188 protein-coding genes, 5 tRNA genes and 1 pseudogene (1 of these 194 cut by a window edge) are annotated in these 230,686 nt (G+C 34.5%); 111 read left to right on the plus strand and 83 right to left on the minus strand.

All coding sequences use genetic code 11. The features are described 5' to 3' along the window. Positions 1-28 precede the first annotated feature (28 nt). The 3 genes from DOS84_RS08755 to DOS84_RS08765 are packed head-to-tail and all read left to right on the plus strand — an operon-like array spanning position 29 to position 8,929. The gene (locus DOS84_RS08755; RefSeq protein ID WP_207802036.1) at positions 29-6,004 is read left to right on the plus strand and encodes a T9SS type B sorting domain-containing protein; all 5,976 of its coding nucleotides are present in this window, start codon (positions 29-31) and stop codon (positions 6,002-6,004) included. Positions 6,005-6,041: 37 nt separating this feature from the next. Then, a complete protein-coding gene (locus DOS84_RS08760; RefSeq protein WP_111409999.1) occupies positions 6,042-6,971 on the plus strand; it encodes a PorP/SprF family type IX secretion system membrane protein in 930 nt (309 codons plus the stop codon). Between the two features lie 11 nt (positions 6,972-6,982). Next, positions 6,983-8,929, plus strand: a complete 1,947-nt coding sequence (locus DOS84_RS08765; RefSeq protein WP_111409757.1) for an OmpA family protein — start codon at positions 6,983-6,985, stop codon at positions 8,927-8,929. Between the two features lie 70 nt (positions 8,930-8,999). On the opposite strand, the gene DOS84_RS08770 is transcribed toward DOS84_RS08765, so the two are convergent. From DOS84_RS08770 to DOS84_RS08825, 12 genes are all read right to left on the minus strand, one after another. Beyond that, positions 9,000-10,022, minus strand: a complete 1,023-nt coding sequence (locus tag DOS84_RS08770) for a LacI family DNA-binding transcriptional regulator (RefSeq protein ID WP_111409758.1) — start codon at positions 10,020-10,022, stop codon at positions 9,000-9,002. Positions 10,023-10,108: 86 nt separating this feature from the next. Next, the gene (locus DOS84_RS08775; RefSeq protein WP_111409759.1) at positions 10,109-11,128 is read right to left on the minus strand and encodes a LacI family DNA-binding transcriptional regulator; all 1,020 of its coding nucleotides are present in this window, start codon (positions 11,126-11,128) and stop codon (positions 10,109-10,111) included. Positions 11,129-11,556: 428 nt separating this feature from the next. Continuing rightward, positions 11,557-13,113: a vanadium-dependent haloperoxidase gene (locus DOS84_RS08780; RefSeq protein WP_111409760.1), complete on the minus strand. Its 1,557-nt coding sequence runs from the start codon at positions 13,111-13,113 to the stop codon at positions 11,557-11,559. Position 13,114: 1 nt separating this feature from the next. Beyond that, positions 13,115-14,026, minus strand: a complete 912-nt coding sequence (locus DOS84_RS08785; RefSeq protein WP_111409761.1) for a hypothetical protein — start codon at positions 14,024-14,026, stop codon at positions 13,115-13,117. Between the two features lie 21 nt (positions 14,027-14,047). Further along, positions 14,048-15,253: a hypothetical protein gene (locus DOS84_RS08790; RefSeq protein WP_165830416.1), complete on the minus strand. Its 1,206-nt coding sequence runs from the start codon at positions 15,251-15,253 to the stop codon at positions 14,048-14,050. Between the two features lie 352 nt (positions 15,254-15,605). Continuing rightward, a complete protein-coding gene (locus tag DOS84_RS08795) occupies positions 15,606-16,157 on the minus strand; it encodes a hypothetical protein (RefSeq protein WP_111409763.1) in 552 nt (183 codons plus the stop codon). A 183-nt stretch (positions 16,158-16,340) separates the two neighbouring features. Then, positions 16,341-18,044 carry a glycoside hydrolase family 13 protein gene (locus tag DOS84_RS08800; RefSeq protein WP_243636341.1) on the minus strand — a complete coding sequence of 568 codons (1,704 nt, stop codon included), beginning with the start codon at positions 18,042-18,044 and terminating at the stop codon, positions 16,341-16,343. Positions 18,045-18,068: 24 nt separating this feature from the next. Next, positions 18,069-19,805, minus strand: a complete 1,737-nt coding sequence (locus tag DOS84_RS08805; protein WP_111409765.1) for a glycoside hydrolase family 13 protein — start codon at positions 19,803-19,805, stop codon at positions 18,069-18,071. A 13-nt stretch (positions 19,806-19,818) separates the two neighbouring features. Further along, entirely contained in the window at positions 19,819-21,582 is a 1,764-nt protein-coding gene (locus DOS84_RS08810; RefSeq protein WP_111409766.1) for a glycoside hydrolase family 13 protein, read from the minus strand. Beyond that, positions 21,579-22,502, minus strand: coding sequence for a carbohydrate kinase family protein (locus DOS84_RS08815; RefSeq protein ID WP_111409767.1), 924 nt, complete (start codon positions 22,500-22,502; stop codon positions 21,579-21,581). Before DOS84_RS08815 ends, DOS84_RS08810 begins: the two co-directional genes overlap by 4 nt. Further along, positions 22,499-23,827: a sugar porter family MFS transporter gene (locus DOS84_RS08820; RefSeq protein WP_111409768.1), complete on the minus strand. Its 1,329-nt coding sequence runs from the start codon at positions 23,825-23,827 to the stop codon at positions 22,499-22,501. The genes DOS84_RS08815 and DOS84_RS08820 overlap by 4 nt, the downstream gene beginning before the upstream one ends. A gap of 3 nt (positions 23,828-23,830) precedes the next feature. Continuing rightward, a complete protein-coding gene (locus DOS84_RS08825) occupies positions 23,831-25,453 on the minus strand; it encodes a glycoside hydrolase family 32 protein (RefSeq protein WP_111409769.1) in 1,623 nt (540 codons plus the stop codon). A 178-nt stretch (positions 25,454-25,631) separates the two neighbouring features. On the opposite strand from DOS84_RS08825, the gene DOS84_RS08830 reads away from it, so the two are divergent. The 29 genes from DOS84_RS08830 (at position 25,632) to DOS84_RS08970 (ending at position 69,537) form a co-directional block, all read left to right on the plus strand. Continuing rightward, positions 25,632-27,638, plus strand: coding sequence for a kojibiose hydrolase (locus DOS84_RS08830; protein WP_243636342.1), 2,007 nt, complete (start codon positions 25,632-25,634; stop codon positions 27,636-27,638). Positions 27,639-28,076: 438 nt separating this feature from the next. Next, positions 28,077-31,064, plus strand: a complete 2,988-nt coding sequence (locus DOS84_RS08835) for a SusC/RagA family TonB-linked outer membrane protein (protein ID WP_243636343.1) — start codon at positions 28,077-28,079, stop codon at positions 31,062-31,064. Positions 31,065-31,075: 11 nt separating this feature from the next. After that, the gene (locus DOS84_RS08840) at positions 31,076-32,605 is read left to right on the plus strand and encodes a RagB/SusD family nutrient uptake outer membrane protein (protein WP_111409771.1); all 1,530 of its coding nucleotides are present in this window, start codon (positions 31,076-31,078) and stop codon (positions 32,603-32,605) included. A 166-nt stretch (positions 32,606-32,771) separates the two neighbouring features. Beyond that, positions 32,772-36,089, plus strand: a complete 3,318-nt coding sequence (locus DOS84_RS08845) for a VCBS repeat-containing protein (protein ID WP_111409772.1) — start codon at positions 32,772-32,774, stop codon at positions 36,087-36,089. Continuing rightward, on the plus strand, positions 36,082-39,342 hold the full coding sequence (locus tag DOS84_RS08850; RefSeq protein ID WP_111410001.1) for a VCBS repeat-containing protein: 3,261 nt from the start codon (positions 36,082-36,084) through the stop codon (positions 39,340-39,342). The genes DOS84_RS08845 and DOS84_RS08850 overlap by 8 nt, the downstream gene beginning before the upstream one ends. Before the next feature lie 33 nt (positions 39,343-39,375). Beyond that, positions 39,376-40,728 carry a vanadium-dependent haloperoxidase gene (locus DOS84_RS08855; protein ID WP_111409773.1) on the plus strand — a complete coding sequence of 451 codons (1,353 nt, stop codon included), beginning with the start codon at positions 39,376-39,378 and terminating at the stop codon, positions 40,726-40,728. 2 nt (positions 40,729-40,730) lie between these two features. After that, positions 40,731-41,642 carry a GyrI-like domain-containing protein gene (locus tag DOS84_RS08860; RefSeq protein WP_111409774.1) on the plus strand — a complete coding sequence of 304 codons (912 nt, stop codon included), beginning with the start codon at positions 40,731-40,733 and terminating at the stop codon, positions 41,640-41,642. Between the two features lie 123 nt (positions 41,643-41,765). Continuing rightward, positions 41,766-43,076 carry an MFS transporter gene (locus DOS84_RS08865; RefSeq protein ID WP_111409775.1) on the plus strand — a complete coding sequence of 437 codons (1,311 nt, stop codon included), beginning with the start codon at positions 41,766-41,768 and terminating at the stop codon, positions 43,074-43,076. After that, complete coding sequence (locus tag DOS84_RS08870; protein ID WP_111409776.1) at positions 43,069-44,244, plus strand: glycoside hydrolase 100 family protein; 1,176 nt, start codon at positions 43,069-43,071, stop codon at positions 44,242-44,244. Before DOS84_RS08865 ends, DOS84_RS08870 begins: the two co-directional genes overlap by 8 nt. Before the next feature lies 1 nt (position 44,245). After that, positions 44,246-45,184 (plus strand): carbohydrate kinase family protein, encoded by a 939-nt coding sequence (locus DOS84_RS08875; RefSeq protein WP_111409777.1) that lies wholly within the window; start codon positions 44,246-44,248, stop codon positions 45,182-45,184. A gap of 108 nt (positions 45,185-45,292) precedes the next feature. Further along, entirely contained in the window at positions 45,293-46,519 is a 1,227-nt protein-coding gene (locus tag DOS84_RS08880; RefSeq protein ID WP_111409778.1) for an MFS transporter, read from the plus strand. Beyond that, positions 46,503-48,368 carry a trehalase family glycosidase gene (locus DOS84_RS08885; protein ID WP_111409779.1) on the plus strand — a complete coding sequence of 622 codons (1,866 nt, stop codon included), beginning with the start codon at positions 46,503-46,505 and terminating at the stop codon, positions 48,366-48,368. The genes DOS84_RS08880 and DOS84_RS08885 overlap by 17 nt, the downstream gene beginning before the upstream one ends. A 76-nt stretch (positions 48,369-48,444) precedes the next feature. Next, positions 48,445-48,870, plus strand: a complete 426-nt coding sequence (locus DOS84_RS08890) for a CBS domain-containing protein (protein ID WP_111409780.1) — start codon at positions 48,445-48,447, stop codon at positions 48,868-48,870. 150 nt (positions 48,871-49,020) lie between these two features. Beyond that, the gene (locus DOS84_RS08895; protein ID WP_111409781.1) at positions 49,021-51,306 is read left to right on the plus strand and encodes an NADP-dependent malic enzyme; all 2,286 of its coding nucleotides are present in this window, start codon (positions 49,021-49,023) and stop codon (positions 51,304-51,306) included. A gap of 145 nt (positions 51,307-51,451) precedes the next feature. Continuing rightward, positions 51,452-52,033 (plus strand): Holliday junction branch migration protein RuvA, encoded by a 582-nt coding sequence (gene ruvA / locus DOS84_RS08900; RefSeq protein WP_111409782.1) that lies wholly within the window; start codon positions 51,452-51,454, stop codon positions 52,031-52,033. Positions 52,034-52,057: 24 nt separating this feature from the next. Beyond that, the gene (gene sov / locus DOS84_RS08905) at positions 52,058-59,206 is read left to right on the plus strand and encodes a T9SS outer membrane translocon Sov/SprA (RefSeq protein ID WP_111409783.1); all 7,149 of its coding nucleotides are present in this window, start codon (positions 52,058-52,060) and stop codon (positions 59,204-59,206) included. A gap of 83 nt (positions 59,207-59,289) precedes the next feature. After that, a complete protein-coding gene (gene gcvH / locus DOS84_RS08910; RefSeq protein WP_111409784.1) occupies positions 59,290-59,670 on the plus strand; it encodes a glycine cleavage system protein GcvH in 381 nt (126 codons plus the stop codon). Positions 59,671-59,710: 40 nt separating this feature from the next. Beyond that, complete coding sequence (locus DOS84_RS08915; RefSeq protein WP_243636357.1) at positions 59,711-60,055, plus strand: VanZ family protein; 345 nt, start codon at positions 59,711-59,713, stop codon at positions 60,053-60,055. 101 nt (positions 60,056-60,156) lie between these two features. After that, on the plus strand, positions 60,157-60,900 hold the full coding sequence (gene deoC / locus DOS84_RS08920; RefSeq protein ID WP_111409786.1) for a deoxyribose-phosphate aldolase: 744 nt from the start codon (positions 60,157-60,159) through the stop codon (positions 60,898-60,900). Positions 60,901-60,917: 17 nt separating this feature from the next. Then, positions 60,918-63,032, plus strand: a complete 2,115-nt coding sequence (locus DOS84_RS08925) for a gliding motility protein RemB (RefSeq protein WP_111409787.1) — start codon at positions 60,918-60,920, stop codon at positions 63,030-63,032. 46 nt (positions 63,033-63,078) lie between these two features. Next, entirely contained in the window at positions 63,079-64,164 is a 1,086-nt protein-coding gene (locus tag DOS84_RS08930; RefSeq protein ID WP_111409788.1) for a glycoside hydrolase family 18 protein, read from the plus strand. A 189-nt stretch (positions 64,165-64,353) separates the two neighbouring features. Then, a complete protein-coding gene (gene cyoE, locus DOS84_RS08935) occupies positions 64,354-65,268 on the plus strand; it encodes a heme o synthase (protein ID WP_111410002.1) in 915 nt (304 codons plus the stop codon). A gap of 2 nt (positions 65,269-65,270) precedes the next feature. Next, the gene (locus tag DOS84_RS08940) at positions 65,271-65,858 is read left to right on the plus strand and encodes a cytochrome c oxidase subunit 3 (protein WP_111409789.1); all 588 of its coding nucleotides are present in this window, start codon (positions 65,271-65,273) and stop codon (positions 65,856-65,858) included. A gap of 42 nt (positions 65,859-65,900) precedes the next feature. Further along, positions 65,901-66,875 (plus strand): cytochrome c oxidase subunit 3, encoded by a 975-nt coding sequence (locus tag DOS84_RS08945; RefSeq protein ID WP_111409790.1) that lies wholly within the window; start codon positions 65,901-65,903, stop codon positions 66,873-66,875. A gap of 16 nt (positions 66,876-66,891) precedes the next feature. Further along, on the plus strand, positions 66,892-67,242 hold the full coding sequence (locus tag DOS84_RS08950) for a cytochrome C oxidase subunit IV family protein (RefSeq protein ID WP_111409791.1): 351 nt from the start codon (positions 66,892-66,894) through the stop codon (positions 67,240-67,242). Positions 67,243-67,325: 83 nt separating this feature from the next. Continuing rightward, entirely contained in the window at positions 67,326-67,967 is a 642-nt protein-coding gene (locus DOS84_RS19075; RefSeq protein ID WP_165830417.1) for a hypothetical protein, read from the plus strand. Positions 67,968-67,970: 3 nt separating this feature from the next. Next, on the plus strand, positions 67,971-68,657 hold the full coding sequence (locus tag DOS84_RS08960) for an SCO family protein (protein ID WP_111409792.1): 687 nt from the start codon (positions 67,971-67,973) through the stop codon (positions 68,655-68,657). An 84-nt stretch (positions 68,658-68,741) separates the two neighbouring features. Then, on the plus strand, positions 68,742-69,281 hold the full coding sequence (locus DOS84_RS08965) for a DUF420 domain-containing protein (protein WP_111409793.1): 540 nt from the start codon (positions 68,742-68,744) through the stop codon (positions 69,279-69,281). Next, entirely contained in the window at positions 69,274-69,537 is a 264-nt protein-coding gene (locus tag DOS84_RS08970; protein WP_111409794.1) for a hypothetical protein, read from the plus strand. The genes DOS84_RS08965 and DOS84_RS08970 overlap by 8 nt, the downstream gene beginning before the upstream one ends. Positions 69,538-69,645: 108 nt before the next feature. Here the strand turns inward: DOS84_RS08970 and DOS84_RS08975 are convergent, their stop codons facing one another. Beyond that, complete coding sequence (locus tag DOS84_RS08975) at positions 69,646-71,061, minus strand: DUF4403 family protein (RefSeq protein WP_111409795.1); 1,416 nt, start codon at positions 71,059-71,061, stop codon at positions 69,646-69,648. A 172-nt stretch (positions 71,062-71,233) separates the two neighbouring features. Here DOS84_RS08975 and DOS84_RS08980 point away from each other — a divergent pair, with 172 nt between their 5' ends. From DOS84_RS08980 to tsaB, 7 genes are all read left to right on the plus strand, one after another. Then, positions 71,234-71,935 carry an ABC transporter ATP-binding protein gene (locus tag DOS84_RS08980; RefSeq protein WP_111409796.1) on the plus strand — a complete coding sequence of 234 codons (702 nt, stop codon included), beginning with the start codon at positions 71,234-71,236 and terminating at the stop codon, positions 71,933-71,935. Beyond that, positions 71,928-73,172 (plus strand): ABC transporter permease, encoded by a 1,245-nt coding sequence (locus DOS84_RS08985; RefSeq protein WP_111409797.1) that lies wholly within the window; start codon positions 71,928-71,930, stop codon positions 73,170-73,172. The genes DOS84_RS08980 and DOS84_RS08985 overlap by 8 nt, the downstream gene beginning before the upstream one ends. A gap of 2 nt (positions 73,173-73,174) precedes the next feature. Next, positions 73,175-74,440 (plus strand): ABC transporter permease, encoded by a 1,266-nt coding sequence (locus DOS84_RS08990; RefSeq protein ID WP_111409798.1) that lies wholly within the window; start codon positions 73,175-73,177, stop codon positions 74,438-74,440. A gap of 41 nt (positions 74,441-74,481) precedes the next feature. Then, positions 74,482-75,600 carry an efflux RND transporter periplasmic adaptor subunit gene (locus DOS84_RS08995; RefSeq protein WP_111409799.1) on the plus strand — a complete coding sequence of 373 codons (1,119 nt, stop codon included), beginning with the start codon at positions 74,482-74,484 and terminating at the stop codon, positions 75,598-75,600. Between the two features lie 76 nt (positions 75,601-75,676). After that, positions 75,677-77,044 (plus strand): TolC family protein, encoded by a 1,368-nt coding sequence (locus DOS84_RS09000; RefSeq protein ID WP_111409800.1) that lies wholly within the window; start codon positions 75,677-75,679, stop codon positions 77,042-77,044. A gap of 4 nt (positions 77,045-77,048) precedes the next feature. Beyond that, positions 77,049-78,344, plus strand: coding sequence for an efflux RND transporter periplasmic adaptor subunit (locus tag DOS84_RS09005; RefSeq protein WP_111409801.1), 1,296 nt, complete (start codon positions 77,049-77,051; stop codon positions 78,342-78,344). 470 nt (positions 78,345-78,814) lie between these two features. Then, on the plus strand, positions 78,815-79,483 hold the full coding sequence (tsaB, locus tag DOS84_RS09010; protein WP_111410003.1) for a tRNA (adenosine(37)-N6)-threonylcarbamoyltransferase complex dimerization subunit type 1 TsaB: 669 nt from the start codon (positions 78,815-78,817) through the stop codon (positions 79,481-79,483). On the opposite strand, the gene DOS84_RS09015 is transcribed toward tsaB, so the two are convergent. From DOS84_RS09015 to DOS84_RS09025, 3 genes are all read right to left on the minus strand, one after another. Next, entirely contained in the window at positions 79,484-80,323 is an 840-nt protein-coding gene (locus tag DOS84_RS09015) for a mechanosensitive ion channel family protein (protein WP_111409802.1), read from the minus strand. A gap of 84 nt (positions 80,324-80,407) precedes the next feature. Then, positions 80,408-80,926: a YtxH domain-containing protein gene (locus tag DOS84_RS09020; RefSeq protein ID WP_111409803.1), complete on the minus strand. Its 519-nt coding sequence runs from the start codon at positions 80,924-80,926 to the stop codon at positions 80,408-80,410. Positions 80,927-81,151: 225 nt separating this feature from the next. Next, positions 81,152-82,045, minus strand: a complete 894-nt coding sequence (locus DOS84_RS09025) for a NifU family protein (RefSeq protein WP_111409804.1) — start codon at positions 82,043-82,045, stop codon at positions 81,152-81,154. A gap of 124 nt (positions 82,046-82,169) precedes the next feature. Between DOS84_RS09025 and DOS84_RS09030 the strand changes: the two genes are divergently transcribed. Both DOS84_RS09030 and DOS84_RS09035 read left to right on the plus strand, forming a co-directional pair. Then, complete coding sequence (locus DOS84_RS09030) at positions 82,170-83,165, plus strand: PorP/SprF family type IX secretion system membrane protein (protein ID WP_111409805.1); 996 nt, start codon at positions 82,170-82,172, stop codon at positions 83,163-83,165. A gap of 15 nt (positions 83,166-83,180) precedes the next feature. Beyond that, positions 83,181-83,696 carry a gamma carbonic anhydrase family protein gene (locus tag DOS84_RS09035; protein WP_111409806.1) on the plus strand — a complete coding sequence of 172 codons (516 nt, stop codon included), beginning with the start codon at positions 83,181-83,183 and terminating at the stop codon, positions 83,694-83,696. A 27-nt stretch (positions 83,697-83,723) separates the two neighbouring features. Here the strand turns inward: DOS84_RS09035 and DOS84_RS09040 are convergent, their stop codons facing one another. The 5 genes from DOS84_RS09040 to DOS84_RS09060 all read right to left on the minus strand — a co-directional run bounded on the left by DOS84_RS09040 (position 83,724) and on the right by DOS84_RS09060 (position 87,887). Further along, positions 83,724-84,437 carry a LytR/AlgR family response regulator transcription factor gene (locus tag DOS84_RS09040; protein ID WP_111409807.1) on the minus strand — a complete coding sequence of 238 codons (714 nt, stop codon included), beginning with the start codon at positions 84,435-84,437 and terminating at the stop codon, positions 83,724-83,726. A gap of 102 nt (positions 84,438-84,539) precedes the next feature. Further along, positions 84,540-85,364: a sensor histidine kinase gene (locus DOS84_RS09045; RefSeq protein ID WP_243636344.1), complete on the minus strand. Its 825-nt coding sequence runs from the start codon at positions 85,362-85,364 to the stop codon at positions 84,540-84,542. Positions 85,365-85,661: 297 nt separating this feature from the next. Next, positions 85,662-86,063, minus strand: coding sequence for a DUF4907 domain-containing protein (locus DOS84_RS19440; RefSeq protein ID WP_341537928.1), 402 nt, complete (start codon positions 86,061-86,063; stop codon positions 85,662-85,664). Further along, the gene (locus DOS84_RS09055; RefSeq protein ID WP_111410005.1) at positions 86,011-87,006 is read right to left on the minus strand and encodes a Kelch repeat-containing protein; all 996 of its coding nucleotides are present in this window, start codon (positions 87,004-87,006) and stop codon (positions 86,011-86,013) included. Before DOS84_RS09055 ends, DOS84_RS19440 begins: the two co-directional genes overlap by 53 nt. A 17-nt stretch (positions 87,007-87,023) precedes the next feature. Next, on the minus strand, positions 87,024-87,887 hold the full coding sequence (locus DOS84_RS09060) for a DUF6268 family outer membrane beta-barrel protein (RefSeq protein WP_111409809.1): 864 nt from the start codon (positions 87,885-87,887) through the stop codon (positions 87,024-87,026). A gap of 229 nt (positions 87,888-88,116) precedes the next feature. Here DOS84_RS09060 and DOS84_RS09065 point away from each other — a divergent pair, with 229 nt between their 5' ends. Next, positions 88,117-89,439: a DUF4270 family protein gene (locus DOS84_RS09065; protein ID WP_111409810.1), complete on the plus strand. Its 1,323-nt coding sequence runs from the start codon at positions 88,117-88,119 to the stop codon at positions 89,437-89,439. Beyond that, positions 89,440-90,678, plus strand: a complete 1,239-nt coding sequence (gene bamG / locus DOS84_RS09070) for a BamG family beta-barrel-assembly machinery protein (RefSeq protein WP_111409811.1) — start codon at positions 89,440-89,442, stop codon at positions 90,676-90,678. Between the two features lies 1 nt (position 90,679). On the opposite strand, the gene murI is transcribed toward bamG, so the two are convergent. The 8 genes from murI to DOS84_RS09110 form a co-directional block, all read right to left on the minus strand. Continuing rightward, positions 90,680-91,456 (minus strand): glutamate racemase, encoded by a 777-nt coding sequence (gene murI / locus DOS84_RS09075; RefSeq protein ID WP_111409812.1) that lies wholly within the window; start codon positions 91,454-91,456, stop codon positions 90,680-90,682. A gap of 108 nt (positions 91,457-91,564) precedes the next feature. After that, positions 91,565-92,065 carry an OmpH/Skp family outer membrane protein gene (locus DOS84_RS09080; protein ID WP_111409813.1) on the minus strand — a complete coding sequence of 167 codons (501 nt, stop codon included), beginning with the start codon at positions 92,063-92,065 and terminating at the stop codon, positions 91,565-91,567. Positions 92,066-92,105: 40 nt separating this feature from the next. Beyond that, positions 92,106-93,122, minus strand: a complete 1,017-nt coding sequence (locus DOS84_RS09085) for an OmpH/Skp family outer membrane protein (RefSeq protein WP_111410006.1) — start codon at positions 93,120-93,122, stop codon at positions 92,106-92,108. A 35-nt stretch (positions 93,123-93,157) separates the two neighbouring features. After that, complete coding sequence (locus tag DOS84_RS09090; RefSeq protein WP_111409814.1) at positions 93,158-95,902, minus strand: BamA/OMP85 family outer membrane protein; 2,745 nt, start codon at positions 95,900-95,902, stop codon at positions 93,158-93,160. Continuing rightward, the gene (locus DOS84_RS09095) at positions 95,835-96,572 is read right to left on the minus strand and encodes an isoprenyl transferase (RefSeq protein ID WP_111409815.1); all 738 of its coding nucleotides are present in this window, start codon (positions 96,570-96,572) and stop codon (positions 95,835-95,837) included. The genes DOS84_RS09090 and DOS84_RS09095 overlap by 68 nt, the downstream gene beginning before the upstream one ends. Positions 96,573-96,578: 6 nt before the next feature. Then, on the minus strand, positions 96,579-97,256 hold the full coding sequence (porG, locus tag DOS84_RS09100; protein ID WP_111409816.1) for a type IX secretion system protein PorG: 678 nt from the start codon (positions 97,254-97,256) through the stop codon (positions 96,579-96,581). Between the two features lie 152 nt (positions 97,257-97,408). Continuing rightward, entirely contained in the window at positions 97,409-98,293 is an 885-nt protein-coding gene (locus DOS84_RS09105) for an NAD kinase (protein ID WP_111409817.1), read from the minus strand. A gap of 51 nt (positions 98,294-98,344) precedes the next feature. Further along, a complete protein-coding gene (locus DOS84_RS09110) occupies positions 98,345-99,004 on the minus strand; it encodes a CBS domain-containing protein (RefSeq protein ID WP_111409818.1) in 660 nt (219 codons plus the stop codon). 115 nt (positions 99,005-99,119) lie between these two features. On the opposite strand from DOS84_RS09110, the gene DOS84_RS09115 reads away from it, so the two are divergent. From DOS84_RS09115 to DOS84_RS09125, 3 genes are all read left to right on the plus strand, one after another. Then, positions 99,120-99,833, plus strand: coding sequence for a pyridoxine 5'-phosphate synthase (locus DOS84_RS09115; protein ID WP_111409819.1), 714 nt, complete (start codon positions 99,120-99,122; stop codon positions 99,831-99,833). A 90-nt stretch (positions 99,834-99,923) separates the two neighbouring features. Beyond that, positions 99,924-102,206, plus strand: a complete 2,283-nt coding sequence (locus tag DOS84_RS09120; RefSeq protein ID WP_279386388.1) for a TonB-dependent receptor — start codon at positions 99,924-99,926, stop codon at positions 102,204-102,206. A 3-nt stretch (positions 102,207-102,209) separates the two neighbouring features. Continuing rightward, positions 102,210-103,070, plus strand: a complete 861-nt coding sequence (locus tag DOS84_RS09125) for a DUF4249 domain-containing protein (RefSeq protein ID WP_243636347.1) — start codon at positions 102,210-102,212, stop codon at positions 103,068-103,070. A gap of 46 nt (positions 103,071-103,116) precedes the next feature. Here DOS84_RS09125 and DOS84_RS09130 read toward each other — a convergent pair whose 3' ends face one another. Continuing rightward, positions 103,117-104,472, minus strand: coding sequence for a hypothetical protein (locus DOS84_RS09130; RefSeq protein WP_111409821.1), 1,356 nt, complete (start codon positions 104,470-104,472; stop codon positions 103,117-103,119). 345 nt (positions 104,473-104,817) lie between these two features. On the opposite strand from DOS84_RS09130, the gene DOS84_RS09135 reads away from it, so the two are divergent. The 5 genes from DOS84_RS09135 to DOS84_RS09155 all read left to right on the plus strand — a co-directional run bounded on the left by DOS84_RS09135 (position 104,818) and on the right by DOS84_RS09155 (position 108,674). Then, positions 104,818-105,579, plus strand: a complete 762-nt coding sequence (locus DOS84_RS09135; RefSeq protein ID WP_111409822.1) for an alpha/beta fold hydrolase — start codon at positions 104,818-104,820, stop codon at positions 105,577-105,579. 55 nt (positions 105,580-105,634) lie between these two features. Continuing rightward, entirely contained in the window at positions 105,635-105,976 is a 342-nt protein-coding gene (locus tag DOS84_RS09140) for a phage holin family protein (protein ID WP_111409823.1), read from the plus strand. A 240-nt stretch (positions 105,977-106,216) separates the two neighbouring features. Beyond that, a complete protein-coding gene (locus DOS84_RS09145; protein WP_111409824.1) occupies positions 106,217-106,561 on the plus strand; it encodes a heavy metal-binding domain-containing protein in 345 nt (114 codons plus the stop codon). Positions 106,562-106,689: 128 nt separating this feature from the next. Further along, a complete protein-coding gene (gene chrA / locus DOS84_RS09150; protein ID WP_111409825.1) occupies positions 106,690-107,817 on the plus strand; it encodes a chromate efflux transporter in 1,128 nt (375 codons plus the stop codon). Between the two features lie 35 nt (positions 107,818-107,852). After that, positions 107,853-108,674 (plus strand): MOSC domain-containing protein, encoded by an 822-nt coding sequence (locus DOS84_RS09155; protein WP_207802038.1) that lies wholly within the window; start codon positions 107,853-107,855, stop codon positions 108,672-108,674. 15 nt (positions 108,675-108,689) lie between these two features. Here DOS84_RS09155 and DOS84_RS09160 read toward each other — a convergent pair whose 3' ends face one another. Next, entirely contained in the window at positions 108,690-109,178 is a 489-nt protein-coding gene (locus tag DOS84_RS09160; RefSeq protein ID WP_111409826.1) for a type ISP restriction/modification enzyme, read from the minus strand. Positions 109,179-109,548: 370 nt separating this feature from the next. On the opposite strand from DOS84_RS09160, the gene DOS84_RS09165 reads away from it, so the two are divergent. The 5 genes from DOS84_RS09165 (at position 109,549) to DOS84_RS09190 (ending at position 114,401) form a co-directional block, all read left to right on the plus strand. Next, a complete protein-coding gene (locus tag DOS84_RS09165) occupies positions 109,549-110,874 on the plus strand; it encodes a trigger factor (RefSeq protein WP_111409827.1) in 1,326 nt (441 codons plus the stop codon). Positions 110,875-111,072: 198 nt separating this feature from the next. After that, complete coding sequence (clpP, locus tag DOS84_RS09170) at positions 111,073-111,747, plus strand: ATP-dependent Clp endopeptidase proteolytic subunit ClpP (protein WP_111409828.1); 675 nt, start codon at positions 111,073-111,075, stop codon at positions 111,745-111,747. 80 nt (positions 111,748-111,827) lie between these two features. Further along, entirely contained in the window at positions 111,828-113,060 is a 1,233-nt protein-coding gene (gene clpX / locus DOS84_RS09175) for an ATP-dependent Clp protease ATP-binding subunit ClpX (protein ID WP_111409829.1), read from the plus strand. A 359-nt stretch (positions 113,061-113,419) separates the two neighbouring features. Beyond that, complete coding sequence (locus tag DOS84_RS09185; RefSeq protein ID WP_111409831.1) at positions 113,420-113,860, plus strand: VOC family protein; 441 nt, start codon at positions 113,420-113,422, stop codon at positions 113,858-113,860. A 10-nt stretch (positions 113,861-113,870) separates the two neighbouring features. Continuing rightward, positions 113,871-114,401, plus strand: a complete 531-nt coding sequence (locus DOS84_RS09190; protein WP_111410009.1) for an SRPBCC family protein — start codon at positions 113,871-113,873, stop codon at positions 114,399-114,401. Between the two features lie 103 nt (positions 114,402-114,504). On the opposite strand, the gene DOS84_RS19080 is transcribed toward DOS84_RS09190, so the two are convergent. Continuing rightward, positions 114,505-114,645 carry a hypothetical protein gene (locus DOS84_RS19080; RefSeq protein WP_165830418.1) on the minus strand — a complete coding sequence of 47 codons (141 nt, stop codon included), beginning with the start codon at positions 114,643-114,645 and terminating at the stop codon, positions 114,505-114,507. 6 nt (positions 114,646-114,651) lie between these two features. Beyond that, a complete protein-coding gene (locus DOS84_RS09195; RefSeq protein ID WP_111409832.1) occupies positions 114,652-116,166 on the minus strand; it encodes a GH3 auxin-responsive promoter family protein in 1,515 nt (504 codons plus the stop codon). A 182-nt stretch (positions 116,167-116,348) separates the two neighbouring features. On the opposite strand from DOS84_RS09195, the gene DOS84_RS09200 reads away from it, so the two are divergent. Then, positions 116,349-117,143 carry a DUF2797 domain-containing protein gene (locus tag DOS84_RS09200; RefSeq protein WP_111409833.1) on the plus strand — a complete coding sequence of 265 codons (795 nt, stop codon included), beginning with the start codon at positions 116,349-116,351 and terminating at the stop codon, positions 117,141-117,143. A gap of 127 nt (positions 117,144-117,270) precedes the next feature. On the opposite strand, the gene DOS84_RS09205 is transcribed toward DOS84_RS09200, so the two are convergent. Together DOS84_RS09205 and sppA are read right to left on the minus strand one after the other, a co-directional pair. Further along, the gene (locus DOS84_RS09205; protein WP_111409834.1) at positions 117,271-119,892 is read right to left on the minus strand and encodes an AsmA family protein; all 2,622 of its coding nucleotides are present in this window, start codon (positions 119,890-119,892) and stop codon (positions 117,271-117,273) included. A 215-nt stretch (positions 119,893-120,107) separates the two neighbouring features. Beyond that, entirely contained in the window at positions 120,108-121,865 is a 1,758-nt protein-coding gene (gene sppA / locus DOS84_RS09210) for a signal peptide peptidase SppA (protein WP_111409835.1), read from the minus strand. Positions 121,866-121,991: 126 nt separating this feature from the next. Here sppA and folK point away from each other — a divergent pair, with 126 nt between their 5' ends. Next, positions 121,992-123,128 (plus strand): 2-amino-4-hydroxy-6-hydroxymethyldihydropteridine diphosphokinase, encoded by a 1,137-nt coding sequence (gene folK, locus DOS84_RS09215; RefSeq protein WP_111409836.1) that lies wholly within the window; start codon positions 121,992-121,994, stop codon positions 123,126-123,128. A 2-nt stretch (positions 123,129-123,130) separates the two neighbouring features. On the opposite strand, the gene DOS84_RS09220 is transcribed toward folK, so the two are convergent. The 4 genes from DOS84_RS09220 to DOS84_RS09235 form a co-directional block, all read right to left on the minus strand. Continuing rightward, the gene (locus DOS84_RS09220; RefSeq protein WP_111409837.1) at positions 123,131-125,377 is read right to left on the minus strand and encodes a T9SS type B sorting domain-containing protein; all 2,247 of its coding nucleotides are present in this window, start codon (positions 125,375-125,377) and stop codon (positions 123,131-123,133) included. Between the two features lie 81 nt (positions 125,378-125,458). After that, positions 125,459-127,615, minus strand: coding sequence for a T9SS type B sorting domain-containing protein (locus tag DOS84_RS09225; protein WP_111409838.1), 2,157 nt, complete (start codon positions 127,613-127,615; stop codon positions 125,459-125,461). Positions 127,616-127,700: 85 nt separating this feature from the next. Next, entirely contained in the window at positions 127,701-128,231 is a 531-nt protein-coding gene (locus tag DOS84_RS09230) for an RNA methyltransferase (protein ID WP_111409839.1), read from the minus strand. 73 nt (positions 128,232-128,304) lie between these two features. Continuing rightward, positions 128,305-128,769 (minus strand): DUF1573 domain-containing protein, encoded by a 465-nt coding sequence (locus DOS84_RS09235; protein ID WP_111410010.1) that lies wholly within the window; start codon positions 128,767-128,769, stop codon positions 128,305-128,307. 153 nt (positions 128,770-128,922) lie between these two features. Between DOS84_RS09235 and mutS the strand changes: the two genes are divergently transcribed. From mutS to DOS84_RS09255, 4 genes are all read left to right on the plus strand, one after another. Further along, positions 128,923-131,529 (plus strand): DNA mismatch repair protein MutS, encoded by a 2,607-nt coding sequence (mutS, locus tag DOS84_RS09240; RefSeq protein ID WP_165830419.1) that lies wholly within the window; start codon positions 128,923-128,925, stop codon positions 131,527-131,529. Positions 131,530-131,673: 144 nt separating this feature from the next. Then, positions 131,674-131,746: transfer RNA gene (locus DOS84_RS09245), tRNA-Gly, on the plus strand. A gap of 14 nt (positions 131,747-131,760) precedes the next feature. Next, positions 131,761-131,846, plus strand: a tRNA-Leu gene (locus DOS84_RS09250). 127 nt (positions 131,847-131,973) lie between these two features. Continuing rightward, on the plus strand, positions 131,974-132,321 hold the full coding sequence (locus DOS84_RS09255) for a YegP family protein (RefSeq protein ID WP_111409841.1): 348 nt from the start codon (positions 131,974-131,976) through the stop codon (positions 132,319-132,321). A 158-nt stretch (positions 132,322-132,479) separates the two neighbouring features. Here DOS84_RS09255 and DOS84_RS09260 read toward each other — a convergent pair whose 3' ends face one another. Both DOS84_RS09260 and DOS84_RS09265 read right to left on the minus strand, forming a co-directional pair. After that, entirely contained in the window at positions 132,480-132,695 is a 216-nt protein-coding gene (locus DOS84_RS09260; protein ID WP_111409842.1) for a hypothetical protein, read from the minus strand. A gap of 226 nt (positions 132,696-132,921) precedes the next feature. Beyond that, a complete protein-coding gene (locus tag DOS84_RS09265; protein ID WP_111409843.1) occupies positions 132,922-134,169 on the minus strand; it encodes a 3-deoxy-D-manno-octulosonic acid transferase in 1,248 nt (415 codons plus the stop codon). Positions 134,170-134,350: 181 nt separating this feature from the next. Here DOS84_RS09265 and DOS84_RS09270 point away from each other — a divergent pair, with 181 nt between their 5' ends. Together DOS84_RS09270 and galE are read left to right on the plus strand one after the other, a co-directional pair. After that, a complete protein-coding gene (locus DOS84_RS09270; protein WP_111409844.1) occupies positions 134,351-135,481 on the plus strand; it encodes a DegT/DnrJ/EryC1/StrS family aminotransferase in 1,131 nt (376 codons plus the stop codon). 46 nt (positions 135,482-135,527) lie between these two features. Continuing rightward, the gene (gene galE, locus DOS84_RS09275; RefSeq protein ID WP_111409845.1) at positions 135,528-136,541 is read left to right on the plus strand and encodes a UDP-glucose 4-epimerase GalE; all 1,014 of its coding nucleotides are present in this window, start codon (positions 135,528-135,530) and stop codon (positions 136,539-136,541) included. A gap of 263 nt (positions 136,542-136,804) precedes the next feature. Here the strand turns inward: galE and fabD are convergent, their stop codons facing one another. Beyond that, a complete protein-coding gene (fabD, locus tag DOS84_RS09280; RefSeq protein WP_111409846.1) occupies positions 136,805-137,677 on the minus strand; it encodes an ACP S-malonyltransferase in 873 nt (290 codons plus the stop codon). A 446-nt stretch (positions 137,678-138,123) separates the two neighbouring features. Between fabD and DOS84_RS09285 the strand changes: the two genes are divergently transcribed. The 3 genes from DOS84_RS09285 to DOS84_RS09295 are packed head-to-tail and all read left to right on the plus strand — an operon-like array spanning position 138,124 to position 142,435. Next, positions 138,124-139,590: a glycoside hydrolase family 130 protein gene (locus tag DOS84_RS09285; RefSeq protein ID WP_111409847.1), complete on the plus strand. Its 1,467-nt coding sequence runs from the start codon at positions 138,124-138,126 to the stop codon at positions 139,588-139,590. 5 nt (positions 139,591-139,595) lie between these two features. Then, on the plus strand, positions 139,596-141,860 hold the full coding sequence (locus tag DOS84_RS09290; protein WP_111409848.1) for a glycosyltransferase: 2,265 nt from the start codon (positions 139,596-139,598) through the stop codon (positions 141,858-141,860). 17 nt (positions 141,861-141,877) lie between these two features. After that, complete coding sequence (locus tag DOS84_RS09295; protein WP_111409849.1) at positions 141,878-142,435, plus strand: sugar O-acetyltransferase; 558 nt, start codon at positions 141,878-141,880, stop codon at positions 142,433-142,435. On the opposite strand, the gene DOS84_RS09300 is transcribed toward DOS84_RS09295, so the two are convergent. The 7 genes from DOS84_RS09300 to DOS84_RS09330 form a co-directional block, all read right to left on the minus strand. Beyond that, on the minus strand, positions 142,432-142,662 hold the full coding sequence (locus DOS84_RS09300) for a (4Fe-4S)-binding protein (RefSeq protein WP_111409850.1): 231 nt from the start codon (positions 142,660-142,662) through the stop codon (positions 142,432-142,434). The two genes, DOS84_RS09295 and DOS84_RS09300, sit on opposite strands and share 4 nt — an antisense overlap. Before the next feature lie 2 nt (positions 142,663-142,664). Beyond that, positions 142,665-143,078, minus strand: coding sequence for an OsmC family protein (locus DOS84_RS09305; protein ID WP_111409851.1), 414 nt, complete (start codon positions 143,076-143,078; stop codon positions 142,665-142,667). Next, entirely contained in the window at positions 143,078-143,362 is a 285-nt protein-coding gene (locus tag DOS84_RS09310) for a GNAT family N-acetyltransferase (protein ID WP_111409852.1), read from the minus strand. Before DOS84_RS09310 ends, DOS84_RS09305 begins: the two co-directional genes overlap by 1 nt. A gap of 95 nt (positions 143,363-143,457) precedes the next feature. Continuing rightward, positions 143,458-144,174, minus strand: coding sequence for a pirin family protein (locus DOS84_RS09315; RefSeq protein ID WP_111409853.1), 717 nt, complete (start codon positions 144,172-144,174; stop codon positions 143,458-143,460). A gap of 190 nt (positions 144,175-144,364) precedes the next feature. Beyond that, positions 144,365-144,943: a Crp/Fnr family transcriptional regulator gene (locus tag DOS84_RS09320; protein WP_111409854.1), complete on the minus strand. Its 579-nt coding sequence runs from the start codon at positions 144,941-144,943 to the stop codon at positions 144,365-144,367. After that, on the minus strand, positions 144,944-145,264 hold the full coding sequence (locus tag DOS84_RS09325; RefSeq protein WP_111409855.1) for a DUF6370 family protein: 321 nt from the start codon (positions 145,262-145,264) through the stop codon (positions 144,944-144,946). It abuts the gene before it with no gap. Between the two features lie 46 nt (positions 145,265-145,310). Continuing rightward, a complete protein-coding gene (locus tag DOS84_RS09330; protein ID WP_111409856.1) occupies positions 145,311-145,673 on the minus strand; it encodes a DUF983 domain-containing protein in 363 nt (120 codons plus the stop codon). An 89-nt stretch (positions 145,674-145,762) separates the two neighbouring features. On the opposite strand from DOS84_RS09330, the gene DOS84_RS09335 reads away from it, so the two are divergent. Continuing rightward, positions 145,763-146,626, plus strand: coding sequence for an AraC family transcriptional regulator (locus DOS84_RS09335; protein ID WP_111409857.1), 864 nt, complete (start codon positions 145,763-145,765; stop codon positions 146,624-146,626). On the opposite strand, the gene purT is transcribed toward DOS84_RS09335, so the two are convergent. The 4 genes from purT to DOS84_RS09355 form a co-directional block, all read right to left on the minus strand. Further along, positions 146,627-147,787, minus strand: a complete 1,161-nt coding sequence (gene purT / locus DOS84_RS09340) for a formate-dependent phosphoribosylglycinamide formyltransferase (RefSeq protein ID WP_111409858.1) — start codon at positions 147,785-147,787, stop codon at positions 146,627-146,629. A 284-nt stretch (positions 147,788-148,071) separates the two neighbouring features. After that, the gene (locus DOS84_RS09345) at positions 148,072-148,644 is read right to left on the minus strand and encodes an autotransporter domain-containing protein (RefSeq protein WP_111409859.1); all 573 of its coding nucleotides are present in this window, start codon (positions 148,642-148,644) and stop codon (positions 148,072-148,074) included. Between the two features lie 176 nt (positions 148,645-148,820). Then, positions 148,821-150,026, minus strand: coding sequence for a pyridoxal phosphate-dependent aminotransferase (locus DOS84_RS09350; RefSeq protein ID WP_111409860.1), 1,206 nt, complete (start codon positions 150,024-150,026; stop codon positions 148,821-148,823). A gap of 41 nt (positions 150,027-150,067) precedes the next feature. Beyond that, on the minus strand, positions 150,068-151,159 hold the full coding sequence (locus tag DOS84_RS09355; RefSeq protein ID WP_111409861.1) for a fatty acid desaturase family protein: 1,092 nt from the start codon (positions 151,157-151,159) through the stop codon (positions 150,068-150,070). A 107-nt stretch (positions 151,160-151,266) separates the two neighbouring features. Between DOS84_RS09355 and rsmG the strand changes: the two genes are divergently transcribed. Further along, positions 151,267-151,896: a 16S rRNA (guanine(527)-N(7))-methyltransferase RsmG gene (gene rsmG / locus DOS84_RS09360; RefSeq protein WP_111410011.1), complete on the plus strand. Its 630-nt coding sequence runs from the start codon at positions 151,267-151,269 to the stop codon at positions 151,894-151,896. Between the two features lie 73 nt (positions 151,897-151,969). On the opposite strand, the gene DOS84_RS09365 is transcribed toward rsmG, so the two are convergent. The 3 genes from DOS84_RS09365 to DOS84_RS09375 are packed head-to-tail and all read right to left on the minus strand — an operon-like array spanning position 151,970 to position 154,945. Further along, positions 151,970-152,674, minus strand: a complete 705-nt coding sequence (locus tag DOS84_RS09365) for a LytR/AlgR family response regulator transcription factor (protein WP_111409862.1) — start codon at positions 152,672-152,674, stop codon at positions 151,970-151,972. Positions 152,675-152,709: 35 nt separating this feature from the next. Beyond that, entirely contained in the window at positions 152,710-153,885 is a 1,176-nt protein-coding gene (locus DOS84_RS09370; RefSeq protein WP_111409863.1) for an alpha/beta fold hydrolase, read from the minus strand. Positions 153,886-153,892: 7 nt separating this feature from the next. Continuing rightward, complete coding sequence (locus DOS84_RS09375; protein WP_111409864.1) at positions 153,893-154,945, minus strand: sensor histidine kinase; 1,053 nt, start codon at positions 154,943-154,945, stop codon at positions 153,893-153,895. A 293-nt stretch (positions 154,946-155,238) separates the two neighbouring features. Here DOS84_RS09375 and DOS84_RS09380 point away from each other — a divergent pair, with 293 nt between their 5' ends. Next, the gene (locus DOS84_RS09380) at positions 155,239-155,775 is read left to right on the plus strand and encodes a hypothetical protein (RefSeq protein ID WP_111409865.1); all 537 of its coding nucleotides are present in this window, start codon (positions 155,239-155,241) and stop codon (positions 155,773-155,775) included. A 128-nt stretch (positions 155,776-155,903) separates the two neighbouring features. Here the strand turns inward: DOS84_RS09380 and pruA are convergent, their stop codons facing one another. The 6 genes from pruA to map form a co-directional block, all read right to left on the minus strand. Further along, a complete protein-coding gene (gene pruA, locus DOS84_RS09385; RefSeq protein WP_111409866.1) occupies positions 155,904-157,529 on the minus strand; it encodes an L-glutamate gamma-semialdehyde dehydrogenase in 1,626 nt (541 codons plus the stop codon). Between the two features lie 201 nt (positions 157,530-157,730). After that, positions 157,731-158,117, minus strand: coding sequence for a Co2+/Mg2+ efflux protein ApaG (gene apaG, locus DOS84_RS09390; RefSeq protein ID WP_111409867.1), 387 nt, complete (start codon positions 158,115-158,117; stop codon positions 157,731-157,733). 81 nt (positions 158,118-158,198) lie between these two features. Further along, complete coding sequence (locus tag DOS84_RS09395; protein WP_111409868.1) at positions 158,199-159,449, minus strand: type IX secretion system plug protein; 1,251 nt, start codon at positions 159,447-159,449, stop codon at positions 158,199-158,201. Positions 159,450-159,551: 102 nt separating this feature from the next. Next, positions 159,552-162,458 (minus strand): DEAD/DEAH box helicase, encoded by a 2,907-nt coding sequence (locus DOS84_RS09400; RefSeq protein ID WP_111409869.1) that lies wholly within the window; start codon positions 162,456-162,458, stop codon positions 159,552-159,554. Positions 162,459-162,575: 117 nt separating this feature from the next. Next, positions 162,576-163,340, minus strand: a complete 765-nt coding sequence (locus tag DOS84_RS09405; protein ID WP_111409870.1) for a class I SAM-dependent methyltransferase — start codon at positions 163,338-163,340, stop codon at positions 162,576-162,578. Continuing rightward, entirely contained in the window at positions 163,340-164,158 is an 819-nt protein-coding gene (gene map / locus DOS84_RS09410; RefSeq protein WP_111409871.1) for a type I methionyl aminopeptidase, read from the minus strand. The genes DOS84_RS09405 and map overlap by 1 nt, the downstream gene beginning before the upstream one ends. Before the next feature lie 167 nt (positions 164,159-164,325). Here map and DOS84_RS09415 point away from each other — a divergent pair, with 167 nt between their 5' ends. Further along, positions 164,326-165,582, plus strand: a complete 1,257-nt coding sequence (locus DOS84_RS09415) for a DUF445 domain-containing protein (protein WP_111409872.1) — start codon at positions 164,326-164,328, stop codon at positions 165,580-165,582. A 43-nt stretch (positions 165,583-165,625) separates the two neighbouring features. Here DOS84_RS09415 and DOS84_RS09420 read toward each other — a convergent pair. Both DOS84_RS09420 and DOS84_RS09425 read right to left on the minus strand, forming a co-directional pair. Further along, a tRNA-Gly gene (locus tag DOS84_RS09420) sits at positions 165,626-165,701 on the minus strand. A gap of 48 nt (positions 165,702-165,749) precedes the next feature. Beyond that, positions 165,750-165,822: transfer RNA gene (locus tag DOS84_RS09425), tRNA-Gly, on the minus strand. A gap of 136 nt (positions 165,823-165,958) precedes the next feature. Here DOS84_RS09425 and DOS84_RS09430 point away from each other — a divergent pair. Then, positions 165,959-166,405 carry a GNAT family N-acetyltransferase gene (locus DOS84_RS09430; RefSeq protein ID WP_111410012.1) on the plus strand — a complete coding sequence of 149 codons (447 nt, stop codon included), beginning with the start codon at positions 165,959-165,961 and terminating at the stop codon, positions 166,403-166,405. Then, entirely contained in the window at positions 166,398-167,975 is a 1,578-nt protein-coding gene (locus DOS84_RS09435) for a L,D-transpeptidase family protein (protein ID WP_111409873.1), read from the plus strand. Before DOS84_RS09430 ends, DOS84_RS09435 begins: the two co-directional genes overlap by 8 nt. Here the strand turns inward: DOS84_RS09435 and DOS84_RS09440 are convergent. Continuing rightward, the gene (locus tag DOS84_RS09440; protein WP_111409874.1) at positions 167,964-168,686 is read right to left on the minus strand and encodes a murein L,D-transpeptidase catalytic domain family protein; all 723 of its coding nucleotides are present in this window, start codon (positions 168,684-168,686) and stop codon (positions 167,964-167,966) included. The genes DOS84_RS09435 and DOS84_RS09440 overlap by 12 nt on opposite strands. A 187-nt stretch (positions 168,687-168,873) precedes the next feature. Between DOS84_RS09440 and DOS84_RS09445 the strand changes: the two genes are divergently transcribed. The 3 genes from DOS84_RS09445 to gpmI all read left to right on the plus strand — a co-directional run bounded on the left by DOS84_RS09445 (position 168,874) and on the right by gpmI (position 175,581). Continuing rightward, the gene (locus tag DOS84_RS09445) at positions 168,874-171,267 is read left to right on the plus strand and encodes a DUF5916 domain-containing protein (RefSeq protein WP_111409875.1); all 2,394 of its coding nucleotides are present in this window, start codon (positions 168,874-168,876) and stop codon (positions 171,265-171,267) included. Positions 171,268-171,399: 132 nt separating this feature from the next. Beyond that, positions 171,400-173,817 (plus strand): DUF5916 domain-containing protein, encoded by a 2,418-nt coding sequence (locus tag DOS84_RS09450; RefSeq protein WP_111409876.1) that lies wholly within the window; start codon positions 171,400-171,402, stop codon positions 173,815-173,817. Positions 173,818-174,063: 246 nt separating this feature from the next. Beyond that, entirely contained in the window at positions 174,064-175,581 is a 1,518-nt protein-coding gene (gene gpmI / locus DOS84_RS09455) for a 2,3-bisphosphoglycerate-independent phosphoglycerate mutase (protein WP_111409877.1), read from the plus strand. An 87-nt stretch (positions 175,582-175,668) separates the two neighbouring features. Here gpmI and DOS84_RS09460 read toward each other — a convergent pair whose 3' ends face one another. Next, positions 175,669-176,943: an acetyl-CoA hydrolase/transferase family protein gene (locus tag DOS84_RS09460; RefSeq protein ID WP_111409878.1), complete on the minus strand. Its 1,275-nt coding sequence runs from the start codon at positions 176,941-176,943 to the stop codon at positions 175,669-175,671. Positions 176,944-177,088: 145 nt separating this feature from the next. Here DOS84_RS09460 and DOS84_RS09465 point away from each other — a divergent pair, with 145 nt between their 5' ends. The 4 genes from DOS84_RS09465 to DOS84_RS09480 are packed head-to-tail and all read left to right on the plus strand — an operon-like array spanning position 177,089 to position 182,185. Next, the gene (locus tag DOS84_RS09465; RefSeq protein ID WP_111409879.1) at positions 177,089-177,763 is read left to right on the plus strand and encodes a TetR/AcrR family transcriptional regulator; all 675 of its coding nucleotides are present in this window, start codon (positions 177,089-177,091) and stop codon (positions 177,761-177,763) included. Between the two features lie 3 nt (positions 177,764-177,766). Beyond that, positions 177,767-179,425 (plus strand): peptidase domain-containing ABC transporter, encoded by a 1,659-nt coding sequence (locus tag DOS84_RS09470; protein ID WP_111409880.1) that lies wholly within the window; start codon positions 177,767-177,769, stop codon positions 179,423-179,425. A 4-nt stretch (positions 179,426-179,429) separates the two neighbouring features. Beyond that, positions 179,430-180,779 (plus strand): HlyD family secretion protein, encoded by a 1,350-nt coding sequence (locus DOS84_RS09475; protein WP_111409881.1) that lies wholly within the window; start codon positions 179,430-179,432, stop codon positions 180,777-180,779. Beyond that, on the plus strand, positions 180,779-182,185 hold the full coding sequence (locus DOS84_RS09480) for a TolC family protein (RefSeq protein WP_111410013.1): 1,407 nt from the start codon (positions 180,779-180,781) through the stop codon (positions 182,183-182,185). The genes DOS84_RS09475 and DOS84_RS09480 overlap by 1 nt, the downstream gene beginning before the upstream one ends. A 70-nt stretch (positions 182,186-182,255) precedes the next feature. Here DOS84_RS09480 and pepE read toward each other — a convergent pair whose 3' ends face one another. Next, positions 182,256-182,963, minus strand: coding sequence for a dipeptidase PepE (pepE, locus tag DOS84_RS09485; RefSeq protein WP_111409882.1), 708 nt, complete (start codon positions 182,961-182,963; stop codon positions 182,256-182,258). A 270-nt stretch (positions 182,964-183,233) separates the two neighbouring features. On the opposite strand from pepE, the gene DOS84_RS09490 reads away from it, so the two are divergent. The 7 genes from DOS84_RS09490 (at position 183,234) to DOS84_RS09520 (ending at position 189,678) form a co-directional block, all read left to right on the plus strand. Beyond that, on the plus strand, positions 183,234-184,007 hold the full coding sequence (locus tag DOS84_RS09490; protein ID WP_243636348.1) for a carboxypeptidase-like regulatory domain-containing protein: 774 nt from the start codon (positions 183,234-183,236) through the stop codon (positions 184,005-184,007). Between the two features lie 29 nt (positions 184,008-184,036). Continuing rightward, the gene (locus DOS84_RS09495; protein ID WP_111409884.1) at positions 184,037-184,762 is read left to right on the plus strand and encodes a hypothetical protein; all 726 of its coding nucleotides are present in this window, start codon (positions 184,037-184,039) and stop codon (positions 184,760-184,762) included. A 232-nt stretch (positions 184,763-184,994) separates the two neighbouring features. Beyond that, positions 184,995-185,753, plus strand: coding sequence for a BamP family beta-barrel-assembly machinery protein (bamP, locus tag DOS84_RS09500; protein ID WP_111409885.1), 759 nt, complete (start codon positions 184,995-184,997; stop codon positions 185,751-185,753). Then, positions 185,750-186,253: a DUF6702 family protein gene (locus DOS84_RS09505; RefSeq protein WP_111409886.1), complete on the plus strand. Its 504-nt coding sequence runs from the start codon at positions 185,750-185,752 to the stop codon at positions 186,251-186,253. Before bamP ends, DOS84_RS09505 begins: the two co-directional genes overlap by 4 nt. A 66-nt stretch (positions 186,254-186,319) precedes the next feature. Next, positions 186,320-188,563 carry a M1 family metallopeptidase gene (locus DOS84_RS09510; RefSeq protein WP_111409887.1) on the plus strand — a complete coding sequence of 748 codons (2,244 nt, stop codon included), beginning with the start codon at positions 186,320-186,322 and terminating at the stop codon, positions 188,561-188,563. 156 nt (positions 188,564-188,719) lie between these two features. Next, positions 188,720-189,118, plus strand: coding sequence for a Sec-independent protein translocase subunit TatA/TatB (locus tag DOS84_RS09515; RefSeq protein WP_111409888.1), 399 nt, complete (start codon positions 188,720-188,722; stop codon positions 189,116-189,118). Then, positions 189,118-189,678 carry a phosphatase PAP2 family protein gene (locus DOS84_RS09520; RefSeq protein WP_111409889.1) on the plus strand — a complete coding sequence of 187 codons (561 nt, stop codon included), beginning with the start codon at positions 189,118-189,120 and terminating at the stop codon, positions 189,676-189,678. The genes DOS84_RS09515 and DOS84_RS09520 overlap by 1 nt, the downstream gene beginning before the upstream one ends. A gap of 95 nt (positions 189,679-189,773) precedes the next feature. Here the strand turns inward: DOS84_RS09520 and DOS84_RS09525 are convergent, their stop codons facing one another. The 4 genes from DOS84_RS09525 to DOS84_RS09540 form a co-directional block, all read right to left on the minus strand. Further along, on the minus strand, positions 189,774-190,415 hold the full coding sequence (locus tag DOS84_RS09525; protein WP_111409890.1) for an O-methyltransferase: 642 nt from the start codon (positions 190,413-190,415) through the stop codon (positions 189,774-189,776). A 753-nt stretch (positions 190,416-191,168) separates the two neighbouring features. Next, complete coding sequence (locus tag DOS84_RS09530) at positions 191,169-191,720, minus strand: YceI family protein (RefSeq protein ID WP_111409891.1); 552 nt, start codon at positions 191,718-191,720, stop codon at positions 191,169-191,171. A gap of 4 nt (positions 191,721-191,724) precedes the next feature. Beyond that, positions 191,725-193,119, minus strand: coding sequence for a hypothetical protein (locus tag DOS84_RS09535; RefSeq protein ID WP_111409892.1), 1,395 nt, complete (start codon positions 193,117-193,119; stop codon positions 191,725-191,727). 11 nt (positions 193,120-193,130) lie between these two features. Further along, a complete protein-coding gene (locus DOS84_RS09540; RefSeq protein WP_111409893.1) occupies positions 193,131-193,694 on the minus strand; it encodes a YceI family protein in 564 nt (187 codons plus the stop codon). Positions 193,695-194,326: 632 nt separating this feature from the next. On the opposite strand from DOS84_RS09540, the gene rlmN reads away from it, so the two are divergent. Continuing rightward, the gene (gene rlmN, locus DOS84_RS09545; protein WP_111409894.1) at positions 194,327-195,370 is read left to right on the plus strand and encodes a dual-specificity RNA methyltransferase RlmN; all 1,044 of its coding nucleotides are present in this window, start codon (positions 194,327-194,329) and stop codon (positions 195,368-195,370) included. A gap of 84 nt (positions 195,371-195,454) precedes the next feature. Here the strand turns inward: rlmN and DOS84_RS09550 are convergent, their stop codons facing one another. Then, positions 195,455-196,315: a hypothetical protein gene (locus DOS84_RS09550; RefSeq protein WP_111409895.1), complete on the minus strand. Its 861-nt coding sequence runs from the start codon at positions 196,313-196,315 to the stop codon at positions 195,455-195,457. 342 nt (positions 196,316-196,657) lie between these two features. Here DOS84_RS09550 and DOS84_RS09555 point away from each other — a divergent pair, with 342 nt between their 5' ends. The 5 genes from DOS84_RS09555 (at position 196,658) to dnaG (ending at position 202,262) form a co-directional block, all read left to right on the plus strand. Beyond that, positions 196,658-197,635, plus strand: a complete 978-nt coding sequence (locus DOS84_RS09555) for a polyprenyl synthetase family protein (protein ID WP_111409896.1) — start codon at positions 196,658-196,660, stop codon at positions 197,633-197,635. A gap of 167 nt (positions 197,636-197,802) precedes the next feature. Continuing rightward, entirely contained in the window at positions 197,803-198,360 is a 558-nt protein-coding gene (locus tag DOS84_RS09560; protein ID WP_111409897.1) for an RNA polymerase sigma factor, read from the plus strand. A gap of 15 nt (positions 198,361-198,375) precedes the next feature. After that, positions 198,376-199,074: a hypothetical protein gene (locus tag DOS84_RS09565; RefSeq protein ID WP_124020627.1), complete on the plus strand. Its 699-nt coding sequence runs from the start codon at positions 198,376-198,378 to the stop codon at positions 199,072-199,074. A 30-nt stretch (positions 199,075-199,104) separates the two neighbouring features. Further along, on the plus strand, positions 199,105-200,145 hold the full coding sequence (locus DOS84_RS09570) for a coiled-coil domain-containing protein (RefSeq protein WP_111409899.1): 1,041 nt from the start codon (positions 199,105-199,107) through the stop codon (positions 200,143-200,145). Positions 200,146-200,285: 140 nt separating this feature from the next. Then, positions 200,286-202,262, plus strand: coding sequence for a DNA primase (gene dnaG / locus DOS84_RS09575; RefSeq protein WP_111409900.1), 1,977 nt, complete (start codon positions 200,286-200,288; stop codon positions 202,260-202,262). On the opposite strand, the gene DOS84_RS09580 is transcribed toward dnaG, so the two are convergent. After that, a complete protein-coding gene (locus tag DOS84_RS09580; protein ID WP_111409901.1) occupies positions 202,259-202,888 on the minus strand; it encodes a response regulator transcription factor in 630 nt (209 codons plus the stop codon). The two genes, dnaG and DOS84_RS09580, sit on opposite strands and share 4 nt — an antisense overlap. Before the next feature lie 88 nt (positions 202,889-202,976). Continuing rightward, complete coding sequence (gene nadE, locus DOS84_RS09585; RefSeq protein ID WP_111409902.1) at positions 202,977-203,774, minus strand: NAD(+) synthase; 798 nt, start codon at positions 203,772-203,774, stop codon at positions 202,977-202,979. 197 nt (positions 203,775-203,971) lie between these two features. Between nadE and gldB the strand changes: the two genes are divergently transcribed. Both gldB and gldC read left to right on the plus strand, forming a co-directional pair. Next, positions 203,972-204,931 (plus strand): gliding motility lipoprotein GldB, encoded by a 960-nt coding sequence (gldB, locus tag DOS84_RS09590; protein ID WP_111409903.1) that lies wholly within the window; start codon positions 203,972-203,974, stop codon positions 204,929-204,931. Continuing rightward, positions 204,931-205,266: a gliding motility protein GldC gene (gene gldC / locus DOS84_RS09595; protein ID WP_111409904.1), complete on the plus strand. Its 336-nt coding sequence runs from the start codon at positions 204,931-204,933 to the stop codon at positions 205,264-205,266. Before gldB ends, gldC begins: the two co-directional genes overlap by 1 nt. 84 nt (positions 205,267-205,350) lie before the next feature. Here the strand turns inward: gldC and yihA are convergent, their stop codons facing one another. Together yihA and DOS84_RS09605 are read right to left on the minus strand one after the other, a co-directional pair. Then, positions 205,351-205,971 carry a ribosome biogenesis GTP-binding protein YihA/YsxC gene (gene yihA, locus DOS84_RS09600; protein ID WP_111409905.1) on the minus strand — a complete coding sequence of 207 codons (621 nt, stop codon included), beginning with the start codon at positions 205,969-205,971 and terminating at the stop codon, positions 205,351-205,353. A 29-nt stretch (positions 205,972-206,000) separates the two neighbouring features. Beyond that, positions 206,001-206,774 carry an alpha/beta fold hydrolase gene (locus DOS84_RS09605; RefSeq protein ID WP_111409906.1) on the minus strand — a complete coding sequence of 258 codons (774 nt, stop codon included), beginning with the start codon at positions 206,772-206,774 and terminating at the stop codon, positions 206,001-206,003. A 375-nt stretch (positions 206,775-207,149) separates the two neighbouring features. Here DOS84_RS09605 and DOS84_RS09610 point away from each other — a divergent pair, with 375 nt between their 5' ends. From DOS84_RS09610 to DOS84_RS19305, 16 genes and pseudogenes are all read left to right on the plus strand, one after another. Then, positions 207,150-207,623, plus strand: a complete 474-nt coding sequence (locus DOS84_RS09610; protein WP_111409907.1) for a division/cell wall cluster transcriptional repressor MraZ — start codon at positions 207,150-207,152, stop codon at positions 207,621-207,623. Next, entirely contained in the window at positions 207,598-208,509 is a 912-nt protein-coding gene (rsmH, locus tag DOS84_RS09615; RefSeq protein WP_207802039.1) for a 16S rRNA (cytosine(1402)-N(4))-methyltransferase RsmH, read from the plus strand. Before DOS84_RS09610 ends, rsmH begins: the two co-directional genes overlap by 26 nt. Positions 208,510-208,615: 106 nt before the next feature. After that, entirely contained in the window at positions 208,616-208,963 is a 348-nt protein-coding gene (locus DOS84_RS09620; protein WP_111409908.1) for an FtsL-like putative cell division protein, read from the plus strand. After that, entirely contained in the window at positions 208,954-210,957 is a 2,004-nt protein-coding gene (locus DOS84_RS09625) for a penicillin-binding protein (protein WP_111409909.1), read from the plus strand. The genes DOS84_RS09620 and DOS84_RS09625 overlap by 10 nt, the downstream gene beginning before the upstream one ends. Continuing rightward, complete coding sequence (locus tag DOS84_RS09630) at positions 210,954-212,417, plus strand: UDP-N-acetylmuramoyl-L-alanyl-D-glutamate--2,6-diaminopimelate ligase (protein ID WP_111409910.1); 1,464 nt, start codon at positions 210,954-210,956, stop codon at positions 212,415-212,417. Before DOS84_RS09625 ends, DOS84_RS09630 begins: the two co-directional genes overlap by 4 nt. A 93-nt stretch (positions 212,418-212,510) precedes the next feature. Further along, the gene (gene mraY, locus DOS84_RS09635; RefSeq protein WP_111409911.1) at positions 212,511-213,740 is read left to right on the plus strand and encodes a phospho-N-acetylmuramoyl-pentapeptide-transferase; all 1,230 of its coding nucleotides are present in this window, start codon (positions 212,511-212,513) and stop codon (positions 213,738-213,740) included. Between the two features lies 1 nt (position 213,741). Further along, the gene (gene murD / locus DOS84_RS09640; protein WP_111409912.1) at positions 213,742-215,073 is read left to right on the plus strand and encodes a UDP-N-acetylmuramoyl-L-alanine--D-glutamate ligase; all 1,332 of its coding nucleotides are present in this window, start codon (positions 213,742-213,744) and stop codon (positions 215,071-215,073) included. Between the two features lie 104 nt (positions 215,074-215,177). Further along, positions 215,178-216,497 carry an FtsW/RodA/SpoVE family cell cycle protein gene (locus DOS84_RS09645; protein ID WP_111409913.1) on the plus strand — a complete coding sequence of 440 codons (1,320 nt, stop codon included), beginning with the start codon at positions 215,178-215,180 and terminating at the stop codon, positions 216,495-216,497. 80 nt (positions 216,498-216,577) lie between these two features. After that, the gene (murG, locus tag DOS84_RS09650) at positions 216,578-217,669 is read left to right on the plus strand and encodes an undecaprenyldiphospho-muramoylpentapeptide beta-N-acetylglucosaminyltransferase (protein WP_111409914.1); all 1,092 of its coding nucleotides are present in this window, start codon (positions 216,578-216,580) and stop codon (positions 217,667-217,669) included. A 75-nt stretch (positions 217,670-217,744) separates the two neighbouring features. Next, positions 217,745-219,094, plus strand: a complete 1,350-nt coding sequence (gene murC, locus DOS84_RS09655; RefSeq protein ID WP_111409915.1) for a UDP-N-acetylmuramate--L-alanine ligase — start codon at positions 217,745-217,747, stop codon at positions 219,092-219,094. Beyond that, positions 219,081-219,803 carry a cell division protein FtsQ/DivIB gene (locus DOS84_RS09660; protein ID WP_111409916.1) on the plus strand — a complete coding sequence of 241 codons (723 nt, stop codon included), beginning with the start codon at positions 219,081-219,083 and terminating at the stop codon, positions 219,801-219,803. The genes murC and DOS84_RS09660 overlap by 14 nt, the downstream gene beginning before the upstream one ends. A gap of 6 nt (positions 219,804-219,809) precedes the next feature. Next, positions 219,810-221,201 carry a cell division protein FtsA gene (ftsA, locus tag DOS84_RS09665; RefSeq protein WP_111409917.1) on the plus strand — a complete coding sequence of 464 codons (1,392 nt, stop codon included), beginning with the start codon at positions 219,810-219,812 and terminating at the stop codon, positions 221,199-221,201. 94 nt (positions 221,202-221,295) lie between these two features. Beyond that, positions 221,296-223,251 (plus strand): cell division protein FtsZ, encoded by a 1,956-nt coding sequence (ftsZ, locus tag DOS84_RS09670; RefSeq protein ID WP_111409918.1) that lies wholly within the window; start codon positions 221,296-221,298, stop codon positions 223,249-223,251. A gap of 345 nt (positions 223,252-223,596) precedes the next feature. After that, positions 223,597-224,046: a GatB/YqeY domain-containing protein gene (locus DOS84_RS09675; RefSeq protein WP_111409919.1), complete on the plus strand. Its 450-nt coding sequence runs from the start codon at positions 223,597-223,599 to the stop codon at positions 224,044-224,046. A gap of 73 nt (positions 224,047-224,119) precedes the next feature. Then, a tRNA-Arg gene (locus tag DOS84_RS09680) sits at positions 224,120-224,193 on the plus strand. An 86-nt stretch (positions 224,194-224,279) separates the two neighbouring features. After that, positions 224,280-225,095, plus strand: a pseudogene (locus DOS84_RS19305) (zinc-dependent peptidase). 33 nt (positions 225,096-225,128) lie between these two features. Here DOS84_RS19305 and DOS84_RS09695 read toward each other — a convergent pair. From DOS84_RS09695 to DOS84_RS09725, 7 genes are all read right to left on the minus strand, one after another. Then, complete coding sequence (locus DOS84_RS09695; protein ID WP_111409922.1) at positions 225,129-225,560, minus strand: GPW/gp25 family protein; 432 nt, start codon at positions 225,558-225,560, stop codon at positions 225,129-225,131. A 3-nt stretch (positions 225,561-225,563) separates the two neighbouring features. Further along, positions 225,564-226,277, minus strand: coding sequence for a hypothetical protein (locus tag DOS84_RS09700; protein ID WP_111409923.1), 714 nt, complete (start codon positions 226,275-226,277; stop codon positions 225,564-225,566). A 58-nt stretch (positions 226,278-226,335) separates the two neighbouring features. Further along, on the minus strand, positions 226,336-226,869 hold the full coding sequence (locus DOS84_RS09705) for a hypothetical protein (protein ID WP_111409924.1): 534 nt from the start codon (positions 226,867-226,869) through the stop codon (positions 226,336-226,338). A 97-nt stretch (positions 226,870-226,966) separates the two neighbouring features. Next, positions 226,967-228,286 (minus strand): DUF5458 family protein, encoded by a 1,320-nt coding sequence (locus tag DOS84_RS09710; RefSeq protein WP_111410015.1) that lies wholly within the window; start codon positions 228,284-228,286, stop codon positions 226,967-226,969. Between the two features lie 67 nt (positions 228,287-228,353). Beyond that, on the minus strand, positions 228,354-228,803 hold the full coding sequence (locus tag DOS84_RS09715) for a hypothetical protein (RefSeq protein WP_111409925.1): 450 nt from the start codon (positions 228,801-228,803) through the stop codon (positions 228,354-228,356). A 347-nt stretch (positions 228,804-229,150) separates the two neighbouring features. Beyond that, positions 229,151-229,969, minus strand: a complete 819-nt coding sequence (locus DOS84_RS09720) for a hypothetical protein (protein WP_111409926.1) — start codon at positions 229,967-229,969, stop codon at positions 229,151-229,153. A 213-nt stretch (positions 229,970-230,182) separates the two neighbouring features. Further along, a protein-coding gene (locus tag DOS84_RS09725) for a hypothetical protein (RefSeq protein ID WP_111409927.1) crosses the window boundary here: on the minus strand, positions 230,183-230,686 show its 3' portion. The gene runs 69 nt beyond the window's last position; the window shows 504 of its 573 coding nt (coding positions 70-573); its start codon lies off the right edge, out of view — the gene reads right to left on this strand; it ends in the stop codon at positions 230,183-230,185.

The raw sequence follows: 230,686 nt of genomic DNA on the forward strand, positions 1-230,686 counted from the left end.
CAGTAATCTTGATAAGTTGGTTACCCCGGTGGTTCCTACTATTGATTCTGTTGCTTCAACATGCGTGGCAGCGGGGACAAGCACGATCAGCAATTACATTGGAACAAATACTTATACTTTCAGCCCTGTGGGTCCAACGGTGGATGCCACGGGATTGGTAAGTTCAATGGTGTTTGGCACTAGTTATACGGTTACTTCCAACAACGGAAACTGTACTTCGGCGGCTTCGGCTTCGTTCAGTAATCTTGATAAGTTGGTTACCCCGGTGGTTCCTACTATTGATTCTGTTGCGCCAACATGCGCTGCGGCGGGGACAAGTACCATCAGTAATTACATTGGAACAAACACCTATACTTTCAGTCCTTCGGGTCCAACGGTGGATGCCACGGGATTGGTAAGTTCAATGGTATTTGGCACAAGTTATACGGTTACTTCCAACAACGGAAGCTGTACTTCGGTGGCTTCGGCTTCGTTCAGCAATCTGAATAAACTACTTACCCCGGCGATTCCGACTGTTGCCTCAACAGCTCCAACATGCGCTGCGGCGGGGACAAGCACGATCAGCAATTACATTGGAACAAACACTTATACTTTCAGTCCTGTGGGTCCAACTGTGGACGCCACGGGATTGGTAAGTTCAATGGTATTTGGCACAAGTTATACGGTTACCTCAAACAACGGAAGCTGTACTTCGGTGGCTTCGGCTTCGTTCAGCAATCTGGATAAACTACTTACCCCGGCGATTCCGACTGTTGCCTCAACAGCTCCAACATGCGCTGTGGCGGGGACAAGCACGATCAGCAATTACATTGGAACAAACACTTATACTTTCAGCCCTTCGGGTCCAACGGTGGATGCCACGGGATTGGTAAGTTCAATGGTATTTGGCACAAGTTATACGGTTACCTCAAACAACGGAAGCTGTACTTCGGTGGCTTCGGCTTCGTTCAGCAATTTGGATAAACTACTTACCCCGGTGGTTCCTACTATTGATTCTGTTGCGCCAACATGCGCTGCGGCGGGGACAAGCACGATTAGCAATTACATTGGAACAAACACTTATACTTTCAGCCCTGCGGGTCCAACGGTGGATGCCACGGGATTGTTGAGTTCAATGGTATTTGGCACAAGTTATACGGTTACTTCCAACAACGGAAGCTGTACTTCAGGGGCTTCGGCTTCGTTCAGCAATCTGGATAAGTTGGTTACTCCGGCGGTTTCTACTATTGATTCTGTTGCGCCAACATGCGCTGTGGCGGGGACAAGCACGATCAGCAATTACATTGGAACAAATACTTATACTTTCAGCCCTGCAGGCCCAACGGTGGATGCCACGGGATTGGTAAGTTCAATGGTATTTGGCACAAGTTATACGGTTACTTCTAACAACGGAAGCTGTACTTCAGGGGCTTCGGCTTCGTTCAGCAATCTGGATAAGTTGGTTACCCCGGCGGTCCCTACTATTGATTCTGTTGCGCCAACATGCGCGGCGGCGGGGACAAGCACGATCAGCAATTACATTGGAACAAACACTTATACTTTCAGTCCTGTGGGTCCAACGGTGGATGCCACGGGATTGGTAAGTTCAATGGTATTTGGCACAAGTTATACGGTTACCTCAAACAACGGAAGCTGTACTTCGGTGGCTTCGGCTTCGTTCAGCAATCTGGATAAGTTGGTTACCCCGGCGGTCCCTACTGTTAGTTCAAGCAGTTCAGTTTGTTCAGGAAGTGATGCTATCTTTACAATAACAGGCACAGAAGGGAATATAGTGACCTATTCTGGAGCCGCTTCGGGCACTGCGACAATAGGAGCCGCAGGAACTGTAGATATTACAATAACAGGAATAACAACCGCCACAACATTGAATCTAACAACTGTTAGTAATGGTAGTTGTACACGTGCATTGAGTGCAACAACTACAGTAGCGATAATGCCAAGACCCGATGCTGGAACGGATGGTACTTTGACCATTTGTTCAGGTAGTACGGTAACTGCAGGACAATTATTTGCGCAATTAGGTGGAACACCAACAGCAGGAGGGATTTGGACACCGGCGTTGGCGGGAGCCGGAACCTATACTTATGCCGTTGCCGCTACGACACCTTGTGCGGTTGATGCGACAGCCTCGGTTGTGGTAAGTGAGCAGGCACAACCTAGTGCTGGAACTCTTTCGGGTATACAAGCTGTTTGTGTAGGAGGAAATACGACATTCAGTTCAACAGTAACAGGAGGAATTTGGACTAGCGGAGATCTTTCGAAAGCGACTGTTGATTCATTAACAGGAGTTATTACAGGAGTAACTGCAGGAACAGTAACGATTACTTATACTGTAGCGGGAACTGGAGTATGTTCAGATGTGACTGCGACAAGAGATGTTAGTGTAATTGCCTTGCCAGTTGTACCTGCAATCACAGGTGGTTCAATTAATGTATGTGCTGGTTCAGGAACAGTAACTTTCTTAAATGCTATGGCAGGGGGAACATGGTCTGTAACCAACGGTACAGGAACAGCAAGTATTACAATTGGTGGAGTTTTAACTGGACAAATAGCAGGAACGGTAACGGTAGAATATACAATGACTAACATAATTGGTTGTGCTGTCAAGCAAGCGTTTAATTTGACCATAAATGCTGCTCCAAATGCAGGTACATTATCTGGAACACAAGCTATTTGTGTAAGCGGAACTACTACATTTAGTTCAACCGTAAGTGGTGGAAGTTGGTCTAGTAGTAATGCTTCAATAGCGACAGTAGATCCTGTAACAGGATTAATTACTGGAATCTCATCAGGAACAGCGACCATAACATATAAAATTATAGGAACTGGCGGGTGTCCTGATGCAACAGTTACAAGAACGGTAAGTGTTTATTCGCCGACGGTATCTTTATCAGGTTCTACAAATGTTTTAGAAAATTCAATAGTAACTGTTGATTTAACAGCAAGTTTATCAACATTGTCATATGAAGATGTAACTGTAAATTTATCGTTTAGTGGCACTGCAAGCGGTTTAGATTATAATGCATCGGGTATTTCAATTGTAATTCCTGCAGGTTCTTTGTCAGGAACAGTAAGTATTGATCCTATTGATGATATTATATCGGAAGGGAATGAATCAGTTATTGCTAATATAACAAGTGTAATAGGAGGTTGTGCTGCTGAAAATGGTATTCAAACAGCTACAGTAACTATAGTAGATGATGAAGCCGCACCAATGGTGAGCATTAGCAATCCAACGGTTACCGAAGGAGCCAATGCGGTATTCACGGTATCGATAGATAATCCAAGTTCAGTTGATACGGTTGTCGACGTTGTGACGGCTACAGGCACAGCGGGAACATCGGATTACATTGCCACTACCACGACAGTAACAATCCCAGCGGGACAAACCAGCGTAACGGTAAGCGTTCCGACGACAGACGACGCCATCGATGAGCCATCTGAGAGTTTTACTTTGAACGCTACTGTGACATCGGGTAACACCAGTAATCCAACAGCAACAGGAACGGCTACCATAAACGATAACGACGCCACGCCAACGGTGAGCATTAGCAACCTAACGGTTACCGAAGGAACCAATGCGGTATTCACGGTATCGATAGACGTTGCAAGTTCAGTTGATACGGTTGTTGACGTTGTAACGGCGACAGGCACAGCGGGAACATCGGATTACACTGTCACCACCACGACAGTAACAATCCCAGCGGGACAAACCAGCGTAACGGTAAGTGTTCCGACGACAGACGACGCCATCGATGAGCCATCTGAGAGTTTTACTTTGAACGCTACTGTGACATCGGGTAACACCAGTAATCCAACAGTAACAGGAACGGCTACCATCACTGATAATGATATTCCTGCTCCTGCTCCACCAGCAATTTTTGCAGGTGATGATCTTGCAGGTCCTATAACAAGTAGTATTGGTGTTCAAAATATTATGAATGTCTTGGACAATGATTTTGTAGATTTAAACAAAGCCACATTGAATAATGTGACATTATCGACTGTAACAGCAGATTCTGCTGGATTTATGAAATTAAAACTTGACGGAACTATTGAGTTAGCGGCCAATACGCCTGCAGGAACTTATAGTTTAACTTATTCAATTTGTGATATAAATATTGCTAATAATTGTGCATCTGCAAAAGTCGCAGTAACGGTAATTTGTAATTTGTCTACAGCTATTTCAGGAGTAGTTTATAATGCAGGGACAAATACACCATTAGCCAACGTGCCAGTTACATTAAAACCAATCAATAATACAACCGGTCCTATTTTATTGAGTTTAACAAAAGCAGATGGTTTGTATGCTTTTTCAGGGATGATTCCCGGAGATTATGTATTGCAAGTTCAAGATGCTAATTTGAATGCGGCTCAAGAATTATTTAATACAACTCCTAGTTTCCTGATATTAAAAGTTGAAGATTGTAAATATCAAAAAATTGATTTTGGGTATGATAAAACCGATTTATTAGTACTAGGTGATTTTGTATGGTATGACATAAATAATAACGGAATACAAGACGAGTGGTATGATGCCAATAATGACGGACTTGTGACTCAAAATCTACCAGATGCCAGTGGAGTTGTCGATTACAGTAAATGGGAATGGATTGATTTCAATGGAGACGGTAGTTATAAAGGAAAAGAAAATACTGGAGAATTGAATGCGGCAGGTTTCGGAAATGGGACAACCAATATTCCAAATATATTCGTAACAGGTCCTAATGGATTCTCGAGAAGTGTAACCATGGGTGTTGAAGGATATTGGAGAACAAGAGCGCCTAAAGATGCTTACGGGGAATATAAAATTGAGTTTATAAAAGAAGCTAATTTCGAAATGGCTTCAGAAGCGATGTCTGCATCTGGATTGGTAAAAGTATTACCAAGCGCTACTCTTAAACAAGCCAACGCTAATAAATCAAAAAGTTACGTTGATTGTGGATTAACGACGAATAATATTTTGTACGCACAATTTTCAGCAACGGAGAAAGTTCATTTGGATCTGGATTTTGGAATTAGTTGTAAAACATATGTTGATATAGTAGCAAACAATGATGATGCTGGAACAATAGATGGATTAAAAGCATCAAATGGAATCTTTAATGCTATTGCCAATGATACTTTTAATGGATTGCCTATAAATCTGTCTGATGTAATCGTGACATTTACTCCAAGTCCTAATTTTACAATGGGTACAAATGGATTGTTAAATACGTTGTCAAATATTCCTGGCGGCACTTATACTTTGACGTACAGTATTTGCGAAAAAGCGAATCAGAGTAATTGCAGCACGGCGACTGTAACAGTATTTGTCTCTAGTCCAAGTATTGCTTTGGTAAAAACGGCTCATTTCAATGATGAGAATGCAGATGGTTATTCACAAGTAGGTGAAACTATTACGTATAATTTTGAAATAACCAACACTGGAAATGTTCCATTGACGAATGTAACCATATCAGATCCATTACCGGGAGTTGTAATGACAGGGAGCACGTTGACATTGGCAATAGGAGAAACCAATGCAACCCATTTTCAAGGAGTATATGTGATTAAACAAACGGATATTAACAAAGGATCTATTTCGAACCAAGCAACGGTTTTTGGAACCAGCCCTAATAATAGGGTGGTTGAGGATAAATCAGATAACATAAATATTGTAAATGACAATCCTACAGTATTGACAGTTTCCGGATGTGCAATTAAGGTGTATAATGCAGTGACACCAGACGGAAGTGATAAATATGATAAGTTATATATTCAGGGAATAGAATGTTACAAGGATAATTCAATAGAGATTTTTAATCGTTGGGGAGTTTTAGTATTTGAGCGAGAACATTACAACAATGATGATGTCGTGTTTAGAGGAACCTCTGAAGGAAGGGTCACTGTAGAAAAATCACAAGAATTGCCGGCAGGAACCTATTTCTACATACTGAAATACAAAGACAGTGAATCCAATGCTTTTGAGAAATCAGGTTACTTGTATTTGAATAGAAAATAGTCAAATGAGCCCAACTATTATGAATAAAAAACAACACATGAAAACAAGAATAATCGGGTTGGCAGTAATGCTTTTCACTATTGTAAGTTCTGCACAGCAAGATGCTCAATATACACAATATATGTACAATACGATAGTGGTGAATCCCGCTTACGCCGGGTCTCGACAAGCAATGAGTATTTTTGCGTTGCATCGTAACCAATGGGTTGGAGTTGATGGAGCCCCAGTGACGAATTCCTTTTCTATTAATACTCCTTTAAATGAAAGTAAAGTAGGACTGGGACTGTCTGTTGTAAATGATAAAATTGGAATTTCTACAGAGAATAATATTGCTGCAGATTTTTCGTATACAATACCAGCATCTGAAAGGTATAAAATCTCTTTTGGAATTAAAGCAAGTGCCAATTTGTTGAGTGTAGATTTTAGTAAACTTACATATCAACCTGGCGATCCAAATGCGTATCAAGATAATATCGATAATAAATTTTCTCCGAATATTGGAGTTGGATTCTACTTGCATTCTGATAATAGCTACATTGGAATATCGGCACCGAATTTGATTGAGACCGAACATTTTGATAAATCAGCAACCTCGAGTGCGACAAGCCATGTTGCGACAGAGAAAATCAACTATTATTTAATTGCAGGATATGTGTTTGATTTGAGTCCAAGCTTAAAATTGAAGCCCTCTTTGGAAACCAAATACGTTCAAGGTGCACCTTTACAAGTCGATGTGTCGGCTAATTTTATGATGAACGAAAAGTTTGTTGCAGGTCTAGCTTATAGATGGAGTGCCGCTATGAGCGCAATGGTTGGATTTCAGGCAAGCGATTCATGGTTTATTGGATACAGTTATGATTTTGACACCACTGAATTTGCGAAATACAATTCCGGTTCTCACGAAATCTTTTTGCGATACGAATTGTTTAATAAATATGACAAAATTATCTCCCCAAGATTCTTCTAAAATCGACACCTATGAAAATTAAAAAATTACTATTTAGTTTGTTCTTGAGTATTTTCTTTTTGCATGGATTTGCCCAAAAATCTACGGTAACCAAAGCTGAGAAAAATTATGATCGTTTTGCTTACGTAGATGCGATAGATAACTATGAAAAAGTTGCGGCAAAAGGATATCAAGACGAGAAAATGTTTCAAAAATTAGGAAATTCCTATTATTTTAAAGCAGAATTTTCGCAAGCTTTGAAGTGGTATGATCAACTTTTTACTTTATACCCTAATCAAGATCCGGAGTATTTTTATCGTTATTCCCAGACTTTAAAGTCCAATGGTGATTATGGTAAAGCAGATCAAATGCTCGAACAGTTCAATCAAAAAACAAGTAACGATAAACGAGGGCTACTCTTCAAAGACAATCGAAATTACCTTGACGAAATCAAAGCAAATTCTGGTCGTTTTGAAGTTGTTGATGCTGGAGTAAACTCAGTTTTTTCCGATTATGGCAGTTCAATTTTAGGTAATAAATTAGTGTTTGCATCCGCTAGAGACACAGGAGGAGTTTCTAAGAAAGTATTCAAATGGACCAATAAATCGTTCACCAATTTGTATTGGTCAGAGATTAAACCCGATGGGGAAATGGGAACACCGGAACGATTCGAACGCAAGATTAACTCCAAGTTCAACGAATCAACTCCAATATTTACACAAGATGGTCAAACGATGTACTTTACCAGAAACAATTTTTTGGAAGGGAAAAGAGGTAGAGATGCTAATAAAAATACTTTACTTAAATTATACAAAGCTACACTCGATCGAGAGGGGCAATGGAGTAATGTTATGGAATTGCCATTCAATAGCAATGAATATAGTGTAGCACACCCCGCATTGAGCACTGATGAAAAAACGTTGTATTTTGCTTCGGATATGCCCGGAACATTAGGACAGTCAGATTTGTTTCGAGTCAAAATAAATGGTGATGGTACTTATGGAGTTCCTGAGAATCTCGGTCTGGAAGTCAATACCGAAGGTAGGGAAACCTTTCCTTTTATCTCCAATGATAACGAATTATATTTTGCCTCTGATGGAAGACCAGGTCTAGGTGGATTGGATGTTTTTGTTGCTAGAATCGGAACAGATAATAGCTTTTATGATATACAAAATGTAGGTGAACCAATTAATAGTACCCAAGATGATTTTGCTTTTTTAATCAATAGCAAAAACAGAAACGGATTTTTTACCTCTAATAGATCGGGAGGTGAAGGATACGATGATATTTACCGATTTGTGGAGAATAAAAAACTGACTTGTGAACAAACACTTTCAGGATTAGTAACCGACTTAGATTCAGGCCAAATTTTGATTAATGCTAAGATGAGTTTGTTTGATGCCAACTTCAAACCGTTGCAAGTGGTTCAAACCGATACGCAAGGGCATTATAGTTTTCCGGTTGATTGTGGTAAAAGTTATTATGTTAGGGGGGAGAAAGATGAATATCAGACTAATGAAATTCCCGTTGTGACCAAGATGTTCTCTGGTCGTAAAGACCTTCCTGTGGTGTTGGAACGACGCATCAAGCCGGTAGGAGTGGGAACTGATTTAGCAAAAACATTGAATATTCCGATTGTTTATTTTGATTTAGATAAATCGTCCATTCGTAAAGATGCTGCCTACGAATTGTCCAAAGTTTTATCGGTGATGCAACAATATCCAGATATGAAAATAGAAGTTCGTTCGCATACTGATAGTCGTCAGACGGCTAAGTACAATAGTAAATTATCAGATAAGAGAGCTAAAGCAACAGTGGAGTGGTTAATAAAAAACGGCATCAATTCGGTTCGATTAATAGGGAATGGTTATGGCGAATCTCAGTTAGTAAATCATTGTTCTGATGGGGTGAAATGTACCGAAGAAGAACATCAAGCCAATAGACGAAGCGAATTCATTATTGTTTCGATACACGAATAGTTAATTAAGAATTTATCAAAAAACCCCTTCTTTTTGAGGTAATTCCGTGCGAAGTTTTTTTATGATATACTTACCGAGTAGTTGATTCTCGTATAATAATATTGGTTTCCAGTTCTATGGTTCTCGGTGTAAAAGGAAGTTCGTCTCTATGGGCATTCATTTCTTCCAATAATAAATTAAAGGATGCAACGCCCATTTCATGGCTTGGTTGATCAACCGAACTTAGTTTTGGCGAAATTACTTGTGACATGAACCAATTGCTAAAACCAATTACGGCAATTTGTTGAGGTATTTTAATTTGGTTTTCGTTACAATATGATATAACACCTGAGGCGGCCAAATCAGTGATAATAAAGATACCGTCTACATCTGGATGTTCTTTTATTATTTGTGCAGTAAAATCGTAGCCTTCTTGAAAAGATACTTTGTCACAGGTATAAACAAGGTTTGAATCGTATGGAATGTTGTTTTTTTCTAATGCTTTTTTGTATCCAATAAAGCGGTCTATGGAATTTTGAGGATTAAGCGGCCCACGAATATGGGCTATTTTTTTGCATCCTATATTTATTAGATGTTGAACAGCATTAAATCCAGCTTTTTGGTCATTTATGATAACTTTAGAACAAGAAGCCAGTTTGGATATCTTATCAAACATTACAAATGGAATTTTTCTGTTTATGATCTGCTGTATGTGGTCATCATAATTACTTTCGTTGGATAAAGACATCAAGATACCATCGACCCTTTTATTAATTAATAAATCCACTTGCTTTCTTTCTAAATCAATAGATTCATTGGATTGTAGAATGATAACCAAATAACCATTTTTTTCAGCTTCGTCTATAATGGCGTTAATTACATTCGAAAAAAAATGGTGCATTACCTCTGGAATAATCAAACCTATAGTTTTGGATTCTTTCGTACGTAAGTTTACTGCAAAACTATTCGGAGTGTAATGTAAATTTTGGGCAAGGTCAATTACCGCCTGTTTGGTTTTGGCACTTACGTCAGGGTAGTTTTTTAAAGCTTTTGAAACGGTAGTAATTGAAATTCCTAATGTAGTCGCTATTTCTTTGAGAGTAATGTCTTTCATAATTAAAAGAGGCTAAACTAAGTTTGAAATTAAGTTTTGGTGTTTAAAATGCTTCGGCAATATATTAATTATAATCGAATAAATAATTAAGTGGATTCCCTTTCTAAAATAGATGTTCCTAATTCTATGGATTGAAAAACGATAGGCTCATTTCTCTTTTTTGAATTGATTTCATCAAATAAAACCGATGCAGCAATTCTGCCTATTTCAAATCCAGGCTGATCAACTGTTGAAAGTCTTGGAGTAGTTACTTCGGTGACAAAGGAATTACAAAAACCAACAATAGCAATTTGTTTTGGCATTGGAATGCCCACTTCATTCAAGTATTTGAGAACACCGACTGCAACCATATCAGTTACTGTGAAAATTCCATCTAAATGAGGGTGTTCCGCTATGGCTTTTATCGCATTTGCATAACCATCTTCTAAGTCGGCATTGTTGTCACAAACATAAACCAAGGATGGGTCATAGGGAATATTGTGGTCTTCCAATGCTTTCTTGTATCCTAAAAATCGATCAATTGAATTTTGGGGCATATAAGATCCTCGGAAATGTGCAATTTTTTTACGTCCTTTTTTAATAAGGTAAGCGGTTGCATCATAAGCCGCTTTTCTGTCATTTATGGTTACTTTGGAACAATTAACTAATTTGGCAATTTTGTCAAAAAGGACCAAAGGAATATTTTGTGCCAGTACGTTTTTTATATGATCGAATTCGCCCGTTTCATTTGATAGTGAGATGATAATCCCATCCACTCTTTTATTTAATAGTAATTCAAGCTGTTTTTTTTCTAATTCTAATTTTTCATTAGACCTTAAAATGATAACTAAGTAATTTCTTTTCTCGGCTTCCTCCAATACTCCTTGAAATACTTTAGAAAAAAAATGATAATCCACAGTTGGTATAATTAGTCCGATCGTTTTAGACTCTTTGGTTCTAAGGTTTACTGCAAAACTATTTGGGGTGTAATTAAGAGAAGTAGCTAAGTCAATAACCTTTTTCTTTGTTACTGGGCTTACGTCAGGATAGTTTTTAATCGATTTTGAAACAGTAGTGATGGAGATGCCTAACTGGTCTGCGATTTGTTTGAGTGTGGCATTTTTCATAATATGATCCCCAAATTTTAAAACCTAGTTCTTTTCAAAAAAAAACTGTTATTTGAAAAACAAACATACAATTTATTTATTGTATTTCCATTTTTCAAGTAACAGTTTGAGATATATTTTACTTAAAATATAAGATAGGCTTTTTTTAAACACCTAATAATCAATTGCTAAAAAAGGTGTCTAATATTATGTTAAGCTTCTATTGAAATTATTTCACTAACTTTTAGTGTTTTGTGAGGATTTGAGTAGGTTTTTGTTCCAAAAGGTATTTTAAATAGCTACCAGCCTTAGAATTTGTTTTAAACATAGTAACCAAACTATTAACTAAATAAAACAGGGTTTTAAAAGTGTTCAGTCAATTAAAGACCCATAATTTTATCCATCTAAGACTGTGTAACTAAATAATATATTGTATTTAATAAATTAAATTATTCGGCTCCATCTATTTTGGCTCTTGCCACTGCAAAGTTACCAACTGTTTCACCAAGAATCAAGCCTTTTTCGCAATCACTTCTGTAATGTATGGCTCCAAACATTCTTGAGTCTGATGCTTCTCGCGCTAATGCCTTGAAATTTTCTGTTTTAGCTGGTAAGATATGTGACAAAACGGTGCAGGCTGCTCCACTAAAAGTAGAGTGTCCAGATACATATGCTGGGAAATTAGGAATTCCCGTTGTCGTCTTTATAGATGAATCCATTTGAGTAGGTCTTGGATTAAAATAGAAAAACTTTGCATCCCAGCAACTTATTGCGGCATCCATCATAGAGAGGTTTAATAAAGCCATATTTCTTGCCCATCTTACTTCACTATAGTTTTGTTCTACAAATGCTTCGGCAGCGATGGCATTCCAGTGTCCTGGAGGGGTGTAAGTTCCAACGCCATCCGCCCAAAAAGTAACAATTTCTTGATGTTTTTTGGAATTGTCTTCGCTGAATGCTTTTATTTCTGCCAATTCTTTTGCAAATTGTTCCGATTTTGTAGAAGGAGGCGGTCCTGGACGACTGGCTACAACCATAGCAGGGGTCATCAAGAAAGATTTTACTTTTCCAAACAAAGGCAACATTGGAGGTCTTGCCGGTAGTTCCAATGATTTCCATGGGGTTTCCCCTGTTGCTGCCGTTTGCGTCTCGAGTAAGGTCCATAAGTCTTGATTGCCGACAGCAGCTCCAGCTCCATCTGTTGAAGCACGCGCGATAAACTTGGCTGCTATCTTTTTACCTAAACTTATTCCAGCATCGACATCGCTACGTACATTGGCCCCACTAATAATTCGGTATAGTTTTTCTTCTTCGGCTTTTTCTTGAATGAAAGCAATTTCGGTTGGAAATAATAATTTTAATAATTCAACTGTAACTCCTGCCAAAACAGCATCTTCGCAAGGATAAGACGGCAAACTGCTTTTTGGAATTAAAACAGGTAAAGTTGCATCTACAACAAATGGAGCTGGTCTATTGTAAAGTTTTTTGTAATGCCATGCAGCAATCATTGCGTCATATTGTGCAGCACTTACATAAGCATAAGCTCTGGCAGAATATGGTGGATTTGAAAATGGAAATTCTGGATTTGCAAAAGGATTTGCGCCAGATGGAATAGGGTAGGTTCCATCAGGATTTTGAAAAGGTGGGCGATTGTGTTTGGCAACTAGAGTTCTCATGATTTCATTCCAACGTAAGACTCCGCCAACGCTCCAATAATCAATGATGGCTTGTTGATCTTTGGTAATATTGGCTTGGTAGCTTTTAATTTCGTTTATTTCTCTAGTGTAGGCTGGTAATGTTGTTGCTATAGGAGCGTCTAATGGGAATTCATCGGGAGAAGTTAATAGTATAGGTTTCCATGTTCCTGCAAGTTCATCTGCGTTTGTTGGGTTTAATTGAGGGAATTGATTGTTACGTTCAGTAATGTCATCATTGCAGGCATAGTTGAATGCTACCAAAAGTATTAATAGACTTTTTGAAATAGTTATTTGAATCTTATTTTTCATCTTATTTCGCTTTTTTGTTAAAATTGATTACATAAAATGCACCTCCGTAAAAACTAGTTGATTGGCCAACATTTCTGCCGTCAATCACATAATTTGTTCCTCCGATAAAGGCGAGTTCCGGAATCTTTTTTAAAGTGTATTTTATGTTTGTTCCCAATCGTAAAGCATTCATGGTATTGCTGGGAAACGGCATGTTGTTTTGAGTTATGTCAAATCCGCCGGCTTGTGTAACCCAGTTGTCAACAATTGCTTCTGCAATCAATCTGTCTGAACGATAACCTGCTCTGGCATTTATGTTGATGACGTTTGGCATATCCACTTCGTTGGTGTAATGCATTTCATTGGTATAATAAGTGTTTCTTTCGATAGTAACATTACTTCGAAATAAGTAAGCGCCAGAAACCGTAGTGAAGAATTTACCTCTTTGATAATCTCCCATCAATCGAAAGGATGCTACTTGACTGCCTAAGCCTAGACTTAATGGCAAATAATCAACAGTATAATTGGAAACAGGAGTAGAATAACCTCCGAGAGCATATAGTGAATAAGTAGCGTTTTTAATTTTCTTTTCAAAAGGCATGTATTTTACCGTCAAAGAAAGGTCTTGAATGCCCTCTTGTCCTTTCATGGTGCCAGCTGAAGCATTTGTTATGACATAGGGAATATTGAATAAAACATTAAGTTTGTCGGTGATTCCATAGTTGCCCATAACGCCAATGGATTGAGTAGAAACCTTGCCCAAATTCAAATTTTCTCTTTTGTTAGTTCCTTCCCAATACTTATCCCAACTGCTGTATTGGTAGACGGAACCAACGCAGAATCGATTTTTGCTCATCATAATAGCGTCAATCTCTGTTTGAGCATTTGCAAAAAAAGTGCCGAGTAAAAAGCAACCTAAATAAATTTTCTTCATGTTTTAATCCTTTTTTAAATTTTATAAATTAACTGTTACATGTTTTTTCTTTCCAAGTCCAAAACGATAATAATATCCCACATTAAAAGAATAGTCAGCAAAAGCAGCGTCGCCTTGTATGTGAACGTACTTACTTGGATCTGTTATGGTTGAGTTTGCTAAATCTTGCGCAGCAATATCTGCCGCACTTTGAATACGGTTTTTTACAATGTTGTAAGGAATGAATAAACTAAAGCCGTGACGACCTAGTGTGTAAGCAAAACCATATTCTACAGCTATTACATAACCAGGGCGACGATAAGCAACTTGTCCGCCAAACGCATCATATGCAGGAATTCCTTCGATACGACCTGCTAAAGAAACATTGAAATTCTGGTTTTTGTCCACGGCAACCATTAGTCCGCCACGGGCAAAATATTGATCAGGACAGGCGTATATTTCATATCCTTCTAAGCCAGGTTTAGGAGCTGATTTGAATGTGCCGTTAGATTCTTTTGGATTGAATAAATAATATCCATTGGCAAAACCGTAAAGACGGTCAGTTAGTTTTCTAAAAAGTTGGAGTTCTGAGATAATACCTATTCCTCCATCTCCGGGCTGGATTGCTTGGTCCATTACAACACTTTGTATGCTTCCGTCAGTTTGCGGTGCATTGTCCATTTCGTTATGGCTACCATTGTTTAGTTTTACTCCTAAACCTACCATGATATTTCCTTTTGGCATTTTTGCGGGATCAAATATCCAAAAATTAGCGCTCAAGCGGATGTCCGCTATTCCATCAGCATATACGCTATAGCGATAGTTTTTGGTTGTCGGATTTTGTTTTAAAACCTGGGAACGTTCATTGTTGACATAGGGTAATGTAGCATTCAATTGAATACGGTCGGTTAATCCGTAAGAAATGTTTAAATCAATAGCGTGCGAATAAATATTCACAGCATTACCACGTTCGTTTCCGTTTTCATCTAGTCCTCCTCCTGTGGTTTGTCTTTGTGGTTGCTCTTCTTTACCGATAAAATGTCTCCAAGAGTGAAAATAACGATAATTTCCGCCTACTTGAAAATCACCCTTGTTTAAATTATAAGAGTTGGTTAAAGTCATGTTAAGTCCTCCCATTTGTCGGACGGCTACGCATCCTTGAGCGTTCATTTTTTGAGTTTGAACGGTTATAACAAATGTTAGGATAAAGGCAAATGCAATATGTATAAAAGAGTTTGAATTTTTCAAAATTTAGGTTTTACTTGTTTAGTTTTGGACCTATGCGATATATTGAACAAGTTTGTTCTGAACAAAAATGTTTTGTAGGCACTAAAAATAATTTTAGCTAAAATCGCTAGGTTTTTTTGATTTTTTAGTTAAAAAAGTGAGGACTGTAAAATTGAATTTGATAACAATTAAACTCTAAAATAGCAGAATGTAAATTGTTGAATCCGATTAATCGAATATTTTAAATATGTCCATTCAAAATAATTTCAATCATAATAATTGATGATTGGTCATGAAGGACTTACAATAAATACGAATAAAGGGTAATGTCAAATGATAGTAGTCTTTGCTTTTTTCTATAAATAATAAAAAACTAAACTAAGTCTGGAGGAGAGTAAAAAGAAGGTACAAATCCAGCATGCAATTTCTCTTTTGAAAAAGAAATTAAAGGAATTGATTTGAAATCTGTAGTATTAGTAATTGTAATAGACTCTGGATATTGTATAAAATAATCTACCGTAAACGACTTAACGATTTTTTTTGAAGATCCTTTGTTTTCGTTGTTGCCGCTAAAAAGTTGACTGTCTACAATGTCTTCAATTTCTTGTGTTGATAAAGAAGAATTAACGTTCGGAAGATAATATAAATTAAGGATATTGTCCTTGATTTGTTTTTTGAAAATATGGTAGTTTTTGTTGTTGATTGAAATGTTTTCATTTACGTATTCTAATTCGGTATCATCTGCAAAAGTATACAATGAAGCGTTCAGATGAATTACCTTAAATTCAGGATCTGGAATTTTTTTCATAGCCGTTACCCATTCTTGCTCTTGATCAAAAGCAAAAAGCATGCGATAGCCTAATGCATTGTAAAACAAGCTTGCAAGCAAAGTGGTAAATAGTAATATGTAAGCTATTTTTTTCATTCGTTCCAAAAATAACAATTAATATTGATTATTGGTGATTAAAATAAATAATTAAGAAATAAATTTTAATTTAATATAAATTAAGTTAATTTATTTTGTTATTTGTATTAAAAAAAGGTTTTTGCTTTGTTTGTTTGTGTTTTCACAAAATATTTTTTGCTGTTTTAGTTTTAAAATATATGATTAAGACTCATTTACTGCCAAAACAAGTGCCTCAAAAGGTCTCAACTCAGCTGTTTTTTTTGAAGTTGAATAATTGTTAAGTAATACGGTTGATTTTTCTAAATTATACCCACAATTATAGTCAGCTCTTTCTGGCGAAAAATTAAGTAAAACAATTATTTTTTTACCCTCAAATGTTCTTAGATAAGCATATACTTTTGCGTTGTTTTCATCTAATAAGGTATACGTTCCATAAACCAATGTTGGTTCTTGTTTGCGTAATTGAACCAATTTCCTGAAATAATTTAATGTCGAATCGGGATCTTTTTCCTGGGCTTCAGCATTGATGGTTACGTAATTTGGATTCACTTTTAGCCACGGTTTCCCATTCGAAAAGCCAGCATTTTCATTAGTATTCCATTGCATTGGTGTTCTTGAATTTTCTCTTGAAGCTTGTTTTTGTTCTTCGAGAAAAGCCTTCAAATCTCCATTTTCGCTTTGTATAGCAATGTATTTATTTTTGGTGTCGATATCATTATAGTCGTCAATATTGTCAAAACGAATATTGATCATTCCTAATTCATCTCCTTGAAAATAATAAGGCGTCCCTCTCATTGTAATGACAAATGTGGAAAGCATTTTGGAACATACTTCCCTAAATTCGGGCGCATCATTGCCAAATTTACTCACCATTCTAGGTTGGTCATGATTGGCCAAGAAAATGGAAAGCCAACCCTTGTCCTTAAACCCTTCATCCCATCTGGAATAGAGTTTTTTGTAGTTGACAAAACCATATTCGTCAAGGTGTTTTCCTATTTCTACACCTTCCAGATGGTAGGCCATACTCAATTCATTCCGGTCTGGATCTACAAAAAGCATCGCTTCTTCGGGAGATGCACCAGCACCTTCAGAAACCGTCATTACTTCATATTGACTCAAAACTTCGCGATTCATTTCTTGAATGTATTCATGTAAGTGTGGGCCCCTTCCGTAAAATTTCATGATTTCGGGTATGTTGCCCAAAATTTCAGATGGCAATTCGGGAAAAGAATCATCCTTGGAAATAAATTGAAAAGCATCCATTCTAAACCCATCAATGCCTTTGTCCAGCCAAAATCGCATTACTTGATACAGTTTCTGGCGTACTTTTGGATTGTTCCAATTGAGATCAGGTTGCTTTTGTGAAAAATAATGCAAGTAATATGCATCGGTAATTTCATCATATTTCCAAGCATTGCTGTTTACATCAAACCAACTCCAGCGGTAAGGAGGAATTCCTTTTTCGGCTGGCCACCAGTAATAATAGTCTCGATAAGGATTGTCTCTAGATTTTCGGCTTTCCTGAAACCAAAAATGCTCATCGCTGCTGTGATTGAATACCAAATCCATAATGAGTTTGATTCCTTTTTCTTGCAAACCTTTCATTAGCAAATCAAAATCTTCCATAGTGCCAAAATCGGCAAGAATCGAGCAATAATCACTCACATCATAACCATTGTCGTCATTGGGAGATTCATAAATTGGGTTGATCCAAATGGCATCAATCCCTAAATTTTTGAGGTAATCCAATTTGGAAATAATACCTTTTAAATCGCCAATTCCATCACCATTACTGTCTTTGAAACTGCGAGGATATATTTGATAAATGACGGCTTCTTTCCACCATTTTTTATCAATTGGTGAAATAATGTGATTTTGATCGTTGTTGATTGTTGAAAAATTCAAAATGAAATAATTTTATTTTTTAATTTATAGCTGATAAATTACAGCTTCATAAGGTCGTAATTCTTTGGATTTTGATGGAGTAGTATAATTGTTCATTAAAACTTTGGCTCCTTTGATGTTGATTCCTGTTTTTACGGAAGCATTTTTGGATGTAAAATTTAAAACGATTAGTAATTTTTCTCCATTCAATTCTCTTGTGTAAGCAAAGATAGCAGGATTGTTTTCGTCAATCAATTCAAATTTGCCATAAACTAAAGTGGGATTCTTTTTGCGCAATTGAACTAATTTTCTAAAATAATTCAATGTCGAATTAGGATCCTTTTCTTGTTGGTCAGCATTTACGGTAGTGTAATTTGGATTGACTTTAAGCCAAGGTGTTCCTGTTGTAAAACCTGCATTTTTCTTGGCATCCCATTGGAAAGGTGTTCTGCCGTTTTCTCTGGCTGTTTGTTTTTCACCTTCTAAAAAAGCTTCCAAATCTCCTCCTTTGTTTTTTAATGCAATGTATTTGTTACGAGTGTCAAGGTCATGATAGTCATTGATATTGTTGAAACGAATATTGTCCATCCCCAATTCATCTCCGTAATAATAATAGGGAGTTCCACGCATCGTCATTAAAAAAGTGGAAAGCATTTTGGAGGATATAGTTCTGAATTCAGGCGAATCATTACCAAATTTACTCACCATTCTCGGCTGATCATGATTGGCTAGAAAAATAGCCAACCAACCTTTATCCTTAAATTCTTTATCATATCGAGAAAAAATAGCCTTGTATTTGATCAGTCCAAAATCACTTAAATGTTTTCCAATATCGACACTTTCAAAATGATAAGCCATGTTTAATTCTTTTCGAGCAGGATCAACAAAAAGCATGGCGTCTTGAGGCGAACTTCCGGCGCCTTCGGCAACAGTCATGATGTCATATTTACTGAAAACTTCTTTGTTCATTTCTTGCAAATAATCGTGTAAATGAGGTCCAACTCCGTAGTATTTTATAATATTTTTTTCATAACCTTTTGGTAGTTCTGGCCATGTAGTATCTTTGGAAGCAAACTGAAAGGCATCCATTCTAAAGCCATCAATGCCTTTATCCAGCCACCAACGCATCATATCATAAATGTCTTCTCGAACTTTTGGATTCTCCCAGTTGAGGTCGGGTTGTTTTTGTGAAAAATAGTGAAGATAATACGAGTTGGTTTGAGCATCGTATTTCCAAGCATCACTATTAACATCAAAAAAACTCCATCTGTAAGGAGGTTTCCCTTTTTCGGCTGGCCACCAATGGTAATAATCCCGGTATTTATTGTCTCTTGAGCTTCTGGATTGTTTGAACCATTCGTGTTCGTCACTGCTGTGATTCACCACTAAATCCATGATGAGTTTGATGCCCCGTTTGTGCATTTCTTTCAACATGAGATCAAAATCTTCCATGGTTCCAAAGTCTTTCATAATAGCTCTATAGTCGCTAACATCATAACCATTGTCATCGTTTGGTGAAGCATAAATAGGATTGAGCCAAACAGCATCAATTCCTAGGCTTTTTATATAATCCAGTTTAGATATAATCCCTTTTAAATCCCCAACACCATCTCCATCACTGTCCTTAAAACTGCGTGGATAGATTTGATACACCACAGCTTCTTTCCACCATTTTGTGTCTACGTTTTTCAATAGTAGTGTTTTATTGTCTTGAGCAGTAAGAGTTGTAGATGAGAATTGGATTAAACCTATGCATAAAAATAAAAAATGATTTAACTTCATATTTATTTTAGTTTTAAAGTTGGTAAAGAATCGCTTCATACGGTCTAAGTTCTCCCGTTTTTGATGGTGCTGCATAATTATTGATTAAAACTTTGGCTTTCGAAATGTTGATTCCAGTATTTGCGGAAGCATTTTTATCACTAAAGTTTAATAGCACCAATACTTTCTTGCCGTCTAATTCTCTGGTGTAGGCATATACATTTGGATTGTCTTTGTCCAAAAGAGTGTACTTCCCGTAAACTAGTACAAGATTGTTTTTACGTAATTTTACCATTTTTCTAAAATAATTCAACACCGAGTTGAGGTCTTTGTCTTGAGCTTCAGCATTCAAAGTAGTGTGATTGTCATTTACTTTTAACCAAGGAGTTCCAGTGGTAAACCCTCCATTGGTTGAACTATTCCATTGAAAAGGAGTTCTTCCGTTATCTCTTGCTCCGCCTGTTTTTTGATCTTCAATGAATTGTTTTAGATCGCCACCTGCATTTTTTACTTTTTCGTATTCTGCAAAAACTTCAATATCACGATAATCTTCAATTTTATCAAACTTGGCATTCACCATTCCAATTTCGTCTCCGTTATAATAATATGGAGTTCCTCTCATTGAAAGCAAAAAGGTAGTCAGTAGTTTTGAGGAATAATCATGAAACTCTGGAGAATCATTTCCCCATCGGGTTGCCATTCTAGGCTGATCGTGATTGCCTAAATAGATGGTTCCCCAACCTTTTGTTTGATAAACGGCATCCCAATCCGAATATATTTTTTTGAAATCGACTAAGGAATATGGTCCCGCTTTTTTGAAGTAACCAGGAACATATCCCAAATTGGTTCCTTCAAAATGGTAGCCCATGTTCAACTCTTTTCTGTCGGCATCCACAAAATTCAAAGCTGTTGAGGTAAGCATTCCTGCGCCTTCGGCCAATGACATGCAATCGTATTTACTTAAAACTTCACGATTCATTTCCTGAAGATATTCATGTAAATGAGGACCACTTCCCATATAAACATCCCAACGGCCATGGTAATTTTTGTCTAATTCTGCTTGTGTAATTACTGGAAAATTGGGGTCCTTTGAAATAAAAGGAATCACATCCATTCGAAATCCGTCGATACCTTTATCCAACCACCAACGCATCATGCTGTAAATTTCTTGCCTTACTTTTGGGTTTTCCCAATTCAAATCGGGTTGTTTGAAGTTGAAATAATGCAGGTAATAAGAATCGGTAGTTTTGTCATATCTCCATCCACTTCCATCGGCTTCAAATGCTCCTGGACGAAAAGCAGGTTTTCCTTTTTCGGCTGGCCACCAATGGTAATAATCGCGGTATGGATTGTCACGTGATTTGCGGCTTTCTTGAAACCATTTGTGTTCGTCACTGCTGTGATTGACAACTAAATCCATTACGAGTTTGATTCCTCTTTGATGCATTCCTTTTAACAGAGCATCGAAATCCTGCATGGTGCCAAATTCTTTCATTATATTTTGATAATCAGAAATGTCATAACCGTTATCAGCATTTGGGGAGCTGTAAATGGGATTCAGCCAAATGATATCGACACCCAAGCTTTTCAAGTAGTCCAGTTTGGAAATAATTCCTTTCAAATCGCCTACGCCATCACCATCAGAGTCTTTAAAACTTCGTGGGTAAATCTGGTAAACGACTGCTTCTTTCCACCATTTTCGGTCTATTGGAGCTTTTTTTTCTTGAGCTGTCAAAGTATTGCAAAGGATATTAATTAGTGTAATTACTACGAGCGAAATTGTGATGTTTTTTTTCATTTCAGTTGTTGTTTATTTTTTATAGGATTCATAAAAGAATCAATGGTTGACTCGTTGATTTTGGGATTGGCACCTTCTTTTTGTGCCACTAATGCTCCGATTGCACAAGCAAAATTTATGGCGTTTTGAGGGTCTTCTTTGGCTAATAATTTGCTTAAAAGTCCTGCCAAAAAAGAATCCCCAGCTCCAACAGTATCAGCGACATTTATTTTGTAACCACTATTGTAGTAGAATTGATTGTTGTAATATAAAACAGCTCCATGACTGCCTTTGGTAACACAAATATGTTTGGTGCTGGTTTGTTCTGCTATAAAAAGGATGTTTTGTTCCAATGAATGGAAAGGCGATTGGAGATATTCGCTTATTTCATAGATTTCATCATCATTAAATTTTATAAAATCGGCTTCATGCATCAGATGATTGAGTAATTCTTTTGTGTAAAAGGGAGCACGCAGATTGACATCAAAAACAGTATATTTTGCATAATTTATTAATTCAAACAAAGTGTTTTGTGAGACGCTGTCTCTACAAACTAAACTGCCAAAAACTAATGCATCGGCTTTTTTTACAATAATCTCATCTTCTGGTGTTTCGATAATTTTGTCCCAAGCTACAGGATAATTAATGGTGTACGAAGCGGAGCCTTTGTCGTTCAATTGTACAATGACTTCGCCTGTTTTTAAGTCTTTATCAATTTGAATGGAATCCGAATTTACTTTGTGATCCTTAATGTATTGTAGTAATTCTTTTCCTATTTCGTCATTTCCTATTCGGCTAATAATTTGAGATTGTATTCCCAAAGAAGCCAGTCGGATAGCCACGTTTAATGGTGCTCCTCCAATTTTTTTATGAGTTGAAAAAACGTCAAACAAGACTTCTCCAAAGCATACTACGCTGATTTTTTGGTTTGTTGCTTTCATTCGGTGATCATTTTTTGTTCTAATTCTTCAAGTGATAATCCTTTGGTTTCGGGCATCATGAATAAGACAAATGTCAATTGCAATACCATCATGAACGCAAAAAAGGCAAAAATAGGCCAAGGGTTTTCGTGAAATATATCAATAACAACTGGACCTAGTAAAGTAATTAATGCTGCAAAAATCCAATGAATACCTGTGCCAAAGGATTGCCCTCGAGCACGAACAGTATTTGGAAATATTTCGGATATAAAGACCCAAATTACGGCTCCCTGTCCAATGGCATGCGAAGCGATAAAGAGAAGAATGGAAGTTAATAGCACAACCGGCCCGGCATTAGTATTAAAAGCCCAAGCGATTATGCATAAGCTCAAAATATAACCAATACTGCCAATTGTCATTAATAGTTTTCTACCTAAAATATCAATCAAGCGCATGCCAATAATGGTAAAAATAAGATTAATGGCACCGATGAGTATCGAATTCATTAAGGATTCTTTTGAACCTAATCCTGCCATTTCCAAGATTTCCGGAGCATAGTATAAAATAAAATTAATGCCGGAAAGTTGGTTAAAGAAAGCAATTAAGAAAGCCAAAACGATTGGCCATTTGTATTTTTGGGTAAATAATTTTTCTTTTTCAGTGGAGTCAACTACATCCTTTTTGATTTCATTAAAATTTTCCAAAGCTTCTTCTTTAGCATAAATCATTTCAAGAACTTTCAATCCTGTAGCATCATCCTTTTTGTTTAAAATTAACCAACGGGGACTATCTGGAATTTGAAAAACAATGATACTGTAGATTAATGCTGGTAATGCTACAATCCCGATCATCCATCGCCAATCATTTACACCGCTAAAACCTTCAAATAGATAATTGGAAAAAAAAGCAATTAGGATTCCAAACACAATATTGAATTGAAAAAGAGCAACTAGTTTTCCTCTGTTTTTGGCACTTGAAATTTCGGAGATATAAATAGGAGCTGCCACCGAAGAAGCTCCAACCCCAATTCCACCTATAAACCTAAAAAAAGAAAAAACATACGGATTGGGAGCCAGTGCCGAACCTAATGCAGATACTAAGAATAAAATTCCAATCCATAACAAGGTTTTTTTTCTTCCCCATTTGTCACAGGGAATGCCACCAAACAATGCGCCTAAAACAGTCCCCCACAATGCCATCGACATGATGAATAATCCGTGAAATAGGGGAGTTGTGTGCCATAATTCTTTGATAGGTAAGTTGGCGCCTGATATAACTACAGTGTCAAAACCAAATAAAAAACCGGCGACCGCTACGGTTATGGACCATTTTTGTACATTGTTCATCTTTTATTTTTTAGAGGGTTTGGATGTAGAGTTGGTTTCCCAAATACCTTTTATTTTAGCAATACTTAGGTTCTTAATTTCTTGGTCTTCATTAGATTGTATGCTTAATTTGGTATAGGGTTTATTGGGAAAAATTTGCTCTGTAAAGGAATAAACACCACCATTCAAGAAAATTTCTATTGATGACCAATCTAGAATAATTTGATATTCTAAAGTAGGTGTAGTCAGATTTGGTGTTTCGGTTTTATGAATCAATTTTCCAAAATCGGTTTCAAAATTAACTATACCGGAATGGGTTCTGTCTACCGAAAAAGAATTTATTTTGTGGTCATAAATAAGAACTAGCGAGTCATTGACTTCATTCGAGAACGTTAATTTTAAATTTTTGGCTAAAGCTTTAAAATGAAATTGAGATTGATTGAGATGGTTGTACTCAAAAGCTATTTTGTTATTTGCTTGAACGGATAGTAATTCTTTTGAATATTCAGGAATTTTAATTGTTTTTAATTGTTGGATTGGGGTGTTTTTAAGTACATAATTACTGCCTATTTTTTCAAGTGAAAGTTTTCTGGGCAAAGTCATGGCACTTCTCCAGTTTTGGGTTGGCGTGTTACGTGCATACAGCCAGTTACTCATCCAGCCAATAAAAATGCGTTCGTTATTTGGAGTATTGTTATAAGTCACGCCTGCATAATTATCGGTTCCATAATCAATCCATTTGATGTCTTTTTGATTGGTTTTAAAACTTTTTCCATCATAATCACCAATGAAATATTGTGTTCCAGAGCCACCATTCGGTGCTCCAGGGTTGATACTGATGAGTAAAACCCATTTTTCTTCTTCGGAATTTTCTACTTTAAGTTTGAAAATATCTGGGCATTCCCAAACACCACCATGGGCGCCTCTGTTTTTTCCAAATTGACTCATATACGTCCAATCAATCAAATTTTTTGAACTGTAAAATTGGGCATGGTCTCCAGCGACTAAGGCTAAATTCCAAAGTTTTGTTTCTGGATTCCAAAAAACTTTGGGATCCCTGAAATCTTTCAGATTGTTGTTTCCTATAATGGGATTCCCTTTGTATTTCGTCCAAGTTTCTCCTTCGTTAAGACTGTAAGCCAAACCTTGAGATTGCGTATTTATTTTCCCTGCTTTTTCAAAATCCATATTGTGATAGGTGAAAATGGCAATCATTGGCGGATTTTGGGTAGTGCCAAGTCCTGAAGTATTATTAATATCGATAACGGCACTCCCAGAAAAAATGAGACCTAATTTATCTGGAAATAATGCGATTTTATGATGTTTCCAATGAATTAAATCTTTACTGGTGGCATGTCCCCAATGCATTGGTCCCCAAACAATGTCTCCGGGAAAATATTGGTAAAACAAATGATAGGTTCCTTTGTAAAATACCAAGCCGTTTGGGTCATTCATCCATTTTTTTTCGGGGGAAAAATGAAATTGTGGACGAAAGGATTCTTTGTAAAACGATGTAGAATCTGTTGTAATTGCCTCAGTGGTAGAAATAGTTATTGGGCTATTATCTTCTTTTTTTTTGCAGGAAAAGAGCAATGCAATTATATTTAGTGCCAAAATGAATAATAGGTTATGAAGTTTCAATTGCATTGTCTTATGTTTTACTTTTATATGAATTGCGATTTATAAAATTAGGCTTCAATTTTGAGTTATCTCCAATTATAAAAATCGAAAACGTTTTCGAGGCTTCGAAAACGTTTTCGATTTAAATTTCAATGAGTTACAAAATAAATGTTTTAAGTTTGATTAACTAAAAAAAAGAAAATATATGACTTCAAAAGTAAAAGGGTGTCTTTTCATACTCATGATTGGTTCAGCGATGTTTGGTCAGGAAAAATCAGATGAGTGGCATTTGTATGCTAATTCTAGAGAGAATTATTTTGGTGTGGCTATGGCTAATGGGAAAATTGGTATTGTAACCGATGATACACCTCTAAAAACCAAGGAAATAATCCTCAATGGAGTGTACGATGGGAGTCCCGAAAACGGAATCAGCAGAATAGTACGGGGAATTGAGTTTTTGAATCTTCATTTAACGTTAGAAGGACAAGAAGTCAAATCAGACAATATCTCCAATTGGAGCCAGGTTGTCAATATGAAAGAAGGGACAAGTACTACTTCATTTTCGTTTAAAGATTTTGCCACTATCAATTATACAATTTTGGCCAATAGAGCAGTGCCTTATTCAGCTATGGCGATTGTTACTATTGTTCCCAAAAAAGACATCGAAATTGCGGCTAATAATTATATGACTGTGCCTGATGAATTAAAGGATGCAAAAAGTCAGTTTCGAGTGTTGAAAGACAATCAGTATTTGATGCCCGTTTTTGGGACAACTGCTAAAACATTAACAGGTAAGTATACCGTTTCAGCTGCTACGACTTTTTTGTTTGATGGAGAAACTGAAGTTTTGAAACAAACAGGGAATGAAGTTGGTTTTTCGAAGAAATTGCAAAAAGGTAAAATTTACCGATTTGCTATTGCTGGCGGAATTTGCACGTCAAAAGATTTTAACGATCCGTTGAATGAATCCGAAAGACAACCAATTTATGCCCTTCAACAGGGAATTGATAATTTACTGAATCGTCATAAACTAGCCTGGGCCGAATTGTGGAATACTGGTGACATTCAAATAGAAGGCGATTTGGATGCACAACAGCGTGTTCGATTTGCTTTGTTTAATTTGTATTCCTACAATCGTCCTGAAACCAGAGAAAGTATTGCTCCTATGGGATTGTCTTCACAAGGATATAATGGGCATATTTTTTGGGACAGTGAACTTTGGATGTATCCCACACTATTGGCTTTACAACCGGATATGGCCAAATCGTGTTTGGACTATCGTTTCGATCGACTGGAAAAAGCCAAACAAAAAGCGACTATTTATGGTTACAAAGGAGCAATGTATCCTTGGGAGTCGGATGATACGGGCGAGGAGGCTACTCCAACCTGGGCTTTGACAGGGATTTTTGAGCAACATATTACTGCTGATGTGGCTATTGCTTTTTGGAATTATTACTCATACACCCAAGATAAAACTTGGCTAAAAGAAAATTACAAAGTTCTTAGGGAAACCGCCGATTTTTGGGTAAGTCGCGTAATCAAAAATGAAAATGGAAGTTTTTCTATTCTAAATGTAGTGGGAGCCGATGAATATGCACAGCATGTAGATGATAATGCGTTTACAAATGCTTCTGCTATAGAAGCTTTGAAAAACACAATTAAAGCGGCAACCATTTTGAATGAGCCCATAAATCCAATGTGGGTAGAAGTTTCGAATAAGTTAATCATTCATTCTGAAAATGGAATTACCCAAAACTACAAAGGATACAAAGGACAAATGATTAAACAAGCTGATGTTAATTTGTTGTCATATCCATTGCATGTGATCATAGATCGAAAACAAATCGAAAAAGACTTAGAATATTACACTGAAAAAATTGATAAAAAAGATGGTCCTGCGATGGCATCGGGAGTATTATCTGTTTTATATGCCAGATTAGGAGATAAGGACAAGGCATATGCTTATTTTGTAAAATCATATTTGCCTAATAGTCGCCCTCCATTTGGAGTATTCTCGGAATCGGCAAATAGCAATAATCCTTATTTTGCAACTGGTGCGGGCGCAATGCTTCAGGCAGTTATTTATGGTTTTGGTGGTGTTGAGCAAACGGATAAAGGACTGAAGTATAATCAAGGGCTTTTGCCTAAACAATGGAAATCTTTAACGATAAAAGGGATTGGTCCTGACAATAATACAATTACAATAAAATAATTTTTTTTTATTGCCGCAAATCTTAAAGTTTTTTTCTCTAAAAAATACAACTTTAAGGTTTGCGGTTTTTTTATGCTTAAGAGTTTTTGTTAATTAATTCAAAATGAGTTATTTGTGGTTTTTGCTACCAAATCAATTTAATCACTTGTCTTATTGTAAGTAAAAAATTATTAAAATAAATGTTTTTTTCTTTTAATTTTGAATTTTTCAATTAAAATGGTTAAAAATAACTAAATGTGTTTTTTTTACACTTTTTTATTCCATTATATATTTTTATTTCTTAAAATTTTAACACTCAATTTTCGAAATCGAAAACGTTTTCGGTCTTACTACAACGTTATAGTTTTGTTTTTCTTAAAATTTTCTTAATAAAATAACTATGTTTGACTTTATATTTTAAACAAATAACCAAATTATTAACTAACTTATTTATTACGTATGAAAAATAGTCTACAAAAAGGCTTAATGGTTTTCATAACCATGCTATGTACTAGCTTGATATACTCGCAAGATATATCAGGATTGGTGACTGATGCGAGTGGCCCGCTCCCTGGGGTTTCGATATTAGTAAAAGGAACAAAAACAGAGACACAAACTGATTTTGATGGAAGATTTACAATTAAGAATGTGGGTTCAGACGCGGTCTTAGTTTTTACTTACATTGGACTTAAAACTCAGGAAGTAAGTGTTGGGGGTAAAAGCACTATAAATGTGAAAATGGCACAAGATCAAAGCCAATTGAATGAAGTTATAGTTGTAGGTTATGGCTCTGTAAAAAAGAAAGATGCAACTGGTGCTGTAGACATGTTAAGTTCAAAACAATTTGACAACATATCAGCAACTTCTCCATCAGAATTATTGAGAGGAAAAGTGTCAGGGGTACAAGTAACGCAAACTAGTGGTGAGCCAGGAGCTGGTGTTTCTGTAAGAATTAGAGGTAACTCATCTATTCGTTCTGGAAATAATCCATTATATGTTGTGGATGGTGTTCCATTAGATGGTGGAGACGTTTCGTCAGGTGGTTCTGATGTGGCAGGATTGGGGTCTTCTTCTGCAAGAAATCCTTTGAATTTTATCAATCAAAATGATATCGAAAGTATTTCTGTTTTGAAAGATGCCTCTTCTACTGCGATTTATGGATCTCGTGGAGCAAATGGAGTTATTGTGATTACAACTAAAAAAGGAAAAACAAAAGTTCCTACATTGACATTTAATTCTTCAATGAGATTTAGTACAATGTCTGGAGATTTTAGATTGTTAAACGGAGATGAGTTTGTAGCTGCCGGAGGTCCAGATAAAGGATCTAGATCGTACAACTGGGAAGATGCTATTTTAAGAAGTGGATTCACTTCTAATAATGATGTATCTATAAGCAGTGGGTCTGACAGTTCTAATACAAGACTTTCATTGGGTGCAAGTTCTACAGATGGAATTGTAAAAAACACGGGTATAGATAAATATACCGCTTCATTTGCCAATTCAAATGACTTTTTTGGTGGTGTACTTAAAATTGACACTAATTTATTATATGCAGGACTTAAAGATCAAACTACTTTAATTAGTAATGATGCTGGTTATATTGGGAATTTAATTGGTACCGCTTTGTATTGGAACCCAACTTTGCCAATATACCAACCAGATGGTAGTTATACTTTTGTTGCTGAAGATTATTTAAACCCAGTTCAATTGCTAAATTCCTATGATGATCATACTGCTACGAATAAAGTATTAGGAAGTGTTGCAGCAACTTTGAAACTAGGTTCTCATTTTAAATATAAATTCTTGTTCGGTGTAGAATCATCTAGTTCTACAAGAAAACGCCAGCTATTGCCTACGATGTTAATCAATAGTACGGATTTGATTAAGAATGATAATGCAAACGGAGGTGTTAAAAAAAGAGGTTTTGCAGAGATATCAGGTATAAATAAGTTCAATAAAACAATTGAGCACACACTGACTTATGATAATAATTTCAGCGACAATGTATCTCTTAATGCATTGGGTGGTTTTTCTTATTATTCTTATGATACTGAAGGTTCTAATGCTAGAGGATATGGTTATCTACCAGAACAAACTCTGCTTGTCGACAATATTCAAGGGGGTATTGCTCAGGAGTTTAGGACTACTTCTTTTAAAAACAGAATAGAATTACAGTCTTATTTTGCTAAAGCTGAAGTTACATTGTATAAAAATTTAATTATTAATGGATCAATTCGTGCTGATGGATCGACAAAACTTGGAGAGGATAACAAATGGGGTTATTTCCCTGCAGTTGGTGCAGCATATAAAATTGTAAATAATAAAGAAGGTATTTTAAATGATATTAAAGTAAGAGGGAACTGGGGTATTACAGGTAATCAAGAATTTCCTGTGAATTCAGCTGTTTCAAAATCAATTTATGGAAACGGTGGTTCTGCACAAACGGTTTCAGGTGCAAATAATGAGTTGCGTTGGGAAACTACTACTTCATATGGTATTGGAACTGATTTTACTTTTTTCAATAATCGTTTGACTGGTTCGGTAGACTATTACAAAAGAGATACTGAAGATTTAATCGCACCAGTACCACAAGCTTCAACTCAACCGGGTCCAGCTTCTAACAGAAGTGTTAATTTGCCAGGTAATTTAATAAATGATGGTATTGAGGTATCTTTGAACTATAAAATTATTGATAGCGATGATATGTCATGGAGCGTTGCAGCGAATGCTGCCTTTTTGAAAAATAAAATGACAAATTTTGGTTCAGTTTCTTTACTGGCAGGAGGTATTAATGGACAAGGGTTGTCTGGAGCTAATGCTGAAATCATACAAGATGGTTATCCATTATATACTTATTTTCTTTATGAATTTAGAGGATATGATGCAACAGGAAATTCTATTTATGCTGCTGCAGATGGATCAGATACAGGTTTAGGAAATGCTGATAAAAAATTATTAGATAAACAGCCTTTGCCAAAAATCAATCTTGGATTTTCAACTAGTTTTACTTATAAGAGTTTAGATGCAGGAATGTCATTTTATGGCGCTTTCGGACATTACTTATATAACAATACTGCAAATGCTTACTTCTTTAAAAGTGCATTGTATGGTGGTAGAAACGTAACTCCAGAAGTTGGAAGTTCTCCTCAAAATGGAAGCGATCCAAACTCACCATCTACTAAGTATTTGGAAAGTGGAGATTTCTTGAGGCTTGGTAATTTAACTGTTGGATATACTTTCAAAGGAGCTTATATGGATAAAATAAAATTAAGTTCAGCACGTTTATTTGTTAGTGGTGAAAACTTATTTGTAATTACAAACTATTCCGGATTTGACCCAGAGGTAGATACTAATAAAGCTCTTAATGGAGTTCCTTCTGCAGGTATGGATTATTTATCATATCCAAAAGATAAGAGTTTTTCTGTAGGAGTTAGTGTAACATTTTAATTAAGAAAAAAATGAAAAGAATAAATATAATTAAAAGCATCTTTTTTGTTGGTACAATCGCTTTTGGTGTGAGTTGTACAAATTTAGATGAAGAAGTTTTAGACGGTTTCGTTACAAGTGGTGATGGGGGAAATGTGAATACAGGTAGTTTTTTGCAGTCCGCTTATGAAGGATTAAGAGGATTTCAGGATCAAGACAAAATGTTTACATTACAGGAAATGTCGGGAGACGGATTAGTTGGCCCTACAAGGGGTGGTGACTGGGATGACAACGCAAAATGGAGACAATTTCACGTCCACACTTGGGGACCGGATAATGTTGAAATTAGAAATGCTTGGAATTCATTGTTGACCAATGTGTATAACTGTAACTTAGTTATTTTCAACCAATCTACTGAGTCCCAAAAAACACAAGCCCGTTTTTTAAGAGCGTTCTATTACTATAATGTAATTGATTTCTTTGGTCAAGCACCTTATAGAGAAGAGGGTTCTGCGATTACGGATGATCCTAAATATTGGACAAGAAAAGAAGCTACCGCTTTTGTAATAAGCGAGCTAGAAGATATTGTTAATAAGTTGCCAGCTCGTAATCCAACCGATGCAAGTATTGCTAATGTTGATGCTGCTCATTTGTTATTGGCTAAATTGTATCTGAATAAAGCCGTATTTAATGCAGACAATGCAGCAGGACCTTACACTTTTGATGCGGCCGATATGAATAAAGTAATTTCAAATGTTGATGCAATCACTTCTAGTAGTTTGGCAACTGAATATTGGAGTAATTTTGCTCCAACAAACAATACTTCTAACGAGATTATATTTTCATCCAAAAATGTGTTAGGATCAGGTGGAGGAATACAATCAAGATGGAGAATGGGAATGCATTATAATCAAACTCCTGATGGATGGAATGGTTTTGCAACTGTTGCAGAATATTACAATAGGTTTGATGCTGCGGATGATCGTAGACAACATACCTCACCAGACATTATTACTTATTATGGTAATCCGATTGGTTTTCAATACGGACAAATGTATGCTCCAGGAGGAGTTACTCCTCTGAAAGATAGAAAAGGTAATCCACTATTTTTCACAAAAGAATTAACTATGATTACAAGTGGACCTACTTTGGAAACTGCAGGTATTCGTACTCAAAAATACGAACCAGATCATGCCAATTTAGGAAATCCAGAAAATGATTATGTATTGATGCGTTATTCTGATGCTTTGTTAATGAAAGCTGAAGCTGCCTTAAGAGGTGGTACAGGAGGAGCAGCAACAGCAAAAACAATTCTTGATGAGATTGATGTTAGAGCTAAATTGCCAGCAGGATCTACTCCAGCAACTTTGGACGGCATCTATCTAGAAAGAGGAAAAGAGTTATGGTATGAAGGATGGAGAAGAAATGACATGATTCGTTTTGGAAAATTCTTGGAACCTAGAGAGTTAAAACCAATCGCTTCAGATCCAAAATATGCATTGTATCCTATTCCAGCAGATGCATTGTTTAATAAAAATGCTAAACAGAACCCTGGATACTAAGAATTTTTTTACTTCATTTTGTTTTGAGTTAGTTATAAAGAGGGTAATTTTATTACCCTCTTTATTTATTTAATTTTTTATATTTATTACTTTTTTATTACTAATTATTGCATATTTTACACCGTAATAACATAGCCAATTCCCTAACCAAATACTACCAATTATTATGCACAATCGAGTTGTCCTATTTTCTCTTTTTATTATTATTTTTTCTAATTGTTCCAAAGAAAATAGCGCTAATGAAAATAGTTTATTTACCAAACTAGAATCTTCCGAAACTGGAATTAATTTTGTTAATGAAGTTAAGAACGGAAAAAACATGAATATCTTCAAATACCGAAATTTTTATAATGGTGGAGGTGTGGCTATTGGAGATATTAACAACGATGGCTTATCGGATGTCTTTTTTACTTCAAATCTTGGAGAGAACAAATTGTATCTCAATAAAGGAAGTTTCAAGTTTCAAGATATTTCTAAATCTTCAGGAATTGTGATATCTAAATCTTGGTCTACTGGTGTTGAAATGATTGATATTAATGGTGATGGATTGTTGGATATTTTTGTTTGCAATGCTGGGAATGGCATTGATGCAAAAAGAAAAAGCGAATTATTTATCAATAACGGAAACCTGACTTTTACTGAAAAAGCAGCTGAGTACAATCTTGCCGATACCGGTATTACCACTCATGCCGCTTTTTTTGATTATGATAAGGATGGTGACTTAGATGTTTATATTTTAAATAATAGTTTTATTCCAGTAAGCAGTCTCAATTATTCCAACAAAAGAGAATTAAGAGATAAAGATTGGGCGGTTAGTGATATTCTAAAAGGAGGTGGTGATAAGTTGATGCGTAATGATAATGGAAAATTTGTTGATGTAAGCGAAGCTGCGGGTATTTATGGAAGCCTTATCGGTTTTGGACTTGGGGTAACAGTTGGCGACGTTAATGGAGATTTGTATCCGGACATTTATATTTCAAATGACTTTTACGAACGCGATTATTTGTATATCAATAATAAAAACGGAACTTTTAGTGAACAAATTCAAGGTTGGACATCGCATACAAGTCAGTCTTCCATGGGAGCTGATATGGCTGATATAAACAATGACGGAAAACCGGATATTTTTGTAACCGATATGTTGCCTGAAGGTGATGAGCGTTTGAAAACCACAACGAGTTTTGATAATTACGATTTGTTTAGAAGAAAATTAAATCTGGATTTTTTTTATCAATACATGCAAAATACTTTGCAGTTGAATAACGGAAATAATCAATTTCTTGAAATCGCAAATTATGCTGGAGTTGCTAAAACCGATTGGAGTTGGGGAGCCTTAATATTTGATATGGATAATGATGGGTATAAAGATATTTATGTATGTAATGGAATTAATAATGATTTGACCAATCAGGACTTTATGGACTTTTTTGCCAATGGGATAATTCAAAGAATGGCGGTTACAGGCAAGAAAGAACAAATGGAAAACATTATTGGTAAAATGCCAAGTACACCAATACCAAACTACGCTTTTAGAAATAATAAAGATTTAACCTTTACCAATGAAATTACTAACTGGGGATTAGATACGCCTAGTTTTTCAAATGGAGCTGCCTATGGTGATTTAGATAACGATGGTGATCTTGATTTAATTGTAAATAATGTCAATCAAGAAGCTTTTGTTTTTCAAAATAATTCGGAAAAAAAGAAAGACAACCATTTTGTGAAAGTAAAATTGAAAGGCGATAACCAGAATAAATTTGCCATCGGAAGTGTTGTCGAATTGTTTTCTGGAAAAGAAACCTTAAGACAGGAATTAATTCCTTCAAGAGGTTTTCAATCCTCGATAGATTATGTGATGACTTTTGGAATTGGAACTAAAAAAATAGATTCACTTCAAGTAATCTGGCCAAATGGTAAATACCAAACCATTAAAAAAGTGGCTAATAATTCGACTGTTAACTTGAATATCGCAGACGCGACTTTAAATTATACTATCAAAAAACCGAATGTAAAACCATTGTTTTCTGAAAAGCCAAGCTCATTTTTGACGCACAAAGAAAATGACTACATTGATTTTGATTATGAAGGATTGATTTCCAAAATGCTATCTCAAGAAGGACCTTCGCTTGCCGTTGGGGATATTAACGGTGATGGGAATGATGATGTCTTTATTGGCGGAGCCAAGGGAATGTCAGGGAATATTTATTTGAGTAAAGGCAACGATACTTTTTCGATTACTAAGCAAACTGATTTGGTTGCCGATGCAGATTACGAAGACACTGCCGCCAGTTTTTTTGATGTCGATAATGATGGAGATCAGGATTTAATGGTAGGTTCTGGTGGAAATGAAAAAGCAGATCAGGCAAATTATAAAAACCGTCTGTATTTGAATAATGGAAAAGGTGTCTTTACTAAAAGTAAAACCAATATTCCAACAACCAATAATAATGTTTCGGTAATTACCGCCTGTGATTATGATAACGATGGTGATATGGATGTTTTTGTAGGGAGTAGAAGCGTGCCGGGGATATATGGAATTGACCCAAAACAATTGTTTCTGGAAAATGATGGGAAAGGAAATTTCAGTAATGCTACCGATAAAAAAGCTTTCAAACTGAATGAAGTTGGAATGATTACTGACGCCGTTTGGGAAGATATTGACAACGATGGGAAGAAAGACTTAATTGTGGTTGGCGATTGGATGGCTCCTCGAATATTCAAAAATACGGGTCGTCGTTTGGTTGATTTTAAATCTAACTTGATCAATTTTAGTGGTTTTTGGAACGCAGTAAGTTGCGTAGATCTAAATAATGATGGAAAGAAGGATCTGGTTTTAGGAAATAAAGGAACCAATACTTCCTATAAAGCTACTGATAAAAATCCGATGCGAATGTTTGTAAATGATTTTGATAATAACGGAACCATTGAACAAATAACCACACGCTCTATCGATGGAAGAGATATGCCTTTGCATTTGAAAAAAGAATTAGCAGGTCAAATTCCTTCGATAAAAAAGAAAAATTTGAGCTATGCTGAATATGCAAAAAAATCATTTCAAGAAATATTTGCTCAAGACGTAGTTGATAATTCCATTCAGAAAACTGCGACGATTCAGAAAAGTGTAATTGCTATTAATAAAGGGAATGGCAATTTTCAGGTTAAGGCGCTTCCAAAAGAAGTTCAGTTCTCATGCGTAAATGCTATTTCTGTAACGGATGTGAATAAAGATGGAATCTTTGATCTCGTTCTGGGGGGGAATCAATATGAATTCAAACCTCAATTCGGAAGAATGGATGCCAATTGTGGAAGTGTGCTTTTAGGAAACAAATCAGGTTCTTATTCATGGTTGCCTTATAACCAATCAGGTTTCTTTTTGAAAGGAGAAGTTAAGCACATTCAAACTTTGAAGAATAAAAACAAAGGAGTTTCAATACTGACAGTTACAAATGATAATGCCCCAAAAATATTTAAGAGCAATGAATAAGTTTTATAGTTTAGGAATAGTTGCATTGCTTATGTTGAGTTGTTCGGAAAAACAAGATCGTTTGTTCGAAAAATTAGATTCTGCCACTAGCAACATTACTTTTAAAAATGAATTATTGGAGTCAAAAAACATCTCGATATTAGATTACCTCTATTATTACAATGGTGGAGGTGTTGCCTTGGGAGATATTAATAAAGATGGTTTGGTAGATATTTATTTTACTTCAAACCAGGGGAAAAATAAATTGTATCTCAACAAAGGCAATAATAAATACGAGGATATTTCAAAAAAAGCAGGAGTTGAAAGCGAAAGCGATTGGAACACGGGAACGGTGATGGCAGATGTAAATGGAGATGGTTATCTCGATATTTATGTCTGTGCTGTTGTTGGGATTAATGGTTTTGAAGGACATAACGAGTTATTTATTAACAACAAAAACAATACGTTTACCGAAAGCGCAGCCGAGTACGGTTTAGATCTAGATAATTACAGTACATCGGTGGCATTTTTTGACTATGATTTAGATGGAGATTTGGATATGTATTTGTTAAATCATGCTGTGCATTCAGAGTTGTCTTTTGGGAACGCCAATATTCGAAATAATAGGAACTACGAATGCGGTGATAAATTATTTAGAAACGACAATGGAAAATTTGTTGATGTAAGTGCTCAAGCAGGAATTTTTGGTGGAGCCAATGGTTATGGATTAGGTATCGCTGTTTCTGATTTTAATTTAGATGGTTATCCAGACATTTATATCGGAAATGACTTTCACGAAGACGATTATTATTACCTCAATAATGGAGATGGAACTTTTACGGAAAGTCTGAAAAGCTATTTTGGTCACACCAGTAGGTTCTCGATGGGTGTAGATGTAGCCGATATAAATCATGATGGTTTTCCCGATATAATGTCATTGGATATGCTTCCGGAAGACGAGAAAGTTTTAAAATCATCTTTGGGAGACGATAACGTCCAAATGTTGAAATTGAGAACCGAAAAGTATGGTTATCATAATCAATATACCCGAAATATGTTGCAAATAAATCAAGGAGGAAAACATTTTACAGAAACGGCCTTGTTGAGTGGCGTGGCAGCAACCGACTGGAGTTGGAGTGCCTTGTTCGCCGATTATAATCAAGATGGAGAACAGGATATATTTGTATGTAACGGAATTCCAAAAAGACCAAATGATTTGGATTATGTGAAGTACTTTTCGAATGAACAGGTCAAAAGGAAGATAGGCTCGACGAAATTATTAGACAAAGAGGCATTAAAAAAAATGCCAGCTGGTAATGTGACCAACTTTGTTTTTGAAGGGTCATCTGATCTTCAATTTGTAAACAAATCAGATCAATGGATTGAGAATGATTCCATAATTTCAAATGGAAGCGGTTATGCCGATTTGGATAATGACGGAGATTTGGATGTGGTAACGAATAACATCAACGATATTGCATCGGTTTACATCAATCAAACGAATAACAAATCTCATTATTTAAAAGTAAAACTTCAATTTACAGGGAAAAATACTTATGGAATTGGTGCCAAAGTGATCTCTTATTCAAAAGGAAAAAAACAATTCAAAGAATTGCAAACGACGAGAGGTTTTCAATCATCGTCAGAGCCGATGCTTCATTTTGGATATGGAAAAATTGCAGTTATTGATTCTCTGGTTGTAATTTGGCCTGATAAAACGTATCAGACCTTAAAAAATGTCAAGTGCGATCAAACGTTGGCCATAAAAGCAAATGCCAATAGAAAAGCATTTGATTATCAAAAATTGCATCCAACCGTTATTCCTGTTTTTAAGAAAGTTGAAACTGGATTAGGTATTGATTTTACCCATCAGGAGAATGATTATATTGATTTTGTATACCAAAAATTAATTCCTTACGGACGTTCCGATAGAGGACCTGCGGCAGCAATTGGAGATTTAAATGGTGATGGCAAAGAAGATATCTTTTTTGGTGGATCGAAAGGAAAAAAAGCGGCAATTTATATTCAAAACACAAATGGATTTTCGGAAAAAGGATATTCCGAAATCGAAAAGGATTCTATTTTTGAAGATGCTTCTGCCGTAATTGGTGACTTTAATAACGACAAAATAAATGATTTGTTTGTGGCTTCGGGAGGTGGAGAAAATGCTTCGAACTTGCAAGATCGATTATATGTTGCCAAAGGTAATCAATTGATAAATTCTGTTTTGCCTGATCTTTCTCAAAATGCATCAGTGGTCAAAGCTTTTGATTATGATAAAGATGGAGATTTAGATTTGTTTATTGGCAATAATTCATTGAATAATAGATTCGGAAGTACTTCAGACTGTTATTTATTAAAAAACAATAAAGGGGTATTTGCATTAGCGGAAGCGAAAACTTTTGAAGGTATTGGGATGGTTACTGACGCTGTTTTTAGTGATTTCAACAAAGATGGTAAAGTCGACTTAATCGTTGTTGGTGAATGGATGAAACCGACCTTTTTTGCTAATAAAAAGGGGAAATTTGTTAATGTAACTGAAACTGTTTTTCCTGAAAAAAGCAACGGTTTGTATCAATCGATTATTCCATTTGATATAGATAATGATGGAGATCAAGATTATTTGGTAGGAAACTGGGGAATGAATTCTAAGTTTAAAGCATCGCAAGAATTTCCTATGAAAATGTATTACGATGATTTTGATAAAAATGGAACTTATGAAACAATTTTAGCCAAAGAAAAAAACGGAAAATATTATACAATATTAGGACTTGATGAACTAGTGGAAGAGTTTAGTGGTTTGCTGAAAAAGAAATTCAACAGTTACAAATCTTTTGCAGGAAAACCACTTGAAGAAGTTTTTGATATGAAAATGCTCGAACAGGGGAAATTGTATGAAGTACATAACTTGAAATCGGGCTATCTGAGAAATGATAACGGGAAATTTGCTTTTGTTTCTTTTGCCAATAAAATGCAAGTGTCTCCTATTACAAGTTTTGTGAAATCCAATTTTGATAGCGATTCAAAAGAAGAAGTTTTTGCTGCTGGGAATTATTTTGGAGTTACACCTTATCACAGCCGATTTGACGGATTCTCTGGAGCATTAATCAAAGATGAGAAAACAATATTCTTAGGCAGTCAAATAGGAATTGACTTGACCCAGAAAGCGGTGCGACACGTGGATGTCATTCGTTTTAACGGTAAAAAATACTTATTGGTTACTATAAATAATAAGAAAGCTGAGGTTTACGAATTACCGATGAGTTCTAATTAACAAAAAACTATTCAAAATTTAATAATATATAATATGAAGTCTAAATTATATACGATAGCAGCAGTTTGTTTGCTTTTTATTTCATGTGGAAAACAAGAAAAAATAGTTGTGTCAGCTAGTGATTTCCGTGCTGCGGTTGATACCGTTTCAGAAATAATGATTCATGATATTTTTTCTCCTCCAGTAGCTAGTAGAATATATGCGTATCCAAATATTGCAGCTTATGAAGTTATTGCCCAAAACAGCAAAACATATTCTAGTTTACAAGGTCAGTTGAATGGACTGGATTCTATTCCAACATTGGATTCTAAAGCAGGTGTAAACCAAAAGTTGGCTGCGATAATTGCACACATGGAAGTAAGCAAGCAATTGATTTTCTCTGAAGATGCATTGGAGAAATTTAGAGACAGTTTGTATAAAAAATGGGAAGGTGAAAATTCAAAAGAATTTGAAGTTTCCAAAGAGTATGGATTGAAAGTTGCCGAGCGTATTAAAAAATGGATGGGGAAAGATAATTACAAGCAAACAAGAACCTTGCCTAAATTTTCAGTTTTTGCGAGTCAACCTGGAAGATGGCAACCCACTCCACCAGCTTATATGGATGGAGTTGAGCCGCATTGGGGAGAGATAAGAACGATGGTTTTGGATTCGGCGTCACAGTTTAAACCGACTGCAGCAATACCTTTTTCATTAGATAAAAAGTCAGCTTATTTCAAGGAAGTAATGGAGATATATAATATAAGTCTAAAAATTTCTGAAGGATTAAAAAAATCGGAGGAATCTAAAAGCAATCCAGTTCCAGAGGAATCAAAAGTTGCCGTTTTTTGGGATTGTAACCCTTATGTGACCGTAAGTCAAGGTCACATGATGTTTGCCAAAAAGAAGAATACTCCAGATGCACACTGGATTGGTATAACCAAAATTGCATGTGTAAAAACCAATGCCGATTTTGAAAAAACTGTTTACGCTTACACCAAGACATCAATAGGGATTTTTGAGTCATTTATCAGTTGTTGGGACGAGAAATACAAAAGTAATATGGTACGTCCTGAAACGGTAATCAATCAGAATATTGATGAGAATTGGAAACCCTTGTTACAGACGCCTCCGTTTCCTGAATATACAAGTGGACATTCTGTAGTTTCAACTTGTTCGGCAGCACTTTTAACCACCATTTTTGGAGATAATTTTGCTTTTGTAGATGATTCAGAAATTCCTTTTGGATTACCAAAAAGAAACTTTACATCTTTTAAAGCAGCGGCAAAAGAAGCGGCAAATAGTAGAATGTATGGAGGAATCCATTACAGAGCTGCGGTTGAAAATGGAGTTGTTCAAGGTCAAAATATAGGGGATTTTATTATTTCAAAATTGAAGATGCTTAAGTAATTATGAAAAGTAAAATTATATTGGGTTTTAGCTTATTGCTATCGTTTTTTTTGATTTGGTATCTGTTTATAAAAGAAAGCGATTATACGATTTCATTTACTGTTAAAGCAGCAACAGGGACTGTTTTTCAGGGAATTAAAGAGTGGAGTGCCACTCAATTGGAGAAAGAGAAAGAAAATTATAAAATAATTGAAAAAAATAATTTTGATTTTATTAAACAAAGAATGACTAAGGGCAATTCTCAAATTGATTACACTTGGGAAATGGTTTCCATAAATGATTCCATGACTAAAGTAAATGTGAGTGTAAAAGAATTGGGGCATGGACTTTATAATAAAATTACAGCTCCATTTTGCAACACGCCATTCAAAGTAAGTCAAATAAAAAAAATAAAGTCTTTTAAAGAGGGTTTAAATGACCATATTTCGAAATTTAAATATAAAATTGATGGACTAGGTTCGTCAAAAGAAGAGTTTGTAGCGTACCTATCATTAAAAAGTGTTTTGCAAACCAAAGCGCAAACCATGATTGAGAATGATGGAGTAATTACTGGATTTCTTCAAACACATAATATTAAAATTATAGGAAGACCCTATGTTGAGGTTTTAAAATGGGATTTTGAAAAGGAAACCCTTGATTTTAATTATTGTTTTCCAATTAATAGAAATACAAAAATCATTGCTGATAATGATGTAAAGTTTAAAACAATTCCGGCAATGAAAGGTTTGAAAGCGACTTATTTTGGTAACATGAGAACTTCGGATCGTTCTTGGTTTGCGTTGTTAGATTATGCAAAAAAGAATGGTTATGAGCTAAATAATAAACCATTGGAACATTTTTTTGCAAATCCTTTTGACGGAGGAGATGAACTTACTTGGAAGACAGAAGTCATCATTCCTTTCGGAAAAAAATAATTTCTCGATCCTTTTTGCTTTACGAAAACGTTTTTGGTGTTTTCGAAATCGATTTCGATTTTATATTATGTTTTAATTGTTTGTATAGAATTACTTTTAATTAAATATTAACTAAACCACGGCATGAATTTTAAAGCAAAAATGAGTTTTTGGCAAATTATTAATATGAATGTTGGTTTTTTTGGCATTCAGTATAGTTTCGGATTACAACAAAGTGCCGTAAATCCAATTTATGATTTTCTTGGGGCAAGTCCTGACCAACTCCCAATTCTTAATTTGGCGGGACCGCTAACTGGATTATTGATTCAACCCATAATTGGTGCTTTGAGTGATAAAACCTGGTCTCCAAAATTTGGAGGAAGACGTAAGCCTTATTTTTTTATAGGTGCATTGGTGTGTAGTTTGGCTCTATTTCTTTATCCTTTTAGCAGTTCGTTATGGATGGCTGCTGGTTTACTGTGGATATTAGATGTAGGAAATAATACCGCAATGGAACCGTATCGGGCTTTTATTGCCGATAAGCTGGATGAGTCGCAACAACCAACCGGTTTTCAGGCACAAAGTTTTTTTACAGGTTTTGGGCAAACGTTAGCTAATGTTTCATTATTTATTTTCCCACTAATTTTTATTGGAACAACAGGAAAATTGCCAACTTGGGTTTTTGCATCCTTTTTTCTGGGCTCCATTTGCTCTATTGGGTCGGTTTGGTGGAGTTCATATACAACCAAGGAAATTCCTCCATCAGAAGAGGAGTTAAAAATCATGCAATCGGAATCACTAAATGTTTTTACTCCATTTATTGATATTGCAAAAGCAGTAAAGCACATGCCTAAAGTAATGTGGCAACTTGCACTAGTTTATTTATTTCAATGGTATGCACTTTTTTGTTATTGGCAAAATTCATCAAAAAGCATAGCACTTTCCGTTTGGCATACGACACCTCAAAAAGACATGAAATTGTATGGAGAAGCGGTAAGTTGGACGGGTTTAGTAAATGGCTGGTATAATGTAGTGACTTTTTTGGTTGCCTTTGCATTGGTCTATTTTGCAAAAAAGTATTCAGCAAAAATGGTTCATTTTACCTGCTTGATTTTGGCCGCAATTGGATTTTTACTTTTTCCCCATATTGAGAATAAGTATTTGTTATTTCCTGCCATAACCGGTTTTGGAATCGGTTGGGCTAGCATGATGGGAATTCCATATCTAATGGTTGTTTCACAAATCCCTAAAGAGCGATATGGTGTTTATATGGGAATCATTAATATGATGATTGTAATCCCAATGTTTATCCAGACTATTAGTTTTGGGTATATTTTAAAGCATTTTTTAAATAATGATCCTCGATTGGCAATAACATTTGCCGGAGTTTTATTAGTTTTAAGTGCTGTCTTTACTCTATTTATCGCAACAAAAAAAGAAAGTATAAGTGAATAATTTAGCATATAATAAAGCAATCGACTTACTTCAGGAAGTATCTTCTTCGGAAGGATTTTTGGCAAGTGCTCAAAACATCTCAAATTACAAAAGAGTTTGGGCTAGGGATGGTGTGATTTGCGGATTAGCGGCATTAGCTTCTGGAGATGAAAATTTGATAATTACTTTTCGAAAAACATTAGAGACTTTAGCACGAAATCAACATTATAACGGGACAATTCCCTCCAATGTAATGACTAGCGAAGAAGGTGTGGAAGTAAGTTACGGCGGTCTTGCCGGCAGAGTAGATGCAGTAACTTGGTTTGTAATTGGGATTTGTCAATATGCTTTTCATACCAAAGACTATTCTTTTGTAAAAAAACACGAAGCCAATATTGAGAAATGTTTGCAATTGCTCGAAGCCTGGGAATTTAATAACAAGGGACTTTTGTATGTGCCTTTATCCGGGAATTGGGCCGATGAATATATTACCGATGGTTATGTTTTATATGATCAATTGCTTCGGGTTTGGGCGTTGAAAAGTTATAATCATTTTGCAAATAGAGATTCTTTAACTGTCAAAATCGAAATGATAACAGCTCAAATTGAATGTAATTTCACACCCCATTCAGTTGGAGAGAAATACCACGAAAGAGCGTATAAAGAAATAAATATTCAAGATTTTATGCCTTGCTCTTTTTCACCTGCAGGCTACAAAACTCAATTCGATGCATTTGCCAATTCTCTGGCTTTGATGCTTAATATTGGGTCAAATGAATTTCAGAATTCCATAATAGACTATTCTTTGCAACTGAGAAATAAAATGGCATTGCGATTATTACCCGCTTTTTGGCCTCCCATATATGAAAACGACTTGGATTGGAACCTTCTTAAAAACAATTGTAAGTACGAATTTAGGAATTACCCCAATGAGTTTCATAATGGAGGCACTTGGTCTATGGTGAATGGATTTTACGGATTGGCGTTATTGTCCAAAGGAAAACAAAAAGAAGCTGATGAAGTTTTGGACGCCATAAATCAAGCCAATGCTGTTGAAGAGTTTAGTTTTTATGAAAATTTCAATAGTGAGACCAAAGTTCCAAATGGAGTCCCTTTTTGTGCGTGGAGTGCTGCAGCAACGGTTTTTTTGCATCAAAATAGGCATGCTAATTTTAAATTTTTAGTTTAAAATGGAAAAAACTATAGATATTATATGTGTGGGGGAATTGTTGATTGATTGTATCGGTCATCAAGTGAATGCTACTATTAGAGAAACGGAAGATTATCACAGATATCTTGGCGGTTCTCCAACGAATGTGGCTTTGAATGCGTCAAGATTAGGATTGAAGTCAGTTTTGGTGGCTGCATGCGGTAAAGACGGTTTGGGTGATTTTAGTATTCAAAAATTGAAAGAAAAAAAAGTGATTACTACACAAATTTCTCAGTTAGATAAAGCTTCTACCTCGATTATTTTGGTTTCAAAATCAACGGGAACCCCTGATTTTATTCCATATCGGGATGCCGATTTCCAGATTGTGCCAAACCAAATTCCAGAAGATTTATTAAAAAGCGCAAAAATGTATCATACTACTTGTTTTGCTTTAAGCAAAAAACCAGCTCAAAGAACCATTGTTGAAAATGCCAAGAAAGCCAAAGCTTTGGGTTTACAGACGAGTATTGATGTTAATTTTTCGGAAAGAATTTGGCCTGATAGAGAAGAAGCTAAGCAAATTCTTAGTGACTATCTATCAACTAATCCTTTTGTGAAATTAAGTGAAGATGACTGCTACCGTCTTTTTGCGGAAGCGAAATCAGAAGATTTTATATTCGACTATTTTCATGGTTTGGGGGTTTCTACTGTTTGTTTGACCAAAGGCAAGAATGGAGTGGTGTTGTCTGATAGAGAAACCGGAATAATTCGTAAAGAGGCATTGCCTGTTGCAGAAATAAAAGATACCACTGGAGCAGGAGATGCTTTTTGGACAGGATTTTTATACGCTCAATTGCAAAATAGAAATTGGGAAGAAACGATTGCCATTGCTCAAAGATTGGCTGTTTTAAAGCTTCAAAATATGGGAGGTTTGCCAAACGGAATCGATATTCTGGACTATCTAAACACCGATTTATAAACCTTATTTAAACCTTAAATGAAATGAGCATAAAAGTAAATTGGTCGTAAAAAACTAATGAAGATATGCGAATTCCATATTCAAATAAAAAACAAATATTAACTTTATATGAAAAACATCACCATTAAACTCGCATTATTTATTAATTATTTTGTTTTTGCAGCCCTTTTGAATAGTGTGGGATTGTTGATTCAAAAGTCTCAAAATATGTACGGTGTTTCAGAAGTACAGGCAAGTGTCTTGGAACCTGCGAAAGATTTAACTATTGCATTTGTTGCTTTTTTGATAGGTTCATTACTTCCTAAGTTAGGCTATAAAAAAGGGATGCTAATCAGTTTGGCTGTTGTTTTTACAGGGTGTTTTGTGATGTATTTTGGGGATTCGTTTTGGAGTGTCATCGTGCTATTTGCTTGTACAGGATTCTCTTTTGCCATAATTAAGGTGTCTGTTATGGCTTTAATAGGTGTAGTTACCGATACCGAAAAACAGCATAAGGCCTTTATGAGTTATATAGAAAGTGTTTTTATGTTAGGGATTGTGTTTGCCTATGTGATTTTTCCAATGTTTTATAGTGAAACCAATCCAAAAGCGTGGCTCAATGTTTACTTAGTTCTGGCGGGATTGATAGCTCTTGTTTTTGTTTTTATTTTAACCTCAAAATTTAATTTGCCCAAAGTAGAAAACCCTAAATCTTTTCAAGAAGATTTTAAAGATATGTTGGGTTTGTTGAAAAGACCTTTGATTTTGCTTTTTGCTGTTTTTGCCTTTATGTATGTGATGACCGAACAGGGAATAATGTCTTGGTTGCCTACTTTTAATCAAAAAGTGTTGCACCTCAATGAAAGATTGGCAGGACAAATGGCCGTGATTTTGATGCTTTCCATTGCCTTCGGACGATTTGTTTCGGGGATAATTGTCAAGAAAATACATTGGTATGTTTTTTTGACTATTTGTTTATTTGCAGCAGCGAGTTTAGTTGTTTTTGTTCTGCCTATGGCTTCGGGAATTGCGATTACACAGATTGATACCTTGGCACAAGTTCCGTTAATTGGATTTGTATTTCCATTAATTGGATTGTTTTTAGCGCCCATTTATCCTATCGTGAACTCAACAATTATAAGTGCTACCGAGAAACATTTTCATGGAGCCGTTGCTGGTTTGCTGACTTTTTTCTCAGCAATTGGAGGAACATGCGGATCGGTGATTATTGGATATTTATTCCAAAAAATTGGAGGAAGTAAAGCATTTTATTTTTCATTAATTCCTCTGGCAGTTCTTGTTGTTGTTTTGTTTTTTATTAACAAATTAAATAGAAAAAATGAAGCTCTTACTTAATGTCGAAATGGTATTTGAAGCGCTTTTGCTTCAAGAAGATACGGATAATGACAAAAAAATAACCAAAGATGATTTAGGTCCAAAAAAATTTGTTCTGATAGATGAAAATACTAAAGAAGAACAAATTATTAAAGGGACTTATCATTTATCCAATCTGCTTCAAGAATTGGCGGTGCTAAAAGAAAATGAAGACATATTGGGCGAGGTTGATTTGGATTATATCCTGGAGAATCCTGTAGAAAGAATTTCCAGAAAAATCAAAGAGGACTATTGGGATGAATTGACCCGAACTATTGATAAGAAAGGATTGAAACTAATTATTGAAGATGTAAAAACTTCCAATAAAGTAGCTACTCTTTATGTTTCCGAAAAGGACTCACAAGGTGTTACTTATTTTAAAGAATTAGAAAACGAGTTGAAAAATTTTGAAGTGGTCGTTATGCCTTCGGTTATTTCGGAAGATTATGTAGCAACATTGGATCATAAGCCAGGGATTTTGGCTTTAGCATTACAGAAAAAAGTGTACAGTTTACAGGGGGTTCCTTTTGTAGTGCCTGGGGGAAGATTCAACGAAATGTATGGTTGGGATAGTTACTTTATTGGAGTTGGATTATTGATTGACAAGAAATTTGATAAGGCAATTGCTATCGCCGAGAATTTTAAATATCAAATTATACATTACGGTAAAATATTAAATGCTAATCGTAGTTATTACCTCACCAGAACACAGCCGCCTTTGTATTCTTCGTTACTGGTTGCGATTGTCAAAGAGGGTAATGTCGGTCAAGAATGGTTGAGGAGCCATCTGGAAACTGTAATTCTAGAATATAATACGGTTTGGATGGTACAGGGAAATAGATTGACTCCGACAGGATTGAGTAGATATAAAGCGGATGGCGTGGGAATGCCTTTTGAGGTAGAACCAGGCCATTTTGATGATGTGTTACAACCTTATGCGATTAAATATAATTTACCAATTCGAGAATTCGAAAAACAATATTTGGCCCGAACAATTACAGATCCAGAACTGGATTTGTATTTTGTGCACGATCGAAGTATGCGCGAAAGTGGTCACGATACAACCAATCGCTTAATTAATACGTGCGCCAATTTGAATTCAGTTGATGTCAATAGTTTTCTTTACAAATATGAAAAAGACATCGAAAGTTTGATCAGAGATTATTTTGAAGGTTCATTTACTGTAGAAAATGTTACATATACTCCAATTGAATGGGCTAAGAAAGCTGAGTTCAGAAAAGAGAAAATGAATGAATTGTGTTGGAATGAAGAGGCAAGCATGTATTTTGATTACGATTTTGTAAATAAAAAACAATTCCCATTCGAAGCGGCAACAACATTCTTTTCACTTTGGGCTGGATTATGTGACGAACATCAAGCTCAAAAATTAGTGGAAAACGCTTTGCCCCTTTTTATAAAAACGGGTGGAATTACAGGCAGTACCCAAAACAGTTGGCTAGAATTGGATTCAAAATCTCCACAACGGCAATGGGATTACCCTTTTGGTTGGGCTCCGCACCAAATGTTGTTATGGGAAGGATTACTGAAATACAATTACAAGGACAAAGCCCATGAAATGGTTTATCGTTGGCTTTGGTTAATTACAAAAAATGCCGTAGAATACAATGGAACTATTCCAGAGAAATTTGATTTAGAAACCAGTTCACATAAAGTTTTTGCCGAATATGGAAATGTGGGAACTGAGTTTGATTACATTGCAAAAGAAGGTTTTGGTTGGGTAAATGCATCGTATCAATATGGGTTGCAAATTTTGGATGGTAAATTAATAGACGAATTGAATCGACTGACATCTCCAGATGAATTGTTTTAGTAAATAAAATTTATTATTTTTTTTACTTTTTGTATATGATTTTTTTCTAAATTTAACTTTCTAAAATTTATCTATTATGACTGTAAATCAAATACTAAGCACAAAAGGAAGAGAGGTTTATTCTATTGTTTCGACCATTACCGTTTTCGAAGCGTTGAGAGTAATGGGGGAGAAAAATATAGGAGCTATTCTTGTAATTGAAGACGGAGCTTTGAAAGGAATTTTATCAGAAAGAGATTATGCGAGAAAAATTGTTTTAAAAGATAAGTCTTCAAAGAAAACGCCTGTTAGCGAAATCATGGAGAGTGATGTGGTGACCGTTAAGCCTTCTGATAATTTGGATTATTGTATGGAATTAATGAGTAAAAGAAGAATCAGACATTTACCAGTGATTGAAAATGGAAATATAATTGGACTTGTTTCAATTGGTGATGTCGTAAAATCCATAATAGAAGTTCAAAAAGAAACCATAAAACATTTAGATTCCTATATTTCGCAATAACAGTTAGTTAAAATGAACAGTAAGTAGCCACATCACGTGTGGCTATTTTTTTTGGTTATAAATTATCGTAAATTATAATAAAAGAAAGAGATAAAGGCTTCTGTTTTAAAGGAAGTCCGTTATCTTTGCGGATTAGAAAAAAAATAAAAAATGGATAAGAACAGTAAAAGAAGAGAAGCGTTATTGTATCACGCTAAACCAACTCCAGGTAAAATCCAAGTAGTCCCTACCAAAAAATATGCAACACAAAGAGATTTGTCTCTGGCCTATTCTCCAGGAGTTGCAGAACCATGTTTGGAAATTGCAAAAGACATCAATAATGTTTATAAATATACCGCTAAAGGAAATTTAGTGGCTGTTATCACAAATGGAACCGCCGTTTTGGGACTTGGTAACATTGGGCCGGAAGCTTCAAAACCAGTAATGGAAGGAAAAGGTCTTTTGTTTAAAATATTTTCTGATATTGATGTGTTTGATATCGAAATTGGAACCGAAAATGTTGAAGAATTTATTCAGACAGTAAAGAATATTGCTCCCACTTTTGGAGGAATCAATCTTGAAGATATTAAAGCGCCGGAATCTTTTGAAATCGAGCGTAGACTTGTTGAGGAACTGAATATTCCGGTAATGCACGACGATCAGCATGGGACAGCAATTATATCTTCCGCAGCTTTAATTAATGCATTAGAATTGGCGGACAAAAAAGCAGAAGATGTGAAAATGGTCGTGTCCGGTGCAGGATCTGCAGCTATTGCCTGTGCCGATTTGTACGTTTTATTGGGAGTAAAAAGAGAGAATATCTTAATGTTCAACAGTAAAGGTCTTTTGACCAAAGACAATCCTGCTTTGTCTGAATTGCAATTGAAATATGCTGTAGAAGGAGCTTCTCTTACCCTTGAAGAAGCACTGACAGGAGCAGATATTTTCTTGGGATTGTCAACTGCAAATGTGATGACTCCTGAAATGTTATTGGCAATGGCAGATAATCCTATTGTTTTTGCCATGGCAAATCCAGATCCAGAAATTGCGTACAATCTAGCTATTTCAACACGTAAAGATGTTATTATGGCGACTGGACGTTCTGATCATCCTAATCAAGTAAATAACGTACTAGGATTTCCATATATTTTTAGAGGGGCACTTGATGTTCGTGCCACTAAGATAAATGAGGCTATGAAAATGGCTGCCGTAAAAGCACTTGCTGCACTTGCCAAAGAGAATGTTCCAGAACAGGTAAATATTGCTTATGGGGCTACTAAATTGGTTTTTGGAAGGGAATATATCATTCCAAAACCTTTTGATCCTAGATTGATTGCTGTAGTTGCGCCTGCAGTTGCCAAAGCTGCAATGGAATCGGGAGTGGCATTGAATCCAATAACTGATTGGGAAAAGTATGAGGAAGAACTTTTGAATCGTTTGGGTAACGATAATAAAATGATTCGAATGATTACCAACAGAGCCAAAACTGATCCTAAGAGAATTGTTTTTGCGGAAGCGGAACAATTGGATGTTTTAAAAGCTGCTCAAATTGTTTATGAAGAAGGTATTGGGTTCCCAATTTTATTAGGGAATAAAGAAATCATATTGGAACTAAAGGAAGAGCTTGGTTTTGATGCTGATGTTCAAATTGTAGATCCAAAACTTGACGAAGAACAGGAAAGAAGAACTAGATACGCTGTTGAATTATGGGAGTCTAGAAAAAGAAATGGAATTTCACTTTTTGATGCTGAAAAGTTCATGAGAGAGAGAAATTATTTCGCTGCCATGATGGTGAATACTGGTGAAGCCGACGCTTTAGTTTCTGGACATTCCAGAAGTTATCCTTCCGTTGTGAAACCAATGTTGCAAATAATTGGCAAAGCCCCGAATGTTTCTTTGGTAGCTACCACAAATATTATGATGACAAATCGAGGTCCGATGTTTTTGTCTGATACAGCGATAAATATAGATCCAACTGCCGAGGAATTGGCCAAAATTGCAGTGATGACAGCCAATACTGCAAAAATGTTTGGAGTTGAGCCTATTATTGCGATGGTATCGTATTCAAATTTTGGATCTTCGGTGAATAAAAGTGCTACAAAAGTGAAAGAAGCAGTAGCTTATTTGCATGAAAATCATCCTGATATTATTGTTGACGGAGAACTTCAAGCTGATTTTGCATTGAATCCAGATATGTTGTCAGCCAAATTCCCTTTTTCAAAACTAGCAGGAAAAAAAGTAAATACCTTGGTTTTTCCAAATTTGGAATCGGCCAATATTACTTACAAACTCTTGAAAGAGTTGAATAAAGTAGGTTCAATCGGGCCAATCATGATGGGAATGAAAAATCCTGTTCATGTTTTCCAATTGGGTGCCAGTGTTGAAGAAATGGTAAATATGGCTGCAATTGCGGTAATTGATGCACAAGAAAAAAGTATGAGGTTGAAAGGGAAATAGATTTAAAATACCCAGAGATTAAAATTTGAGATTTTAAGATTTAAATGTAATGTGTTGGTTTATACTTAAAAGAGTACTCCATTAAACGCAATACATTTGTCTTTTAATCTCAAATTTTATTATATTTGAACAGATAATTTATTTTATGATAGCACATTTACAAGGAAAATTAGTGGAAAAATCACCTACAGATGTTGTGATTGACTGTAGTGGAGTTGGTTATCACGTAAATATATCTTTGCACACTTATTCATTATTACCCAATACCGATTTTATAAAACTTTATACCTATCTTCAAATAAAGGAAGATGCCCATACTTTGTTCGGTTTTGTAGAGAAATCTGAAAGAGAAATTTTTAAAATGTTGTTGTCTGTATCTGGAATCGGAGCCAGTATAGCACGAACAATGCTTTCTTCTTTGGAACCCAAACAAATTATTAATGCCATAGCCTCGGGGGATGTAGTTACAATTCAAAAAATAAAAGGAATTGGTAGCAAAACTGCCCAAAGAGTAATCCTTGATTTAAAAGAAAAAGTGTTAAAATTGTATGATTTAGATGAAGTTTCAATGTCATTGAGCAATACAAATAAAGATGAGGCGTTATCTGCTCTAGAAGTTCTTGGTTTTGTTCGAAAAACATCTGAAAAAATCATTGAAAAAATCGTAAAAGAAGACCCAGAGGCTACTGTGGAGACTATAATCAAAAAAGCATTAAAAAATTTATAAGAGGATAATAGAAGCCTAATCGATATGCATAAAATTTACATTTTTTTGCTGGTATTATTTTGTGGTTTTGTATCGCAGGCTCAAGTGCAAAGTGTTGTTCAGGATACAATAAAAAAAGGATACGATGTTGGTGAGGTTCAGATGGCAAATCCTCAAAGCATTTTGTCTGCCTATACCTATGATCCAGTTACGGATACCTATGTCTATACCAGTTCTATAGACGATTTCAATATCAATTATCCTATTGTTTTAACTCCTGCTGAGTATGAAAAGTTGATGCTAAAAGAATCGATGAATGATTATTTTGGCAAAAAGTTGGATGCCATTGATGGGAAAAAAGAAGGAAGTGATGCAGCCAAAAAGGATTTATTGCCTCGATATTATATCAAATCTGGACTTTTTGAATCGGTTTTTGGAAGTAATACCATCGATGTAAAACCAACAGGATCTATTGAAATTGACTTAGGGGTATTGTATACCAAACAAGATAACCCAGCATTCTCCCCCCGTAATAGAACGAACACCTCATTCGATTTTAATCAAAGGATAAGTATGAGTTTGTTAGGGAAAGTGGGGACACGACTACAGGTTAATGCTAATTTTGATACCCAATCCACCTTTGCTTTCCAAAATTTATTAAAATTGGAATACACCCCAGCGGACGATGACATTGTTCGGAAAATTGAAGTGGGGAATGTTAGTATGCCCTTAAACAGCACTTTGATTCAAGGAGCTCAGAGTTTATTTGGTGTAAAAACGGAATTACAATTTGGTAAAACAACGGTTACGGGAGTTTTTTCAGAACAAAAATCACAAGCCAAAAGCGTAATTGCCCAAGGAGGAGGAACTATTCAGGAATTTGAAATGTATGGTTTGGACTATGATAATGACCGCCACTTCTTCTTGTCTCAATATTTCAGGGATAAATATGATGCTTCATTAAAAAATTATCCTTTTATTGATTCAAGGGTTCAAATAACAAGACTGGAAGTTTGGATTACCAACAAACAAAACCGAGTAAACACAACCAGCAATAATTTAAGGAATATTATTGCGCTTCAGGATTTAGGTGAGGCACAAATAACTGGGTTGCCTGATAATAAGGTAGTAGTGTTGAATCCTTCTACAGGAATGTTTATCAAGCCAATTGATTCTCCATCAGATAATACCAATAACTTCTATGACCCTGCTTTAATTAAGACCAACACAGGTTATTTGAATGATAACATTCGTGAAATAGTAACCGCAAGTTCTGGGTTTTCGCCTTCTATCACTGTTAGTGAAGGTCAGGATTATTCAAAATTGGAAAATGCCAGAAAGTTATTGTCGAATGAATATACTTTTAATCCTCAGTTAGGATACATCTCCTTGCAACAACGATTAGGGAATGATGAGATTTTGGCAGTAGCCTATCAGTATTCAATTGGTGACAAAGTTTATCAAGTAGGTGAGTTTGGTAATGATGGTGTTGAAGCTACTGTTGTGGGAGGGAATCAGCCTTCCAATCAAACGATTGTTTCTCAGACTTTAATTCTGAAAATGTTAAAAAGTAGTTTGACAAATGTATCAAACCCAGTTTGGAATTTGATGATGAAAAACATTTATCAAATACAAGGCGCCTATCAATTGCAGCAGGAAGATTTCAGGTTAAACATTTTATATAAAAATCCATCAGCCTTAAATTATATAACTCCTGTTGACGGAAGTCCTTTTCCTGCCAATCCAACTCCTGAAAATACGGTAGAAAACACTACTTTGTTGAAAGTTCTTAATGTAGACAAATTGAATTACAACAATGATCCACAAGCAGGGGGTGATGGTTTTTTTGATTTTATTCCTGGTCTAACCGTGGATCAACAGAATGGTCGAATCATTTTTACAAGTAAAGAACCTTTTGGTGAGTTATTGTTTTCTAAACTAAAAAATCAAGGCTCAACCGAAGATTACAATGATGTAAATACTTACAACGAAAATCAAAAAAAATACGTAAATCCGTATATGTACAGGGTTACCCAAGCAGGAGCCATTCAAAACCCAGAAGTAAATAAGTTTCTTTTGCGAGGAAAATATAAATCTGTAGGTGGAGAAGGAATTCCGATTGGTGCATTCAATGTTCCTTTGGGATCCGTGAAAGTTACTGCTGCCGGAAGGGTGTTGGTTGAAGGTGTTGATTATAGTGTCAATTATCAATTGGGTAGAGTTCAAATTTTGGATCCATCATTACAGGCTTCAAATACTCCAATTGAAATTTCATTGGAAAACAACTCTGTTTTTGGACAACAAACCAGAAGGTTTTTTGGGGTAAATGTGGATCATTTAATATCCGAAAATTTTATGGTTGGGGCTACTTTTTTAAACATGAAAGAGAAACCATTCACACAAAAATCAAGTTATGGTCAGGAATCCGTAAATAACAGTATTTTTGGATTGCACGGGAATTTTTCATCTCAAGTTCCGTTTTTTACTCGTTTGGTTAATAAGTTACCGAACATGGATACTGATGTGCCTTCTAATATTTCAGTAAGTGGAGAATTTGCTTATTTGATGCCCAATGCATCTGATGGGGATAAATTTCAGGGTGAATCCACTATTTATGTTGATGATTTTGAAAGTTCTCAGTCCTCTATCGATTTGCGATCTCCTTATGCTTGGACCATGTCATCTACTCCAGAGAACAATACAACCAGTACTTATAATTTTAATGGAAATTTAAATGGGTTGGATTATGGTTTCAAAAGAGCCAAATTAGCGTGGTATTCTATAGATCCCGTTTTTTATACTTCAAAACCATCGGGAATAACAAATGATGATTTGTCTTTGAATACTACAAGAAGGGTTTATAGTGAAGAATTGTATCCATTGACAGATATTGTTCAAGGTCAGTCGCTTGTGGTTAGTACGCTGGATATGAGTTATTATCCAAAGGATCGTGGACCTTACAATAATTCCTCGACTGTCTCTGACAATCCCAACGAAAATTTTGGAGGAATTGTGAGATCGTTAAGTTCTACCAATTTCGAGCAAAGTAACGTAGAATATATTCAGTTTTGGGTTATGGATCCTTATGTGGGTGCGGGAAGTGTACCAAAATCTAATACAGGAAAAGTCTATTTCAATCTTGGAGAAATTTCTGAGGATGTTTTGAAAGACGGCAGAAAAGTATATGAAAATGGTTTTGGTCCCGATCAAGTTGTAGTGAATCCTCCTCCAGTATGGGGAAATGCACCAGCCTCCCAATCATTAATTTATGCTTTTGATAATAATGAGGGCAACCGTACCAACCAAGATATTGGATTAGATGGGCTTGCTTCTGTTGAAGAGGCAAAAGTGTATTCTAATTATGCTTCAGAACCCGATCCTGCAGGGGATGACTATACCTATTATTTAAATACTACTGGAGGTGTATTAGATCGCTATAGAAATTACAATGGAGTCGATGGAAATTCAAATGTTAACATTAATTCGGCTAACAGAGGTTCTTCAACAGTTCCTGATGTGGAAGATGTGAATAGGGACAATACAATGAACACCATCAATGCCTATTATGAATACAGCATTGATATGAAACCTGATATGCAAGTTGGGCAAAACTATATTGCGGATGTAAGAAATACTACTGTTACTTTACCAAACGGCAGTTCAACCGAAGCAAGATGGATACAATTTAAGATTCCGATTTCCCAACCTGAAAATACTATTGGAAAAATTTCTGATTTTAGATCCATTCGATTCATGAGAATGTTTATGACCAAATTTACGGATCAGGTTACTTTGCGTTTCGGAGCATTGGATTTGATAAGAGGAGAATGGAGACGTTATACACAAGCATTAGATTTTAATGATTTGAATGTTGATGATGATGGAACTGTTTATGAAACAGCTTCTGTGAATATTGAAGAGAATTCCAGTCGATGCCCCATAAATTACGTGAGTCCGCCAAGTGTGAAAAGAGAACAATTGTATAATAATAATACAGTTATCAATCAGGATGAGCAGTCCTTGTCGATGAAGGTTTCCGGGAAAGGGCTTGAGCCTTTAGATGGGCGTGGGGCTTTCAAAAATTTCAATATTGACATGCGTCAATATAATAAACTTAAAATGTTTTTGCATGCCGAATCTTTGCCAGACGAAATTGCCCTGCAAGACAATCAAATGGTGGCATTTCTGCGTTTTGGTGCGGATTACTCGAATGATTTTTATCAAGTAGAAATTCCTTTGAAAGTTACTGTGGCTTCTGCTTCTGGTGGAAAAGATTGTCCGCCATTGAGTGCAGATTTAGTTTGGCCATCAGATAACGAAATAGATTTGTCTTTGGAATTATTGACTCAATTAAAGCTTAAGTCTTTAAAGATAGACAAGTCAACTTTGCCGGCAGATGGGATTTATTATTCGGATGACGATCCAAATGAAACTAATGGTGATGGAAATAACAAGTTGCGTTTAGGAATCAAGGGAAATCCAAATTTAGGTTTGATTCGAAATATAATGCTTGGTTTAAAAAGTAATGAGCTTCATCAAGATATAAAAGGGGAAGTGTGGTTCAATGAACTTCGTTTGGCTGATATGGATAATAAAGGTGGTATTGCAGCTTTGCTAAACGTAGATACTAACTTTGCCGATTTGGCAACAGTCTCATTGACAGGTAATATCAAAAATTTTGGGTTTGGTACTATCGAGCAGGGGCCTAATGAAAGAAGTAGAGAAGATATCCAGCAGTATAATGTAGTGACCAATATTAATTTAGGAAAATTTTTGCCTAAAAAATGGGCGGTCAATGTGCCTTTTAATTATTCCATTGGAGAAGAAATTATTAAGCCCGAATACGATCCTTTTTATGAGGATATCAAGCTGAAACAAGTTTTGGATAATGCCGATACTGACGCAGAAAGAAAAAGCAAATTGGATCAGGCAATAGATTACACCAAGCGTAAAAGTATCAATTTGATAGGAGTACGAAAAGAAAGAAGCGCTGAAAAGAAACCCATGCCATATGATGCCGAAAATTTCACTTTTTCTCAATATTATAATGTAGTAGAGCGTCACGATTTCGAAGTTGAAAAGAATGTAGACCAACAATCTAGAACTACTGTTGATTATGCTTTTGCTTTTCAGCCAAAACCTGTTGAGCCTTTTCAAAAAACTAAATTCATGAAGAAAAGTACTTATTGGAAGTTTCTGAGTGATCTTAATTTTAATTATTTACCTTCAAGTGTTACTTTTAATACCAATGTGGTTAGACAAAGTAATGAACAGCAATTTAGACAGGTAGAAGATATAGGTATTGGTTTTGAACCATTGTATAGAAGAAATTTTGGTTTTAATTACCAATATGGCTTTAATTTTAATTTGACAAAATCATTAAAAATAAATTATACTGCAGCTTCCAGAAACTTAGTGAAAAATTATTTGGATGCTAATGATCAGCCAATGAATGATGTAACTATTTGGGATGGCTATTTCGATACCGGAACTGCCAATTTTCATATGCAACAGTTCATTTTAAACTATGAAATTCCTTTTGATAAGATCCCTTTTTTAAGCTTTATAAAGGCTAATTATTCATATACGGGTGATTACAGTTGGCAGCAGTCTTCTGAGGCATTGAGTAATATTGAAATTGAAGGAACGCGTTACAATTTGGGAAATACTGTGCAGAATGCAAGATCAACTAATTTTAATTCCACATTCAATATGGAAACCTTGTATAAATACATAGGGATTTCCAAAAGCTCAGGAAGTAAGCCAAAACCTGTTGTCGCTCCTAAGCCAGGCGAAAAAATAGTAAAAACGGATCCATTAAAAAAGATTAACCAAAATCAGTTTATAGATGGATTGAAAGGGATATTGACGAGTGTAAAAAGTATCAATCTTAGTTTTACTGAGAATCAAGGAACTGTTCTTCCGGGATATATTCCTAGCGTTGGATTCTTTGGGTCTTCAAAACCTACTTTGGGTTTTGTTTTTGGTAGTCAAAGTGATGTGCGATATGAAGCTGCAAAGAATGGTTGGTTGACCAATTATCAAGAGTTCAATCAAAATTATACAAAAGTAAACGATCAAAAGTTTAAAGGTTCTGCCAATTTGGAGTTGACGCCGGATTTAAAGATTGATTTATTGGGAGATCGTTCCTATTCGGAGAACTTTTCAGAACAGTATGACGTAGGTGCTGATGGAGGTTATAATCCAAGGTCTCCGTATAATTTTGGTATTTTCTCCATTTCAACAGTGCTGATAGGGACTTCTTTTTCTACCAGTAATGAAGTTCGATCTACGGCTTTTGATGAGTTTAGAAAGAATAGGCTTATTGTTGCCAATAGGTTGGCTACCGAAAGAGGAATAGATATTAATAATCCGGCAAGTCTTGATTCGAAAGGGTATCCTATTGGTTATTCAAGTTCCAATCAGGCTGTTTTGTTACCTGCTTTTTTGGCTGCTTATTCTGGTACAAGCGCTGATCATGTTTCATTTGATATTTTTAAAAGTTTTCCATTACCCAATTGGGCTATCAAATATACTGGATTGATGCGGTATGAGTTTTTCAAGAAAACATTTAAGCGATTTTCTTTGCAACAAAATTATAGAGCTTCTTATACGGTAAATTCATTCCGTTCTAATTTTAATTATACAAATAACCCAAATGGTGTTGATGATAGTGGAAATTTTTATAACCCTACTATTATGTCAAACGTTACTCTGGTTGAACAGTTTAATCCTTTGATGAGAATTGATTTTGAATTGAAAAACTCTTTCAAGTTATTGACACAAATTAATAAGGATAGGGCTTTGTCTATGAGTTTTGATAATAATTTGCTAACCGAAGTTCATGGTATAGAATATGTGGTAGGTTTGGGGTATCGTATAAAAGATGTGATTTTCTCTTCCCGATTGGCAGATAATCCAATGGGAATTATAAAAAGTGATATAAATATCAAGGTTGATTTGACTTTGAGAGACAATCAAACAATTGTCCGCTATTTGGATTATGATAACAATCAGTTGGGGGGTGGACAAAATATATGGACATTGAATGCTACTGCTGATTATTCTTTGAGCAAAAACTTAACTATAATTTTTTATTACAATCACTCTTTTTCTAAACCGGTTATTTCAACTTCGTTTCCACTAACGAATATTAGTTCCGGATTTACTTTCCGTTATAGTTTTGGAAATTAATTTTTGAAAATCTAAACCATAATTGTGCATAAGATTGTTACATTTGTACAAAAAATAAGTATTAATTATCAATTATCATTTTTATGAGCATACCAGCAAATTTAAAGTACACAAAAGATCACGAATGGGTTAGTCTTGAAGGAGATGTTGCTACAGTGGGAATCACTCATTTTGCACAAAAGGAATTAGGAGATATTGTATATGTTGAAGTTGAAACTTTGGATCAAACTTTAGATAAAGATGAGGTTTTTGGAACAGTCGAAGCTGTAAAAACAGTATCTGATTTGTTTCTTCCGTTGTCTGGGGAAATCATTGCATTCAATGATGCTTTAGAAAGTAATCCAGAAAGTGTAAATGCAGATCCTTATGGTGCTGGATGGATGATCAAAGTAAAAATTTCTAATCCGTCAGAAGTTGAAGAGTTACTCTCAAGTGAGGCGTATAAAGAGCTTATAGGTGCCTAAATATTTTTTGTTCTTGGTTGCTTTACTATGGACTGGGATTGTGAGTTATTTTTGTTTAGTCAACTCGAATGAAATTCCTGTTATAAACATTCAAAATCTAGATAAGTGTATTCATACTTTCTTTCATTTAGTATTTACTTTTGTTTGGTTTTTGTTTTTTCAAAAACAGTTTCAAAGTGATAATAGAATTAAACCTTTGATGTATTCTTTTATTTTTTCTTTTGTTTTTGGGATTGCGATAGAAATATTGCAAAACTTAATAACCACAACTAGAAGTGCTGACGTTCTTGATGTTCTAGCTAATGTAGTGGGAGCAATATTAGCTGTCTTCATGGTTGTGATTTGTAATAGATTCAATATTTTAAATTCAATATTAAAAAAATAATACCCACTTCGGTGGGTTTTTTTATTTTGTATGAAATACCATTGAGGTCGTTTCATTCGAATAATGTAATTTTGCTTAGTTTAACTTCTTAAATTCTAAAGATGAACATTAAGGATTATTTGGATTCTACCTATTTGAAAACTAATGTTCAAGCTGGTTTGAGCGAAAGTGAAAACATAGTTGTAGCTCAGGGTTTTATTCAAGAAGCTATAGAAGAGGGTTTTAAGTTGATAATGATACGTCCTGATAGAGTTGCTTTGGCAAAGGAAATGATAGTTGCTGCAGAATCAAAGGTGTTAGTGGGAACTGTGATAGACTTTCCAGAAGGCAAATCTTCTTTGGATAAAAAATTAGATGAAGCTCTTGAATGTATACAAAATGGTGCCGATGATTTGGATTTTGTCTGTAATTATGAAGCTTTCAAAGCAGGTGATGTTGACTTGGTTGAAGAAGAAATCCTAAAAGGTACTCAGCTAGGATTGAAACACAATAAAACAGTAAAATGGATTATTGAAGTGGCAGCTTTAAATGAATCACAAATTGCACAATTTTCTGCATTGATTAAAAATGTGGTGATTTCTAATTTTAACGAAAGATCGTTTAGTTCTGTTTTTGTAAAATCGTCAACGGGTTTTTATAAAACAGAAAATGATTTACCTAATGGCGCTACTGTTTCTTCCATTAAAATAATGCTTGAAAATGCATCACCACTTCCTGTCAAAGCGGCCGGTGGTGTAAGAACGTATGAAGAAGCCGTGAAAATGGTTGAGCTTGGTGTGAAACGAATTGGGACTTCAGGTGCCAAAGCAATTGCAAATGGAGAAGAGTCTTCTTCTCAGTATTGATTAGACATATTATTCAAATGATAAAAAATTATTATTCTTTTCTTTTATTTCTTGGGGCATTAGCTATAAATGCACAAACTCCAACTTCGAATAAGTTAGAATCTTCTGACGAGCGCTTTCCTGTTTTTTCAAATTGTCAAAATTTGCAGGGACAAGATTTAAAAAATTGTTTCTATAACGAAGTACAACAATATGTATATCATAATTTTAAAGTGCCTGAAAAGTTGCAACAGAATAACTATAAAGGACTTGTTAAAGTGCTTTTTGAAGTTGATGTGACTGGTAAATTTAAAGTACTGTACATAAATTCGAATAATGAAGAACTTATTGCCGAAACTAAAAGGGTATTTGGCGGTTTTCCTATAATTGACCCGCCTACTTATGCTGGAAATCCAACTTATTCCAAATTCAATATAAGTATAGATATTCCGTTGTTATCTCCTGAAGAGATTGCAGCTACAGCATTGGCTAGAAAAGAAAATATTAACGTAAACGAAGGCTTAACAGAATTGGATAGTATTGTATACAAACGTTTTGATAATCCCCAATTTTCTAGTCATTTAAGTATTCCCTTTTCGCATAGTTATTATGCCCAATTCGATGGTGAAATAAATCAGGTAGGGAGTAATAATCATACAGCTTCAAAGCCTTACTCTTATGCCGAAGTTGAGAAATATTATAATTTTCAAAAAGTTAATGCCAGTCTTATGAAGAATAAGTCGGGTTGGTGGGGACGAAAAGTATGGAATGAAAATTTAGCAGAAATTAAAGGTGAAGGATATTGGTTTGCCTTGAATTTTCTGTTTAATGTTCAAGGTGGGATTTCCAATCCAAGCAAGACAGATTATACATTTGTTAATACAAGGGCACTTAATTTTAAAGGAGGTCTTGGGAATCATTTGAATTTCACAACCACTTTTTATGAAAGCCAGGGACGCTTTGCTGATTACTATAATGCTTATGCCAATTCGATAAAGCCGTCTGGTGGTAATCCCGCTATTGTTCCAGGTATTGGTATTGCAAAGTCGTATAATTCGGATGCTTATGATTTTCCTTTGGCCGATGCTAATATTTCCTATAATGCTGCAAAATTCTTGGATTTGCAATTGGGATATGGAAAAAATTTTATAGGAGATGGTTACCGTTCCTTGTTTTTGGGCGATGGCACGAGTCCTTATCCTTTTTTTAAGATAGATGCTAATTTTTGGAAAATTAAATACACCGTAAATTATATGTGGCTAAAGGATGTTCGTCCAGAAGTTACTGTTGATAGAACGTATGCGTCCAAATATATGGTGAATCACTATTTAAGTTGGAATGTTTCGAATCGATTGAATTTAGGTTTTTTTGAATCGGCTATTTGGACAAATACTAATGGAAGAGGTTTTGATGCGAATTTTATAAACCCAATCGTGTTTTATAGAGCAGTTGAGTTTTCGTCTTCATCCAGAAGTGGGAATGCTGTTTTGGGATTGAGCTATAAGTACAAATGGAACAATCAGGTAAATTTGTATGGGCAATTTCTTATCGATGAATTTTCTACTAGTGATATAGCTGCCGGTGAAAAAAGTTGGAAAAATAAATTGGGATATCAATTGGGAGCCAAATATTTCAATGCATTTCATGTGGATAATTTGGTGTTGCAATTGGAGTTCAATCATGTTCGCCCTTATGTGTATTCACATAGCGATCCGATTACCAATTATGGACATAACAACCAAAGTTTGGGCCATCAATGGGGAGGGAATTTTCAGGAGTTGGTTTTGTTAGGGTATTATCATAAAGACAGATTTTATTCAAATGCTAAGTTTACTATAGGAACACGAGGACTTGATTTTGATACGGCTGATAATTCTTTCAACTATGGTCAAAACATTTATAAAGACTATGATGAGAATAGACCTTATGACAAAGGAGTGAAAGTGGGACAGGGAAATAAAACAAGTCTTTTTATCACAGAAGTTCAGGTGGGTTATTTGGTAAATCCTGCTACTAATTTGAAGTTTTTTGGTAATTTTTTATATCGAAATTTTGACCCTACAACCAATACTGCGACAGTATTTAAAGAGCAAACGACTTGGTTTACTGTTGGTTTTAGATCAGATGTATTTAATTGGTATTTTGATTATTAATAGATTTGGAAAGTATTTTTTTTAGGATTAATTTAAAATTAAAAAAATGAGAAAACACATAATGGCTTTTCTTTTAATGATCACCTGCTTTAGTTTACAAGCTCAAAAAAGCAAAAATTTTTCAGTATTGGCTTATTATACAGGTGATGATAAACAGATAAATGATTTTGAAGTTGAAAAATTAACTCATATAATATATAGTTTTTGTCATCTTAGGGATGGAAAACTAAATGTTGATAATGCCAATGATTCTATCACGATTAAGCATTTAGTTTCATTAAAAGCCAAATATCCTCAGTTGAAAATAATGTTGTCTCTAGGAGGTTGGGGTGGTTGTGAAAACTGTTCGAGTGCTTTTTCAACAGCTTCAGGGAGGGCTGTTTTTGCCAAATCTGTAAAAGAAATTAATGACTATTTTAAAACCGACGGGTTGGATTTGGATTGGGAATATCCTACTATTAAAGGGTTTCCAGATCATTTATATCAACCAGCAGATAGGAAGAATTTCACAGAGTTGGTAAAAGTTTTAAGAACTGAATTAGGGAATTCTAACGAATTAAGTTTTGCGGCAGGCGGGTTTCAAAAATATTTAGACGAATCGGTAGAGTGGGAATTGGTAATGCCACTTGTGGATCGTGTTAATATTATGAGTTACGACTTGGTTAATGGATATTCGAAAGTTACCGGACATCATACACCGCTTTTTAGCACCAATAAAGATGAGGAATCTACAGATAGAGCGGTCGAATATTTGTTGAAATTAGGTATTCCGTCTCATAAAATAGTTATTGGCTCGGCTTTTTACACTCGAACATGGAAAGATGTAGAGAATATTAACAATGGATTGTATCAACCGGGAGTACATACGGGAGGTGTGAGTTTTAATAATTTTAAAGATGAATTGACTGAAGAAAAAGGGTGGAAGTATTTTTGGGATAAAAAAGCAAATTCTCCATATTGGTACAATCAGAAAGAAAAAATGTTTGCAACAAGTGATGATATTGCCTCTGTGAAAGCTAAAACTTCTTATGTTATAAAAAAGAAACTTGGGGGGATTATGTTTTGGGAGCTTGGTTTGGATACCACCAGGAATGGCATGATAGATGCGATTTATCAATTAAAAACTAAATAGTTTTTGTTTTATTAAAGTAATGCATTTTATTCAGTGTTGATGTTATTGAGAAATGATATTTTTGTTTTAAAAGATTAATTAAACAGTAAAAACCGACTAATGCAATAACTAATTTTTCAAATTTCAATTTCATAGACCATTTTTGAATCTAATTTGTATATTTGCACCAGTTTTCAAAAAAATATACCAATTTCATCTGCATTGAATACAACACCTAATTCTATTTCGTTCAAGTCTATTTATGTTGATTTTAAAGCAATTACAAAGGCTGGTTTAGCCATAAGTGTTGTTTTTTCTTCAATCGCTGGTTATATATTAGGATTTGATTCTACACATTCTTTTAGCTGGTTGGTTTTGTTAAAACTCGCAATAGGAGGATATTGTATGGTTGGAGCGTCCAACGCTTACAATCAGGTAATAGAGAAAGATTTGGATGCTTTGATGGATCGCACGAAGAATCGTCCTGTTGCCTCTGGAAGAATGTCTCCCAGTTTGGCTTTAATTGTAGCAAGTTTGCTTACTGTTTTGGGTGTGGCTTTGCTCTACACGATAAATCCAAAAACAGCCATGTTTGGTGCTATCTCAATTTTCTTATATACCAGTATTTATACACCACTTAAAACAGTAACTTCGCTGTCGGTTTTTGTGGGCGCTTTTCCGGGGGCAATTCCTTTTATGTTAGGATGGGTTGCAGCAACTGGAGAGTTTGGTATTGAAGCGGGAACTTTGTTTTTGATTCAGTTTTTTTGGCAATTCCCTCATTTTTGGGCGATTGGTTGGTTTTTATATGAAGATTATGAAAAAGCAGGTTTCTTTATGTTGCCAACAGGTAAAAAGGATAAAGGGACTTCTTTGCAAATTATACTGTATACCATTTGGTTGATAATTGCGTCTCTTTTGCCTGCATTAGGGTACACCGGGCGTTTGTTTATTACACCAGTTGCATCGATTTTAGTATTATGTCTTGGTCTTTGGATGTTGTTTTATGCAGTTCGTCTATATCAGATAAAAACTGCAAAGGCTGCAAGAACGTTAATGCTGGTAAGTGTTTCTTATATAACGTTATTACAATTAGTGTATATTTTGGATAAATTTTTAAGATAATTATGGAAATGACAATGACAGCCGAAGATTATAAATTAAGAACGGCAAGATCTTATAAATTGATTTTATTGTTCGCTATGGTGAGCATGACAATGATGTTTGCGGGTCTAACAAGTGCTTACGTAGTGAGCCAATCACGAGCAGATTGGTTGAAAGATTTTCAATTGCCATCCGCTTTTTATTTTAGTACTATTGCTATTTTGGGATGTAGTCTTACTTTTCATTTGGCCAAAAAAGCGATTCAAAAAGACAATCGTAGCAAGACTACTTCACTGCTTTTGGCAACATTAGCTTTGGGGATTTCATTCATAGTATTGCAGTTTGTTGGATTTGGGCAAATAGTTGCGAATGGTCATTATTTTACTGGAAATGCTAGTTCGATCACTACAACATTCTTGTATGTAATAGTGGTGGTTCATTTGATTCACCTTGCTGGAGGTATGATATCATTATTAATTATTATTTATAATCATTTTAAACAAAAATATAATTCAACTCAAACTCTTGGAATAGAACTAGGTGCAATGTATTGGCACTTTCTAGACTTCTTGTGGGTTTATTTATTTTTATTTTTATATTTCTTTAAATAAGAAAAAAACGTAAATTTGGAAACTTTTTAACGAATAACTTTTATGGAAGCGACAGTTACTACTGCAAATAGTGAAAAAACTTGGGGAGGCGGCAATGAGCCAATGGGAGCAAGTTATGGTAAATTAATGATGTGGTTTTTTATCGTATCAGATGCCTTAACGTTCTCTGGATTTTTAGCAGCTTACGGGTTTTCTAGATTTAAATTTATTGAAACATGGCCATTAGCCGATGAGGTGTTTACACACTTTCCATTTTTACACGGTGTATCTGCTCCGATGTATTATGTGGCGTTGATGACTTTTATCTTGATTTTCTCGTCTGTAACAATGGTTTTAGCCGTTGATGCTGGGCACCAAATGAAAAAGGATAAAGTAGCCCTTTATATGTTTCTTACAATCATTGGAGGTTTAATCTTCGTTGGTTCTCAAGCTTGGGAATGGAAAAATTTTATCAAAGGAGAATATGGTGCTATTGAAACAACAGGAGGTAGCTTGCTACAGTTTGTTGACAAGGAAGGTCATCGTGTTGCTTTGGAAGATTTTGCTGCAAAATTGCCGGTAGAAAGAGAACAATTAACAAGAGCTAAAGGAAAATGGTTCATGGATGAAGCTGCTATTCCTACTTACACAGTGGCAGAAGTTCAAGCTGGATTCAAAGCTCATCCTGATGTTTTAGTAAGAATCGAAACTTTAAACAAAAACAAAGAAAAAATTGTCCTTTCAAGAGAAGAATCTCTAGTGCGTTTAGGTCAAGCTAAGATGGTTATTGAAGGAGCCAATCTAACTCATAATGAATACGGAAGTAAGCTTTTTGCTGATTTCTTTTTCTTTATTACAGGTTTCCACGGATTTCACGTTTTCTCAGGTATAGTAATCAATATCATTATCTTTTTTAATGTTCTTTTGGGTACTTACGAGAAAAGAGGAAGTTACGAAATGGTTGAGAAAGTGGGGTTATACTGGCACTTTGTTGATTTAGTTTGGGTATTTGTTTTCACATTCTTCTATTTAGTTTAATTTTAGATTTATCATTATGTCACACGCACATGTTTCTAATACAAAAAGAATTTGGACTGTTTTTGGTCTATTGTCTTTAATCACGACTGTTGAGGTTGCTTTTGGTATCATCAGACCTGATGCACTATATATGCACAATTTTTTAACGATGAATTTGTTAAACTGGTTGTTTATTATATTGACATTAGTTAAAGCATATTACATTGTATGGGCTTTCATGCACATGGAAGGAGAAAAAAAGGCATTGAGAAATGCAGTTGTTTTTCCATTAATATTCTTAGTTTGTTATTTGCTTTTTATTCTATTGACAGAGGGAGACTATGTATTTGAGGTTTTTAAAAATTCTACTATTAAATGGAATTTTTAACAAGATATTAATTCAATGAAAAAGGTATCCGTCTCGACGGATGCCTTTTTTTATTTTAATACAATAAATTTTATAAAGTCATAATGAAAAAAAATATTGTTCTTTTTGTATTGTTTATATTGCCCATAGTAGCTTATTTGTTTTTTGCGTCTGGGGTTAATAGTTTTACAAAATTGCCTGTTATAACTCCAAAGATTCCTAATCTTGGAGAATGGAAATCCTTAAATGGTGAAAAAGTGAGTTTGGACAATAAGATTACAATACTTGGTTTTTCGGGTATTGAAATTCTTAAAAATAGGGGAAATTATTTCAACTTAAATGAGAAAATTTACCAACGTTATCATGATTTTAAAGATTTGCAATTTGTTGTAGTTGCTCCTTTGGGAACCGAAAAAGATGTTAAAGCTGTAGTTGATGCTTTAGGAGATTTTACTGATGTGAGTCAGTGGCATTTTGTGTTTGCAAATCCAGAACAAATAAAGGCTTATTTTGGTCAACTAAAATTAAAAGGGAATCTGAATTCTGATTTTGGCACTCCCGATGTTTATATAGTTGATAAAGAAAGAAACTTGAGAGGTAGAAAAGAAAAGAAAGGGTACAAAGAAGGTTACAGTACATTCCATCCAGCGGAATTAAGTAATGAAATGCTAGATGATTTCAAGGTTATTCTTTATGAATACCGTGCCGCTTTAAAAAAGAATCATAACGCAACAAAACAATTATAAAAGATGCTTAAAAATAAATCATATATAGGAATTTCTTTTGTGATACTTGTTTTTGGAATATATGCTGTTCCAAAAATTGTAGATAGAATGCAGAATAACAGTGTGGTTCAAGGTGATCGCTTGGACAAAGTAAGCGGTTCTAAAGCTGTAGATGGGAAGTTGGTTAAAGTTGGGCCTGCGCCAAAGTTTGAACTGACAAATCAAGATAATGTGAAAATTTCTAATGATTTTTATAAAGGGAAAGTATATGTGTTGGAATTTTTCTTTGCAACATGTCCTTCCATTTGTCCTAAGATGAACGCCAATATGGTGACACTACAAAATGAGTTTTTTGGGAATCCTAATTTTGGGATCGTTTCGATTACTATCGACCCAATTCATGATACACCAGCTGTTTTAAAAGAGCATGCAAAATTATTGGGAGTAAAATCCTCCAATTGGAATTTCCTGACCGGAGACCATGATTATATATACAATTTATCCAACAAAGGATTTAATATTTATGTTGGTGAAAATAGTAAAGCAAAAGGCGGTTTTGAACATTCGGGACTTTTTGCGTTGATAGATAAAAATGGTAATATCAGATGTAGAAAAGACGATTACGGAAATCCGATTTTATATTATGATGGATTGGAGAAAAAAGGAATTAGAGATATTCAGCAGGATATACAAGCTTTGTTAAAGGAATAGTGTGAATAGAAAAACAGAAGGCAGTTTTCAGGAGGCAGAAAGTAGAATTTACAGAATAGATTTAAGAAATAGATTAATTAGATAATGGAAAATAATACAATAGAACAAAAATATAATAAATGGATTGTGTTGCTGTCAATTGCAATTCCTCTTGCAGTTGCGGTTCTTTTTAAAGTGAAGTTAAAAGATTTTGGTTTTGATGTAACACCTCTCTCGTTTTTACCGCCGATTTATGCCACTATAAATGGAATAACAGCAGTATTGTTGGTTGCTGCAGTATTGGCTATTAAAAACGGTAATCGAAAGCGTCATGAGTTGCTAATGAAGATGGCTATTGGGTGTTCGGTTGCTTTTCTTGTTATGTATGTTGCCTATCACATGACTGCTGAATCAACAAAATATGGTGGAGAAGGCGTTTTAAAATATGTGTATTTCTTTATTTTGATTACTCATATTTTTTTATCTATTGCCATAATACCATTGGTTTTGATAACTTACGTTCGTGCCTTGGCCAGTAAATTCGATAAACATAAAAAAATTGCCAAAATCACTTTTCCAATTTGGCTTTATGTTGCGGTAACGGGAGTGATTGTATATTTAATGATTTCGCCTTATTATGTTTAGTAGAGAAAATAAAAAAGAGGGAGTAGCAAAAAGAAGAATTGGATTAAAAGTATATTTCTATATTTTATGTTCTTTATTCTTTTCGCTTTCTTCATATTCGCAATGTGCAATGTGTCGAGCCGCATTGTCTGGTGACGAAAACAAAGCCAAAGCCGCTGCTGTAAATGACGGAATCGTTTATCTTATGGTGATTCCTTATGTACTTGTAGGTGTGCTTGGTTATTACGTTTACCGAATGAAAAAGAAGAAACAATAGTTCAATTTCAATAATCAATTGCAATTTTAATAAAAAAAGGAAGTCTCGAACAATAATTATTCGAGACTTCCTTTTTTACTGCCAACTAAATACTGAAAACTGCCTACTTTACTTCAGTCCGTCAATAGCAACGTTTATATTTCCGTTTACTTTTATAAAAGCAATCATTGCTTGGTTGGTCAGCTCTATTTTTTGAAATTGAATGTCTTCCATTTTTCCGTTAATAAAAACGCCAGGCATAGGAGAGTAGTTTTTCAGATAAGTCATCATACTTTGTTTGGCTTCATCCAAATTTTGTTTGATGGAATAACGACAACTTTCTTCTATCTTTCTCAGAATAATCCCTTGGGCCAACCAGTTTGCTGTACGCATTAATTTGCTTTTGGTGTCTAATACATAATCTAATTTGTCAAAATAGATTTCTTTGGTCGTGTCATTATATTGCGGAATTCCAGTCAAATAAATTGTTCCGTTTACGGAGCCTAAAAGATCCAAAGCAATTACCAGTTTTCCTTCTTTGTGCCAAATAGCCACATTTTGAACTTTTACTTTTTTGCTTCCGGATCCAAATTCTTGACCAACAAAATTGGTAGTCATTAATTTGGAAGCTTCTTGATAGGTAGAGACGGCAGCAATATTGGCAGAGATTTGTTCAGGAATTTTGTCAACCGCTTTCAGTATAATTTTGTTGGCTTCAAATTTTGATTCAGGCTTTTTTCCAATCGAAGTTTCCATATTACATTTCATTCCCATATTGAGTAAAAAGGAATCGTTTTTTAATTTGGCATTGGTTGAATATGCTTCAATCGGAACAATTCTGAGCCAACTTTTATAGGTTTCACTCATCTCAAGAGGAGTGCAAATTTTGGATAGCGCCTCCATAACATTGGGTTTGAAATCCATAGAATCTTCGATGGCAGTATCAATGCTTTTTTCGATTTTTGATTTGAAAAGACTTACGGCAGGATTGATGAGATACGTTACAGGCATATTTTTTCCAAAAACAGTCATTGTTGGACTTTCTACCCAGTCTAAGGATTTTAAAGTTGTTTTTGAACTTAATCTCCAATTGTTCAAATTCACACTGCTCAACAAAGTGACTACTCCATTTAGATTAAATTCTTGTGTTTTGTATAAATCAACACCCATTGTTTTTGTTCCAATCCTGTATTTTGCCCAAATTTTTAATGGTAAGACGGTTTTGATTTTTTCGCCTTCTTTTCCATGATCGTTGACAATAGTTATTGGGGCTTGTTTCCAAACTTTTATTTCGATATTGTCATCTTCGATATTGTTGTCTTCATAGATTAAACCATTTAACAAGGTATTGGTTTGGTTTTCAATATCTTTTAGTTTAATGCTAACGGGTAGATTTATATATGAAGGTGTATTCGTATAGGTAAGTGGGACTGCGTCGTCCGGTTCGGGTTTTAAGGCTTCTATTTTTTGAGAAGTTGATGAGCAACTTGTTGTTAGTGCTAATGTAGTTAAGGAAATAATTAGAATCGAAAGTGATTTTAGCATTTGTTTGGTGTTTTGAGCGCAAATTTAACAAAACAAATATATTTTTTGGTTAAGGGTGTAACATTTTAGTGAGATATATGTCTTATGTTTTAAATTGGCTATTGGAGTATTCACTTTTCATGTTGCTATTTTTTTTAGAAGATAAATACTATTGCTTAAAACAAACGAAATCATGATTGAAATTAAAGACTTACATAAATCATACAAAATGGGACATTCCGAATTGCATGTGCTAAAAGGAATTAATTTCAATATAAAAGAAGGTGAATTGGTTGCCATCATGGGTTCGTCTGGATCAGGAAAATCTACGTTGCTTAATATTCTGGGTATTCTTGATGAAGCAGATTCCGGGCTTTATACTTTGGATAATGTGCCAATTAAAAAATTAAATGAAACTATCGCTTCTAAATATCGAAACCAATTTCTTGGTTTTGTTTTTCAATCTTTTAATTTGATTAATTACAAAAGTGCATTAGATAATGTGGCTTTGCCTCTTTATTATCAAGGTATAAAGAGAAAAGAGCGCAACGAAATTGCAATGAGATATTTAGAGAAAGTAGGTTTGGCTTCCCATTCACATCATTTACCAAATGAACTTTCAGGAGGACAAAAACAGCGTGTTGCTATCGCTAGAGCTTTGGCTTCCAATCCAAAAGTATTATTGGCTGATGAGCCTACCGGAGCACTAGATACATTGACTTCATATGAAGTAATGGAGTTGATTCAAGGTATCAATGATGAAGGGAAAACTATTTTGATAGTGACACACGAACCGGATATTGCCGCTATGTGCAAAAGAAATGTGGTCCTGAAAGACGGATTGATCATTGACGATAAAATGGTAGAACAAGTTAGAGCTTCTTCTTATGTTTAATATAGAACGTTGGCAGGAAATATTTGAGGCAATTGCCAAAAATAAACTGAGAACCTTTCTCACTGGAGTTTCTGTGGCTTCGGGTATCTTTATTTTGGTGATTCTTCTTGGTGTTGGAAAAGGTTTGCAAAACGGAATCGAAAAACAATTTGAACGTGATGCCGCTGGCGTAATTGAGGTTTGGTCAGGTGCGACAACTAAAGCATACAAAGGAATGAATCCTGGAAGGCAAATACAATTTAGAAATAGTGATTTTGATCTTGGAGTACAAAAATACGGAGACCAATTGGATAAAAATGGGGCTACTGCTACCGGCTGGGGAATTACCGTAAGTTATGGAAAGGAATCAGGAAATTATCAATACAGAGGTGTTAATACAGATGGTATGGGAATAGAAAATGTATCAGTTATAAAAGGCAGATATATTAATGCAAATGATCTGAAATACAATGTAAAAGCAGCTGTGATTGGTCAAAAAGTCAAATTAGACCTGTTTAAAGAAAAAAATCCTATAGGCGAACAAATTACTGTAGCGAATATCAATTTTAAAGTAGTTGGTGTATTTACTGACCCAGGAGGGGAGAGAGAAGAAAGTAGAGTATTTGTGCCTTTAACTACAGCGCAGCAGGTTTTTGGATTAGGAGATAAAATAAGTTATATGGCTTATACTTTGAAAAAGAAAGACACTTATGAAGAAGCTGTAGCCGAGTCCGAAAAATTCAAAAATGATTATGGGAAATTATTGAGAAGTAAAAATGGTGCTGCTCCTGATGATGAAAGCGCTGTTGGGATTTTTAATTCGGTCAAAGAAGCCAAAAAGTTTTATGATTTGAATCTTTATATTCGATTGTTTTTTTGGTGGGTTGGAATCTGTACCATTATTGCCGGGGTTGTTGGAGTAAGTAATATTATGCTGATTATTGTAAAAGAACGAACTAAGGAAATTGGGATTCGAAAAGCGCTTGGAGCTTCTCCGATTTCAATTATTATAATGATTTTACACGAGTCTATCTTTATTACCACTATTTCTGGTTTTACTGGATTATTAACTGGATTGGCACTTTTGGAATTAATTGGTCCCCATGCACAAAGTGAATATTTTGTGAATCCACAAGTAGATTTTACGGTAGCGATATCAACCTTAATTGTTTTGGTAGTTGCAGGAGCTTTGGCGGGATTTGTTCCAGCTTATCGAGCGGCCAAAATTAGACCTATTGTAGCACTTAGAGACGAATAATTATGTTTGATAGAGAAAATTGGAACGAAATTTTAGAAGCGCTGACCGCTAATACCTTCCGAACGCTGCTTACAGCTTTTGGAGTGTTTTGGGGAATATTTATTTTGGTAATATTATTGGCTGCTTCAAATGGATTGGAGAATGGTGTGAAAAAAGGATTTGACGGTATTGCTACAAATACTATGTTTGTTTGGACACAAACTACGTCAAAGGCCTATAAAGGGTTACCTAAAACCCGACGATATGATTTTAGAAATAGCGATGTTGATGCTTTAAAGCAAAAATTTCCTGACTTGTTATACGTTTCTCCCCGCAATCAATTGGGTGATTTTAATGGGGTCAGTAATGTAGTTAGAGGTACAAAAACAGGTGCTTATACTATTTATGGTGATTATCCAGAATTGGTAAAACAAGAGCAAATGGACATTGTTAAAGGTCGTTTTGTAAATCAACAAGATATATTGGCAAGACGCAAAGTTGCCATAATAGGTAATGGTGTTATCAATGAATTGTACATGAATGCCGAAGAAGTCATAGGTACTTACATCAAAATAAATGGCATCAATTTTATGGTGGTGGGTGTTTATAAGTCCAAGGGGAATAATAATGGAAATGCTGAAGGGGCTCAAAAAAATATTTTCATTCCTTTTACTACTTTTCAGCAAGCCTTTAATTTTGGGGATAAAGTAGGTTGGATGGCACTTACGGCAAATGATAATGCATCAATTACTGAGCTTAGACCTACAATTCTGGCATTGATTCGAGAGAGACATTCTATTCACCCTGATGATGAAAGAGCTGTTGGTAATTTTGACTTGTTTGCTGAATTTCAAAAGGTACAGGACTTATTTATGGTTCTTAAATTCATCGCTTATTTTGTTGGGACTTTAGTATTGTTATCTGGCATTATTGGGATTTCAAATATTATGCTAATTGTTGTAAAAGAACGAACCAATGAAATAGGAATCCGAAGAGCATTAGGAGCAACACCAGGTGCCATTCGGTCCCAAATTTTATTGGAAGCAATTTTTCTAACTATAATAGCGGGTATGTTTGGTATCGCCGTAGCAACCGGATTACTGGCCATACTGAATATGATTTTGGCAACAATGCCAACAGATGGAATGATGTTTATTAATCCAAGTGTTGATTTAACAGTAGTGTTTTTAGCCCTATTAATTTTAGTGGGCTCTGGATTATTGGCCGGATTTATTCCTGCACAAACAGCTATAAATGTCAAACCAGTAGATGCTCTACGAACAGAATAAAAACAATCAAAAAACAATAATAATCGAATAAAATTTATAAAATGAAAAAAGGAGTAACCGTAACAGTATTGATTTTAATAGCAATAGTTTTCTTTGGAGCTTTATATTATTTGTATGCAAAAAATCAAGAATCTCCTATAGTTTTTGAAACAGATAAAGTGGAAGTAAAAACTATAGTAAAAAGTACCCTGGCTACAGGAAATATTGTGCCTGATGAAGAAGTTTTGATTAAACCAAATATTTCTGGAATAATAGAAGCGGTTTATATAAAAGCAGGGGAATCTGTAAAGGCTGGAGACATGATTGCTAAAATCAAAGTTGTTGCAAATGTTTCTAATCTGAGCAGTACACAAAATCAAGTGAGAACTGCAAAAATCGCATTGGATAACCAAGAGAAATTATATCAAAGACAAAAAACCTTGTTTGATAAAGGAGTGATTTCTGCCAATGATTTTGATGCAGCGCAATTAGCTTATAATCAAGCCAAACAAAATTATAATGCTTCTGTGCAAGGATTTGATATCGTAAAAACAGGTACGACTTCAGGATTAGGGAATTATGCCAATACTTTGATTCGTTCTACTGTAAATGGTATGGTGCTTGATGTTCCGGTTAAAGTAGGTAACCAAGTAATTGAAAGTAATAACTTTAATGAAGGAACAACCATTGCAAGTGTTGCTGATGTTGGAAGAATGATATTCGTGGGTAAAGTGGATGAATCTGAAGTAGGGAAAATAAAATTAAACATGCCTATAGAAATCACTGTTGGAGCCATTGAAAATAAGAAGTTTACTGCTGTTTTGACCGATATAGCCCCAAAGGGGAAAACAGAAAATGGAGCTATCCAATTTGAAATTAAAGCTACTTTAACCAATAGAGACAATACTTTTATTAGAGCAGGTTTGAGTGCTAATGCTTCTATCATTCTGGAAAAAGCAGATAAAGTTCAGGCTTTAAAAGAATCGTTAGTTCAATTTGACAAAAAAACATCAAAGCCATATGTAGAGATTCAAACGGGGCCCCAAAAGTTTCAGAGAAAAGATATAACATTGGGTGTTAGTGACGGAATTTATGTAGAAGTGAAAAGCGGTATTAAAGCTTCGGATAAAATAAAAGTTTGGAACCAAGGTTTGATAACCGAGGATGCAAAACCAAAATAAGCACTGGAGAACATTTTGATTAACAAATTAAGTTAAATATATGCAGTGTACTTGCTGCATTTTTATCCCATTAAAAATGAAAAAAATAAATTATATAAGTATCGCTTTTGTATTCCTGATTGGATTTGCTTCCCAAGCACAAACTAAGGCATGGACTTTAGAAGAGTGTGTGAAATATGCCGTAAAAAATAACATCTCTATAAAGAACACTGAACTGGACACGCTTTCTGCCAGTATTGATAAAAAGGGTGCTTTTGGTAGTTTTTTACCAAGCGCTAATTTAAGTGCAAGTCATTCGTGGAATATTGGTTTGAATCAGGATATTACAACTGGGCTTTTGAGAAATCAGACTACTCAACAAACGGGAGTTGGTGCGAATGTTGGCGTAGATGTATATAAAGGAATGCAAAATCAGAACACTATGCGAAGAGCCAATCTTTCTATTGTAGCTTCCAAATATAAATTATTGAAAATGCAAGAAGACATTGCTTTGAATGTTGCCAATGCTTTTTTGCAAGTACTTTTTAATAAAGAAAACCTGAAAGTGCAACAGGAGCAACTAGCTATAAATGAAAAACAATACAAACGTTCTGATGAATTGGTTAAAGCGGGCTCAATCCCTCGTGGTGATCTATTGGATGTAAAAGCTACGGTAGCGACCAATAAACAAAATGTTATTAATGCGGAGAATGCTTTATTGATATCTAAATTGAGTTTAGCCCAATTATTGCAATTAAAAGAATTTTGGGACTTCGATGTAATTGATGATACCAATATTAATGATGAGAATAATATTATGTCGGTTAAACCAATTGATATTTATGCTAAGGCAAAAGAAAGCAGAACGGAGCTGAAGATTGCAAAAACGAATTTAGAAATTGCAGAGAAAGATGTGGCAATTGCAAAAGGTGCTTTTCAGCCAACGTTAACCGCTTTTTATGGTTTTAATAGCCGCGTTTCTTACGCAGATACCTTTAATGCTCAGACGGGTCAAACTCAGCCAGCCGATCCCCCTTTAGAACAATTAAATGATAACAAAGGACAAAATTTTGGACTACAATTAAATGTTCCTGTATTTAATGGGTGGTCTGTCAGAAACAATGTAGATCGTAATAAAGTTGCTTTAGAAAAGTCTAAAATTGCATTAGAAAAAGAAGACTTAGATTTGCAAAGAAACGTATATACTGCTTTCACAGACGCAAAAGGAGCTATGAATGCTCATGAGTCCTCAATTGTAGCATTAGAATCTAGGGAAGAAGCTTATAATTATGCTAAGGAAAAATACGCAGTAGGCTTGATGAATTCTTTCGATTTCAATCAGTCACAAACTTTGTTAACCAATGCTCAGTCAGAAGTGATAAGAACTAAGTATGACTATATTTTCAAAATAAAAATATTAGAATTTTATTTTGGAATTCCAATTGACCAAATCATGAAAAAATAATACCATGTCAAAAAAAACAATATACATTATAATAGGAGCTGCAGTAGTAATTATTGGAGCATTAGTAGGTCTTTCAAAAGCTGGAGTCATTGGGAATAAAGATAAGGGCAAAGAAGTGGAAATTGCCAATGTTGAAACCGGTACAATAGTAGAAACAGTTTCGGCAACAGGTAAAATTCAACCAGAAATTGAGGTTAAAATAGCTTCTATGGTTTCCGGGGAAATTATTGATTTGCCTATAAAAGAGGGACAAGTGGTTAAGAAAGGGGAGTTATTGGTAAAGATAAATCCTGATTTATATACTTCTGGATTGAATAGAAGTGTCGCTAATTTGTCAGGCTCCAAAGCAGGTTTAAGTCAATCTGATGCATCTTTTAATGAGGCTAAGGCCAATTATGAAAGGAATAAGACATTATTTGAGAAAGGGATTATTTCCAAATCAGATTGGGACAAGGCAGTTTCTTCTTTTGAAGTGGCAAAAGCTAATAAGCAATCGGCATATTATAATGTGCAAAGCGCTTCGGCATCTGTAAATGAAGCTAAAGATAACTTGGGAAGAACGGTGATTTATGCTCCAGCGGATGGAACTATTTCTGTATTGAACGTAGAACTTGGAGAAAGAGTTTTAGGGACGCAACAAATGGCGGGTACCGAACTTTTAAGAGTGGCGAATTTAAACAATATGGAAGTGGAAGTTGATGTCAACGAAAATGATATTGTAAAAATAAAAGTGGGAGATTTGGCCAATGTTGAAGTGGATGCCTATTTAAAAAAACAATTCAAAGGTGTTGTAACCAGTATTTCCAATTCAGCAAGCACAGCTTTAACAGCAGATCAGGTTACTAATTTTAAAGTAAAAGTTAGAATTTTAAAAGAGTCTTACCAGGATTTAATGGTGGGTAAACCAGCTTCTTATTCTCCATTCCGACCGGGTATGACCGCTACGGTAGATATCATTACGACAACCAAAACAAATGTGGTTCACGTTCCTATCAGTTCAGTTGTTGTAAAGTCTGATACAACTGCAGTAAAGGCTGTCAAAATGGATGGACCAGAATCTGACGATAAAAAAGCAACTCTTAAAAGTGATAAAAAACTAGAATGTGTTTTTGTGAAAGTTGGGGATAAAGCCAAAATTCGAATCATAAAAACGGGAATCCAAGATGACACTAACATTGAAGTAGTTTCCGGCCTTAAAAAAGGAGATGTAGTTATTACAGGACCTTATACAACAGTTTCGAAAGATCTAAACTCTGGAGATAAAGTATTTATTAAAACAGAGGGAGATAAGAAGAAATAGTTTTTCTTTTAAATCAAAAATTTTACACGTCCTGAATTTTCAGGACGTTTTTTTTACCTGATTTTGAGATAGCCTAAAACGTCAAGTTTGCGAAAGGCAACGTTATATTTGACTTTTTTTAGGTCAAATTTTATGCTTTGATTGTCAAAAATGAAGTGAGGAGCGACAAATGTAACGGTTTTGGAGGTTTGATAATTTTTTAATGAGTACAAAAATGCAAAATATCTCCCTTTAGCCCCGATTGCAGTGGAAATCCTTATAAGCCGGGGTTCGGCTTATAAGATTGTAACAGAAAGCGGGACAATGTCTCCAAAAAAGCCAAATCTCTCTGCTTCAAATTTTATAATCGAACTCCTTTTTTAATAAAGGAATTATCAAAATTCGATGTAAATTTGCAACCGAATCGATTATTTGATGTTTGCGGATTTATAAATCTAAAGTATGCAGTCTATAATCTAAAATCTAAAAAAGTGTCCTATATTCTCAACATTGAAACCGCTACCAAAAATTGTTCTGTTGCTTTGGCAAAAGAAGGAAAAACAATATTGTGCAAAGAAATTGCGGAAGAAGGTTATTCTCATGCAGAGCGTTTACACGTTTTTATTGAAGAAATTATCAGTGAAGCTGGAATTAATATGAAAGATTTAGAAGCAGTTGCCGTAAGTCAGGGGCCAGGATCTTATACTGGATTGCGCATTGGGGTTTCTGCGGCAAAAGGCTTGTGCTACGCTTTGAGTATACCATTAATTGCGATAGATACTTTGCAAACATTGGCTTCTAAAGTTTCGGTGACAGACGGTTTAATCGTGCCTATGATTGACGCTCGCAGAATGGAGGTTTATAGTGCTGTTTTTTCTGCTTCTTTAGAAAAAAAACGAGAAGTTTTGGCCGAAATTATCACGGAAAACTCTTTTGAGGATATAAAGGAAAAAATATATTTTGTAGGCGATTGCAATGAGAAATGCAAAAGTGTTTTGACAAAAGATAATTTTGTGTTTTTGGATGATATTAAATATCCTTCCGCAAATGAAATGAGTGTTTTAAGTTTTGATAAATACAAAAAAAGCGACACTGTCGATGTCGCCTATTTTGAACCTTATTATTTGAAAGACTTTTTGATTGCCACTCCGAAAAAATAGTTAGTCTTTTTTGGTATTGTTATTTCTGGAGAATTCGGTAACAAAAGGTTGAAAATTGATTCCTTCAGCGTCCAAGGCCAATTTGCAGTTTTCCAAAGTGTCTGAAACCACCGTTCCATAATCTTCGTTTTTTGCCCAAGGTCTAACTGCCAGTTGTACAGAATTGTCTGTTATGTTCTTTACGGATACTTCTGCTGCAGGTGAAGTAAGTACTTTTGGGTTGTTTTTAAGGACTGTTGTTATAATATCTTTCGCCGCTTTTAGATTGGTTTCATACGATATGGAAAACGTTAAATCTGCTCTTCGAGATCCTTGCATCGAATAGTTGATAATTGTTCCGTTCGATAAAGTTCCGTTGGGAATAAAAATGGTTTGATTGTTTGAAGTAATCAATTTGGTTACAAATATTTGAATTTCCAAAACGGTAGCCAATACTCCTTGTGCTTCAATTGTGTCTCCAACTTTAAAAGGTTTGAAGAGAATAATAAGCATTCCTCCAGCAAAATTTGATAATGAACCTTGCAAAGATAAACCAACTGCAAGTCCCATTGCTCCTAGAATAGCTACAAATGAAGAGGTTCCGATTCCTAATTTGTCGATGAAAGTAACAAATAATAATACTCTTAAAACCCAAAGTAAAATATCGGCAAGAAATTTACTAAGAGTAGGATCTAAGTTTCTTTTGATCATTATTTTTCGAATAAGCCTATTGATTATTCGAATAGCATAAAGGCCAATAAATAGAATAATTAAAGCAGAAACAACCTGTGGGGAATATTCTATAAGTGTTTCTATAAATTTATTGGCATAGCCAGTAATGTAATTTGGATCTAAAGTCATATTTTAATTCATAAAAAACCTCCTCAAACGAGAAGGTTGTATGTTGAATTGCAAAAATACGGATTTAATATTTTTTATAAAAAGCTATTCTGATTCTTCTTCAGTTTTATTTAGGTTTTCAAGTTTTTTTGAGTCTGATGTATTTGCTTTTTCTTTTAGATTGTTTATGGCTTCAGTGCCTTTTGCTTTGGCATCTTCAATTATTGATTCAGCTTTTTCAATATAGGGTGTAGCAACTTCTTTTGCTTTTGTTACAGCATCTTCTACAAATGCTTCCGCTTTTTCTACATGAGGAGTTGCGGTTTCTTTTGCTTTGGATATAGTTTCTTCAACAAAAGTTTCTGCTTTTTCTAGTATTGGAGTTGCGGTTTCTTTTACTTTAGTTGCAGTTTCTTCTACAATTGCTTCCGCTTTTTCCATATAAGGCGTAGCAGTTTCTTTTGCTTTTGTTACGGTGTCTTCTAGAAAAGCTTCTGCTTTTTCTACATATGGTTGGGCCGCTATTTTGGTTTCTTCAATAGCAGATTCCGCTTGGTCTACAATTTCGTTTGCAGTTTCTTTGGCCGAGCCAAATAAATTCTTGAAAAATGATGATACTCCCATAGTTTTACTTTTTAGTTAAGAACTCAAAAGTAACCATTTTTTTAAGAATTTTAAATGAAATACAATGTAAAATATTGAAAATCAATTTAATTGTAGAAAAGAATATCTGATTTGCTATAGATTAAAAATTAGAGTGTTTTTTATATAAAAGGGTTACGGTTAAATTTTTTTGGGCATGAAAAAAGCGTTTCCGAAATGGAAACGCTTTTAGATAAATCTTTATAATTATACAGCTTCGACCTTAATTCCTTCATCATTTAGCATGCTTTTTAACATGTTTTCGATGCCACTTTTTAAGGTAAAAGTAGAAGATGGGCAGCCATTACAAGCACCTTGCATAATTACTTTTACTGTTTTGGAAGATTCATCATACGAATCAAAAAGGATATTACCACCATCTGCAGCTACAGCCGGTTTTACATATTCTTCCAAAATGTTGATGATTTTTTGAGACGTTTCGTCAAGTGAATCAAATGATTCGTCTTTTGTTTTTTCGTCTTTAATAATGGTTTGAATTAAATTCTCATCAAGGACTGTACCTCCGTTTTCAATAAATTGCTTGATGAAGGTTCTTAATTCCATCGTGATATCTTGCCATTCATTGATGTCATATTTAGTAACCGAAATGTAATTTTCATCAATAAAGATTTCTTTTACATATGGAAATTTAAATAATTCGGTTGCCAATGGTGAAGGCCCGCTTTGGTCAATGTTTTTGAATTCAACAGCATTTTTTGTTATCATTTTATTGACAACAAATTTTAGAGCTGCAGGATTTGGAGTTGATTCACCATAAACTGTAACGGGCTGTTTTTTTGTTTTGTTTTCATCAACAGTGATTATAACTCCTCCTTTGTCTACATAAGCTTCAATTTGCTCAGCTACTGCTTCTTTAACATCGTCCCATTCTACAATACTAAATCTTTCGACAGCAATAAAATTTCCTGATATATAAACCGTTTTCACAAATGGTAAATAAAAAAGTTGTTGGGCGAGTGGAGATGATTTGGCCTCATCTATATTTTTGAATTCAAAACTTTCATTTTGAGTGATAAAATCTTGAAATTCAAATTTTATTATCGTTGGATTTTGAGTTTCCTTTATAGTAACTTTTGTCATGATTTTTGTGATTTTATGCAAATTTAGTGAAGTTATTTTCTACGTTTAACTATATTTGATTTTTTAATGAATAAATTAACAAAAGTTTTTTTTTCGTGATTAATTTTATAAAATAGCCCCCTAAATGTATAACAAAATCAAGTTTGTATTAGCCCTTTTTTTTATTTCACTAAATACTTTTTCACAGGAAGGAATACCTGTATATTCTGATTATTTATCGGATAATTATTACTTGATTTTTCCCTCTATGGCTGGAGCTTCCAATTGTCATAAAGTAAGACTTACAGCGCGAAAACAATGGTTCGATCAAACTGATGCACCAGCGCTTCAAACATTAAGCTATAATGGTAGAGTAGGAGAGAAATCCGGTGTGGGAGCAATAGTTTTTAATGATGTCAATGGTTATCATTCTCAATTTGGTTTCAAAGCTACATATGCTCATCATATTATGTTTTCCAGGGACGAAGTTGACTTGAATCAATTATCATTTGGTGTTAATGTGGGAGTTAATCAAAGTCAATTGGACGAAACTGATTTTATGAATTCAGGAGATTATGATCCGGTTCTTGGAAATGTTGTTCAACATGCATCTTATTTTAATTTGGATATTGGAGCGTCATATAATGTACTTGACTTTAGCTTTAATGCTGTAGTTAAAAATGTTTTGGAAACGAGACAGACTATCTATACCGAATATGAAAGTGACAACTTGCGTAAATTTATAGTTAGTGGAGGTTATGTTTTTGGTAATGCCGAGAAAATTTTATTAGAACCTTCGCTTTTGTATCAATTTGTAGATAAGACGAAAGAGAGTTCATTGGACATGAACTTGAAAGCTTATAAAAACTTGGATATGGGACAGCTATGGGGAGGTTTGTCTTATAGAAGAAGTTTCGATGGCGCTCAGTACAGTAATGGAAGCGGTACAAATAGCCAGAAATTGCAATATATTACTCCTGTTTTGGGATTTAACTATAAAAACTTTATGTTTGCTTATACCTACACCCATTTGTTGGGCGATGTGCAATATGATAATGCAGGATTTCATCAACTTACTTTAGGAATTAACTTTTTATGTAAACCTGTAAAATACGATTGTAATTGTCCCGCAATTAATTAATAGTTAAAAAAGAAAATGATAATAAAGGCTGTAAACGGAAAATCACCGGCTATTCCAGAAGATTGTTATGTAGCCGAGAACGCTACTATTGTTGGAGATGTTACTTTTGGTTCGCAATGTAGTGTTTGGTTCAATGCGGTAATTCGGGGAGATGTTCATTTTATTACAATTGGTAATAAAGTTAACATACAAGATGGAGCGATTGTTCATTGTACTTATCAAAAACATCCAACCATTATTGGAAACAATGTTTCCATTGGTCATAATGCGATTGTTCATGGCTGTACGATTCATGACAATGTATTAATAGGGATGGGTGCAATTGTTATGGATAATTGCGTCATTGGGAGCAATTCAATTATTGGAGCGGGATCAGTTATCACACAAAATACAATTGTAGAACCAGGTACCATTTGGGCGGGTGTTCCTGCCAAGAAAGTAAAAGATATTGACCAGTCTAATTTCGCTGGCGAAATAGAGCGTATTTCCAATAATTACGTGATGTATTCGAGTTGGTTTAAAGAGGAATAGAGCCATTCGGAAATCTATGTTTTAAAATCAAATGTTTATTTTTTCAAAGAAGGAAGTTTTATAGCTTTCGCTGATAGGAATCCTTTTTTCAGCGATTAAAACCTTATTTTTTTGAATCGATTTTACATGCTTGATATTGATGATATAGGAACGATGAATTCTCGCAAAACCTTTGGATGATAGTAGATTTTCCAGTTTTATCAAACTGATTAGGGTTAGCGTATATTTATTGTCGGTAGTGTATATTTTGACATAATCTTTTAATCCTTCGATAAATAAAATATCGGCAAAATTAATTTTTACATTTTCATATTCGGCGCGAACGAACATAAAATCATGTTCCATTTCTGGTGTATTTGTTGTAGGGGTTTCTATTGGTAGATTTTTGGGAGCAAAGATTTGTTGAGCTCGTAAAACAGATTTCAGAAAACGGTTAAAAGGAATGGGTTTTACCAAATAATCCACTGCACCAAGATTAAATCCTTCGACCGCATAATTGGAATAAGCAGTTGTGAAGATTATTAAAGGTTTTTTCTCGATAGCATTGATGAAATCAATTCCAGAAAAATGAGGCATTTCGATGTCTAAAAAAATTAAATCAATCTGGGATTGGTTGATTATAGAAATGGCATCTATTGCGTTAGTAAATGTGGTGACCAGTTCTAATGAATCGACTCTTCTAACAAATTCAATCAATAAATCAACCGCTAGTGGTTCGTCGTCTATAATGACACATTTCATCTATGTAAAATTTATTTGTTATAGTTCATATATGTTATCGCCTTTTATTTATGGTTGTTTGTAACAAACATATTCTTAATTGCGATTTCATGTTTTCTTAAATTATGATGTTGGTATAAAAACTGAATTTGCTTGTAGGTGAATTTGATCCAATTGTAAAATCAAATGTACAGTATATTTTGAATCTGTAGCTGATAGATTTAGCTTATGGGCGTTTGGATAAAGCAAATTAAGCCTGTTTTTAATATTTGATAGCCCAATTCCCGAGTTTTCAGGATCCTTTTTGTTGTTTTCTATTTTATTTTCGACCCAAAAAGTCAATATATTTTCTTCAATTGTTATAACAATTTTGACATAAGCAGTTCCTTTGTAATCGGTTCCATATTTGAACGCATTTTCAATAAATGATATTAATAGCATGGGTTCGATAGACTTATTTTTAGTGTCACCATGAATATTTATGCTAATGTTTTCAATATTATTGAGTCTTAATTTTTGTAATTCAATATAATTTTTAATGTAATCGATTTCTTTTTCAAGTAAAACCGTTTTATTGTCCGTTTCATAAAGCATATACCGCATCATTTCGGATAAAGTCACGATAGCATCTGGCACCAGGTCAGATTTTTTATGGGCCAACGAGTAGATGCTATTGAGTGAATTGAATAAAAAATGCGGGTTGGTTTGCTTTCTTAAATAGTTTAACTCTGTCGAAGTTCTTTGACTTTCGGCGATCAATTTATTTTGTTGGTCATCGTAAAACTCGGATAATGTTTTGATTATCGTACTAATGGCAACAATCAAAATATAAAAGAATGAAGGAACAAGTTGAAAGAAAATAGGTTGGTCCCTTCTGTGGATTCTATGTTCTATATTTTTATCTCCGAGCGGTATTTTAGAAAAATTTATACCATTTGGTGGTCTCATTTCTCGAAATTCAGGCATGAAAAACTGGAATCTGCAGAACATGAAAATAGCTATCAGAATGAGTAAAACAGCAAAATAATACCCGTATTTTTTTTTCAATAACAATTGAGGAACAAGGTAGATATAGTTGAGATAAAATAGTATTATTCCAGATATCCATTGTATGTAGAAATCGGTGTTGATATGAAATGGACTTTCATAAAATTGAATAAGTGAGGTACTAATAAAAAAACACCAAATAATACTGTGGATTAGTATTTTGTTTGAGTTGCTATTTTTTATTGATACAATATCCATTTACAGTCTTATTTTTAATAAAATTAATTCATTTTTTGTAATAGTTGGCGATTTATTGGCGTTCAATTTTTTTATTACCAATTGCCCGACAGCCATGGCTTCTTTCTCTGTTTGAAAACTCCTGTACGCACTAATAACCGGGATGATTGTTTGCTTTATAATTATTCGATTATTGTTTGTGATAGCGTATCCCCAGCCATGATTTAGTTTTATAGTTTGCGCATTTAGATTTTTTTCTTTTTGGCAAAAAATATAAATCATGAGACCTACTAAAAAAGTAATCGTGACTAAATTAAATATATAAGACAAATTCTTCCGGAGTTTTTTCCGAAAGAATTTGCTTTTGCCACTAGTTATCGTCGTCATTTTGTTCATCGTTTGGTTTAAATTCCCATATATCATCAAAGTATGATGTTCCTGATTTTCCTAACATAACAAAACCTTTCTGTCCGTTGATTGTGATTCCCATTGCATCAGATCTTCCTGAACCTTCTAGGGCTGTTTTTTCTTTCCAAATGTCTGTTTTGGGATTGTATTCCCAAATGGTATTTCCACTTTCACCACAAGTAACATATCCTAAACCATTAATCGCAAAACTGGATGCATTGGCTCTTTTAATGGAGTAGGAGTCATGATCGCTCTCATCATCATCCAAATCTCTTTTTCTTGTCCAAACATCAGTACTTGGGTCAAATGCCCAAAAATCAACTTGATTAGATCCACTGTTTATTCCAGTCCCTAAATAAGCAATATCATCAATAACAAAAACGGTGGCGTTTCTTCTTTTGTTACCGCTAAATCCATTGACTTGTATCCAAGAATTATCTGTTGGATTGTATTGGTAAAAATCTTTTAAATAATTGCCATCATATCCTGTTCCCAGAAATGCTTTTCCTCCTACTTGAAAACCCACGGCTCCATATCTGGCAGATCCTGCAAAATCTGCTTTTTGTGCCCAAGTATTGGTGTCTGGATTGTATTCAAAAAAGTCTTTTAATTTATTGGTTCCATCATAGCCAAGACCTACGTACCCTTTTCCGTTTAATTCAAAACCTGATCCAGAACTTCTTGAAATGCCAATAAAATCAGCCTTTTGCTCCCAATAATCTCCATCTGAATTGTAAGCCCATAGGTCTTTTAGATATTCGTCTCCAGTATAACCGGTAGTTACATAAGCATAAGTTCCAATTACGAAACTTGTCGCACCAGATCGTGCTGGTCCGTCAAATGCGGATTTTTTTATCCAGTTCCCTAGTTTTTCTTCCGTGTCATCATTGCTGCAACTGATTGAAATTAAACCGATGAGTAAAGTACTAAGAAATATTCCTTTTTTTAAATGTTTCATAATGTGCATGGTGTTTATTAAAGTTTGTATTTTATGCTGATAGAAAAGATACCTCCATTTTTTAAGGCTTGATTCATTTCTTTTGTTCTGTTTTCATCAGAAAATTTAAATTCTTTGTTTGATGAATATCCACCTTTGAGGCTGACGTACCAAGAGGTGTCCATATTCCTTTCAAATTGGAGAGTTGTTTCTATTTGAGAAAATCCAAGTTTTGTTATGGCATTTATATCTTCTGTTACTACGGGTGAATTTAGATTGTAACTGCTTCCGCTAAAATCATTGTTCAGACTGAATTTATTTCGAATTGAATTGGAATAGGATAGCTCTGAGTACGGGAATCCTAATTTTAAATATGCTTTATTGTTGAATTGGTGGTTAAATGAAAAAGTTGGAAGTATTTCGGGTTTACCAAAAACGGTCATTCTTTTTACTCCCACATCAATACTATTGTTCTTGTTTAGCGATTGACTAAGTTCAATGCCGCCTAATATGCTTATGTCTGAAACATCAAAATTACTTTCATAATTTGCTGTTGGTTCTATTGCTATATTCAATTTTGTTTTTTCTGTTATTTGATGAGAAAATTCAAAAATGTTTTCAAAACTAATAAAGTGAGTGCTACTATAATTTGTAACATAATTTTTTAATAAATAGGTTTCAATTTCATCTGTAACTGTTGTGCTTTTGTATTTAAAAGTATTTGTTAGTTTATTTTTAGTTCCAATGTCTTTAAAAAATAACACCCCAATTCCGGTTTGCTTTATGGAACCATTTTCTATCGGTTCGGTTTTTATGTTCAAATCAATTGTGAATGCTTTTTGTGCATAAACACTAAATAGCGGGATCAAAATTAAAAGCTTCGTAAAGTTGTTTATTCTCATTATTTAATTATTGACCCAAAAGTAGTTGTGTTATCAATGAATAAAAAAGAATATATATGCATGGGTTTATTCTATAGACAAACGGGCTATTATCACTGGTGAATCTTGATTTTAAACTATTTTGTAAGTCATAGACGGTTTATCACTCTTTATAGATTGAATAGGCCCAACAGTATATGTTATTAGGAGCGCAGCAACGAGCGCTTATATATTTGCCCAAAAATTAAGTATGTACAAGTTTTTGATTTTGATGTTTTTCGGGTTATTATTATTCTCCTGTGATTCTGATGTTGATTCGGGGGAATTTGTTGTTGGAGCAGATTATCTGGCCTTAAAAAACAAAGTGCTCTCAATAGACACAGTTACAATTGATGTTTCTAACATAAAGCTGGACTCTTTGGTTACCTCCAATGAAAGTAGAATCCTGGTAGGGAATTATGATGATCCTCTTTTTGGAAAAGTGAAGTCGGATAGTTATTTCCAGGTTACGGCATCCTCATTTAATCTTTACAGTGAAAATTCAGATACTGATGCAACAGGATATGTGTTTGATTCTATTGCAATGATTTTAAGATATGATAATTACTATTATGCTGATACGACCAAAATTCAGACTTTAAACATTCATAGGGTTGTCAAAAAGTTTAAGCCCAACGCTAATGATGATAGCTTTTATAATAATTCTACTTTAGATTACAATACTACGAGTTTAGGTACAATAACTTATAAACCAAATCCAATAGGAAGAGATAGTATTAATGTCAAATTGGATAATGAATTTGGGTTAGAGCTTTTTAATAAGTTCAAGAATAATGAAATTAGTAATTCTAGTGAGTTTACAGAATATTTAAAAGGTTTTGTGTTAACGTCAGTTTCGAGCACTTCAGGTAGTATAATTGGATTCAACTTATCAAGTGTACTTCGATTGTACTATTCAAAAGGGAAAGGTGATGCCGAAGATTTCTATAAGAAGGATTTTACCATTTTGGATGCCACTAAGCAGTTTAACTCAATTTCATCAGATAGGTCAGGAACTTTAATTCAAGATTTGCCATTGTCAAAAATGAATTTGTCCAGTTTGTACACCGGTAAAGCAGGATTCATTCAATCCGGTACAGGAGTTGTCTGTCGTGTCGATTTTCCAAATATAAAACAACTAAAATACCTCGCAGACAAAGGAGCCATAGTCGATGCGAAGTTAGTACTGAAACCCGTCAAGAATTCGTATTCGAAAATGTTTCCATTGCCAGAGAAATTGAATGTTTATGTTGTTGATAAGTTGAATCGAATAAAAACAACGCTCACCAATTCCACTGGTGAAAGTATAGTTGCTACTCTCAATAATGAGAATGATGAATTTGATGAAAGTGTGGGTTATCAACTGTCTTTAGGTTCTTTTTTGCAGAAAGAAATGTTGAAAGAGTCGGATGCAAAGAGTGGTTTAATCTTTACGTTGCCTATTTTGTCCAAAGTTGTAGATAGAGTTGTATTGGGAGACCAGACCAATAAAGAAAGTGAAATGAAATTACAAATCTATTATATAACGTATTAAATGAAAAAGAGTTGCCCTTTTTTGGTTTTAGTGTTTTTTTCTTCTTTTATTGCCTATTCCCAAAGTATTGCTACTTCGCCTTATTCGCTTTATGGATTGGGAAGTTTGTATGAAGCTAATTTTGGATTAATTCCATCTCTGGGTACTGCCGGCATAGCATTACCTTCGGATAATTTTATCAATAACAAAAATGCCGCCTCACTTGTGAATATTCCGGCGAATAATTTCTTTTTTGAAGTTGGAGGAAAAGGGATTCAATCCTCTTTTGAAGATAATCTAAAAAAAGAAAATCGAAACAATTTTCAGTTTTCCCATTTCGCTTTTGCCTTTCCGATTAATAATAAATCGGCAGTTAGTGTTGCTATGATGCCTTATTCCAGTTCATCTTTTAAAATTTCTGGATTAAAAATACCAATATTGGACAGTAGTAATGAGTATTATTATTTGGACGTAATGGGGACAGGCGGATTGAATAATTTGGATTTTTCGTATGCCTATAGATTGAGCAATAAATTATCCTTGGGTTTTTCAGCCTCAGTCCTTTTTGGAAATACGACTGATGAAAGGACATATACAATCAATGGCTCAGTTACCAGTATAGATAAAAAAGTAAGTTATAGTGGTATTCGACCTATTTTGGGTTCGCAATTCAAAATGAATCAGTCATTGACTTTTGGATTAAATGTAAAATCGCCTACACGTGTAAATGCAACCAAAATTCAATCTGTTACCGTTGTAAATGGTACTGGTACTTCTACTTTGGAGACAGATGAAAAATCCAATACAGATGATTTTTATTTACCTTTAGAAGTAGGGGTAGGTTTCAATAAAGCCTTTAAAAACAAACTAAATATAGCTTTTGATTATGAGAAAAGATTTTGGGATGCTACCAACCAATCTGATATGTATGGTAATTTTTCCAACCAAGAAAAGTTTGCGTTGGGCTTGTCTTATCAAAAGGCAAAAGCATCAAGAAGTTATTTTGATCGAATAAAATATGCTGCGGGTGTTAATTATGACACAGGTTATTTAGAAGTTGACAATAAGAAAATTGAGGATAAGAATTTTTCAATTGGGGCTTCATTACCGTTGGATCATTTGTCTTCGGCCTTGTTTATTTCCTATACGTATGGGCAAAAAGGACAAATTACAAATTCATTAGTCCAAGAAAATTATCATAAACTAACTTTGAATCTTAATTTAGACGGTATCTGGTTTGTTAGGAGAAAACTAGAATAGTTTAGAAATCCTTTTCTTCAACTTGGTATTTGTTTTCTAAAATTTCATTTAAAACTTTTGGATTGGTGTTCGTATAGAAAATTGGAGTGCTGGTTTTGGCAGTTGAAAATCCTACTTTGTCTCTAAGTATGTTTTGGGTTTGTTTGGCAACCGCTTCTCCAGAATCAATTATGTGAATGTGTTCTGGAAGGATTTTTTTTATTTGTGGAATTAAATAGGGATAATGACTGCAACCCAATACAAGATAATCAATGTTGGCTTCAATCATTGGAGTTAAATAGGCATTAAGTAGTTTAGTCATTTCAGGGGAATTGATTTGACCATCTTCTATTAGTTGAACCAATCCATGACCTATTTGTTCAACAATTTTGATGTCCTGATACTTCTCTGTGGTCTTGTTGAAAAGTTCACTGTTTAAAGTTCCTTTTGTAGCCAAGATTCCTATTGTTTGAGTTTTGGAGTGTGTTGCTGCAGGTTTAATAGCAGGTTCAATACCAATAAACGGAATGGAATATTTCGCTCTTAGTTCCTGGATAGCGTTGGTTGTTGCGGTATTACAGGCCACTACAATTAGTTTGCAACCCATTTCAATCAGTAAATCTGTGTTTTTCATGCTTAAAGCAATGATTTCTGCTTTTGATTTTTGCCCATATGGAGCATTCTTGCTGTCAGCTAGGTAAATCGTTTGTTCATTTGGCAGTAAATCATGAATGGCTTTCCAGATGGAGGTTCCTCCAATTCCAGAGTCAAAAACACCAATTGGTCTATCGTTTGTCATGTTTGCAAATTTAAAAGCTATAGTTTAAATATACTATATTTTTTTTTGTAAAAAAAAACTGCTCATCCAATATTTTGGAGGAGCAGTTTGTAAATGATTTATTTTAGATTAAAAACCTAAGTCTTTTTTCACGTCAGCAGTGATGTTTGTTCCATCAGCAAGTAAAAGTGTAGATCCGTCAAGAACATATTGGAAACCTTTAGCTTTTCCTACTTTTTGGATAGAAGCTTTTACTTTTTCCATAATTGGCTTAACAATTTCTTCTTGTTTTGTCTGTAATTCTTTTTGAGCATTGTCTCTAAAGTCAACAATTCTTTTTTGCATATCTTGAACTTCTTTAGAACGTTCTTGATTTACAGCCTCAGTAACTGTTGCAGATTCAGCTTCGTACTTTTTTAATTTTGCTTGGTATTCTTCAACCATCTTTTTGTAGTCTGCATCATAAGTACCACTCAGTTTCTCCAATTGTTTTTGGGCATCAAGCATAGCAGGCAATTTAGACATGATTTCATTTACATCAACGTGAGCTACTTTTGTTTGAGCATTTGAAATTTGAGTTGCACCTAAAAATAGTATCGCAGCAATTAGTAAAGTTTTGAATTGTTTCATTGTTTTAAAATATTTAATAATTAGAATTTGTTTAGTTGTTTTATTTTAATTTTTCTTCATTAGCTTTTTTCAAAGCTTCTCTGTCTTGAATTTCTTTTAGTCTTTTTTCTTCGGCGGCTTTTTTTGCAGCTTCTCTTTCTTCAAGTATTTTTTTTCTTTTTTCTTCTAGCGCTTTTTTACGCTCTTCCTGTATATTTGGCTTAACCTCTTCGGTCGTCTTTTTTGTTGTCGTTGCGTTCTCAGTTGTATTTGGTGTGAAAGTATTTGCTCCTTCAGTTTTAGCTGGTGCAACAACTGTGCCATTTTTTTTTGCTTCTCTTTCGGCTAGTAATTGTTTTCTTTTTTCTTCGTATTGTTTGCGAGCTTCTTCTTGAGCCGCTTTTTTATCAGCGACCAATTTTTCTCGAGCTGCTTTTTTATCTAATAACGCTTTTTCTCTTTCGGCTAGAACAGGATTTTCGTCTAATTCGTCTTCTTTGTTCTCTTTTGCCTCTTCTTCTTTTTGCTGTTTTTTTGTTAATTGTTCTCTTTTTTCTGTTCGATTTAATACCCGAATCACTTGATCACTAATATCAAATCTTTTTGCGGCAAAAAGAATAGTTAAATGTGAAGATTTGTCAAATATAAAGTCATATTTCTTGGCCTCGGCTATATCTTGGACAGCTGTGAAAACTTGATCTTGAATAGGCTTAACTAATCCAGCTTTTTGTATTATTAAATCCCCATTTGGGCCAAATCTTTTTTGCTGATAATCCAATTTTTCAGATTCGAGGAACTTTATCTCCGTTTCTCTTTCATCAATTAATTCGGCTGTCAATAATGGTTTTTCAGCTTTTAAAGCTTCAGTAAGTTTGTTGATTTCTATTTTCTTAGCCTCAATTTCTTGTTTCCATTTTTGTGCTTTTTGTTCTAATTGAGCTTTAGCCTCTATATAGTCTGGTACATTTTGCAATATGTATTCCATATCAATGTAACCTACTTTATTTCCTTTGGTTTGAGCCTTTACTGTCGTTACAACAATAAGGGATAAAATTATAAATAAAAATTCTTTTCTCATAATTTTTAATTTTAGAAATTTTAAACCAAATATATTTAAAATTGCTGGCCTATGATGAAATGCGTTTGCCATCCACTGGGTTTTATAGCTCCTGGTACAGCATCGAATCCATAACCAAAATCGATACCCAACAAACCAAAAGCAGGCATAAATACCCTTAAACCAACACCCGTTGAACGAGCTAAGTTAAATGGCTGATAGTCAGATAATGATTCGTATGACTGTCCTGCTTCTGCAAAGGTCAAAGCATAAATAGATGCCGATGATTTCAATGTAATAGGATAACGCAATTCTAATGAAAACTTATTGTAAACAGTAGCTCCATAAGCATCTCCACTTGAACTTGCAGGAGTCAAAGCACCATTTTCATATCCTCTTAACTGTATGTTCTGCCTTCCATCAATTGAGCTTCCTGCCATTCCGTCTCCTCCCATGTAGTATCTTTCAAAAGGAATAACTCCTCGATCTTGATTGTAAGCTCCCAAAAATCCAAATTGCATTAAAGTACGTAATACTAATTTTTTATATAAAGTAGTAAACCAGTCTCCTGTAAATTGTACTTTGTAATATTCCAACCATCGATATTTTTCTTGATCCACTTTTGCGGGATCGGCAGCTGCATCTTGATAATTGTCTACTTTATTGGAGACATATGCTGAACTTGGATATTTGTCCAAATAATCACCGGCATTTACAACTCTATCATTATTATCTACATAAGAATTTCCAGAGTAAATATATTTATATTTTTGTTGATCTCCTAATGTTGCATAATCTACACCGTTGAAAAGGGAATATGGAAGTGTAAACTCGCCGGTTATTCCAAATTCAGCACCATAAGTTGGGAATATTGGGTTGAATCCTTTACTGTTTCTCGTTAAACCGACAGAGTAGGATAAATTTCTAGATGTTCCATTTGCAAATGTAAACAGCCCGTAAAGATAATTATGCAAATCGTATTGTTGGTAGCTGATAGATTGTGAAAGCGTGAAGAAATCATCAGGCACTGTCAATCTTTTTGCCATTCCAACAGACAATGAAGTGATGTTGATGTATTTTGATTTGTCGACCTTTTGCATTTGGTAGTTAGAGCTGTATTGTTGGCTAAACGCAAATGAACTACTAAATTGGATTGGTTTTTTTCCTCCAAACCAAGGTTCTGAAAATGATAAGCTATAGGTTTTGTAGTAAGAACTTGCTTGAAGACGTAAAGCTACTTTTTGTCCATCTCCCATAGGAAGCGGATGATAGGCATCTTTGTTGAATAAATTTCTTGCCGAAAAGTTATTGAAAGATAGTCCTAAAGTTCCTACAAAACCACCTCCGCCATATCCTCCTTGAAGTTCAATTTGACTGGCTCCTTTTTCTACAACATGGTATTCAATATCTACAGTTCCAGCACCAGAATCAACATTTTTGAATTGAGGATCGATTTTTTCAGGATCAAAAAATCCTAATTGTCCAATCTCTCTAATGGTTCTTACTAATTCTCCTTTGTTGTATTTTTCACCAGGTTTTGTTCTTAATTCTCTATAAATAACTTCATCGTTGGTTTTGTCGTTTCCAACAACGGTGATTTTATTAAAATATGCAATTGGACCTTCGGTAACTCGTATTTCAAAATCAATTACGTTATCAGTTGTTTTTGTTTCGACAGCATTTATGCTTGAAAACAAGTATCCGTTATTTTGGTATAAATTGGTAATGTCTTCTCCGTCTGGTTTAGATTTGTCTGCAATCCTTTCTTGAAGGAGAACTCCATTATATACATCTCCCGTATGGATGCCCAACATGCTTCTTAGCCCTTCGTCAGAGTAAACTGTGTTTCCAATAAATTTGATATTCCCAAAATAGTATTTAATTCCTTCCTCAACCTTGATTTTTATGTAAACAGCATTTTTTTCTTTATTATATGCAACAGAGTCTCCTAAAATACGGGCGTCACGATATCCGATTTTTTTATAGTCATTAACTATCTTTTCTAAATCTTCTTGGTATTTGTCTTCAATATATTTCGATCGCTTCAAAACGTGAAGGAAATTTTTTTCTTTGGTGTTTTTCATGGAGCCAAGTAGCTTGCTACTTGGGACATTTTTATTGCCTTCAAAATCAATTTTATATATTTTGACTTTTTCCCCAACGTCAACTTTTACAAGCATGTTTACTTGATTCTTTGTTAGGGCTGTGTCTTTTGAAGTGGTTATATAAACTTTAGCATTGAAAAAACCATCTTTCTTGTATTTTTTTTCAATGTAGTTTTTTGTTGTGGTAATTAAGTTTTCGGTTACAATTTTACCATTGGTTAAGCCATTGTCTTTAATGAAAGATTCCGTTTTGCTTTTGGATACACCAACAAATTTTACTTCATTGATTTTTGGTAATTCTTTAATGTTCAAGTCTAGGTAAATGCTGTCATTTTCTATTCTATTTACATAAAATGAAATTTCATCAAAAAGACCCAGCTTTCCTAATTTTTTTATTGAACTACTGATTTGTTCTCCCGGAACTGTAATTTCTTGTCCTTTTTCCAATCCAGCAAAAGTAACTACAGTTTGAGGGTTGAAACTAATATCTCCAACTACTTTTACATCTGCTAATATGTATTTTTTACCTTGGTCAAATGGTACTCTGTCTTGGGCTTTAATTTGAGTGAAGGTTCCTAAAATTAAAAAGGTAAGGACTAGTTTTATGCTTTTATGTAACACTAAAAAATTATTTAATTTGTTCACTTGTTTTTCCAAATCGACGTTCTCTTTTTTGATAACTAATGATAGCCTCATGTAAATCTTGTTCTTTAAAATCGGGCCATAATACATCAGTAAAGTACAATTCTGCATAGGCTATTTGCCATAGCAAAAAATTACTTATTCTATGCTCTCCACTAGTTCTTATTAATAAATCAACATCCGGTAAATTATGCGTGTAAAGATGCTCATTTATAATTGAATCGTCAATACTGTCTATTGAAATTATATTATTTTTAACTTTATCGCTTATTATTTTTACAACATTTACTAATTCTTCCCTAGATCCGTAGCTTAAGGCGAGAGTTAATGTCATTTTCGTATTGTCTTTTGTTTTGTCCAATACATCAAATAACTGCTTTTGTGCGTTCGAGGGTAGTTTTTCTAAATTACCGATAGCATTCATTTTAATGTTGCCTTCTTGCATTGTTTTAAGTTCTTTCTTTAATGAATTGATTAAAACTCTCATTAAAGTGTCTACTTCAAGCTTAGGCCTGTTCCAGTTTTCTGTTGAAAAAGCATAGAGGGTTAAGTATTCTACTCCTAAATCCAAACATTCTTGGATTATTTTTTTTACTGATTTTGAGCCACTCTCATGTCCAAGTGTTCTTAGGAATCCTTTTTGTTTTGCCCATCGACCATTCCCGTCCATGATAATGGCCAAGTGTTTGGGAATATTGTCTGTATTTATTTCGTCTTTTAACATCTTATTTTAATCTGCGCAGTAACATGGTTTGTTTCCAAAAGTATACGTTAATGTTGCTCCTGAGAATACATACCAATCATTATTATTTATATTGCCAAATTTAGGTAAACTACTGTTGCTTGGATTGCTGCCGTCAAGGTTGTCCGTAAAGGTATAGCGAGCTCCAACTTCCAAGCCTAAAACGAAATCCCTTAATAAATTTGTTTTCACACCAAGGGTCATTGGTATGGCAATTGTGCTTTTTGTATTGCTTTTATGTGTAACCCCTGAAGTTACATATAAATCATCGTAAAGGAAATAACTTAAGCCAGAATATACATAAGGAGTGAATTTTGGTTTTTCCTCATGTAAATTGAAGTCAAAAAAATTAAACTCCAATCCAGCTGAAAGCTCTTTTATGTTGTTTACAAAACTATATCCTCTATTATTTCTTCCAGATTCTTTTGAATCATGATCGTTTCCTGATATTTGCGACTGTGTATAGGAAAATCTATAGGCATGTCTTGGGCTTTTATTCCATTTGTATAAAATGCCGAATGCAGGTTCATTGGGAGCAATGTAAGTTGTTGAACCTACATCTCCTATGTAATTACTGCCTCCAAGAAAAACTCCTATTTCATTAATCTGGGCATGAATAGAAGAAAAGGTAAAAAAGCATAAAAATGAAATGAAAATTTTACTCATAAATTATAAAATTGCCTGCAAATATAATAATTATCAATAGGATTCAATACGTATCTTAGGAATACTGTCTTTTTTTAGACCAGATCCCTTTTTTTATATACAAAGGATGTAATAGTAACGACAAAAAAGTAATGATTCGTATGAAGGAACTTTTAATTCCTTCTGTCCTCACCCCAAAGTAATTTTGTTCTTAGGGTTTTCAAAAAAGTTTCTCCCGGAATCTCTACCATATTTATTTCGAAGTTCGTTTTTTTAATGGTTAAAATCGAATCATTTGCGACACTTGTTATTCTGGAATCCAATGACACTAAATATTGTTCTTCTCTGCCGGAGACTTTTAAACGAATTTCAGTTGCGTCTGGAACCACTAGTGGTCTTGCGTTCAGGTTATGGGGAGCAATTGGTGTAATGACTAAACTTTTTACATCAGGTGTCAAAATAGGACCTCCACAACTCAAAGAGTATCCTGTAGTTCCGGTTGGCGTGGCAATAATTAATCCATCTGCCCAATATGAATTTAAAAATTCATCGTTCAAATATGTATCTATTGTTATCATCGATGTAGTCTCTTTTCGACTTACCGATATTTCATTCATGGCGAAATTAAGCCCTTCTATTGCTTTGTTTTCTGGAGAACACGTTAGGCTTAATAAGGTTCGTTTTGAAATTTTATATTTTTTGTCAATGACTAACTGCATGAATGCTGCGATGTTTTCTTTTTGTACCGTTGCCAAAAAACCCAATCTTCCAGCGTTTATTCCTAAAATTGGAACTCCTGAATTGCGAACTAGGGTAACTGCTCTTAGAATTGTTCCGTCACCTCCAATACTAATCAACATGTCGTAACTGGAATCTAATTCATCGTGAGAGGAAAAAGTGTTGTATTCGTTTTCAATGATTTTTTTTTCATACAACATTTTCAAGAAATCGGATTCAATAACCATTTCTACATTATTATTGTTGAAAAACACAAAAATGTCTTTTATGATTGGTTCTGTGCTTACTAAATAATATTGGCCGTAAATAGCTACTTTCATTTCTTTTGATTTTTTGTTATTTGGTTTTTTTAAATCGTTTAATCCAAATAATTACATATTCAGATATTTGTCTAAATAATCCGAACGTTCTTTTAAATTTTTGATGTAATTGTCTTCGTTATGTTCTGAAATGATGTCGTAGTTATATCTTCTAAAAGTTTGAATAATCTCATTCAATGAACCAACACTAATTTTGATAGTGACTTCAATAGTGTTTAAATCGGAATTTGAAATGAAAAGGCCTAAAAGTTTACCATTGTTGCTCTCTACAATTTGCACAATTTGACTCATCGAATAATCAATAGTGTTTTTGCTTACAATAATGATAGCTCCCTGTTCTTTTAGGAAAGGAGTTTCATGAAAAAATTTAATGATATCCTCAATTTCATAATACCCAACATACTTATTGTTTTCGTCTAAAATGGGAACTAAATTTGTATGATTTTTGGCAAAAACTTCCAAAACGTCTAGCCAAATCATATCGGTTCTGGCAAAAAAATGTTCCAGTACATATTTATATTCATTGACTTTTTTATCACCGTCAAAAGTTTCAATATCATCAGCGGCAATACTTCCAATAAAAATTCCCTCTTCGATGACAGGAAAATGTGAAAAGGTTAAGTCTCCAAAAAAATCTTGGACTGTCCCAATAGTTTCTTGAGCATCAATTGCTTTGTAGTCGTTTGTAATATAGTCTTTTAAATCTGCCATAAATCTATCCTCAATAATCGATGCAAAATAATCAAAAATATACAAAATCTGCTAGGTTTTACTTTGTATTTTTGTCTTACCAAATATAATTACATATCTATTAATACCTGTTTCTATGACAAAACTTAGCGTTAATATAAATAAAATTGCCACTTTACGCAATGCTCGTGGAGGAAATGTGCCTGATTTGTTAAAAGTAGCCACTGATATTCAGAAGTTTGGAGGTCAAGGAATCACGATTCACCCGCGGCCGGATGAGCGTCACATTCGTTATCAAGACGCCCGGGATTTAAAATCCATTGTATATACAGAATATAATATTGAAGGAAATCCTCAGCATAATTTTATCGATTTGGTTTTGGAATGCAAACCAGATCAAGTTACCTTGGTACCTGATGCCGTTGGTGCAATTACTTCTTCTGCGGGTTGGGATACTATAAAAAACCAATCGTATTTATCGGAAGTTATTCAGGAATTTCAACGAAACGGAATCAGGACTTCGATTTTTGTTGATCCAATTTCTGAGATGATTGAAGGTGCCAAAAAAACGGGTACCGATAGAATTGAATTATATACCGAGGCTTTTGCGCATCAATATAGTTTAGGAAATAAAAAAGGGATTGATCCATATGTAGCTTCGGCAGTTTTGGCCAATGAACTAGGATTGGGAATCAATGCAGGGCACGATTTAAGTTTGGATAATATTGAGTTCTTTAAACAAAATATTCCAGGATTATTGGAGGTGTCAATTGGACACGCCCTTATTTCTGAAGCAATTTATCTTGGTTTGGATAATGTGATAAATATGTATTTGCGAAAATTAAAATAGTTTTAAATTGATTTTTTTAGAGGATTGAAGAGTCAATAGTTAATAGGATTGGTTTTGAGTTGTTCCTTTTTTATCTTAAAGTGTTGTATTTTGAAACCAGTTCTTTTTATTTTTTTATTTTGTTTTTCGAATTTAATAGCACAGTCAAAAGTCACAATTAACGGTTTTGTGAAGGATAATTATGGAAAAAATATAGTTGGTGCTGATGTTTCTTTATTCACAACTGATGATTTGAAACTTCACGTTACTACTAATACAGTGGGGAAGTTCTCCATCGTGATTCTTTGCGGAGCCATAAATATTGAGGTTCAACATATCGGTTATAAAAATAGGTCCTTGCAGGTTGAAATAAAAAAGGATACGTCACTTTTCTTTACTTTGGATAAAAGTGAGTTTGAATTAAAAGAAGTGGTCGTCAAGAATAATATAAAGAGACCCATTACTATTGGGATTGGTGGGAAACTCTCGTTTAGTCCTCAAAAAATGGGTAATATTCCATCACTTACAGGAACTCCAGATATTATAAAATTGCTGCAATTAACTCCAGGAGTTCAGAATTCTGGGGATGGAAATAGTTATATCTATGTGCGAGGTGGAGATCCCGGGCATAATTTAATGCTTTATTCAGATGTAACCGTTTATGGAATGGCACACCTATTAGGAGTTTTTCCTTTTTATAATGCTGATCATATTACCGAAGTACAATTTGATAGAAATAATTCGAATTCAAAATTTGGAGGTCGTTTGAGTTCTACTGTTTCTGTATTGCCTTATCAAATAGCTCCTAAAGATTTTTCGGTGCAAGGAAATTTGGGCCTGTTGTCTTCTCAAGTAACTTTATCTGTTCCCATAACTGGTAAAACTGGTTTTTATATTTCTGGAAGAAAAACCTATATTGACGAAATAGTTGGGCCTCTTTTGAAATCCTCCGAGGATAATGCTAATAAAGAATCTGAGGATTATAGGTATGGATTTTATGACAGTAATTTTACTTTTATTACTGAGATTAATAAAAGGAATAGTTTAACTTTAGATTCATTTTTGAGTGGAGATAAGTTTACTATAGATGATCCAAAAACTTCCTTGAACGCAGATTTAAAATGGAGTAATGTGGTGATTTCTCCAACTTGGAAGTATTCGTTGTCGGATGCTGTAATAATGAAAAATTCTTTTTTTTATACTCGTTATGAAAATGATTTGCAAATGAAACAGACCGATATTAATATTGGCTTCTCTTCCTATATACAAGATCTTGGTTTTTCAAATGTTTTTCAATATCATATAAAAAATGTTTCTCTTGAGTCTGGATTTCAATATACATTGCACAATTTATTGCCTCAGAGATTTGAAGTTGCTAATTTAGAGACTATTACATCCGGAAAACAAGCTGAGATAATCCGTGCGAATAATACTGCTGTTTTTGCAAATGCAAAACCAAAGTTTTCTGATAAATTTAGCGCTGATTTAGGTTTGAGGCTAAACTATTATACTTCAGATTCGAATACCACTTCGTATTTGCATTTTGAACCTCGAGTCATGTTTTATTATTTTCCTAAAAAGGATCTGTCTTTTTATGCCGCATACACAAGACAAAACCAATACATTAATTTAATTACTGCCTCGAGTGTTGGTATTCCAACAGATTTTTGGGTGGCAGCTTCAGAAGGAATTCCTTCGCAATCTTCGAATAATTTTTCGATAGGCAGTAATAAAGTGTTTTCAAAAGAAATTAGCACTTCTTTAAATGGCTACTATCGTTCTATGAAAAATTTAATCGAATATCCTTATGGGCTTACTCAGTTTAATGAAACCACTTCCTTAAAAAATGATATATTAATTGGTGATGGAGAGGCATATGGATTGGAGTGGATGTTAAAAAAAGATAATGGGAAGTTTAATGGGTGGATAAGTTATACGTTAAGTTGGTCTACACGTCAATTTGATGGACTGAATAATGGTAAGCCGTTTTATTCGAAATATGATAGGCGGCATAATCTTGCTTTAGTTGGGACTTACGATTTTAACAGAAAATGGAATGTTGGTTTGACCCAGCTTTTTAGTTCTGGTAATCGGTTTACAATGCCAACTTCTTGGTATTTCATTAATAATACTCCTGTGAGGGAATTTGATAGTTATAATAATGCACAAATGCCTAATTATATAAGGACAGATGTTTCGGTTAATTATTCTTTTTTTAAAACACTCAAAAAGGAAAGTATTTTAAATTTTTCTGTTTTTAATACATTTAATATATCTAATCCAATTTATGTTGTGCTGCGAGTAACGGTCAATGGGAAAAAAATAGCTGTTGATACTGATGAGAAACATTTATATTCAATCCTGCCTTCAATTAGTTGGAGATTTAAATTTTAAATTATGAAGTTTTTATATTTTTTATCTGTTATTCTATTTGTTGTTTTTGCTGCTTCGTGCAGTAGGGAGGACTATGTAAAAAACGTTGAGGGGGATTCAAAAATTGTTGTAGAAGGATGGATAGAGCAAGGAGATGTTCCTCAAGTGATTTTATCGAGAAGTATCCCGATTAATGCTGTTATTGATTCCACAACCATTCTTGATTATTTCATTCGTTCGGCAAAAGTAACTGTAACCGATGGTGTAAATGAAGAAGTTTTAAGTTTGAGGAGCGATAATGACAGAGTACCACCTTACGTTTACTATGGATCTAAAATAATTGGAGAAGTAGGTAAAACATATAGTTTGAAAATTGAATATTTAGATCAAGTTATCGAGGCCAAAACAAGTATTCCTAATGTTATAAATATACAGTCTGCGGAGTACAGAAAGAATTCTTCAACTGATACTACTGGATTTCTTTATTTGAATTTTAATGACCCAGCTCTAGATAAAAATTATTATCAAATAGAGACAAGAGTGGATAAAACAGAACCTATTTTTGTGCCAGCACTGTATGGGAATCTGAATGATGATAATTTTACTTCATCATCTGTTTCCTTACAAGTAACTCGTGGTATTTATGTTTTATCTAAAGAAAAATATAAGCCATATTTCGCAGATGGTGACTTGATTTATGTTAAGTTAAGAACGATGAGTAAATCTGGTTTTGAGTTTTGGAATAGCTGGCAAAATGAAATTATTAATGGCAGAAGCCCTATATTTCCAGCAAATACAAGCTTGAAGTCCAATATAAAAGGAGGACTTGGTATTTGGGAAGGTTATGGACAAAGCACAGTTTTAATACAAGCAATAAAAAAATGAGGCTACCTTTTTGGGTAGCCTCATTTTTATGAAAATTTAAAATAGATTAGTTTCCAAATGCTTTTAAGAAATCTTCAAATTTTGTATTTAAAGCATCAAATCCAGTTGAAAAGTATGTACTCATTTCAACTTCTGTACTGTCATTAAATTTCAAGTATAACACTTCATCATATTCTTGTACTAAAGTTTCAGGATTGTTGCTCCAATCCCAGTATCCACCGTAAACTGCTACTGTTTGGTCGGTCACCCACAACCTGTTGGAATCATAACTATATCCTTTTACAGATTTTTGGATTACATCTGCAATTTTTGTTCCGTCCTTTTTAGAAACAAGGATCATCTTAACATTGTTGTTGTTAGCAAGAATACTTCCTTCTGAGAATTTTTTGTTATAAATGTTTAAATCAGTATAGTACGTTTTAGAATTGTAATCTGGATATATTAATGATTTTTCTAATGCTGCTTCATCATTTGTAAGACCTTCGTTATTTGTATTGACAACAATAACAAAGTTATCCATTAATTTAATTAAACCGTTTGCTGAGCCTAAATATTTATTTAGATAATTATCTTTAAGAAGCTCGTCAATATTAGCTGTACTTCCAGAATTAAATTCAATTATATTTTTTCCCTCAAAAGTAAATGATGATTTAGCTTCAATAGGAAGTTTTTTGCCACTCATTTCGAATGTGTATCCGTCATTCAAAACCATTTTGTAGCTTGATTCGTCAGGAGTTTCTTTTCCATTTGAATATTTAGAATTTACTACGAATGTGGCTGCTGGAGCATTATTAATAGTTAAAGTTGCATCTACTGAAGTTGGTAAGAAAAACTCGTCTTCAACAGAAGGCGCCTGTGTGTAATTGCCTGTTGCGTTATCGTAAGTCCAAGCTCCTTCGGTGTCTGTTAGTTTTACTTTTATGTCAGAAGAAGTGCTTTTTAATGATAAAATAGCATTGTTTGTTGTTGAGTTTTCCTTTGCAGGGAAGATGAATTTCAACTCAGTTGCAGAATCAGTTTTTACCCAAATTTGGTTTGAACTGTTCCAAGTGTAAATACCGTAAACTCCCGAAACATTAAGAACGTCTGCAATTTGGTTTTCGTTTTTACCATTTAGAATGTCAACAGTGTTTATACCTAACAAGTTTCCTAAGTTTTCAATGGCTTCAATTGCCCCAGATGTTTTTGATTTATCCAACTGAACTAACATATCATTCGCATCGGCTTCAAGCTTTACTTTTTGTTGCTCTGGTTTTAACGACGAATAAGGCAGTTTTGAAATTTCTGAAATTTGTGTTTCTAAATTTTGATCGCTAGAAGAATCGGTCGGGCTGTCATCTTTGCTGCATGAAATTGTAAGTTGAGAAATAACAACTGAAAGTAAAAGGAATTTTTTAATCATTTTTTTTTAAATTTAATATTAGTAAAGTAAAGTTTTTTGAATATTTATTTTTGGTATATATCTGTTTAAGAATCCATTGTGTTTAAAAGTATTTTTTTGTTATTTTTAATTCAAAAAATAATTATTGTCGGCTAAAATAGGTTGTTCAAATTGGTTATGCAATACCCACTTTTGGTGATATTTTTGTTTAAAATGCATTAAAATTCCTAGTTGATTGAAATTTCATTTTTTATATCTTTGCTTAGTTTTTTAACTAATAAAGTAGTCTCTAATAGATTAATGATTATGAGATGTAGAATTTAAAATCTGCAATCTAAAATCTGCAATCTGCAATCTAAAATTATAATGCTCTACTCAAAAATAGAAGGTTCAGGAAAGCCTTTGCTTATACTTCACGGTTTTCTTGGGATGTCCGACAATTGGAAAACGTTAGGGACACAATTTGTTGCCGATGCTTTTCAAGTGCATCTGTTGGATTTGCGCAATCATGGGCGCAGTTTTCATTCAGATGAATTTAGTTATGAAATTATGGTTGAAGATGTTTATAACTATTGTCAAACAAATGGCCTTCAGTCGATTGATATTATTGGTCACTCAATGGGAGGCAAAGTAGCTATGCTTTTGGCAACTTCCTATCCAAATTTAGTTGATAAGTTACTGGTAGCTGACATTGGACCTAAGTTTTATGCTCCTCATCATCAAGATATATTGGCAGGATTAAACGCTGTTGATTTTTCGGTTAAACCAAGCAGAAATGAAGTCGAGGAAATAATGAAAAATTATATACCGGATTTTGGGACACGTCAATTCTTGATGAAAAGTTTGTTTTGGCAGGAACCAGGACAATTGGCTTTTCGTTTTAATTTGGACGTTTTTAATGAAAAAATCGACGAAATCGGTAAAGCATTAGCTTCTGGCTTCATTTTTGAAAAACCAACTCTTTTTATACGTGGGGGAAACTCTAATTATATACTTGATAGCGATTTTGATGGGATAAAGAAACATTTTCCCAATTCAACATTAGCAACAATTCCTGATGTTGGCCATTGGTTACATGCCGAAAACCCTACAATGTTTTATGAATTAGCAAGTGCTTTTTTAAAATAATTTAGTATAGTATAGAAAATTGATTATATTTAATGAAATTTTAAAAGACGAGACTATGAATTTGATTATTAGAATAATTGTTACCGCAGGATTGGTTTTTGGGATTGCTCATTTTTTGCCAGGTGTACATGTGGCTGGGCCTTTCACCGCAATGGTAGTAGCCGTTGTTTTGGGATTACTTAATATTTTTATTAAGCCCATCATGGTATTGCTGACTTTGCCTTTTACAATAGTAACTTTAGGCTTGTTTTTGTTGGTGGTAAATGCTTTGATTATTTTACTATGCACTAAGATAGTTGGAGGATTCACTGTCGATACATTTTGGGTTGCGATGTTTTTTAGTATCATACTGTCATTATCCCAGTCAATTATCTATTCTATTATTGGTGATAAATAGTTTTAGTTTTTTTTAAAAGTTGGAATGTTTTTTCTTTTTCTGAAGTTGAAATAATGTAATTTTGTTCAAAGATTTTAACCTAATGAATGTGAATTTCCTGATATAAATAACAGCTGCATCTGGTTTCTTCGGAATACCAAATGCAGTTTTTTTATGAATTATTATGGAGAGAAAAACTTTTAACTTTCAAACCAAATAACAAGAAGTAATTCAAATAACTATAATCAAATAATATAAATTATGAAAACTTTAATTATTGTCTTAACGGTATTCTTTGCTATAGGAACTGCTGTATCAGCTCAAACGACTGCTGCAACTGCCAAAAAAGAAGTGCAAAAAACAATGTATACTTGTCCGATGCATCCCAAAGTAATGAGTGATAAAAAAGGGAAATGTGCAAAATGCGGAATGGATTTGGTGGCGAGTAAAGAAACAGTACATACTGCCACAACAAAAGAAAATCAAGCTGCAACTTCGTTAAAAAGTAAATATGTTTGTACTATGGATGGTTCAACATCTGATAGACCTGGAAAATGTCCAAAATGCGGTATGGCAATGACTGAAAGAAAGATTGATAAAAAATAAATTGATCTGTAAAAAGATTGATTTTAAAAACAGCCTTTTTACAAGGCTGTTTTTTTTGTTTTAATTTTGGGAAATAACAATAAAAAGGGTTTTATGGGTTCTTATTACAAATGAAGACTTTAAAGTAAATGAATAATAATTTAAAGGAACTTGCTCAATTATTTTTAAAATTAGGGATTATTGGTTTTGGAGGGCCTGCTGTTCATATCACAATGATGAAAGAGGAAGTGGTTACCAAGAAAAAGTGGATAACCGAACAGCATTTTTTGGATTTGGTAGGCGCTACCAATTTGATTCCGGGTCCTAATAGTACTGAAATGGCTATTCATATCGGGCAGGAAAGGGCCGGTTGGAGAGGATTAATAGTGGCTGGGATTTGTTTTATTTTTCCTGCGGTATTGATAACAGGATTTTTTGCATGGATGTACAAAAAGTACGGACAGCTTCCAGAAATTCAGCCGTTTATTTATGGAATTAAACCAGCTATAATAGCGATAATCCTTTTTGCTGTTTTTCCTTTGGCCAAAAAATCTTTAAAAACAGTTGAGCTTTATTGTATTGGAATCTTAGTTTTGATATTGACATTGTTGAAATTTAATGAATTGTATTTATTGTTTGGTGCAGGTTTTTTTGCTTTATTTCTTTTTGGGATAAAAAATAAATTCTTTCAAAATACAAATCAAAATTTTCTGTTTATTACAATTTTTCCTTTTTCGGTCTCTCCCAATATTTCGATTTCCAATGGTGGTTTGTTTTTAATATTTCTAAAAATAGGTGCCATTCTTTATGGAAGTGGTTATGTTTTATTTGCTTTTTTGGATAGCGAGTTGGTTACGACGGGGGTTTTATCGCGTCATCAGTTAATGGATGCAATTGCGGTTGGGCAATTTACGCCAGGTCCGGTATTTTCTTCCGTTACTTTTATTGGTTACCAAATTAATAATTGGACAGGTGCTTTATTGGCTACGATCGGAATATTTTTACCATCATTTTTGTTTGTTGCTTTATTGAATCCGTTGGTGAAGAAAATGAGGAATTCGGTACTATTTGCTATTTTTTTGGATGCAGTAAATGTTGCGTCAGTAGCTATTATCGTAGCAGTTTGTGTGGATATGGGAATGACTACAATTACGGATTGGAGAACTATTTGTATCGCATTGACAAGTCTTGCTATTGCTTTTTGGTTTAAAAACATTAACAGTAGTTTTATAGTAATTGGAGGTTCAGTTTTGGGTTATTTGTTGACTTTTGTGTAAAAGTTTAATTTGTAGATTTGAAAAAAAATAATGTTATGTTGAAACTTTCGGAAATCTGGGTATATCCTGTAAAATCTTTAGGTGGAATTCAATTGCAAAAAGCCAAAGTTACAGATCGTGGTTTGGAGTTGGATAGGCGCTGGCTGTTAGTGGATGAAAGCGGGAGATTTTTATCGCAACGGGAATATCCTGTATTGGCTCTTTTCTGTCAGGAAATTGTTAATGATTTTTTGAGAATTACTCACAGGGTCAATTTGGAATCGCTCGATATTCCGCTTCATCCAGTTTTTTCGAATGATAAATCCAAAATTAAAGTTACGGTTTGGGAGGATACGATTGATGCTTTTGAAGTAAGTTCAAACACGAGCGATTGGTTTTCAAAATTTCTTGGATTTTCAGTGCAGTTGGTTTATATGCCGGATAAAAGTGAGCGAAAATTAGATCCGGATTATGCGATAACGGGAAATGAAATTAATTCTTTTTCGGATGCTTATCCTTTTTTAATCATTGGGCAAGCTTCGTTGGATGATTTGAATGGGAGGTTGGAAGTAAAGGTTCCGATGAATCGGTTCCGACCAAATTTTGTTTTTGCAAATGGAGACCCTTTTGAGGAGGATAATTGGCGCGATTTTAAAATTGGGAATGTTTCATTCGTTGGCGTGAAGCCATGCGACCGTTGTGTTATGACAACTGTTGATCAAGATAAGGGAGTGATTTCCGGAAAAGACCCATTGAAGACATTGGCTAAATATAGAAATTTTGGCAATAAAGTATTGTTTGGTCAAAATGTGATTGGACTTGAATTGGGAACTGTGATGGTTGGTGATACCGTTCGGATTTTGAGTTTTAGAAAATAGATTAGTCTTTTTTAGTTATTCATGTTTAATTTCGTCTATTCTTTTTATTAATTTGTCCGTTTCCAATAATGCGAGTGTTATTTTTTGCTGGTAAGTAATAAATTCTTCTGCTTTTAGATTTTCCAATGAATGGATTTTTTTGATTTGCGAACCTAATTCGGCCAATTTCCAAAAGCTTTCCTCGTTTTTTGGGTATGGAAAATTCTTTTTTAAAGATTCTTTGTTTGTAGAGCGGAAGGTTGATGAATGTAGAATGGCATATGCATAGTCGAGAATGTCGATTGAAGTGAAAGCTTCTCTGAATTCTAGACGAACTTCTTTGTTGTTTGCCATGCAAACGTTGCCTTCGGGGTCTTTTGCCAAAATAAAGTGTAAACCTGTTTTGTGGGCTATTTTATCGATCATTTCCTGTGTTAGATTTGGAATCCTTGTGTCATATAATTCGGGCTCAATACTTAGTTTGTATGCTGAACTTATGCCTGAAAGATATTGGTCTAGCGTCATTTTGCTTTGGTTTAAAGCGTTGATTATAACAAAGGTAGTTTATATGCGGATTCTTTGTGATGATTTTTGAACTAAACAACTCGTTTTGCAGATGCGAGAGGGATAGTAGGAAACTACCGAAGTAGTCCGGATAGCTCGACCGCATTTTTGGAAAGGGCCGTTTTAAGCGCAATGTGAATTTGGCCCTTTCCAAAAATGGGGTCTCGCCCAAGTCATTTTGTCTTTATTTATTAAGGCCAATTAAAAGCGTATTTAGATGTGTGATTTCTAGAAATAATTGTCTAAAATTCAAAATCTTAAAATACTTGTTTGCGTTGCAAAAATTTCATAATTTTGCAACCCAATTTTATAATGTAAATTAAAGAAGAAGATGGATATCAAAAGAGTAGCAATAGACGCTGTGAATGAAACGATTGTAATGACAGTTGTTCACATGGATTACAAAGGACAAGTAGCAAAAAGAATAAACGAAAAAATGCCTTTGGCGACTGTAAAAGGTTTTAGAAAAGGTGCTGTGCCAAAAGACCTTGTTGAAAAACAATACGGTAAGGCTATCAAACAAGAAGAAGTAAAGAAAGTTGTTGATTTGGCTTTGGAGCGTTTTGTGCAATCTGAAAGATTAAACCTTTTGGGAACTCCACTTCCTAAAGTAAACGAAAACTTCAACTGGGATGCTGAAGAATTGGTTTTTGAGTACGAAATTGGTTTGGTGCCAAGTTTTGAATTAGACCTTGAAGCTAAAAATGATATCGTAAAATATATCGTTACTGCTGATGATAAATTAATTGACGGTCAAGTAGCGCGTATCCAAAAACAATTTGGTACTCCAATTCCTCAAGAAGTTGTAGTTGCTGATTCTGATATTACCGGAACTTTTGTAAACGAAGCGGAAGGAATTAATAATACAACAACAATTGCTTTGTCAATTTTTAAGGATAAAGCGACTGCCGACAAATTTATTGGTAAAAAAGTGGGTGATGTAGTAACCGTAAACACTAAAGGGTTATTTGAAGATGACCACCAATTAATGGATTATTTGAAAGTAGGTCATGATAACGTTCACGGTTTGGCTGTGGATGTTGACTTTACTATCGAGGCTATCAATGGAGCTGAATTGGCTGAATTGAATCAAGAATTATTCGACAAACTTTTTGGTGCTGGAAATGTAGCTTCACTAGAAGACTTGAAAGCAAAAATCAAAGAAGATGCTGAAGCGCAATTTGCTCAACAAGCTGACCAAAAATTATTGGCTGATGTTCAAGAATTTTTGATTGAAAACACAAAATTTGATTTGCCATCTGAATTCTTAATCAAATGGTTGCAAACTGTAGGAGAAAAACAATTGACTCCAGAAGAAGCAATCGTAGAATATGCAAGATCTGAAAGAGGGTTGCGTTTCCAATTGATCGAAGGAAAAGCAATGGCTACAAGCAATATCCAAATCACTTTTGAAGATTTGAAAGCATTTACAACAAATGCAATCAAACAACAGATGGCTCAATTTGGACAAACAAATCCAACAGACGAAGAAGTTCAAGGAATTGTGGCAAGAGTATTGTCTAATCAAGAAGAAGTGAAAAGACTTTCTGACCAAGTTGTTGCGGCTAAATTACTTGAATTATTCAAGGAAAAAGCGAACCCAACTACTAAAGAAGTGACTTACGAAGAGTTTATTGCAGCTTCTTACGGAGAATAATTTATAAAAAAATAAGTATATTTGAGCGTCAAAATATTTGTTTTGACGCTCTTTTGTTTGAATAGGTTCTTATAAAACGAAAATGACTTGAAAAACGAGACAGTTTGTCACAAAAAAGAAAAAGGAACAACCTTTGCTTTACCATTTAGACAGAAAAACATTAGAAACTATACCTTATAAACTTATAAACTTTTTAAAATGGACTACGGAAAAGAATTCAAAAAATTTGCTATTAAGGGTCAAGGGGTAAATGCAATGTACTATGATAAAATAGTAGCTGCGATGAATCCAAAAAATATGACTCCTTATATTATAGAAGAGCGTCAATTGAATATTTCACAATTGGATGTTTTTTCGAGATTAATGATGGATAGAATTATTTTCCTAGGTACAGGAATTGATGATCAAATTGCAAACATTGTTCAGGCACAGTTATTGTTCTTGGAAAGTGCTGATGCTTCCAAAGACATTCAGATTTATTTGAATTCACCTGGAGGAAGTGTTTATGCAGGTTTAGGAATTTATGATACGATGCAATACATCAAACCAGATGTAGCTACAATTTGTACAGGAATGGCCGCTTCTATGGGAGCAGTTCTTTTGTGTGCAGGTGCAGCTGGAAAACGTTCGGCTTTGCCTCATTCGCGTGTTATGATTCACCAACCGTCAGGAGGAGCACAAGGTGTTGCTACCGATATGGAAATCAACTTACGCGAAATGTTGAAATTGAAAGATGAGCTATACCAAATTATTTCACATCATTCAGGGCAAACTTTTGAAAGAGTCCACAAAGACAGCGAGCGCGATTATTGGATGATTGCCGATGAAGCCAAAGAATACGGAATGATTGATGAAGTGTTGAGAAGAAGTTAAATTAGATAACAGATAACAGATTTCAGGTAGCAGTTTATTGCAGTCTGAAATCTGCAATCTGAAATCTGCAATCTAAAAAGATGGCAAAACAAGTATTACAATGTTCTTTCTGCGGAAGGAAAAAACCGGAAACCAATTTATTGATTGCTGGAATCGATGCTCACATTTGTGATAAATGTATCGAGCAAGCACACGGAATTGTTCTGGAAGAATTAAAAGCGAATAGAGGTTCTAATCTCGTAGGTGATTTAATTTTAAAGAAACCAAAAGAGATCAGAGCTTTCCTTGACCAATACGTTATTGGACAGGAGCAAACCAAGAAAGTGATGTCCGTTGCGGTTTACAATCACTACAAACGTTTGATGCAACAGCAATTGGACGATGAGGTAGAGATTGAAAAAAGCAATATCATCATGGTAGGGCAAACAGGTACAGGGAAAACATTGGTAGCCAAAACGATTGCCAAAATGTTGGATGTGCCACTTGCTATTGTTGATGCAACAGTGCTTACCGAAGCAGGTTATGTGGGAGAAGATGTTGAAAGTATTTTGACCCGCCTTTTGCAAGCTGCCGATTATGATGTAACCAAAGCTGAAAGAGGAATTGTTTTTATTGATGAAATTGATAAAATTGCCCGTAAAAGCGACAATCCTTCTATCACTCGTGATGTTTCAGGAGAAGGAGTACAACAGGCTTTATTGAAATTATTGGAAGGAACGATTGTTAATGTGCCGCCAAAAGGTGGACGTAAGCATCCGGACCAAAAATTCGTTGAGGTAAACACCCAGAACATTTTGTTTATTGCCGGTGGTGCTTTTGATGGAGTGGAGCGTATTATTTCAAAACGTTTGAATCGTCAGGCGGTGGGATATTCAACATCCAAAAACGTCGATAATATAGACAAAGACAATTTGTTGCAATATATCATTCCAAAAGATATCAAGGATTTTGGATTGATTCCTGAAATCATTGGACGTTTGCCAGTTTTGACACACATGGATCCTTTGGATCGAGAAACGTTGCGTGCCATTTTGACCCAGCCAAAGAATGCTTTAATCAAACAATATCAAAAACTTTTTTTGATGGATGATGTAGAATTTACTATTACTGATGAAGCTCTTGATTTTATTGTGGAAAAAGCATTGGAGTACAAATTAGGTGCACGTGGACTGCGTTCGTTATGCGAAGCCATACTTACTGATGCAATGTATGAATTACCAAGTTCTGATGATAAAAAGTTAGAAATTGATATGGAATACGCCAAAGAAACATTGAACAAAAATTTATTGAAACGTTTGGAGATAGCCTCTTAATATTCAATAACTTAATATAATCCCGCTAGCTTTTTAGCGGGTTTTTTTATGCCTAAAAATGAATTTAATTTGAGAATATTTGTAATTTTATGCAAAAATGAAACGCAAATTTTCTTAGATTTTTCTGTAAAGGAGTTGAAGAAATCCTTGCAATTTTTTACAGAATTGGTTTTATTACTCGATCCGAAATTTACGAATGATAAAGGTGCCTGCATTATAATTGGGACAAAAGTTTTGCCCTTGAGACGATGAATCCGGCGGAAAGGCAACGAGGTAGTTGGCAGGTTATTTTGGATAATTTTAGAAAACACGTTGAGAGTCTTTAAATAAAAAAATATTAATTTAAAATTCAGTACAGTATGGCAACAATTAATCCGTATTTAATTTTTAATGGAAACTGCGAAGAAGCTTTTTTGTTTTATCAGTCGGTTTTTGGGGGTGAATTCCCCTATGTAGGAAAGTTTAATGATATGCCCGCAGATGCTGAAGGTGGAGATGCGATATCAGAAGAGGATAAAAACAAAATTATGCATATTTCCTTGCCGATAGGGAAAGACTCAATTTTGATGGGAAGTGACAGTAATGAAGCTAGTGGTTCGGTTGCTTTTGGTTCAAATGTTTCGATTTCAATCAATACCGAAAGTAAGCAGGAAGCGGATAAACTTTTTGATGGGCTATCAGCTGGTGGAAATCCTTTTATGCCGATGAACCAAACTTTTTGGGGAGCCTATTTTGGAATGTTTGTGGATAAATTCGGAATCCATTGGATGGTTAATTTCGATGAAAAACCAACTAATTAAATCTACACATATGAAAATACTAAAACTTATTGGTTTAGGAATAGTTAGTCTTATAGTATTATTACTAATCATAGCGCTTTTTATCCCAAATGATTATACAGTTTCGGTTTCAACAACCATAAACAAGCCAAAGCAAGTGGTTTTTGATTATGCAAAATTGGTCAAGAATCAGGAGAATTATAGTATTTGGGTTATGAAGGATCCAAATGTAAAAATGGATTATCAAGGTGTGGATGGAACTGTAGGATTCAAAGCTTCCTGGGACAGTAAAGATGATAACGTCGGGGCGGGATCGCAACAAATTACAGCCGTTTCCGAAGACAGAATCGATGTCGATTTGCATTTTGAGCGTCCGATGAAAGGCGAAGCTAAGGCGAGTACAATATTGAAATCAATCTCAGAGAACCAAACAAAAATTACCGCCGAATTTTATGGGCATTCATCTTATCCAATGAATTTAATGAATTTTATGGGTGAAAAATATATTACTGAAGCCGAAAACCAAAATCTGGCCAACCTGAAAAAGATACTCGAGAAGTAATGTTGGGGATGTCGTGTAAGATGATGATGGAATAAATAAAAGTCATTCAAATTAAATTTTGAGTGACTTTTATTTTGACTTTAATAGAAATGATAATGGGTTTCTATGCATTAAGATTTTTATTGATATTTGTTTTAGGAGTAGTTTTGACACATGTTTTTCCGCCATTACCACCACAAATATGACTGGAGGAGCTGCAGGAAGTAATCATTATAACAGTTAGTAGAAGGAATATTCTTTTCATAGTGGCTTAGTTTTGCATTTTTTTCAATTGTTCGAGATAATCTCTTTTGTTGGATAATCTAGGGATTTTGTGTTGACCTCCCAGTTTGTCGCTCTCTTTGAGCCAATCATAAAACAATCGTTCTCTTGCCACATTAATTACTAGCGGATTAAGAGTCATGTTGTTGTACCGTTTGGCTTCGTAATCGGAGTTTAAAGACTGCAGGGTTTCATCCAATGCTTTTTGAAAAGCACCGATGTCTTTTGGTTTTTTCTTAAATTCTATCATCCATTCATGACCACCTTTTTCTTTGTCTTTCATGAATATTGGGGCAACAGTATAATCGACGACTTCGGTCTCAGTAATTTGGCAGGCTTTGGCTATGGCCTGATCGGTATTTTCTACCATTAATTCTTCGCCAAAAACATTGATATGATGTTTGGTTCTTCCGGTTATACGTATGCGATACGGATTTAAAGAAGTAAATCGAACGGTGTCGCCTATTAAATAGCGCCATAAACCGCCATTGGTAGTAATCACCATAGCATAATTCTTGAACAATTGCACATCTGCTAATCGAACGGCTTTTTGGTCAGGAGTGCCAAAAGTATCCATTGGGATAAATTCATAAAAAATTCCGTAATCCAACATTAGCAACAAATCACTGGAATTATTCAAGTCCTGAATGGCGAAGAAACCTTCGGATGCATTGTAAATTTCGTAGTATTTAAATTGGTTGTGTGGCAGTATTTTGTGGTATTGTTCCCTGTAGGGATCAAAACTTACACCCCCATGAAAATAGACTTCTAAGTTGGGCCAAACTTCCATTAGGTTTGTTTTTCCGGTTTCTTCGAGAATTTTGTTCAATAGGACTAACATCCAGGATGGAACACCGGCAAAGCTGGTTACATTTTCATTTTTGGTTTCGTTGATGATGGCGCCTATTTTCGTCTCCCATTCGCTCATCAAAGAAACCTTACTGCTGGGTGTACTGCTGAATTCGGCCCAAATAGGCATGTTCTCAATCAAAATCGCCGATAAGTCTCCAAAAAAAGTATTGTTGTTTTCGTAAATCTGAGAACTTCCTCCCAAACGAAGGCTTTTCCCCACAAACATTTCAGATTCTTCGTTGTTATTCAAATACAGGCACAATAAATCCTTACTGCCTTTGTAATGGCAATCTTCTAGTGCTTCGTTACTTACTGGTATAAATTTACTTTTGGCATTGGTAGTTCCGCTTGATTTGGCAAACCATTTTATGGGGGTTTCCCATAGCACATTTTGTTCCCCTTTTCGGGTGCGTTCTATTAAGGGTTCTAAGTCTTCGTAGGTCGAAATCGGAATTCTTTCAGTAAAAGTTTGATATGATTTTATAGATAAATAATCGTATTGTTTGCCAAAAACCGTTTGTTCAGAGGAGCGGATTAAATTCATTAACAATTCTTCCTGAACCTCGTTGGGATATTTGAGGAACAGTTCAATCTGGTGAATTCTCTGTTTTAAAAACCAGGAAGCAATGGAATTGATAATTGATAAAGGCATGGGGTTTGATTTAATTTATGATTGCTGATTAAAGATTTGAAAATAGATTCACAAATACTAACTTTGCAATAGTACCAAAAATAGTGTTTTTTTATAAAAAAATGCTTCAATTTGGTTAAATATTCTAACTCAAAGTATAGCCTTGCTTCCTGCAATCTATAATCTAAAATCTGCAATCTAAAATGACTTACCAAGGCGTACTCACTAAAATGCAAACTGAATTCGGGGATCCCATTCAATATTATTTGGTTTTCGAAAACAGTTTTTTGAACATGAATCAAGTATTGAACAAAGAGTTGGAAATTAACTTCGAGGGATATCAATGTTTGAATTGCGGTAAAAAGAAAAAAATATACCGTCAAGGATTCTGTTATGATTGCTTCTATTCGAGCCCTGCGGTGGGTGATTGGATTATGAAACCCGAGTTGAGCACCGCCCATCTTGGGATTGAAGATCGTGATTTGGCATACGAGCAACAAGTTCAGTTGGAGCCCCATATTGTTTATTTAGCCTTGTCCAGTGAAATCAAAGTAGGGGTGACCCGAAAAAGCCAAATTCCCACACGATGGATTGATCAAGGCGCGAGCCAAGCCATATCTATTGTTGAAGTGCCAAATCGTTACTTGGCCGGAATTACAGAGGTGGCTCTGAAAAGCCATTATACAGACAAAACCAATTGGCGCAAAATGATTCAAAACGACATTGTTCATGTGGATTTAGTCGCCGAGAAATTAAAGCTCGAAAAGTTAATCCCCGTCGAAGTGCAGGAATTTTATCATTTGGAGAAAAATGACGTTTATCAAATGCATTTCCCGGTATTGAATTACCCCAAAAAAGTAAACAGCTTAAACCTTGAAAAAGAACATAATTTCAAAGGGAAACTCGTGGGGATCAAAGGACAATACCTAATCTTTGAAGATGGTACCGTTTTCAATGTCCGAAGTTTCGAAGGCTATGTAGTTCGCTTGGAGATTTAAAAGCTGTTGGGCGTGCCATCATAAAGCAATGGGGTTAACTCATCTATATGCACCGCCCCCAAATAGTATCTAACTTTTTGGGGGCGGTGCAAAAATTGGAGATGGCTTTTATTTTGATTTAAACAATTTATGGTGCTGCAGGTTCTGCAGGTTTTTTCTTTTTGAACAAACCATTGATTAAATCCCCAGCTTTCTGTTTAATATCTTCTTTTTGGGCACTGGTTTTAGTTGTGTCGGTGCCTGGTTTTGCGTTAGTATTTAGGTATTTATCCAATGCAGAACCTCCCTTTTTAAGTAATTTATCGGATTGCTGTTTGGCCAATTGCATCGTTAAGTTGGTCATTACCGTTTTCATATCCGTCGAAATTTTCGGATTGCTGAATGAGCCAGTCATTAATGCATTTATTGGTATATTGTCAAATTTGGCAGCATCAGCCGGTGACATTTTTGAGATATAGGCATTGGCTTCCTTGCCTAGATATTTGGCAGGAACATTAAATTTGATGTTGTAGTCCATACTTTGGTCAAAACCGTGTGTTCCGCCAACAACCGCTTCAATGTCTTGGTATTTGATGTTAAACGGTTTTACGTTTACTTTTCCGTCTTTAAAGGTAAGAGCGGCTTTAATATCATTGAGGTTGACTTTGTTCAAGTCGATAAATTTCAGATTGGAGCCCAAGGCTTTTAACAAGGTCGAGTTATTGGCGCTTACGGTAGTGGAAAGCAATTGCCCAATTAAATCGCCTGTGATTGTTTTCAAATCCGGGGTCATTTCAGTAGCATCTAGATTTCCATTCAATTTGATAGTGGTGTTTATTTTTCCATTTACAATGCCTGCAATTGGAGCTATTTTTTTCAACATATCCAGTTGGGTGAAACTTTGTTGAATATCGACTTGGTTTAAATTAAGATTCATGTCAAATAACGGTGTTTTTCCTTTTGTGGAAACCGATCCACTGGCACCAATGTTTCCGCCAAAAATGGATGTTTTTACATTTTCCAAAGTTACTTTCTCGTCTTTGACAATCATTTTCCCCGAAACATCTTTCAGCGTTAAGTTGTCATACAAAACCGTATTGGCTTTTGCGGTAAGCGTACAATTTAAGAAAGCAGGGATTTTCAATGGTTCTGATTTCTTTGTTTTTGCAGTTGTTGTTTCAGTTGTTCCTGTAGCTGCAGGAGCAGTGCTGGTTGTCATAAAATCACTAACAGCAAGTTGGTTAGAAGTCATGTTGAAATTTCCTTTCAACTCCTGTTTTCTGAACATGAAACCGTAAAAATTATCCAAAACTCCTGTTACGCTAAGATCACTTTTCCCTGTTTTGGCATTGAATTGTTTCAAATGCACTTGGCTTGGGTTGAATTGCACCAAAGCATTACTGATAGTCATGTTTTTGCCATTGGCATCTGCATAATTAAATCCAGTCAAACCGATGGTTCCGGCGTTATTTATGTTTTGGTACTGACTTTTCTCTACCGAAGCCATATCGAATTTGGTGGTCACATCTGCTTTCAAAATTCCAGTAAGCGGTTTGTCAAGTTTGATTGGGTATGCTTTCGAAAGACTGGCCAAGTTGATGGTTCCTTTCAAAGCTGCATCAACCAATGCATTGGTACTGATGTTTTTGATGTTGGCTTTGGCATTGAAAACATCTTGGTCTATTCGGAATGAGAGCTTGTCGAGATTAACATACGTATCGTTCATCAGTCCGGTTTCGTTTACAATTTTGGTATCGATTACAATACTTTGAACCGATTTTGGCAAACTCGGATATTGGAACGAACCGTTGTTGGACGCAATGGCAATGTTGAATTTTGGAATGGTGGTGTCTGTAAGCATTCCTTTAGCAAAACCGCTAACTGTAAAATCCCCGGTCGTTTTTACGCCTTCCAAACTGGAAGAATATACAGCCGGAATCAACCCCAAGAAGTTCTTGAATGAGGAAGTCGGCGTTTTGAATTTCAAATCATATACTTGTCCCGCATCGACCAATTGTATAAAACCGTCAAACTCTAATGGCAATTGATTGATTAAAGCTTTGTTTTGCTTAAAAGTGTATTTGCTCTTCTCCAAATCAATTCCAAGAACCGCATCCAGTGACAAAGCAACATTTTTCATATAATTGATTTTGCCCATGTCAAATGATACTTTGGCTGTTGACTTGGTGTCCAAATCCAATTTTGAGTTGCTGAAATCTCCAGTTCCTTCGTGGTTCAAACTGTCAATGACCATTCTCATTTGCGAAGCTTCGTCAAAGTATTGAAACTTGAAATTCTCGATTTGATATTTCTGGATTTTTAATGACATGGGTTCGCTTTTGCCTTCTTCTTTTGCCTTGTTTTCTTTCAAGGCAATGTCAAAATTCCCTATTCCGTCCTTGTTGAATATGATGTTGATGAAACCATTTTTGGAATTGATCCCTTCAATTTGCATGGCCTCTTCCTTGCCCTTGAATAATTCTTTAATGGACATCTTCAGGTTCAATTCACCCAATGAAACCAAAGTATCGCCTTCAAAAGGGGCTTTGTTTATAATCAATAATTTATCTAAAGTAACAGTAGCTTTTGGGAAATTTTTGAATAAATTCAAATCAGCGTCAGAAAAGGAAACTTTAGCATCTACTTTTTCGTTGATAGCCTCCGTGATTTTAGCTTTTATTTGATCTTTAAAGAAATACGGAATAGCAAATAAGGAAACGACTAGCAGTACCAATGTAATTCCAACGATTTTTAAAATTTTCTTTAGCATATAGGTTGAATAATTTGGGTTGTTTATACAAAAATAAGGGTTTATGATGTTTTTGCTTATAAATTTATCATACGAAGTTAATATTTGTTTTTTTAATTGAATATAGTATCGCCATTCTTTAATCTTATTTTATGATTTTGAAATTATGAAGATTTGATAAAAAGAAACCCTTTCAGTTTTTTAATCTGAAAGGGTTTATAATAATTGAAAATAAATTAGTGAATTGAAATTTCAAAAGGCATTCGGGCTTGGATTCCTTTTTGCATTTGAATTTTTTTAATTTGCTGCAAAATAAAATAATTTTCTTCTCCTAATTCTCCTTTGATTAAATCTTCTTTTGATTTTGCAAAGGGGAATTTGGAAAAGATATCGCTAAAATCTTTTTCGTAAACCGGAAAGTTTTGGGTAGAGTAATCTTTAATTTTGGCTAATGTTGCAGCTTCTTTTAAGGCATCGTTTAAATTTCCAATCTTGTCCACCAAACCAATTCTTTTGGCCTCAGTACCCGTCCATACGCGACCTTGAGCTATAGAATCTACTTGTGCAAATGTCATTTTTCGTCCTTCGGCAACATGTGTTACAAATGTTTTATATACTTTCTCTATGCCTTCTAGGGTTACTGCTTTGAATTTTTCGTTCAAAGGAACAAATGGACTGTAATTAGCATTTTCATTGGTCATTACTTGTTCCGTATTGATTCCAATTTTTGTGGTTAACTGACTAAGGTTTGGTAAAACTCCAAAAACTCCAATTGAACCTGTTATTGTGTTTCTTTCTGCAAAAATGGTATTTGCGTTACAGGCAATATAATATCCTCCAGAAGCGGCATAATTTCCCATAGATACAACAACTGGTTTTATTTTTTTGGTTAGTTCAATTTCTCTCCAGATTAAATCAGATGTTAAGGCACTTCCTCCAGGACTGTCAACGCGAAGCACAATGGCTTTTATGTCTTTGTTTTTTCGGGCCTCCTGCAGCGAACGACGCATAGAAACTTCGCCGATCACATTGACATCTCCTTCACCGCTTTGAATTTCACCTTGCGCATAAATTACGGCAATTTGATTGTCTGAGTCTGAAATTATCGATGTTGTCGCTACTTTTTGTGCATAATCGGTTATCGATACTTTGTTGTAATCTTCATCACCTGCAACTTTCATCGCTTTTTTGATGGCATCATGGTACACATCTTCGTAAGCGACAATGTCAATAAGTTTATTTGCTTTGGCCATTTCTGGGGTACGAGCCAATAAACCAGTTGCGATTTCATTCAATCTAGAAGTGGATATATGGCGACTTTCCGAAATATCAGCAAGAACGGAGCTCCAAACAGAGTTTAGCAAAGCAGTGGTTTGCTCTCTATTGGCATCACTCATTTTGTTTTCAAGAAAAGGTTCAACTGCACTTTTGTATTTTCCGTGACGAATCACTTCCATTTTAACACCTGATTTTTCCTGGAAATCTTTAAAGAACATTATTTCGGTAGATAATCCTTTAAAATCAAGGTCTCCGGCAGGATTCAAATAAATAGTGTTAGCAACTGAGTTCAGGTAATAATCTCTCTGTGTATAATTATTGGCGTAGGCCATAACAAATTTTCCTGATTTTTTGAAATCATTCAATGCTTCTCTCAATTCTTTGCTTTGGGCTAATCCAAGTTCAGAATCTTGATTCAAAATAGATATTCCTTTAATATCACTGTCTGTTTTTGCAACAGCTATGGCATTAACGATATCGGTAAGTCCAATGTTTTTTTTCTCAGAAAAGACATCCATCCATGGGTCTTTGTATTTACCGGCATAATCATTGGAAATATTCTTCAGGTCTAATTCTATAACTGAATTTTTTTTGATCTCGACACCTTCTGACTCTCCTCCAAATAATGCTCCTATGAGTACTATCCCAAAGAAAAACAACATAAAAAAAATAAAAATACCAATAATGGTAGCCATCACATTTCCTAAAAATCTCATATATTATATTTTTCTAATAAGTTGCAAAAAGTGCATATTTGTTACAGTTAATGCTGAAAATAAATTGAAACACTCTGGGCAAATATACTGCTATTCTAAAATTCTTTTACTTAATTTGTGCCTAATATGGAATTACAGCATCAAGTTATTTTATCTCTAGGAAGTAATCAAGGCAATCGTTTGAAAAACATTGAATTGTGTCTTGCATTGATTCATGAGGAAATCGGTACTATTATAAAAGTTTCAAAATTATATGAAACGCCTTCTTGGGGTTTTGAAAGTGAGGCGTTTTATAATTGTGCCTTGGTTTTGCATACCACTTATTCTGCACAGAAAATCTTGGAGCTGGTTTTGGAAGTAGAAAAAAAGTTGGGTCGTATTCGCAAGGAGAATGCGGGTTATCAATCCAGAATAATTGATATTGATTTGATTGCTTTTGATGATGAAATCCTAGATTTGGATCATCTTCAAATTCCACATCCGTTAATGCAAAACCGAAAATTTGTTTTGTTGCCTTTTCAGGATTTGAATGTGGATTGGATGCATCCCGTTCTGAAAAAAACAATTTCAGAGTTAATTCAGATTACGCCAGATGACAGTATTTGTGAAGTAGTTCAAAAATTGCAAAGTCCTTTGGATAAAATAATATTGAATCAATATAACTACATTGCAATTGAAGGTAATATTGGTGCGGGAAAATCGACTTTGGCACTAAAAATGGCAGAAGATTTTAATGCTAAAACCGTTTTGGAGCGTTTTGCCGATAATCCATTTTTGCCTAAATTTTACGAGGATCAAAGCCGTTATGCCTTTTCACTTGAAATGTCTTTCCTGGCGGACAGGTACCAACAGTTGTCGGATGATTTGTCACAATTTGATTTGTTTAAGGATTTTATCATTGCCGATTATCATATTTTTAAATCGTTGTTATTTTCTAAAATTACTTTAGAAGAAGACGAGTTCAGGTTGTATCGTACATTATTTGATATCATTTATAAAGAAATGCCAAAGCCTGATTTGTATATTTATCTATATCAAAATACAAATCGATTGTTGCAAAACATAAAAACTCGAGGTAGAAGCTACGAACAAGATATCACAGCAGACTATTTGGAAAAAATAAATAAAGGATACTTGGAGTATATCAAGACCCAAACCGATTTGAATGTTTTGATCATCGATGTTTCTGATCGAGACTTTGTAAATAATCAGGAGGATTATCTTTTTATTTTAAATTCTATCCAAGAGAAAAGTAATCTGTGACATTATCTTTTCAAAGAGAAATGTCCTTTCAATTCTGGACTATTCGGATCTAATTTTAATATATACCAATAATCGGTTGCAGGCAAAATATTTTTGTTGAAGGTGCCGTCCCAACTGCGATTTAAATTATTAAGTAGCGTAATTATTTTTCCGTAACGGTCAAAAATTGTTATCTCCGCTAATGGGTAATTGAGCAATCCTTTTACTTCCCAGACATCATTAAATCCGTCATTGTTTGGAGTGAAGTATTTGGGTGCGATTAGTACAATAAAGTTTTTTGTAATTGGATTTTCACATGAGTTTATTTCCCTTACGTAAGCAGTTTGGTATCCGCTTGGAACATTTGTAAATACATTGGAACTTTGATAATTGATTCTGTCTATAGAGTATTCAAAATAATTTTGTGGATTTTTCAAACGAATAGTTACCTGTGATTCATCTGCTTTAATTGGGTCAATAATTTCAGGGATTGGGTGCTGAAAAACCGTAATGGTTTTTGTAACGGTACAGCTTTCGGGTTCGGGAGTTTTGATTTTTACGGTAAATACACCAGGATTGTTTGGAATTATTGTTTTAGTATTTTCACCGGTTGACCATAAGTAAGTGATTCCGTTTAAAGTCGCATCTAGTGTTATTTTATTTTTGGTGCACCAAAGAATTTCTTCGTCTTCAACTTTTGGTAAGTCATATACAATTACGTTGATTTTTATTCGACTACCATTACTGCAACCATTACTAACGGCTTCAACATAATAATCGGTATTTTTTGAAAAATTTCTGGTGAAACTAGGTCCGATTCCAACGAGACTGTTATTCGTGGGTCCTTCATACCAATAGGTTTCTCCTTCACTCGAAAGCACTGATAAAGTTGCATCGCCTGGCCCGCAGGTTGTAAATGTGGTTTGTGGTGTTGTAATGACTGGAATTGTATATATAGTTGCCGTTATTGGAGTACGTTCAGATGTTTTTGCGCAGAAGGCATAAGCGGTTTCTATGTAATAAGTAGTTGTGCTTGATAATTTTGGCGTGGTGAATTGATTTCCAGAAGCAATTGGAATTCCGTCAGTTTCATTTTCATACCATTTAACTTCACCTAAATTAGCACTGGCTTCTAAAGTTACTTCGCCTATATCACATCTAGAAGCAGTTGTAGTTTTTGTTATTTGAGGAATGGTCAATGTCGTACTTGTCGCAATTTGAAGTTCTGGATCCGAAGGCATGCCTCCATACTCTACAATATAGCCTCTTGATTTCATCGACCACGTTGTTGTTCCGTTATAGGTTAAGTCAATCCAAGAGCCCTTTAGGCCGAGACTTGAATCTTTATCTAAAATATGAGCGAAATGTTCTAGACCTGTACCATTATCGGGTTCGTTATTGGTGCCATTTTTTCTATTCCAATAGGCAAAATTTGGAGTATAACCAGGTCCGAAAATATTGGAATATTTAACGCCACCGGGTCCTACTTCTAGATTACTCCAGAATAAAGTGCCGTTTTCTGGACCTGTTAACCATCTCCATTCTCCTTCTACTTTATAATCAGATCCGCCAATCCAGCCAGTTCCGGGTAATTGTTCGCCTATTATTTGTTGCTCTTCGGCAGATAAGATAGTAGCTAAATATCCTTTTAAACCAAAGTAAGTTTTTGTTTCTGCGGCTGTTCTGGCATCTCCCCAAGTGATTCCCGGTGATTCAAAATACTCATAAAAATGTTGATTGGTTGGTAAATAATTCGCTTTGTCTATACTTATTGAAAACGTTCTGTTTCCGGTTGGCTTTTTGGAAGAGTTGGTGTAAACTACATCTTTTATTGCCGTAATAAATTCAGTGTATGATGTCAAAATTCCATTTACGGGTGCCGATAGTTTTAGTTTACCCGCATTGGGATCCCAATTTGCAGCAATCGAAGGATGATTTCCTGAAAGAGTTAACAAATCTTGTTTGTTATTATATCCAACAGAAATTTGAATGTAAATAGATTGGGTGTTAGTGTTGTCAGGGTCGGTAATATTCATGTCAGTTACGATAGGAATACTGGTTTGTGGACAATAAATTTGATTTCCAGTAGCTTTTAGGAAAGGAGGAATATTGTCTAATGTTTTATTTTTATTGGTGTTGAAAGTGGTAAGTGTATTTTCTTTTTTTAGAATGCTATCATTTTTTCTTTGACATATATCATTTGCATAGCTTGTTTTTGAAAAAACAGTAAGCAATGGTATTAGTATAAAAAAAATAATTTTTCTTGTCATTTTATAAAAGTATTCATTTTTTTTAAAATAAAAGTGAACTTGTCTAAAATGAATATTTACAATGAATTTAAAATCAAGAACTTATCTCTTTAAAGAGAAATGTCCTTTCAATTCGGGGCTATTAGGGTCCAATTTTAACAGGTACCAATAGTCAGTTGCGGGTAAAGGTTTTTTGTTGAAATTGCCATCCCAACTGTGATTGGAATGATTGAGTTGGGTTATTAATTTTCCATAACGGTCAAAAAGGGAAACTTCGGCCAATGGATAGTTTATTAATCCTTTTATTTCCCAAACATCATTGAATCCATCATTGTTTGGAGTGAAATATTTTGGGACAATAATGACGATGAAAGGTTCACTGTCAGTATTGCATTTGTTGATATCGCGAACATAAGCGGTTTGTAATCCACTGGGTGCATTAGTGAAAATATTGGAATTTTGGTAGTTATATCCGTCAATTGAGAATTCAAAATAATCTTCCGTTTTTGCTAGTTCTATTGTAACGGTTGTTTCGTCGACTTTCACCTCTTTTATTTCAGGTTTATTGTCCTCAGCTACGGTAATTGTTTTTCTTTTAGTACAACTTTCAGGCGTAAGACTAGTTACATCCACTGTGTAAATTCCTGTTGTTGAAACGTCAATTGTTTGCGTAGTTTCATTTGTTGACCATAAATAGCTCATATTGGGAATTGCCGCATCTAAGGTAACTGTGCTGAGATTACATTTTTTTACAGTTTCATCAGTAACTGCCGGTAATGGGTAAACAATTAAGTCAACAGGAATTTTATTGTTGTTTGTGCAACCGCCGTTTATTGCTTCAGCGTAATAAGTTGTATTTGAAGGAATATGAGGTGTGGTGTAGGACAATCCTGTGCCTACAACAGTTCCGCCAATTTGAGAATACCAATTTATGGTTCCAATAGAGGGCGTCGCTGTCAATGTAAATAGTCCAGGTCCGCAATTGGTTACGGGAGAGTTTGTATCTGTGATTGTGAGAGTAGGGGTGGTGATTATTTTCGCTTCGACAGCAGTTCTGCTACTAGAACAACTAGCGGTTGCTGTTTCAACATAATAAACGGTTGTTGCATTTATATTCGGCGTGATAAAGCTGGTACCGGTTCCCATAAAACTACCACCAGTTACAGCATCATACCAATTAATAGTTCCTGTTGTAGCGGTAGCTTGTAGAGTAACAGTTCCTGCATCGCATCTGGATGCTGGTTTGGTACTTGTTATAGATGCGATAGTCAAAGTAGTACTGGCCGAAAGTTGTAAAACGGGATCTCCGGGAGTTCCTCCATATTCCACAATGTATCCTTTAGGCTGGTAGTCACCACTTGGACTTCCGGCATTAGCTAAATCATTCCAAGAACCGGCTATTCCAACTCCTGGTGCTGTGATATGGGCATAATCTTCATCTCCAGCTTGATTAGGTTCTCCTGAGTTCCAGAAAGCAAAATTGGGACTTGATCCACTGGAAAGGCCATTCCAAAAAATAGTGCCCGCCTCAGGTCCAGTTACCCATTTCCAAACGTTTTCAGTTTCTGCATCACTTCCTCCAATCCATCCTGCTCCCGGCGCTTGTTTTCCTGCTAATTGCGCTTCGTCTGCGGCGGTAAGCGTAGCCAAATAGCCCTTAAGACCGTAATAGGTTCTGATGTCAGCTGCGGTTTTGGCATCGGTCCAGGTAATTCCTAAGTTAGGCACGTATTCATAATAATGACCGTTACGTGGTAAATAATTGGCCTGTCCTATACTGATTGAAAATTTTCTTATCCCTGAGGGTGTGGCCGAAGAATTGCTAAATTGAACGTCTTTTATGGCGCTTTCAAAATCGGTATAGGTTACTTGTGCTCCTGTGGGACTTTTTAATGTTAATTTCCCTTCATTAGAGTTCCAGCTGCTTATAATTGAGGTGTGGGATAAAGCGTTATTAAGAGATAACAGGTCTTCTCCCTTGACATAACCTGATGAAATCTGTATGTAAATGGCATCTGTGCCAGTGTCATCAGGGTCAGTTATAGTAATGTTGGTTGCAATATTGACGTTGGTTAAAGGGCAATAGGTTTGATCCCCATCCGCTTTCAGTGTTGGAGCTACATTGGCAAAAGAATGAGATGCTTTGCTTGGTTTTGTTAATCCTTTTTTAGGAGGATTAGATATGATATTAGCATAGCCAAAATTGGAAATTGAAAATGCAAAAAATAGTAGTATGTTGATGTGGAGTCTAATTTTCATTTTATAAAAATAGGCTTTTAAATCAAAATGCAAAAGTTTGTTTAGAAGTTTATTAGATAAAAAAAGAGTAATTACAAATTGGCTTTTAATTGTTAAATTGTTTGAATAAATCCCAAACGACTATCCCAGCACTAACTGAAATGTTCAAAGAATGTTTTGTTCCCAATTGCGGAATTTCAATACATCTGTCGCATAAAGCTACAGCTTCCTGTGCTACACCGTAAACTTCATTTCCGAAGATTAAAGCATATTTTTGGTTTTTATCTACTTTAAAATCTTGAAGAAAAACAGAGCTTTCCACTTGCTCAATGGCAAGGGTGATGATGTTTTCTTCTTTTAAATTTGTAATTACTTCCAGTACGTTTTCATGATGCTCCCAAGTAACAGTTTCTGTTGCGCCAAGAGCTGTTTTGTGAATTTCCTTATTTGGAGGAGTAGCAGTGATACCACACAAGATTATTTTTTCGATCAAAAAAGCATCGGCCGTTCTGAAAACCGATCCTATGTTGTGTAAACTACGAATGTCATCTAAAACTAAAATCAAAGGTGTTTTTTCGGATTTTTTAAAATCGTCAATTGATTTTCTCTCAAGTTCGCTGTTTTCAAGTTTTCTCATTTTTGGGTAATTATTTTTATAAAAAAAGCTTCCTAAAAATCAGGAAGCCTTTTTTTATTTGATAAAAGTATTGTTAGCTTTTTGCAGCAGCAGGTGCGGCGTCTGGTAAAACAGTTCCTTTAATAGTAAGGGTTTTTGTTGGTTGTCCTTCAGCATTTGAAGTTACAGTCACAGTTTTTGTAAATGGACCTACTCTGTCAGTAGCATATTTTACTCCAATAACTCCTTTTGCTCCTGGAGCAATTGGTTCTTTTGGAGTAGTTGGAACAGTACATCCACAAGATCCTTGAGTATTTGTGATAATTAATGGTTTGTTACCATTATTTGTGAAAACAAATTGACGGTTACCATCAGCATTGTGAGCTACAGTTCCATAATCAATAGTTTCATTTTCAAAAACCATACCTGCACCATCTACTTTTGGTAATGCGGCAACTGCAGTTGTTTTTGCTTTTTTAGCTTTTTTAGAAGTCTCTTGAGCGTTAGAAACAGTTGTTCCCAAAATAGTTAGCATCGCTAATAGAAGTATTTTTTTCATAGTCTTTTTAGATTTGATTGACAAATTTAAACAAATTAACAAAATTGTATTGTAAATTTTTCTTAAAACTAATTTAATTTTTTTTCGCCTTAGTTTTTTGCAGTATAAAATTATAAATTCGCTGAGTTTTTTATTCATTCAAATATAACAATTTTGGCAGCAAAAGATAAGATAGTTAAAGAGACTCCATTAATGAAACAGTACAATGAAATCAAAAGGAAGTATCCTGATGCTTGCTTGTTGTTTCGTGTTGGGGATTTTTATGAAACTTTCGGAGAAGATGCCGTTCGGGCTTCAAAAATTCTGGGAATTACATTAACAAAGAGAGGTGCTGGCTCCGAAACTGAGACTGCGTTGGCTGGTTTTCCGCATCATTCTATCAATACCTACTTACCTAAATTAGTCAAAGCGGGACTTCGAGTGGCTATTTGTGATCAATTGGAAGATCCAAAAATGACCAAAACTATAGTTAAACGAGGGGTTACAGAGCTTGTAACGCCTGGAGTTTCCATGAATGATGAGGTCTTGCATTCTAAAACGAATAATTTTCTTGCGGCAGTTTATTTTGCCAATAAAATGATTGGTGTTTCTTTTTTGGATGTTTCTACTGGAGAGTTCCTAACAGCCCAAGGAAATGCCGAATACATTGATAAATTGCTTCAGAATTTCAATCCCAGCGAGGTTTTGGTTCCTAAAAATAATAAAAGTGAATTTCGCGAAATTTTCGGTGAGGATTTTCATAATTTCTATCTGGAAGATTGGATTTTCAAGGAAGATTACGCTATTGAAACCTTAACCAAGCATTTTCAAACTGTTTCTTTAAAAGGTTTTGGGATTGAAGAATTGAGAGAAGGAATTATTGCGTCTGGTGCCATTCTTTATTATTTATCCGAAACGCAACATAATAGAGTGCAGCATATTACGGCTATCCATAGAATTGCTGAGGATGCTTATGTCTGGATGGATCGATTCACGATTCGAAACCTGGAATTGTATCACAGTTACAATCCTAATGCTGTTACGCTATTGGATGTAATTGATAAAACACTTTCGCCAATGGGTGGTCGTTTGTTGAAACGCTGGTTGGCTTTGCCTTTAAAGGATGGTAATAAAATAAAAAGCCGTCATCAAGTGGTTTCTTATTTAAAAGAAAATCAGGATGTTTTAAGAAATATCCAAAATCAAATCAAGCAGATTTCGGATTTGGAGCGTTTGATTTCCAAAATTGCCACAGGTAAAGTTTCTCCTCGTGAAGTGGTGTATTTGAAAGAATCTTTGGATGCTATTATACCAATCAAAACATTGGCTTTGTCGAGTCCGCAAGAAGCTGTAAAAGTAATTGGTGATAGTTTGCATAGCTGCGATTTATTACGTGAAAAAATACAAATTACCTTAAATCAGGATGCACCCGTGGCGATCGCCAAGGGGAACGCGATTGCGAAAGGAATTAATCCGGAATTGGATGATTTACGGGCGATATCCACTTCAGGAAAACAGTTTCTGGAAGGAATCGAAAAAAGAGAATCGGAACGTACAGGGATTTCATCATTGAAAATATCGTTCAATAATGTCTTTGGTTATTATATTGAAGTTAGAAATACACACAAAGATAAAGTTCCTGCAGAGTGGATCAGAAAGCAAACACTCGTAAACGCGGAACGTTACATTACTGAAGAGCTGAAAGAGTATGAGACTAAAATTTTAGGGGCAGAAGAGAAAATCCAGAAAATTGAAAGCGATTTATTTGAGCAATTAGTGAGTTGGGTGGCTACTTATATCAAGCCGGTTCAGATGAATGCCAATCTTGTGGCACAACTGGATTGTTTGTGTTGTTTTACACAATTGGCAATAGAAAATAAATATGTTTGTCCAGAAATTGATGACACATTTGAACTGGAAATTAAAGATGGAAGACATCCCGTAATTGAAAAACAATTGCCTGTCGGAGTCCCATATATTTCCAATGATGTTTTTTTGGATAGAGAAATGCAGCAATTGATTATGATTACCGGACCCAATATGTCGGGTAAGTCGGCTATATTGCGACAGACGGCCCTGATTGTATTGCTCGCCCAAATGGGGAGTTTTGTACCTGCCGAAAGTGTCAGGATGGGAATTGTGGATAAGATATTCACCAGAGTAGGGGCTTCGGATAATATTTCGATGGGAGAATCTACTTTTATGGTCGAAATGAATGAAACTGCTTCTATTTTGAATAATATATCAGACAGAAGTTTAGTGTTGTTGGATGAGATTGGAAGAGGAACGAGTACCTATGACGGAATTTCAATCGCTTGGGCTATTGCCGAGTTTTTGCACGAGCATCCATCAAGGCCTAAAACATTGTTTGCAACGCATTATCATGAATTGAATGAAATGAGTGAGACAATGCCTCGAATTCAGAATTATAATGTTTCAGTAAAAGAGTTAAAGGATACGGTACTTTTTATTCGAAAATTAGTGAAGGGAGGAAGTGCGCACAGTTTTGGAATTCATGTGGCGAAAATGGCGGGTATGCCACATTTGGTGATTTCAAGAGCTCAAAAAATGTTAAAGAAATTGGAAAAAAACCATTCGAGCGATGCTTTGAATGGAATAAAATCTGCGAATGAAGAAATGCAAATGAGTTTCTTTAATCTAGATGATCCGTTGTTGGAAGAAATTAAGGAAGAAATCGTTAATTTGGATATAAATGCCATTACTCCTGTAGAAGCGTTAATGAAACTAAATGAGATTAAAAGAATGTTATCTAGGAAATAGTTTTTAGATTTAAAGTTATCGTTGTCAGAACGTTAAATTTTATCTTTGTTTTTTTTGAGAAAAAGGTTTGTGTAATTGAATAAAAGTTCTAAATTTGCAACCGCAATATGAAACAATTGTTGTGGTTCTTTTTAAGAATGAAATGCGAAAATAGCTCAGTTGGTAGAGCGCGACCTTGCCAAGGTCGAGGTCGCGGGTTCGAGCCCCGTTTTTCGCTCAAAATTGCATAATGCTCGGATGGTGAAATTGGTAGACACGCTGGACTTAAAATCCAGTGAACAGCAATGTTCGTGCGGGTTCAAGTCCCGCTCTGAGTACAAGAAAGCTTCAAACTATGTTTGGAGCTTTTTTTATTTGCACAAATTATGACGGTCAATTAGTTTGGATGTCAGCTGTTTAATCTGCTTTTAAAATCTTTAATCTAAATTTTAAATCTAAAATCAAATGGGGGCTTTTGTTATTAGTAAAAGATTTGATGATCAATATAAGTTTGTGTTTACTTCCAGAAAGGGGAAGGTTATTTTTACAAGTATGAAGTATGAGCTTAAGTTTGAGTGTGAGGAAGCGGTTGAGTATTTTAAAACCAATATTAATCTGGCGACTTTTGATAAGCACAAATCGGCTGGGGGGAAGTATTTTTTTAAGCTGTTTTTGGATGGGGCGCCTTTTGCTTTAAGTAGAAAATATACGACCGAACTAAGGGTTCAGAAAGGGATTGATGAAATCATGAAATATGCGTCAGTTTCTGAAATATTGGATTTCTCGGATAATGATCTAATTTTTTTAGATTAATACTCGGTTTGCAAATAAAAAAAAATACCATCACGATTTCGGGATGGTATTTTTTTTGGATCTATTTCTAAGTAGTGAAATGGTAGATTCGTTAAAATATAGTCATAAAAAAAAGCTGCATTAAATGCAGCTTATTTTTTTTCTAGTGTAATTTGAAATTACTTAGCTGGAGCAGCAGCAGGAGTTGCAGCAGGTGCAGCAGCAGTTGTGTCAGCAGCTACAGCAGTAGTATCAGCAGCTACAGCAGTAGTATCAGCAGGAGCAACAGCAGTAGAATCTACAGCAGTAGTTTCTTCAGCAGGAGCGTCAGCTTTTTTACAAGATACAACAGTTAATACAGCAACAACAGCTAAACTTAAAAATACTTTTTTCATCTTAATTTAATATAAAGGTTAATTATTAATTCGTGGCAAAGATATAAAATTTTTAATACGTAAAATATTTTTTCATTTATTTTTTAAAAATAATTTTCAATCAACGGGTTAGCTTTTTCTTTTAGGGAATTAAAAATAGGTAAATAACTACAAATAGCTAAATAGCTTCGTGTTTTATGCGGTTTTATGCTTCTTTTTCAATTGTTTAAAAATAGTTGTATTTCTTTTATTTTGAGCTTTTCTTGTGAGTTGTTTTTTCCAAAATGCTGTTAGTGGCTCCTTTGTTTTTTTGCACAAAAGAGCGGCAAATTTCTCCTTTTTGATATCTTATGTCAGCATTTTGAATTAAAGTTGAAAAGGCTATTTCGAGTTCTTTAGAATCGTTTATTGAAATGGAACCTCCGATTTCTACTAAATTAATGGCTTCGTCAAAATGCGAATAATTTGGGCCAATTACGATAGGGATTCCAAAAGTAGCTGGTTCCAACAAGTTATGCACTCCTGGATTTCCAAAACCACCCCCTACATAGGCAATGTCCCCATAACTGTAAATCTTGGTCAATATTCCAATGGTGTCTATTATAAACACTTCAAATTTTGATAAATCTTTGTTCTCTTTTTCTGAAAACAATACTGTTTTTTTAGTGATACTATTTTGCAGTTGTTCGATTTGTTCAGGTTTTATGTTGTGAGGTGCAATAATGAATTTAACATCATAAATGCATGAGTTGATGTATTCTGAAAGTATAGTTTCGTCTTTAGGCCAAGAACTTCCTATTACTATAGTTGTTTTGGTGTTTTTAAATTGAGCAATAAAATCCAAAGTATTGTCTTTTTCTAAAATAGCAACAACTCTGTCAAACCGGGTGTCGCCAGAAACAATGACGTTTGTTTTTCCTAACTGGGTGATAAGTTTTTTTGAGTCCTCATTTTGAACGAAGAAATAGGTAAATGTGTTTAGTGCTTTTCTGTAAAAACCACCATACCATTTGAAAAATAATTGCTTTTTTCTAAAAATACCTGAAATTAGATATGTGGGGATGTTTTGCTTTTGTAATTGATCCAAATAATTAATCCAAAATTCATATTTGATAAAGAAAACAAGGTCTGGATGAACTAATTCTAAAAAGCGTTTTGCATTTTTTTGGGTGTCTAGAGGTAGATAAACGGTTACGTCGGCAACTGTATTGTTTTTGCGGACTTCGTAACCTGAAGGTGAAAAAAAGGTAACCACAATTATATGGGTAGGGTAGTTGTCTTTTATTTTTTCAATGACAGGAAGACCTTGTTCGTATTCTCCTAAAGACGCAGCGTGAAACCAAATGGTCTGGTCGTTAGCTGATATTTTTTGTTCCAAAATTGTAAAAACATCTTTTCTTCCATCAACGAAAAGTTTCATTTTAGGGCTGAAAAACGCTATGATTTTTAATAAAAATTGGGTTGACAGAATGGCTAAATTATAAAGAAAATGCATCGATAATTTTTTTTGTAAAAATACATTTTCTTTGTGTTATTTTGATTGGTTTAAACTCATTAAATAACTATTTTTGTGGTGCTTGTTTGGGATGGCTAAATTGCAGTTAAATTTGATCTTAAAGCAAGTTTACTTCTATTAATTGTTCCTTTGAAAGGTATAGGATACTAAAAAAGAATACATGAAAAAAATACAAATGGTTGACTTAAAAAGTCAATACGATAAAATCGCAGTAACTGTAAATGCTTCGATTCAAGAAGTTTTGGATACCAATACTTATATTAATGGACCACAGGTTCATAAATTTCAAAAATCATTAGAAGAATATTTAGATGTTAAGCATGTAATTCCATGTGCTAACGGAACCGATGCTTTGCAAATCGCCATGATGGGATTGGATTTAAAGCCTGGCGACGAAGTTATTACAGCTGATTTTACTTTTGCAGCTACTGTTGAAGTGATTGCATTGTTGCAATTAACGCCTGTCTTGGTAGATGTGGATATGGTGAATATGAATATTTCTATTGAGGCTATCAAAAAAGCGATTACACCAAAAACCAAAGCGATTGTACCGGTTCATTTATTTGGACGAGCTGCCAATATGGAAGCTATTATGGCTATCGCCAAAGAACATAATTTGTATGTAATAGAAGATAATGCACAAGCCATTGGAGCGAATTGTAAATTCTCGGATGGGACTAAAAAGAAAGCGGGGACAATAGGTCATGTATCTTCTACTTCTTTCTTTCCGTCAAAAAATTTAGGATGTTATGGAGATGGTGGCGCTATTTTTACCAATGATGATGCTTTGGCACACAAACTGCGTGGTATCGTAAATCACGGAATGTACGAACGTTATCATCATGATGTAGTAGGTGTGAATTCTCGTTTGGACAGTATTCAAGCCGCTGTGCTTAATGCTAAATTGCCTTTTTTAGATGAATATGGAAAAGCAAGACAAAATGCAGCCAGAAAATATACTACTGCTTTTGAAGGGCACAAAAATATTGTTGGTCCTAGTATTTGTGATAATTGTGATTGCCATGTTTTTCACCAATATACATTGCGAATTATTGGGGCTAATAGAGACGGATTAATGCAACATTTGTTGGACAAAGGAATTCCATGTGCTATATATTACCCGATTCCGTTGCATTCGCAAAAAGCGTATTTGGATGTGCGTTACAAAGAGGAAGATTTCCCAGTAACAAATCAGTTGGTAAAAGAAGTGATTTCATTACCAATGCACACAGAACTTGACGATGAACAAATTAAATTTATAACGGACAGTGTTTTAGAATATTTAAAATAATTTCAATTGAGACGCTATTTATAGCGTCTTTTTTATAAAAACAAACATGAAAATACTAGTAACAGGAGGTTTAGGTTTCATTGGTTCCCATACTGTAGTCGAATTACAAAATGAGGGTTTTGAAGTTGTGATTATTGATAATCTTTCTAATTCTTCGGAAGAAGTTTTAAAAGGGATTTTTGCTATTACAGGCAAGATGCCATTATTCGAAAAGTTGGATTTACGTGAAAAAAAGAGCGTGCAAGAATTTTTCAAAGAACATAATGATGTTAATGGAGTTATTCATTTTGCAGCTTCCAAAGCAGTGGGTGAAAGCGTTGAAAATCCTTTACTGTATTATGAAAACAACTTAGGTACGTTGGTTTACATTTTGCAGGAATTAGAAAAGAAAGATGAAGCTAATTTTATTTTTAGTTCGTCTTGTACGGTTTATGGTCAGGCCGAAAAGATGCCAATTACCGAAAATGCTCTGGTACAACAGCCAATGTCTCCTTATGGGAATAGCAAGAAAATCGGAGAAGAGATTATTATTGATACGGCAAAAGCGACGAATATTAACGCTATTTTATTGCGCTATTTCAATCCGATTGGTTCACACCCTTCAGCCGAAATTGGAGAATTGCCATTAGGAGTGCCACAGAATTTAGTTCCTTTTATAACCCAAACCGGTTTTGGTTTGCGTCAGGAATTGTCTGTTTTTGGAGATGATTATCCTACGCCAGACGGAACGGCAATACGCGATTATATTCATGTAGTCGATTTGGCAAAAGCCCACGTAATTGCTTTACAGCGTTTGCTAAATAAAAAGAATTTAGACAAAGTAGAAACTTTTAATCTAGGAACAGGAACAGGAAGTTCGGTGCTGGAAGTGATTCACAGTTTCGAAAAAGTGAGCGGTAAAAAACTTCCTTATAAAATAGTTCCTCGGAGGGAAGGTGATATTACCGAAGCTTATGCCAATACCGATAAAGCTAATAATGTATTGGGCTGGAAAGCACAATCAACCTTGGATGAAGCCATGGCCAGTGCTTGGAAATGGGAGCAGAAAATTAGAGGTTAGATTTGAGATTTCAGGTGGCAGAACGCAGATTATAGTTACTAGATTTCAGAATATAAAATCCTAAGTCATTTTTACAATGGTTTGGGATTTTTTTTCAAGTATTATTGTGCGGTGCCGGCAAAGATGAATAGTTTTTACATCGCTATAAGACAAAAACAAAAATCCCCACAAACATCAGTTCATGGAGATTCTCTTTTATTATCTGTTTTTCTGACTGAAAACTGCAAACTGCGTTCTGTCACCTGAAAACTGCAACCTAAAATTTAAGCATTCGCAGTCACAGCTTCTTTATCAATTTTTCCAATCAAACCAGCCAATACTTTTCCTGGACCTACTTCTGTAAATAGAGTAGCGCCATCAGCAATCATTTGTTGTACAGATTGTGTCCAACGTACTGGAGCAGTCAATTGAATAATTAAGTTTTTCTTGATTTCGTTTGCATCAGAAACAGCAGTTGCCGTTACGTTTTGATAGACTGGACAAATAGGAGTAGAGAATGTAGTCGCTTCAATAGCTGCGGCCAATTCCTCCCTTGCAGGCTCCATCATTGGTGAGTGAAAGGCGCCACCAACAGGCAATAATAAAGCTCTTTTTGCGCCAGCGGCTTTCATTGCTTCGCATGCTTTTTCCACAGCTGTGGTTTCTCCAGAAATAACTAATTGTCCAGGACAGTTATAATTTGCCGCAACCACAATGCCGTCAATCGAAGCACAAACTTCTTCAACGATATTATCGGCCAATCCCAAAACGGCGGCCATAGTAGATGGTTTGATTTCACAGGCTTTTTGCATTGCTATGGCACGTTGTGAAACTAATTTTAATCCATCTTCAAAAGACAAAGTACCGTTGGCAACCAATGCCGAAAATTCACCCAAAGAGTGTCCCGCTACCATTTCTGGTTTGAAATCTTCCAATGTTTTGGCCAAAATAACAGAATGCAAAAAAACTGCAGGTTGAGTTACCTTAGTTTCTTTCAATTCCTCAGCCGTTCCTTCAAACATGATATCAGTAATGCGGAAGCCTAGAATTTCATTTGCTTTTTCGAATAATTCCTTTGCCAATGGGGAGTTTTCATATAATTCTTTGCCCATCCCTGTGAATTGTGCGCCTTGACCTGGAAATACGTATGCCTTCATATTTTTTCGTTTAAAGTTTAAAAGTTTCGGGTTTTCAAAAGTGAAATCGAAAAACCGACTGCAAAAGTACTACTTTTTTTAGGAGCAGCAATTTTTTGTATTTCAAGAAAATTTCTCCTGCTATCATTCCAATCTACACCCAAAAGCAAGGGATTTTTTCTCCTATCAGGGTTAAATGACATTATTTTGTTTTTTTAGAGGAAGATTAGATAAAAATGCTTGCTTAACATATTTGAAATCAGTTTTTTATATTTTTTTATTTCGTATATTTGATAGAGTTTCTTACGCAAAAATTGAAGTTTTTTATTTTTTTTTAACTCACATCAGATTTAGAAAAATTATTTGAATTGATAGGAAATTGAGTTCATCAGTACAATTTCATTTAGATTTTTTTCGCGACACCCCAAATGTGCTAGTATATTGATTTATAACTAAAAAATAAATTTATGAAAGTCTCTGTTACGAGAAAAAATGTAAAATTTTTACCAGATTCCGGAAGAATTGTAGCTCGGTATTTTATGAGTGGTGAAGAACGGACCAAAGAATTGGTTGGTCGTATATTGGTTATGAACAATCAACAGGTTAATCACACATTGGAACAGATATATAGGGAGTTTGCACGACGACATCGGAACATTTCGTATATATTTCATAAACATTATGGAAAGATTCGACATGTAATTAAGGAGATGAAAATCAGTGAATTAGAATTATCTGAGGAACGAAAATTGTTAATTGGGTCTTATCTGACCATGGAATATTCAATCGAATCGGCGGCATTTTTTAATCCGTCTATGGTAGAAGATTTTGATCAGACCAGTTTAGAAAAAGGGGAGAAACGTGTGGTTATTTCGTTTCGGGCAACTGGAGAAGGACATGTTTCTTCTATTGTATTTAGAAGAGGAATTATTGATAAAGACAATAATTTGCGGATGATGCGAATTGGCGATAGTATTGACAAGGCAGAGGTTTTGCATAAAATGATGTTCAATAAAAAGCGAGTTTTGTCCAAATTGACAGAAATGCATACGCTTGACATTTATTCTCCCATAATGTGTGACTTGCCCGAAGTCTTTGAGTATTCTATGTTTAAAGATTTGCTTAGTACAGAATTACTGGATCCCAATATTAGTAAAGAAAAAAAGGAGGCTATTGAAGAAGTGATTTGGTTGCTGGATTCGTTTTATGACATACAGTTCAAGCATGATTCCGATATTTCCGAGCGCGTTATATTTCCAGTATCTGATGTTGAGAGTCGCGGAATTGAAGATGCCCGTTTTGTTCGTTTTGTGGATGATGATGGCTCCGAAAGTGTAATGGGAACCTATACCGCTTATAATGGGCATTCTATACTTTCAAAATTAATAACCACCGAAGATTTTTATACTTTTCGTATAATGCCTTTGCATGGTGAAGGCTCGCAGAGCAAAGGAATGGCGTTATTTCCTAAGAAGATAAAAGGTAAATATGCCATGTTGGGAAGAATAGATGGAGTCAACAATTATCTGATGTATTCGACACGGCCCAATGAATGGAAAGACCCACAGATTATTCAGAGACCCGAATATCCATGGGAATATACTCAAATAGGAAATTGTGGTTCTCCCTTGTGGACTCAAGAAGGTTGGCTGGTTATTACACACGGGGTGGGGGCTATGAGACGTTATTGTATAGGTGTTTCATTGTTTGACTTGGAGGATCCATCAAAAGAAATTGGCAGGTTGCCCGAGCCTTTGTTAACCCCTTTGGAAGATGAGCGTGAAGGGTACGTGCCAAATGTGGTTTATTCCTGTGGTTCAATAATTCATAATAACAGTCTAATATTGCCTTATGCTGTTTCGGATTATTCTTCTACATATGCCGTGGTGGATATGGTAGAATTAATGGTTGCTTTGAAAAACAGCAAAAAGTAAATACGATGAAATCACTAGGAAGCAAAACAATATTACTGATGAGTTCTTATCCACCGAGAGAATGTGGATTGGCTACTTTTTCCAATGATATAGTTAATTCTGTTAAATTAGTTTTTGGGGATTCACTCCCAATAGAAGTATGTGCTTTGCAAAAGGAGGTAAATCAATTTGACTATGGTCTTGAGGTACATTACGCATTAACCGTTTCTTTAATCGATGAATATCGTCTTTTGGCTGAAAAGATTAACAATCGAGACGATATTGGAATGGTTTGTATTGAGCATGAATTTGGTCTTTATGGCGGGGATTATGGGAATTATTTACTATCATTTTTATTAGCTATAAACAAACCAATTGCTACCGTTTTTCATACCGTATTGCCAGGACCGAATAATAAATTAAAAAAAATAGTTCAGGCTATCATTGATTTGTCAAATAAAATTGTGGTACTGACCAAAAGATCACAAGAGATTTTAATAAGGGATTATGACTGTAAGGAATCAAAATTGAGGATAATTCCCCATGGCACGCATATGGTACTTTGGGACCAAAAGGAAAAATTAAAAAGGGAATTCAATTATTCCGGTAAAACGGTATTGTCAACATTTGGGTTAATTAGTGATAATAAAAATATTGAGACCGTTTTGTCCGCTCTTCCTAAGATTATTGAAAAGCATCCGGAAGTCATATACTTAGTTATCGGGAAAACACATCCTGAAATCTTAAAGAGGGATGGGGAGAAATACAGAAACATGCTCATTGAAACAACCAAAAAACTCAAAATTGAGAACAACGTTTTCTTTGTCAATGAATTTCTGGAGTTAAAACAACTGCTAAATTATTTGATTTTATCAGATGTTTATTTGTTTGCTTCCAAAGACCCAAATCAGGCTGTGAGCGGAACCTTTGCATATGCAATGAGTTGTGGTTGTGCAATTATTTCAACTCCAATTGCCCATGCCACTGAGGTTTTGAATCCAGGGATAGGAATATTGTTGAATGGGTTTGATAATCAGGAAGAATTTCAAAGAGCTATATTGGAATTGGTTGAAAATAAAGAAAAGCGATTGGAAATGGGACGCAACGGTTATGCTTTGACTCATGAAACCACTTGGGAGAATATTGCTTTAAGGTATGCATCCCTTTTTGCTGAAATAACCGAAGGCAAGGAGAAATTAAGATTAAATTTTCCACCGATAAAATTAGATCACATCAAAGAGTTGACAACAGACTATGGGATTCTTCAGTTTTCAAAATTTAGTCAGCCCGATTTATCATCAGGTTATACCTTGGATGATAACGCCCGTGCATTGATTGATATGGTGATGTATTATGATAAGAGTTCGGATTATCTTGCACTGGATCTGGCCAAAATCTATTTGAATTTTATTGCCGAAATACAGCGGGAGGACGGCAGATTTGATAATTATAAGGATATTAATCGGCAACTGACAAAACAGAATGAATTGGTGAATCTTCAGGATTCGAACGGAAGGGCATTATGGAGCTTAGGTTTTTTGCTGTCCTATCAAGAAAAACTTCCGACAGATTTAGTTGAGCAAGCACAAAAAATATGGGACAAAGCCATTGTACATATAGATGAGGTTACGTCGCCCAGAGCGATTGCTTATACACTTAAGGGGCTTTATTATTATTACCAAGCTAACAAAGAGGGTGAAATTAAAACAGCTATAACTCAACTTGCAGACACATTGCTAAATCACTATCACATCAATTCGGATGATGATTGGTGTTGGTATGAAGATTATATGACCTATGCCAACAATGTGCTTCCAGAGGCAATGCTCTTTAGTTTTTTGGTAACGGGGAATTTAAAATACAAAAAAATAGCTTTAATAACCTTCGATTTCCTTTTGTCACATTATTTTATGAAAGGGGAATTAAGTGTGATTTCAAATAGAGGATGGTTTATTAAAGGCGAGAAAAAGAATACTTATGGTGAACAACCTATCGAAGTATCGACAACAATTGCTACATTGCATTTGTTTTATCGGGTAACCGGAAATGTTAAATATAGAAACCAATTGAATCTGGCATTTTCGTGGTTTTTGGGAAATAATCGTCTAAATCAAATTATTTATAATTCGGTAAACGGAGCCTCATATGATGGGCTTGAAGAAAAAAATGTCAATATCAATCAAGGTGCCGAATCGACACTTTGCTTTTTTAAGGCCCAGCTCATCATGAACGAATATAAGGATTATGACAAGTACAGACATTTAGATACGACAATTACTTATGCCATTTGAAAATAGAATCTTAAAAAATGACTGAGAAAGAAAAAATGCTTTCGGGCGAAATATATTTTGCCAATGACAAACAACTTACTGAAGAACGAACCAAGGCCAAAAAACTATTGCATAAATTGAATGTTACCGAATATTTGATGAATGGAAGATCTCGTGCGATTCTGCGAGAGTTAATGCCAAATTCCCATAAACGATTGTATATAGAACCACCGTTTCACTGTGATTACGGCTACAATATTTTTTCTGGTGAAAATGTCTATTTCAATGTCAATTGTGTTGTTTTGGACACGATGAAAGTGACCATAGGAAATAATGTTTTCTTTGCGCCAGGGGTGCATATTTACACGGCTACCCATCCGCTTAATGCTATAGAAAGAAGAACTGTCGAAAGTTCAAAGCCAGTATCGATTGGAGATGATTGTTGGATAGGGGGGAATTCGGTAATTTGTCCAGGAGTAAGCATTGGTGCCGGTTGTGTAATTGGTGCCGGATCTGTTGTGACCAAAGATATCCCCGAAAATTCCTTGGCAGTGGGCAATCCTGCCAAAGTGATTCGGAAATTAAATGAAGATTAATCTGTTTTATTCATATAAAAGCTCAATGCTCCAGATGGGCATTTATTGATAGTTTCAATAATTTTTTCTGTTGTTGAATTTTCGGCTGTAATCCAAGGCTGTTCTTTCGGTTTGAAGACCTCCGGATTATTACGAACGCAGTTCCCCGAATGAATGCATTTTCCTGATTGCCATACAATGGTTACTTCACCATTGGTATATTCTTTTTTGATATTTTTTGGATCCATGGCTATAGTAGTGAGGTGTTAATGATTGTTTTTCCTTTAAGTAATTTTGAGATTGGACATTTATCAGCAATGATTAGCAATCGTTCTTTTTGCTCGGCAGTAACTTCTCCCGTAAAAGTAATGTTTCTTCTTATCGTTGTTGTTAATTCTCCACTTACAGTTTCTTGATATAAATTTAGTGAAATATTTATTTCGGGGATTACCCATTCTTTTCGGTCAATGTACATTCTCAAGGTAGAAAGGGTACAACCTGCCAAAGAAGCTAATAGAGTAGAAAACGGATCCATTCCTAAATCTTTCCCACCAACATTTTCTGGTTCATCCATAAGGAATTGCCCGTTTCTCCAAGTGATATTGCATAAGTACTTTTGAGTGCCGATGCGACCAAGTATGTCATTTTCGAAAAGATCTTCCATTATAATACGTCGTTAAATTGAGGGTTTCTGTCAAAAATTTTTTTAGCGAAAGGACATAACGGAATAATCTTCCAATTTTTTTCTCTCGCCACTTCAACTGCTTTTTCCACTAATTTTTTGCCCAACCCTTTTCCATTGAATACGGGCGATACTTCGGTGTGATCAATGATGATTTTATCTGGTCCGGCAAATACAAAAGTCATTAAAGCTACTTTTCTACCTTCGGAAGTAATGTTGAAATTGCCGTTTTTTTCGTTGAATTCTATGTTTACTGTTTCGGTCATGATTTTTTTGTTAAGATTCTAAGTTGCTAAGATTCTAAGTTGCTAAGATTCTAAGTCTCTCAGAAACTTAGAATCTTAGCAACTTTTATTTTAAATTAATAAGTCATCGGAATTTCCATTAACAGAAATTTTGCGTCAGTTGTTGCTTTGATGTCCAAAGTTTTGAAATCAGTTATTCCTAAACCGTCACGAGTTTCTAGTTCTTGACCATCAACAGTTATTGTTCCAGATATTACGAAAATATACATACCGTTTCCTTCTTTTTTAAGCTCATAGTTTTTAGAAAAACCAGCTTCAAAATCGGCTAAATGGAACCAAGCATCTTGATGAATCCAAACTCCAGCATCATCAGGATTAGGGGATAATATTTGAGCAAAATTATTTTTTTGTTCAGTAGTATCATACGTGATTTGTTGGTAGCGAGGAGTTACATTTCTCGTTTTTGGAAATAACCAAATTTGAAAAAGTTTGGTGCGTAAATCTGCATTTGGGTTGAATTCACTGTGTTGAATTCCAGTTCCGGCACTCATCACTTGGATATCGCCAGTTTTTATAGTCGATTCATTACCCATGCTGTCTTTGTGAGCCAAATCACCTTCCAATGGGATAGTGATGATTTCCATATTGTCGTGCGGATGTGTTCCAAACCCCATTCCGGCGCCAATGGTGTCATCGTTTAAAACCCTTAACGTCCCAAATTGAACTCTATCTGGATTGTACCAACTCGCAAAGCTAAAACTGTGATAGGCATTTAACCATCCGTGATCTGCGTGTCCTCTTGTGTCTGCTTTGTGTAAAACTGTATTTTTCATAATATATAAATTTAGTGATTTTTGTTATACAAATTTACGTTGGATGTAAGCTAAGGACACTTAATCTAGATTAAGAAAGGAGTTTTCAGGTAGCGGAAGGCAGAAGGCAGATAGCGGTAACAGAATTTAGATTGCAGTTTTCAGTCTCAGGTTACGGACGATTAGGCGGTATCTGCAATCTGCCTTCTTCCTACTGCTTTCTTAGCATTTTGCTTTTCATTTTGCTAAAAAACTCGGGTGTAACTCCTAAATAAGAAGCAATTTGCTTTTGGGCAACTTTCTGAATGAGCGTGGGGTACTTTTTGCAGAATTTCTCAAAACGTTCTTCGGCTGTGAGGCTTAGGTTATCCATTAAGCGTTCTTGGTTGGCTACCAAGGAGTTTTCTGTAAGTATCCGGAAGAAACGTTCGAGCTTTGGGATTTCACGATACAGTATTTCTTGATTTTCTTTGGATAACAAAACCACTTCGGCATCTTCTAGAACTTCGATAAATAAATTACCGGGTTTTTGCGAAAGCAAACTGTACATGTCGCCAATCCACCAGCCTTCGCAGGCAAAAGTCAACACATGTTCTACAATATTATCATTAATGTTGAAACTGCGTAAAATACCGGAATTTACAAAATAGGAATGTTTGCAAATCGCACCACTGTTGAGTAAAATGGTTTTGGCTTTGTAATGGTGTATTTCTGTTTTGGACAAGAAAAGTTCCTGCTCCTGTCGTGTGAGCGATACGTGTTGCGCGATGTTTTTGAGTATTAATTCCATTTATTTTTGCTCTGGAAGTAAAGTAAAGGAAGTAACTTTGAAACGATTATTCTCTATTTTCCCTGTAACCTTAGCTTTTCTAATGGCTTCACAAAAACCGTCTTTGGCGTGTGCATCTCCATGGTCGTCAATTTTGGTTCCATCCGCAAAATAAGATTTTCCGTCGATGCGAATGGCTAAATCACAGCCCTTTCCTTTTAAACCAAATTGGCATTCACCACAGGAGACTTCTGCAATTTGAGATTTTAAGAGTTCCTTTTTTTCTTGAGCACTTGATATTAATGCTATAAACAGTAATATGGTTGCGAATGAATTTTTCATTTAGGACGAATTTGAAAGCCCTAAGTTAAGGATTTTGGTTCTAATTCTAAATGGAATAGTTTTTAAACATATAAATCCATAATAATCTTGAAAGACGAATGTTGAAAGAAGCCATTGACAGAATAACTATGGCGATAATGGCAATGATTCTTAAATCGAACCTTTCTGTGAAGAATTGTTGCGCAACTAGATAGGTAGCAATTCCTTGTGCTACTGTTAAGCCATAGTTGACATACATGGCGCCAAAGAAATAGCCAGGTTCTTTTTCGAATTTAAAGTGACAATGCGGACAGTATTGATTCATTTTTGGAAAACCAATATTTAAAAAGATGTTTTTTTCGTTAAATACTTTTCCCTCATAACAATGAGGGCAGTCGTTATTTAGGATGTGGACGAGTGTGTGTGACATTTTTTATTTTTTTCAAAGGTATTTTTTATTCGTGTCACAGGTATTTTCTATATTCGCCAATTATAGGACAATAAAGACATTGAAAAATCATGAGCAAATATCCGATTTATTCCATTCAGCGATTCAATTGCAATGATGTTAATAGTGATTTCTATATAAACACCTTTAAAAATCACTTGGTTGATCACAGTTTTGTAGAAGAGCCGCATAGACATAATTCGTATGTACTGGTTCTTTTTACCAATGGATCGGGAACTCACGACATCGATTTTGATACTTTTGAGATTCGGCCTGGGAGCATGTTTTTTATGCAGCCTGGACAAATACATCATTGGAGTTTGTCTGATGATATTGATGGTTTTGTTGTTTTTTATTCCCGGGATATGTATAATCTTTATTTTAGACAAAAGACAATTGAAACGTATCCGTTTTATTATGCTTTGGAGAATTCTCCTGAAATGATTTTTGATGCTAAAGAATTAAAGGCAATAGAACCTTATTTTTATAATATGCTTGAGGAATATCAGGGGAATAAAATCATGAAACAAGATAAAATCATGAATTTATTGGATAGTATTCATATTGAAATTTCGCGAAAATACAATGAGGAATATGTTCTCCAAGCGCATTCCTATAATGTGAAAATCAAAGATTTTGACATACTTTTGGAAAAATATTTTCGAACCGAAAAAGCGCCTTCTTTTTATGCATCCCAACTTCATATTACGTTAAAGCACTTAAACAGAATATGTAATGAAATCCTAAAAAAGACCACCACTCAGGTCATTACCGACAGAATTATTTTGGAAGCGAAAAGAATGCTGATGGATAAAAAAAGAACAATCAACGAAATTGCAACAGAGTTGGGTTTCGATGACTATTCCTATTTTGTGCGCTTATTCAAGAAGCATACTGTAATGACGCCGACAGCTTTTCGGATTTCTAAACGGTAATTAAGAAAGTACCTTTACTAATCGGGAAGCAGCTTTTGCTTTTTCTACCACTTCTTCAATTGAAGAGTCTAAGGTATCAGTGACTAAAGCTACACCCATTCTGCGATAGGGTCTTGAAGTAGGTTTTCCAAATATCCTAAAATCGGTTTTGGGTAAAGCAGCGATTTTTTCTATTCCAGTAAAAGTTGGATTTACTGAATTTTCGGAAGCCAAAATTACGGCACTTGCTCCTGCTTTTTCTAGAGTAATTTCGAAAATTGGTAAACTCAAAATAGCACGTAAATGCAATTCGAATTCATTAAAATTTTGCGTTCCCGCCAAAGTGACCATTCCGGTATCGTGTGGTCTTGGTGATAATTCAGAGAAATAAACACCATCATCGGCAAGGAAAAATTCAACACCGAATAATCCCGCGCCACCCAAAGCTTCGGTTACTTTTTCGGCCATATCCTGTGCTTCGTATAAAGCTGCGTCGGATACTTTTGCGGGTTGCCAACTTTCTTGATAATCTCCACGTTCTTGTCTGTGTCCGATTGGTGCGCAAAACAAAGTGGGGTTGTTGTTTTGAACTACGGTCAGTAATGTGATTTCTGAATTGAACTTTACAAAAGCTTCAACTATGACTTCGACTACATCGCCACGCGAACCTTCTACAGCGTATTGCCATGCTTTGTCAATGTCGGCAGCAGTTTTTATGGTGGATTGTCCTTTTCCGGAAGAAGACATTAGCGGTTTTACTACGCAAGGCATTCCAACGGCCTCAACTCCTTTGCGTAATTCTTCGGCTGAAGTGGCGTAACGGTAATCGGCCGTGCGCAATCCCAGTTCTTTGGCAGCCAAATCCCGAATGGCTTTTCTGTTCATGGTAAAGTTGGCCGCTTTTGCAGATGGAACTACCGTAACTCCTTGTTTTTCGTAATCATAAAAACGCTCGGTTCTGATAGCTTCTATTTCGGGAACGATGAAATCGGGTTGGTGTTTGGCTACGATTTTGTCCATAGCGTCTCCATCGAGCATATTGATAACTTCAAAACCGTGTGCTACTTGCATTGCTGGTGCGTTTTCATAACTGTCAACAGCAATTACGGTTTGCCCGATGCGTTGTGCAGCGATTGTAAATTCTTTTCCTAATTCGCCAGAGCCTAGAAGTAGTATTTTCATTGAAAAAAAGTTTAGTGGGGTTATGAGGTTTATGAGTTTATTCTGTTTTGTATAATTATAACAAAAATACGTTTTTGGGTTGAATTTTTTACAGGAATGCTTGCTGTGTTTTGGTAATTTCTTTTGAAAATATTGAATGACTTATTTAGCAGTTTGCCGCGTGAGGGATAGGAGCAAGCTACCGAAGTAGCGCGGATAGCTCGACACCATAAAGAAAAGAGGCCGACTCACCGGTGTGATGAGTTGGCCTCTTTTCTTTATGGTGGCACGCCCCAATACTTTGTTTAAAAACTATAACCTAGTTTTACCCCGCATCGGAATACGAAATTATCAACGTAGGTGTTGTCGATGTCTCCTTTTCCTTTTACTTCCCATTTCCAATTGAATCCCATTGAAGGGTCGATGCTGAAATTTTCCCCGACTTTTATTTTGTATCCAATATCTTGATTAATTAAACTCCAGTACGAATAGTTGCCTTCGAAATTACCTAAAGAGGTTGTTTTGTTAAAATCCGTGCTAGAGTAAGCCAATAGCCATTGCAGATAAATTCCGGATTTACGGCCTCTTTTTTGATAAATTCTTTTGCCGATCTCAACTGCGAAACCGTTGCCTTTTACCTTCACCAAATTATTGTCATAATCCAATTGTGAAGCGGAAATGTTTAGGAGATTTGATGTGTATTCATTAAAAAGAAAATAATTACTGTTGCCAAATTCGACACTTATACCATATAGTGAGGGGTCTGAAAAACTATAATTTGCCGAAATGGTAAATGTATTCGAGTCTAGTTTTTCATGCTGGGCAAAAGTCGAAATGGAGAGTAGTAACGTGCTGATTAATACAATTGACGTCTTCATTTTTTCTAATGATTTAGAGTCATGAAGTTACGGATTTTTTGTCAATAAACCAGTTTTATCTTTGTATAAAAGGAGAGGAAGTTGTTTGGGTTTTGGATATAAAAAAACAGTCTAAAGAATAAAGTGATGAAACTTTATACCTTAAACTGTTTTATAATTGAAATAAATTATTCTATTTATGCCGGAACTTCAGTAAGTGAAACTGCTTCTTTGATTCTGCGTAAAGCTTCTTTTAATAACTCTTCGCTTGTTGCATAAGAGAAACGAATACAATTTGGGTTTCCAAAAGCGTCTCCGGTTACTGTTGCTACACAAGCTTCTGCCAAAAGGTACATTGAGAAATCATTGGCGTCTTTTATAAGGGTTCCTTTTAATGTTTTTCCGAAGAAAGAAGAAACGTCTGGGAATACATAGAATGCTCCTTCTGGAACGTTGATTTTTACACCTGGAATTTCTTTTAATAATCCAACTACTAAATCTCTACGGCTTTGGAAAGCGTCAACCATGTGTTTCAATACAGATGGGTCAGCATCTACAGCAGTAATAGTAGCACGTTGTGCAATACTGTTTGCTCCACTGGTTACTTGTCCTTGAATTTTGATACAAGCTTTTGCGATAAATTCTGGTGCTCCAATGTATCCAATTCTCCATCCTGTCATGGCAAAAGCTTTGGCAACTCCATTTACAGTAATTGTTTTTTCTAACATTCCTGGAATAGAAGCGATGCTGCAGAAAGTTCCTGAGAAATTGATGTGCTCATAAATTTCGTCGGCAACTACATATACGTGTGGGTATTTTTCTAAAACTTTAGCTAGAGCAGTCAATTCTTCTCTGTTGTAAACCGATCCACTTGGGTTACAAGGAGAACTGAACCACATCATTTTTGTTTTTGGTGTGATGGCTGCTTCCAATTGTTCTGGAGTGATTTTGAAATCTGTTTCTACAGAAGTTGGAACTTCTACAGGAACACCCCCTGATAATTTTACAATTTCGAAATAAGAAACCCAGTATGGTGCGGGTAAAATTACCTCGTCACCGTCATTAAGCATTACTTGTGCAATGTTATATAAAGATTGTTTGGCTCCTGTTGAAACCACGATTTGTGATGGTTTGTAATCTAAATTATTGTCTCTTTTGAATTTTCTGCAAATTGCTTCTTTCAATTCTGCATAACCTTCTACTGGAGAATATGTGCTATAGTTTTCATCGATGGCGCGTTTTGCAGCTTCTTTGATGAAATCTGGAGTATTGAAATCTGGTTCTCCTAAACTTAAACTGATAATGTCTTTTCCTTGTGCTTTTAATTCTCTTGCCAATGCAGCCATCGCTAATGTTTGTGATGTGGCTAAATTGTTAATTCTGTCTGAAAGTGGATTGCTCATTAAAATGTAATTTTTTGGTTTATTCTTTTTTTAGATAATTATTATAATGCAGGTTCTAAACCTAATGTTCTTAAATGTTTGAAATGTGCTACAACAGCAGCTGTCATAGTTTTGTATTCGTAATACGGTAACTGACATTCGTTGGCAGTTTCTTTTACGATTTTTGCAATTTTACCATAGTGAACATGGCTGATGTGTGGGAAAATATGGTGCTCAATTTGGTGATTTAATCCTCCTGTGTACCAGTTTACAATTTTGTTTTTTGGTGCAAAATTAACGGTAGTAAATAATTGGTGAATAGCCCAAGTATTTTCCATTTCACCTGATTCGTTTGGTTGCGGATTAGCAGCTTCATCAACTACGTGAGCCAATTGGAATACGATACTTAAAATTAATCCAGCTGTGTAGTGCATTACAAAAAATCCAATGAGTACTTTCCACCAAGTTATTCCTATAACAATTGGCAATACAATCCAAATCGACAAGTAAATTACTTTTGTTATGATCAAAGTTGTCCAAAGTATTTTTGGACTTTTCGGTTCACCATACGATAATTTTCTTTTTAGGTAACTGCTCATTTGTTTGAAATCAGTAGTAATAGCCCAGTTGAAGGTTAATAAACCATATAAAAATACAGCGTAATACTGTTGGAATTTATGGAATTTATGCCATTCTGCTTCTTTGGAGAAACGCATGATTCTTCCGGCTTCCAAGTCTTCGTCATGACCTATAATGTTTGTGTAAGTATGGTGTAAAACGTTGTGCTGTACTTGCCAGTTGTGCACGTTTCCTGCTAATACATATATGGTTCCCCCCATAAATTTGTTTACCCAACTTTTGGTAGAATATGAACCGTGATTGGCATCATGCATTACATTCATTCCTATTCCGGCCATACCAATTCCCATTACAATGGTCAATAAAAGATGTGCCCAAAAAGGCATGTCTAATGTAAGTATCAAAAAATAGGGAACAAGAAAAACAGTAAAAAGAATTACAGTCTTCAAATGGATTTTCCAGTTTCCGGTTTTTTCTATATTGTTTTCTTTAAAGTAGCTGTTAACTCGAGAATTAAGGGTTCTGAAAAATTTTAAATTATCTTGTTTTGCAAATGTTGGAGCGGTATTGTTCATATGTTTTTTTGAATATTTGCAAAGGTAACCAATATAAATTTTCAACATACAATATTGAGTTAAATATTTCTAAGCTAAAAGCAGTACTTTTGTTAAAAATTTTTAAGATGGACGAGATTCTAAAGTATTTTCCTAATCTATCTGATAATCAGATAGAACAGTTTCAAAAACTGGATTTTTTATACCACGATTGGAACGAAAAAATCAACGTTATTTCACGTAAAGATATTGATTCGCTATACACCAAACATATATTGCATTCATTGGCTATTGCCAAAATAAATAAGTTTGAACCTGAAACCTATGTGCTGGATGTAGGCACGGGTGGTGGATTTCCAGGAATTCCATTGGCCATCCTTTTTCCTGAAACTAGATTTTATTTAATTGATGTTATTGCTAAAAAAATAAAGGTGGTTCAAGCCGTTGCCGAAGCATTAGAATTGAAAAATGTCAAAGCCGAACAACTTCGTGCCGAAAATGTAAAAGGTGATTTTGATTTCATAGTAAGTCGCGCGGTGACTAACATGCCTGATTTTGTTTCTTGGGTAAAAAACAAAATCAAGAAACAGAATAAACACGAATTGAAAAACGGTATTCTTTATTTAAAAGGTGGTGATTTAACAGAGGAACTAAAAGATTTTCCGAAAGCGACCGAATACAATATTTCCGATTTCTTTGAAGATGAGTTTTTCGAGACTAAAAAAGTGGTTCACTTACCGTTGAAGTTTGTGGTGTAAGTCCGAAAGACGAAAGTTTGAAAGTCATAAAGTAAATAGCCGAATCTTAAATTTAAGATTCGGCTATTGTTTTTTATTTCAGGATGTAAGAATTTAAATAATCTAACCAGTTTTCTTTATAACTATTTCCGATTGGTATTTCTACAGCATTTATTTCGACTTCGTTTTTAGAATAGGAAGTTAGTTTTTTTGTCTGAATAATAAAAGAACGATGAATCCGTACAAAATTGGAATCTAATGTTTTTTCAAAAACAGAAATATTCTGTTTGATATGATGAAATTTGCCATTTTCAAGATGTATTGTAATGTAATCTTTGAGACTTTCTACATATAAAATTTCATCAAATACAATTTTAATATTTTTGCACCCACTATTTACAAAAATATGATTCTCCTTAATTGATTCTCCTTCGTTTTTTGGAATCAGCAATTGTTTGAATTTTTCTATTGAAGCAAAAAATCGGTCAAAAGTTATGGGTTTCAAAAGGTAATCGATCACATTGAGCTCATAACCTTCTAATGCATATTCTCTGTAGGCAGTTGTGAAAATTACTTTAGGAGGATTTTTTAGTTTCTTCAAAAAATCATTTCCTTTTAATAATGGCATTTCGATATCCAAAAAAATCAAATCGACTGTATTTTTTTCTAAAAACGTATACGCTTTTAGAGCATTTTCGAAAGAATTGACTAATTCGAAATTTTCAAAATTTATCAAGTGTGCAGAAATTAATTCTCTTGCTAAAGGTTCGTCGTCAATGATTATGCATTTGTATTTCATTTAAAAAAGAATAAGTATTTGAAATTTCTAAAAATCTAATTTAAAAGTTTTGAGTTGTCTTTTGTTATTCTTTCTAAAACTTCTTTTCCGTTTTTATTTTTAGGGTTTAACTCAATAGATTTTTTATACATTTTGATGGCTTCTTCTTTTTGGTCAATTTTTAATAAAGCTTCACCGTAGCTGTCATATGTATTTACATTTGTTGGATTTAATAGCATGTTTAACTTAAAAACTTCTGTCGCTTTTTGGTTTTCATTTTTGCCTAACAATTGATACCCCCAAGTATTCAAATCATCATCAGAATTATTGAAAGCCAAATCCTGGGCTTTTTCTTCATTGCAAGCTATTATCGAATATTGTAACGCACGCTTTTGAATTTCAGCTTTTTGATTAGAAGTGCTTGCATACAATTTTGCTATTGTAGTTATTACCAAAGGCGGATTACCCATCCAAATGCCATGACCGCAGCCATTTGCTGTAATGCCTGTAACATTCGGGTTGTTGGCGACATAGTTTCTATGGCATTCTTTCCAACGTTCTATTTCTTCGGTTGTTTTTAAGAAAGGAATTCCGTTCACAAAATCAACAACCGGAATATTTTGAGGAATTGATATTTTGCTCATTATTTTGACAGTTTCAAGAATATTTGACGCCATATAATAAGTGCCTTTATTGTTTTTCTTCCATTGGGGAATCAATTTGTCTTGCGTGGCTAATACTTTTTCGATATAACCGTCTTCATAATAATTATGATTTACGTCAATTAAAACAACACCTTTAACTAATTTAGGATGTCTTGAAGCATAAAGCTTAGAAAGATAACCTCCATAAGAATGTGAAACTAACAGGATTTCTTTATCATAACCTAGCTTTTTTAATCCTGTTTCTAAATCCTCAATGCTGCTTATAATTCCGTGTTTAGAATTGTCAGTTTGTAAAGTATCAATTGTACTTGTTCCATAACCTGCACGGTCATATGTGATAAGAGTTGCATTTGTTATTTTAGAAGTTTGATCAAGAATTGATTTCCAAACCGAACCATCATTTCCACCTCCGGCATCAAAAAGTATTGGAGCTCCTTTTCCTTTTACAATCTTAAAATGGATTTTATGATTTCCAACATCAACCAAAGTATCTATGGTCTGGGATTGACTTTTAACGGTAATAAATAAACAAAAGAGTATGAGATTAATTAAAAAATGTTTCTTCATAATAAAATTAAATTGTAAGGTAAAGTTTAACAGTATAATGAGTCTGTGTTTCTTCAATTTCTAATTGATGTTTTGTGGGATATAATAAATCAAGTTGCTTTCGAACATTCATTAAACCAATTTTAGATTTATCTGAAATTCGAGCAAATTCATTTTGAGGCTTTGTGTTTTCGATACTAAAAATGATTTGTTCTTTTTTGCTTTGTAAATTCAAACGAATTGTTGCTTTTTCAGTTTCATTTATAACGCCGTGCTTAAAAGCATTTTCTATAAAAGTCAGTATAATTAAAGGAGAAATTTTATTGCTTTGCTGAATGTCTTTGGTAAACAAAATGTCTAATCTGTTTTCGTCATAACGAAGTTTTTCTAAAGCAATGTAATTTTTAATTAACGCAATTTCTTTTTCAACGGCAACAAAATCTTCGTTGCAGCGGTACAAAACAAAATCTAAAATTTCAGATAATTTAGCAATAACTTCTGGTGCTTTATCATCTTTTTTCAAAGTTAAAGTGTATAAATTATTTAAGGTATTGAAAAGAAAATGAGGGTTCAACTGATTTTTTAAAACCTTCAATTCCATTGATTTTTTTTCTTCTTCCAGTTTTAAAAGACGTTGCTGTTTGCGATTAAAACTAATAAATCCCAAAATTATAATCGGATACGTAATGAAAGAGAACTCTCTAAGGATTAATTTAAAGGAAGTTAATCTTTCGGGAACAGTCATTTTATGTCCGAGCCAATCATCAAAGAAACTGGGAAATTTTGGTTCGAGATAATAATATTTAAAAGTCATTAGGATTGCAAAAGCAAAGTAGAGCCAGCCTGCGGCAGAAACTATAAAAAGAAGATGTTTCTTTTTATTAAGTGTTTGAGGAATAATCCAATAAATTAATCCGTAACCTGCTGTTGCCTGGGCCAAAATTTTCCAGGTATAAACAAAGGTAAAGTCATAATAACTAGTGTTATCAGATTTATTTGAGACGTAAAATAATAAAAAAGAAATCCAATACACACAATGCATTAAGACTCTTTTTAGATTAATGTTTTTCAAGAAATTCATGCCATATTTTAATTGGGAGCAAGGTAATAAAATATTAAAGTAAGGTTCGTTTGTTAAGATAAATAATAGTATTTCGCTTCCAAAAATAAGCTTTTAGCCCACGAATGTGAGATTGGTATGTTTATCTGTTATTTGGAGGCTAAAACTGCTTTTTTGAATGCGTAGTAAATAAGAATATTGTCCTGAGTTTATATTCGCTAAAAAAGATGATTAAACTTAATCTGTTACTCGTTTTGTTGCTCGTAAATGAGCTAAAATGAAACTATTCTAAAAATTAAATAAATTTTAAACAAATGAAACTCACAATTAAAAATGCTACTGTTATTATAATTCTAATATGTAGTTCAAACCTATTTTCTCAGGAAATTAAAGGGAGTCAGCCTTCAAAATTAATAGAACCCGTCTTATTTGCTGATTTGGGTGAAAAGCGCCAGAGAATCAGCGGAATGGCTTTAGATAAAAAGGTGAATTTATATCTAGAAATTAGTAAAAAAGTAAGCCTTGGGGGAATGGAGTTTGGACCTGATGGGAATATCTATTTAATGGATAATCAATTTTTCACCAGAAATGAAAATTTTTCCAGGTTAATTAGAATTATAGTACAGAATGGAAAGCCTATTGAGGCAGAAGTTTTAGTAGAGGGTTTCAATTGTGGTGAAGCAATACGCTGGTCTGAAAACCGAATTTATGTTACAGATGCAATATTCGAAAATAGGGTTGAAAGTGGTATTTATAGTTTTTCATTAGATGAGTTAAATAAAAAAGATATTGTTTTGAACAGATCAAATAAAAAATTTTATTTGACTAGTGTCTTTACTTTAGAACCATAAAATTGTCAAACGATATTACGCAATGAATAAGCAGTAGTCATAATGTAAAAGCCGAATCTTAAATTTAAGATTCGGCTTTTTTACATTGACAAAGTCCTTTAAGACTTTTCGACTTTCAAACTTTAGGACTAGCCCAAAAATGGATATCTGTAATCTGTTGGAGTTACGAATGTTTCTTTGATCGTTCTTGGAGAAGCCCAACGCAATAAGTTCAATGCTGAACCAGCTTTGTCATTGGTTCCAGAAGCTCTTGCTCCACCAAATGGTTGCATTCCTACGATAGCTCCAGTTGGTTTGTCATTGATGTAGAAGTTTCCGGCAGCGTTTTGTAAAGCTGTTGTTGCTTCTTCAATAGCGTAACGGTTTTGACTGAAAACTGCTCCAGTTAAAGCATATTCAGATGTAGAATCTACCAATTTCAATGTTTCAGACCATTTGGCGTCTTCATAAACATAAATCGTCATTACAGGTCCGAATAATTCGGTTTCCATTGTAGAATAATGAGGGTCTGTAGTTACGATAATTGTCGGTTCAATAAAGTATCCAACAGATTTATCGTAATTTCCACCAACTATAATTTCGGCATCAGCATCTTTTTTGGCTTTGTCAATATAACTAGCCAATTTATCAAAAGATCCTTCATGGATTACAGCAGTGATAAAGTTGCTGAAATCTTCTGGAGAACCCATTTTCATTGATTTTGTATCTGTAATCAATTGTTCTTTAATAGCTGGCCATAAGCTTTGCGGTACATAAGCTCTTGAAGCAGCAGAGCATTTTTGCCCTTGAAATTCAAATGCTCCACGAACAATTCCTGTGGCCACTTGTTTTGGATTGGCACTTGGATGAGCGATGATGAAATCTTTACCTCCAGTTTCTCCAACAATTCTTGGGTATGTTTTGTAGTGGTGAATGTTTGTTCCAATTTTTGCCCAGATATCTTTGAATACATGTGTAGAACCCGTAAAGTGGATTCCAGCAAAATCACGACTTGCCAAAACAGTATCGGTAATCATCAATGCATCTCCAAAAACAACGTTAATTACACCGTCAGGAACTCCCGCTTCTTTGAATACATCGATAATAACTTTGGCAGAGAATACTTGACTGTCACTTGGTTTCCAAACAACAACGTTCCCCATCATGGCGGCACTTGCAGGCAAATTAGCAGCAATAGCTGTAAAGTTGAATGGAGTAATAGCATATACAAAACCTTCAAGCGGTCTGTATTCTAAACGGTTCCACATATCGGATGCCGATTTAGGCTGGTCTGCGTAAATTTGGGTCATGAATTCAACGTTAAAACGTAAAAAGTCAATCAATTCACAGGCAGCATCGATTTCGGCTTGATGAATATTTTTGGATTGCCCAATCATTGTTGCGGCGTTAATTTTTGCTCTATAAGGACCGGCGATCAATTCAGCAGCTTTTAAGAAAATTGCTGCTCTTTGTTCCCAAGCCATATTTGCCCACGCTGTTCTGGATTCCAATGCATTGGCGATCGCTTTTTGTATATGTCCTTTTTCGGCTAAATGATAAGTTCCTACGATATGCTGATGATCGTGGGGAGCGGTCATGTTTTTGGTGTTTCCTGTTCTAATTTCCTCGCTACCAATATATAATGGAACGTCAATTTTAGTATTCCACATTTCTTTATAAGCTGATAAAACAGCCGCTTTTTCTGGGGAATTAGGTGCGTATCCTTTTACGGGTTCGTTTACCGCTTTGGGTACATTGAAAAATCCTTTTAGCATATCTCTATAATTAAATATTAAACGATTATAAATTTGATGCAAAAGTACAAAGGAAAGATTTAAATTATGCTAAAAATGTCATAATTAAAGTCAAATTATACTAATAGAATTTTTGTTATAGTCCCAAGTCTTTTGGTATAATGCCGATGTAATATGAAAATAGTACAATGCAATTGGACTATATTGAATATGCAATCGGTATTAATTCAATGCAAAAGGAGCGCAAAGTCTGAAAGTAGGCACTATAACTCTAAAAGATTTGGTAGAAGTAAAGTTAATCATATTGAAATACCCTTTCATGGCTCCGTAAGGAGAGGATAATAGACACCCTGAACTGTAAGTATGTTGTTCTCCCGGCTTCAATACAGGTTTTTTTCCAATAACGCCTTCTCCATCCACAAATTCTAAATCATTTAAAGAATCATAGATTTCCCAATGGCGTGAAGTTAATTGGACAGAATCTTTACTGTGGTTTTCGATTGTAATCTCGTAACTAAAGGCAAAATGAATCTTGTAGTTTTTGAAGTAGGTCCCTTCAAAACTAGTCAATACCGAAATTTTAATGCCTCTTGTTATTTGTGAAACCATGTTAATGAGCTAATTAAGTGCTGTATGGTGACAAATCTACAAAAAAAATGAATATTTTAATTAAAAAAAAACTAAAGTTTTCTAATTTGTAATGTTTAATGAACTGGCGGTTCCTCTACCAATGACCTTCTCATATCGATCGGTGCTTCCTTTGTAATAAACCAATACATCGTATTCATTTTCAGTTTGGTAAAAATTCCCATCGACAGCGTGTTCCTGATCGATAACTCCTTTACTGTTTACGGTCAAATATTGGTAATTTGTAAATCCTTGTTTGATCAAGATGGCTTTTTCATAAAGACCATTTTTGGAATTAAAATCCATTTTATTTTCTTGGGTTAAGCTGTAATTATTGAACATCCCAACTATATAAATTGAAGAACTTGGATTGGCCAAAGGGGAGGAGAGACTGAAGTAAACCCAAGAATAATCCGCTTCAATTGTGTTGTTTTCACCGTCTAGTTTTCGGATGGAAAAATTTCCGTTAAGGTCTGAATAGTTTGTGTATGGATAATTGGCTTTGTCATTATTGGTATACAAATGAGTATTGTAAATATCATTGTCTGCGTTGACAAAGCTCACGTAGTTATTGGCATTTTTGATGTCTTTGGAATCAAAATTCAAAAATTCGTTTCCTGCCCAAAACTGCGTTTCCATGTCATATTTATAAACAAAATTATTGCTGACGGTGTATTGTGGAGGAACATTTTTTATTGCTGTGCTGAATTTTCCGTTTTGTAACAAAAGTACTTTAAGGTTTTGCATTGGGTTTTGAAACAATATCTGATCTCCAGTTTTGATTTCAAAATCTAAATTGTGTTTCGTATAAATGTTTTTGACTGTCCGGGCTTTTCTAATCCTTAAAGGGACTGATACCAAGTCTTCATATAAAGTGAAATACCTTTTTATGACCACTTCTTTGTCCGAATTTAAAATGGTAAGAACATAATTACCGCTTAATAGTATTTTAGTGTAATTATTGGGAAGGGATAATTTATAATGGGTAAAAATCTGCAACGTATTGAAAGAGTTGACATACTCTTGGATTTTTTGACCGTCAAAACCAGAAAGGTATTCGCTTTTTGGAATGTCTGTTGGGACCCAATTGTAATCACAGTGTTTGATTTCGTAATAATAGTCGGCTTCGTTGCCAAATAAATCATCAAATTGGAATTCAAATTGTTCTCCCAGCCTAAATATGGGAATAACATTTTGATTGCTCTGTATAAAAGATGCCGTTTTAATGTTATAAGGAGGTGCTATTTCAGTCTCAACTTGGGCAGTAAGAGTTAGGGAAAAGAATGAAAGAAGTAAAACGGCTATTGATTTCATTATTGATTTTCGTTCATGAGTCGTAAATATACAAATTATATGTTAGCTGTATGCACTAAGCTTTAGGCGAAAGGCTTATTGCGTATAGCTTAAAGCCTAAAGCTATTCAAGTATAAAATCCAAATTCTCCTCAATCTCAGCGCTTATGTAATTTTCGTCCAAAAGCGAGTCAGCCAATAATTTTTTACTTTCCTGTAAACGGATAATTTTTTCTTCAACAGTGTTTTTGGCAATAAACCGAATCACATTTACCTTATTCAATTGGCCAATTCGATGCGCGCGACCAATTCCCTGTTTTTCCGAAAAAGGATTCCACCACGGATCTAAGAAAATAACATAAGAGGCTTTAGTAATGTTAAGCCCAACGCCACCTGCTTTCAAAGAGATAAAAAACAGCAATGGTTTTTCCTGTCCTTGAAAACGACTGACTTGGTATTCCCTTTCTTTCAAAGGCGTTTCTCCGGTGAGTTCACAAAAATCGATTTTATTTTCCTTGCACCACGTTTTGTAAAAATCCAAGTTGGAAACAAACGAACTGAAAACAATCGTTTTTTGGTTGGATTGTACCAAAGTTTCCAAATATCGGGTAACAGTAATATATTTTCCCGAATCCATTTCTGATTTGGAATCAATCATCTTTGGGTGATTGCTTAACTGTCTCAAGCGCATTAAAGTGTTGATGATACTAATTTTATCTCTGCTTGGGCCTTCGGTTTTCAAAAGGAAGTTTCGGGCTTTGGATTTTTCTTCTTCGTACAATTTCTCTTGTTCAGGTTCCATTTGACAATAGAAAATCTGTTCGGAGAGTTCCGGTAAGTCTTTTAAAACCTGTTCTTTGGTACGACGCAAAATAAAAGGGCTGATGAGGTTTTTTAGTTCCAATAAACTATGTTCGTCCTGTTTTTTCTCGATTGGCAATTTATAATTTTCGGCAAAAAAGGAATAACTTCCCAAGATATTCGGATTGATAAATTGCATTTGCGACCACAAATCATCGAGTGAGTTTTCTATGGGAGTTCCGCTTAGCGATATTTTGTGACTGGCTTTTACTTGGTTGATTGCCTTGAAAATTTTGGAGTTTTTGTTTTTGATGTATTGACTTTCGTCCAAAATCAAATACCTGAAATTGTATTTTTCCAAAATAGCAACATCTCTGGAAACGACAGCGTAGCTGGTAAAAATCAAATCGTATCTTTCTAATTTCCTCGAAATCAGTTTTCGGTCGTTGCCAATGTATTGTACTCTACGGAAATGGGGTGTGAATTTTCGGGCTTCATTATACCAATTAAAAACCAATGACGATGGCAGAACAATTAATGCTTTTAGGTATTCTTTGGGTGTTACTATTTCGTTTCCAAATAAATCCAATTGGATGTTTTCGGCTTTTTCAAAATCCAATTGTTCTTGCACAGCAACGAGTGTGGTTAGGGTTTGCAAAGTTTTTCCTAGTCCCATATCATCGGCTAGACAAGCGCCTAAGTCATTATTGTAATGTTCCAAAAGCCATTTGACTCCTTCAATTTGATAGGGGCGTAAAGTTGCCTTTATCAGAGTTGACGGCTGGTATTCGATGGTTCGTTGCAAACCCACAGAATCTTTAAGTTCCGAAATGCCTTCCAAAACAGCAAAATTACTTTTGGGTAACACAATACTTCCATTTTCGACTTTCGCCAGTTTTGCCATTGGGCCATAAAGCGTCATCCATTCGATTGGAATTAAAAAGTAATTACCATTGGGTAAAAGAAAAAGTCGGTTCCGGTTTTTTATGTTCGAGACTATTTCACTGAAATTAAATTCAAATGCGTGACATACTACAATCATTTTGATGTCAAACCAATCGCTTTTGACTTCATTTGAAAATTGAATTTCAACTTTATGAGTGTCAATTTTTTTGCTGTCAATTTTTAAATCTTTAACAGAGAAATCGGAAGATTCAAGGGTTTTCTGATTTTCTATCACCCATTGAATCGTTGCGTATGGATCTTGTTTTTCTGCTTTTGGCGGAAGCCCAAACAAACCATTTTCGGTTTTAGACAAACCTAGTTCTACTAATTTGTTTTCAAATGATGCTTCTTCGGCTGTCCTTTTATATTGAATGACTTTGATTTCATCCAAATTGCGGGTGTCAATTTCAGAATGGATTTTCTTGGTTTTGCTATTATCGAAACTAAAACCGTCATAGTCGAATAAAAGGTTGACAAAATAGGTGTTCTTAAAAAAATCGTGGGTAAGCTGGAGCGAACAGGAAGTGATTTTGTCCTTTAGCTCGACAGCAAATCCAGTGGCTTTTATATCTGCTTTTTTTGCCACATCCTTAATGAATTTTTCAAAATATTCAGAAACCAATTTTGAAGGGATTTCAATGGTTTTGTTTTTTAAAAAAGGTGTGATTTTTTTAGTATTAATGTCTTTTAGAAGGTATAATTTATGGTGAGCAACTAACCATCCTGGTTCATCCAAAAGCAATGTAATCGCAGTATTTGAGGGGGAGAATTCCGTAGTCTCGTCCTTCAAGAGTAACGTATAGGAGATTCCGTTTTCGTGTTTATCAAATAGAAGACTGGTTTCTAATGCTGGATTTTTAGGAGTAATTCGACTAATGCGAAAATCTTTTTCTTTTCCCAGATTTAGTGAAATCGGAAAATCGTCTTGAGAAACTAAAGAGTAAAACTGGTCTAAATTAGTTTTTATGAATTGCCGAATCCCAAATTCAAGTTTAGAGTCTTTAAGTAAATCCTCAATGTTTTTGGACGATTTACTGTTTTTGCTGAATTTCTTGAAAATCACTTCAGGCTTAAGCGCTTCACAAAGAGATAAAACTTTTCTAGTATTTGTTTCTAAATTTTCAAAAATAACTCCAAAACTTTCAAGGACTTCGGGACTCGCTTTTTTGTCCAGATAAGTTATAGCCTCAGAATGTCCTAAAATATAAGCAGTCGGAATATAGGTATTTAGCCTTTTTTCAAAACTAATATCAAAGCAAAACTGAAAAGAATTTTTAATTTCCAAAAGCGAAAGGATATTTGATTGTTGTTCAATTCTTTAAAAGACAAATTCCACAAATTTGCACATATTGATTTGTGTAAATTTGTGGAACTTATATGTTTCTAACTAATTGTGAAATAATTATTTAAAACAAACAGGAATGATTTCACCTTTTGCCAAACAATATCTTTCTACCAATTCGGGAGCTATTTTATTTGTGTAATCTTCCTCGATAACAGTAAAACCAATACTTCTCAGTTTGTCAAAATAATCACGGCCATAAATACGTACGTGATCGTATTGACCAAATATTTTAGCGCGTTCTTTTTGGTCTGTAATCGTGTCATCTGCAAATGTTACAGCTCTATTCAAATCTTGTGGAATTTGTAAAATAGCCATTCCGCCCGGTTTTAAAACCCGATATAATTCTTGCATAGCTTTGGTGTCATCCGGAATATGCTCCAATACGTGATTGCAAAGAATAACGTCGTATTGATTGTCTTCAAAAGGCAAATTGCAAATATCTGCTTTTACATCCGCCAAAGGCGAAAACAAATCGGTTGTGGTATAATCCAGGTTTTTTTGCTTGCGGAACATTTTGTAAAAAGCCTGTTCTGGTGCAAAATGCAGTACTTTCTTTGGAGCGGTAAAAAAATCAGTTTGCTCGTTTAGGTACAACCAAAGCAAACGGTGTCTCTCCAACGAAAGTGTACTTGGTGAAAGCACATTGTTACGCTGTTTTTCATATCCGTAAGGCAAGAACGATTTGAAGCTTCTACCATCAATTGGATCGGTATAAGTGTCTCCTTTTAGAGTGAAAGCGATAAAAGGACGTGCTACATAACTTAAACGAATAAGAATGGGGCGTGGGATTGTATTAAGTATAAGTTTAAAGGCTTTTTTCATTATAGAACTAGCGGGGTTTTTCTAAATTCATCTTCTTCATTGCTCACGATTCCCAATTCTTTATAGATATAATAGAAAGTCGATAAAATTTCAGGTTTTCCGTCTATAATGGCTACGTCATGTTCAAAATGCGCAGATGGTTTTCCATCAGCAGTTGTGATTGTCCAACCGTCTTTGTGCTGTTTGATGTTTTTGGTTCCCATATTGATCATCGGTTCAATGGCAACAACCATTCCTTCAATCAAAAGTTTACCTCGACCTCTTTTCCCGTAATTAGGCATTTCAGGATCTTCGTGCATTTTTTGCCCTACACCATGGCCAACTAGTTCTCGAACCACACCATAACCGTGTGCTTCGGTATATTTTTGAATTGCATTTCCAACATCTTCTACACGGTTACCCACACGTAATTCGCGGATTCCTACATATAAAGATTCTTTGGTTACCTGAAGTAATTTTTTGGTTTCCGGTGCCACTTCGCCAATTTCAAAAGAGTAGGCGTGGTCTCCGTGATATCCATTTTTGAAAGCACCACAATCAACCGAAATCACATCGCCGCTTTCTAATGGTTTGTTGTTTGGAATTCCGTGTACCACTTGTGAATTCGGACTCATACACAATGAATTCGGGAATCCATAAAGTCCAAGAAAACTTGGTACAGCACCATGATCTCTAATGAATTCTTCAGCTCTTTTGTCTAGATATAATGTTGTAACACCTTCTTTTATTTCAGAAGCTATCATTCCTAATGTTTTTGATACGATTAATGCACTTTCGCGCATTAATTCTATTTCCTCACGGCTCTTTTGAATAATCATATTTTCAAATTTTCAGTCTGCAAAAGTACAATTTTAAAATTATTTCTTTCGTGTTGGGTTTGTTTTAATTTTTATACTAATAACAAACACACGTTAATTTTGCAATTAATTTTTTAAAGTATAGTTTTTTAAATGCTTAAATTAGCTAATAAATCAATTTGATGACTATGAATGCATCTCTAGAACAGGAAAACAGCAAGAAAGAACAGGATTTGAGTAAAATGAAAAGAAACGCATTGATTCTTTTGGGATTTGCCGTAGTTCTTTTTGTGGCTGCCAATGTTTATAGGATTGATTGGCTGAAAGCTTTGAGTGAAGCTGCAATGGTGGGCGGAATTGCCGATTGGTTTGCTGTGGTGGCTCTGTTTAGGCATCCGCTAGGAATTCCGATACCACATACTGCTTTGATTCCGAGTAATAAAGATAAAATTGGGGAGAATCTAGGGAATTTTGTTTCAGATGAATTTTTGATAAGAGAAAAATTGGAAGTGAAAATTGATCAATTTAATGTGGCTATAAAAGCTTCTGACTGGTTGATTGATGAGAAAAATGCTAATATAGTTGCTGGCTTGATTGCTGAAAATGTTATTCCGGGAGTTTTGAAAACGATAGACGATGCCGAAGTGCAGCATTTTATACAAATGCAGTTTAGTGGTAAATTAAGCAAAGTAAATTTTGCTGAATGGATTGCTCTTGGTTTGGAATCATTGGCCAAAAGCGATAAACAAGAAGAATTGGTAACCAATGTTCTGAAAACACTTATTATTGAATTACAAAACAACAAACACCTGATTGAAGAAAAAGTAAAAAGCTCGACGCCATTTCTTTCTTTTGGCTTGGCCGATAAAAAAATAACAGAAGGAATCTTTAATGGATTGTATAATTTTCTGGAGCAGGCAAGTCATCAAGACAGTACTATTCGAAAGAAAGTAAACAACTATGTATTGGATTTTATAACCGAGTTGAAAGAATCTCACGAAATGCAGCAGAAGGTTAATGATTTGGTTTTTGGCTTTGCCAATAAAAAAGAAGTGCAGGATTATATCAATGGAATTTGGCTGGAGATCAAAACGGCTATTTCGAATGATTTGGATCAAAAGGAGGAATCAACTATTAAAAAAAGTATTGCCAACATGATCCAGGGTTTTGGAAAGGGAATACAAAGCGATCAGTTGATGATGGATAAGATTAATAATTTTATCAAGAATGATGTATTGTCAGTTCTTATCAATAATAAAAAGATGATCGGCGACTTGATATCATCTACCGTAAAAAGCTGGGATACCGAAGAGGTTTCCAAAAAATTGGAACTGGAAATAGGAAGTGATCTTCAGTATATAAGAATTAATGGAACTCTTGTGGGAGGTTTGGTGGGGCTTTTGATTTATGCAGTCGAATGTTTTCTGCAAAGTTTTGTGGTGTGAAATTTTGGAATAAAAAAAACCTCAAATTTTCATTTGAGGTTTTTGGAGCGAAAGACGAGGCTCGAACTCGCGACAACCAGCTTGGAAGGCTGGAGCTCTACCAACTGAGCTACTTTCGCATTAATCATTAAATTTACCCTTTATAATCAAAATGAATTTGATTTTAGAGCGAAAGACGAGGCTCGAACTCGCGACAACCAGCTTGGAAGGCTGGAGCTCTACCAACTGAGCTACTTTCGCATTACTGAGGTGCAAAGATAAATAATAAAAACAGTTATTTGCAAATTTTTTTTCGAAAAATAAATCGACCTTTCTCATTCCTGTTTACAACCATTTTAAAATTAAAATGTTATACTTTTATTTTTTTTTAAAGACCATGCAAAACATCGAAAAAATAACTGATTTAGAGACCTATTCCGTAAGACATGCTGTTCTTAGAAAAGGAAAACCAATTGAAACTTGTCAATTTGAGGGTGATGGTTTACCTTCAACATATCATTTTGGGTATTTCCTAAATAATGATTTAGTAGGAATTATATCTATTTTTAAAAATAATAATAGCATCTTTGCAGCCAATAATCAATATCAAATTCGTGGAATGGCTGTGTTAGAATTACATCAAAATAAAGGTATCGGAGAATCATTGGTTAAGCATTGTGAAGTGTATTGTAAAAAAATGCAATCCGATTTAATTTGGTTTAATGCCAGAACAGCTGCTGTTGGCTTTTATGAAAAATCTGGATATACTACAGTTGGGACAGCCTTTGAAATCAGTGATGTAGGCGAGCATTATTTAATGGTAAAAAGCGTAAGAAATGAATAAGTTCTATTTATTTATTGTCTTTGCAGTTTTGATAAGTTGCAAAAAAGAGCCTATTCTAAATTTGGACTCTTTTAAAATATCTGACCCTACAGACAAAGAAGGAGAAGTTATTGAAATAGACAGCCTGTTGATCGCCCCTTTTAAAAGCAAATCGCTCATGGATTTTTATAGGTCTAGAGAGAATCAAACGGTATGGCAATCGGAAAAAAATAGGAAAATAATTCTTGAAACCATAAAAAGATGTGAACTCGAAGGGTTGAATCCATCTGATTATAACATTTCAAAATTAGAAAGTTTTGAAAAAAAATTTACTGAATTGGACGATGAAGAGCAGGTGAACTATGATTTGCTACTTACTTACAATTTTGAAAAATACCTGATGCATCTTCATAATGGAAAACTTAACCCAAGAAAACTATACAAAAATTGGGACTTACCTTTAGATGAACTGGACATGAACTCTATTTTGAATAATGCTTTGGAAAAAGATTCTCTTATTTGTATAACAGAAAAATTCGAGCCAAAAGCGCTGACTTATAAAAAATTAATAAAAGCTTTGGCACTTATTGATGAACTTCCGGAGGACAAAACTCAGCAGATAGATACAGCAAGCATAATAAAACGGAATCATAATAGTAGGGCAATAGTCAATATCAAAAAGAAACTGCTTTATTGGAAAGATTTGGCAGGTAAAGATAGTGTTACTTCTGTGTATGATGATAAAACATTTGAAGCGGTCAAAAAATTTCAAACTCGACATGGTTTGATTTCTGATGGTGTAATTGGCAAAAGCACTATAAAGGCACTTAATTTTACAAAAGAAGAAAGAAAACATCAAATCATAGTTAATTTGGAACGTTGGAGATGGTTTTCCAAAACATTTGCTCAAAATTATGTTCTGATTAATATTCCCAATTATAGCCTAAATGTAGTAGAGGACCAAAACGTTACTATGAGTAAACGTATTGTGGTGGGGAAAAATAAAAGAAGGACGCCAGTATTGACTTCGGTGTTGCAAACGATTGTTTTTAATCCTACATGGACAGTTCCGCCGACTATATTGAAAGAGGACATTATGCCTGAATTAATCAAAAACAGAAACTATTTGAAAAACAAGGGGATTGGGATATATGACTCTGATACCAATGAAGTAGATCCGAAAAATTGGAATGAAAAGCGCCCCAGAGGATATCGCTATATTCAGAAACCGGGTTATTACAATGCTTTGGGAGTTGTCAAAATTAATTTTCCCAATAGGTATAGTGTTTACTTGCATGACACCAATCATCGAGATTTGTTTGAACGAAATTTTCGCTCACTAAGTTCAGGATGTGTGCGCATTGAGGAGCCTTTAGAATTGGTGGAGCTTTTACTGGACAACCCAAAGAAATATTCAAGGAAAAAAATGGACTCTATCATTGCTATCAAAAAAACGCTGTTTATAGGTTTAACAAAGCGCTATGCCATTTACCAATGGTACTGGACGGCATGGAGTGAAAATGATGAATTGATTTTTAGAAATGATATCTACAATCTGGATACCGATTTATATAATCAATTACGAAATTAGTTTGAATTGTTTCAAATTATTTATAGAAGGATGATAGATGTACAGACAAGATTGACCTTTTATCAATGAAATAATTTCTGGAGCAAATTCAAGTGGAACAGCTGGACATCCTTGGCTTCTTCCTAATCGCTTATGGTATTTTATGAAGGATTCTGAAACATAATCAGCGCCATGAATCACAACAGCTCTTTCGCGCGCATGATCATTTAAACCTTTTTCTAGACCATCAAGTTTTAGTGAAATCCCATGTTTTCCATTATAAACTTCTCCTGTAACATAAAAGCCTAAACTGCTTTTGAAAGATTCTGGTGTGTTGGAAAAATTATTTGCAAATTCGTCACCAGTGTTTCTTCCGTGAGCAACTAATGATTGAAACAGTATTTCATTGGTTGACAAATTAATAATCCAAAGACGCTTGGCATTAGATGATAAACTGAAATCCACCAAGGTCAATATGTCTCTTTTGATTAGCCCTTTTTCTTTTAATTCATAAAACCCTTTCAATGCTTCAGCAAAACATTCTTCTTTAGGTAATTGAAATTGATTGGTTTGTAGTGAGTTGTAAACTAATTGAATCTTGTTGTCAATACTTGACATTACATTAGAAACTGCCGTATTATTTGTGGCTATTTTAGGGGTGTTTGTGGTATTGCCTTTAAAGGATAATGATACAAACAGATAAAGTGTAGAGATGAATATCTTATAAATCATTGTGTTTCATTTTGTTACAAACTAATTCGGGGATTGCAAATATACAAACTAATAACACTTGGCAAAATAAAAATGTATTTTAACGGTAAAATTTAACTTTTCATCGTTTTTTTTTAGTAAAAAATAACTTATGTCAGTATTTTTTTAAATTTTTATATTACTTTTGGTTATAAATCAACAGTTTTTTATGATTATAATTAAAAACAGTATTGTTTTTTTCGTAATTATTTGCACAAGTTTGTTATACAGTCAAAAGAAGACTCTTAATACGAAGTCTATTACATCTAAGATTTCTATTGATGGTGAAATAACGGAAGATGCATGGAATTCGGCCGAAATTGCATCCAATTTTGTTATGTATCAGCCAGATAACGGTAAGTCAATAAATGAAAATAAAAGAACAGAAGTAAAAGTAGTATATGACAATGATGCGGTTTATATTGCCGCCACATTATATGATGAAAATCCGAGCCAAATAAAAAAAGAAATCACTAATCGAGACAATTTTGGGGTAACCGATTATTTTTCTGTTTTTATTAATGGGTTTAATGATGGACAACAGGATTTTAGATTTTATGTTACCGCAGCCGGAGTACAGTTAGATTGTATTGCTACCGAAGATTACAAAGATTTTTCATGGGATGCTATTTGGGAAAGTAAAGCAGTCATAGCTGATAAGGGTTGGGTAGTAGAAATGAAAATTCCCTATGCGGCAATACGATTTTCAAATCCAAATAAGCAAATCTGGGGCATAAATTTCCTTAGAAATATTGAACGAGATGTACAAGTGTATTCTTGGAACAGAATCGATACTAAAATTGGTGCCGAGCTCACACAAAACGGACTATTGGAAGGGATTGAAAACATCAAAACTCCAACTCGATTATTCTTCATTCCTTACGCTTCATTTTACAATCAAAAAGACAACACCCAATCGGATAATACATTTAAGGGTGGGCTCGATATTAAATACGGAATCAATGATGCTTTTACATTAGATGCTATTTTGGTTCCTGATTTTGGTCAAACCAAATTTGACAATGCTATTTTAAATCTTGAACCATTTGAGCAAAAATTAGACGAAAACAGGCCTTTTTTCACCGAAGGAACTGAACTGTTTTCTAAGGGGAACCTTTTTTATTCAAGAAGAATTGGAGGATATCCGAGTTCAGATCCAACGGTTGAAGAAAATGAGGAAATTACAGATTATCCAAGTACGGTCGATTTACTCAATGCAATCAAAATATCGGGACGTACCAAAAAAGGTTTGGGAATAGGTTTTTTGAATGCCATTACCGAAAAAACATTCGCTACCATAAAAGACACGATAACTTCGACCAGCAGAAAAGAAGTCATTGAACCGCTGGCCAATTATAATATAGTTGTTTTGGATCAGCGTTTTAATCACAACTCATCAATAACTTTTATTAATACTAATACTATTCGAAACGGTAGTTTTAGGGATGCCAATGTTTCTGGACTTTTATTCGATTTGAATACGAAGAAAAACAGCTATAGTTTAAACGGTGATTTTAAATACAGTGCGGTAAATACTTTCGAAGATTATGACGGCTATAAAACAGCCCTGAATTTTGAAAAAACAAGTGGGAAAATTCGATATGAAATTTCAGGAAAATACATTTCCGAAGATTACGACGTTAATGACCTTGGACTGATTTATTATACCAACTATCACGCCGCTTACGCCAATGCAAGTTACAGAATCCTGAATCCGACTTCTTTTTTCAATACTTTCAAGATTCTTCAAGAAGCCAGTTTGGAAATTCAAAATACAACTGGTAAAATTCAAGATGACTATCTGAAAACTACCATAGGGGCATCTTCATTAAAAAACAACTATTATGAATTTTCTTTATATTACACGCCAAAGGAGACTTTTGATTTTTATGAACCACGGGTTTATGGTCGCTATGTGTATGTACCAAAAAGGGTATATTCCTATTTTGGATTTGAATTGAATAGAAATCATTCTTTTATTTTGGATGCAACTGTTTCATTTACGAAATATAATGAAGAAAACAGACAAACTTACGAGATCTACATTAATCCAAAATACCGATTCAATAATCAATTTTCATTAGAATATGCCTTAGACTACACCTCCAAAAACAATGATAGAGGTCGCGTGGGCTATGATGATTCGGGAATTGTATTTGCCGAAAGAAATAGAGAAATTCTTCAAAACACACTTACCGGGAAATTTGCCATTACTAATAGAATGGCTCTAAATCTGGATGCCCGTTACTACTGGTCTTATGCTGATAATCATGAATTTTTCACACTACAGGATGATGGTTATTTAACTCCAAATTCCAATTACAATCTTAATAAAAACAGAAATTTCAATTCTTGGAACTTGGACTTATCGTACTCATGGTGGTTTGCTCCCGGAAGCGAAATAATTGTCCTGTATCGAAATTACGCTTTGGAAGAAACCAATCAAGTTGAAAAAGACCTTTCGACCAACTTGACAAATATTTTTAATAGCAATTTGACCAGTATTTTTTCGGTTAGCGTTCGCTATTATATTGACTATAATATGGTGAAAAATAAATTTTAATCATTTCTACATAAAACTGTAACATAAACTGTAATCAATAGTCTATTGATGCAACAACTTATTAAACTCAGGTTTTAGATCTCAATTTAAAATCTGGTTTAATATTCGTAGGTATCTAAAATTATTGTTTTCATGAAAAAGTGTTATTTCTTTTGTTTTCTTTTATTTTCAACTTTGATGTATAGTCAGAAGAAATCTTTACAGACAAAATTTATTACTGAAAAAATAAGTTTAGATGGAAAATTAGACGAAGCAATTTGGCAATCGGTTCCTGTAGCAACTGATTTTGTTATGTTTCAACCTGATAATGGTAAGGTAATCCCAGAAAATAAAAGAACCGAGGTTCGAGTTTTGTATGATAACGAGGCTATTTATATTGGTGCTTTAATGTATGACGATGAACCAAACAAAATACTAAGGGAATTAAATAAGAGGGATGATTTTGGTGCGGCAGATTTTTTTGGTGTGTTCGTCAATGGTTACAATGATGGACAGCAGAATTTTGAGTTTTTTGTAAATGCGGCAGATGGTCAAGCTGATTGTTTGGCAACCGACAGCAATGGAGAAGATTATTCTTGGGATGCCGTTTGGGACAGTAAAGCGGTTATTACTTCTTTCGGGTGGGTTGTCGAAATGCGAATTCCTTATTCTGCTTTGCGATTTTCTAGTGAAAGCAAACAAACTTGGGGTGTTAACTTTTTTAGGGAAATACGCAGAGACCGACAAAAATATTCATGGAATTTGATTGACAATAAAATAGGAACGTTTACCCAACAAAATGGAACGGTGGATGGCATTGAAAACATAAAAACACCTACTAGACTTTTCTTTTTGCCGTATGCTTCTTTTTATACGTATGCCAATGCCGACCAAAAAACGTATGGAGAATTAAAAGGAGGTTTGGATATTAAATATGGAATAAATGATGCCTTTACTCTCGATGCCATGCTTATTCCTGATTTTGGACAAACCAAATATGATGACCGAATTCTAAATTTATCGCCCTTCGAACAACAATTCAATGAAAATCGTGCCTTTTTTACTGAAGGGACTGATTTGTTCAGCAAAGGAAATCTTTTCTATTCCAGAAGAATCGGAGGGCCACCTTCCTATTCTCCCGAGACTAAAACTAACGAAGAAATAGTAGAAAATCCAACTACTGTAGATCTTTATAATGCTACCAAAATATCAGGTAGAACAAAAGGTGGTCTAGGAATTGGATATTTGAATGCTGTTACCCAAAAAACATATGCGACTATTAAAGATACCATTTCCAAAGAAACACGTAGGGTTCTAGTGCAACCGCTCACTAATTACAATGTTTTGGTTTTTGATCAGCGTTTTCACAAGAATTCGTCAGCGTCATTAATAAATACGAATGTTACCAGAGATGGTTCCTTTAGAGACGGGAATGTAACGGCGTTGGTTTGGGATTTAAACACCGCCAAAAATACCTATAATTTGTCTGGGAATTTTGAATATAGTTATGTGAACGATATTGAAAGCAAGAAAGACGGAATCAATACGACTTTGAATTTTGCAGAGACAAGCGGTAAATATCGCTATAATTTTGGCGGAAACTTAGTCACAAAAGACTTCGATAACAACGATTTGGGGATTATTTTTGAAACCAATTATTATAGTTTTAATGGATTTACAAGTTACAGAATTCTTAACCCGACCAAATTATTCAATTCATTTAACACGAATGTCAATGGCTATGCCCAATTTCAGAAAGAAACCGGTAAAGTACAGGATGACCAAATCAACTGGAACGTAAATACCACAACAAAAAAGAATCATTATATTGGATTTGGACTAGAATATCGACCTGTAGAAACCTATAATTATTATGAACCAAGAACTGAAGGTCGTTACAGCATTGATCCTACCCGTTTTGGTAGTTGGTTTTCAATATCAACGAATTACAACAACAAATTTGCATTTGATTTTAATCCTTCTTTTGCAGTGTTAAATGAAACAAAAAGAACAACATTTAGTTTTTATTTAAGTCCAAGATATCGTTTCAATGACCATTTGGCATTAAACTATGAATTCAACTTTTTTCGCCAAAATAATAATAAAGGGTTTGTTGACAGTAGTTCGAAAAACGATGCTTTGGCTCCCAATACCATAATTTATGCGAACCGAAATGTAGTTAACTATACTAATAATATAAATGGAAAATATTCATTGAACAGTAAAATGAATTTTAATCTATCTGCCCGTTATTATTGGTCTTATACCGAGAATAAAGATTTTTATAAGTTAGAGGATAACGGAAGACTAACTGCTTATGACAGTTATACCGATAACAAAGACCAAAATTTGATTACCTGGAATTTGGATCTATCATACAATTGGTGGTTTGCTCCAGGAAGTCAGTTGACTCTTTTGTATCGAAGTAATGCCGCAAAATATGATAATTTAATTACTAAGGACTTTGGAAATAACTATACTAGTGTGCTTAACAATGAAGATTTAAGTCATGTGATTTCCATTAGTGTAAAATATTTTATAGACTACAATCAGATCAAAAACGTTTTCTAGATTGTGTCAATTTAAAATAAATTTTCCTGTTACAAGACTTATCTTTTTATAGGATAAAATTCTCCTCGAAATTCTCGTTTTTTAGACCGGAATTTTCAGGGCTTTTTTTGCATTTTTTTTAGAAAAAGACACTTTTTGCAACACAATTTTAAGTATTTGTTGTACTTCTCTTTTTTATGTACAATAGTAGTTTTGACGAACTTATATTTTTTTGGAAAGCTTTATCTTTGCAAAAAATTTCATACCATGAACAAAAAAGTAATTTTAATGATTTTAGACGGTTGGGGGAAATCACCTGACCCGAAAGTTTCTGCAATTGATAATGCAAATGTTCCGTTTATAAATAGTCTCTATACAAAATACCCGAGTGCACAACTTAGGACTGACGGTTTACATGTTGGTCTTCCTGAAGGACAAATGGGAAACAGCGAAGTAGGGCACATGAACCTTGGAGCTGGAAGAATTGTTTACCAAGATTTGGCCAAGATAAATCTTGCTGTTGAACACAAAACTTTGGTGAAAGAACAAGTACTTATCGATGCTTTCGAATATGCCAAACAAAATAATAAAAAAGTGCATTTTTTAGGCTTGCTTTCTGATGGAGGAGTTCACTCACATACTTCTCATTTAAGAGGATTAATCGATGCGACCCAAGATTATGGATTGCAGAATGTATTTGTACATGCTTTTACGGACGGTCGTGACGTAGATCCTAAATCAGGAAAAAAATATGTACAAGATCTTGAAGATTACATCGCAAATACTACCGTAAAATTAGCTTCTGTAGTTGGACGTTATTATGCAATGGATCGTGATAAACGTTGGGAAAGAGTAAAACTGGCTTATGATTTACTTGTAAACGGGACCGGAACTCATTCAACTAATGCTTACGAAACCATAAAAGAAAGTTACAAAAACCACGTGACAGATGAATTCATCGCTCCGATGGTTATGGTGGACGAAAATGATAAGCCTCTTGCAACTATTCAAGAAGACGATGTGGTTATTTTCTTCAATTTCAGAACAGACAGAGGTCGTGAATTGACTGAAGCACTTTCGCAAAAGGATTTCCACGAGCAAAACATGCACAAATTAAAATTGTACTATGTGACGCTAACCAATTATGACGAAACATACGAGAATGTAAAAGTGGTTTATAACAAAGACAACATCACAGAAACATTGGGTGAAGTTTTGGAAAAAGCCAACAAAAAACAAATTCGTATCGCCGAAACAGAAAAATATCCGCACGTGACATTCTTCTTTTCTGGAGGTCAAGAAACCCCTTTTCATGGAGAAACTAGAATTTTAAGAAACTCTCCAAAAGTAGCCACTTACGATTTACAGCCAGAAATGAGTGCCTATGAATTGAAAGATGCTTTGGTGCCTGAATTAAACAAAGGGGAAGTTGATTTTGTATGTTTAAATTTTGCTAATGGTGACATGGTTGGACATACAGGAGTTATGGAAGCAGCAATAAAAGCTTGTGAGGCTGTTGATGCTTGCGTAAAAGAAGTTGTAGAAGCTGCTCTTGCCAATAATTATACAACCATCATTATTGCAGATCACGGTAATTGTGAAACCATGATTAACCCTGACGGTTCTCCAAATACTGCTCATACTACCAATCCAGTGCCAATTATTCTTGTGGACAAAGAGTTGAAAACCATTCATGATGGTGTTTTAGGGGATATTGCTCCTACGATTCTTGCTTTAATGGGAATTGATCAACCGGCCGCTATGACTTGTCATTCCTTACTATAAATAAAAAGCCAATTGGCATTTTTTAATAAATCAAAAAGGGCGTGAAATTAATTTTTCACGCCCTTTTTATATGTACTAATTGTATTTCTACAATTTGTCCAACAGATAAAAGTACTCCCGCTCAATGCTCTCCTGATGATCCGAATGAGCAATTCTGACTAGTTCGGCTGCGCGTTGTTTCAATGTTTTTCCGTAAAGATCAGCAATTCCATTTTCGGTAATAACATAATGAATATGTCCTCTGGTTGTTACCACTCCAGCGCCTTGTTTCAAGAAAGGTACAATTCTGCTTACCCCGTTTTTTGTTGTTGACGGCAGGGCAATAATCGCTTTTCCGCCATCGCTTAAAGATGCGCCACGTATAAAATCCATTTGCCCTCCAACACCCGAATACATTCTTGGTCCAATAGAGTCAGCACAAACCTGTCCAGTTAAATCAACTTCTATAGCCGAATTAATAGCAATCATTTTTGGGTTTTTCCTGATTCTGGCAGTGTCATTCACCGTCGAAGATTCCCGTAATTCAATAAACGGATTATCGTTTACAAAATCATACAAGCGCTTTGAGCCCAACACAAAAGTGGATAGCACTCTTCCTCGTAATGATCCTTTATAGTTGCAGTTTATCACATTGCTTTCAATCAGATCAATCACACCGTCCGAAAACATTTCGGTGTGCAATCCTAAATCTTTATGATTTCCCAATTTGCTCAAAGCGGCATTAGGAATCGAGCCAATTCCCATTTGTAGTGTACTTCTATCCTCAATCAAAGAGGCAATATAATTCCCTATTTTATCTTCTTCGGCGGTAAAAGTCTCCACTTTATGTGAATAAATAGGCACATTTACTTCTACTAAATAGTTTATTTCTGAAATATGCAGGATTCCGTCACCAAAAGTTCTCGGCATCTGAGGATTTACCTGCGCTATCACAATTTTTGCATTCTCAATCGCTGCAACCGAAGCCTCCACTGAAACTCCAAGTGAGCAATAGCCGTGGCTGTCTGGCGGTGACACATGAATAAAAGCCACATCTATCGGCAACACATTTCTTCGGAAGAGACGCGGTAATTCACTTAAAAAAACAGGAGTATAGGAACCGTTCCCCGCTTTTAAAGTATGTCGGACATTCCCGCCAATAAAAAATGAATTGACATGAAAACTTTCCGCAAGGTCAGGATTAGCATATCGCGCCTCTCCTTCGGTATGCAAATGACATATTTCTACATTCCTTAGTTCGGAAGCTCTTTCGGTTAAAGCATTCGCTAAAATCGTTGGTGCAGCCGCAGCCGCCTGCAGATATACTCTATTTCCCGATTTTACGACTTTGACAGCTTCCTCGGCAGTTACATATTTTCCCATAAACTTGTATTTATCACAAATATATTCAATTAGACAAAACCAAAATATGACAACGCTCATATTCAAAGTAAAACAATATTTAAATAAAAGTTAAAATCTCATAATTAAAAGTATTACTATTATATTTGCAATTAAATAAATCATAATGGATCAAATATTATCAAACATCAAAATTCAGATAAACAGCAAGCTCTTTGTAAAGGATCCTGAAACCTCTTCATTGGGCAAAAAAATTATTCAGGAAAGTGTTTTGCTTATCAATGAAATTGGTTTTGATCACTTTACTTTTAAAAAACTGGGTAAAAAAATAGGATCCAATGAAAGTTCTATCTATCGTTATTTTGAAAGTAAACACAAACTGTTAGTGTATTTGTCTTCTTGGTATTGGGGTTGGATGGAATACCGCTTAGTATTTTCAATTTCCAATCAAACTGATTCTTGGGAAAAATTAAAAAAAGCAGTAAGTATCATAACGGAAAAAGTAGAGGATGATCAAAACACAGCTCATATTAACGAATCGGTTTTGAACAGAATCATTATTGCGGAATTCACCAAAACTTTTCACACCAAAGAAGTGGACCAAGAAAACAAAGAAGGTTTTTATTTCATTTACAAAAGGGTTATCAATAGAATAACGGCTATTATAAACGAGGTAAATCCCGAATATGATTATGCCAAAAGCCTTGCTTCTAGTATTGTGGAAGGCGCATTGCACCAGCATTTTTTGAGAGAACATATGAAAACGATCACTAATTGTAATGAAACAATATCGCCAACTGATTTTTATTTCAACTTAATTGAAAATGTACTAAAAAAGTAAAACATGACTTCATTAAAAAGATTATTCAACCTTTTGAAACTGGACAAAAAAGATGTTTCACAAATTTTTTTCTACGCTATTTTTTCAGGAATCGTGAGTTTGTCCCTCCCATTGGGTATTCAGGCGATTGTAAACTTTATTCAATCCGGGCGAGTAAGTGCGTCGTGGGTTGTTCTGGTTATACTTGTAGTTATCGGAGTTATCCTTGTAGGTGTTTTATCTCTGATGCAATTAAGAATCACGGAAAATTTACAGCAAAAAATGTTTGTACGCTCGTCATTCGAATTTGCCTCCAGACTGCCAAAAATAGAATTCAAAGAACTTTATGGTCATTATCCGCCCGAATTAGCAAACCGCTTTTTTGACACCTTGACAATACAGAAAGGGACATCAAAATTATTGGTTGATTTTTCGGCAGCAATCCTGCAGATAGTTTTTAGCATCATATTACTAACACTTTATCATTCTTTCTTTATGGTATTCGGGCTTTTATTGTTAGGGTTTCTATATGTCATTTTTAAATTTTCGTATAATGAAGGAATTTCAACCAGCTTAAAAACATCCAAGAATAAATACAAAGCGGCTGGCTGGCTACAGGAAATTGCCCGAAACAATTTTAGTTTCAGAAATGAACTCAACTATGATTTTGCATTAGAAAAAAACGATGGAATTATAAAAGATTATTTATACAGCCGTGAAAATCATTTTAATGTCCTCAAAAGACAATTTGGGCATCTTATCATTTTCAAGGTAGTTATTACTGCAAGTTTGTTGATTATTGGCGGTTATTTGGTTTTAAGCCAAGAAATGAACATTGGTCAATTCGTCGCTGCCGAAATCATTATTTTACTGGTAATAAATTCTGTAGAGAAAATTATTCTTGGATTGGAAACTTTTTATGATGTATTGACTGCAGTCGAGAAGATTGGTCAGGTTACTGATATGGAACTGGAAGAAGAATTTAATGTTGAAAGTAAAAGCTGTTACACCAACATCAGCCTTGAAACTAATGATTTAGAATTCAGGCTTCCGGAGAGTAATTCCAGAATTTTAAAGAGGATTAATTTGAAAATTGAGTCAGGTGAAAAAATTATAATCAATGGTGAAAATGGTTCAGGAAAAACGACATTGATCCGCATACTTTCTGGTTTACTGCATCCTACTTCGGGAAATTTTTTCATCAATGACGACACTTTTAGTAAAATAGACACAAAGCAATACCGTTCCAGAATTGGAAGTATCATACAAGGAGAAACACCTTTTGAAGGAACTATTCTGGAGAACATAACTTTTAATGACAGAAATATTGATACAGAAACGTTGAAATGGGCACTGGATGCCGTTCAGCTAACCGACTATATAAAAACATTGCCAAAAGGACTAGACACTAAAATATTCCCGGAAGGAAAAGAGCTTTCCTCTTCCAATGCGCAAAAGATTTTATTGGCAAGAAGCATAGTTCACAAACCCAACATTTTATTTTATGAAGAACCGACAGATAAAATGGATATAAAAGTGGCTAATGAAATTATAGACTTCATTATTTCTGAAAAAAATAAATGGACAGTCATTGTTGTTTCTCAAAATCCACATTGGTTAACCAAATGTACGCGGGAAATCACAATGCAAAAAGGAACGGTTTTATTAGACACTAAAAAATAAGGTTATGTTAAATATATCTGACAAAAATCCAATAAATAATAAAGCTCTCGAAAAATATTCTACGGTAAAGAATTTGAGCAACAGGCCTCATTACAAAATTCTGAACAGAATAATTCTGGCGGTATCCATACTTGTGGTTATTGTACTTTTCTTTCCCTGGACACAAAACATCTCGGGCTCTGGAGCAGTCACTACATTGAAACCCAACCAGAGACCACAATCTATTCAATCCGTTATTTCAGGGCGTATTGAAAAATGGTATGTACAGGAGGGAGATTATGTAAATAAAGGAGATACTATTCTTTTTATATCTGAAATCAAAGAAGACTATATGGATCCAAATTTGGTTAAAAATACCAAAAATCAGGTGAATGCAAAAAAACAGTCTTTAGCTTCTTATGGTTCGAAGGTCACAACTCTTAATGTACAAATGCAGGCCATTGAAAAAGAAAAAATACTAAAACTCAAACAGTCCCAAAACAAGATTAAACAGGCACGTTTGAAAATAAAAAGCGACAGTATGGATCTTGAAGCGGTAAAAACACAATTTAAGATTGCCAACACACAGTATAACCGTTCGCTACAACTGAACAAAGAAGGTCTAAAAGCCTTGTCAGATGTAGAAGAAAAACGCTTGAAACTGCAAGAATCTGAGGCTAAAATCATCACTCAAGAAAACAAGTTTTACACGAGCCAAAATGAATTAATCAATGCAGAAGTAGAAATCAACAGAATCATTGCTGAGTATTCTGAAAAATTATCCAAAGCGCAAAGTGACCAATATACTGCAATGAGTAATCAATACGACACAGAAGCGCAAGTAAGTAAATTAGAGAATCAGTATGCTAATTACAGTATCCGAAACGGGATGTACTATATCAAAGCGGCACAAAGCGGATACATCAATAGAGCTTTGCAGTCGGGAATTGGTGAAACCATAAAAGAAGGAACCCCTATTGCCACGATTATGCCTTCCAGATATGATATAGCGGTAGAATCTTTTGTAGATCCAATAGATCTGCCCTTAATAAAGAAAGGGGAAAAAGTAAGAGTTTGGTTTGACGGATGGCCTACAATCGTATTTTCAGGATGGCCAGATATGTCGTATGGTACATTTGGCGGTGAAATAGTCGCGATTGAAAACTTTATCAGTGATAATGGCAAATTCAGAATCCTTATCGCACCAGACAAAAGCGAAACTCCGTGGCCAAAACAATTGAGTATTGGATCGGGCGCACAAACGTTGGCATTATTAAATACAGTGCCGGTTTGGTTTGAAATATGGAGAACACTAAATGGTTTTCCTCCAAATTATTATCAAGGAAAAGAGAAACCTTCAAAAGGAAAAAAATAATGAAACACCTTCTTGTCATACTTTCATTACTGGGAATGACTATTTATGGTCAGACCAATAGCAAGGAACAGCTCCCGCTACATCTCAAAGAAATGAGTTATAATGAATATTTGGGTTTTGTGAAAAAATATCATCCATTGGTAAAAAATGCCAATTTGGAAATCAGCAAAGCACAAGCCAATCTGATGATGGCACGTGGCGGATTTGACCCTAAACTTGAATTGGATTATAACAAAAAACAATTTCAGGGAACCGAATATTATTCAGTACTAAACAGCAGTTTCAAAATCCCGACTTGGTTTGGAATTGACATTAAAGCGGGGTTTGAAGACAATGAGGGGTATTATCTTAATCCACAAAACAAGACACCAGTTAATGGTTTAGCATCGCTAGGAATTAGCGTTCCTATTGGACAAGGATTACTGATTAACCAAAGAATGGCCGACCTGCAAAAAGCAAAAATCCAAGTCAAATTAAGTCAAGCCGAACAAAAACTTCAAGCCATTGCGGTTTTATACGATGCTTCAGTTGCTTACTTTAACTGGAAAAAAAACTACGAAGAAAATTTATTATATGAAAGCTACAGCGTCAACGCCCAAAAACGATATGAAGGAATTGAAACTTTAATCAAGCAAGGTGACAAACCTGCTATAGATAGCGTCGAAGCAGGTATTGTGGTCAAAAACAGATTGCTTGCTCTTGAGGATTCAAAATTGAAATTATCAAAAGCAAAATTGGAGCTGTCAAACTTTCTTTGGATAGAAAACAACATACCGCTGGAACTTGCTGATGCTATTGTTCCAGAGAAAAGCCTTGTAGAAACCATACAGGAAACGTTGAATATTAATGATTTGAATCAGGAATTTTCACTGGCAAGTCATCCAAAAATTGAAGCTCTGCAAAGTAAAATTGATTTTTTGACTGTCGAAAAAAAGCTAAAAGCCAATATGCTTTTGCCCAAAATAGATTTAGGTTACTCTTATTTGGCTCAGCCAAATCCAAACATTCCGAACAATTCTGATAATTTTAAAGTTGGTATTGATTTTTATTTCCCTTTGTTTCTAAGAAAAGAAAGAGGCAGTTTAAAATTAGCTCAATATAAAATTCAGGAGTCCGAATTTACAAGAGATTTAGAAAAAGTGCAGTTAACGAACAAAATCAATGCCCAAAAGATTGAAATTCAGTCTTTGGTTAAACAGCAAAAACTGACCGGTAAGTTGGTCATGGATTATGAAACAATGTTAAAATCTGAAGAGCGATTATTCAATTTGGGAGAGAGTTCACTATTCCTTATCAACACTCGAGAAAACAGTTTGGTTAGTGCCCGTCTATCGCAGATTGCATTAGAAAACCGTTTTTACACTTCCAACTCTGAACTGTATAAAATCATGGCAAATCCTAATTGATAGCAAATCCATTTTTTAATACATTGCTTCATTTGTACGTTGTCACTTTGACCTGGAATTTACTTGTGATTTAATTTAAAAAACTCAAATCGCTTCCGCTGGCTAATTCTTCAGGTAATTGGTTCTGTCTAAAAAGGCGTGCTTGCAAATTTCCTTTTAGAGTGATTTTTTCTCCTTTTACGTCTAACCAGCTTCCTTCTCGTAATCCCAATACAGGCAAAGAATTAAAAGCGTGGAATTCTTTGATTCTTGTTTCCCTTGTTTCTCCCATATGCTTGGATTGATCGTCTGGGTCTAAATAATGCGGATTCAAATTAAAAGGTATTATTCCTAAAGTTTGAAAGCTAGGCGGATAAATAATAGGCATATCGTTGGTCGTTTGCATCGTCAATCCGCAAATGTTACTTCCTGCACTGGTTCCCAAATAAGGGGTTCCCTTTTTCAAAGTATCAGCAAGAATATTCATGAGATCGTTTTTATACAATTGGGTGACAAGCAGGAAAGTGTTGCCGCCTCCTGTAAAAATTCCTTCTGCTTTTTGTATGGCTTCTTTTGGATTTTCAAATTCATGAATACCTTTTACAGTCATGTTTATTTTGGCGAAAGCCGTAGCGACTTTCGAAGTGTATTCGTCGTGCGATATACCGCTTGGTCTTGCAAATGGAATAAATAGGATCGTTTTGCAATCCTTAAAATGCGATTGTAATTCAGGCAATAAATACTCTAAGTATTGTCCTTCGTGCAAGGTTGAAGTACTTGCTATAATGCAGTTTTTCATTTTATATGCTGTGTAAAATTCGCTGTAAAGGTATTAAATGATTGTTTTTTAATGTATGGAGGAACGATTTTAATTAACAAACTTTTACCAACTTATTAGTAATTAATTTGGATGGGATTGGGATACTTTTACATTTTGCAAATAAGTTGCGGTGAAGATTTTTTCAACTTAAAAAGATGAAATCGGTTTTATTCGCCAAATAGGAACTGTTTATTTCAATATTTAGGTTTAAAGAATAATTAGTTTTTTTAATCAATTCCAAAATTGCGCGTGAAGAATAATTTTACTTTTTTATTTATTTTCTTTTTTATAGTTCAGTTTGCGATAGCACAAGTGGGTGTCGAAAAATGGATAAAGGGGCAAGTAAGCTCGAATGGAGTTCCGTTGGAAGCAATCAATATTACGAATGCCTCAACCAAAATAATGGTGGTGTCAGATCAATATGGTGCTTTTTCTATTCTTGTAAAAGTGGGTGACATTTTGAATTTTTCGGCCGTTAATTATGAGGAATTAAGGAAATATATTAAGATTCAAGAATTTAAAATGGGCAATATTGTTGTCGATTTAACACCGAAAAGTATCGAATTGAATGAAGTGATTATTAATGAGCACTCGGAGATAAGTGCTGAAAATCTTGGGATAATTCCTCGTGATCAAGTCAAATTAACATCTCAAGAACGAAAACTTCAAACAGCAGGTGATTTCAAACCAATACATTTATTGGGGTTATTTGGTGGGATGTTGGCAGTTGATCCCATTTTGAATGCCATAAATGGCAGGACTGCAATGCTCAAAAAAGCTGTTACAGTAGAGAAAAAAGAGTTTTTGATGGCAAAAATGGAGGGTCTATTTGAAGAAAAATATTATATAGAAACTCTAAAAATACCCGAAGAGTACATCAAGGGTTTCCAATATTATTGTATAGAAGACCAAGATTTTGTTAGGTCTTTAAAAGATAAAAACAAGACGATGAGTATGTTTTTAATTGTTGGTTTGGCTTCCAGTTTTAATAAAAACAGACAAAGTGCTGTCGAAAATCATTAGCCTAAAGTGTTGAATTTTATTTGTTATAAATGAAAAATAGTATAATTGTATTACTTGTTTTATTAGGCCAAAATCAGTTATTGAGAGCTCAAACATATGTTGAGAAAATCATAATAGGAACAGTTTTATCCGATACTAAAAAATTGGATGGGATTAGTGTTATCAATTGCATGAATAAAATGATGGCGGTAACCGACAAAGATGGTTGTTTTTCAATACAGGCAAAAGAAGGGGATATTTTAAACTTCTCGGGAATTGATTATAAATATTTGAAAAAATATGTGTACAAACACGAATACAATTCAGGAATGATGGAAGTTGACATGATTTTTAATGCTGTTGAACTGGAGGAGGTAATTATTAATAAAAATGCTAATATATCTGCGGAAAACTTAGGGATAATTCCGAGGGGACAAGTTAAATTTACGCCACAAGAACGAAGATTGTATTCTAATTCTGGAGGTATTCAAGGTTTGTTCAGTTCTATTTCAGGAGAAAAAGAGATTCTTAAAATGAATGTTGAAATAGAAAAGAAAGAATTGCTATTAAAAAAATTAGAATATCTTTTTGGAAATAAATATTACACTAAAACTTTAAAAATTCCTGAAGAACTCATCAAAGGTTTTCAGTATTATTGTGTTGAAGATAAGCGATTTGTTGAATCTTTAAGTCTTAAAGATAAAACGATGAGCATGTTTCTAATGACAAATCTTTCTATTGTTTACAATCAAGAAAGGATTAGTAAAGATAATTGATATTGAATTGTTTCGTTTTTAATGGTGAAAATATCGGTTGAAACAGACTGAGGAACCTTGTTATGATAAAGTTGATAACCAAAAGTTAAATCCTTTTTTGACAGAAATCATAAAAAAATACAATCATAGATATCATTAAGATTAAAATAAAGTTGTAATTTTAATAGGTGCAAAGGTATCATTTTGATACTGAAACAGCTTTTTTGAGTTGTGAAACCTTAAGTAATTACATATGAAAAATGTATTAGGAATCTTGGTTTTGTTTTTGAGTTGTAATCTTGCTTTTGGTCAGGTTTTAACTCGAAAAACTGTGCATGGAAAAGTAGTAAATGACTCTGTTGCTATTGAAAATGGTTTGGTTTTTAATGTGAATGCAAAAACTGGATCAATAATAGATACTAAAGGATATTTTAGTATTTTGGCTAAAGTAAAAGATACTTTGGTTTTTACTAGTTTGGGTTTTAAAAGTAAAAAAGTAGTGCTTTCAGAAAAAGATATTGCTTCTTCTTTTTACAGAATAAAACTTGATGCAGTTGCCAATCAATTACTGGCGGTAGTTGTTTATGCGAAAAACGGTCCACATCCGGAATTTGGGAATACACAAAAAATTGTGGACACTCAATATTATGATGACCAGCAATCCAATCCTGATAATATTTTAATGATGCCTACAGGAACTGGAGATCCAAATAATATGGATGTTATTAGAGTTTATAATAAAATTTTCAAAAACTTATTTAAAAACAACCCGAATAAATCTGATTTGATTTCGGATATTGGTTTTACAACTATAGCCATGCAAAGTGTAAGTTATTCTTTTTTTACGGATAAATTAAAATTGAAAGACGATCAAATAGGTTTGTTTCTGTTGTTTTGCGAAAATGATCCAAAATCAAAAACTTTTGTCAATACAAATCAAGAATTTGAAATCATGGATTTTTTAATTACAAAAAACAATGAGTTCAAAAATATTGCTACTTTTGAAAAATGAAAAAAGGTATAGTTATTGCTCTTTTATTGCTTTTTGCGTTTTCGGTAAGCAGTTTTGGTGTTCATAAATTTTATATGGCCATTTACCAAATTAATTATGCACCCGAAAAAAAAATGCTCCAAGTTACTTCTCGTATATTTGTTGATGACCTAGATAAAGCCTTAGAAAAAAAATACAACAAAAAGTTTTTTTTGGGGACTGATAAAGAAACTGTCGAATCGATAGATCTGTTAAAAAAGTACCTAGCTGAAAATTTTACCATTAAAGTCAATGGACAACCCAAAACAATGAATTTCTTGAGTAAAGAAATGGATGGTGATGTGTTGGTTTGCTATTTAAACATTAAAGACATTTCGAAAATGAATGCTCTTGAAATGTATAATTCGGTATTGATTGATTGTTTTTCCGAACAGCAAAATATTGTTCACATAACTGCATTTGGAGCTAAGAAAAGTTTTCTTTTTACGGAGAGTTCTACTAAACAAGTGTTAAAATATTAAGCAGAAACAACAATTCTATTTAAAATTGTTATTTTCACCGCCTAAAAACAACTTAAACGCTAGTTTATGAGAAAATTTTCATTTTTATTTATTCTTCCAACAATTTTATTGGCACAAGAAAAAGCAGTTACACCAGCTGTGAAACAACCGGGTAAATATGATACCAATAAATTCAGCCAAATGTACGATTTATTGGCAACTCCCAATATGTTTCGTACTGCAGCAGGAGCCCCAGGACCAGCTTATTATCAACAACAGGCTGATTATAAAATTGATGTAGAACTGGATGATAAAAATGCTAAATTAAGCGGTTCTGAAACGATTACTTATTATAACAATTCGCCTGATAATTTAGAATATCTGTGGGTGCAAATGGATCAAAACCAAGCCGCCAAAAACTCACAATCTCCATTGGTAGAAAATGAAAAAATAGAGGCTGTTTTGCCTGTAAATAAATTTGCCAATGAATATTTGAAAGAAGGATTGGATCGCGGTTTTAATATCGAATATGTAAAAGATGCTAAAGGAAGTCCATTATCCTATACCGTTAACCAAACAATGATGCGTATCAACTTGGCTACACCAATGAAGCCAGGTACAAGCATGACTTTTTCTATAAAATGGTGGTATAATATCAATGATTATCAGCAAGATGGTGGTCGTTCGGGTTATGAATTATTCGAAAAAGAAGGCAACAGACTGTATGTTATTGCGCAATTTTATCCTAGAATGGCAGTCTACAATGATGTTGAAGGTTGGCAAAATATGCAATTTTGGGGAGGTGGAGAATTTGCCTTGCCATTTGGTAATTTTGATGTAAGTATTACTGTTCCTGTGGATCATGTTGTTGATGCTACTGGCGAGTTAATGAACAGAAGCGAAGTATTTTCTCCAGAACAGGTAAAAAGATATCAATTAGCTCAGAAATCATTTGATAAACCTGTGGTTATTGTGACTCAAGCTGAAGCAGAAGCTGCTGAAAAGGGGTTCTCGGACAAAAAGAAAACATGGAAATTCAGTGCCAAAAACGTTAGGGATTTTGGGATAGCCACTTCAAGAAAATTTATTTATGATGCAATGGCGGTGCAATTGGGTGGAAAAGTTGTTATGGCTGAATCACTTTATCCAAAAGAAGCCAATCCACTTTGGGGTGAAACATCAACAATGATGGTGGCACATACTTTAAAAAGTTATTCTTCGCACACTTTTGATTATCCTTATCCAAAAGCAGTGTCAGTTTCGGCTGAAGATCAAGGAATGGAATATCCTATGATTTGTTGGAATTTTGGTCGTCCAGATGAGAATGGAGTGACTAGCGAACAAATTAAAAACGGAATGATAGGAGTGGTGATTCACGAGGTAGGACATAACTTTTTTCCAATGATCGTCAATTCTGATGAGCGTCAATGGACTTGGATGGATGAGGGATTAAACTCTTTTATGGAATATATGGCTGAACAGGAATTGGGCACTAATTTCCCTTCCAGACGTGGACCGGCCAAGAATATTGTTCCTTATATGAGTGGTGATCAAAAGATGTTGGAGCCTATTATGTCAAACTCTGAAAATATCATTCAGTTTGGAAATAATGCATACGGAAAACCAGCTACAGGACTTAATATTCTTAGAGAAACAATTATGGGACGTGAGTTGTTTGATTATGCGTTCAAAGTATATGCGAACAGATGGAAATTCAAACATCCAACTCCAGAAGATTTTTTCAGAACTATGGAAGATGCTTCGGCGGTAGATCTGGATTGGTTCTTTAGAGGTTGGTTTTACTCTACAGACTTTGTTGATATTGGTGTTAACGATGTAAAACAATATTATGTAACAGAAACTCCAACTGCGGCTTTGAAAGAGACTAAAGTTAGAAAAGGACGCAGTGGAATTGAAAAAGGCCCATTCGTGTACTTAATAGCAGGCGATAATCCAGAACTGAATCCAGCTTCAAAGAAACCGTTGCAAATAGAAGAAGTGAGTACTCTTTCAGAATATGTGAATCAAAAACTTACTGCCGAAGAAAAAGCAACCTTAAAAAACCCAAAATACTTTTATGAAGTAGAATTTAATAAGCCGGGTGGAATGCCAATGCCTATTATTGTTCAAATTACCTATGAAGATGGAACAATGGATAATTACAAATATCCTGCTCAAATTTGGAGAAAAAATAATGAAACGGCCAAAAAAGTGTATGCAACTAATAAAGCCATCAAACAAATTTTAATTGATCCAAAACTTGAAACCGCCGATATTGATGTAACCAATAATTCATGGCCAAAAGTGGAAACGAAATCAAAATTTGATTAATACATAAGAGACTAAGTTACTAAGATGCTGAGTTACTAAGATTTTTTAAAGTGGAATTAAGCTTTAGAATCTTAGAAACTTAGCATCTTTTTTTAAGACAAATTTAAAACACAAAGTTTTAAATTTTAATATCTTTGTCCATTAAATAAAAAAATTATGTTTGGAATAGGAGGAGGCGAATTAGTTTTTATCATGTTTATCGTATTGATGCTTTTTGGTTCTGATAAAGTGCCAGAAATAGCTAGGACTATGGGTAAAGCTATGGCACAGCTTAAAAACGCAACCAACGATATTAAAAGCGAAATTCAAAAAGGAGCCGAGGCTAATGGTTTTGATCAAAAGACCTTGAATGACTTAACCGGTGGCATCAATTCCGAAATTAATAAAGTAAAGACAAATCTTTTGGGAGAAACATCCAATACATTAAATGGAATTACTGAAACATTCAGTACGGAAGTTAACAAGACAAAAGACAGCGTACTTAGTGGCACTACAAATCCTGATGGAACGACCGTTTTAGATGATCTGACTGGACCTGTAAAACGACAAATGTAATGCTTGAAAAAATACTCGCCCTGGATACTCAATTATTTATTTATCTCAATGGTTTAGGTTCTGAAGCCTATGATGGGCTTTGGCTTATCATTACCAAACAAGTTAATTGGATTCCCTTTTTTCTATTGTTATTTTATTTTATTTATAAAAAACTAGGAATAAAGCAAACAGGTTATTTGTTGCTTTTTATTGCTTTTTTGCTGTTGGCTACAGACCAAATAACTAATCTGTTTAAATATACGGTGCAAAGGCTAAGACCTTGTAATAATCCCGAAATCAATACTATTATCAGAGTTGTTCAAGTTCGAACTTCTTTTAGTTTCTTCTCGGGACATGCTGCCAATACAATGGCGGTTTCTACCTTTTTGTATCTTATTTTTAAGAAACAATTCAAATATTTTGGTTTGCTGTTTCTATGGCCGTTAATCTTTGCTTACAGCCGAATTTATTTGGGATTGCATTATCCGTTGGATATTCTTGCAGGATATCTGTGTGGACTAATCACAGGATATTTGATGTATAAAACATATCAATGGGCAATTAAAAATGGAAAGATTTAAGACAGTAGAAATTAGAATTTAGCAGGCCCAACGATAGATTAAAAAAATCATAAAAAATCCCATTCGGAACGAATGGGATTTTTTATATCTGCAATTTAAATCACTCTGCTCACCGTCAAACCATCGCGAATAGGCAACAAAACAGTTTCTACCCTTGGATCATCCTTAAGCAATTGATTGTATTCCACGAGTATTTTAGTGCTGATGTCATTGGGATGTATCGGTTCGAGTACTTTGCCGCTCCATAACACATTATCGGATAAAATAATACCGCCTTTATTCATTTTTGGTAAAATCATTTCAAAATAATTCAAATAATTTTCTTTATCGGCATCAATGAAAACCAAATCAAATTTCAAATCTAGATTTGGGATGATATCTACAGCTTCTCCTAAATGTTGAACAATTTGTTTGCCCCAAGGTGATTTGTCAAAGTGTTTTCGTTGAAAATCAACCAGTTCTTCCTTGATGTCAATGGTGTGTAATTGGCCGTTTTCCTGTATTCCTTCACACAAACATAAAGCCGAGTAGCCCGTGTAAGTCCCAATTTCAAGAATGTTTAAGGGGCGAATCAATTTGGACAGCATACTCAAAACACGCCCTTGAAAATGACCGCTGAGCATTCTGGGCAACAATATTTTTTGATAGGTTTCTTTGTTTAAAGCTGCCAGTAATTCTGGTTCTTTTTCAGAATGTTGCTCAATATAATCTTCTAAATCTTGGGAAATGAAATGCATTTTGTAAATTGTTGAAATTTGCTGCAAAGTTATTCATTTAACTTTTATAAAAAAGGAGTTGTATTTGATTTTGTAGATAGTTTAATGGTTAGGTTTTAAATTAAAAACAATAAAAAAGTTTTTTTTAAACCTTTACAGAAGAACAAAAAAGTGACTGAGCATCTGTTATTCGGGATAGGAGCAAACAAGAAATGAAATTTTAATTTATGCGAGTTAAGATGAATCACGAATTTTTCTTTTATTGTACCTCTCATTCTCGTTTGTGCTTCAAGGCCAATGTCTGAAAATTTGCTGCTACAAATCCTTTGGTTGATTCTTTGGTGTTTTTTAAAGCTAAGTTTTGGTTTGCAAGAGCTTTGTCTGTTATGTAGAAATTCAAAGTGCATTTGTAATTGGTTCCACAAGGTTTTATATTGGGAATTGTACCGTATTTTTTGGAGAACTTGGGAGCCTTAACAATGGTTTAAGGTTTTGTTCATATTTCTGTTCCCACATTTATAATGATTCGTAGAAATTTCTGATTTCGAACTGTTTTTAGCGTTTGAATTTAAATAAATTGTATTTCTGTATACGAGTGAATTAGCCAATTGTATTTATGCATAGTGCACTTCCCTGAAATTTCTATTTCCAGTTTGATCTTTTTGGTTTTTTAAAAGAATTGGGAAAGTTTTTATAGCCGATTATAAACTAAAAGAATTTAATTAAAAACGTTTGTTTTTAATTAAAAATCTGATAATCAAATAATGTGTAGAATTATTGTTTGTATAAGTTAAAATGAATCACAAATTCATCTTTTACTTTTATTAGGCCTCCCATTTTGGTTGGTGGCTCAAGTTCAATGTCTGAAAAATTTACTGCTACGACACCTTCTAGTGATTTTTTTGTGGTTTTTAAAATCATGTTCTGATATGAAAGGGTTTTGTCAGTTATACGAAAATTCAAACTGCATTTATAATTGGTTCCAAAAGGTTTTATGTTAGTAATGGTGACGGTGCTTTTAGGAAACTTAGTTGCTTTAACAGTGCTTTTAACGTCTTTGTTCATAATTCTGTTACCACATTCAAAATTGTTCATAGAGATTTCAGATTTTAAACTGTTTTTAGTGTTTGAGTTTAAAAAAATGGTGTCTCTGTATGCAAGTGAGTTCGAACAATTGTATTGGCCAACAGTCGAATTTCCTAAGATTTCTATTTCCAGTCTGTCAATGATGATAATGTTGGGGTCAATTAATAAAAAATGGGGTTTAGCACTTCCAAGTATGAAGAAAAGTGCCAAACCCATTAATATTATTGATATTCGAGACATTTTATTAGAATGAAATTGCTGCTTCAAATACTAGACCGTTGAATTTACCACCGTAAAAATTATTGGCATTTCCAGTAGGTACATTTCCTATGAATTGGGTGTAATCTCTATAGTTTTGATTAACATAATCTAATTTTGCTACAATGTTTTTAGTCATGAACCAACCAACGCTTGATTCAAATCTATCTACGGTAACTTTTTTTGCATCAGCATTAGACAATTTTCCAGATACAGTATTGTATTTTGCGGCGATATAGAATTGTTCTGTTTTTCCAAATCTGTAAACAATGTCTCCGGCATATTGGTCAGCAGTACGTTTGTCGTCAACACCTGCTTTATCTCCTCCTGAAGCTAATTCGATAGTTCCAAAGAATTCAAAACCTTTGTATTTTACAAATGGGTTAATCATATAAGAAGTAGCCCAGTTTTTGAAATTAGGGTTGAAGGTTGCTTCTGGTGTGGAAGTTGAATTATAACTACTAGCAACATCGACACCGTTATTTTTATAAGCGCTATTGTTCAATACACCCCAAAAACCAAATCCTGATCTAGAAGAAGAATATAGGTTTGAATTACCCAAGTTTGCATTATGATAGTAAGAACCTGTAAGTCTTACTCTCAAATCTTCATTGATTTGTTTGTCATAACCAAATTTAGCCAAGATTGTAGGGCTAACTGATGTATTTGCATCTGGAGTAGCAGGAGAAAGAGTAGGATAAATCACTTCTTGAGTACCTTGATTTAAATTTCCATTTGTGGCACCTAACATGCTTACCCATCCGTTTCTGTTGTAATATACTTCAATACCCATCTCAGTAGTGAATGCATTCATGATATTATTTCCAACGAATGCATTTCTAAGCGTGCTACCGTTGTCGGAACTTTTAAAGTGAGCATCACCATAGTTGTTCTCCATTTGTCCGATTTTAATGGTTGCGTATTTCATTACATCAGCCAAAAAGTCTTTTTTGATGAAGTCTAGCTTGTCAATTTGTAAATATCCACCTCTTGCATAAGTGTCATTGTGGTGTCTTGAAGCTAAATAAATATCTAAATTTACTCTTACACCATCAAACAATTGAGCTCCAATAGTCATATCAGCTGCAGGAAGGACAAAATTATTTTCAGTATTCATTAATCGATATCCAGTAATTTTTGAAGGTGCAGGAAAATTTGCAGGTTGGTCATTGAACGAATTTATTGCTTGGAAATCCATATTGAATGCACCTCCTAAGTCAACACTAAGTCCTTTGAATTCCTTGTCGTCTTTTTGTACGTCAAAAACGTTGATTCCTTCTTTGCTTCTTGGAATTTGATTTTGCATTTGCCCAAATGATACTTGAGCGTTTGCAGCGGCCATTGATAATAGCCCTACTGCTAAGAAATAAATTCTTCTCATGATTATGGTATTTAGTTAAAGTTTAAATTGAATTTTATTGTTAAGTCTTCTCCTGTTTTTATTGCTCCAAACATGGCAGTAGGAGATTTCATGCCAAACTCGCTGAATGTTATTTTATTGGATCCTTGTATGTTCACCACCCCATTTGTTACCGTAGTTTTTACTTGTGTTTTTAAGACTTTAGAAACTCCTGCAATGGTATAGGTACCGGTAAGATTCCAAGTAGTTTCGTTTACTTTGTCAGCAGATTTTAAAACATATTTAATGTTTTTGAATTTGTCTGTTTTTAAAGTTTCGTAAGCTACCTTATCCATGCTCTTTTTTTCGCTTTTAATGCTTTCAGCAGGAAGAGTAATATCAATACTATTAATGTCAGTTATTTTTGAATCGGTTACCGTAAGATTGGCTGCTCCTGTTCTTGAAGGTGATTTCATTTCCCAATCATGCAATGTAGAGGTGCCGAATACAGAAAAATTTGTTTTTGCATCTAAATTGTAGGTTTTTTGCGCGTTTACAGTTAAGGTCATTGTAAACAAAACCATTGAGGTGATAATTGTTTTAATTTTTGAATTCATGACTTTTTATTTAAATTGATTGTAATTAAAGTTTTGTTAGAGCAGTAAGATTTCGTTCTGATTTTTCATTTAAAATCTGTTTACTTACTTAACTGGTACAAATTTAGGATGGAAGTCAAAATAGGAATATGATATAAATCATGTTAAGAAAATTATAAAACTTGTATTTTATTTAACGATTGCATAAAGTTGTTGACTATATCGTTTTTTTTATTGCTTTTTGGCAAATTTATTTCGTAAAAAAACAATTTTAATATGCTTGTATATAAGACTTTAGGGTCTTTTTGTAAGATTTTAATGAAAGATATTTTTCTCCGTTATGTGATTTGTCTTTTATTTGTTCTATTTTAAATTTAATAGATAAAATGTACTTTATTTCCTCCAATTATTTTGTTAATATTTAAAAAATTTGTTTTTAACATTTTAAAAATAATTAGGAGATTTGCTTTTTTGACGACTTGAATAAATAATCAAAAGGTTTTGTGTAAATTGGATTGGTGTTTTTTTTGATGCAATAGCAAATGGGATAATATTGAATTTTTAAAACTGAAATTCTTCGTTAGGATTGATATTATTTAGAGTGTCATTTATTTAAAATTGTACTATCAACAAATTGTCATTAAATTTGCACCATGCAAATTGAGAAAAAAGACATACGGGCACTATCTAAAGACCAATTGAGAGATTTTTTTGTAGCCAATGGTGATAAAGCTTTCCGGGGCAATCAAGTCTATGAATGGTTGTGGAGTAAAGGAGCACACAGTTTTGAGGATATGACCAATGTTGCCAAAAGTACTCGTGCAATGTTGGAAGATAATTTTGTTATCAATCATATCAAGGTCGATACGATGCAGCGAAGCGAAGATGGAACGGTCAAAAATGCCGTAAGGTTGCATGATGGATTGGTGGTAGAAAGTGTTTTGATTCCAACCCAAACCAGAACAACCGCTTGTGTGTCGAGCCAAGTGGGTTGTAGTCTGGATTGTAATTTTTGCGCTACCGCTAGATTGAAACGTATGCGTAATCTGGAACCAGCCGAAATTTACGACCAAGTAATTGCCATTGATAGAGAAAGCAGGCTGTATCACAATCATCCGCTTTCAAATATTGTTTTTATGGGAATGGGTGAGCCACTTATGAATTATAATAACGTTTTGAAAGCGATTGAAATGATCACATCTCCAGAAGGATTGGGAATGTCTCCAAAGCGTATTATGGTTTCTACGTCGGGAATTCCCAAAATGATTAAGAAATTGGCAGATGATGATGTGAAATTCAAATTGGCAGTTTCATTACACTCTGCTATTGATGAAATACGATCCCGTATCATGCCTTTTAGTGAAAATTTTCCTTTGGCCGACCTAAGAGAATCGCTTGAATATTGGTATCGAAAAACAAAGTGCAAAGTGTCCTATGAATATGTGGTTTGGAAAGGAATTAATGATGATAAAGCCTCGATAGATGCCCTGGTGAAATTTTGTAAATATGTTCCTTGTAAAGTAAACTTAATTGAATACAATCCAATTGATGACGGGGAATTTCAACAAGCTTCAGAAGAATCAATAAATGCCTATATAAAAGCACTTGAAAATACTGGAATTGTGGTGAAAGTAAGAAGAAGCCGTGGTAAGGATATTGATGCAGCTTGTGGACAATTAGCCAATAAAGAAGCTTAAATATCAGACTAATAGAAATAAAAAAGCATTAAAAAGAATTTAACTATCCTTTTTAATGCTTTTTGGTTTATAGAAGTTGTTCTTTTATTTTTTTAATTCTATTGTAGTAGTTACACCATTAACAGTTACAGAGGCAAGATTGTCGCATTCTCCAGTTCCATAATCAACCAATGTTTCAACGCCGTTTTTAACTTTTGAAACAGTACCGGAAACAGGGAATGGTTTTTTGCAGGCCATTTCATAACGCAACGGTGTTTGAATTGTACTTGAACTGGTGTCACCATTTGGCCAAGTTGTGGTTTCACTTCCTGTTACTAAGAAAACATTATCACTCCAATTGCCTTTTGTATCATAACCCTCTACCATTTCTTTTGTTCTATTTCCTGTTCTAGTATAAACAGATCCGTCTTCAAAAGTTATTGTCATGTCAATGGTGCAAGTGAATACAGGATGCACAGCAGCAAGTAATTCGGTGCTTTTAAGAGTTCTTATAATGGTTTTGCTGCCTTGAATTTTATTACCGTTGTGGTAAAACTGATCAAAGGAATATGTAATTGTTTGCTCTGGGGTCATGAAGTTCCCTGAGAAAGAGAGGGTGATTTTTCCTTTTAGCACATTTCCATTTTCAAGAGTACATCCTTCAGTTCCAAAATCAATTGTACCAGTGAAAGTTCCATCTACATATGTCCATGTTGTAACGGCGCAAGCGGGTAAAAAACTTTTTACTGTTTCAGATGATTTAGCAGTACTGCTTTGTTTCATAGAAAATTGATCTTCCGCTATATTTGAAACGTCTTCAATGGAAGCGTCAATTTTGTTATCTACAGCTACCTGACTGGTTGGAGAAGTTGGATTCATGTTATCAGCAGTATTGTCTGAATTGTCACAACTGATAAATAAGACTATTGCTATGAATGAAGCAATGAAAAAAATCTTTGTTTTCATAATTAATAGATTTTAGGTTTATTGTAAGATGTTTAATTTAAAAAAAGTTTAGCCTAGAGACTTTATTTTTTTTGAAAATAATAAAAGAGTAATTCCTTTTGAGTGGAATCAATGTTTTTAGGATTTTTTTGAGTAATGTTATTTGTGTTCCAGTAATGGAGTGTACTATAAAACACTATTTTTTATAAAGTTATAATCATACTTAAAACCGTTTTGCAAGAAACTTATAGCGTAAAAGGATCAATGAATATAATTACTAGTATAAAATTACAAAATAATTATTCACACTTAACATACTATGATAAACGTTTTTTTATTTAAAATAGTATATTTGACATCTAAATGAATATTACTACACAAATAAAGCAGCCAATAGTTTATGAAATGGAACTTTTTGAAAAAAAGTTCTATGAATCGATGACCTCCAAAGTGGCACTTTTAAATCGCATTACGTATTATATCGTCAACAGAAAAGGAAAACAAATGCGACCTATGTTTGTTTTCTTAATGGCCAAAATGGTGTCCAAAGGCGAAGTAAACGAGAGGACTTATAGAGGAGCTTGTGTAATTGAATTAATTCATACGGCTACATTGGTTCATGACGATGTGGTAGATGACAGTAATAGACGAAGAGGTTTTTTCTCCATTAATGCGCTTTGGAAAAATAAAATTGCCGTTTTAGTAGGAGATTATTTGTTGTCCAAAGGACTGTTGCTTTCTATCGATCATGGAGATTTTGATTTACTTAAAATTATTTCTGTTGCTGTTCGAGAAATGAGCGAAGGTGAATTACTTCAAATAGAAAAAGCCAGAAGACTCGATATTACCGAAGCTGTTTATTACGAAATCATCCGAAAAAAGACAGCTACACTTATTGCAGCCTGTTGTGCTCTTGGTGCAAGATCCGTTGCGGAGGATGAGATTCAGGTAGAGAATATGAGAAAGTTTGGAGAACTCATCGGAATGGCTTTCCAGATTAAAGATGATTTATTCGATTATTCAGAAGAAGCCATCGGAAAACCGACAGGAATAGACATCAAAGAACAAAAAATGACTTTGCCATTAATTCATGTTCTTAATAATTGTACTCCCAAAGAAAAAAGCTGGCTTATCAATTCGATAAAAAATCACAATAAGGATAAAAAAAGAGTTAAAGAAGTGATTGCCTTTGTAAAAGACAATCATGGTTTGACTTATGCCGAAAATAAAATGGTGGAATTTCAGCAAGAAGCACTACAACTGCTGAACGATTATCCCGAATCCGACTATAAAGCAGCACTTATTTTAATGGTGAACTACGTTATCGAAAGAAAGAAATAAGTTTAAATTTTTATTTTTTTTACTTTATAATTTTAAACATTTGACAAACAACGACTTAAGATATCAGTATGGATGAATTGTACTTTTATTTTAACTTTTTTTTAAATCCATGCAACCTTTTTGCATTAATTCTCGTCTATACTTATAGAAACACTTTTTAAACGATTTTGAAAGTAATTAATTTACATCATGAGGAAAATGAAATAATTGCATTGGCTGTTAAAAACAACCGACAGGCTCAACAATTTATTTATTCCAAATATTCACCAAAGATGCTAAGTGTTTGTCGACAGTATATTAAAGACTTACAATTAGCCGAAGATGTTATGATTACCGCTTTCATGAAAGTGTTTGTCAACTTAGACCGATTTGAAAACAAAGGAAGTTTTGAAGGCTGGATTAGGAGAACGATGATTAATGAATGCATTTCATTTATTAGGGTTCAAAAAAAGATGCATTTTATAGAAGATTCATCAGGTTTTGAAGAAGTTGACAATGAAGCTGATATTCAGTTTTCTTTAGAAGATATTCAAAGTTTGATAGATAGTTTGCCGGATGGTTATAAAATCGTCTTTAATTTATTTGTTATAGAAGGGTATAAGCATAAAGAAATTGCAAGTATGTTGGGAATTAATGAAGGTACTTCCAAATCGCAATTTGCCCATGCAAGAAGAATTTTGAAGAATCAAATAAATATTTTAAAAAATAAAGAGAAGTATTCTTGAGTAAAAAATAATATGATGAAAAAGAGTGTTATAGAAAATCAATTTCAAGAAAAGATTAATGCAAGGGAAATTACCCCCTCAAAAGCTTCTTGGGATAGGCTGGATGCTATGCTTACTGTTGCCGAAAAACCAAAACGTAATTTTAAGTGGATGTATATTGCAGCGAGTCTTTTTGGTTTTTTGTTGATAGGAACCTTGTATTTTAATCAAAATAAAGCAGAAACTACTATTGCAAATGATTCGATCGTAGTTAATGAACCCAAAGTTATTCCTGAAATAGAAGTAACAACTGTAAAATTAAATTCAGAAAAAAAAGTTGAGGCAGTAAAAAATACTAAAGAGCAATTAGCATCAACAGGAATAAAACCTGAAGCTGGTTCTAATAGGGTTTTGTTCAATAAAGAAAGGCAAGCCCCAGAAAAAGAAGTTATTCAAGAACAACAAATACCAATCATCAATCAAAAAGCAGAACAGAAAATAGTTCTGCAAAAATCAACGTATGTCAATGCTGACGAGCTATTAGCATCGGTAGATAATACCTCTCAAAAAAAGAGTTCTATTGTAGTCAAATCCAATGTCAAAGTTAATTCAAATGAATTACTGACTCAAGTAGATGGTGAATTAGATCTTACTTTTAGAGAAAAAGCAATTAAAACTGTAAATCAAAATTTTAAAGCGGTAAAATTAGCTTTGAGCAATCGAAATTCAGAATAAATCATCAATCACATTTAAAAACAAACAAACATGAGGAATTTTAAAATTTACTTAGTAGTATTCGTATGCCTTTTCGGAAGCAAAATGCGAGCTCAAGAATCATTTGAAGGCAAGGCAAAAGACATTGCTTCACGGATAGAAACCATTGTAAAAGAAGAAAAAAATGAATTGAAAGTAGAAGTCGAAGCAGTTAATGAACAATTAGCACAAGGTAAACTAACGAATGAAGAAGCTGATGAGAAAAAGAAAGCTTTGGCGGAGGCCCGTGCGAAAACAATAGAAGAGAAAGTAGCAAAAGTTGAAGACGAACTGCACACGTTAGTTCAGGATAAAGTGGATGGAAAAATAAAAGTCATAGATACTTCCAAAACGATTACGATTCATTTTAGTAAAGATTATTTCGCTCACCACGATAAGTGTAGTAATGGAGAAAAAAGAACTACTTCCCAGTTTGTATTTGCTTTTGGGGCAAATAATTTAGTAACCGACCAACAAGTTGCTAATTCTGATTTTAAATATTGGAAATCTCACTTTTACGAATGGGGTTTAACTTATAATACTAGAATTTTAAAAGAAGATAATCTGTTGCATTTTAAGTACGGAATATCTTTGATGTATAATAATCTTCGCCCAACAGATGATCGTTATTTTGTAAAAAATGGCGCGCAAACTGATTTAGTAACCAGTACGGTACATTTAGACGAATCTAGATTTAGAAATGTATATATCATGTTGCCACTGCATTTAGAGTTTGATTTCACCAAGAAGGAAATACGTGATGATGCTAATTATTTTAGAACCCATAAAAGTATGCGAGTTGGTTTGGGTGGATATGCTGGATTTAGGGTGAAATCAAAACAAATTCTTTGTTTTGACGATACCAGCGGAAATGATGTGGAACAAAAAACGAAAGGCAATTATAATGTAAATGATTTCAATTACGGGCTAAGTACGTATGTTGGATATAAAGCAACAAGTATCTACTTAAAATATGATTTGCAGCCTTTATTTGAAAATAATGCTGTTGATCAAAACAATATTTCGTTAGGACTTCGTTTCGATTTTAATTAATTATTAGTTAAGTTGTTTAATGTAAAAAAGTGTTTCAGCGATGAAGCACTTTTTTTATTTTGAATTATAAAGTTTGATTTGTGTATTTTTGCAACTGTTCGAATTTTCGAAAAGATTACCATTAAATATTCTCATAAATTTTGATATCACAAGCAACGATAGATACTGTTTTTGAAACCGCTCGAGTAGAGGAGGTTATTGGAGATTTTGTACAGTTAAAAAGAGCAGGAAGTAATTTCAAAGGGCTGAGTCCGTTTTCGGATGAGCGTTCTCCTTCTTTTATGGTTTCGCCAGCAAAAGGAATTTGGAAAGACTTTAGCTCAGGCAAAGGTGGGAACTCCGTTGCTTTCCTGATGGAGCACTCGCATTTCACGTATCCGGAAGCCATTCGGTATCTGGCAAAAAAATACAATATTGAGATTGAAGAGACGGAACAATCAGAAGAAGAGAAATTAAATACAGATGTTCGCGAAAGTATGTATTTGGTTTCTGAATTTGCTAAAACCTATTTTCACACAACACTTTTAAACTCTGAAGAGGGAAAGGCTATTGGACTTTCTTATTTTAAAGAGCGTGGTTTTACCAATGATACTATCAAGAAATTTGCTTTGGGATATTCGCCAGAAACTTGGGATGCTTTTACAAAGGAAGCGTTAGGAAAAGGATATAAAATGGAATTCTTGGAAAGTACAGGATTGACCATTGCCAGAGAAGATCGTCCTTTTGACCGATTCAAAAGCAGGGTAATGTTTCCTATTCAAAGTATGTCTGGAAGAGTACTTGGATTTGGAGGTCGAATTTTGACTAATGATAAAAAAGCTGCCAAATACTTAAACTCGCCAGAGAGTGAAATTTACCATAAAAGTAAAGTGCTTTACGGTATTTTTCAAGCCAAACAGTCTATAGCGAAACTAAATAATTGTTTTTTGGTTGAAGGTTATACCGATGTTATTCAGTTCAATCAAGCGGGTATTGAGAATGTGGTAGCTTCTTCGGGAACAGCTCTTACACCAGACCAAATACGATTAATTAATAGGTTAACCAAAAATATTACCGTTCTGTTTGATGGTGATGCTGCCGGGCTTCGTGCTTCTATTCGCGGAATCGATTTGATTCTTGAAGAAGGAATGAACGTAAAAGTTTGTGCGTTTCCAGATGGAGAAGATCCCGATAGTTTTGCCAAAAAAACACCTTATGAAGAATTAGTGGCATATTTAGATAATAATGCCAAAGATTTTATTCAGTTCAAGGCTTCTCTTTTGATGAATGATGCCAAAAATGATCCCGTTAAGAAAGCCGATTTGATACGGGATATGGTTAGCAGTATTTCGAAAATTCCGGATAGAATTCAGCGCGAAATTTACATTCAGGAATGTTCCAGAATAATGGATATTTCCGAGCAGGTCCTGACAAGTACTTTGGCGCAGTTAGTTCAAAAAGATGTTGCCGAAGTTGGTAAAAAAGCAAAACAAGAGCAAAAAGCTTTTGAAATTGTAAAAAATGAAAATCCAGTTCAAACAGCAAAAGTTGATGTATTGTATCGTTTGGAGCGCAAAATAATTGAGATTCTTTTGTTGTATGGGAATAAAACAGAAGAATTTGAAGATGTTTACCTCAGAACAAATGAATCGGGTGAAATCGAAAATGTAACGGAAAAGAAAGAATATAAAGTTTATCAAAGGATTTATCTGAGTTTGCAGGAAGATGAGGTGGAACTAGCCAATCCTTTATTCCGTGATATTTTCAATGACTTAATTCAATATTTTCTTCAAAATGAAAATCTAGAATTTGAAAAATATTTGATGCATTTAAATTCCGACTTTGCTCAAGAAGTGACCGATATATTGATGGAAGATGAGCGATTAGTGTTGCACAATTGGGAAGGGCAAAACATTATTCCTAAGACCAAAAATGAGACTATTAGTCAATATGTATCCGAAACTATTTTGACGATGCGCTGGTATTTGGTGGATAAAATAATAGAGGAATTAAAAAACTCTGTATCAAATGAACCAGGTTCAGATAATACAGAGTCTATGTCTATGGCGATGGACTACTATAAACTAATTAATTCCTTTTCGAAAAAACTAGGAAGAGTCATGTCGCGATACAGTTAAACGATTTCTAAAGTTTTAGCTTTATTTACTAAATCTACTAGATTCGTAACGTTTAATTTAGTTAACAATCGTAATTTGTAAGTACTGATTGTTTTTTCGTTAAGCGATAAAATCTCAGCGATTTCGTGGTTTTTCTTACCATCACTTAAATAACGCAATACTTCTACTTCACGATTGGAAAGTTTTCTGTACAAACGTTCGCTTTTGCTTTGTTTTGCAATCAAAGCAATGTTTTTCATGACTGCTTCATTCATGATGATTTTGCCTTGATTTACTTTGATGATCGATTGACCTAAAGTTTCCAGCTTTTCAGTTTTGTGAACAAATCCAGAAACTCCTGCTTTAATAGCATTTGGAGCGTAAATCTGTTCTGAAAGTCCACTGTAAAAAATAATTTTTGTTTTTGGAAAATTTTTCAAAATCGATTTGATTTCGAAAATACTTGATAGGCCTTCAAGTTCTAGGTCCAATACAAGCACATCTATTTCTTTGGTAAGAAGGATGTCTTTTACCATTGCAAAATTACCAACGTTGGCAACGATGGAAATGTCCGAATGGTCTTTGAAGTACGATTTTATTCCAAAATGTACTACAGGATAGTTATCTGCTAAACAAACTTTAATCATGGTATTTAGTTTTAGGATTGTTTTTGAAGATATAAAATTAAAAAAATATTTTCATATAAGTCTAATTTTTCGGACAAATTATTTTTTTTTAACAGTTTATTGTACAAACTGGTATAGGATTCATTTTATGTTGATTGTTTTGATTGAGTTTCTTGTAGATTTTTAAAACTTCTTTTTCACGTTCGGTAAAAACGTTTGTGGTTATTTCTGAGTCAGTTAGAAGCATTGCCCATTCCAATTCATCATAACTCGCTCCAATTTGATCTTCATCTGTTCGTTCATCCCCAAATAATCCATCGGTAGGAGCAGCCATTAAAATAGAATTTGGAATTTTGAGATATATACCTAGTTCATAGACTTCGGATTTCATTAAATCAGCAATCGGACTCAAATCTACTCCGCCATCACCGTATTTTGTAAAGAATCCAACACCAAAATCTTCTACTTTGTTTCCGGTCCCGGCGACCAATAAACCGTAAATACCCGCAAAATAATATAAAGTCGTCATTCTTAGTCGGGAACGGGTATTGGCAAGCGATAAATGAAGTTTGTGTTCATCACTTGTTTCTGGAACCTGCTTTTTGAAATCTTCAAAAACCGAAGTCAAGTCCGCTTCAATACTGCTTACATTTGAAAATTGTTTTTTTAATTGTTCAATATGTTCACGTCCACGAGTAACATGGCTATGGGCTTGATGAATTGGCATTTCAACACATAAAACTTTTAAACCTGTTTGGGCACAGAGTGCTGAGGTTACTGCCGAGTCTACTCCGCCGGATATTCCAATTACAAATCCGTTAACTTTTGACTTTTCAGCGTAGCTTTTTAGCCATTCTACAATATGAGTGTTTACTTTATCGATTTGGAGTATTCTTTTTTTAGTCATAATAGTTTAAGTTTTAAAAAGCAGGGATGTATATTTGCAAAAAATATGTGCATTGTTTTTCGGAATTCCTTTTGAAACAAATTTAAATAAAATTATACAATTAGATAGAGGATGTTTGGTTTAGGTTGAAATAGCCTATGAAGATTTGTGAATTATTCTTTAAACCAATCGAGAAACTGATAAATAAATAAAATAACATGAAATTATTTCTCTTAACGATAGTTTGCAGTTTGCTTTTGTTGTCTTGTGACCAAAAAAGCAAAGTTGAAAAAGCTATTGAAGAAACACCAGTAAATAAAATTAAGGTAGAACGTTTTGATAAGCAGTTCTTTGAAACTTCTCCAAACGATTTGGCAAAATTAAAAAAGCAATACCCTTATTTTTTCTCACCTGCTATTAATGATAGCGTTTGGATAAATAAAATGACAGCTCCAATTTGGAGAGAAGTATATACGGAAGTAGAAAAAAAATATGCCTCAATTGATAGGATACAAGATGAGATGGAAACTTTGGTTCAGCATATGAAATATTATTTTCCTAAGACAAAAACGCCTAAACTGATTACGCTGATTTCGGATATGGATTATACTAATAAAGCAATTTATGCAGATTCGTTGGTTATAATTTCATTGGAATTGTATTTAGGGAAGGATCACAAGTTTTATACTTTTCCGAAATATCTGAAACAAAATTTTGAAGAAAGACAAATGATGCCAGATGTAGTGAAGAGTTTTTCATTAGGAAAAATTGCTCCTCCAACGGATAAGAATTTGTTGTCCCAAATGATTTATTTTGGAAAGCAACTCTATTTAAAGGATCTTTTGCTTCCGGAATACAGCGATGCCGAAAAAATGGGATACACTCCAGAGCAAATTGTTTGGTGCCAAGAAAATGAAAGTTATATATGGCGCTATTTTATTGAAAGAGAAATGCTTTTTAGTGATGAACAAAAATTGACCTCTCGTTTTATTGATCCAGCTCCTTTTTCAAAATTTTATTTAGAAATAGATAATGATTCTCCAGGGCAAGTAGGTTCTTGGATAGGCTGGCAAATTGTTAGGTCTTTTATGACAAATAATGATGTTACGGTAGATCGGTTATTAAAAACGGATGCCAAAGAAATTTTCGAAAAATCAAAATACAAACCCAAGAAATAATGTCAAATAAAAATACCTCAGAAATTAAATTTTTAGTCGAATTGGATGAAAACCGCGTTCCAGAAAAATTGTTTTGGACTGCAAAAGATGGTGGAGTAGAGCTTTCAGAATCAAAAGCAATTATGCTTAATGTTTGGGATAGTAAAGCCAAGGAAAGCATGCGAATCGATTTGTGGACTAAAGAAATGCCTGTTGATGAAATGAAAATTTTCTTTCATCAAACTTTAGTGGCTATGGCGGATACTTTCAAAAGAGCTACAAATGATGAAAAGATGTCAGATACGATGTTGGACTTCTGTGATTATTTTGCAGAGAAACTAGAATTAAAAAAATAGTTCATTGTAGGCAAATCAGAAAAAATCCCAAAACTGAATTTTTAATTTCAGATTTGGGATTTATTTTTTCTATGTACAAAGGTTTTAAAACTCCGAATTATTTTTGAATACTTCTTGGTTTACTTCGTCTATGTAGTTTAACAATTCTTCTTTACCAGTTGATTCTGTCGCCGAAGTGACAAAGTATTTTGGCATTTCGGCCCAGTTATTGGCAAACATTTGTTTCTTGTAAGCGGCAATATGGGAATCGATCTTTACTTTACTAATTTTATCTGCCTTAGTGAAAATAATGCAGAATGGAATTTCACTTTCTCCCATATACGACATGAATTCAATGTCGATTGTCTGTGCTTCATGACGGATGTCAATTAAAACAAATGCACAAACCAACTGCTCTCTTGTCTCGAAATAATCGGTGATGAATTCTTGAAATATGGATTTTGTTTTTTTGGAAACTTTGGCATAACCATAACCGGGTAAATCAACAAGAAACCAATTGTTATTGATTAAAAAGTGATTGATTAGTTGTGTTTTTCCAGGTCTTCCAGATGTTTTGGCTAATTTTTTTTGATTGGTCAACATATTGATTAATGATGACTTACCAACATTGGAACGACCAATAAAAGCATATTCCGGCAAAAAATCCTTTGGACATTTGCTTACATCTGAGTTGCTTATTACGAATTCGGCGGTATTAATTTTCATTTTTTTGGGTGTAAAATTCTCCTTCTAAATTAGTGTTCCCTAAGATGTGTATGGGTAAGCCAGTCTTCTAGATGTTTGTTAAATTCTTCGGGTTGTTCCATCATAGCAGCATGACCACATTTGTCAATCCAGTATAAAGTGGAATTAGGTAATAGTCTATGGAATTCATTAGCTACATCTGGAGGGGTAACTTGGTCATTTTTCCCCCAAATAATACAGGTCTGTACATGCATTTTTGGTAAATCTTTGGCCATGTTATGGCGAATTGCACTTTTGGCAATGGTCAAGGTTTTGATCAATTTTACACGATCATTTACGGTTGCGTAAACTTCGTCAATAAGTTCGGGTGTGGCTATTTTTGGGTCGTAAAATACGTCTTCAGCTTTTTTCTTGATATATTCGTAGTCACCTCTTTTTGGGTAACTGTCACCCATAGCGCTTTCGTATAATCCTGAACTTCCGGTTATTACAAGTCCTGATACTTTTTCAGGAAACATTTTAGTATGGTATAATGCAATATGTCCTCCAAGTGAATTTCCTAAAAGAATGACTCTGTCTAATTTTTTGTAAGTAATGAAGTTTTTTACATAGACGGCAAAACTCTTCACGTTTGTTTTTAATATATTTTGAGTGTAAATAGGCAAATCGGGGATTATGATTTTGTATCCTTTATTAGAGAAATAACTAGCTACGGCATCAAAATTACTAAGTCCCCCCATTAAACCATGTAAGATGACAATCGGAATTCCTTCTCCTGCTTCGTAATATCCGTATTTGCCTTCTTTTTTATAGTGTTTTTCCATGTTTTAAATGACAATTTTCAATTTTTCACAAATATAGGGTTTATAAAATTAAAAAGAATTTTAGTGGTCATTTTTTAACCTTTTATTGTCTGTAAGGAAAAGAGAGGTTTTGGATTGATATTTTATTGGTTTTTTAACTAATGAGTAATGAAATTTTCAGGCTTTTAAGAATGTGTTTTAATTATCCAAAATGCAGACTTTTAAGCAAAACACAATCTTTCTTACAAATTATTGATGCGTTGGCTAACGCTCTGATTGTCTATAAACTAAGTGTTTTTGGCTAAAAGTGGTTAAACTTATTAACAAAGTGGTAGATTGTGGTAAATTGTGGTAATATTTTATATATTTTTGCTTAATGCAATTAATACAATTCACTTGGACACAATTATAGGGACATATGAGTGTAAAGTCGATGCAAAAGGAAGGGTTTTATTGCCTGCTCCCTTAAAAAAGCAATTGGCTTCCTCGCTTCAAAACGGTTTTGTTTTGAAGCGTTCTGTATTTCAGCCCTGTTTGGAATTGTATCCTATGGTCGAGTGGGATTTGATGATGAAAAAAATCAACAAACTTAATCGTTTCGTAAAAAAAAACAATGACTTTATTCGTCGTTTCACAGCTGGAGTCAAAGTGGTAGAAATTGATGCGTTAGGTAGGTTATTGGTTCCTAAAGACTTAGTGGTTTTTGCCAGTATTGATAAAGATGTGGTTTTTTCTTCTGCAGTTAATATTGTAGAGATTTGGGATAAGGATTTGTATGAAAAATCAATTGATGGTGCAGATGTTGATTTTGCAGATTTGGCAGAGGATGTAATGGGTAATTTAAATGACGACGAAAATGGAATATCATAATCCTGTATTGCTTCATGCTTCCGTAGATGGCTTGAATATAAAACCAGATGGAGTTTATGTGGATGTTACTTTTGGTGGAGGAGGTCACTCAAAAGAAATTTTGAGTAGGCTGGGACCAAATGGTAAATTGTTTGCTTTTGATCAAGACGAAGATGCTTTGGCGAATGCTATACCTGATGAAAGATTCACATTAATTAACGAAAATTTTAGATTTATTAAAAGGTTTTTGCGTTTTTATGGTATAAAAGAAGTGGATGGTATTTTAGGGGATTTGGGTGTTTCTTCGCATCAGTTTGATGTGCCTGAAAGAGGTTTTTCTACCCGTTTTGATGCTGATTTGGATATGAGAATGAGTCAGAAAAATGATTTGAATGCCTATCGGGTTGTCAATGAATATGATGAGGCAAATCTTAAACGTGTTTTTCTGGATTATGGTGAACTTAAAAATGCACCAGCTTTGGCAAGAACAATTGTAGAGGCGAGAGAGCATCGACTAATCAAAACAACAGACGAGCTAAAAGAGGTTTTGATGAAATATCTGCCCGAAAGAGTTCGAAATAAAATATTAGCTCAAATCTATCAGGCGATTCGCATTGAGGTGAATCAGGAAATGGATGTTTTAAAAGAATTTTTGGAACAATCACTTGAGATTTTGAAGCCTGGAGGAAGATTGAGTGTCATTTCGTATCATTCATTAGAAGATAGATTGGTGAAAAGATTTATAAAAAATGGAATGTTTGAAGGGGAGCCAGAACGTGATTTTTATGGAAATTTCTCAGTTCCTTTTAAAACCATTGGAAAATTAATTGTTCCTGATAATGAAGAAATCAAACTAAACAGTAGAGCCCGAAGTGCTAAATTGAGAATTGCAGAGAAAAAGGGGTAAGAAAGTTTAAATGTTTAAAATGGTTTAATCGGTTAAAAGTTTAAAGAAGACGTGAATTCTAGAGTCTGTAACTCATAATTCATAATTCATAATTCATAATTTACTAATGAAAGGTGGAATTTATAACATATTAAAAGCACAGTTTCTTATAGATGATAACGCAGTCAAAAATTGGCGCTTTATTGTCTTTGTGATTTTACTTGCTATAATAATGATTGCCAATACACAGCGTTACGAACAAAAAGTATTTAAGATTGTTGAATTGACCAATAAAGTAAAAGAATTGCGTTCTGAATTTGTAGATAGACGTTCTGAGTTGATGAAACTCAAAATGGAATCCACGGTTTCGGCTAAGATGGAAAAAAAACAAATTTTCCCATCCACTGTTCCTCCAGTTAAAATAGAAGTTGAAGAACCTAAAGAGAAAAATTTCTTAGAAAGAATATGGCAGTAGAAGATAAATACATATCCTATAGAACCTACTTGGTTGCCGTTTTCATCTTTTTGATGGCAATTGCTATTGCTGTTAAGTTAACTAATATCCAATGGGTTGATGGAGATCATTACAGGGAATTGGCTAAAGAAAGAACAGTCAGGAATTTTGTTATTCCTGCCAATAAAGGGAATATCTATTCAGCTGATGGAAGTCTTTTGGCAACTTCAATTCCAAATTATGCAATTCGTTTTGATGCTGTAGCACCAAAAACAGAAACTTTTGAGAAAAATGTAAAATTGTTATCGGATTCATTGGGAATGTTACTTAAAAAATCCAGCACTACAATTCAAAATGAACTGAGGAGAGCCAGAGCGCATAAAAACAGATATTTCTTAGTGGCCCAAGGTTTAAGTTTTACCGAGTATATGAAAATCAAAGGTTTCCCATTGTTTAATTTGGGAGCGTATAAAGGTGGAATTATAATCGAACAAAAAACAATTAGGGAACATCCAATTGGCCATATTGCTGAACGCACTATTGGTTATGAAAGAAAGATGGCTGAAGGATATTCAGACGGAAAAGGGATTGAGTGGGCATATAGTAAATACCTTAATGGGAAAGACGGTAAAATATTAAAGCAAAAAATAGCTAAAGGGCAATGGAAACCCATTCGTGATGTAAACGAAGTGGAACCTCAAGACGGATATGATGTTATATCAACAATAGATGTTTACATTCAGGATATTGCACATCATGCGCTACTTAAACAATTAGAAGAATACGAAGCAGATCACGGGTGTGTTGTAGTTATGGAAACAAAGACAGGTCATATTAAAGCGATTTCAAATCTAGGAAGAGCAACCGATGGCAGTTATTACGAAACAACTAATTATGCTTATGCCGAATCTCATGAGCCAGGATCGACTTTTAAATTGGTGGATTTGATGGCGATACTAGAAGATAAAGTGGCTGATACAAGTACTGTTTACGATAGTCACGGTGGCGTTGTTGTTTACTCAGGTCGAAAAGTAAGAGATTCACATGAAGGTGGTTATGGTAAAATATCGTTGGCTAGAGGATTTGAAGTTTCTTCAAATACGGTAATGGTTCAAGCCGTTTATAATAATTACAAAAACAATCCTACGAAGTTTGTGAACCATATTAATTTTTATGGTTTAAATAAGAAATTAGGATTGGCTTTTCAAGGTGAAGGAAAACCTTTCATTCCGCAACCAAGCGATAAAAATTGGTCTAATATTTCACTTCCATGGATGGCTTTCGGGTATGGAGTTTCGGTTACGCCATTGCAAACACTAACGTTTTATAATGCTGTAGCCAATAATGGAGTGATGGTGAAGCCACAATTGGTTTCTGAAATCAAGGCGTGGAATAAAACCATAAAAAAATACGATACCGAAGTAATGAACCCTAGAATTTGTTCTCCTGAAACGTTACAAAAAGTTAAGGCAGTTTTGGCCAATGTGGTAAAAAAAGGAACAGGATCCAAGTTGTATTCTAAAGATTTTTCTATGGCTGGTAAAACTGGGACTGCAGCTGTGAATTATGCTCAAAATGGGGGAATGGATAAGTATTATGCATCTTCATTTGTTGGCTATTTTCCTGCTGATAATCCTAAGTATTCTTGTATTGTGGTAGTTCATAAACCTAATACTTCTGGAAATAATTATTATGGAGCCGATGTTGCAGGGCCTGTTTTTAAGAGAATTGCCCAAAAAATATTTACTGATACGCCTTCTACTAATGTGATTAAGAAATTAGATAATCCTAATCCAAAACAAGAGAGCAGTTACAATACTTATTTTGTTAAAATGCAAAAAAAGCAAAATTCTGTTCCAAATGTAAAGGGAATGTCAGGAATGGATGCAGTTGCGTTATTGGAGAATTTGGGTTTAAAGGTTAAAGCTGTCGGAGTTGGGAAAGTGAAAAAACAATCCATTCAAGCAGGGCAGAGTATTGTAAAAAATTCGTCAATTCTATTGGAATTATCATGAGTATACTAAAAGATATATTATATAAAGTGGCGATAGAATCTGTAACGGGTTCTACAGATATTGCTATAAATCAATTGAATTTCGATTCCAGAAAAGTCGAAAAAAATGATGCTTTTATTGCAATTCGAGGAACTATTTCGGATGGACATGATTTTATTGAAAAAGCAATTGAGTTTGGAGCTTCGGTGGTTGTTTGTGATACTCTTCCAGCTAACTTAAGTAATGGTGTGACTTATGTATGCGTGAAAGATACTAATGCAGCTTTGGCTTTTATGGCTGCCAATTATTTTGGAAATCCATCCCAAAAACTAAGATTGGTTGGTATTACGGGAACAAATGGAAAAACAACTATTGCTTCATTGTTGTATCAAATGTTTAAGAAGGCTGGTTTCAAAGTAGGTTTGCTTTCGACTGTGAAGATTTTAGTTGATGATATAGAATATAAAGCAACTCATACAACTCCAGATTCGATAACTATAAATCATTTTTTGAAAGAAATGGTTGATGCTGGCGTTGAATATTGTTTTATGGAGGTAAGCTCGCATGGTATTCACCAAAAGCGTACTGAAGCTCTGTATTTTAGAGGAGGAATATTTACCAATTTATCACATGACCATTTAGATTATCATCCTACGTTTGCAGAATATAGAGATGTAAAGAAGTCTTTTTTCGACCACTTGCCAAGTGATGCTTTTGCCCTTACCAATATTGACGATAAAAATGGGCAAGTAATGCTTCAAAACACGTCAGCTAAAAAACTTACGTATGCTTTAAAAACATATGCCGATTATAAAGCACAAATCCTGGAAAATCAATTGTCCGGATTGCTTTTGAAAATAAATGGCAATGAAGTTTGGGTGAAATTAATTGGAACTTTTAATGCTTACAATCTGTTGGCAATTTATGGTACGGCTGTAGAATTAGGACTAGACAGTTTGGAAGTACTTCGATTAATGTCCGAATTGGAAAGTGTTTCTGGAAGATTCCAATATATTGTTTCCAATACGAATATAACGGCTATAGTAGATTATGCTCATACGCCAGATGCACTCGAAAATGTTTTGAATACCATTAATGATGTTCGAACCAATAATGAACAATTAATAACAGTTGTGGGTTGTGGAGGTAACAGAGATACTGCAAAACGTCCTGTTATGGCCAATATCGCCACAGAATTGAGTGATAAAGTAATTTTGACTTCTGATAATCCTAGAAACGAAGAGCCGGAAGCCATTATTCAAGAAATGGAAAAAGGGATTCAAGCTCAAAATTTCAAAAAAGTTTTGTCGATTACAGATAGATTGCAGGCGATTAAAACAGCTTGTCAATTGGCTCAGCCAAATGATATTATATTGATTGCTGGTAAAGGTCACGAAACCTATCAGGAAATCAAAGGGATACGTCATGATTTTGATGACATGAAAAATGTAAGAGAAATTTTAAACCAATTAGGTAAATAATGGTTTAATCGGTTATTTGTTTATTCGTTTAACCGAATAGTAAAATGCCAAACGATTACACAAATTAACGATTAACTAAATAAACAAAGAGATATGCTATACTACTTATTCCAATATTTAGACAAAGTAATGGATGTACCTGGTACAGGGGTTTTTCAATACATCACCTTTAGATCATCCTTAGCATTGATGTTATCATTGTTATTGTCTACCATTTATGGGAAACGCATAATTGGTTTTTTAAGTAGACAGCAAGTGGGAGAAACAGTTCGTGAATTAGGATTGGCTGGTCAAAATGAAAAAGCTGGTACACCAACAATGGGGGGTATAATTATCATATTTGCAACTTTAGTTCCTGTGATACTTTTTGCAAAATTGCATAACATTTATATTGTTTTGTTGATAGTTACCACTTTATGGATGGGAACCATTGGTTTTATTGATGATTATATAAAGATTTTTAAGAAAGATAAACAAGGGCTTAAAGGTATTTTTAAAGTGTTTGGTCAAGTTGGACTTGGAGTAATTGTAGGGTCCGTTTTATATTTCAGTCCTGCTGTTACCGTTAGAACGGATACAGGAAGGGTCGATATTTTTAAACAAACCACAGAAACCGTTGTTAAACCAGCCTCATTGGAGGAAAAATCAACTGCAACTACAATTCCTTTTTTTAAAAATAACGAATTTGATTATGCGGAGCTTTTAGCTTGGACAGGTGAAGGTTATGAGAAATGGGCTTGGCTGGTATTTATTCCAATCGTTATTTTTATTATTACTGCAGTTTCAAACGGAGCCAATTTAACTGATGGTATTGACGGTCTGGCTGCAGGAACTTCTGCGGTTTCAGTTTTTGCACTAGCGATTTTCACATTTGTTTCGGGGAATATTATTTTCTCAAACTATCTGAATATAATGTATATACCAAATTCAGGTGAGATGACCGTTTTTATTGCTTCGTTTCTCGGTGCTTTGATCGGTTTTCTTTGGTACAACTCTTATCCCGCTTCCGTTTTTATGGGAGATACAGGAAGTTTAACAATCGGTGGAATTATAGCGGTATTGGCAATTGCCGTTCGAAAAGAAATGCTAATTCCTCTATTGTGCGGGATCTTCCTGGTCGAAAACTTCTCTGTTGTTTTGCAGGTAAGTTATTTTAAATATACAAAAAAACGCTTTGGTGAAGGGCGAAGGATTTTTCTAATGTCGCCGCTGCATCATCACTATCAAAAGAAAGGGTACCACGAAAGTAAGATAGTGACGCGGTTTTGGGTAGTAGCTATCATGCTGGCCATTTTGTCAATTGTTACACTGAAACTGAGATAATATGAGGCTAGTGATTTTAGGGGGAGGAGAAAGCGGTGTTGGTACTGCTATTCTTGGTAAGAAAAAAGGTTATGATGTTTTTGTGTCCGATTTCGGAAAGATAAAAGACAGTTATAAAGAGGTGTTAATTATAAACGGCATCGCTTGGGAAGAAGGAAAGCATACTGAAGATTTAGTTTTGAATGCCGATTTGGTTATGAAAAGCCCTGGCATTCCAGATAAATCACCAATTGTGAAGCAATTAAAAAGTAAAGGTATCGCAGTAATATCCGAGATTGAATTTGCCGCTCCTTTTACAAAAGCTCTTACGGTCGGAATAACAGGTAGCAACGGGAAAACAACTACCACAATGCTTACTTATCATTTATTGAAAACGGCAGGACTGAATGTTGGATTAGCCGGAAATGTAGGTAAAAGTTTTGCATGGCAGGTCGCAGATAATAATTATGATTTTTATGTAATTGAGTTGAGCAGTTTTCAGTTGGATGGAATTGTGGATTACAGACCAGACATTGCTATAATAACGAATATTAGCCCTGATCATTTAGATAGATATGATTACAAATATCAAAATTACATAGAGTCTAAGTTTCGTATCACGATGAATCAAACAGAGGAAGATTTCCTCATTTACGATGCAAATGATGAAGCCATTTTAGAATGGTTGAGTAAAAATAAAGTTAAAGCCAAATTAATTCCTTTTTCGTTAACCGACGAATTTACTGAAGGAGCTTATATAAAAAACAACAAAATGGAAGTAAAGATCAACCACGAAGAGTTTACAATGGACACAGAATACATTGCATTAGAAGGAAAACATAATTTAAAGAATGCTATGGCAGCCACTTCTGTTGCAAAAATTTTGCAAATAAGAAAAGAAACGATTCGTGAAAGTTTGTCTAATTTTCAAGGTGTTGAACATCGTTTGGAAAAAGTATTGAAAATTCAAAACGTTCAATACATCAATGATTCAAAAGCAACCAATGTAAACTCAGTGTTTTTTGCTCTGGACAGTATGACTACACCTACTGTTTGGATTGTGGGAGGTGTTGACAAAGGAAATGATTATCATGAATTAATGTCTTTAGTTCGTGAAAAAGTAAAAGCAATTGTTTGTTTGGGAGTTGATAATAAAAAAATTATCGATGCCTTTGGAAATGTGGTTGATATAATGGTTGAAGTAACGAGTATGAATGAAGCAGTTCGTATGGCTCAGCGTTTATCTGAAAAAGGAGATACCGTTTTGTTGTCACCGGCTTGTGCCAGTTTTGATTTGTTTGAAAGCTATGAAGATAGAGGAAGACAATTCAAACAAGCGGTAAAGAATTTATAAAATAAGTTTAAAAGGGTAGGAGTTTAGAAAGTTTAGATAAAAGTAATTCTAAATTTATTTCAATAAACTCATAAGCCTTCTAAACTTTCTAAACTTAATAAGTAATGAAAGAACTAATTAACAAGCTAAAAGGAGATAAAGGCATTTGGTCATTCGTGGCCTTACTGGCACTATTTTCCTTTATGCCAGTTTTTAGTGCTAGTAGTAATTTGGCTTATTTAGGTCATGGTACTGGGAATACTTTAGGTTATTTGGTAAAACATTTTGCCCATATTTGTATTGGGTTTTTAATTATTTATTGGGTTCATAAGATTCCTTACCATTATTTTAGAGCCATTTCCAAAGCGGGATTACCTATAGTTTGGCTTTTATTGGCCTATACTTTGGTTAAAGGAACTGTTATTGCAGGTGCCAATGCGAGTCGATGGATTCAAATTCCTTTTATAGGATTGTCATTTCAAACTTCAACGTTGGCGGCAATTATGTTGTTTATTTTCGTCGCTCGATATTTGTCTAAAACTAGAGAGACACCTATTACTTTTAAGTCCTCTTTATGGGAGCTATGGACTCCGGTTTTTATAACCTTGATGTTTATTCTTCCAGCCAATTTCTCTACTACGGCTTTGATTTTTGCAATGGTAGTTATGCTTGCTTTTATTGGTAGATACCCTTTAAAATATATCTTTTTCATTATAGGTTCTGGTGTGGTTATTTTGATTTTGTTTTTTTTAATGTCGAAAGCTTTTCCTGAATCTAAATTTTTCAGTAGGGTAGGGACATGGCAAAGTCGTATTGAAAATTTTACAAGTAATAAAGCTGATGAGGATGATTATCAAATAGAGAAAGCTAAAATTGCTATTGCCTCGGGACAAATATATGGTTTGGGACCAGGGAAAAGTGTTCAGAAAAATTTCTTGCCGCAATCCTCTTCGGATTTTATTTATGCAATTATTGTTGAAGAATACGGACTTATAGGAGGTTTGGGAGTTTTAATATTGTATCTTCTTTTATTATTTCGATTTGTTGTTGCTTCCCATAAAGCCAATACACTCTTTGGAAAATTGGTGGTAATAGGTTTAGGGTTTCCAATGATTTTTCAAGCCATGATTAATATGGCGGTTGCCGTGGAATTATTGCCTGTTACAGGACAAACATTGCCTTTGATAAGTAGTGGAGGTAGTTCGATTTGGATGACTTGTTTTGGACTGGGAATTATTTTGAGCGTGACCAAGAAAGAAGAAGAAATTGCACAGGAAAAATTAGAAAAAGAAAAAAGAGAAGAAATACTTCAAAAACTTATAGATAGAGAATTGGAAGCAGATCTTGAGGAAGCAGATTTTAAAAATGTAAATGACAATTTTGACACAAGCGATTATTCTATTACGGATAATTCAACAAACCCAATGAATGCGGTGTTAAAATAATTGAGGTTATTAGATATTATAAAATAATACAGTTCGTTACAATTTAGTAGTAGAAGAAGCAACTTAGAAATTTTTTCAAAATGGCAAAACATAGATTTATCTTGAGTGGAGGTGGGACAGGAGGACATATTTATCCTGCAATTGCAATCGCAAATGAATTGGAGTCACGTTTTCCCGATGCTGAAATTTTGTTCGTTGGTGCCAAAGACAAAATGGAAATGCAAAAAGTGCCTCAAGCGGGTTACAAAATAAAAGGTCTTTGGATTGCTGGTCTACAAAGAAAACTAACAATTCAAAATGCAATGTTCCCATTTAAATTATTGAATAGTTTATGGGAATCCAGAAAAATTCTAAAAAAATTCCAGCCAGATGTTGTTATTGGGACAGGAGGATTTGCCAGCGGACCATTATTGAAAATGGCCAATAGCATGAATATCCCAACCGTCATCCAAGAGCAAAACTCTTATCCTGGAATTACCAACAAACTTTTGAGTAAAAAAGCGAATAGCATTTGTGTCGCGTATGATCATCTGGAGCGTTTTTTTCCAGAAGATAAAATAATTTTAACAGGGAATCCTGTTCGTCAAGATTTATTGGATATTCAGGATAAAAGAAAAGAAGCCATCGACTATTTCAATTTGGATTCCTCTAAGAAAACACTTTTGGTTCTCGGAGGAAGTCTTGGTGCCAGAAGAATCAATCAATTGATCGAAAAGGAATTGAGTACTATACTTTCTTTAAATGTGCAGGTGATATGGCAGTGTGGGAAATTTTATTTGGAGGATTATAAAAAATATAACAGGCACAATGTTCAGGTTGTAGCTTTTATCGAAAGAATGGATTTGGTTTATGCCGCTGCAGATGTGGTTATTTCGAGAGCCGGAGCTTCTTCTGTTTCAGAGTTGTGCATTGTTGGGAAACCAGTGATTTTTATCCCATCACCTAATGTTGCCGAGGATCACCAAACAAAAAATGCCGAAGCAATAGTGAAAAAGAAAGGAGCTATTTTGCTTAAAGAATCACAGTTGGATGAGGACTTTAGCTTAGTATTCGAATCATTGATAAAAGACCAGGGAAAGCAAGACCAATTAAGTGAAAATATTAAACTATTGGCTAAGCCACGAGCGACTGAGCAAATTGTTGACGCAATTGTTAAGTTGATTAAAAAATAAAGTTAATGAATCGATTAGTATGTCGGGTGTGAAGATGGAAATGGGCAATCTGGATAAATTAAAATAAAAAGCAAAATGGATTTAAATCAAATAAAAAACGTCTATTTCATAGGGATTGGAGGCATCGGAATGAGTGCTCTGGCTCGTTATTTCAAAACGATTGGAAAGCAAGTTTCGGGATATGATAAAACACCTTCTATTCTTACCAGTGAATTGATTGAAAATGGAATTGATATTCATTTTGAAGATAATATTAGTCTAATTCCAACCGATTATTATATTGAAAATACGCTGGTTATAATTACTCCGGCGGTACCGGTTAATCATTCGGAGTGGAATTATTTCTTGGAAAGAGAGTATCACGTAAAAAAGAGAGCCGAAGTTTTGGGTATTATTACCAAAGATACTTTTTGTTTTGCGGTGGCAGGAACTCATGGAAAGACTACAACCTCAAGTATTTTAGGGCATATTCTATATGAAAGTGGAGCTGATGTGACAGCCTTTATAGGTGGAATTGTAGAAAATTATGATTCTAATTTAATTGGAAGTGGTAAAACGGTAACTGTTGTTGAAGCGGATGAGTTTGATCGTTCCTTCTTGCACTTGCACCCAAATATTGCTTGTATTACCTCTATGGATGCCGATCATTTGGATATTTATGGTACAAGTGAAGCAATTGAAGAATCGTTTGTAGAATTTGCGAATAAAGTTGAAGATAAAAGCAAGCTTTTCATAACCAATGAATTGCCTATCGAAGGGGTGATTTGTGCGGTTAATGAGGAAGCAGTTTTTGAAGCTTTCAACGTAAGAATAGAAAAAAGTACTTATGTTTTCGATGTTAAAGCCCCAAGCGGAATGTTGAAAGATTTGCGTTTCGGATTGCCAGGCAAGCATAATTTAATGAATGCTTTAATGGCATTAGCGATGGCAATAACATACGGCACCCCAACCGATGTTATTGCCAGAGCTTTGGTTTCTTTTAAGGGAATCAGAAGACGTTTTTCGTATCAAATTAAAGAAGATAATTTAGTATATATTGATGATTATGCACATCACCCTACAGAAATAAATGCAGTGCATCAAGCAGTTCGGGAATTGTATCCGGGGCAAAAAGTGTTAGCTGTTTTTCAGCCTCATTTATTCAGCAGAACAAGAGACTTCGCAGATAATTTTGCTAAAAGTTTGTCTGCTTTTGATGAAGTCTTTTTGATGGAAATTTATCCAGCCCGTGAATTACCGATGGAAGGTATTAATTCACAATGGTTAATGGATAAAATGACAAATGAGCATAAAAAGATTGTTAGTAAGGAGGATTTGATTCCTTCAATTTTGGCTAATGATGCGAGTGTTATAGTAACAATTGGTGCAGGAGATTTGGGAGAAATGGTTCCTTCAATTAAAAAAGCATTATATGAAAGTCTTTAATTGGAATAATGTAAGGTTATTATTGATGTTTGTTTTGGTTATTTTTCTTTTTTCGTTTACATCCAAACGAAATTCCAAAAGAAAATTGATTAAATCAGAAGTTGTTTTTGTAGGCGAAAACTCTCTTTATTTAAAAAATGAAACGGTTAATAAATTGTTGATAGAAAATAATTCGGATGCTAAAACCATAAGAAAAGATAGGCTAGATTTGAATAGATTGGAGCAAGTATTAAATGCTCAAGAAATGATCGAGAAGGCAGATGTGTATGTGAGTATCGATGGTGTTCTAAAAGCAGTTGTGAAACAAAAGACGCCTATAGCTAGAGTCTTTAATGATGAGGGTTCCTTCTATATTGACAGTGAGGGTGATACCATGCCTTTGTCAGCGAATTTTACAGCTCGAGTTCCACTTGTTTCTGGGGAGATAAACAAGAAAAACAACAAAGATTTATTTAAATTATTTAAGATAATTTATGATGATGCGTTTTTGAGAAAAAACATCATTGGTATACAAATTATGCCTAATGGTAGCTTATTAATGCTCAATAGAAATTATAATTATCAAATTGATTTTGGTAGTTTGATAAATGTAGAACGTAAATTCCAAAACTATAAAGCTTTTTTTCAAAAAGTAAGTTTGGATGGTTCTTTGGATAAGTATAAAAAAATAGATCTCAGATTTACGGAACAAGTAGTTTGCACAAAATAATAGAAAATGGAAAAAGAGAACATTGCAGTAGGTCTAGATATTGGGACGACGAAAATTGTTGCCATGATAGGCAAAAAGAATGAATATGGTAAGCTTGAAATTTTAGGTGTAGGTAAATCTAAAAGTTTGGGTGTGGCAAGAGGAGTTGTGAATAATATTACGCAAACTATTCAATCTATTCAGCAAGCAATACTTGAGGCGGAAAATAACTCAGGGTATAAAATAAAAGATGTCGTAGTAGGTATAGCAGGTCAGCATATTAGAAGTATTCAGCATAGCGATTACATCAGCAGAAGCAATCCTGAGGAAGTTATTGGAGGGAGTGATATTGATTTATTGATTAATCAGGTTCATAAATTGGCCATGTTGCCGGGAGAAGAGATTATTCATGTATTGCCACAAGAATTTAAAATTGACGGTCAATCCGATGTTAAGGAACCGATCGGAATGTATGGAGGAAGGCTGGAAAGCAGTTTTCATGTGGTAGTAGGACAGGCTTCTTCTATAAGAAACGTTGGTAGATGTATTCAAAGTTCAGGTATCGAATTGTCAGGATTGACGTTGGAACCACTAGCTTCATCTGATGCGGTTTTGAGTCAGGAAGAAAAAGAAGCTGGAGTTGCCCTTATCGATATTGGTGGAGGAACAACAGACTTAGCTATTTTCAAAGACGGAATTATTCGTCATACCGCAGTAATTCCTTTTGGAGGAAATGTAATTACAGATGATATTAAAGAAGGTTGTTCTATTATTGAAAAACAAGCCGAATTGTTGAAGGTGAAATTTGGTTCTGCTTGGCCAGGCGAAAATAAGGACAATGAGATTGTTTCTATTCCGGGATTGAGAGGAAGAGAGCCAAAAGAGATTTCATTAAAGAATCTTTCGAAAATAATTAATGCCAGAGTTGTTGAAATCATTGAACAAGTTTTTACCGAAGTAAGAGCTTATGGACATGAAGATCCTCGTAAAAAATTGATTGCAGGAATCGTTCTTACAGGTGGTGGTGCACAATTGAAACATATCAAGCAATTGGTAGAATACATTACCGGAATGGATACTAGAATTGGTTATCCAAACGAGCATTTAGCCGGAAACTCAGATGAAGAAATTTCAAGTCCGCTATATGCAACAGCAGTTGGATTGGTGATGAACAGTATTGAAAACAAAACACAAAGTGCGGTGAAAATGCAAGCTGCCGTTACTCCTGAAAAAGTAACTTATTTTAGGGAGCCTATTGTGGAGGAGAAAGTAGAAATTAAAGAAGAGGCTTATGTACAGCCTGAAAGAGTACTTCAAGTGGAACCGATAAAGGAAGAATCTACAGAAAATAAAATTAGAAGGTCGTTTTTTGATAAATATGTGGACAAGATTAAAGATTTTTTGGACAACGCAGAATAATAATTAAGGAATAAAAAAGTTATCATACCTCCTTTTTGCCCCAAGCCTAGAGTAGTTAAAGATAAAGTTAATAAAAAATTTAAAACCCCATATGATGCCAAGCAACACAGAATTTGGAAGTATTTCATTTGATTTACCAAAAAATCAATCAAATGTAATCAAAGTAATTGGAGTAGGTGGTGGCGGTAGCAACGCTATAAACCACATGTTTAAACAAGGGATTAAAGGCGTTGATTTTATCGTCTGTAATACCGATTCTCAAGCATTGGACAATAGTGCCGTGCCTAATAAAATTCAGTTGGGTATGAATTTGACTGAGGGATTAGGCGCTGGAGCAAATCCAGATATTGGACACCAATCTGCTATAGAAAGCATCGCCGACATTGAAAAAATGTTGGATATCAATACCAAAATGGTATTCATCACTGCTGGAATGGGTGGTGGAACTGGAACAGGAGCTGCGCCAGTTATCGCTCAACTAGCCAAAGAAAGAGACATACTTACGGTAGGAATCGTGACTTTGCCATTCTTGTTTGAAGGTAAAGTACGTCAAGAACAGGCGCTTATAGGTATCGAAAAATTGCGCAAGCAAGTCGATTCTTTAATCGTTATCAATAATAATAAATTAAGAGAAGTATACGGAAATCTAGGTTTCAAAGCTGGATTTTCAAAAGCGGATGAAGTTTTGGCAACTGCCTCAAGAGGAATTGCCGAAGTAATAACGCATCACTATACTCAAAATATCGATTTACGAGATGCTAAAACAGTGTTGTATAACAGCGGAACAGCTATTATGGGATCTTCTGTTTCATCTGGCGAAAACAGAGCTAAGGAAGGGATTGTTGCTGCTTTAGATTCTCCACTTTTAAACGATAATAAAATCACAGGAGCCAAAAACGTATTGTTGCTTATCGTTTCTGGAACCAATGAAATTACTATTGATGAAATTGCCGAAATCAATGAGCATATTCAATATGAAGCAGGTTCTAATGCCAACATTATTATGGGGGTTGGGGAAGACGAAAGTCTTGGTGATGCAATTGCAGTAACCATTATCGCTACAGGTTTCAATGTGGAACAGCAAAACGAAATTGTAAATGTTGAGCCCAAAAAAATAATCCATACCCTAGGTGAAGAACAAAAAAGTGTTTTTGATTTAACAAAAAATACTGTTGCAGGTTTTAATTTAAACAGTGAAGGCCCGGTTTCAAATACAGGGGAAAGAATCGTTTTTGATTTAATCGAAGATGTTGCCCTGCCAAATCCTGTGATTGAGTCCCCAATAATTGCTTCAATCAATGAAGATGAATTAATCGGTATGACCGAATTTATCAAAAATTTGGATGTAACATTCGAAATTGTTTCTCCTATGAAAGAGATCGATTTTATTGTTACTAATCCTGTTGTTGAGCAAGTAAGGGAAGTAAGGTCAGAACCAATACGTTTTGAAGAAAAACAAGAGCAAACTGCTTTTTCATTTGATTTGCCATTAAGCAAACCAGAACCTGTTCAGGCAAAAGTTGAGTCAAATAGTTTTTTGTTTGAATTGACAAATGAAACAAGAGATATTAAAGTAGTAGAACCTGTCCAGTTTGTTCCTGTAACCGAATTGTCTGATAACGGTATTATAAAATACTCGCTTGAAGAATACATGGAAACAGAGAATGACTTGGTAGAAAGCAAGCCTGCTGCCAAAATTGAGGAAGTAATACCGGCAGAATTAAACATTACTATGAAACAAGTTTCTGAGCCAATAGCTGAGACACCTGTTCTGGGAAACAATTCTCCCGTTGAGATGACGATCGAAGAAACACTAAGATTCAGAGCGGAAGAAAGAAGAAAAAAACTTAAAGACTTCAATTATAAGTTCCATGATAATGTGTCAAGAGTGGATGAACTAGAAAGAGAACCAGCCTACAAAAGATTTGGTATTGATCTAAACAGTTCGCAAACTAATAATTCTACTTCAAGAATATCAGTTGGAACTGATAGTAATAATGACTTGCAGTTGCGTTCCAACAACTCCTATTTACATGACAATGTAGATTAACTAACTCAAACCATTTTGATTTAGCCCGAAAATTTCATTCAATTTTCGGGTTATTTTTTTGAGTATAAAGCATAAAACAAGAAGTTGTTAATGCGAGTTAAATTTTCTAAATTTGTCGGGCCTTATCCAGCTGTACATTACTAGCTTTTTGTCGTTACTATTTTTTTCTAAGAACAAGAAAGAGCTTCTTTCAGTCGCTTTTCTGGTTCAAGAAAAAATATAGTTTCTCTCAAAAAGGCTTTTCATTTCCATCTGGGGCAGTTTTTAAAGTATTCAGTTTGCAGACTTCAATTTGCAGTTTGAATCTTAAATCTAAATTCAACAATCTAAAATCTAAAACATACTATGAGTTTATCAATTCAGATCATGGACGAAATCAAAACCGCCATGAGAGCCAAAGATACTGTAGCATTAGAAGCTTTAAGAGCTATAAAATCAGAGCTTTTATTGGCACAGACTGCATCTGGTTCAAAAGAAGAAATATCAGCCGATGACGAGATTAAATTGCTTCAAAGATTAGTTAAAACCCGTAAGGAAAGTGCCAGGATATTTACAGAGCAAAACCGTATGGACTTGGCAGAACCAGAATTGGCGCAAATCGCAGTAATCGAAAAATTCTTGCCAGCTCAATTAAGCGAAGCAGAAGTGGAAGCTGTCGTTGCAAAAATTATTGCAGAAACAGGCGCATCTGGAATTGCTTCGATGGGTAAAGTAATGGGATTGGCAGCTGCTCAATTGGGAGGAACTGCCGAAGGAAAAACTATTTCTACTATCGTAAAGAAATTATTGACTTAAAAAAAATGGGCGGTTGATTAACGTTTTTAAAATCTTAAATCTAAATTCGTTAATCAATAATCTAAAATCAACTGACCGCGTAGTTCAACTGGATAGAATATCAGATTTCGGCTCTGAGGGTTGGGGGTTCGAACCCCTCCGCGGTCACATAAAAAAGCAAAAGCGTAAATAAATTTTATGATTTTGCTTTTTTTATTTATATTTAAACCTAACCAAAGCTGCCAAATCTTTTTATGGATTACATTGTACTAGTAGTTTTTACTTTTAGTCTTACTTTTTTTGTAGTAGTGGCTCTTCTGGTAGCTTTTTTTTGGTTTGTGGAATACTATTTTGGTTTGGTATTCGGAAGACCTCTTTTTGTTCATTTTTGTCCTTTTCCAAAGAAAATCAGCCCTAATGCACTTCATTTTTTAAATAATCAATTCCCGTTTTATGTTCGTTTGTCGGACAAAAAGAAAGTGTATTTTGAGCATAGAATAGCTTGTTTTTTGGATAGATACAAATTTGTCAGTCGTGAAAATTTTGTAATTACCGAAGATATAAAAGTTCATGTTGCCGCTACATTTACTATGTTGTCTTTTGGTATGCGAGAATATCTTTGCGATGTTTTTGATACAATAATCATTTATCCGTCAATCTACTTTTCTAGGATTTCGAAGGAATATCATAAGGGAGAATTTAATCCGAACACAAAAACAGTTGTTTTCTCTTGGGAAGATTTTCAATAGGGATTTGATATCTCTTCGGATAATTTAAATCTGGGAATCCATGAATTTGCCCATGTTTTGCATTATCAGGGATCACAAAGTAGTGACAGCAGCGGTGTATTGTTTTCGAGAATGTATGCCGTTATTAATGAAGAAGTGAGTGAGACTGCCTTCAGGGAGCAATTAATGCAATCCAATTATTTCAGAGTTTATGCATTTACCAACCAGTTTGAATTTCTGGCTGTGATTTTAGAAAACTATTTTGAAACGCCTTTAGAGTTTAAAACGCGTTTTCCAGATTTGTATCAGAAAGTAGGTTTGATGTTGAATCAAAAGGCTTAACTGTTTTTAGTTTTTCAAAGAAGAGTTTGTAATTTACTTATAAGATAGTGGTCCCACAAAAAAATAACCTCTAAAATCAAAAGGTCTATTAGTGCTTTTAACAGTAGCTTCAATGATGATGTCGACTCTTTTTTTTGCGCGATTGACATCTTTTACCAAGAATTTTGTTTCGGACAGCTCAATCTTTATATCAATTACTTTAATTCTTTCTTCGTGTTGGTTCAACGATTGTTTCATCGTTTTTGAAATGATTTCTTTCAAAGTGTTTTCGTTCATCAGAAGATCAAAATCGATTTCCCAAATTTTAGAACCATAAGTTTCATCAAATTTACATTCGCCAAAAGTAGTGGTAGCCAAGAGTATAATTTGTTGGGCAATAGAATGTTCTAAAGACGTTTTTTCGAGTTCCTTTTTTTGGACAATGCTTCCAAAATCAATAGGTAATTTATAAAATGCTCCTTTCATATACTATAGATAAATGAGTTTGTCTGTTTTTCCTTTTAAGTCGGTTTGTATGGCTTTGGAGACTTTTTTTCTCTTTACGATATGCAATTTTACTTTTGGTGTAAGCTTCAAAAATTTCTCTCGGTAGAGTAGGTCTCCAATCAGTTTTTTGCCACTGTTTTCATCAACAATGATAAAGTAACTAATTCCTTTTTGTATTTGAAGCGTATTAATGTCACCTGCAAAAAGTTGAATAGTTTGGTTGTCTTTCTCAAAAGTATAAGTGAGCTCTTCTGAATTGAGTTTTCTGTATTTTGAAATATCAAAAGTTTCTATTTCTTCCTTTAGAGGCTCGAACGGAATGTTTTCGAATAAGAAATTCTTAGGCGCTAAAAATTTTAAACCTAGAAAACTCCAAATGCTTTTTTTAGTGGTTTGTTCTTTGAAAAAGAAAGTATCTCTAGTCACTTTATAGATTGCTTTTTCATTGGTTTTATCATCAGTGAGAATCATTTGGTAAGTAGGGATCTCAATTTCTGAAGGAGTATCCGAACCCGATAAATGAGTTCTTAGATTAATCGTTCCTACTTCTTGCTCAGAGATAGTAATGCTAATCGTATGCTTTGTTAATGCAGTATCTGTTCGAACAATCACTTTTCCTTCTCCAGATCCGGCATAAAATACAGATCCGTCATTGTCTGTCAGCCCTAATGAAAGGTTCAATTGAGGAATTGGCATATCTTTATGTGTTTAATTTTGATAGGGTTTGTGGTGTTATAAAGGACAATAAAATGGATTAATCATTTTTGACTTTATAATATTTAAAACAGGTTAAATACTCTCTTAATAGTTTGTTGTCAGCATCTGTAGGACTAAATTCATAATCTTTATTTAGAGTAAAAAGTCGAATCTTATTAATCATGTGACTTCTTATGATCTTAATTTCTCTGACGCTCAATTCTAAGACAACATTTCCTTCGCAATTTACTTTGAGCTTATTTTTTAAGCTTAAGATTTCGCCGTTTTCAAAATAAAGTTCCAAAGGTTGTTCTTGTTTGACACAGGTATTATCCGTGAATATTTTGAAATACAAAAAAATATTCCCTTTTCTTTTTCCAAGCTGCAGTGTTGCATATTCATAACTCTCATTATAAACTCTTAAAAAAATAGGAGGGACACTCGCAAAATGTTTACCGTCGAGTAACAACTCATTTTGGGTTATAGGACAATTGATACCGTCTAAGGGGTGACTCTTTTTCTTTTTTTGAGCAGATACCCCAGAAAAAGTAATCATTGCAATTAAAAGTAAAATTTTATGGGACAGTTTCATTGGTTTTTGATTATAGCATTTGATTTTCTATGAAATGGGTTTTAAAAAAAGGAAACACAATAATTGTGTTCCCTTTTTTGTGGATTATTTCAAACGATTATTTTTGTTCGTAATCTGTATCCCATTCTGTTCCGTCATCACCTTTATGACCATCCATTTTAATTAGGAAGTTCTTTGCAGGGAAATAAGGTTTCATGTGAATGTCTACATAGATTCTATCTTTTTGGATAGGATCTTGCTCAAAACGACGAATTTCAAAATTCTCGATCAATTTGTCTGGACCAGTAATTCCGTCTAGGAAACTTACGATTTGTCCCATGATTTCTTTACGAGTTTTTGCTGTGAAATTCTCAAAAGCACGACGGTTAAGGAAATCCATTAATACTTTAGTCACATAGTCAAATACACGAACTACTGAATAGGTTTGTAATCCTAAGTTGTCTCCGCTAAACAATGTTTTAGCCGAAAACGCCATTACTTTACCATACTCATTTACCATAGGAACCAATCCCATGTTTTCTAGATTGGCAATTTCACTTTTCTTAAGATCAAATTTAACACCGTCCACTTCGTTGATACCACCAAATTTCTTACCGGCAGTAACTTGTGACATTAATGTTTTGTAAATTTTACCGGCAAGAGCTGCAGATGGAGCGATAAATAAATCTTCGCCTTCTCCAATTTGCTCAAAACGGCCACGTCCTACTAACCAATTGCAGGTCATAATGACATTAGAACGGTACACATCACCACCTGTTAAGTTGGCAGCGTCAAACATTTCCATTACATCATCCGGTTCATCAAGGTGTTCAAAATCGGTAACAAGCATTACTTTGTTTTCGTGTGCTATTTTAGCCCATTTTTCAACTACTTTATTTGATCCTAAATAACCAGGAATAACAACAATACCGTAGTTATTTTTCAAATCCAAACGATCGTAGTTATCCACCAATTCAGAATGAATTGAATCGATAAAACGAGTGTTGTCAAGGTCTTTCAGCTGCTCTATATCGGCATTTACGATAGTTACGTTTTTTACTTTATCGGTTTCAGTGTTTTTGTAAAACAAAGATAATGTTCGATAAGCTGCTTCAATTTCTCTAGTTTCTTCAACCGCTTTTGCAAGATTCTTTTTAAGCAATGCTTCAGATTCTTTACTTTTATCTTCGCATTGAGCAACCATGTCAGTCAGTGCTTCATTGTTATTCAAAACGGCAACCCATAATTCAAGGGTTTTCATCAAAGTTTCTCTTTCTTTGGCTTTACTGATTTCTCCCAAGAAAATTTTTCTTCTTGCTTTTCTATCAGGATTTAAGTTTTGAGTCCCTTCAATAGACATTTCCAATAAATCGAAACCTCCGTATTTGGCTAATTTCTCAACACTTTTTTCTATTGATCCGGCAACTTTACGTTCCATTACTGCAACATCCCCATCATTATCCTGAAATGCTCCTTTTGTAGTATTCTCTTTCATATCTCTTAAACTATTTGTTGTCTTTTAATTCATTAATTAATCCACCTAAGCTTTCTAATAATGCTTTTTTTGCATCACCATCTTCCAGAGCCGCTTTCAAAATTTTATTCGTTTTCAACTGGCGAATAATTTTTTGGTACTGATCTTTCTCAGTTTCTAAGTCAGATAAGAAAGTACTTTGAGAAGTAATTCCTTTTACGCCAAAATCTCCAAGATTTTTGAATTTCAACGCTTCAGTTTTGGTTGCTCCTTCAGCATTTTCGAAGTTTACTTTTACTTCTGGTTTAAAGTGTTCGAAAGCTTTTTCGATACTTGTAATACCTTCAACCAATTCTGGTTTTACAGGTGTGTCAATAGTAAGTTTTTGTGCGATAAGGGTTCTGTTTTGAGGGATTGCACTGATTGCTTCATCAGCGTCTAATTTTACCTCATTCCCTCCGATTCCATAATTTGTTAACATAATTTTCGTTTTTAAATGAATGTTCGTTTTTTACTTTTTTAATGATTTATTGATTTATATTTTTTGCTATACAATAGCGTGTTTTTCCTTATGTTATGTTTTTGGATTTTTTTTGGGCATGAGTATCTCCCTCGAGCTTTTGGCTCGACACTAAGGTTTTGCAAATTGTGGTATTTTGCCTTAGACTTTTATTTTAAATGTTTCTTAGAGAAACGTTTCTTTTTGTTTGGAGTCTTTTAAGGACTGTTGTGTTTATTCTCCTTGTGGCCGAAAATTGTGCATTCTCACTATTGGGTTAAAAAAGATTTTCCTTTAAGTTTGTTTTTGAATATTTGAGTAATTCGTTTCTATATTTTAGTATCTAATATTTCGTATTTTGCTAAATGTTTTGACTGTCTTTCTATCTCATTATCAAAAAACTGACAAAATGATTCATTGTTGTACTTACCAAACTCCTCAAAATAGTTACACATGTCATTTAAAAAATATTCTGTTTTTTCTTTGACTAGTTCATCTGTATTCTCATCAAAGCCTATAACGGTACAGTATGAAGGAGAAGGAAATTGACTCGGTTCCGGTATTTCTATGTCAAGTATCATCAATTCATACAATTCATTAAGGTTTTTTTGAGATAATGTCATTTCTTTTTTAATGGATTCGCTTTTGATATATTTTATCATTTCCCAATAGTTTCCGTCATACATATTCATTCCAATGCTAATAACAATTTCTCCTTTTTCTAGAACCGGAATTTCTACACTTACTAATTTTTCAATCTCTTTCATCTGTTCGTTGTAATCTACTCCGTCTTTTAGGTTGGTTGTGTAGAGTACAATGTATGATTTAGTATCTTCAATTTCCTTTTTATATTCGTTGCAGCTAAGGTTGTGTACAGTATATAAATCTGTTGTCTTTTCAAGATTTGTAGCTTGAAAATTTATTTCAGAAGAACTAATACCTCTTATAATAACATCTTTCTGATTATACATTTTGCCATTTACTATATGTGTCTTGTCCTTAAAGGAGTAAAAAAAATTTACATCGTCATTGTCTGTAAAATTCTGATCAACAGTAAATTGCTTATTCATAATTGGAGCATATTCTTTGTTGTTGTAAAGGATGGAATGTAGCTCTCCTTCTTCACCCAATTTGTATAATATGTGCATATTATACTTGTAATTAATAAATTGGCAATATGATGCGTTTGCTAAAATTAAAATGGTAAATAATAGTAATTTTTTCATGTTTGTGAACTGTTTTTTTAATATTCCAATGAATTTTTTATGTTTTGAACCCTTAAAGGAGGAGTTATGTTTATGTTCTTTGTGGGCACGGATTGCAAATCCGCGCTATCGGGGTTGCAAATTAGAGCTATGAGACTATTTTATTAATTTTATTAATAATTCTTGTGTAACTCCTTCAAATTGTATTTTACCGAAATCTTTAATTGCTTTCATTTTGTTAGGAATTAATTTATCTGGATCACTACGGCTTGTATAAGCTTCACTATATTTATGCATCACAATTTCATTAGTTTTTTCATCAAATCTAAAAGTGGTATATGAATTAACGAAAAGAAAGTCTTTACAATAGACTTGCTCAATTGTGAAATAATTATTTTTAACTACAATTTTTTGAAATCCATCTGCAGGGCAATTATCATCATATTTAAAAACTATATTTTTATTTGATTTAACTTCTATAAATTCATTTTCAACTTTCTTTAAAATAATTATTTGTAATGAATTATGTTGTGTGTTTTCTTTGTTTGCTTTTTTTTCTAATGCTAAAATTTTAAAAGCTTGATCTTTCCAATTTAGTATAGCACTATCCAGAATATACATACCAGCAGGTATATTAAAACCCAAAGTTTGTTTTTGATC

The organism is Flavobacterium aquariorum, from assembly GCF_003254745.1.
Taxonomy (GTDB): Bacteria; Bacteroidota; Bacteroidia; order Flavobacteriales; family Flavobacteriaceae; genus Flavobacterium; species Flavobacterium aquariorum.

What these genes read in the sequence shown, in the direction of transcription:
- map (WP_111409871.1), bottom strand. Translation starts at nt 164,158, where the DNA reads ATGATTATTCAAAAGAGCCGTGAGGAAATAGAATTAATGCGCGAAAGT.
- DOS84_RS09025 (WP_111409804.1), bottom strand. Translation starts at nt 82,045, where the DNA reads ATGACAAAAGTTACTATAAAGGAAACTCAAAATCCAACGATAATAAAA.
- DOS84_RS09450 (WP_111409876.1), top strand. Translation starts at nt 171,400, where the DNA reads ATGAAAAAGTGTTATTTCTTTTGTTTTCTTTTATTTTCAACTTTGATG.
- mraY (WP_111409911.1), top strand. Translation starts at nt 212,511, where the DNA reads ATGCTATACTACTTATTCCAATATTTAGACAAAGTAATGGATGTACCT.
- DOS84_RS09480 (WP_111410013.1), top strand. Translation starts at nt 180,779, where the DNA reads ATGAAACACCTTCTTGTCATACTTTCATTACTGGGAATGACTATTTAT.
- DOS84_RS09345 (WP_111409859.1), bottom strand. Translation starts at nt 148,644, where the DNA reads ATGAAGACGTCAATTGTATTAATCAGCACGTTACTACTCTCCATTTCG.
- DOS84_RS09510 (WP_111409887.1), top strand. Translation starts at nt 186,320, where the DNA reads ATGAGAAAATTTTCATTTTTATTTATTCTTCCAACAATTTTATTGGCA.
- DOS84_RS09040 (WP_111409807.1), bottom strand. Translation starts at nt 84,437, where the DNA reads ATGAAATGTGTCATTATAGACGACGAACCACTAGCGGTTGATTTATTG.
- DOS84_RS09540 (WP_111409893.1), bottom strand. Translation starts at nt 193,694, where the DNA reads ATGAATTCAAAAATTAAAACAATTATCACCTCAATGGTTTTGTTTACA.
- DOS84_RS09695 (WP_111409922.1), bottom strand. Translation starts at nt 225,560, where the DNA reads ATGAAAGGAGCATTTTATAAATTACCTATTGATTTTGGAAGCATTGTC.
- DOS84_RS09255 (WP_111409841.1), top strand. Translation starts at nt 131,974, where the DNA reads ATGGGGGCTTTTGTTATTAGTAAAAGATTTGATGATCAATATAAGTTT.
- murC (WP_111409915.1), top strand. Translation starts at nt 217,745, where the DNA reads ATGGATTTAAATCAAATAAAAAACGTCTATTTCATAGGGATTGGAGGC.
- DOS84_RS09355 (WP_111409861.1), bottom strand. Translation starts at nt 151,159, where the DNA reads ATGAACAATACCGCTCCAACATTTGCAAAACAAGATAATTTAAAATTT.
- DOS84_RS09230 (WP_111409839.1), bottom strand. Translation starts at nt 128,231, where the DNA reads ATGAGAAAACTTGAAAACAGCGAACTTGAGAGAAAATCAATTGACGAT.
- gldB (WP_111409903.1), top strand. Translation starts at nt 203,972, where the DNA reads ATGAAATTATTTCTCTTAACGATAGTTTGCAGTTTGCTTTTGTTGTCT.
- DOS84_RS08925 (WP_111409787.1), top strand. Translation starts at nt 60,918, where the DNA reads ATGATAAAAAATTATTATTCTTTTCTTTTATTTCTTGGGGCATTAGCT.
- rsmG (WP_111410011.1), top strand. Translation starts at nt 151,267, where the DNA reads ATGGACGAGATTCTAAAGTATTTTCCTAATCTATCTGATAATCAGATA.
- DOS84_RS08930 (WP_111409788.1), top strand. Translation starts at nt 63,079, where the DNA reads ATGAGAAAACACATAATGGCTTTTCTTTTAATGATCACCTGCTTTAGT.
- gpmI (WP_111409877.1), top strand. Translation starts at nt 174,064, where the DNA reads ATGAACAAAAAAGTAATTTTAATGATTTTAGACGGTTGGGGGAAATCA.
- gldC (WP_111409904.1), top strand. Translation starts at nt 204,931, where the DNA reads ATGTCAAATAAAAATACCTCAGAAATTAAATTTTTAGTCGAATTGGAT.
- DOS84_RS09535 (WP_111409892.1), bottom strand. Translation starts at nt 193,119, where the DNA reads ATGAGAAGAATTTATTTCTTAGCAGTAGGGCTATTATCAATGGCCGCT.
- pepE (WP_111409882.1), bottom strand. Translation starts at nt 182,963, where the DNA reads ATGAAAAACTGCATTATAGCAAGTACTTCAACCTTGCACGAAGGACAA.
- DOS84_RS08860 (WP_111409774.1), top strand. Translation starts at nt 40,731, where the DNA reads ATGAAAAGTAAAATTATATTGGGTTTTAGCTTATTGCTATCGTTTTTT.
- DOS84_RS09365 (WP_111409862.1), bottom strand. Translation starts at nt 152,674, where the DNA reads ATGAAATACAAATGCATAATCATTGACGACGAACCTTTAGCAAGAGAA.
- DOS84_RS09135 (WP_111409822.1), top strand. Translation starts at nt 104,818, where the DNA reads ATGCTCTACTCAAAAATAGAAGGTTCAGGAAAGCCTTTGCTTATACTT.
- DOS84_RS19080 (WP_165830418.1), bottom strand. Translation starts at nt 114,645, where the DNA reads ATGAAAAGAATATTCCTTCTACTAACTGTTATAATGATTACTTCCTGC.
- DOS84_RS08855 (WP_111409773.1), top strand. Translation starts at nt 39,376, where the DNA reads ATGAAGTCTAAATTATATACGATAGCAGCAGTTTGTTTGCTTTTTATT.
- DOS84_RS08835 (WP_243636343.1), top strand. Translation starts at nt 28,077, where the DNA reads ATGAAAAATAGTCTACAAAAAGGCTTAATGGTTTTCATAACCATGCTA.
- DOS84_RS09285 (WP_111409847.1), top strand. Translation starts at nt 138,124, where the DNA reads ATGAAAGTCTCTGTTACGAGAAAAAATGTAAAATTTTTACCAGATTCC.
- DOS84_RS09525 (WP_111409890.1), bottom strand. Translation starts at nt 190,415, where the DNA reads ATGCATTTCATTTCCCAAGATTTAGAAGATTATATTGAGCAACATTCT.
- DOS84_RS09115 (WP_111409819.1), top strand. Translation starts at nt 99,120, where the DNA reads ATGACAAAACTTAGCGTTAATATAAATAAAATTGCCACTTTACGCAAT.
- DOS84_RS09155 (WP_207802038.1), top strand. Translation starts at nt 107,853, where the DNA reads ATGTTGAAACTTTCGGAAATCTGGGTATATCCTGTAAAATCTTTAGGT.
- DOS84_RS09515 (WP_111409888.1), top strand. Translation starts at nt 188,720, where the DNA reads ATGTTTGGAATAGGAGGAGGCGAATTAGTTTTTATCATGTTTATCGTA.
- DOS84_RS09015 (WP_111409802.1), bottom strand. Translation starts at nt 80,323, where the DNA reads ATGACTTTAGATCCAAATTACATTACTGGCTATGCCAATAAATTTATA.
- DOS84_RS09130 (WP_111409821.1), bottom strand. Translation starts at nt 104,472, where the DNA reads ATGATTAAAAAATTCCTTTTACTTTCAGTTGTTATTTCTCAACTTACA.
- sov (WP_111409783.1), top strand. Translation starts at nt 52,058, where the DNA reads ATGCATAAAATTTACATTTTTTTGCTGGTATTATTTTGTGGTTTTGTA.
- DOS84_RS09705 (WP_111409924.1), bottom strand. Translation starts at nt 226,869, where the DNA reads ATGAAACTGTCCCATAAAATTTTACTTTTAATTGCAATGATTACTTTT.
- DOS84_RS08820 (WP_111409768.1), bottom strand. Translation starts at nt 23,827, where the DNA reads ATGAACAATGTACAAAAATGGTCCATAACCGTAGCGGTCGCCGGTTTT.
- DOS84_RS09435 (WP_111409873.1), top strand. Translation starts at nt 166,398, where the DNA reads ATGAATAAGTTCTATTTATTTATTGTCTTTGCAGTTTTGATAAGTTGC.
- DOS84_RS08850 (WP_111410001.1), top strand. Translation starts at nt 36,082, where the DNA reads ATGAATAAGTTTTATAGTTTAGGAATAGTTGCATTGCTTATGTTGAGT.
- DOS84_RS08890 (WP_111409780.1), top strand. Translation starts at nt 48,445, where the DNA reads ATGACTGTAAATCAAATACTAAGCACAAAAGGAAGAGAGGTTTATTCT.
- DOS84_RS08985 (WP_111409797.1), top strand. Translation starts at nt 71,928, where the DNA reads ATGTTTAATATAGAACGTTGGCAGGAAATATTTGAGGCAATTGCCAAA.
- DOS84_RS09660 (WP_111409916.1), top strand. Translation starts at nt 219,081, where the DNA reads ATGAAAGTCTTTAATTGGAATAATGTAAGGTTATTATTGATGTTTGTT.
- DOS84_RS09235 (WP_111410010.1), bottom strand. Translation starts at nt 128,769, where the DNA reads ATGAAAAAAATACTTCTATTAGCGATGCTAACTATTTTGGGAACAACT.
- DOS84_RS08880 (WP_111409778.1), top strand. Translation starts at nt 45,293, where the DNA reads ATGAAAAACATCACCATTAAACTCGCATTATTTATTAATTATTTTGTT.
- DOS84_RS09530 (WP_111409891.1), bottom strand. Translation starts at nt 191,720, where the DNA reads ATGTCTCGAATATCAATAATATTAATGGGTTTGGCACTTTTCTTCATA.
- DOS84_RS08975 (WP_111409795.1), bottom strand. Translation starts at nt 71,061, where the DNA reads ATGCTAAAATCACTTTCGATTCTAATTATTTCCTTAACTACATTAGCA.
- DOS84_RS09035 (WP_111409806.1), top strand. Translation starts at nt 83,181, where the DNA reads ATGATAATAAAGGCTGTAAACGGAAAATCACCGGCTATTCCAGAAGAT.
- DOS84_RS09350 (WP_111409860.1), bottom strand. Translation starts at nt 150,026, where the DNA reads ATGAGCAATCCACTTTCAGACAGAATTAACAATTTAGCCACATCACAA.
- DOS84_RS08970 (WP_111409794.1), top strand. Translation starts at nt 69,274, where the DNA reads ATGTTTAGTAGAGAAAATAAAAAAGAGGGAGTAGCAAAAAGAAGAATT.
- DOS84_RS08810 (WP_111409766.1), bottom strand. Translation starts at nt 21,582, where the DNA reads ATGAAAAAAAACATCACAATTTCGCTCGTAGTAATTACACTAATTAAT.
- DOS84_RS09645 (WP_111409913.1), top strand. Translation starts at nt 215,178, where the DNA reads ATGAAAGAACTAATTAACAAGCTAAAAGGAGATAAAGGCATTTGGTCA.
- DOS84_RS09335 (WP_111409857.1), top strand. Translation starts at nt 145,763, where the DNA reads ATGAGCAAATATCCGATTTATTCCATTCAGCGATTCAATTGCAATGAT.
- DOS84_RS09625 (WP_111409909.1), top strand. Translation starts at nt 208,954, where the DNA reads ATGGCAGTAGAAGATAAATACATATCCTATAGAACCTACTTGGTTGCC.
- murG (WP_111409914.1), top strand. Translation starts at nt 216,578, where the DNA reads ATGGCAAAACATAGATTTATCTTGAGTGGAGGTGGGACAGGAGGACAT.
- DOS84_RS09505 (WP_111409886.1), top strand. Translation starts at nt 185,750, where the DNA reads ATGAAAAAAGGTATAGTTATTGCTCTTTTATTGCTTTTTGCGTTTTCG.
- yihA (WP_111409905.1), bottom strand. Translation starts at nt 205,971, where the DNA reads ATGAAAATTAATACCGCCGAATTCGTAATAAGCAACTCAGATGTAAGC.
- DOS84_RS08845 (WP_111409772.1), top strand. Translation starts at nt 32,772, where the DNA reads ATGCACAATCGAGTTGTCCTATTTTCTCTTTTTATTATTATTTTTTCT.
- DOS84_RS09700 (WP_111409923.1), bottom strand. Translation starts at nt 226,277, where the DNA reads ATGCCAATTCCTCAATTGAACCTTTCATTAGGGCTGACAGACAATGAC.
- DOS84_RS09080 (WP_111409813.1), bottom strand. Translation starts at nt 92,065, where the DNA reads ATGAAACAATTCAAAACTTTACTAATTGCTGCGATACTATTTTTAGGT.
- DOS84_RS08815 (WP_111409767.1), bottom strand. Translation starts at nt 22,502, where the DNA reads ATGAAAGCAACAAACCAAAAAATCAGCGTAGTATGCTTTGGAGAAGTC.
- DOS84_RS08865 (WP_111409775.1), top strand. Translation starts at nt 41,766, where the DNA reads ATGAATTTTAAAGCAAAAATGAGTTTTTGGCAAATTATTAATATGAAT.
- DOS84_RS09145 (WP_111409824.1), top strand. Translation starts at nt 106,217, where the DNA reads ATGAAAACTTTAATTATTGTCTTAACGGTATTCTTTGCTATAGGAACT.
- murD (WP_111409912.1), top strand. Translation starts at nt 213,742, where the DNA reads ATGAGGCTAGTGATTTTAGGGGGAGGAGAAAGCGGTGTTGGTACTGCT.
- porG (WP_111409816.1), bottom strand. Translation starts at nt 97,256, where the DNA reads ATGAGTAAAATTTTCATTTCATTTTTATGCTTTTTTACCTTTTCTTCT.
- pruA (WP_111409866.1), bottom strand. Translation starts at nt 157,529, where the DNA reads ATGCTAAAAGGATTTTTCAATGTACCCAAAGCGGTAAACGAACCCGTA.
- bamG (WP_111409811.1), top strand. Translation starts at nt 89,440, where the DNA reads ATGAAAAAGAGTTGCCCTTTTTTGGTTTTAGTGTTTTTTTCTTCTTTT.
- DOS84_RS09205 (WP_111409834.1), bottom strand. Translation starts at nt 119,892, where the DNA reads ATGCTAAAGAAAATTTTAAAAATCGTTGGAATTACATTGGTACTGCTA.
- DOS84_RS09095 (WP_111409815.1), bottom strand. Translation starts at nt 96,572, where the DNA reads ATGTTAAAAGACGAAATAAATACAGACAATATTCCCAAACACTTGGCC.
- DOS84_RS09715 (WP_111409925.1), bottom strand. Translation starts at nt 228,803, where the DNA reads ATGTTAACAAATTATGGAATCGGAGGGAATGAGGTAAAATTAGACGCT.
- DOS84_RS09110 (WP_111409818.1), bottom strand. Translation starts at nt 99,004, where the DNA reads ATGGCAGATTTAAAAGACTATATTACAAACGACTACAAAGCAATTGAT.
- DOS84_RS09570 (WP_111409899.1), top strand. Translation starts at nt 199,105, where the DNA reads ATGAGGAATTTTAAAATTTACTTAGTAGTATTCGTATGCCTTTTCGGA.
- DOS84_RS09395 (WP_111409868.1), bottom strand. Translation starts at nt 159,449, where the DNA reads ATGAAATCAATAGCCGTTTTACTTCTTTCATTCTTTTCCCTAACTCTT.
- DOS84_RS09310 (WP_111409852.1), bottom strand. Translation starts at nt 143,362, where the DNA reads ATGACCGAAACAGTAAACATAGAATTCAACGAAAAAAACGGCAATTTC.
- DOS84_RS08780 (WP_111409760.1), bottom strand. Translation starts at nt 13,113, where the DNA reads ATGAAAAATAAGATTCAAATAACTATTTCAAAAAGTCTATTAATACTT.
- DOS84_RS09225 (WP_111409838.1), bottom strand. Translation starts at nt 127,615, where the DNA reads ATGAAAATTAGACTCCACATCAACATACTACTATTTTTTGCATTTTCA.
- DOS84_RS08795 (WP_111409763.1), bottom strand. Translation starts at nt 16,157, where the DNA reads ATGAAAAAAATAGCTTACATATTACTATTTACCACTTTGCTTGCAAGC.
- DOS84_RS09065 (WP_111409810.1), top strand. Translation starts at nt 88,117, where the DNA reads ATGTACAAGTTTTTGATTTTGATGTTTTTCGGGTTATTATTATTCTCC.
- DOS84_RS09165 (WP_111409827.1), top strand. Translation starts at nt 109,549, where the DNA reads ATGGATATCAAAAGAGTAGCAATAGACGCTGTGAATGAAACGATTGTA.
- DOS84_RS08765 (WP_111409757.1), top strand. Translation starts at nt 6,983, where the DNA reads ATGAAAATTAAAAAATTACTATTTAGTTTGTTCTTGAGTATTTTCTTT.
- DOS84_RS09060 (WP_111409809.1), bottom strand. Translation starts at nt 87,887, where the DNA reads ATGAGAATAAACAACTTTACGAAGCTTTTAATTTTGATCCCGCTATTT.
- DOS84_RS09045 (WP_243636344.1), bottom strand. Translation starts at nt 85,364, where the DNA reads ATGAGACCACCAAATGGTATAAATTTTTCTAAAATACCGCTCGGAGAT.
- DOS84_RS09055 (WP_111410005.1), bottom strand. Translation starts at nt 87,006, where the DNA reads ATGAAACATTTAAAAAAAGGAATATTTCTTAGTACTTTACTCATCGGT.
- DOS84_RS09090 (WP_111409814.1), bottom strand. Translation starts at nt 95,902, where the DNA reads ATGAGGCTATCATTAGTTATCAAAAAAGAGAACGTCGATTTGGAAAAA.
- DOS84_RS19075 (WP_165830417.1), top strand. Translation starts at nt 67,326, where the DNA reads ATGAAAAAAAATATTGTTCTTTTTGTATTGTTTATATTGCCCATAGTA.
- DOS84_RS09290 (WP_111409848.1), top strand. Translation starts at nt 139,596, where the DNA reads ATGAAATCACTAGGAAGCAAAACAATATTACTGATGAGTTCTTATCCA.
- DOS84_RS08775 (WP_111409759.1), bottom strand. Translation starts at nt 11,128, where the DNA reads ATGAAAAATGCCACACTCAAACAAATCGCAGACCAGTTAGGCATCTCC.
- DOS84_RS09415 (WP_111409872.1), top strand. Translation starts at nt 164,326, where the DNA reads ATGAATGCATCTCTAGAACAGGAAAACAGCAAGAAAGAACAGGATTTG.
- DOS84_RS08770 (WP_111409758.1), bottom strand. Translation starts at nt 10,022, where the DNA reads ATGAAAGACATTACTCTCAAAGAAATAGCGACTACATTAGGAATTTCA.
- DOS84_RS09320 (WP_111409854.1), bottom strand. Translation starts at nt 144,943, where the DNA reads ATGGAATTAATACTCAAAAACATCGCGCAACACGTATCGCTCACACGA.
- DOS84_RS09430 (WP_111410012.1), top strand. Translation starts at nt 165,959, where the DNA reads ATGCAAAACATCGAAAAAATAACTGATTTAGAGACCTATTCCGTAAGA.
- DOS84_RS09370 (WP_111409863.1), bottom strand. Translation starts at nt 153,885, where the DNA reads ATGAAGAAACATTTTTTAATTAATCTCATACTCTTTTGTTTATTTATT.
- DOS84_RS08895 (WP_111409781.1), top strand. Translation starts at nt 49,021, where the DNA reads ATGGATAAGAACAGTAAAAGAAGAGAAGCGTTATTGTATCACGCTAAA.
- DOS84_RS09565 (WP_124020627.1), top strand. Translation starts at nt 198,376, where the DNA reads ATGAAAAAGAGTGTTATAGAAAATCAATTTCAAGAAAAGATTAATGCA.
- ruvA (WP_111409782.1), top strand. Translation starts at nt 51,452, where the DNA reads ATGATAGCACATTTACAAGGAAAATTAGTGGAAAAATCACCTACAGAT.
- DOS84_RS09160 (WP_111409826.1), bottom strand. Translation starts at nt 109,178, where the DNA reads ATGACGCTAGACCAATATCTTTCAGGCATAAGTTCAGCATACAAACTA.
- DOS84_RS09265 (WP_111409843.1), bottom strand. Translation starts at nt 134,169, where the DNA reads ATGCATTTTCTTTATAATTTAGCCATTCTGTCAACCCAATTTTTATTA.
- DOS84_RS09405 (WP_111409870.1), bottom strand. Translation starts at nt 163,340, where the DNA reads ATGAAAAAAGCCTTTAAACTTATACTTAATACAATCCCACGCCCCATT.
- DOS84_RS08995 (WP_111409799.1), top strand. Translation starts at nt 74,482, where the DNA reads ATGAAAAAAGGAGTAACCGTAACAGTATTGATTTTAATAGCAATAGTT.
- DOS84_RS08990 (WP_111409798.1), top strand. Translation starts at nt 73,175, where the DNA reads ATGTTTGATAGAGAAAATTGGAACGAAATTTTAGAAGCGCTGACCGCT.
- DOS84_RS08885 (WP_111409779.1), top strand. Translation starts at nt 46,503, where the DNA reads ATGAAGCTCTTACTTAATGTCGAAATGGTATTTGAAGCGCTTTTGCTT.
- rlmN (WP_111409894.1), top strand. Translation starts at nt 194,327, where the DNA reads ATGCAAATTGAGAAAAAAGACATACGGGCACTATCTAAAGACCAATTG.
- DOS84_RS09375 (WP_111409864.1), bottom strand. Translation starts at nt 154,945, where the DNA reads ATGAATTTCTTGAAAAACATTAATCTAAAAAGAGTCTTAATGCATTGT.
- ftsZ (WP_111409918.1), top strand. Translation starts at nt 221,296, where the DNA reads ATGCCAAGCAACACAGAATTTGGAAGTATTTCATTTGATTTACCAAAA.
- DOS84_RS08825 (WP_111409769.1), bottom strand. Translation starts at nt 25,453, where the DNA reads ATGCAATTGAAACTTCATAACCTATTATTCATTTTGGCACTAAATATA.
- DOS84_RS09710 (WP_111410015.1), bottom strand. Translation starts at nt 228,286, where the DNA reads ATGGAACGTAAAGTTGCCGGATCAATAGAAAAAAGTGTTGAGAAATTA.
- DOS84_RS09305 (WP_111409851.1), bottom strand. Translation starts at nt 143,078, where the DNA reads ATGGAAGATCTTTTCGAAAATGACATACTTGGTCGCATCGGCACTCAA.
- DOS84_RS09105 (WP_111409817.1), bottom strand. Translation starts at nt 98,293, where the DNA reads ATGAAAGTAGCTATTTACGGCCAATATTATTTAGTAAGCACAGAACCA.
- clpX (WP_111409829.1), top strand. Translation starts at nt 111,828, where the DNA reads ATGGCAAAACAAGTATTACAATGTTCTTTCTGCGGAAGGAAAAAACCG.
- DOS84_RS09720 (WP_111409926.1), bottom strand. Translation starts at nt 229,969, where the DNA reads ATGCACATATTATACAAATTGGGTGAAGAAGGAGAGCTACATTCCATC.
- DOS84_RS09295 (WP_111409849.1), top strand. Translation starts at nt 141,878, where the DNA reads ATGACTGAGAAAGAAAAAATGCTTTCGGGCGAAATATATTTTGCCAAT.
- DOS84_RS08805 (WP_111409765.1), bottom strand. Translation starts at nt 19,805, where the DNA reads ATGAAGTTAAATCATTTTTTATTTTTATGCATAGGTTTAATCCAATTC.
- ftsA (WP_111409917.1), top strand. Translation starts at nt 219,810, where the DNA reads ATGGAAAAAGAGAACATTGCAGTAGGTCTAGATATTGGGACGACGAAA.
- DOS84_RS09085 (WP_111410006.1), bottom strand. Translation starts at nt 93,122, where the DNA reads ATGAGAAAAGAATTTTTATTTATAATTTTATCCCTTATTGTTGTAACG.
- DOS84_RS09325 (WP_111409855.1), bottom strand. Translation starts at nt 145,264, where the DNA reads ATGAAAAATTCATTCGCAACCATATTACTGTTTATAGCATTAATATCA.
- galE (WP_111409845.1), top strand. Translation starts at nt 135,528, where the DNA reads ATGAAAATACTAGTAACAGGAGGTTTAGGTTTCATTGGTTCCCATACT.
- DOS84_RS08875 (WP_111409777.1), top strand. Translation starts at nt 44,246, where the DNA reads ATGGAAAAAACTATAGATATTATATGTGTGGGGGAATTGTTGATTGAT.
- DOS84_RS09620 (WP_111409908.1), top strand. Translation starts at nt 208,616, where the DNA reads ATGAAAGGTGGAATTTATAACATATTAAAAGCACAGTTTCTTATAGAT.
- DOS84_RS09550 (WP_111409895.1), bottom strand. Translation starts at nt 196,315, where the DNA reads ATGAAAACAAAGATTTTTTTCATTGCTTCATTCATAGCAATAGTCTTA.
- DOS84_RS08980 (WP_111409796.1), top strand. Translation starts at nt 71,234, where the DNA reads ATGATTGAAATTAAAGACTTACATAAATCATACAAAATGGGACATTCC.
- DOS84_RS08940 (WP_111409789.1), top strand. Translation starts at nt 65,271, where the DNA reads ATGGAAATGACAATGACAGCCGAAGATTATAAATTAAGAACGGCAAGA.
- DOS84_RS09675 (WP_111409919.1), top strand. Translation starts at nt 223,597, where the DNA reads ATGAGTTTATCAATTCAGATCATGGACGAAATCAAAACCGCCATGAGA.
- purT (WP_111409858.1), bottom strand. Translation starts at nt 147,787, where the DNA reads ATGAAAATACTACTTCTAGGCTCTGGCGAATTAGGAAAAGAATTTACA.
- DOS84_RS08950 (WP_111409791.1), top strand. Translation starts at nt 66,892, where the DNA reads ATGTCACACGCACATGTTTCTAATACAAAAAGAATTTGGACTGTTTTT.
- DOS84_RS09030 (WP_111409805.1), top strand. Translation starts at nt 82,170, where the DNA reads ATGTATAACAAAATCAAGTTTGTATTAGCCCTTTTTTTTATTTCACTA.
- fabD (WP_111409846.1), bottom strand. Translation starts at nt 137,677, where the DNA reads ATGAAGGCATACGTATTTCCAGGTCAAGGCGCACAATTCACAGGGATG.
- DOS84_RS09270 (WP_111409844.1), top strand. Translation starts at nt 134,351, where the DNA reads ATGAAAAAAATACAAATGGTTGACTTAAAAAGTCAATACGATAAAATC.
- DOS84_RS09440 (WP_111409874.1), bottom strand. Translation starts at nt 168,686, where the DNA reads ATGATTTATAAGATATTCATCTCTACACTTTATCTGTTTGTATCATTA.
- DOS84_RS09185 (WP_111409831.1), top strand. Translation starts at nt 113,420, where the DNA reads ATGGCAACAATTAATCCGTATTTAATTTTTAATGGAAACTGCGAAGAA.
- DOS84_RS09475 (WP_111409881.1), top strand. Translation starts at nt 179,430, where the DNA reads ATGTTAAATATATCTGACAAAAATCCAATAAATAATAAAGCTCTCGAA.
- DOS84_RS08760 (WP_111409999.1), top strand. Translation starts at nt 6,042, where the DNA reads ATGAAAACAAGAATAATCGGGTTGGCAGTAATGCTTTTCACTATTGTA.
- chrA (WP_111409825.1), top strand. Translation starts at nt 106,690, where the DNA reads ATGAATAATAATTTAAAGGAACTTGCTCAATTATTTTTAAAATTAGGG.
- DOS84_RS09195 (WP_111409832.1), bottom strand. Translation starts at nt 116,166, where the DNA reads ATGCCTTTATCAATTATCAATTCCATTGCTTCCTGGTTTTTAAAACAG.
- DOS84_RS09555 (WP_111409896.1), top strand. Translation starts at nt 196,658, where the DNA reads ATGAATATTACTACACAAATAAAGCAGCCAATAGTTTATGAAATGGAA.
- murI (WP_111409812.1), bottom strand. Translation starts at nt 91,456, where the DNA reads ATGACAAACGATAGACCAATTGGTGTTTTTGACTCTGGAATTGGAGGA.
- DOS84_RS09190 (WP_111410009.1), top strand. Translation starts at nt 113,871, where the DNA reads ATGAAAATACTAAAACTTATTGGTTTAGGAATAGTTAGTCTTATAGTA.
- DOS84_RS08945 (WP_111409790.1), top strand. Translation starts at nt 65,901, where the DNA reads ATGGAAGCGACAGTTACTACTGCAAATAGTGAAAAAACTTGGGGAGGC.
- DOS84_RS09140 (WP_111409823.1), top strand. Translation starts at nt 105,635, where the DNA reads ATGAATTTGATTATTAGAATAATTGTTACCGCAGGATTGGTTTTTGGG.
- DOS84_RS09445 (WP_111409875.1), top strand. Translation starts at nt 168,874, where the DNA reads ATGATTATAATTAAAAACAGTATTGTTTTTTTCGTAATTATTTGCACA.
- DOS84_RS08965 (WP_111409793.1), top strand. Translation starts at nt 68,742, where the DNA reads ATGGAAAATAATACAATAGAACAAAAATATAATAAATGGATTGTGTTG.
- DOS84_RS09465 (WP_111409879.1), top strand. Translation starts at nt 177,089, where the DNA reads ATGGATCAAATATTATCAAACATCAAAATTCAGATAAACAGCAAGCTC.
- DOS84_RS09520 (WP_111409889.1), top strand. Translation starts at nt 189,118, where the DNA reads ATGCTTGAAAAAATACTCGCCCTGGATACTCAATTATTTATTTATCTC.
- DOS84_RS09580 (WP_111409901.1), bottom strand. Translation starts at nt 202,888, where the DNA reads ATGATTAAAGTTTGTTTAGCAGATAACTATCCTGTAGTACATTTTGGA.
- DOS84_RS09330 (WP_111409856.1), bottom strand. Translation starts at nt 145,673, where the DNA reads ATGTCACACACACTCGTCCACATCCTAAATAACGACTGCCCTCATTGT.
- bamP (WP_111409885.1), top strand. Translation starts at nt 184,995, where the DNA reads ATGAAAAATGTATTAGGAATCTTGGTTTTGTTTTTGAGTTGTAATCTT.
- DOS84_RS09605 (WP_111409906.1), bottom strand. Translation starts at nt 206,774, where the DNA reads ATGGAAAAACACTATAAAAAAGAAGGCAAATACGGATATTACGAAGCA.
- DOS84_RS09460 (WP_111409878.1), bottom strand. Translation starts at nt 176,943, where the DNA reads ATGGGAAAATATGTAACTGCCGAGGAAGCTGTCAAAGTCGTAAAATCG.
- DOS84_RS09495 (WP_111409884.1), top strand. Translation starts at nt 184,037, where the DNA reads ATGAAAAATAGTATAATTGTATTACTTGTTTTATTAGGCCAAAATCAG.
- DOS84_RS09470 (WP_111409880.1), top strand. Translation starts at nt 177,767, where the DNA reads ATGACTTCATTAAAAAGATTATTCAACCTTTTGAAACTGGACAAAAAA.
- DOS84_RS08785 (WP_111409761.1), bottom strand. Translation starts at nt 14,026, where the DNA reads ATGAAGAAAATTTATTTAGGTTGCTTTTTACTCGGCACTTTTTTTGCA.
- DOS84_RS08840 (WP_111409771.1), top strand. Translation starts at nt 31,076, where the DNA reads ATGAAAAGAATAAATATAATTAAAAGCATCTTTTTTGTTGGTACAATC.
- DOS84_RS09125 (WP_243636347.1), top strand. Translation starts at nt 102,210, where the DNA reads ATGAAGTTTTTATATTTTTTATCTGTTATTCTATTTGTTGTTTTTGCT.
- rsmH (WP_207802039.1), top strand. Translation starts at nt 207,598, where the DNA reads ATGACGACGAAAATGGAATATCATAATCCTGTATTGCTTCATGCTTCC.
- DOS84_RS09005 (WP_111409801.1), top strand. Translation starts at nt 77,049, where the DNA reads ATGTCAAAAAAAACAATATACATTATAATAGGAGCTGCAGTAGTAATT.
- DOS84_RS19440 (WP_341537928.1), bottom strand. Translation starts at nt 86,063, where the DNA reads ATGATATATGGGAATTTAAACCAAACGATGAACAAAATGACGACGATA.
- DOS84_RS09380 (WP_111409865.1), top strand. Translation starts at nt 155,239, where the DNA reads ATGAAACTCACAATTAAAAATGCTACTGTTATTATAATTCTAATATGT.
- DOS84_RS09630 (WP_111409910.1), top strand. Translation starts at nt 210,954, where the DNA reads ATGAGTATACTAAAAGATATATTATATAAAGTGGCGATAGAATCTGTA.
- sppA (WP_111409835.1), bottom strand. Translation starts at nt 121,865, where the DNA reads ATGAGATTTTTAGGAAATGTGATGGCTACCATTATTGGTATTTTTATT.
- DOS84_RS08960 (WP_111409792.1), top strand. Translation starts at nt 67,971, where the DNA reads ATGCTTAAAAATAAATCATATATAGGAATTTCTTTTGTGATACTTGTT.
- clpP (WP_111409828.1), top strand. Translation starts at nt 111,073, where the DNA reads ATGGACTACGGAAAAGAATTCAAAAAATTTGCTATTAAGGGTCAAGGG.
- DOS84_RS09300 (WP_111409850.1), bottom strand. Translation starts at nt 142,662, where the DNA reads ATGGATCCAAAAAATATCAAAAAAGAATATACCAATGGTGAAGTAACC.
- DOS84_RS09020 (WP_111409803.1), bottom strand. Translation starts at nt 80,926, where the DNA reads ATGGGAGTATCATCATTTTTCAAGAATTTATTTGGCTCGGCCAAAGAA.
- folK (WP_111409836.1), top strand. Translation starts at nt 121,992, where the DNA reads ATGGAATTACAGCATCAAGTTATTTTATCTCTAGGAAGTAATCAAGGC.
- DOS84_RS09315 (WP_111409853.1), bottom strand. Translation starts at nt 144,174, where the DNA reads ATGAAAAATACAGTTTTACACAAAGCAGACACAAGAGGACACGCAGAT.
- DOS84_RS08830 (WP_243636342.1), top strand. Translation starts at nt 25,632, where the DNA reads ATGACTTCAAAAGTAAAAGGGTGTCTTTTCATACTCATGATTGGTTCA.
- DOS84_RS09000 (WP_111409800.1), top strand. Translation starts at nt 75,677, where the DNA reads ATGAAAAAAATAAATTATATAAGTATCGCTTTTGTATTCCTGATTGGA.
- DOS84_RS09200 (WP_111409833.1), top strand. Translation starts at nt 116,349, where the DNA reads ATGACTTACCAAGGCGTACTCACTAAAATGCAAACTGAATTCGGGGAT.
- deoC (WP_111409786.1), top strand. Translation starts at nt 60,157, where the DNA reads ATGAACATTAAGGATTATTTGGATTCTACCTATTTGAAAACTAATGTT.
- DOS84_RS09260 (WP_111409842.1), bottom strand. Translation starts at nt 132,695, where the DNA reads ATGAAAAAAGTATTTTTAAGTTTAGCTGTTGTTGCTGTATTAACTGTT.
- DOS84_RS09220 (WP_111409837.1), bottom strand. Translation starts at nt 125,377, where the DNA reads ATGACAAGAAAAATTATTTTTTTTATACTAATACCATTGCTTACTGTT.
- apaG (WP_111409867.1), bottom strand. Translation starts at nt 158,117, where the DNA reads ATGGTTTCACAAATAACAAGAGGCATTAAAATTTCGGTATTGACTAGT.
- nadE (WP_111409902.1), bottom strand. Translation starts at nt 203,774, where the DNA reads ATGACTAAAAAAAGAATACTCCAAATCGATAAAGTAAACACTCATATT.
- gcvH (WP_111409784.1), top strand. Translation starts at nt 59,290, where the DNA reads ATGAGCATACCAGCAAATTTAAAGTACACAAAAGATCACGAATGGGTT.